The sequence below is a fragment of the Blautia sp. 210820-DFI.6.14 genome (assembly GCF_020558815.1).
Lineage (GTDB): Bacteria > Bacillota > Clostridia > Lachnospirales > Lachnospiraceae > Blautia_A > Blautia_A obeum.
This window is the reverse complement of record NZ_JAJCKS010000001.1, coordinates 173,014-403,699: the sequence shown is the minus strand read 5'-3', so window position 1 is coordinate 403,699 and position 230,686 is coordinate 173,014. Positions and strand designations below refer to the sequence as shown.

Genomic DNA, 230,686 nt, shown 5'->3' with positions numbered 1-230,686 from the left:
TCTCTGGAAGATGATCTGATGCGTCTGTTTGGTTCTGAGAGACTGATGAAGATCTTTACTTCACTTGGTGTTGCTGAGAACGAGCAGATCGAACATAAAATGCTTTCCAATGCAATTCAGAAAGCACAGGAGAAAATCGAGTTCAATAACTTCGGTATCCGTAAAAATCTTCTGGATTATGACCAGGTTAACAATGAACAGCGTGAGATTATATACAAAGAGCGTCGTCAGGTTCTGGATGGTGAGAACATGCGAGATACGATCTACAAGATGATCACAGATATTGTAGACAGTACAGTGGACATGTGTTTCTCTGATGATGTAGATGCGGTTGACTGGGATCTGAATGAGTTTAATACAACACTCCTTCCGATTATTCCGATCGAGCCGCTTACTACAGAGAAAGTAAAAGGCAAGAGAAAAGATGAGATCAAACATCTGATCAAAGAGGAAGCCGTGAAGCTTTACGAAACGAAGGAATCTGAGTTCCCTGAAGCAGAGCAGCTGCGTGAACTTGAACGAGTAGTTCTTCTGAAATCCATCGACAGCAAGTGGATGGATCATATCGATGATATGGAGATCCTTCGTCAGGGTATTGGACTTGTAGGATATGGACAGAGAGACCCGGTAGTAGAATACAAGATGAGTGCTTTTGAGATGTTCAACAATATGATCAGTTCTATTCAGGAAGATACGGTACGTATGCTGTATCATGTCCATGTTGAACAGAAGATTGAACGTGAGCAGGTAGCGAAAGTTACCGGAACAAACAAAGATGACACATCTGTTAAGAAACCGGTTCAGAGAAAAGAGGACAAGGTTTATCCGAACGATCCGTGTCCGTGCGGAAGCGGCAAGAAGTACAAACAGTGCTGTGGACGTAAATTGATGAAAGCATAATATATTAATATATAACAGAGCACCGATTCATATATTGATTCACAGGTAACCGGATAACGATCTGGCGAACTAACTGCTAACTATGACTAGACATTCTCTCAGGAAGACCTTCGAGAATGAGTCATCGTAAGCAGTGGATTTTGCCAGAATCTAAAATCATCCGGAAATAACCTGTTCATTCAATATATGAAGCGGTGCTCTTGTTTATATACAAAAACTCCCTACATGATCCAGTTATCATACGGGGAGTTGATTTCACGCTATTCATCTAGAAGAATTTCGCGATTTCTTCGATTGGTTTACGGTGTGGGCGGATTGGTTCTTCGGCTGCTTTGCCGACTGCGATAACGGATACAATAGTCTCTGTTTCTGGGATGTGCAGAATCTCACGGAGTCTGTCTGCTTCACGGAGTCCCATGATCAGAGTGGACAGACCGAGATCTGTGGCTTTCAGAATGAGATTTTCGTTCTGCAGACCAAGATCGTAGCATCCCCATCCGTTGCCGAGTTCGTTATCAGCACTGCCGTCTTTCTGAAAACCGGCACGGTCATGAACGAAGGTTGTGATGATCAGTGCGGCATGTTCTGATTTACCGGCATTTCCGGCGTCCGGCAGGCATTCCATGCGGATTTTATCTACCATCTCTTCTGACAGGACACAGTAATAACGGCCGGTCTGGGAGTTTTTCCAGGATGGAGCTTCCTGTGCGGCACGAAGCAGTTCTTCCATCTGTTCTCTGGTGACACCGGCACTGTATTTGCGGACAGTTCTTCTTGTTTCTAATACTTTCTGAAATTCCATGACATTCAAGCCTCCTTAATATGTAAATGAAATGGCATACAGGAAATTCTGTATGCCATTATTATGCCATTTTACGTCAGAAAATGCAATTCTGCAGAACTGTTCATATACAAATATCCGGCACGATAAGGGATTTTTGTTCAAAATTTCAAGATGTATCATCTGATAAACAGATATGCTGTATATCCGATATAACTCAGTACACAGATAGCTCCTTCTGTACGATTCATAGACTTCCTGGTATATGCAAAAACAAACAGCAGGATTCCGCTTACCAGCAGAATTGCACAGTCAATAACAGATTCAGATAGGATATGAAGCGGTGAGATCGTAGCTGACATACCCAGGATAAAAAGAATATTGAAAATATTCGATCCGATTGCATTTCCAAGAGCCAGACCGCTGTCTCCTTTTCGTGTAGCTACGATTGAAGTCACAAGCTCTGGCAGGGAGGTACCGATCGCAACAATGGTGAGACCGATAAAGTTCTGGCTCACACCAAATGATACTGCAATCTGGCTTGCATTGTTTACTACAAGATTACCACCGAAGATAACGGCAACAAGCCCACCGGCGATAAAGATAAGAGATTTATACAAAGGCATGCTCTTTTCATCCGGACAGCTACTTCTTGTTTTTAAAGCAGAGAGAATCATATTTACAATGTAGAAAATCATTCCGGAAAGAAGCAGGATCCCTTCTAGTCTGCTGAGTCTGCCGTCTGCGATCATAATACAGAGAATCGCAGTGATCAGAATATTAACCGGCATATCTCGTTTCAGAATATCGCGGTTTGTTTTGAAACCAGCCATAAAAGCGCAGATACCTACAACAATAAGTCCATTAAAAATATTGGAACCGATAATATTGCTGACAGCAATATCATTGTTGCCGGCAAGTGCTGCATTGATGCTGACAGAAGCTTCCGGGGCACTGGTTCCCATTGCAACGATCGTAAGACCTATGATGACACTGGGAATCTTGAGAAACCTGGCGAGTGAAGAACTTCCCTCCACAAAAAAATCAGCACCTTTGATCAATAACACAAATCCAATGAGTAGTAACAGATATTCCATATAAGCTCCTTTCCTGTGATAAAAGCATGGAATAAAAAAAGAGACCTTTATCACATCAAAAAAATTGATTGATAAAAGTCTCGTTGATTACAACAATAACCGGCTTTTCAGCGTGATGACGATTATTGTTTCACCCTTTCTTAAGGATGATAACTACTCCCTCTTATTGATATTATAGTAAACAAATGGAAAGAAAATGTCAAATAAAATTTGATTCCAGATTAGAAACAACCATGTTACTGTGAACGGAGTGAACAGTAACACAACCATTACCGGTGAACATTTGATATATTCGAGGTTATTCACAGGAAGGGACTTTGCCAAATTGCTTCTTATAAGCTCTTACAAATGTGGTGTAGTCCTGGAAACCACTTTTTTCTGCGGCTTTCATGACAGGAGTTCCCTGAGAGAGCAAAGAACGTGCCAGAAGAAGTCGTTTGTTAGTGACATAGCTGTGAATGGTGTAGCCAGTCTCAGCCTTGAACTTACGCATCATGTGGTATTTGCTGAAAAAGAAATGATCTGCGAGCTGGTCGATTGACAGGTCGTCTGACAGATTTCGATTGATATATTTCAGCAGCTGTTCCACCTGAGAATCGGAGGAATATGATTTTTTGTCAGGTGTACTGCTGGTACGCAGAAAAATACGATTGATATATACCATGAATTGAGTGAACAGAGCATTTCTGAGAGCTTCTTCTCCAAACTGTTCATTTCGCAAAGTCTGTTCAATTTCCGGAAGCAGGTCTTTCAGATGCTCCTGAAGAGTAGAATCGGCTCTTACGAGATTGAAGCTGCGATCATTGGCACAGTGAAAACAGGTATTCAGTTCCTGGCAGGATAGATCGTCTCGAATCCAGAAAATATAGCGTTCATAAGGGACAGTCGGATCAATTTCCGGTTTGTGGATTGCCCCCTGACTGACAAGCAGGATATCCCGCGGTTTGAGATGGTACGCCTTACCTTCTATGTGATAAGTCACTTTTCCTGAAATAAAGACGATGATCTTATGGAAATCATGGTAGTGATAAGAAAATTCTTTTTTGGTACGGTCGTTGATATGAAACAGACGAAAATCTTCTTTCAGATAGCCTGTTTTCTCGTGGTTGTACTGCGAATAATCCATAATATCCTCCCGAAATCTGAAACAATGCTTCTATCGTTTAGTTTATCTCATGATAGCATTTTTTGCAATATAGCAGGCATTTTATTCTATATACATGGCAAAAAGAAAACTATATACTGTAACAAAAGGTGCGCAAAAGATGTGCAGAAGTAAATCTATTCAATTTGGAAAGTGAGGATATGGTTATGGATAACTGTATTACAATGATAAAATATCAGGGACTTGGAAATGATTATCTGGTACTGGATCCAAATAAAAATCGTGTACAGTTACAGGGCAAAAAAGTTGCATTGCTGTGCCAGAGGGGATTTGGACTTGGTGCAGATGGTGTCCTCTACGGACCGATTGACATTGACGGCAAAATGGGTGTTCGTATTTTTAATTCAGATGGAAGCGAAGCGGCTATCAGTGGAAACGGTGTCCGTATTTTTGCAAAATACCTGATGGATCATGAATACGTGAAAGAAAAAAATTTCAGCATTCAGACACTTTCCGGATCGATCGAAGTGGAATGTCTGAATAATCGAGCTACAGAATTTCGTGTAAAAATGGGAAAAGCTTCTTTCATTTCCAGAGAAATCCCGGTAACTGGTGAAGTTCGTGAAGTGATCAATGAAGATTTTACTTTCAATAGTAAAGAATATAAGGCAACCTGTCTGACCGTTGGAAATCCGCATTGTATCATTTTTATGGATCAGGTAACACCTGAGCTTGCCAGAGAACTTGGTCCGTATGTTGAAAATGCGGATGAATTTCCTGAGAAAATGAACCTTCAGATCTGTCGTAAGATTGACACCGGTAATCTGGATATTGAGGTCTGGGAAAGAGGCTCCGGATACACCAAGGCCTCCGGTACCGGAAGCTGTGCAGCTGCGGTAGCAGCATACAGATTGGGCCTTGTGGAAAGCAGAGTCAATGTAAATCAGCCGGGCGGTATGATCCAGATTGATATCAAAGAAGATGAGACCATTTATATGACAGGAACAGTTGGTTATGTCGCAGATATGAGTGTAGCTGAGAGCTTCTTTTCATAACGAAATAGTAGAAAAGTTCAAGTCGAACCTCCAGAGTTGGAACTTGTCTGAGAATAAGACAGATTCCGATTCTGGAGGTTTTGTGTTGTCTTATTTGCAATAGCGCAGCAGGACAACAGACTCAAAGATATCTCCGCGGTCATTCCACTGGTAGCTGCCATCGTATTTGCGGCAGATGTCTTCAACGATGGAAAGCCCCAGACCATGATTAACTGCATCTGTTTTGGTAGTGCTGTGCATAAACGGTATATGAGGATTTTTGCTGTTTTTGACGATAACAGCCAGAAATCCCTTTGAGGGTGACAGATGCAGTGAGAGAAGGGGTTTTTCGATGCCTGATATGCGGCAGGCATCAATGGCATTATCAAGTAAGTTAAATAGGACACTGCTCAGATCCGGAGATTCGACTATAGAATTTTCAGGAAGAATAATCTGGTAATCAACCTGAATATTGGATTGCTCCGCTATCAGTCGTTTGGAATCCAGAATTGCGAGGATAAGATTGTCTTCACAATAGGGGTGGAGACGAGTATGCTGAAAATCAGCAAGAAAGTTGTCTGTAAGTTCTTTGGCTTTGGAGGAATTTTGCTCATTTAAGGCCATGTATATTGCCTGAAGAGTTTCAGTAAAAGTAGTGTAAGACTTCAGGTAAGAATCCTTCTGTTGCTGTATCAGATATAACTGCTCCGCACTTAATGTCTGTTGTGTTTTCAGAAGGTCAAATTCAGTAGCTGTTTTTGTATCAATAAAAAGTTGCATGATAATACGATATAGGCAATAGTAGACAAAAATAGCAATCAGACAGGTAAGCAGAAAAAACAAATCTAAATATGTAGTTGAGTAATGTCCCAGAAGATAAAAGCTTTGAAACAGGGTTAATGAAAGAATAAACATTAGTTTGTTTTTTGAATTCATGGATGGATATTCTCCTTTAAAATAGTAGCACAGTAATTTTTGGCATCTTCTGTTTTTTGCATATCAATAAGGTATGACAACGAAAGTAAATGATTTTCTATATCGTGGTTCCATTTACGGATTCTGACATATTCATTTTTTATTTCATTAGATAATTCCAATTGTTTTTTTAATAATTCCATTTTATGAGTTGTCTGACTGAATTTAAGCTGTTCTGCTTCTAAACGATGTATTCCATGGATAAAAAAAGGAAGACTAAAGCAACAGGAAACGATATATATAAAGACTGAGATGATGTTGTTGACAAATTTGTAGTAATTTGCAAATTCTGTAGCAATCAAAGGCAGGAAAAAAGGAAATACAATCCGTATCAATAAAGAAAGATTTAAATATGGCAGGCATTCATGTAGAAGCGAGAAAATTTTCCTGAAAAAAAGCTGGCTAAAAATAAAGATTAATAACTCTATAAATAATTTTTCCTGAAAACTGCTGTGTGAAAAAATATTTAAAGCGGTGTAAGTGTGTGCATGCATAAAGATTGTGTAGAATTGCAGATAAATATTTATAGACAGCATTTCTATAAAAATGGAAACAAAGAGAAAAATAAAGTAGATTAGCAACTTTTGTTTTGCAGTTCCTTTAAATAATAGATATATATTTAAAAAAATTGTCAATTGCATTAAAGTCGACATTTCTGATGAGTATTCAAATATTTTTATGTAATTAAAAATAAATAAAAAGAAAAAGGAGCAGAGCATTTGGATGGAAAACCTGATTTTGGATTTGAAGCGAAATGGAAAAAGCTGATGAAAAAAATATGTAGGCATAAATGTATAAAATAATGCAACTAGTGTTATAAACAGTGAGGTTTCAAACATTAGATAACATCCTCCTGACCATTTAATAATAACCGGGCGAAAGCGTCCTTTGTTGGCTGGTAACAACTACGACTTACAGGAATATGCGTACCGTCGGAAAGTTCGATTCCGGCATGGCTGAATGTATGGATGAGCTGAAGGTTAACTGCAAAGCTTTTATGGCAAACGCAAAAATCCGGATGCAGCTTTGCCACAAGTGCTGGTAACTTTTCACGGCAGAAGTAAAGCTGATTTTTTGTATGTATCTCTGTATTTCGAAGCTTTCTTTCGAGATAAAGAATATCAGAACGAAGAAGGCGATAATCACGAGAAAGGTAACTGAAACACAAATAGCGGTTCTGTAGGTCGTGAAGCTTGCGGCAGGCAGCAGTGAGAGCCTTGGGGAGATACTCTGCAAGCTGCTGTTTACAGATAAAATATACGTGATTAGTTTCGTAAACAGAAGAAGCGTACTGCAAATGCTGACTGATGAAGATAATCTGCGTTTCTGGACTGAGCAGATTGATCTTTTCGGCAAGCACGATTCCAGAAAGAGATTCCGTACCGAGATCAATATCCATGAGGACAATGTGAAAATGGGATTTTTTCTCAGAAATATGTTCCAGGAAATCTGCTGCGGAAGTAAAAGTTGTAATTTTTGTCGGAAGCTGTAGATTAGAAACAGTCATATCACGAATTTGTGCACATTGGATTGGATTGTCATCACAGACTGCTATTTTCAACATGGTAGTTCTCCCCTCAAGTAAATGTTAAAATATATTATAACAGAAATTTATTAAAATTAAATGAAAATATAGCACATAAGTGAGGAAAAATCTGAATGTTATCGCAAAAAAAGATATGCAATAAAAATAAGATAGTAGAAGTTATTTATGTACTCAACTATTGCTGTTTGTGCAGAAGGAACAATAGAGGAGGGGATATATGGTAAAGTAAAGAAAATATTTTAAGTTGATAAAGGGGGAAGAAAAATGACAAAAGTTAAAAAATGTTCACAATGTGGGAAAGAAGTGCCTCAAGGAGGGAAATTTTGTCCGTTCTGTGGAAATATTATAAATGGTAATGGGGAAGTTGAAAGTAGAGAATCAGGTAAATGTGAAGTAGATGATGATATTCAAAAGAAATATCGAAATGATATAAATGAAAAATTACAAAAACAAAAACAACTGGAATATCAAAAAGAAAATTTATTAAAAAAGAAAAAGAGTTTGGGACTGAAAATTGATAATTATAGCAAGATTATGAAAAAAGAGATTCCGCGTTGTGAACGAAATAAAACGGCACCGAATATGCCAGTTATAAAAACTGAGAATTCTAAAATGGACGTCAAATGGTATATAGCAGCAGTTATAGCAGTAGTGGGAATTATTTCTGGTTTTATGCCATGGGTGAGTTTATATTATGCGGATCTGTTTCAAGGTCAAACAATAAGTTGCGCAGGTATTTTTGATTTATTGAACGATATCTCAAAATTCGAAGATTGGACGAACTCAACACCAGAAGTGTTAGGAGTATTTGTATTTATTATTATGTTTGGTTTTGTAATGCTGTTTATAAATGGCTATTTTATAGCACAGGTTTTACAAAAAAGAGAATCTGAGGTAAGTGGAACGATTGCAGGTATCAGCGGAATTGTAGTATCAGTGGCTATCTTATTGTATAAATGGTATCTCGATATTAGTATGGAAGAAGATGGCTGGAGATGGATTTCAATTAATACGCAGGTTGGCGTTTGGTTGATGTTGCTTGCAGGAATCGCTTTGATTTGTGTAATTGTATTTTATAAAAGTGATACAGAAGCAGAGACAAAGAACAAATCAAACCTCGAATTTGAAGTAATGAATTATGATCCAGTTCTGCCGATTCGAATGAAAACTCTTAAAATCAGAAAAGAAAATGATAAATTAATACTTGAATTAACATATGCGGAATTTGAATGGGCAAGTATTGAGGAATTTATAGTAGATATTCAGTTAGTAAGATATGATGGCACTGTTAATACTTTAGCCCGAAATGCACTATTTGAGAAAAAAGGGCAAAATTTCGCAAGATTCCAAATGCAGGATGCGGGATATGATCTGGATGGGATTGCAAGCGCAAGAATAAATATTTTGGCTTATAACATATATAAGAGTCAGAAGAAACATGAGGAAAAAGGAAGTGGTTTTTCAGCATACAGTGATTATTCTGTTGATGAACTTCGTAGTGCAAGATTCGCGAGTTCGAATATGGTGATGTGTATGGAAAAAAATATCGGGGAAAATCATCAGTGCTGCTGTGGACAGGTGTATTCCAATAAAAATAATAAATGCCCGCTTTGCGGAAAGGAAAGAAGGGGTAAGTAGTATGAATGATACAGAATATAGAGAAAGATGCAGAGAGTTAGAAAAAAATATACATATGTTAGAATCGGAAGTCAATGTATTAAACAATGAATGTGAAAGGTTGTCGGATTTAAAAGAAAAGAGTCGAAATAGTCTACAGATGTCTTCTTTTGGGGATAATCCGATATTTGTTGAAAAAGCACAGGTTGATATGGAGAAAGAAATTCCAACAATAGGTAAATCCCAAGACAAAAAAACAAAAGATAAATCTGAAATTTCGCAAGACAAAAAAACGCAGATAAATCAATTCTGCCCGTATTGTGGAGCAGAAGTAAAAGGAATGCGATTCTGTGGACAATGTGGAAAAAGAGTAAATTGAGATAGAGAGGCGCGTATGAAGAAATGTCCAAAGTGTGGGAAAGAAAATATAGATGAGGCAAGGTTTTGTACATGGTGCAGAGCAGAGTTACCGGTGATATTAGAGAAAAAGAAAAATAATCCAGGGAGAATAATAGCAATTGTAATACTTATAGCAGCTATTTGTGCATGTCTGGTCGGAGTATTTATGTTATTCAAAGATGAAAACTCTGGAAATGATCAAGGTGAAGAGATAACACAAAAAGAAGAAAATGGACAAGCAGATAAAGATATACCTGTTGAAAAGAAGATTTCGGGTGTGTATCTGGCTCCTTTTATGAATGATGAAGGAAAGTGGGGGTATATAAACACAGATGGAGATGTAGTTATTGAATGTAAATATGATTCAGTTTTTGCATTTGATAAGGATGGATATGCAGTAGTAGGAATGCAGACAGACTCAGATGCAAGTGAATATTATACGATTTATGGATTGGTAAATACAGAGGGGGAAGAGATTATTCCTTTAGACTATAGCTATATTAACAGTTCAATTGGTTCCACTTGTGATAATTATGGATATAGAACTATAACTCGACTTCCATATCCATTTGATTATGAGGAGCAATATTCTGGAGTTATGGATAAGAATGGAAATATTATGATGTCTCCAGAGTATAGCAATATAAGTAATATAGGTGATTCTGGATATTATGTTGCCTGTGAGGCTGAAACAGGAATGTATGGAATTATAGATGAGAATTACGAGTGGATTTGTGAATCGGAATATTCAGGTATTTATAAAGTGTGGAATGGCTCTACTGATAATTTGGCGAAAGTAAATGAAGAGTATCTACTGATAGCAGTGTATGATTTTCAGGAAGGTTATGGAGCTGAGATTATAAATGAATATGGTGGAATTATCGTACCAATGGAATATTATGATATAAATGCACTATGTGGAATGAATCGTTTGATTGTTGAAAATTCCGAGGGATATTATGGCGCTATAGATTTGAATGGTAATCTGGAAATACCATGTCAATATGATGAATTAGGAGATTTCTCATATGATGAAGAGACATATGCAATGAAAGATGGTGCTGTTTTCGTAGTAGACATTTATGGAAATGAGCGCTTTCTTACAAATGCAGATGATTGTTGGCAGATTGATTCAAATCTTTATGAAGTAGAGAGTAATGAAAACTGGAGTGTTATTGATTCAAATGGTGAATATCTGTTTTCAGAAACTTATGATAATCATGAAGCAAATGAGAAGTATATAGCAGGTAGTAATGAAGAGAATAAGAATGGTATATTGATGTTGAAGTCAGGAGAGGTGGTTAGTACAGAATATCAAAAATATATGCTTTCATATAAAGTGCCTGATATAGTAAAAATTTATGATGGGGCAAATTACGGAATGCTTGGTTCGAATGGAGAACTAATAGTCTCATGTAGCTATGATAGTTGTGAAATTTCTGAAGATGGAGTATATATTACTGCTGATAGACAGAGGGATGAGTATGGGAATTATACAGAATGTACTTTGTTTGATACCAATGGCAATGAAATAAGAACTTTTGATATGGGGATTTATAATGTGGGTACTTTCCAGAAAGTTTCAGATGCGGCATGATTAAAAAAATAAAGGAGAGATATGAGAAAAATTAAGCATTTTTATTTTATAGTACTTCTGTTTTCAATATTTATTTTAACAAAAAGGACAGAAGCAGCAGTACAGGATGCAAACGATAGTACATTGACTGTTCAATGGAAAGATGAAAATTTTGGTGCATTGATCTGTAAGGCTTTGAAAAAAGAAGAAGTAATATATGCAGATATTGAGGGGATAACAGGCATCAGTATAGACTCGCAGTATACCGTGAAACTGGATTGGGAAGATACGACAGAAGAATATGTTTATAATGCAGGAAACGATATGTGTGTAATACTTGCATTGCAGGAATTTTCTACACTGGAGGATTTGAAGAAGTTTCCTCAACTTCGAAAATTACGTCTGAATGAATGTAGCGTTGATGACAATACTGCATTAGGCGAACTGACTAATTTAGAAAAACTGCAGTTGGATGAATATGCCATAAAATCCCTTGATCTTTTGGAAAATCTAACTTCATTAAAAAGTCTGACCATCCAGGGCGCTGAGTTCTCAGATTTACAGGCATTAAAAAATTTGACTAATATTGAAAAATTATGGTTGCCTAACAATGATATCGAAAACATCGATGCCCTGGGGGAAATGACTAACCTGGAAGAACTCGTATTATATGGAAATCGAATAAAAGACATATCTGCTCTCAGTAAACTCGATAAACTTAAAATCCTAAAATTGGGAGGAAATCTGATAGAAGACGTAGAACCATTAATGAATCTCAAGAATCTTACGGAAGTAAGCTTAAGAGATAATCCAATTAAGAATGTACAGGTTCTTGAAAATCTTACGGGAACAGATATAAAGTTGGAGTAAAGGAGATCAAATGAGAAAAAAGGTAAATAAATTATTGACAATTTTACTTGCTTTGACTATTTTTTTAAATTCATTTAATGTTGTGTACGCAAGTGAGGAAAATAAGACATCTTTGGGTTCAGATGCATCTGTGGAAATGGAAGTAGAGGGAACAGATTCTGTTGGAGAAATGCTTGCATCGGAAATTCAAACACAAAAAGATGAGCGATTTCAAAATGAAGGTAATTGTATTATGTCTTTGAAATTTGAAGGCGAAGATAAAGACGATGATCAATCCAGTAGAAATGTTGCCTGTGTTTCATTTTCGGTAAAATCAGAAGCACAACTAATTGTTGGAGTGTATGATGAAAATCATATTCAGATGTTAGATTATGAAAAAACAGAAGTAAATAAAGATGATACATATAAAGAGATAATTTTTGACATAGACGAAATGCCAGAATATTTTACAGCTACAGCGTACTTGCTTAGCAAGGAAAATAATCGTCCCCTTTGTCAAGAGTATACAACTGAAATGTATACAAAAGAAATGCAGGAGCTGGAAAAATCTACAGTAGATGATTATGCTCCAGAAGACGTATTACAGTTGGATGGTAACAATAAAGAAACTAATTTTGCAGTTTATAATAATGATACTGTTGTAATAGAGGAAAATGAAGGCATAAATGAACTGAAAGATATGGGAAATGGCATTATCGAAATTGATAATGCGGATCAGAAAATTATCGGACTTAAACAGGGTGATACCTTATCTTATAAGTACATGGATGGATCTGTTTTATTAATAAAAGTTATGTCCGTTAAAGTAGATGGGACAACGGTTATAATTACTCAATCTGACGATACGGATCTGACAGATTATTTTGATTATATAAAAATAGATGCAGACGGTGGAAGCGGAGATGCTGAAATTGATAATAATAATCTGGAGTCAGGAGTTACATATTTAGAAGAAGCGACAGAAAATGCTCCGGCGGTAGGGGCATTGGATGGGGATGGAAGCATAAGTGCATCAGTGGCATACAAAATTAAACGAGGAGCTATCAAGGGAAGTGTAGGGCTTAAGCTTAATTTTCATATCCAATTTTATTGTTCTTTAAGTTATAAGTATTTTTCAATGGAGACTGAATACTCAAATTCGATTTCAGTAGAATTTTCTGGAAAATGTGATCTGACAAAGATACAACTTTCCAAACTCACACAATATCCGATACCATGTATTAAGGTTAAGTGTCAATTATATTTTGTTGTAAGTGCATCTGGAGAATTGAAATGGGAAGGAGAATGGAAAGGAAGTATTGGATTTAGATATGACAGCAACTCTGGAATAGACGATAAAGCACCATTTTATAATCCTAATATCAAAAATGAAATAAAAATGGAAGGAAAATTATTTCTTGGTTTATGTATAGTTCCGGATTTATCTGTCATTGATGAAAATGTGTGCAAAGCAGAGATGGACGCGACTAGTGGACTAGAAGTAGTTGGGAAAAAACTGATTGCCACGAGCAGTGATGATATGGTTCATGAATGCAATAAGTGTATTGATGGAAAAATTAATGTAAAAATAGAAGCAAAAGCCAAATTAAATATATTGAAAGACTGGAAAGATATAGAATGTAAAATTGCATCTATTACATTAAAAATAACAGATTTTTATTGGAGCACAGATAAAAATGAATTTGGTTTCCGCAAATGCCCTCACACAAGTTATAAAGTCGATATAACTGCAATCGATGATAATGACAATGCAGTTCCAGAAGGTGAAGTTACTGTATATGATAAAAAAACGGGAAAAGCTGTGGACATTACATTAAAAAATGGAAACAAACAGTCTTGTGTGAAATTGAATGATAAAGGAAAACAGAGTATTTATTTGCAAAATGGAAGTTATACTGTCAAGGTCACAAAAGGAAGAGAAAAAGGTGAAGGAAGTCTTAGCGTTGGAAACAGAAAAACTTCAAAAAAGATTACGGTTCAAGGTGAAGTAAGCTGGACATTAAGTAATGGAATACTCCGTGTTTCTGCTCAGGGGAAAATGCCGGATTATGGTTGGGGTGAAAATGCCGCTCCATGGAAGACACGGGAAAAGGAAATACGAAAAGTTATTATAAATGCAGGAATTACATATATAGGTGAATCAGCATTTGAAGGATGTGAAAATCTGGTAGAGGTACAAATTGCAAAGGGAATAAAATCAATAGGTGCATATGCGTTTAAAGATTGTGAACGACTGGAAACAGTTGAAATGCCTGACAGCGTGACAAAAATTGGAAATAGTGTATTTTATAATTGCTATAAACTTACAAATTTCCAATTGCCATCTAACATCCGCGAAATTGGCGAAAGAGCATTTCAGGATTGTAACAGTATACATGATATTATTCTTCCAGAGACGTTGAAAAAAATTGATTTTGGAGCTTTTATCTGCTGTCATAGTCTGAAATCAATAAAAATACCGTCAAGTATTGAACCAGGAGGGATAGGCGGAAGTACATTCTGGGAATGCAAAGGATTGGAAAAGGTTGAGATACCAGCAGTAGGTGGAGTTATGGATCGAATGTTCTATAATTGTGTGAATTTGAAAGAAGTAATACTTCATGAGGGGATTTCTTGGATTGGTGATTGTGCATTTGGGAAATGCAGTAGTCTGGAAACCATAGAATTGCCTGAGAGTGCTGAAATAGAAGGAGGCGCTTTGTTTGAGGATTGTACATCCCTTAAAAAAGTGATTTTTAAAGGAAAAGGAATAACTACTCTTGGAACAAATATGTTTAAAAATTGTACAAGCTTGATAGAGATAGAGATACCAGATTCAGTGGAGTATATTGATCATAGTGCTTTTGCCAATTGTACGAAATTATCAAAAATGTATTTTAAAGGAGAAATGCCTGGCATAAATAGAATGTATGCGTTTACTAATTGTAATTTCACTGCATATTATCCGGAAGGAGATGAAACCTGGGATGGAATTGAAGAAATAGAGTTCCAGAACGCAAAAATCAAATGGGTTCCGTATAAGGTTGCAAATGTAAGGAACGCAGATGTGTTGACGGAAGATTTAGAGAATCTGGATCCGGACGAAAGTGCTGAGCAGGCGAGTGTAGAGTTTGAAGATTCAGATATGCAGATAGATCGGGATGATGGAGAGGAAACAGAATCTGAGATAGAAGATGATTTAGACCAGATAACAAATGAAGAAGTATCGGAGATTACGTTTGAAGATGGCGAGAGTATAGATGGTGAAGAAAGTGAGGAAGAAGATGCTATTATTAACGAAATAGAAGTTCCTGTTAGCAATGCGAAAGAAGGGGGAGGGGAACAAAATTCCATGTATACTCAAACTGGGTTAAGACCAAATGGATCTTATCTTTTTGTGGCATTATATGATGATATGGAAGAAGAATTGTTGGCTGCATCGAATGTTCTTTATATTGACCAGAAAACAGCAGATGAAGCAGGAACTGTTTCGTTTAAATATAAAATGAAAACAAATTATACTAATCCGGTACTACTTATTGTGGGTACTCCATTGTGTAATATTGAAGATGCGCAGATTGAAGTTGATTCACTGACAGCAAATGGGAAAGTTCAGTTTCCTGAAATATCTGTTACATATGATGGAAAAAAACTTATAGAAAATTCTGATTATGAGATTGATGGAGATACCTGGGCTGTTGATGCAGGAACTTATTTATTAACTGTTACTGGAATTAATGAGTATGGAGGAAGTGTAACAAAAGAATATAAAGTAAACCAGGCACAGCCAATGAAGCCTGCGGAGCATAAGCATGTTTATGGAGCATGGAAGACTGTAAGAAAATCAACGGCTTTAGTTGCAGGATATAGTCAAAGAACCTGTAAAGGTTGCGGAAAGACAGAACAAAAGAAACTCGCTAAGCTTGCCCCTACCGGTTCGTTGAACATGACGTCAATTCCGTTAAAGGTAAAACAAAAAACAACTGCTTTAAAAGTATCTGGACTTGCAAGTGGTGATTATATAAAAGTTTATACTAGCAGTAACAAGAAGATTTTTACCGTTACAAAAAAAGGTAAGATTACAGCTGTCAAAGCTGGGAAGGCAGTTTTGACTGTAAAATTGGCAAGTGGAAAACAGTTAAAGGCAAAAGTAAAAGTCCAGAAAGGAACGGTAAAAACTTCAAAGGTTACGGTTGCTGAACGAAGCAAAGTGTTGAAAAAAGGAAAATCATATAAGATTAAGGCTTTGATCTCGCCATTGACAAGCCAAGAAAAAGTAACATATTCAACATCAAATAAAAAAGTGGCAACAGTTAGCAAAACTGGAAAAGTAGTTGCCAAGAAGAAAGGTAAGGTGGTCATCACTGTAAAATCTGGTAAGAAAAATGCAAAAGTAACAATTACGGTAAAATAGGGAGGTAAAATCATGAAAAAAATTAAACATTATCTTGCTATCATAACATTGTGCATAGCTACATTGATGATAACAGAAACTTTACCACTGAATTTGGGTACGTATACTGTTCAGGCAAAAGCTTCCTCTTCAACAAAGAGGAAAGCCCAGAAGGCATATCGGAAATTTTTAATCCAAAGGAAGTACAAATATTTTACATTATGGGATATTGATAAGGATGGTCTGAAAGAACTTCTTGTTACCGATGGAAAAGAGAGAGTAGGAAATTCACCGACCAGAGCATATGTATATACTTACACACGTGGAAAAATGAGATATGCGGGTGAGATTGGAAGTCCTATGTCAGGTATAAGCTATAACCGAGAAACAAAACGTTTGCATGCATCTTGGGGTGGATGTGGAAATGTTGAATACTGGTATTATACTTTGACAAAGAATAAAAAAGTAAAACAGGTAATGTGCGGTGCGTATGTAAATGGAGTGAAAAATGGAAATATACAATATAAATGCTTATATAATGGAAAAAGAATTTCTTATAAAAGATGGGATCAGATAACCAGAAAATGGATTAAACAGACAAGCGATTTGAAATATTATAGAAATACTTCAAGTAACAGGAAAAATAATATGAAAATGTGAAAGGGGGACACGTAAATATGAATACAAAAAGTATTGATAAGAAATTATTTCTGTTTTTGTTCTTGTTTGCGATGGTAATGTTTCCAGCAAAACTTACGAAAGCAGACACGATAGTTCTGCGAGACGGAAGAATGTATACAGAACATGATGTTACCGGTGATCGACGTGCGGATATGTTTTCTATAAGCATGGGAAATTATCAGGGCTATGGAGAGTACAAAGCTGTTGTAGTCAGGGTAAATGGAAAAAAGCAGGTCATAAATGGCGGTAGATGGGATTCGTTTTACGATCTTGATGCTCGGTTATATAAATTGAAAAACAGAAAGACACTGCTTTATATAGGAGCACATGGAGATAACGATCATATATATTTGAATGGGCTTTATGAGTACAAGAATGGATCATGGAAACGTATTTTAAATTTGAATAATTGTTTTGGAAAATATCGTCAGTATGAACGAGGCGATGTGATTTCCTGTTCGGGAAATACTTTAAAAGTGCGACATGAAGTTATGACATGGTCTCTTGGGCTTTGCCGGGTAGATTATACTTATGCATATAAAAGCGGAAAGCTGAAACGCACAAGCACTTATGGAAAGCTGATCAGTCAGTCAATACGTGGCGGTGGTAAATACCTGAAAGTGAAAAGCAATATTAATGTTTATAAATATTGTGGATCTGGCAAGAAACTTCTGACACTTAGAAGAGGAGCTAAGATCAGAGTGGAAAAATGTCGCGTTGTGAATGGAAAATTTTATTATCAGATAAATTATAAAGGTCGCAGAGGATGGATCAATGGAATTACTAAGCGGAATTCAGCTGGAAATCCTCAATATTCGAATGTTTATTATGTTTAATTATATAGATCCAGTAAAAGTAAATAATTTTGTATCAAGGAGGGAACAGCCAGTCTGTTCCCTTTCTCGCTAACTTATGGTAAGATTAATCCGATATTATTGTAAACACACAGGAGGAACTTTCCGATGAATATAACAATGCTTGGAACAGGAAATGCAATGGTTACGGAGTGCTATAACACATGTTTTGTTCTGGAGGATGGGGATAAACATCTTCTTGTCGATGGTGGTGGTGGAAATACACTGCTTCGTCAGCTGAAACAGGCAGGTTTTGATTGGAAAGATATGCGCGAGATCTTTGTGACACATAAACATGTAGACCATATCATGGGGGTTGTCTGGATGATCCGCATGATCTGTCAGAATATGAAACAGGGACAATATGATGGAGAAGCAACTATCTATGGACACGAGGAAGTCATCCGAATTCTCAAAGAAATGGCAGAGATGCTTTATCCGGTAAAACAGACCTGCTTTATTGGAGACCGTCTGCATCTGGTTGTGGTAAATGACGGAGAAGAAAGAGAATTGATGGGACATAAGACAACATTCTTCGACATTCAGTCCACCAAGGCAAAACAATATGGTTTCTGTATGGATATGGGAAATGGAGAAAAGCTTACCTGTTGTGGTGATGAGCCATATAATGAATGCGAGAAAAAATATGCCGAGAACAGCAAATGGCTGCTTCATGAAGCTTTCTGCCTTTATGATCAGGCAGATGTTTTTCACCCATATGAGAAACATCATTCAACGGCAAAAGATGCCAGTGAACTGGCAGAACAGCTGGGAGTGCAGAATCTAATCCTTTATCACACAGAGGATAAAAATATTGTACGTCGTAAAGAATTATATACAGAAGAGGGAAAGAAATATTTCAGCGGTAATCTGTATGTGCCGGAAGATCTGGAAAAGATTGAATTATAGGCAAAATTATGGTATTGTATAACAGTATATGATTATTTATATTTATTATATAGAAAGAAGGTGAAGCTGTGGTTGAATTAGATCAGTTCAAGAGTATTCTTGCAACATACACAGAACCATTAGTGGAAGTGAGGGATTCACTTTGACCTCGCTAATAAAGAGCAGAGGGTTGAAGAATTAGAGCGTGAAATGGAAGCGCCGGACTTCTGGGATAATGCAGAAGTTTCCCAGCAGAAGATGAAAGAACTCAAGAGCATGAAGGACGATATGGAAATCTATCACAGTCTGGAAACCCAGATGGAAGATATGGAGACCATGATCGAGATGGGCTATGAGGAAAATGATCCGGAAATCATTCCGGAGATTCAGGAAATGCTGGATGAATTCCAGAAGAATTTTGACAGTATTCGTGTCAAAACTTTATTATCAGGAGAATATGACAGTGAAAATGCGATCATTAAGCTGAATGCCGGAGCCGGTGGAACAGAAGCCTGCGACTGGTGTGGAATGCTTTATCGTATGTACAGCCGTTGGGTAGACCGTAAGGGATTTACAATGGAAGTTCTGGATTATCTGGATGGAGATGAAGCAGGTGTCAAGTCTGTTACATTCCAGGTAAATGGTGAAAATGCTTATGGTTATCTGAAATCCGAGAAGGGTGTACATCGTCTGGTGCGTATTTCACCGTTTAATGCAGCCGGTAAACGTCAGACCTCATTTGTGTCCTGCGATGTTATGCCGGATATTAAAAAAGATCTGGATGTTGAGATCAATGATGATGATATCCGTATTGATACCTATCGAAGCAGTGGTGCCGGTGGACAGCACATCAACAAGACTTCTTCTGCGATCCGTATCACACATTTCCCTACAGGAATCGTGGTACAGTGCCAGAATGAACGTTCTCAGCATATGAATAAAGATAAGGCCATGCAGATGCTGAAAGCGAAGCTGTATCTTCTGAAACAGCAGGAAGCGGAGGCAAAGCTTTCCGGTATTCGTGGTGAAGTTACTGATATCGGCTGGGGAAACCAGATCAGATCCTATGTTATGCAGCCGTATACGATGGTAAAAGATCACAGAACCAGTGAAGAGACAGGTAATGTGGATGCCGTCCTGGACGGAGACATTGATCCATTCATTAATGCATATCTGAAATGGATCGCGCTGTCAAATAAACCAGCAGAGCAGCAGTAACACAACATCAGTTTTCAGCCTGTTTGGAGCGACAAAAAATCCTTGCAGAGTGTGGGCTGGTATGATAACATATCCCTCATAGGGAAACACGTGTCCTTGATATATGGACATGCCCGAGGAGGGATATCTATTATTGGGGTTACAAGTAGTATCCACAATGTGGCAGATATACACTGTAAAAGGATTAAGGACTCAACAGGAACAGGAAGATTGGAATGGAAAAGATAACAGAGAAGAAGAAGTATTTTGTAGTCAGGGAGCGGGCAGTTCCGGAAGTGTTGTTGAAGGTAGTACAGGCAAAGCGCCTGCTTGATTCAGGCAGAGCGCAGACAGTACAGGATGCAGCAGAACAGACCGGAATCAGTCGAAGCTCCTTTTATAAATATAAGGATGATATTTTTCCTTTTCACGAAGAGGCAAGAGGAAAGACCATTACCTTCATTATTCAGATGGATGATGAACCAGGACTTTTATCTGTAGTACTTCAGACCATTGCACATTTTCAGGGAAATATTCTTACGATTCATCAGAGTATTCCAATCAATGGAATCGCAACTCTCACACTCAGTGTAGATATTCTTCCGGGAGAGGGAGATGCAGAGGCCATGGTTGAAGAAATCGAAAGTCGGGAAGGAATTCATTATCTGAAGATCCTTGGAAGAGAATAGAAATTTTTTTACACAGGAGGAAGATATGGTTAATATTGCGGTATTAGGATACGGTACAGTTGGAAGTGGTGTCGTGGAGGTTATCAACACAAACCACGAAAGCATTAATAAACGGGCAGATCAGGAGATCAATATCAAATATGTTCTCGACCTCAGAGATTTTCCGGGAGATCCGGTACAGGAAGTTCTGGTACATGATTATGAGATCATTGCCAACGATCCGGAAGTAGACATTGTAGTAGAAGTTATGGGCGGTATTGAACCGGCATATACCTTTGTAAAGAGAGCACTGGAAGCAGGTAAGAGTGTCTGCACTTCCAATAAAGCACTGGTTGCAAAGCATGGCCCGGAGCTGATGGAGATTGCAAAAGAAAAGAACATCAACTTCCTGTTTGAGGCAAGCTGCGGTGGTGGAATTCCGATCATTCGAGCACTTAACGGATCTCTGACAGCAGATGAAGTCGATGAGATCACAGGAATCTTAAATGGAACTACCAACTACATGATGTACAAGATGGCAACAGAAGGTTCTGATTTTGATGTGGTTCTTAAAGAAGCACAGCAGAAGGGATATGCAGAGGCTGATCCGACTGCAGACGTAGAAGGTTATGATGCATGCCGTAAGATCGCAATCCTGTCCTCTCTGGCTTATGGAAAGTTTTTGAATTATGAAGATGTTTATACAGAAGGAATCACAAAGATCACACCAGAAGATATGTTATATGCAGAAGAACTTGGCATGACCATTAAACTTCTCGGAACCAGCCGAAAACTGGGCGAGGACACATTCACCGCACTGGTTGCACCGTTCCTGGTTGGCCAGAAGAGCCCGTTATACAGTGTTAATGATGTTTTTAATGCTGTTTTTGTACATGGAAACATGCTTGGAGATGCGATGTTCTACGGAAGTGGAGCAGGAAAGCTTCCAACAGCAAGTGCAGTGGTGGCAGATGTTGTTGATGAAGCGAAGAATCTTCATGAAAATATTGCAACAAACTGGTCAAATGAGCCGATGAAACTGACTCCGATGGATGAGACGGAGGGAAGATTTTTCGTAAGAGTCAAAGGTGTGACGGAAGCACAGGCAGAAGCCGCTTTTGGAAAACTTCAGATTGTAAAAGTTGCTTCTCTTCCAGATGAATTCGGATTCATTACAGAGTGCATGAAACAGAAAGAATATAAAGAAAAGATCAGTAAACTGAATGGTGAAGTGATCGCAATGATCCGTGTAAAGGATTGATAAAATCGTATTCCGGGAGGAAACTATGTTAATAGTAAAGAAATTCGGAGGTACATCTGTAGCAAACAAAGAACGTATCTACAATGTTGCCAACAGATGTGTTGAAGAATATAAAAAAGGAAATGATGTGGTAGTCGTTCTTTCTGCAATGGGAAAATATACGGATGAACTGATCTCCATGGCAGAAGATATTAATGAAAAACCACCAAAAAGAGAAATGGATATGCTCTTTACGATTGGAGAACAGATGTCTGTATCTCTGATGGCAATGGCATTTGACAAACTGGGAGTTCCGGCGGTATCACTGAATGCATTTCAGGTAGCTATGCATACGACAAGTGTGCATGGAAATGCCCGTCTCAAAAGAATTGATACAGAACGTATCCGCAGAGAACTGGAAAATCATAAGATCGTCGTTGTTACAGGATTCCAGGGAGTCAATAAATACGATGATTATACAACTCTGGGAAGAGGCGGTTCTGACACGACTGCAGTTGCTCTTGCAGCAGCTCTTCATGCAGATGCCTGTGAAATCTATACAGATGTAGACGGAGTTTATACAGCAGATCCACGTAAGGTTCCGAAAGCACGTAAGCTGAAAGAAATTACGTATGATGAGATGCTGGATCTTGCAACGCTTGGGGCAGGAGTACTTCATAACCGTTCTGTAGAGATGGCGAAGAAATATGGAGTACCGCTTGTGGTACGTTCCAGTCTGAATAACAGTGAGGGAACTGTCGTAAAGGAGGAAGTTACAGTGGAAAGAATGCTGATCAGCGGTGTGGCGCTTGATACAGAGGCAGTAAGGATTGCCGTTATCGGTCTGAAAGATGTACCGGGTATGGCTTTTAAATTATTTGATGTTCTTGCTAAAAAACATATTAATGTTGATGTTATTCTGCAGTCTATCGGACGTGCAGGTACAAAGGATATTTCCTTTACGGTAGATGGCAAAGATCTGGATGATGCAATTGCGGCTCTTGAAGAAAATAAAGCCAGACTTGGCTATCAGGAACTGCATTCAGAGAGAAATATTGCAAAACTTTCTATTGTTGGAGCAGGAATGATGAGCAACCCTGGTGTTGCTGCAAAAATGTTTGAAAGCCTTTATAATGAGGGTGTAAACATTAATATGATCTCAACTTCTGAGATTCGAGTAACTGTTCTGATCAATGAAAAAGATGGTGTGAGAGCCATGAATGCAGTACATGATGCATTTAATCTTGCAGACTGATACAGGATGTCGGGATCATTGCAGAAGTAAGGAACAGTAAAATTCAAAATATGTAAATTCCATCTTCGGTTTTGCGAAGGTGGAATTTTTGTCTGATGCCTGAAAAAAGGCAGATAGGAGAAAAATGACTGGACAGAGAAAGTACTGGAAATCCTATGCAAAGAGTAATCTGAAGGGAAACTGGGGGATTGCAATTGCTGCAATGCTGGCCGTTGTAGCTGTTAATTTTATCGGAAATATTTTTGCTGTACAGCTGTTTCCGGGAGATTCCGTATTTGCATTGGTATTAAGCGAAATTTTTGTGTTTATTGTATCTCTGATAGGAATGATCTTCAGTACCGGATACAGCTATATGCAGCTGAATATCTGCAGAGGCAGGGATTACAGCCTGAGTGATCTGCTGTATATGTTTCATAACCAGCCGGACAGAGTACTGGTTGCCGGACTGGTCGTGGCGTTGATCGATACAGTGGTGCAGATTCCATTCTATTATGTGACTTATATGGTAAATCCGGGAAATACTGTGGAAAGCATGATTCACTGGTATCAGCTTCTTTTGGGAGCGTGGATTCTTGCAATGGTACTGAGTGTAATCTTTACAGTGCCATTTGCACTGGCATTCTATTTTCTGGCTGATGATCCGGAAATGGGCGGTATAGAGGCACTGAAAGCAAGTACACATGCCATGAAGGGGCACATCTGGCAGTATCTGATGTTGGAGCTTAGTTTTGTCCCACTGCTGTTTTTGTCATTGTTTACTCTTTATATTGGGCTGCTGTGGCTGATGCCGTATATGCAGTTTACAGAAACCGCATTTTATATGTATGTAACAGGAGAACTCGATCAGCAGAGAACTGACCGGCAGCATACGGGAATCCAGGAGATATCTGACCGAACCGGTGATGATTATAATTCAGAAGCATAGAACAGAAAACAAAATATAAAAGATACAATGATTATCATGCGTGATAAAGGAGACTATAATGGATATTATTCAGGTGATAACCAAAGAACTTAATGTGGAAAAATGGCAGGTAGAAGCTGCAGTCAAATTGATTGACGAAGGCTGTACTATCCCGTTTATTTCCCGATACCGTAAAGAAGCAACGGGTTCTTTAAATGATGAACAGCTTCGTACTCTTCATGAAAGACTGACCTATCTTCGTAATCTGGAAGAAAAAAAGAATCAGGTACTTGGAAGTATTGAAGAGCAGGGAAAATTGACGGCAGAGTTGAAGAAACAGATCCTTGATGCACAGACACTGGTCGTAGTAGAGGATCTTTATCGTCCATTCCGACCGAAACGTCGTACCCGTGCGATCATTGCGAAGGAAAAAGGACTGGAACCGCTGGCAAATATCATTATGCTTCAGATGACAGTCAAGCCGATTGAAGAAGAAGCACAGGATTTTGTATCGGAAGAAAAAGGTGTGGAAACAGTAGCAGATGCGATCAATGGAGCCAAAGATATTATTGCGGAGCATATTTCTGATGAGGCAGATTACCGTATTTATCTTCGTAAACTGACTATGGACAAGGGTTCTGTTGCTTCTACAGCGAAGAAACCGGAAGAATCTTCTGTTTATGAAATGTATTATGAATTTGAAGAGCCGATCAAAAAGCTTGCGGGACATCGTGTACTTGCCCTGAATCGTGGTGAGAAAGAAAAAATCCTTACGGTTAAAGTCAATGCACCGGAAGAAGAAGCAATGGGATGGCTTCAGAAACAGGTCATTACAAAAGAAAATCCAATTACAAAACCGATTCTTCGCGAAGTAGTGGAAGATAGTTACAAACGTCTGATCGCACCTGCGATTGAGCGTGAGATCCGAAGTGATCTGACAGAAAAGGCCGAAGACGGGGCAATCCATGTATTTGGAAAGAATCTGGAGCAGCTTCTGATGCAGCCTCCAATCGTTGGTAAAGTAGTTCTTGGATGGGACCCGGCTTTCCGTACAGGCTGTAAACTGGCTGTTGTAGATGAGACAGGAAAGGTCCTTGATACAACTGTTATTTATCCGACAGCGCCGACAAATGATGCAAAAATCCGCGCTGCAAAAGAAACACTTAAGAAGCTGATCAAAAAGTATAATGTTTCTCTGATCTCTCTGGGCAATGGAACAGCATCCAGAGAATCTGAGCAGATCATTGTAGAACTTCTGAAAGAAATTCCGGAGAAGGTACAGTATGTGATCACAAATGAGGCAGGAGCTTCTGTATATTCCGCAAGTAAACTGGCAACTGAGGAATTCCCGAATTTTGATGTCGGACAGAGAAGTGCGGCTTCTATCGCAAGACGTCTGCAGGATCCGCTGGCAGAGCTGGTCAAGATCACTCCACAGTCTATCGGTGTAGGACAGTATCAGCATGATATGAATCAGAAGAAGCTCGGAGAGGCTCTGAGTGGAGTCGTAGAGGATTGTGTAAATAAAGTTGGGGTGGATCTGAATACAGCATCTGCATCCCTTCTGGAATATATTTCAGGTATCAGTAAAGTGATTGCGAAGAACATCGTGGCTTATCGTGAAGAGAACGGAAGATTTGAAAGTCGTCGTGAGCTTCTCAAAGTTGCAAAACTCGGACCGAAAGCATTTGAACAGTGTGCAGGTTTTGCACGTATCACAGGCGGAAAGAATCCACTGGATGCGACAAGTGTTCATCCGGAAAGCTATGAAGCTGCGCAGAAGGTTCTGGAAAAACTGGGATACAAACCAGAAGATATCACAGCCGGTAAACTGAGTGGTATTTCCAGACAGATTAAGAATTACAAAAAACTGGCAGAAGAGCTTGGAGTTGGTGAACCGACACTTCGTGATATTGTCAAAGAACTGGAAAAACCGGCACGAGATCCTCGTGATGAGATGCCGAAGCCGGTACTGAGAACAGATGTACTTGATATGAAGGACCTGAAAGAAGGCATGATCCTTAAAGGAACCGTACGTAATGTAATTGACTTTGGGGCATTTGTCGATATCGGTGTACATCAGGATGGACTTGTGCATGTCTCTGAAATGACAGAGAGATATATCAAACATCCACTGGAGGCAGTGTCTGTTGGGGATGTTGTAGATGTACGAGTGATTGGAGTGGATTTAAAGAAGAAGCGAATCAGCTTGTCCATGAAGGGGATCAAATAAAGCAGGAAAGAATTGTTATATGACGGGCTTGCGGATAGGATGAATGATGCTACGGCTGCATGCACCTGGAAGTACTAAGCGCATGAGAACTTTGCTAAATACAATACAGAAAATGACAAACTCACTTCGTTCAGACAGTGTCATTTTCTGTATTAACGCAAAGTCCTATACGCCAAGTACTTCTACAGGTACATATAGAGTAGCTTATTCATCCTATCTGCAGCCCGTTTTTACGTTTTCGCCAGCTTTATAAAAGCCCCCTTGACCTGGACAGCGCTGATTGTAGTATCGCGTAGGGAGTATTTCTACGGACGATTGCAGTGGTTTCTGGAATTCATGCACATTATACCTGCCCGTTCAACATACCGGTACTTACGCCTATATTCATCCCATCTGCAGCCCGTTTTTACATTTTCGCCAGCTTTATAAAAGCTCCCTTGACCTGGACAGCGCTATTTATAGTGTCGTTTGTGGTCGGGATCCCTCCGGGAAGGAGGCAGCTGAGCGAGATGGGGGAGAAGGTAAAGATAAAATATTTGGAATTAAAAATAGACTTAAGAATATTATAGAAAATATGAGTAGAATTATGATTGGAGCTATTATAGAAACTATAGAATGAATTGAGACGATTTTCTTGCTGTGAACATAAAGTATATTTTTCCCAAATTACAGCAACTAAAAAAGATATATGATTAATTCAACATCTGCAAGAATCCTGGAAGTTCTTAGGAATGTTCCGAGTGTGTTATTCATAAAAATCACACTGTTTGAGCGTCAGCGAGTTTGTGATTTTTATGAATGTATTTAACACGAGGGTTATTCCTTAGTACTTCCGGATGATGAAGCCGTTGAAGAATCATATATCTTTAATTAGTTGCGTAAATATGAATAGTAATATGAATAGTAATATCAATAGTACTTCTTTAATGTTTTCGTAAATAACGAACCATATCTTTAACGCAATCCCCATATCAGCTCAGCAGAGCAGAATCATTGGAGAACTCCTGTCCGCTGGCTTTCTCAAACTGATCCAGCAGATTTCTTACCGTAAGCTTCTTCTTTTCTTCCCCCTGAATATCCAGGATGATCTTTCCTTCCATCATCATGATCAGGCGGTTTCCGTGTGTAATAGCGTCCTGCATGTTATGAGTGATCATCATTGTTGTCAGATGATCGCGGTTTACGATCATCTCAGTGATCTCAAGGACCTTGGCTGCTGTTTTCGGGTCAAGGGCTGCGGTATGCTCATCGAGGAGCAGAAGCTTTGGTTTCTGGAGGGTTGCCATCAGCAGAGTAAGTGCCTGGCGCTGTCCACCGGAGAGAAGTCCGACTTTGGAAGTAAGGCGATCTTCCAGGCCAAGGCCAAGAATCTTCAGAAGTTCTTTATATTCTTCGCGTTCTTTCTTTGTGATTCCGGATTTAAGGAAACGTGTTTTTCCGCGGCGTTTTGCAAGGGCAAGGTTTTCTTCAATTCCCATTGTGGCAGCTGTTCCTGTCATAGGATCCTGGAATACGCGTCCCAGGTAAGCTGCTCTTTTGTGCTCGGATAATTTGGTAACGTCGATTCCGTCAATGATGATCTGGCCTTCATCGACCATCCAGGTACCTGCAACAGCGTTCAGCATCGTGGATTTACCGGCACCATTACCGCCGATAACAGTGACGAAATCTCCCTCGTTCAGTGTAAGGTTCAGACCATTCAGAGCCACTTTCTCATTAATGGTTCCAGGATTAAAGGTTTTATATATATTCTTAAGTTCTAGCATTATTTGTTACCTCCACGTTTTACTGGTTTAGAAAAATACTTTGCTTTCCAGTATGGAACAGCAAGGAAGACTGCAACTACAAGTGCGGACAGCATCTTCAGAAGGTCTGTATCAATACCCATCCAGATAACTGTCTGGAGTACCAGATAGTAGAGGATAGAACCAAAAGCAACGCTGAGAAGACGAAGCGCAAAGTTACGGAAGATCTTTCCAAAGATTGCTTCACCGATGATAACTGCAGCAAGACCGATAACGATAGCACCACGTCCCATGTTGACATCAGCAAATCCCTGATACTGTGCAAGGAGAGCACTGGAAAGCGCAACCAGTCCGTTGGAGATCATAAGACCAAGAACTTTACATACATCCGTATTGATTCCCTGTGCACGGGACATATTCGGATTACATCCGGTAGCGCGGAGGGAGCATCCAAGTTCTGTACCGAAGAACCAGTAAAGGATTGCAATCAGAACAACGATAAAGATTGCAACGATGAAAATTGTATTCTGATAAAATGGAACATTTTTTACATTACGGAGGGAAACAAGCAGATCAAATTTGTTTCCGTTTACTGCCTGGTTTGCTTTTCCCATGATCTTAAGGTTGGCAGAGTAAAGACCAAGCTGAGTCAGGATTCCAGCGAGGATCGCAGGGATTCCCATGAATGTGTGGAAGATACCTGTAGCGAGACCGGCAAGCATTCCGGCTCCGGTAGCAGCAAGCATAGAAACCCACACACTGTGACCGCTCATCAGCATCATAACGCAGACAGCACCGCCAGTACACATGGTGCCGTCAACAGTAAGGTCGGCTACATCGAGGATACGGAAGGTGAGATAAACACCAATTGCCATGATTCCCCAGATCAGACCCTGCGCAGCAGCGCCTGGAAGTGCATTGATTAAAGTAAGAATATTCATTTTTCAGTTCCTCCTGATAGCACAGAAAGCGAGAAAGGATAATTCCTTTCCCGCTGCCTGCATATATTTGTAATGTTTGATTATCTTCGAAAATTATTCAGCCTCTTCGGTTGTTTCCTCTTCAGCTGTCTCGTCTTTTGCTGCATCATCATCAGAAGCTTCTTCTTCGTCTGCACCGATTGCTACATAATCATCCGGAACTTCAATACCGAGTTCTTCACAGATTTCCGGGTTGTATTCTTTTGTGAACTGTGGAGCATATTCAATTGGCATTTTGGAAATATCTTCACCATCTACAAGAACTTTGAGAGCCATTTTACCGGTAGCAACACCGAGGTCATAGTAGTTGATGGAAAGTGTGGCAACACCGCATCCTTCACAGATACCTTCTTCACCTGCGATTACCGGAACTTTTTCCGGAAGACAGATGTTGTTGATGATCTCTGTATTAGAGGCAACAGTATTATCAGTCGGAACATAGATCACATCACTCTCAGTAGCTGCTGTTGTAGCAACAGAAGAGAGGTCGTTGGAGTCTGAGAATGCATAGTAAGTACATGTGTAACCTAATTTCTCAAGAGCTGCTTTTACTGTATCAACCTGATACTGGGAATTGGCTTCTGCTGAACAGTAGATAAGACCAACATTTTTTGCATCCGGGAACAGTTCGTTGAGCATTGCAGCCTGATCTTCAAGCGGAGCAAGGTCTGATGTACCGGAGATGTTTCCGCCAACAGTTCCATCGAAATCATCCAGATCAAGTGCTACACCGTATTCTGTAACAGCTGTACCAAGAATCGGGATATCAGATGTTCCTGCTGATGCTGCCTGAAGTGCAGGTGTAGCGTTTGCAAGAATCAGATCAACGTTTTTAGAAACAAAGTCGGTGATGATTGTAGAACATGTATTGGAATCACCCTGAGCGTTCTGCTCATCGAAAGTTACTTTATCGCCAAGTTCTTCTGTGATCGCATCTTTGAATCCCTGTGTTGCAGCGTCCAGTGCTTCGTGCTGTACGAGCTGGCAGATACCGATGTTGTATGTTTTATCATCTGCTTTATCTGCTGCAAATACGCTGACACCACCCATGCCAACTACCATTGTTGCAGACAGAATGCCTGCTAAAATCTGCTTTTTCATATTTTTAAACCTCCTGATTTTACTGATTCATGTTCGAATCAAATTAACTTTCTAAAGTATAACGCTTTAACGTGAAAAAGTCAAGAAAATTATTATTTCCTTATTAATATACAAAAAAAAATTAGGTTATCAAATAAATAGTACGTTTTTTGCAAATTTATTGACAATTTAAAAATTGCCATGTATAGTAAAAGTACTTGCAAAGAGGCGTAACTGAGAAAGTTGTGCCTCTTTTGTTCCGTAACAGGAGTAAGAGCACAGAAAATGGAGGAAAGAAGAATGAAAAAAGCATTGGCAATTGGACTTGCAGCAGCTATGGCAGTTACTATGACTGCACCTGTATACGCAAGTGACGACAGCGAAAGTGGCAAGGGTATTGCAAAGGAAGACCTCAAGATTGGTGCAATCTACATCGGCGATGAGAACGAAGGTTACACAGCAGCTCATATGGCTGGTATCGATGAAATGCAGGAGGCACTTGGCCTTGACGATTCACAGGTTATCGAAAAAACTCTGATCGGCGAAGATGAAGGATGCTACGATGCAGCAGCAGACCTTGCAGATCAGGGATGTCAGATCATCTTTGCAAACAGCTTCGGACATGAGACTTATATCCTTGAAGCCGCAGGAGAATATCCGGACGTACAGTTCTGTCATGCAACCGGAACTCAGGCAGCATCAAGCGGACTTTCCAATATGCACAACTACTTCACAAACATTTATGAAGCTCGTTATGTGTCCGGTGTAGTAGCTGGCCTTAAACTGAATCAGATGATCGAAGATGGAACGATCACAGAAGATAGCTGCAAGATGGGTTATGTTGGTGCATTCCCGTACGCAGAGGTTATTTCCGGATATACTTCTTTCTACCTTGGCGCAAAGAGTGTATGCCCGTCCGTAACTATGGAAGTAAAATATACAAACAGCTGGGCAAGCTTCGACCTTGAAAAAGAATGTGCAGATGCGCTGATTTCTGATGGATGTGTTCTGATCAGCCAGCACGCAGATACAACAGGTGCTCCGACAGCATGTGAAGCAGCAGGCGTTCCTTGCGTTGGATACAATATTGATATGACATCTGTTGCACCGAATACAGCTCTTACTTCTGCATCTATGGACTGGGGTGTATATTACACATATGCAGTACAGTGCATGCTTGATGGAACAGCAATTGATACTGACTGGTGCAAAGGCTTCTCCGACGGCGCTGACAAGATCACACCTCTCAATGAGAAAGTTGTAGCAGAAGGAACAGACGAAAAAGTAAAAGAAGTGGAAGATGCACTTGCAGACGGATCCCTTCATGTATTCGATACTTCTACATTTACAGTAGATGGCAAAGAACTTACTACTTATAAGAAAGATGGCAGTGATACAGAATATGTTTCTGACGGATATTTCCATGAATCAGAATATGGTTCTGCACCGGCATTCGATGTAGCTATCGATGGAATCACATCTATCACAGAATAAGATCTGAAACAGGCGGAGCTGCTGGGTCAGCAGCTCTGCTTTTTTTCTTGTTATACGTGCAAAGAAAGTCTTCAGGGCGGAGGTTTCTTTTGCAGATATGACAATATATCAGATAAAAGGAGGGAACGATAGTGGAAGAAACTTATGCACTTGAGCTTAGAGATATTTCCAAGCGATTTGGATCAGTCCAGGCGAATAATCATGTAAATCTTACACTGAGGAAATCAGAGATTCTCGCAATTTTAGGTGAGAATGGAAGTGGTAAAACGACTCTGATGAATATGATCTATGGAATTTATTATCCAGATGAAGGTCATATTTTTGTAAATGGGAAGGAAGTAAAAATCCGTTCGCCAAAAGACTCCTATGAATTAGGAATAGGTATGGTACATCAGCATTTCAAACTGGTAGATGTACTTACGGCAGCAGAAAATATTGTATTGGGCCTGCCTGGTAAGGCCAGACTCAATATGAAAAAAATAACCGAAGATATTCAGAAACTGGTCAATAAATATGGTTTTGATCTGGACCTTTCCAAAAAAATCTACGAAATGTCCGTTTCTGAAAAACAGACAGTTGAAATTGTGAAGATGCTGTATCGTGGAGCAAGGATCCTGATCCTGGATGAGCCGACAGCAGTGTTGACGCCACAGGAAGCCGACAGGCTGTTCGATATTCTTCGAAACATGCGTGACGATGGATGTTCGATCATTATCATTACCCATAAATTGCAGGAGGTTCTTGCTTTGTCTGACCGCGTTGCAATTCTTCGAAAGGGTCAGTATATTGACACGGTAGAGACAGCACAGGCCAATGTGCAGAGTCTTTCAGAAATGATGGTTGGAGCCAAAGTAGATCTGAACATCGAACGTCCGAAACCTGAAAATGTAAAACCGCGTCTGATCATTGATGGAATCAACTGTAAGGACAAAGAAGATGTCAAGACACTGGATGATGTGGATCTGACAGTCAATACAGGGGAGATTCTTGGAATTGCCGGTATTTCAGGAAGTGGACAGAAAGAACTTCTTGAGGCGATTGCAGGACTGCAGAATGTAGAAAGCGGTTCCATACGTCTGTTGGATGATAACGGAGGCGAAATGGAACTTTCCGGAATGGATTCTATTTCCATTAATGAAGCGGGAATCAGCCTTGCTTTCGTTCCAGAGGATCGTATTGGTATGGGACTTGTCGGTGATATGGATATGACAGACAATATGATGATCCGAAGCTATCGTAATGGAAAGGGACCTTTCCTGGATCGTAAAGGACCAAGAGCGCTTGCAGAGAAGATCAAAGATCAGCTGGAAGTTATGACACCAAGTATCTCTGCACCGGTCCGCCAGATGTCAGGTGGTAATGTACAGAAAGTTCTGGTAGGAAGAGAAATCGCACAGAATCCAAAAGTTCTTCTTGTAGCATTCCCGACTCGCGGTGTGGATATCAATACCTCTCATGTTATTTATCAGCTTCTGAATGAGCAGAAGAAAAAAGGCGTAGCAGTTGTCTGCGTAATTGAAGATCTTGATGTAGTACTTGAACTCTGTGACCGCATTGCGGTACTGTGTGGAGGAAAAATCAGTGGAGTGGTTGATGGCAGAACTGCAACCAAAGAAGGAATCGGTCTTCTCATGACGAAACATGAAAAAGGAGGGGTTGTCAATGAATAAAGAACCTTTCTTACAGGTAAGTAAAAGAAGGAACAAAGCCGGATGGCAGGAAAGACTGCTGATTCGATTTATTGCGCTGATCCTTGCACTGATCGTGTGCGGTGCTGTAATCGTCGCACTTGTCAAGATGAATCCGGTAGATGTATATAAAGCAATCTGGGATGGAGCGATGGGATCGGAACGTCGTATCTGGCAGACAATACGTGATACGATGGTTCTTCTGTGTATTGCAATCGGACTTGCTCCGGCATTCAAAATGAAATTCTGGAATATCGGTGCAGAAGGCCAGATCCTGATTGGTGGAGCCTGCTCCGCAGCGGTGATGATCTATGCAGGTGATAAAATGTCACCGGTGATCTTACTTATTGTTATGTTTATTGCAAGTGCACTTGGCGGCATGATATGGGGTATGATCCCGGCGGTATTCAAAGCATACTGGAATACAAATGAAACACTTTTTACTCTGATGCTGAATTATGTTGCCATGCAGGTGGTTACATATTGTATCGTTTTCTGGGAAAATCCAAAAGGTTCCAATACTGTTGGTATCATTAATCAGGCAACACAGGCAGGCTGGCTGCCGGAACTGTTTGGACAGAAATACGGCTGGAATGTTCTGATCGTTCTGATTTTGACTGTTGGGATGTTCATTTATCTGAAATACTGCAAACAGGGTTATGAGATTGCTGTAGTTGGTGAGAGTGAGAATACTGCAAAATATGCCGGTATCCATGTAAAGAAAGTTATTATCCGTACCATGGCAATCTCTGGTGCAATCTGTGGTATCGCAGGATTTGTTATTGTAAGTGGTGCGAGCCATACAATCTCTACTGCAACAGCAGGAGGGCGTGGATTTACAGCAATCATCGTTGCATGGCTTTCCAAATTCAATACTTTTATTATGGTGGCTGTATCTTTTGGTATTGTATTTATGAATCAGGGTGCTGTTCAGATTGCGACTCAGTATGGATTGAATGAAAATGCATCCGATGTTATTCTCGGCATTATTCTGTTTTTCCTGATCGGGGCAGAATTCTTTATCAACTACAGAGTAAAGCGTACAAAAAAATAGGAGGTAGATGCAATGAGTGTACTGACCATCTTTATTCAAAAAGCAATTGTCCAGGGCATCTGTATTCTTTATGGTGCGCTTGGTGAAATTATGACGGAGAAATCCGGAAACCTGAATCTTGGTATTCCGGGAATTATGTATATGGGCGGTATTGCCGGCCTGATGGGAGCTTTTCTTTATGAAAAAGATAACCCGAATCCGAATGCATTTATAGGTGTCCTGATATCGTTTGTATGTGCCTTTGCATGTGCAATGATCGGTGGCTTGATCTACAGTATCCTGACCATTACTCTTCGTGTAAATCAGAACGTAACCGGTCTTGCTCTTACAATCTTTGGTACAGGTTTTGGTAACTTCTTTGGTGGTTCTATTTCCAAACTTGCCGGTGGTGTCGGACAGATTTCTGTAAAAGTAACAGGAAGTGCTTACACAGCCAAAATCCCGGGATTATCTAAGATTCCGGTGATCGGACCGATTTTATTCAATTATGGATTTATGACATATCTCTGTGTGATCGTAGCGGTGGTTTTGTCTTTCTTCTTATTTAAGACAAGAGCAGGCTTGAATCTTCGTGCAATTGGCGAGAATCCTGGAACAGCAGATGCAGCAGGTATCAATGTTATCAAATACAAATATCTGTCTACCTGTATCGGAGCAGGGCTTGCCGGACTTGGCGGACTCTATTTCGTAATGGAATATTCCGGCGGAACCTGGACAGACAATGGATTTGGTGACCGTGGATGGCTTGCAGTTGCGCTGGTAATCTTCGCCCTGTGGAAACCACTGAATGCAATCTGGGGAGCGTTCCTTTTTGGAGCACTTTATATCCTGTATCTGTATATCCCGGGACTGGGACGAAGTATGCAGGAGGTGTTCAAGGCACTGCCGTATGTGGTAACGATTATCGTACTGGTGTTTACAAGCTTCCGAAAGAAGAAGGAGCACCAGCCGCCGGCGGGACTTGGATTACCGTATTTCCGTGAGGAGAGATAATAAAGGATTCCCGGTGATTATGGGATAATTAAATGAACCAGATGGGATTTTCGATAAATGTTCCTCTGGATACGTTTCAATTCAGAACTTCTAAGGTACCAAGGTGTACAGAACTTTGCTAAGAACAATACAGAAAATGCTGAACTCGCATCAAAGATGCTCAAACAGCAGCATTTTCTGTATCAACGCAAAAACCTGTACAACCAGGAACCTTCACGAAGTTCTTCAGGCGAGAACGTACCAGAGAAACATTTGCGAAAATTTTGCCTGGTTTTTATATTATCCTTGCTCTCACCGTACTTTATTTTGGAGTAGTGGCTGATGCCACTGGCGCCAGTGACCAGATATCAGCGCGGAGCGCGAGCCTGTGGGGCACCCATGGCAATTTAAAGTGAAGAAAATGAAGGACATGCGGGAAAGGAATTTTCTTATATTAATATATTGGATTATGGAAGGCTGATGTTTAATAAACAAGCTAGCCCCTTCCGTCATATACCATCATTTTTCTTCTAATTTTATATTGCATTCTTATAAAGTTAGTTATATAATACAGAAATATAAAAGAAAATTCTTCGGGGCAGGGTGACCGACGCAGTTGGAATTCCCTACCGGCGGTAAAGTCCGCGACCCGCGTAAGGCGGCTGATCCGGTGACTGGCACAAGTCAGAATTCCGGAACCGACAGTAAAGTCTGGATGAGAGAAGAACACGAATAATTCATACGTGCTCAGTACCCCGGGAAGATTATTCCCGGGATTTTTTTATGCAGCAGAAACTAATCTCCCCACTAAACTTATCTGCAGCATAGCGTAGAATTTTCTTTTAGAAAAAAAGAACAATTCAAAAAGGAGAGATAAGTATGAGTGAACAGGTTTTAAAAAGTGGAAACGTAATGGAGAGGAGTCGTACAAGAACGATCACACAGATCGCAATGCTTGGAGCCCTCGCCGGAATATTAATGAATTTTGAATTCCCGCTCCCATTCCTGGCACCATCCTTCTATCAGCTGGATTTCTCTGAGATTCCGGTACTGGTAGGAGCCTTCGCAATGGGACCGATCGCAGGTATCCTGATCGAAGTGGTAAAAGTTCTGGTGCATCTTGTAACAATGGGAACTATGACAGCAGGTGTTGGTGATTTTGCAAACTTCCTCTTTGGATGTACATTTGTTGTACCGGCAGGAATCATCTACAGACTGCATCATAACAAGAGTCGCAAACATGCCGTTATTGGAATGGCAGCAGGTACAGTACTGACAACAGCAGCAGCCTGCCTTATGAATGCATTTGTACTGCTTCCGGCATATGGCAAAGCATTTGGTATGCCGATCGAAGCATTTATTGAAATGGGATCAGCAGTACATCCTTCTGTAAACAGCCTTCTTGGTTTTGTAGCATTGATCATCGTTCCATTTAACTTATTTAAATATATTCTGATTTCTGTAATCGTATTCTTTATTTATAAAAGAATTCGTGTTATCCTTAAGGGAGACTGATTCAGGCACAGCAGACAGAGTGTGCAGAAAAGAGGAAACCCATGGGAAAGATTCATAATGTAGAAAAAATGACAGATAACCGTTTTGTCAATCTGTATCATGTGGATGCTACAAGTGTTCACAATACCCCGGTGTCTTATTACGTGGCATCCAGAGCAAAGGATGTTCCGGCGCTGAAACTGAAGACCGGACGTAATGATCCGGATGGTGTGATCATTTATAGTATCTATGGACAAAAGAAGGACAAGGTTGTTCTGGTACGCCAGTATCGTTACACATTGGGCGATTACATTTATGAATTTCCGGCAGGTCTGGTTGAGCCAGGCGAAGATTTCCATGAAGGTGCAGTCCGTGAGATGTATGAAGAAACTGGTCTTAAACTGGAACCTTTGAAAGTAGATCCTGCATTCGAAAAGCCGTATTTTACAACAGTAGGTATGACAGATGAATCCTGTGCAACTGTATACGGCTATGCCAGCGGTGAGATCAGTAAGGCAGCACAGGAAGACAGTGAGGAAATTGAAATCGTACTCGCTGACCGTACCGAAGTAAAACGAATCCTCAAAGAAGAACGTGTGGCAATTATGTGTGCCTATATGCTGATGCATTTTTTAAAGGATGAGGATCCATTTGAGTTTTTGAACTAATATAGCTGAAATGTCATGACCGCCTTGTGTGGATTGACATTTCAGTTTTTTTTTACACATGAATGTGAGGCGTTAAAGATGAAAGAAATAATGGATTTTTTAAAAGAGGAAGGAATCAGTCCGAAGCTGATTCAGGAGGTACAGGAGTTTTCTGCGGCTCATCCGGTGAAGGAGGAGCTGAATGGAAGGATTCCTGTACCTCATTTTTATTATTATGGCAAAAAAGTGTGGGAGGAAGCCCTGGCAGCACTTTTGTGTGGAAAGAATCTATTGCTTTCAGGTGAAAAAGCCACGGGGAAAAATGTACTTGCGGAAAATCTGGCAGCAGTTTTCGGCCGTCCTGCCTGGGATATCTCATTTCATGTCAATATGGATGCGTCTTCGCTTATCGGCACGGATACTTTCAGAAACGGGAAGGTTGAATTCAGACCAGGACCAGTATACAGCTGTGCGTGCAATGGAGGCTTTGGTATATTCGATGAGATCAATATGGCAAGAAATGAAGCACTTGCAGTTTTGCATTCTGCATTGGATTTCAGGCGGGTTATAGACGTTCCCGGATATGAAAGAATAACTCTGGCAGACGATACTCGCTTTATTGCAACGATGAACTATAACTATGCAGGAACACGAGAATTGAATGAAGCACTTGCGTCAAGATTTGTAGTGATCCGTATGCCTGCACTTACACTGGAAGATCTGCAGAGGCTTTTAAGAGAACAGTTTCCAGATCTTTCTTCTAAATATAATAAGCAGTTTGGATTACTTTTTATGGATATCCAGAAAAAATGTGAAAGTGGAGAACTGACTTCAAAAGCAATGGATCTTCGTGGACTCTTGGATGCAATCAGCCTGATGCACAAAGGAATTCCAGTCAGAGATGCTCTTGATCTTGGCGTGACAAATAAAATATTTGACAGTTATGAGCAGGCTCTGCTCAGCGATGTGATGAATGCCAGGATTTCCATGAAACTCAAAGCTTCGGAGGTGTTTGATGGATGACCGGATCTTATACAGAAGTACAGAGACGGGCCGCCAATCAGATTTGGGGTGCTGCTGGTCATTATGATTTTGAACCAATGTTTCTGGCAATACACAGTCAGGAAAACAGGCCGGATTTTTATATGAATCTGGTCATAGGACTTGCATATAAATATTTTGGCGAAAAGACACTTACAGAACTTTTTGTGCGATGGCAGGGAGATAGCCGGCAGCAGATGCTGGATGATCTGGCCTGGCTTTATATAGAACCGATCGTGTACAAGCTTGAAATTCCGATTAGACCGGCACTGGAAGATGTGCGGATGGATTACGCAGAAGCTTTTTTTGCAGGAGAGTATAAGCTGTCACGGCAGGAATGGATGAGCAAAAATCAATTGGTATATACCCTGCAGTCTGCCAGGTGGAGCAGAGTATCAGGCAGAAAACTTCCAGTGATGACGCCATTTGAGAAAAAATTGCTTTTGGCTCTGACTCCGGAAAATAAAGTGTCACAGGAAGAAATTATAGAGAAACTGGTAAGTATTTACAAAACTTTTTATTTATTTGATGGGAAAAAGCATATCAGAAAACCATTAATGCTCCATTTTACTGGAACAGCGGCCAGGCTGCTGACTCGAATCATGCCGGCTCAACTGGTAAAGACAGACCGGGTTGTGGTAATGCGTTCTTCACAGGCTGACAGCAGCCAGAATGGAATCATGCAGAATAAAAGCAGCAGTCATATGATCTTAAAAAAAGAAGAAACCGATCATGCATATATAGAAAACTGCTTTGGAAGGTCACTGTATTCAAAACAGGAACTGGCAAGGACCGAGAAAGAACTCTGTAAAGGAAATCACGCAGGCTGCCACGTATGGTTTACGGATGGAAAATATATTCCAAAAGAGAAAATATCAGCAGAAAACCGTTATCTAAGAAATCAGGCACAGCTTCAGATGGAAAGAAACAGAATATATTATTATAAAAATCAAAAACTGTATCAGAGTATTATCGCACAGCTTTCGTCACAGATAAGAAATTGTATGATGGTTCATCAGCAGCCGGATATACTGCCTGGCAGATCTGGACGCCTGGATCCTGCGAGAGTGTGGAGATCGGAATATGTCATGGATAATCGGGTCTTTCATGCTAATTATGAAGAGAAAAAGCCACTGTTTACGGTGGATCTTCTTTTGGATGCGTCTGCGTCAAGATTACAGTATCAGGAAATGATCGCTGCGCAGGGAGTGATTCTTTCAGAAAGTCTTCAGGCATGTCATATTCCGGTCAGAGTTTCGGAATTCTGCAGTGTACGCGGATATACAGTGCTTCGGATTCTGAAGGCATTTGAGGAGAAAAAAAGTGATGACGTTTTTCGATACTTTGCAACTGGCTGGAATCGTGACGGACTTGTCATGCGGGAGATGAATGAACTTCTGAGATCCCATAGTGAATCAGCTGACCGTCATCTGCTTATTTTACTGACGGATGCGGAACCAAATGACAGTTTTCGTATACAGTCTTCAGAACAGTTTCCATTTGGAAAGGACTATGGAGATGAGGCAGCTGTTAATGATACAGCGGCTGAAGTGCGGGCATTGCAACGAAAAGGCATCTGTGTTTCTGCTGTATTTATGGGAACGGATGCAGGCGCATTGAAGGCAGAAATAATTTATGGAAAAGAATATACCAGAATACAGGAGGTCGGACAGTTGGCCAGGGCAGCAGGTTTGCTGATCCAGAAGGAAATAAGTAAAATTGATTTATAAATATGATAAATAAATAACAAAGATGTTATGGAATAGACAAATAAAATTGTATACAATATTCCTGTATATTTATAAGAATAATAGACAAATTTAACAATAACTATTGTTTTTTAAACGAGAAGTTTTATAATAATAATTGCTAAGCAGAGTGTATGGTAAGCTGATCTGCCATACTTTGACAAAAATATGACAACTGTGAATTGCAGTAGAGGGAGGGATTTAAATGATCAGTTTTATTTTGTGTCTGGCACTTCTGATTATCGGTTACTTTACCTATGGTAAGGTCGTTGATAACACTTTTGGACCAGATGATCGTGAAACCCCGGCGGTAAGCATCAACGACGGAGTGGATTATGTAGTGATGCCACAGTGGAAACTGTTCCTTGTACAGCTTCTTAACATTGCAGGATTGGGACCTATTTTTGGTGCGATGCAGGGTGCATTGTGGGGACCAATCGTATTTCTCTGGATCACGTTTGGTACAATTTTTGCCGGCGGTGTTCATGACTACTTCTCTGGAATGATCAGCGAACGTAATTCGGGAAGCTCAGTAGCAGAATTTACAGGTAAATACCTCGGCGGTGTTATGCAGAACATCATGCGAGTATTTTCAGTAGTACTCCTGATCATGGTTGGTACTGTTTTTGCAGTAGGTCCTGCAGGTCTTATTGTTACACTGTGTAAGAATGGCGGGCTGTCAGGTGTTCTTACCACTACACTGTTCTGGCTTATTCTTATTCTGGTTTATTATTTTATTGCAACATTTATTTCCATTGATAAGATCATCGGTAAGATTTACCCGGTATTTGGTCTCTGCCTGATCATTATGGCAGTTGGTGTTATCATAGGAATCTATACAAACCCTGAATTTACGATTCCTGAAATCTGGAGTCATATGTACAGTATGCATCCGGCAGGAACACCAATCTGGAGCTTTATGTTTATTACTGTAGCCTGTGGTGCAATCTCCGGTTTCCATTCTACACAGTCACCATTGATGGCTCGTTGTATGAAGAGTGAGAAACAGGGTCACTTTGTATTTTATGGTGCAATGGTTGCTGAGGGTATCATTGCTCTGATCTGGGCAGCAGCAGGATGTGCTCTTTATGAAGTTACAGGCGGACTGAATACAGGTCTTGCAGAAATTCTTTCCGGTGGCCAGTCAGCAGCTATCTATGATGTATGTTCCAAGACAATGGGTGGTGTTGGTATTGCACTTGCGATGATCGGTGTTGTTGTATGTCCTATTACTTCAGGTGATACGGCTTTCCGTTCAGCAAGACTTACTCTGTCTGACTGGTTCCATATTGATCAGGGAAGATACGCTAACAGACTGAAACTTTGTATTCCGGTTCTTGGTGTTGGCGCTGTTCTTGGTATTGGTAATGCAGTTGGCGCAATTGACTATACAGTTATCTGGCGTTATTTTAGCTGGACAAACCAGACACTTGCAATGATCGTTCTCTGGGCAGCATCCATGTATCTGGTAAGTGAAAAGAAAAACTTCTGGATCACAGCAGTTCCGGCCACTTTTATGAGTGCAGTTTCCAGTACATATTTCATCCTTGCACCGGAATGTCTTGGCGGTCTGATCAATTCCAAAACGGCAGAAGGCGCAGTTGTTTATAATACAGCTGTAGCTTATCCGATAGGTATTATTTTTGCAATCGTACTTCTTGTTATTTTCCTTCGCGCAGCGAAGAAACATGCAGCTGCCTGAAACTATTTTAAGTGAGGTCTGATATCATGATTTTTAAACCACATCCACTTAGTACATCTCAGCTTCCGGCACCGGAACTTGAGGAAGACAGAAAATCCTGTCGTAAGGTCGGCCCCTGTGGGATCGGAAAGAAAGCAATTTACCTGAACAGCTTTTATGTAGACAGGTGCTATTATATTCCTTTTACGGCGGTCCGACGCGTCTTTAAACGCGTGGCTATGAGTAAGGGTGGATTTTCTGGAAAAGGAATGTTTGCCAGTATTCCGTATCTGGTTGTGGAGTATGATGACGGACAGCAGAAACAATGCAATTTCAAATATGAAAATCAGGTAGATGATCTTTTGAAACTGCTTTCAGCTGAGCAGCCACAGATACGGCTGCTCAGTGAGGCCGCGGAAGCGAAGCTGGAAAAGCAGAAAGCAGAGAAAGAACGGGAGCTGCGTTCCAGACCGGAAATAACCACTCAGTCACAAAAAGAAGTGGCAAAGCTTCAGAGGGCCATTGATTACCTGGACCAGAAACCTCAGTTAAGTGAGAATCTGAGCCGGGCGGCGGGAAGACGACGGACCTATCAGTGCACAAGCCCAAGCTATCGCTGGGTGGCAATGGCAATTACTATGCTGGGATTTGTAGCAGTGGCGGCAGGAATTTATTCATTTATTGTACACAATGATTTTGCAGTATACTTTCTTTTGTTTGGTATCGCTGCTGTTTTTACTTTTGCCGGTTTCAGTGTTCTGCCAACGGCACGTAATAATCGAAAAGCAATCATGAGCCAGGATGAACAGGCACGAAAGCAAATGGAAGATTACGTTAAAGGTTATCCGGATTTTCCGGTACCTGCCAGATATGCTCACCCGACGGTACTGAAACGGATGCAGAGAGTGATCGAACAGGGACGTGCAGAAGAAAAAGGCCAGGCACTTGAAATTGTCAAGGAAGATCTCAAAGCATTGAACAGTGATGTGAAAGTATCGCAGGAAGAATATGATGAGGTAGTTGCGATTAAGCCAATGTTTTTGAATGCTATGTATCAGTAAAGCTGCTGTGAACGGAGTGGACAGTAATTCAGTAAAAATAGAATCAGTAAAAATATAAAATAGCGGGTTGACAAGTTCTGGGCTGACGTGTTATATTTTCATCAGTTGTAGTGTGTAACTCGATTTCAGGAGGCATTAACTATACATAACTAGGAGTGTTTATGTATATTAGTGCCTTTTTTTGTACAAAAGTTGCTGTAAACAGTAACAAAAACCGGTTGATTAAGGCACTTATGCATACTCACTTCTACCAAATATATAGAAGGAGAGTGTCAGATGAAAGACAAGATTTTTGGTGTTTTACAGCGAGTTGGACGAAGCTTCATGCTCCCGATCGCAATCCTTCCGGTAGCCGGACTTCTTCTTGGTATCGGAAGTTCTTTCACCAATGCAACAACGATTGAGACATATGGCCTGACAAAGATTCTGGGTGACGGAACACTGCTTCATTCCCTGATGGTGATCATGAACAGCGTAGGAAGTGCAGTCTTTAATAACCTGCCACTGATTTTTGCAGTTGGTGTTGCAATTGGTATGGCAAAGAAAGAAAAAGAAGTTGCAGCTTTATCAGCAGTTATCGCATTTTTCGTAATGAATACAGCGATCAATGCGATGCTGACAGTTACAGGACAGATTCTTGCAAATGGAGAGATCGCAGAATCCGTTCTTGAGGGAACGATCACTTCTGTCTGCGGTATCCAGTCACTGCAGATGGGCGTTTTTGGTGGTATTATCGTAGGACTTGGAGTAGCAGCTCTGCATAATAAATTTTACAGAATACAGCTGCCGAATGCACTGTCATTTTTTGGAGGTACCCGTTTCGTTCCGATCATTTCCACGATCGTCTATATGTTTGTGGGAATTCTTCTGTATTTTGTATGGCCGGTAGTTCAGAACGGAATCTACGCTCTGGGCGGTCTTGTAACAGGAACCGGTTATGTTGGAACACTGATTTTTGGACTTATTAAACGTGCTCTGATTCCATTTGGTCTTCATCATGTATTTTATATGCCATTCTGGCAGACTGCTGTCGGTGGTACAATGGAAGTTGCAGGACAGATGGTACAGGGCGGCCAGAATATTTTCTTTGCACAGCTAGCTGATTCTGCAAATATTGCACATTTCAGTGCTGATGCAACAAGATATTTTTCCGGAGAATTTATTTTTATGATCTTCGGTCTTCCGGGAGCTGCACTGGCTATGTATCAGTGTGCAAAACCTGAGAAGAAAAAACAGGCAGGAGGCCTTCTTCTGTCTGCAGCGCTTGCATGTATGGCAACCGGAATTACAGAGCCGCTGGAATTTTCATTCCTGTTCGTAGCTCCGGCACTGTTTGCTGTTCAGGTAGTTCTGGCAGGTAGCGCATACATGATCGCACATATGCTGAATATTGCCGTAGGACTTACTTTCTCCGGTGGATTCCTTGATTTCTTCCTGTTTGGTATTCTTCAGGGAAACGCAAAGACAAGCTGGATGAGAGTTATCCCGGTTGGTATTATTTATTTCTTTTTATATTATTTTATTTTCAAATTCATGATCAAAAAGTTTGATTTCAAAACGCCTGGTCGTGAGGATGATGATGTAGAAACAAAGCTTTATACGAAGGCTGATGTAAATGCCCGCAAAGAGGCACAGAATGGTGCTGTTGAAGCTGGTTCTTCTGATCCGGTCAGCGAGGCAATCACAAGAGGTCTTGGTGGTAAGAAAAATATCAGTGATGTGGACTGCTGTGCAACACGTCTTCGTTGTACGGTTAAGGATGCATCTCTGGTAAACGATGGTATTTTAAAGGCAACAGGTGCATCAGGTGTGGTTCATAAGGGACTTGGCGTACAGGTTATTTATGGTCCAAATGTTACCGTTATCAAATCAAATCTTGAGGATTATCTGGAAACAGCACCAGATACTCTGGAAACACCGGCGGAAAGTGTTGAAACACCGGAAGTAAGTGAGCAGAAAGAAGATGCCGGACAGAAAGTTGTCGACCGCATTGTGATTTCCAGCCCGATCACTGGTGTAGCGGCTGAGCTCTCTACAGCACCGGATGAGGCATTTGCCCAGAAGATGATGGGGGATGGTGCGGTAGTTACACCGGAAGATCCTTATGTACGTGCTCCTGAAGATGGAGAAGTTGCCTTTGTCTTTGACACAAAACATGCAATTGGATTTGTAACAGAATCCGGAATCAGTCTTCTGATTCATGTGGGAATCGATACTGTAAAACTGAATGGTGAGGGATTTGAGGCACTGGTAGAAAGCGGGCAGGAAGTGAAGAAAGGAGATCCGATGCTGAAACTGGATCTGGATTATCTGAGCAAAAACGCACCTTCTATTGTATCACCGGTTCTTTGTACAGAGCTGGAGGATAACCAGAGAATCCATCTGTTAAATGAGGGTCAGGTCAAAGCAGGAGAGCCGCTTTTCGAAATCGAGGTTCTTCAGTAAGAACTACCCGGATGGGGAAGAGATACGGATGTTGTACAGGATAGCAAAAATTTTAAATCATAATTCCTTTATGGGAATCCAGGATGAAAATAACCAGGAATGTCTGGTTATGGGAAAAGGAGTTGCTTTTGGCAAGAAAGTGGGACAAACTGTTCCGGTCACTGCGGAAGCAAAGGTTTATTCATTGAAAGAAATGACAGAGCGAGGAGAGGCAAAAGATATCCTCAAATCGGTTTCACCACTTTGTCTGGAGTTTGCAAACGAAGTGCTGAATCAGGCGGAGCAGGAATTTGGCAAAGTAGACCGGACAATTCTTTTTACCATGGCAGATCATCTGGACTTTGCGATCCGCCGCATTCAGAATGGAGAGCAGATCAGCAACCCGCTGACTGATGACATCCGTGTTATGTTTTATAAAGAATATAAAGTAGCCAGTTGTATTCAGGAACTTCTGAAGGAAAAACTTCAGTTGGAGATAGATGAACATGAGATTGGCTATATCGCCCTGCATGTGCATGCTGCCATCGTAGATGAAAATGTTTCCCAGGCAATGGAGATTGCCAGAACAGTCCGCGAATGTATTTCTCTTGTAGAGAAAGAAACCGGAAATTCTATCGACGTCATGTCACTCGGATACAATCGTCTGATGAATCATGTGCGCTATATGGTAGCACGTGCAATCCATGGTGAGAAATTAAAAATGAATCTGAATGAATATATGTCCGTAAAGTTCCCGGAAGCATTTATGGCAGCAGAGCGAATCTGCCGTCAGATGGAAAAGAGCCTGAAGCTTCCGATTCCGGACATTGAAATCGGATATCTTGCCATGCATCTGGAAAGAATGTTAGATACGGATATCAATGAGTAAGATATAAAGTTAAATGTCACTGTCGAAGGTAACTGTAGGATAAATATAAATACAAAAACATAATATAAAAGGAGAACAAAACTATGAAAACATTTGAGTATACAATTAAAGACGAACTTGGAATCCACGCAAGACCGGCAGGACTTCTTGTAAAAGAAGCAAAAAAATTCGAATCTGAATGCACCATCACAAAAGACGGCAAAACAAAAAAACTCACACAGCTTATGATGCTTATGTCTCTTGGTGTAAAACAGGGTGACACTGTTACTGTAACAGCAGAAGGCGCTGATGAAGAAGCTGCAGCTGCTGCATTAAAAGAATTCTTTGAGAATAACTTATAATTCGCTGGAACGACCAGAATCAGTTTACATTTGAATTCAGGGAGGAAAAGGAATGCAGTGTTTTCAGGGAAAATCTGTATATAAAGGAATCGCGATGGGACCGATCGTGGTTCTTAAGAAAAATGATTATCAGGTAAAACGTACCCGTATCGAAGATACAGAAGCAGAAGTAAAACGTGTGGATGAGGCATTAAAAGCATCTCAGGAACAGCTGCAGAAACTGTATGACAAGGCTGTCAGAGAAGTTGGCGAAGCCAGTGCTGCAATCTTCGAAGTACATCAGATGATGCTGGAGGATGAGGATTATCTGGAGGCAATCCAGAATATGATCCGTACAGAACAGGTCAATGCCGAGTATGCGGTTGCGGTTACCGGCGATAATTTCGCAGAGATGTTTGCTTCCATGGACGATGATTATATGAAAGCACGTTCTGCCGATATCAAAGATATCTCTGAACGTCTTGTACGTAATTTAAGTGGACAGGGAGATGTGGATTTAAGCGAAATCGAGCCATCTGTAATTGTAGCGGATGATCTCAGCCCAAGTGAGACAGTCCAGATGGACAAAGATAAGATCCTTGCATTTGTAACAGTTCACGGATCTACCAATTCTCATACAGCGATTCTTGCGCGTATGATGAATATTCCGGCACTGATCGGAGTAAAAATGGATCTGGAAGCTCTTCAGAGTGGAGTGACAGCGGTTGTAGACGGTTTCCAGGGAATGGTTACTTTTGACCCGGATGAAGAGACAAAAGCACAGACTGAAACCAAAATACAGGAAGAAGCTGAGAAACTGAAGCTTCTTCAGGAACTCAAAGGCAAAGAAAACATTACTCTGGACGGACGTAAGATTAATATTTATGCAAACATTGGAAGCGTTGGCGATATTGGTTATGTGATGGAAAATGATGCCGGCGGAATCGGACTTTTCAGAAGTGAATTCCTGTATCTTGGAAGAAACGATTTCCCTACTGAGGAGGAACAGTTCCAGGCTTACAAGCAGGCAGTACAGATGATGGCAGGTAAGAAGGTTATTATCCGTACATTGGATATCGGAGCCGACAAACAGGTAGATTATTTCAATCTTGGTAATGAAGATAACCCGGCTATGGGATACCGTGCAATCCGTATTTGTCTGAGACAGCCGGAAATTTTCAAAACTCAGCTTCGTGCACTTCTCCGCGCAGCCGTTTATGGAAATCTTTCTATCATGTATCCGATGATTACTTCTACAGAAGAAGTAAAGAAAATTTATGAGATCGTAGCAGAAGTAGAAGAAGAGTTGAAAGCACAGGAGATTCAGTATAAGATTCCGGAACAGGGAATCATGATTGAGACTCCGGCAGCAGCGATCATCAGTGATAAACTGGCAGAGATGGTTGATTTCTTCAGTATTGGAACGAATGATCTGACCCAGTATACACTGGCAATTGACCGCCAGAATGAAAAACTGGATGAGTTCTATAATCCACATCATGAAGCAATCCTGCGTATGATCCAGATGGTTGTGGACAATGCGCATAAATGTGGTAAATGGGCAGGTATCTGCGGAGAACTTGGAGCAGATGCAACTCTTACCGAGCAGTTTGTACGTATGGGACTGGATGAACTCTCTGTAGCACCATCCATGGTTCTGAAGCTTCGTAAAATCGTTCGCGAGATGAAAGTAGAAGAATAAGTAAATAAGAAAAAATATCAAAAATGAAAACCGTTTTCATATTGACACTCTATCAGAATGTGCTATAATATGAAAACGGTTTTCATTTTGGGTAAAAAGAAGGAAGAAATTATGGGAACGAAAGCACCTTATCAGACAAAACAAATGAAACAGATACTGGCTTATCTTCAGACGATAGAGGGTACACATGTGACGGCCGCAGATGTCTGCTCCTATTTCAAAGAGCAGGGAATCAATGTCGGAACAACGACAGTTTATCGTAATCTTGAGAAGATGGTAGAACAGAGGCTTGTTGCCAAGTATAACGTGGATGGGACGAGCAGTGCCTGTTTTGAATATCTCGGAGCAGAAGAACATTGTCATAAGACCTCCTGTTTCCACTGCAAATGTGAAAAATGTGGAAAACTGATTCATCTTCACTGCGAGGATGTGGTTAAACTGGAGCAGCACCTGATGGACAGTCACGGATTTCGCATGGATCCGTGCAGAACGGTTTTTTATGGAATCTGTGAAGAATGCAGAGGACTGGAAGATGACAAAAAAGAAACAGAGACTGTACATATCAGGGCAAAATAAGCGGAATATAAGGTAACGGAGTAGAATGCTGAGACAGAAGAAAGCAGGTATAAGGATGAAAAAATGGATCACTGGTGCGCTAGCAATTCTGCTGGGTGTGATGAGCATTGCGATTCCTTTTTCAGGAATGCACATAGCAGAAGCTAAAACAACGGAGGAAACAGACAGGAAACTGAATATTGTGACAACCATTTTTCCGGAATATGACTGGACAAGAAATATTCTGGGGAACAGGGAAGCGGATGTGAATCTTACGATGCTCCTGGATAATGGGACAGACCTTCATAGTTTTCAGCCGGCAGTGAAAGATATTATGAAAGTATCCAGCTGTGATCTCCTGATTTATGTGGGTGGAGAATCCGACCAGTGGATTGAGGATGCACTGGAATCGGCTCAGAATAAAGATATGAAGACGATTAATCTGATGGAAGTCCTTGGCGATACGATTAAGGAAGAAGAAACAGTTGAGGGTATGCAGGACAGTGAACACGAACATGGTCATGAGGACGAGCATGCCCATGAGGGTGAGGATGAGAAGGAATATGACGAGCATGTCTGGACTTCCATGCGAAATGCTTCTGTGATCTGTGACGCGATTGCAGAAACGCTTGAGGAGATGGATCCTGAGAATAAAGAAATCTATCAGACAAATGCTGAGAACTACAAAGCAAAACTTTCTACACTGGATCAGAAATATCAGGAAACGGTAGATACAGACAGACAGAATACGCTGATCTTTGCCGATCGTTTTGCATTTCGTTATCTGGTCGATGATTATGGACTGAACTATTATGCAGCTTTTTCCGGATGCTCTGCAGAGTCGGAAGCAAGCTTCAAGACTGTGACTTTTCTTGCGGGTAAACTGGATGAACTGGGAATAAAAACGGTATTGACGATTGAGAAGTCCGATGACAGGATAGCACAGACCGTGATTGAAAATACAAAAAAGAAAGATCAGAAGATCCTCGAGCTTAATTCCATGCAGTCGATCACTTCGGATGAGATTAAAAACGGAGTGACATATCTTTCTGTGATGGAAGATAATCTGAAGGTTCTGAAAGAAGCACTTAAGTAGGAAAAGAGGAACAACAATGGCACAGCTTACATGTAAAAATCTTACATTGGGATATGATAACCGGGCAATTCAGGAAGACCTGAATTTCTCTATTGATGCAGGTGATTACCTTTGCATCGTAGGTGAAAATGGTTCCGGTAAATCTACATTGATGAAGACACTTCTTCATCTGCAGGCACCGATCAGCGGCAGTATTGAACTGGGAGATGGCCTGAAAAAAAACGAAATTGGTTATCTGCCGCAGCAGACGCTGGTGCAGAGAGATTTTCCGGCATCCGTGAGGGAAATTGTGTTATCTGGATGCCAGAGTCGTTGTGGATGGAGACCTTTTTATAACAAAGAGGAAAAAATGGTTGCCCAGAGAGCCATGGAAAAAATGATGATCCAGGATCTGGCAGATCAGTGCTATCGCGAACTTTCCGGAGGGCAGCAGCAGCGGGTTCTTCTTGCAAGAGCTCTTTGTGCAGCACAGAAGATCCTGCTTCTGGATGAGCCGGTTTCGGGACTTGATCCGAGAGTGACAGCAGAGATGTACCAGCTGATCAGGAATCTGAATAAAAAAGATGGAATTACGATCATTATGATCTCACATGATATTGCGGCGGCAGTAAAATATGCAACACATATCCTGCATATCGGGGAGCATTGCTTCTTCGGAACAAAGAAACAGTATCTGGAAAGCAGTCTGGGAAAGGCGTTTACTGGACAGGAAGGAGAGGACGAATAAGATGTTTGAGACACTTCGTATGTATTTTCAATACCCGTTTGTGCGTTATGCATTGATCGTTGGGGTACTGATCGCATTATGTTCTTCACTTCTGGGCGTGACTCTGGTATTGAAACGTTTTTCCTTTATCGGTGACGGACTTTCTCATGTGGCATTTGGGGCAATGGCGATAGCATCTGTCCTGAATATTACCAACAATATGCTGTTTATCCTGCCGGTAACAGTAATCTGTGCGATCCTTCTTCTTCGTGCTGGTCAGAACACAAGAATCAAGGGCGATGCGGCGATTGCCATGATCTCTGTCGGAGCCCTGGCAATCGGATATCTTTTGATGAATCTTTTTTCCACCAGCCCAAATATCTCCGGAGATGTATGCAGTACATTGTTCGGCTCCACATCGATCCTGACACTGACAAAAGGCGAGGTATGGCTGTGTGGAATCCTTTCTGTTGTGGTTGTTGCTATTTTTATTCTTTTTTATAATAAAATTTTTGCAGTAACATTTGATGAGAATTTTGCCAGAGCGACCGGAACGAGAGCGAATGCCTATAATCTGCTGATTGCAGTTGTGATTGCAGTAATCATTGTACTTGCAATGAATCTGGTAGGTTCACTTCTGATTTCAGCACTTGTAATTTTTCCGGCGTTGTCAGCAATGCGGTTGTTTAAATCTTTCCGTTCGGTAACGATCAGTGCGGCAGTGTTGTCCGTTTTAAGTGCTACTGCCGGCATTCTGATCTCCATTCTGGCAGGTACTCCGGTTGGCTCCACGATCGTGGCAGTGGATATTGCTGTATTTCTGATTTCTTATGGCATTGGAAGGATTACGGGAAGATAAAAATATCTCAGCCGGAGCTGGATCCCCGACTGAGACAGTATTTTAAAAATGTTGGTTTATAACAGGAATTCTTGTAGAACTCAGATTTCTACGAGGATTCCTTTTTCTTTGTCATAATGGCAGTATTTGCCATTTGCGGAGATGAACGGCTGATATGTATCGGTACGGGTGTCTTTGACATAGACAACACCGGTTGCGATCATCTCAACAAGAGAGAAACGTTTGCTCAGGCTGGAAATCCACGCATAGGTCTTCTCGCTGTCAGAGTCAGCTGCAAGCAGACTGTAACCGCCGTCACAGGCTTTGAGAGAGAAATAGATTTTTTCAGGTTTTACAATTTCCTTGAAAACCTGACTGGTAATGTAAGAAGAGAAATTCTCCTTTACAAATTTCTGGAAGGTTTTCGTGGTATAAACTTCTCCGGATACTTCATCAGTGATTCTGTCTCCACGCTCCAGACGGTTCTTGATCAGAGTCAGAACTTCGATCGTCCAGTTGATAAAGGAGATACTGCTGTAGGTCATGCTTTCCTGAAGCTGGTCGATCAGCTTTTTTGTCAGGACATTTGATTTGGCCGCTTCGTTAAAAAGTTCTTCGTTCATAATGTTCCCTCCATAATAAATGTATGTGGTAATTGATAATTTTTATTATAAAGTGCAGTTGTGCAAAAAGCAATGAAAAACAGATGAAACATCATAAAAATTGTATAAAATACACATACTTAGCACTTGCTGTTGCTTGAACCACATATTTTGAATATGTTGCAGAAAAATAGGGAATCAGTTACAATAGAATCAGGTGTGAAATCAGAATTCAAAATAAAGAAGAGAATAAGATCTGCCGGCAGTTCGGGGCAATTGATGGGATGGAAACAGAATGAAGAAGGATAAAGATAAGAAACTGACTTATTTTTTGAGAGCCGCGATGATGGTTCTGACAACGATATTAATCGTATTGTTTCTTGTGATCATGTCGATGGTGGGCAAAATACAGGGAACAGCCAGGGTTGTGAATTATGCGGGACTTGTCCGGGGTGGTACACAGAGGATGGTTAAGCTGGAAATCTCCGGTGCACCGCAGGATAAGATGTATGAGACGATTTCTTCTTACATAGAGGGGCTCCGAAATGGCAGTGAGAAACTGAATTTTGTACGTCTGGATGATGAAGATTTCCAGACTAAGATGGATGAACTGGAAAAATATTTTGATGAATTGAGAAGTGAAATCCTCCTTGTTCGCGAGAAGGGTTATGAGAATACAGAAATTATAGAAAAGAGCGAAAAATTTTTCCAGATCTGTGATGAGGCAGTAGGTTTTGCAGAAGTCTATTCACAGAAAAAAGCGACCGGACTGGATCATCTGGAAAAAATCGTATTGGTTGATATTCTGGGACTGGTATTGATCATTGCTACGGAACTGATAAAGGTGGTACGTTTTGCTGCACAGAATAAGATTTTGCAGAAAAAAGTCTATCTGGATGAGGCGACAGGCCTTCCAAACAAAAATAAGTGTGAGGAGATCCTGAATGAGACGGAGCCGATACCGGTGAATGAGCTGGTGGCAATGTGTGTGTTTGATCTGAACAATCTGCGAACGATCAACAACAATCTGGGACATGACAAAGGGGATGAGTATATTCGCTCTTTTGCAATCCAGCTCCGTGAGGCGGTACCGGAAGAATTTTTTGCAGGTCGTGATGGTGGTGATGAATTTATTGCGGTTCTGAAGGGACTGGACCATGAGGGCGTTCGGAAATGTCTGCAGAACATCCGCAACCAGGCTGCAGAATATTCCAGACAGCATCCGGAAATGCCAATCAGCTATGCAGCCGGTTATGCACTGTCAAGTGACTTTGAAGGCAGTACGATGAGAGAACTCTTCCGTTTGGCTGACAAAAACATGTATATTGATAAAAACCGTGCAAAGATGGAGGAAGCAGCAGAGAAACAGAGGATGAATATTCGTCTTCTGGAAGAAATTACAGAAAAGGGGTTTCAGTTTACGGACTGCATTTATTGCGATGCGCTTTTGGATCAGTATTATGTACTGCGCGCAAGCTCACGATTTTTCCTGGCCGAGGATGGAAGCTATTCCGGAGCTGTTGAGCAGATCGTGCAGGAACTGGGAACGGATGAGAATCGCAAGAGTATGAGAAAGAAATTGCAGATTTCTTATCTTGCAGAACAGATCAAGGACAAAGGCGAGAAGCTGGAGCTTCCATATCAGTACAGGAAAGAGGACAGTATTTGTCGAGGACGAATGACAGCACTGTTTGTAAATAATACCGAAGATGGCAGGCTTCATCATTTCATTCTGGGATTTGAACCATTCCAGAATAAAAATGAAAACACAGCAGATGAAAGGACTCGACTGAATCGATATTATGAACAGCTGAAACAGTCCATTGTTGAAAATGAGAATTATGCGGAGGCACTCCTTCAGACTGCAAATGCAGTCTATACTGTGGATCTGACGAATGATAAGCTGGAGAATGTTTATTATCATGAGGCAGCATTTAAGGTTGAAAATGATATACAGACACCATGTTCTTATAGCGATTATTGCAATAAACGGAGTCGGTATGTGACCGAAGATACTTTGGAGAACTACAGAATCGTTGATTCTTCTTTCAAACTACTGAAGCGATTTGCTACAGGTGCGAAGCAGGTTACAGTAGAATACTGCGAAACGATGGGAAAAGAAAATAAGCCGGTATGGCTGCAGAAAACAGTTCTGATGTCCAGAGATATGGTGTATGATGCGAATACAGATAAAGAGAGTTCCGTAGTCCATGGAATTGTTCTGTTTAAGAATACTTCAGATTTCCATGAAAAGGAACAGCAGGAAAAAGCGCGTTTGCAGATGGCTTATGAAGAAGCGGATTCTGAAAACAGAGCCAAGACGGAATTTATGAATCGCATGAGTCATGATATTCGTACGCCGATCAATGGAATCATGGGAATGGTAGATATCATCCGTAAAAACAGGGATGACCGGGAAAAAGTTGATGACAGTCTGGATAAGATTCAGCTGTCTACCCGACATTTGCTGGAGCTAGTCAGTGATGTCCTCGATATGAGCAAACTGGAAGCTGGTATGTTTGAGATTCATGAAGATGTATTTGATATGAATGAGCTTATGGATGAAGTTGCTGCACTTGTGGATGCTCAGCTGGTTGAATCCGGTATTACACATTGCAAGCACAGAAGTAATATTCAGCATACTGCCTTGAAGGGAAGCTCCCTGCAGCTGCGGCGTATCATGGTCAATCTTCTGAGCAATGCAATCAAATATAATAAATCAAATGGAACAATTGATACATATGCGGAAGAACTTTCCTGTGACGGTACAACCGTGTGGTATGAATTTAAAATCGTTGATACCGGAATCGGTATGAGTGAAGAATTTATAAAAGAACAGCTGTTTAAACCTTTTACACAGGAAAAGAATGACGCCAGAACACTGTACAGAGGAACCGGTCTGGGAATGTCGATCGTCAAGGCGCTTCTGGATAAAATGGGAGGTTCTATAGAAGTAGAGAGTCAACTTGGAGAGGGAAGTACTTTTACTTTCCGCCTTCCGTTTAAAGTTGATGAAAATGCCATCGAAACCAAAAAAGAAGAGCAGAGCTCAGGCGAACAGAAGCTGGAAGGAAAGCAGATTCTTCTGGTTGAGGATAATGAGATCAACATGGAGATTGCAGAGTTCTATCTGAAGGAACTGGGAATTGTGGTTGATAAGGCATGGAATGGCAAGGAAGCGATTGACAAGTTTGAAGAGTCAGCACCGGGAACTTATGATCTGATTCTGATGGATATTATGATGCCGGTTATGGGCGGCAGAGAAGCAGCCCGTCGTATACGGACACTGGAGCGACCGGATGCAGAAACGGTGCGTATATATGCCATGACGGCGCAGGTTTCTTCCGAAAGTGTACATAAATGCCTGGCTTCCGGAATGAATGGACACATTGCGAAGCCGATTGATGAAAGCAAACTCAGAGAAATCCTGACCAGATGTGAAAGCGTGAAAAAGCAGAAGGATTAACATAAAATAGAGATACGATAAAGCAAGATCAAAAGTTCCAGTGAATTTTTGTTATCGCTAATCAATTATGTGCTGGAGACAGCCCGAATTGAGAGTGGAAATTCACTGAAATATACTCCGGCAGGTGGTAAGATCACCATAGATATCAGGGAGATTCCGTTTGACAGGGAAAATTATATTGCATATAAGATTGTAGTTGAAGATACTGGAATTGGGATGAGTGAAGACTATCTTCCACATATTTTTGAAGAATTTTCCAGAGAACATACAAGTACGGAAAGCAAAGTAGTCGGAACAGGTTTGGGGATTCCAGAGCTGCTGTTCCGATCGTAGCCATGACAGCGAATGCTTTTGAAGAGGACAGGCAGAAGACACTTGATGCAGGCATGAATGCACATGTATCAAAGCCGGTGGATATGAATGTTCTGTTCCGAGTGATGGCGAAGTTCATCTGATTTCGCTGTCGTTATAATATATGGAAGAAGCACAGTAAATAGCTGCATGAGGAGGAGCTGTCCATGATACAGCAGAAAAAGATTAATGTTGAAAGAATTCTTCGCGTCAACAGAGTAGGAGCATGGAGAATAGAAATTGAGGATGGGAAATCACCGAGATTTTATGCAGATGCGGTGATGGATGAATTACTTGGAATCCAGGGAGAAATCTCACCGGAAGAGCGATTTACATTTCATCGGGCACGTGTACATCCGGATGATATGCAGTTATTTCTGGAATATTCAGATAAACTGTCAGAGACAAAATCAGAAATCGTATATCGCTATATTCATCCTACATTTGGAGAGATGTTCGTACGTTGCAGTGGCATAAGAGATAGGTCTGTAGTGGATGGTATTTCCATTATGGGAATACATCAGGACATTTCAGAGACGGTACGTTTGGAGAAAGAAAAAGAAGCGGAACGTCGTCTGGCGGAACTTAATGATACACTTCGTAAAGAAAAGATAGAACAGGAAGATTATTACAAAGAACTGCTGGAAATGCAAAGTTGTGGTGTCCTTGCATATACAATTCCCGGGCATAAGATCATTCATATGAATGCACAGGCTTTGCGGATGTATGGAGTGGAGAACATTGAAGAGGCACAGTCCAAACTCGGTACTATGCTGAAAAAAGTAATCTATCCGGATGTGGACGTAATAGAGAAGTTGAAAAGACTTCACAAAGTAGATGATATGGTTGATTATGAGTGTATCATCGGAAAAGGTGAGCCGAATGAATGTCATGCACTTGCTACAACGAAAGTAATCCGTGTTCCATCGGGAGAAAGAGCCGTGATCACCACATTTCTTGATGTATCAGAGATGGTAGTACTTAAGAATGCACTGCAGAAGGCGGAAGAGGGAAACAGGGCAAAATCATCCTTTTTATTTGCCATGTCACACGATCTGCGGACTCCGATGAATGCAATTATAGGATATGCAGAACTCATGGAGCGGCACTGGGGAGACAATGAGCTTACGACAAATTATCTGCATAAGTTGAAGGGAGCGAGCCAGTTCCTGCTTGCATTGATAGGAAATGTACTGGAAATTGCCCGTATTGAAAGTGGTAAGGAAACTTTGAATGAAGCACCATGGAATCTGAAGAAAATAAATGATACGTTGGAGATCGTTCTTGACAGAGAAATTCTGAATAAACAGCTACATGTAGCACGAAATATAGAAATTCAGCATGCAGATGTATATTGTGATTCGCTGAAGATTCAGGAGATTATCATGAATCTTGTAAGTAATGCAATTAAATATACACCGGATGGAGGAAAAATAGACGTAGATATCGAGGAAATGGAGGCTGTCGGAGAGGATTCCATAATTCTGCGGATTTGTGTTTCGGATACGGGAATTGGTATCAGCCAGAAATATATTCCACATATATTTGAGGCATTTACACGCGAGAAAAATTCTTCGGAAAGTGGTATAATGGGAACTGGTCTAGGACTGCGTATCGTAAAATCCTTTGTAGATTTGATGGATGGAAGCGTGATCGTACAAAGTGAACCTGGAAAAGGCAGCAGTTTTATTGTTGAGATTCCATGTCGGATCGTATCGGAAGAAGAACGTATTGACCAGGCAGAACAGAGCATGCCAGAGAACTTTCTGAAGTGCAAAAGAATTCTTCTTGTAGAAGATAATGAATTAAATGTGGAAATTGCAAGGACAATTCTTCAGGATGTACAGGTAGAAGTGGAAGTAGCTGCAGATGGCGCGATTGCAGTTGCAATGCTGCAAAAGGCTCCTGTCGGGTATTATGATGTGATATTAATGGACATACAGATGCCGAAGATGAATGGGTATCAGGCAACAGAGGCGATTCGAAAGCTTCCGGATGAAAGAGCTCAGGTTCCGATCATAGCGATGACCGCAAATGCATTTGAAGAAGACAGACAGGCGGCGTTTGCAGCAGGAATGGATGATTATCTGGCTAAACCGATTGAAATTGATAAATTACTTCGCAAAATAGTAAAGGTATTAGAAAAGAAGTAAAAGACGTCAGATAGGGAAATTGCAATTCAGACGGAGAAAGAGATATTATGGAGATCAAAATTCGGACAGCGAAAGTAGAAGATGCAGAGAAATTGCTCGACATTTACAGCTACTATGTGAAAAAGACAGCGGTGACATTTGAATATGAAGTTCCATCGGTCGAAGAGTTTCAGGAACGAATCCGGCATATTTCTTCTCATTATCCATATCTTATCGCAGAGGAAGAGGGAGAAATTATTGGCTATTCTTATGCAGACCGTCTGCGTCCGAGGGCAGCTTTTGGATGGGATGTGGAGATGACAATTTATCTGAAACAGGATATACGACGAAATGGTTTAGGACGACATATGTATACTCTTATGGAAGACATCCTGAGAGAGCAGGGCGTTGTAAATGCTGTTTCATTGATTACAAAGCCGACAGATGAATATTCTGATTTTAATAGTGTACAGTTTCATGAAAAAATGGGATATAAGCATGCTGGTGAGCTGAAAGACTGTGGCTATAAATTCAATAGATGGTATGCACTTTTGTATATGGATAAACAGATTGGAATTCCACAGGAAGAGATGCCGCCAATCAGAGATTTTGACGAAGTGCGGGAAAAATTTGGCCTGTAGATTTTTCACGAGGAGAAAGTTTATTATGTGCTATAAAAACGGAGGTTTGAATGATTTACAAGAAAGTTGAGATTAAAGTAGAAGGTTATCAGGAAACTGCGGATTTGTATACTTATATTCTGGACAATTCTGTGGAAATGCGTCCGAATCGAAAGCGCCCGGTCATTGTGATCTGCCCGGGTGGCGGTTATACAATGACCTCTGACAGGGAGGCAGAACCAATTGCCATGCAGTATCTTGCAAGAGGATACCATGCAGTGATCCTTCGTTACAGTGTAGCCCCGGCGAGATATCCACTGGCACTTCTGCAGCTTGCGAAGTCTGTCGCATATTTAAGAGAACATGCAGAAGAATTTCATATTGATACTGCTAAAATTATCCTGCAGGGATTTTCGGCGGGTGCCCATCTGGCTGCAAGTCTTGGGGTATTCTGGAAGGAAAAATTTATCTCCGAAGTATTGCATACAGAAACAGAAATAGTGAGACCGAACGGCATGATCCTCAGTTATCCGGTCATTTCCTCCGGGAAATTTGCACATACGGGGTCTTTTGAGGCATTGCTTGGAGCTGACAGCAGTGATCCTGAAAAAAGAAAAAAGCAGTCGCTGGAATTTCAGGTAACAACGGATACTCCGCCGACTTTTCTCTGGCATACGGTCACGGATGATTGTGTCCCGGTTGAGAATTCCCTGTTATTTTTTGAGGCATTGCATAAATACAAAGTGCCGGTAGAACTACATTTGTACCCGACAGGTGTTCACGGGCTCAGTCTTGCAAATGAAGAGACATGTCATGAAGATGGTGGATGTATTCAGCCGGAATGCCAGTCATGGATGGAACTTGCGTGTACATGGATCAGGAATTTATAAAAAAAGAAAAAGGTGTTCCATAAATCGGAAGACCTTTTTCTTTTTGTGAAATTTTTTGTAACGTTTCCCATACATATATCGTCATATATGTGAAGGAGGACAAAACTGGTAGAGAGAGGAGAAACAAATGCTGAATATTCAGGAAGTATATGAGCAGTATTTTACTGTCGTATACCGTTATCTGCTCTCGCTTTCGCACAATACCCATATTGCAGAGGAACTGACGCAGGAAACATTCTTCAAAGCACTGAAAAAAGTCGACGATTTCAGAGGTGACTGTGACCTGCGTGTATGGCTTTGCCAGATTTCCAAAAACACGTACTATGACTATCTGAAGAAAAACAAGAAGTATGCACCGGAATCTCAGGACGAAAAGAAAGAAAGCTTTCCCTCAGATCTGCTTCAGAATTTTTCAGATAAAGAAACTGCACTTCAGGTTCATAAGGTTCTTCACAGACTTTCAGAACCCTATAAAGAAGTTTTTTCACTTCGTGTATTTGGAGAACTGTCATTTGGTACAATTTCCTCGCTGTTTGGCAAAAGCGAAAGCTGGGCAAGAGTTACTTATCACAGAGCATGTAAAAAAATCAGGGAGGAATTGGATCATGAAGATCAGTTGTAATATTATTGAGGACCTGCTTCCGCTTTATGTGGACGATATGGTCAGTGAGGACAGCAGACAGCTTGTGGAAGAGCATTTGAAAGCGTGTCCGACATGCCGAAGAATGCAGGAAGAAATAATGAGGGAAAATCATCTGACAGATGTTAAAAAAGGCAGTGATTCTGTACAGACAAATAAAATGGAAGCAGAACTGCTCAAAAAAATTCGCTGTAAGATTCGTAAAAAGAGAATTGCGTCGGTACTCCTGGCAGTTGCCATTGTTCTGGCAGCCGGTGGAATCGGGCATTATTGGTATTATGATAAGGAAAATTACATTTCCTGGGACGAGGCAAACATATCTGTAAAGGATGGAAAAGTATATTCTACGGTAAATCCATTGGGAAGGATGAAATCAATTCTGTCCGTAGACCAAAAAAACATGTTTTACATGCTGTCAGAAACTATGTGGACCCACAAAGAATATCCATCCGATTCAAACACAGAAAATGAACTCTGGAATCTGCAGGATTTTCAGGAAGCATATGAACGTGGAGCAGATACAGTTACTGATGAAACATCTTTTCCAACAGGAATTGAACATGTTTATTATGTAGATCCGGAAAATGTAAAAGAGGCTTTTAAACTCTGGGATTATCAGGATGAACCTGAGAAGGCGCAGCAGAAAGAAGAAGAGCTGGCCGCGAAATGCCACCTGATCTGGAGCGCATATTAAAGTGGATTATCATGAGTATTCTTCTGACAGTGGCGGCAGAATTCTTAAGCAGCCCATGCTATCATAGTTCTTTTGTAATCTAATCATAGAATCCGGTACAGCTTTGTGGTAAGATAGAACAAAAAGCAAGAAAGGACTGCACCAGAATGGGAAATTATCTGAATCCGGATAACAGCAAATTTCAGAGAGCGGTAAATTCTGATATTTATGTGGATAAAACAGGACTGATAAAATATACGAATCGTGTAATAAATACCATGCAGGCATATGTCTGTGTCAGCAGACCGAGACGTTTCGGAAAATCTATGGCGGCAGATATGCTGACTGCGTATTACAGCAGAGGGTGCGATTCCAGAGAATTGTTTGCAGGCCTGGAAATTGCGAAAGATGAGAATTTTGGCGGATACCTGAATAAATATGATACGGTTTTTCTCAATGTACAGGAATTTTTGAGCAGAAGTTCTGATGTGAAGGAATTAATTGCGAGAATTAAGCAAAGAGTAATTCGTGAGCTGACAAGGCAATATCCGGATGTAGAGCTATTTGATTCGACAGATCTGGCAGAAACTATGCAGGATATCTACGCAGAAAGTAAATGTCCGTTTGTGCTTATCATAGATGAGTGGGACTGTATTTTCAGAGAATTCAAGAATGATAAGGAAGCACAGGAAAAATATCTGGATTTTCTGAGGGATCTTATCAAAGACAAGAGCTATATTCATCTGGCATATATGACAGGAATTCTTCCTATCAAAAAATATGGTACGCACAGTGCTTTGAATATGTTTGATGAATTTTCCATGATCGATCCGGGACCGCTGGCTTCTTATGTAGGCTTTACGGAAAGCGAAGTAGAAAAACTCTGCGGAGAATACCAGATGGATATAGACGAGATAAGAAACTGGTATGATGGATATTCTTTTGAAGAAGTTCCGTCTGTATACAGCCCAAAGTCTGTTATCAGTTGTATGAGGCTTGGCAGGTTGGGAAATTACTGGAACCAGACAGAAACATTTGAAGCACTGCAGCTTTATATCGATATGAATTTCGAGGGCCTGAGGGACGATATCTTAAGTATGCTCGCAGGAGAGGAAGTTCCAGTAAATACAGGAAGTTTTACGAATGATATGGCAACGTTCCGTACAGAAGATGATGTCCTGACACTGCTGATTCATTTGGGATATCTGGGGTATCGTTATGCGACAAAGACAGTATTTATTCCAAATGGAGAAATTCGTGCAGAATTTGTGAATGCAGTTTCAGTATCAGATTGGGGAGAAGTATCCAATGCCCTTAAGAACTCAGCAGATACGCTACAGGCAATTTGGCAGGGGCGGGAAAAACAGGTTGCAGAGGGGATTCGACAGGCGCATTTTGAGACTTCACATATTCAGTATAATGATGAAAATGCATTGAGTTATACGATTTCTCTGGCACTTTATGCGGCAAGAAATTTTTATACGGTTCATAGAGAATTATCTGGTGGAAAAGGATTTGCAGATCTGGTATTTATTCCGAGAAAACGTTTTATGGATAAGCCGGCATTGGTGGTGGAACTGAAATGGGACAAAGATGTAGCAGGTGCAATTACTCAGATCAGAGAGAAAGAATATTGCAGAAGTCTGGAAGAATATCATGGAAAACTTTTGCTGGTTGGAATTAATTATGACAAAAAGACAAAAGAACACAGCTGTAAGATAGAGGAATACAGGAAATAAATTGTATGAAAAATATTATTGAAATCAACGACATTACTGCACTGGAACTGGATGTTTATGCGAGAACATCCGAGGTGCAGCTTCTTAGATATAATGAGCCAAATCCAGGACTTTTTATTGCAGAGAGCCCAAAGGTGATTGAGCGTGCATTGAAAGCGGGGTACGAACCGCTTTCTTTTCTGGTTGAACATAAAGATCTGGATGGAGAGGCAGGAGATATCCTTGCGCGTTATCCGGAAATCCCGGTATACACAGCAGAATATGAAACACTTGTCAAAATGACCGGTTATGCACTGGCAAGAGGGATGCTCTGCGCCATGAAACGCCGAACACTGCCTTCTGTAGAAGAAATCTGTAAGAACTCCAGACGTGTTGCTATACTGGAAAATATTGTGAATCCGACCAACATAGGGGCGATTTTCCGCAGTGCGGCAGCACTTCATATGGACGCTGTTCTTTTGACAGGAGGATGCAGCAATCCACTCTATCGAAGAGCGGCCCGCGTAAGTATGGGAACTGTTTTCCAGATTCCGTGGACATATTTTGACAAAAAAGCTTCCTGGCCGGAAGATGGTATGAAAGCAATCCAGAATCTTGGATTCAAAACCGTGGCAATGGCACTTAGAGAAGATTCTTATAGTATTGATGATCCGAAGCTTCTTGCTGAAGAGAAGCTTGCAGTCATTCTTGGCACCGAGGGAGACGGACTGGCATCACAGACGATTGCGGACTGCGACTATACAGTTATGATCCCGATGTCACATGGCGTTGACTCTTTGAATGTAGCAGCTGCAAGTGCTGTAGCATTTTGGGAACTTGGGCGCAGGAGATAAGACAAAAATGGAGAGGAAAATGATACAGTAAATGTTAAAAAGATTTTCAAAATATGTTTTTCAGAGTGTAGCAAGCATGATGGGACAATCAGTCTATATTCTTGCTGATACTTTTTTTATATCGGTAAGTTCTGGCGCAGATGGACTGGCAGTGCTCAATCTGATTTTGCCGGTATTTGGAATGATGTTCGCGATAGGCTCAATGATTGGAATTGGTTCTGCGACGAGATACGGAATCAACAGAGCCAAAGGTGAAGAGGCAGATCATTATTTTACACAGTCACTCAGCTGGGCGATACTTTTTAGTGTTCCATTTATGCTGGTTGGAATTTTCTTTCCGGATAAATTCCTGGCACTTCTCGGAGCGGATGCAGGTCTGATAGAGCTAGGCAGAACGTATTTGCGAATTATTCTTATTTTTGCACCGTTTTTCATGTGTAATTATTCTGTTACGGCATTTGCACGAAATGATTATGCGACCTCAACCGTGATGGCAGGTTCTCTTGCTGGAAGTGCTTTTAATATTGTGTTTGACTATATCTTTATTTTTCCGGTCGGACTCGGTTTTTCTGGTGCTGCATTGGCAACAGCATTTTGCCCGATTGTCACTATGTTGGTGTGCTCCAGACATTATCTGAGTAAAAAATGTAATATCGGTTTCAAATGGAAAAAACTGTCCGTGCGACATCTGATTTCCTGTTGTCAGCTTGGTGTTTCTGCATTTGTAGGAGAAATTTCTTCTGCGGTGATCACGTTTATCTTTAATATGCTGATTCTTGGGCTTACCGGAAGTACCGGAGTTGCTGCATATGGAGTGGTAGCGAATCTGTCACTTGTGGGAATGGCGATCATGAACGGAATGGCACAGGGTGTACAGCCACTGATCAGCGAAAGCTTTGGCAAAGGTGCGTTTGATGATGTAAAAAAACTTCTTCACTGGGGTCTGACCTGTGTAGTGGTGATAGAAGTTATCATGGTTGCACTGGTATGGAGTTTTACAGATCCGTTTATTTCGGTATTCAACAGTGAAAATAATCAGCTGCTTTTGGAATATGCGCATGTTGGTCTTAGGTTATATTTCCTGGGATTCTTATTTGCCGGAGTCAATATCGTTCTTGTCGCATATTTTTCTGCAACCGCAAATGCACGTCCGGCGATCATCGGTTCTTTGCTTCGAGGCGCAGTTGCTATTGGAGCATGTGCGATCGTACTTTCCATGATTTTGGGAATGAATGGTGTGTGGCTGTCTTTCCTGGCATCAGAAGTGATTACTCTTATAATGGTTCTGATTCTGGCAAGGCACAAAGAAAGCAGGAAAACGAATGCATACGTTTGATATTCTGCTACAGCAGATCGGGCTGTTTATAATCTATATTCTGGCAGGGGTGATCCTTGTCAGAACAAGGGTGCTGAGTCGTGAGACACTGGAGCCAATTTCAAAGTTTGTCTTGAAAATGGCACTTCCGGTGATGGTTTTTATCAACATTACAGATGGGGTAGAGCGGCAGGTGCTGTATGAATCATGGCCGATTTTTGTGATTGCAGCTATTTTTTATATTTTTATGTATGCTGCCGGACGAGGAATGGTTAAGCTGTTACATTTGCAGAAAAACCGTGCAGGAATCTATCAGGCAATGCTGCTGTTCGGAAATATTGGTTTCATAGGCTTGCCGATGATTGCCGGTGTTTTTTCGGAAAAAGGTGTCTTATATGCATCCGTATTTATGATCATGGACCAGTTTATGCTGTGGACTTTGGGTGTAAAGCTATTGTCTCCGGAAGGAGAAGGGTGGTTTGTCTTGAAAAAACTGGTCAATCCGGCGACGGTGGCGATCTTACTTGGAATGATCCTGATGCTCGCACAGGTGCGGATACCGGCACTTCTGGATACTGCTTTGCAGAAGATAGGTTCTACGGCATCACCACTTGCCATGATTTATGTTGGCGGCATTTTTGCAGGGATTTCTTTTCGAAGATATATACGGGAAATCTCACTGTATGGGATTGTTCTGGTAAAGATGATCGTAGCACCAATCCTTTTGTTCCTGATTCTTGGAATCTTTCCGGTCGGCGAGGAAATCCGGATGGCGATGGCGCTGATTGTGGGAATGCCGACAATGACAGCAGTCGTCATGATGACGAATGCATCCGGACTCGATGGGGATTATGCGCTGGGCGGTGTGTTTGTCACGACGGTTTGTGGAATAATGACATTGCCGATGGTATGCTGGATATTACAAAATATAAGATAAGATGTATAAGAAGAATAGTGCTTTTTATTCATAATAGTTCTGGAAGCTGTTTGGGGAAGAAAGCGACTGTTCTTCTTTTTTATTATTTTACCAAAATCAAGTAAGTTCCCTGCTTCAATTGCGAATATCCGCTTGACTTTCAAAGGGACTAAACGAATTATTTTCTCAATAAGAAAGCGGGAAAAATCTTGCATGACCATAAGAATTAGTTTATACTAACTAATGAGTTAGATAAAGAAAACTTTTGCGTGAATAAATCAGATGGACTACAGCACTGAGCTTAGGACGCCTTCTGATGAGTAACAGAAAGGGGAATTGGTCATGTACCTTGAAATCGAAAAAGTAGTAGGAAGAGAAATCCTGGATTCCAGAGGAAATCCGACAGTAGAAGCAGAAGTGTATCTGCTGGATGGAACCGTAGGAAGAGGAACTGCACCGAGTGGAGCATCCACAGGTGAGTTTGAAGCCCTGGAACTCAGAGATGGAGATAAAGCACGCTATCTTGGAAAAGGTGTACAGAAAGCAGTTGAAAATATCAATACAACTATTAATGATGCAATTGAAGGGCTCGATGCAAGTGACATTTATGCAGTAGATGCGGCAATGATCGCAGCAGATGGAACAAAAGATAAATCCAAACTGGGTGCCAACGCAATTCTTGCAGTTTCTATTGCATGCTGCAGAGCAGCAGCTACGGCACTGGAGATTCCGCTGTATCGTTTTCTCGGAGGTGTATCTGGAAATCGTTTGCCAGTACCGATGATGAATATTGTAAACGGTGGGTGCCATGCACTTTCATCTGGACTGGATGTGCAGGAATTTATGATCATGCCGGTTGGAGCACCTTCTTTTAAAGAATGCTTAAGATGGTGCGCAGAAGTGTTCCATGCGTTGGCTTCTATTCTGAAAGAACGCGGACTTGCAACATCCGTAGGAGATGAAGGTGGATTTGCTCCGGCGCTGAAATCAGATGAAGAGGCAATTGAGACGATTCTGGAAGCCGTGAAGAAAGCTGGATATGAACCAGGAAAAGATTTTAAGATCGCAATGGATGCAGCTTCTTCTGAATGGAAGAGTGAAAAGGGAAAAGGATATTATAAACTGCCAAAAGCAGGTACAGAATATACAGCAGAAGAACTTATTGAACACTGGGCTAAACTCTGCGAGAAATATCCGATTATTTCCATCGAGGACGGTTTGGACGAAGAAGACTGGGAAGGATGGCAGAAACTTACTGCAAGACTGGGAGATAAAGTACAGCTTGTTGGCGACGACCTGTTCGTAACAAATACGGAAAGACTTGCCAAAGGTATTGAGCTTGGAGCAGGAAATGCGATTCTGATCAAGCTGAACCAGATTGGTTCTGTTTCTGAGACATTGGAAGCCATTAAGATGGCACATAAAGCAGGATACACAGCAATTTCTTCACATCGTTCAGGAGAAACCGCAGATACAACGATTGCAGATCTTGCAGTTGCATTGAATACCTGCCAGATCAAAACCGGTGCACCAAGTCGTTCGGAGCGTGTGGCAAAATACAATCAGCTTCTCCGCATTGAAGAAGAACTTGGCGCAAGTGCCGTATATCCGGGCATGAAAGCATTTAATGTAAAACAGGATTAAAAAAAATTACCTTCTAAAGCAGAACAGATTCCCGGCAGCAAGCCAGGGATCTGTTTTTATCTCTATATCACATGGGAGAGTCCTTTTTGCAGGGCAAGGATCTTATTATAAATTGCATCAGCCAGTGCGGCATGACCTTTTTCATCCATATGTTCACGGTCAGTAACACTTGGAGCAGCAAAATCAGATGCGTTTAAGAAGGCAGCATGATTTTGGAGTGCAATCTTGCGGTATTCATTAGCCAGATTTCTGGAAACCGCTACAGAAGCTGCATCAAATTCCGGATCAAAATCGGCATCTCCGACGCCAACGCCCAGGTGGATTGGCGAGATGACAAGCAGATCAAAATGCCGGGACGCATTCTGACGTGCTTTTCGGATTACCTGATCAAGTCCTTTTGCGATCACACTGGCGGATGCTCTGTAGCGTGTCTTACAGTCATTCGTGCCGAGCATGATGATCATGAGGTCAATTGGGTTATGCATCTCTACTGTGACTCCAATCAGATCCAGTCCGCGGCGGCCCTCACGCAGCTCATCCTGAAAGACAGTTGTTCTGCCGCAAAGTCCCTCTTCTATAATGTGATATCCAGATCCGAGTTTTTTCTGTAAAAGTCCGGTCCATCTTATATTTTCATCATAACGTCCGGATTTATCCGGCTTATATCCCCAGGTATTCGAATCACCAAAGCATAAGATATTCATAAGATCACGCTCCTTAATCAAACAAAATCATACAAACATACCAAATAAATATGTTGATATAATAAAGGTATTTCATTGAATTGTCAATGATAATTTTCAGAAATGAAAAGATGGTCATTTTGTTTTTTGGGGGAGATAGAATTCACGAAATGGTTAATTAAATATTGCAGATCAGGAAAAAAGAGAATATAATGGATATAAGTTAAATAAAACTAACTTAAACCATGAAAAAACTATTTCATGGATATAGCATATACTGTAAACAGAAGGGCATTTTGATTGAGGTGTCTGAATGACAATCATAAAATGCGCAAGAGAGGAGAAGAATGAATTTAAACGTATTTTATGGAATTTTGATTCCGTTTATCGGCACATCAGCCGGTGCGGCCTGTGTCTTTTTTATGAAAAAAGACCTGAACCAGTGGGTACAGCGCTGTCTGACCGGGTTTGCTGCGGGTGTCATGGTAGCAGCATCTGTGTGGAGCCTGCTGATCCCTGCACTTGAACAGTCAGAAGGAATGGGAAAGCTCTCTTTTGTACCGGCAGCAGTTGGCTTCTGGGCAGGGGTGCTATTCCTGCTTTTGTTGGATCATATTATTCCACACCTGCATCAACAAACAGATAAGGCGGAAGGGCCGAAGAGTCGTCTGCAAAAAACGACTATGCTTATATTGGCAGTTACACTTCATAATATCCCGGAAGGAATGGCAGTCGGTGTCGTTTATGCTGGTTATCTGACCGGAAACGTGCAGATTACGTTTATGGGGGCACTTGCACTGTCACTTGGAATTGCAATCCAGAATTTCCCGGAGGGGGCGATTATTTCCATGCCTCTGCGTTCTGAGGGAATGGGAAAAACAAAGGCATTCATTGGTGGTGTTTTATCAGGAATCGTGGAACCGATCGGGGCAGTGATCACAATCCTGGCAGCAGGACTGATCGTCCCGGCATTGCCATATCTTCTGAGTTTTGCGGCGGGAGCCATGCTCTATGTTGTTGTGGAGGAACTGATCCCTGAGATGTCTGCCGGGGAACATTCGAATATTGGAACGATTTTCTTTGCAGTTGGATTTACGCTGATGATGATATTAGATGTGGCATTAGGATAAGAATAAAAAGGGCAATACAAAGTGCATAGGAAAAGATAGTGTGCAAATTATACAAAAAACAGTAAATAAAATTGTGAAATATGTTTAAATATAAAGTTGCTATTTTGCCTGAAAAGTAGTAAAACATTAGATAAATAAAAAAGAGAAATGCATCGAACAGGACAGGTCACAAAAGGAAACCGGATTACAGAGAGCCGCTGATGGTGAGAAGTGGCAGAAAGTATTTTGTGATATCACCCGGGAGCATCCCACTGAATTTTGAGTAAGCTGGGACGTAGTCTTCACGTTACAGAAGAGACTGTTTACAGAGACAGTAACAAGAGATCATATTTAGTAATAGATATGGTAATACAAAGTGGTACCACGGAACATTCCGCCTTTGTTATCCGAATGGATAACAAAGGCGTTTTTTTATATAAACCATACCAAAAGAAAAGGGGAAAGATTATGAGTGGAATTTTAATGATGGTAATAGCCATAGTAGTGCTTGGTGGAGCATATCTTCTGTATGGCCGTTATCTCCAGAACAAATGGGGAATTGACCCAAAAGCAAAAACACCGGCATATGAAATGGAAGATGGAGTGGATTATGTACCGGCAGATACCAATGTAGTATTTGGTCATCAGTTTGCATCAATCGCAGGTGCGGGCCCGATCAACGGACCGATTCAGGCTGCAATTTTTGGATGGCTTCCGGTAATGCTCTGGATTCTGATCGGTGGTGTCTTTTTCGGAGCCGTACAGGATTTTGCTTCCATGTATGCATCTGTAAAGAACAAAGGACGTACAATCGGATATATCATTGAAGAATATATTGGTAAATTAGGAAAGAAATTATTTCTTCTGTTTTGCTGGCTGTTCTGTATCCTGGTCGTCGCAGCATTTGCAGATGTTGTGGCAGGAACCTTTAATGGATTTGCGACAAGCGATGCAGGAGTCGTTACAAAAGTAGCCGCAAACGGCGCGGTTGCAACTACTTCCATGTTATTCATATTAGAAGCAGTTGTACTTGGATTTTTCCTTAAATATACAAAGTTTAATAAATGGATCAATACAGCTGTTGCAATCGTATTATTAGTAGCAGCAATTGTACTGGGACTGAATTTCCCAATGTACGTAAGCCTTGGAACATGGCATATCATTATATTTGCATATATTCTGGTTGCCAGTGTTGCTCCGGTATGGGCTTTGCTTCAGCCGCGTGATTACCTGAACAGTTATCTGCTGATATTTATGATTGTCGGCGCTGTTATTGGTGTATTTGTAGCAAATCCATCCTGTAATCTTAAAGCATTTACAAGCTTTAATGTAGACGGACAGTATATGTTCCCGATCTTATTTGTAACAATCGCCTGTGGTGCGGTTTCTGGTTTCCATTCTCTGGTATCTTCCGGTACGGCATCCAAACAGATCAAAAATGAAAAGAATATGCTGCCGGTTTCCTTCGGCGCAATGCTTATGGAAAGTATGCTTGCGATCATCGCACTGATTGCAGTTGCATCTTTTGCAGATGGTGAAGCTGCTGCACAGGGACTGACTACTCAGCCGCAGATCTTTGCAGGAGCAATCGCAAACTTCCTTTCAGTAGTTGGTCTGCCACATTCATTGGTATTTACACTGATCAACCTTGCTGTATCCGCATTCGCACTGACATCCCTTGACTCTGTGGCCAGAGTAGGACGCCTTTCCTTCCAGGAGTTTTTCCTTGATTCTGATACAGATGAGGAAAATATGAGTCCGTTCCTGAAAGTAGTAACGAATAAATATTTTGCAACCGTCATCACACTGGTACTTGCCTATATGCTTACCAAAGTCGGATATGCTGAGATTTGGCCACTGTTTGGTTCTGCAAACCAGCTGTTATCCGTACTTGCACTTGTTGCGTGTGCTGTATTCTTAAAGAAGACCAAACGTCAGGGCTGCATGCTCTGGATCCCGATGGTATTCATGATAGCAGTTACCTTTACAGCACTTGGAATGACGATCACAAAACTTTCAAAAGCACTGTTCTCAACAGGCCTTGATCTTGGAAATACATTACAGCTTGTATTCGCAGTATTACTTCTGATCCTTGGTGTGCTGGTAGCAATTCAGGGCGTTAAGAAACTTCTTGAAAAACAGGAAGCATAATATAAAAATAAACAAAGAGCAGCATACCGGCGTAAAATGCGGGTGTGCTGCTCTTTTACTGTGAACTGAATTTTATGAATTATAAATCAACAGCAGTATGAGGATTTACCACTCCTCTGTAGACTGTCCAGCCAAGCACCAGAACAGGGAGAAAAACGGATGCGGTAGAAGATTTTTTTGAATGTTTGCTGACATAGTTCCATATATGTGATTTTTTCTTAGTTCTAGCAGACTAATTGATTTTGTTGCAAAAAAGAAAAGCAATTGGCATAAAATAGAATAGACAGATATCTGAAAAGAGAGTATTTATGCCGGATCAGAAACTTGATAATCTTTTAAACCTTGCAATGGATGCTACGCCACAGGAGCGGGCGAAGTCGGAAAATCTGAATGTCGGATATGATTCTACGACCAGGCTGTGGGATGTGATCGTAAAATACAGTGAACCGGAAAGAGGACTTGGTGGTGATGGAATTCAGGTAGTTCCGCTGCTTGGCGGTTATGCTGTGGTTACTTTACCGGAAACGGAGCTTGATGCATACTCTGACAGAGAGCAGGTGGAATTTATAGAAAAGCCGAAAAGACTTTATTTTGAGACTTTTGAAGGGAGAGAGGCGAGCTGTATCCTGCCAGTACAGGCTGAGTTAAATGGGCTGACCGGTGAGGGGATTCTGGTCGGTATTGTTGATTCCGGAGTGGACTATTTTCATCCGGATTTCCGAAACGAGGACGGCAGCAGCCGGATTCTGCGATTATGGGATCAGAGTGTGAATGGAAATCCACCAGAAAGTTATGTGACAGGAACAGAATATACAAAAGAAGAAATAGATAAGGCGCTTGCACTTGAAGAAACTGAGGGCAGGCGCCTTGTTCCGTCCAGGGATTTCAGTGGACATGGTACTGCAGTTCTTGGAATTGCAGCGGGAAATGGGAGAGCATCAGGTGGAGTGAACCGTGGTGTTGCGTATGAAAGTGAACTTCTGGTTGTAAAGATGGGAAATGCACGAGAAAATTCTTTTCCAAGGACAACGGAACTGATGGAAGGGATCGATTATCTTGTCCGACAGGCAGTGCAGATGGGGAAGCCGATTGCTATCAATATCAGTTTTGGAAATAACTATGGTTCCCATCAGGGAGACTCATTGTTGGAAACTTATATCAGCAACGTAGTGAATGTGGGACGTTCTGTCATTTGTGTTGGAAGCGGAAATAATGGGAATGACAGAATCCATACGGCGGGACAGCTGCGTCAGGGACAGACAGAGACGATAGAAATGAGCATTGGGACTTATGAGACAACTCTGAATCTACAACTGTGGAAAGCATATGCAGACGAGATTGAAATTTCCATAGAAACGCCATCCGGTGAACGACTGCCGACGCTTTCTGAAAAAATCGGTACACAGAGATATCGTGCGGGGGAAACGAATCTGTTGATTTATTATGGTAAACCAGGGCCTTTTCAGGTGACACAGGAGATTTATTTTGATTTTATTCCTGTGGGGACATATCTTACCAGCGGAATCTGGAAGATTCATCTGCAGGGAAAACGAATCCGGGAGGGTAACTATAACCTGTGGCTCCCAGGAGGAAACGTCCTGAACCCGGTGACTGGATTTTACCGACCGGTGGCATCGGAGACATTGACGATTCCCTCCACGGCAGCGAAGGTGATCACGGTAGGAGCCTACGACTCCAGATTAAATGCCTATGCAGACTTTTCCGGTCGCGGTGGAGAGAGACTTTCTTATCCAAAACCAGATCTCGTCGCACCAGGTGTCAATATCACTGCACCCGTACCGGGCGGCGGATATGCTAACGTAACCGGGACATCATTTGCCACACCATTTGTGACCGGATCGGCAGCACTTATGATGGAGTGGGGAATTGTAAGGAGAAATGACCCATTTCTATGGGGAGAGAAGGTAAAGGCATATCTGAGACGAGGCGCCCAGCCACTGCCTGGTTTTGAGAAGTATCCGAACGAAAGTGTGGGGTGGGGGGCCTTATGTACGGCACAAAGTCTCTTTCATATGTGAAAGTTAAATGTTGGGTAGAGAGTGAAGATTTTCATTCACCCGGGTCTGTTACATTCATCCCGGAATCAATATACATGCACAATACCCCGGATGCGGCTGAAAGCAATAAATAGTCAGGTCTTTCCCGATTTCCGGACTGTAAATAAAATATATGCAGAACCATCAAATCAAAAAGAGTGGGGCATGTATATGACTGGTGATATATTTTTCAGCTACAGCAAAGTGTACAAAAACAAATAGACAAAAATATGAAATATGTCTAATTTGTTCCTCGATTTTCTATGAGAAAAAGAGTAAAACATAGGTAAATCAAAAAAGAGAGAAATGCATTGATTAGGACAGGTCACAAGAAGTAACCGGATTACAGAGAGCCGCAGATGATGAGACACGGCAGAAGGTATTTTGTGATATCACCAGGGAGCATCCCACTGAATATTAAAGTAAGCCGGGACGTAGTCTTCACGTTACAGAAGAAGCTGTTTATACTGACAGTAGTAAGAGGTTATATCAGATGTGAGATGACTCCCACCTCTGTAGGTGGTGAGCAACAAAATTATATCAGTGGTGGGATTCAATCTCCCATCTGATATAGCCTCCGGCAGGATTGCAGAGATGCACAGAAGAATATGTCATGCATTGCATGACGTGCATCTCGCAGCAAGAATGCCGAGGGCATTCTTGAATTAGTAATAGATATGACAACGCAAAGTGGTACCGCGGAAATTTCGCCTTTGTTATCCAAATGGATAGCAGAGGCGTTTTTTATATACAAAATATAAGAGAAAGAAGAGGACAAGATTATGAGTGGAATCTTAATGATGGTAATAGCCATTGTAGTGCTCGGAGGAGCATATCTTCTGTATGGCCGTTATCTTCAGAACAAACGGGGAATTGATCCCAAAGCTAAAACACCAGCATATGAGCTGGAAGACGGAGTTGATTATGTACCAGCTGATACAAATGTAGTATTTGGGCATCAGTTTGCGTCTATTGCAGGAGCCGGCCCGATTAACGGACCTATTCAGGCTGCAATTTTCGGATGGCTTCCTGTTTTACTCTGGATTCCGATGGTATTTATGATGGCAGTAACATTTACAGCACTTGGTATGACAATTACAAAACTTTCAGGAGCTCTGTTCACAACAGGCCTGGATATGGGAAATACCTTACAGCTCATTTTTGCGATATTACTATTGATACTTGGTGTACTGGTAGCAATTCAGGGTGTTAAGAAACTGTTTGAAAAACAGAAAGCTTAACAAATAAGATTCTGGTCAGTAGCACTTGGAGAAGCAAATACGTTTATATAGTTAACGACTTTTCATTAAAAGTCAATGTGCTTTTAGAAAAAAATATGCCCCATATACCACAAGGTGATATATGGGGTATATTTATGCTAAAAAGCAAGAATTCCGAGATGTTCCAGAAGAATTTTGACGCCCAGAAGAACCAGGATCAGACCACCGATAAATTCTGCTTTGCTTTTATATTTGCTTCCGAAGAAGTTGCCAACGATAACTCCGATGATAGAGAGTACAAAGGTTGTGATACCAATAATACTAATTGCTTCAATGATCGGAGTATTAAGAAAAGCAAACGTGATGCCGACTGCGAGCGCGTCGATGCTTGTTGCAACAGCAAGAACAAGCATGTTTTTGTGATCAATCGGAGCATCTGTGACTTCGACGATTTCTTCTTCATTCCATTCACGGACGGCTTCAATTATCATTTTGCCGCCGATGAAACCAAGAAGGATAAATGCGATCCAGTGGTCAATGCTGGTGATGTACTTCTGGAACTGGCTGCCAAGAAGCCAGCCGATGAGCGGCATAAGTGCCTGAAATCCTCCAAAATACAATCCGATAATAACGGCCTGTTTTTTGTTAAGTTTTCTCATTCCGAGGCCCTTACAGACTGAAACTGCAAAGGCATCCATGGAAAGTCCGACACCCAGCAGAAATAATTCAATAAAAATTGCCATAATAATCTCCTTTTCTTTTCTGAAAGTATGTAAGCATACAAAAAACTCACGTATGCAACAAAACAATACAGACAAATGTCTGTATGTGATATTGCATACATGAGTCTCATTCATTAAGATTTGCCAGGTACAGGTACCAGTATGTTGACAAATCACACATTCGTGCAAACTACTCCCTCACGTAAGTTTGTGTTAAGTTTTTCCAACTATAACAAATGCAAGGACGCCTGTCAATAATTTTTTTCATTAACAGCTACGTGTATTTCATTAGCAGCTGTGCGCGAAATGTTTTCCTTTTGGCAGAAACGCGTTATAATATTAAGTAATATAAGCATTTTTTATTAAGAAATTAAGTTTTCAGTGGAGGATAATTTCAGGGATGAAAGCGATTGGAATTGATATTGGAACAACTACGATCGGCGGAGTGGTTGTTGAAGTTGATGAAAGAAGACATTCAACTGTAATAGAGGCAAGGACAATACAAAATGGAAGTTTTATTGGAACTTCTAATGAGTGGGAACGAATCCAGGATGCAGAAAAGATTATCCAAAAGGCAAAGGTAGTCGTCGATGAGTTTATTGATAAATATCCGGATGCACACAATATTGGTCTGACCGGACAGATGCATGGAATTGTCTATCTGAATGCTGAGGGGAGAAGTGTAAGTCCACTGTATACATGGCAGGATGGACGTGGGAATATCTGTGATGATAAAACAGGAAAAAGTCTCTTAAAAGAGATCGAAGAGAAATGTCAGTACAAGGCTGCTTCTGGTTATGGACTTATCACACATTTATATAATAAAAAACATCATCTGGTTCCGATAGAGGCGAATACATTCTGTACAATCATGGATTATCTTGGAATGTGTCTGACAAAGAGAACCCATCCACTCGTACACGTCAGCAATGCTGCCAGTTTTGGATTTTTTGATGTGCAGAAAAAGTGTTTTGAAATGGACTGGTTGAATAAAATTAGAATGGACACTATAAGACTGCCGGAAATTTGTGAAGATATGGAAGTGCTGGGAATGTATAAGGATATTCCGGTAACAGTAGCAATTGGTGATAATCAGGCCAGCTTTCTGGGGGCAGCAGGCAGCGAAAATAATACATTACTGGTGAATATGGGAACAGGAGGACAGATTTCAGTTCTGACAGATCAGTATTTTGAGACGGAGGGAATCGAAGCGCGTCCATTTCTTGGGGGAAAATATCTTCTGGTTGGAGCCTCCCTGTGTGGTGGTAAAGCATATGCATTGCTTGAGAATTTTTTCAGGTCATTTATGAAGGAGGCAACCGGACAGGATATACCATTGTATGAAATATTGGGAAGACTTGCAGAAAAAGGAATGGACGACTCAAGTAGTAGTATGAAAGTGCAGACAACTTTTGATGGAACCAGAACAGATTCAAGGCTCCGTGGGGAAATCAGAAATATTTCATCAGATAATTTTACACCGGAATTCCTGACATATGGTGTACTGGAAGGCATGATCCGGGAGCTTTATGATATGTTTGTTCAGATTGAAAAAGGCACGGAGATAAAGATTGTTCAGATGATCGGATCTGGTAATGGGCTCAGAAAAAACAAAGTGCTTTGTGAGATAGCTGAGAAAATGTTCGGGATGAAACTGACTTTATCAGAGTGCAAAGAAGAGGCCGCAACTGGTGCAGCAATCAGCGGTTGCTTATAATAATTCTATCAAAACAATTTGATGATTCCTGTATTTGTAGTAATATATAGTTAAAATGATGAAAGCAAAGTGAGGGAATAAAATGTTAGGATATTTGATCAAAGACACAACAGTTGAGGAGCGTAAAAAGATCGTAGAGGAATCACTGGGTAATATTTCAGCAGATTGTGACGGATGCATGTCAGGTCTTGCGGAGATGTACCAGGATTATATCGAGGGAAAAAGAGAAATCCGCGATATCAATATGGAATTCAATGCTCGTTATGTCAGAGGAGACATGGACAAAGAGGAGCGAAGAAGCTGTCCGATGTGATTTGAGCCGTATAGGCAGAATTCTTATTCTAAAATGTGGACTGTGGGGAAATCGTGATGAAGAAAAAATTAATTAAGCCGTTTGCAATACTGCTGGCAGTCTTTCTGGGATTACTGGAGGTGGGATGGCGTTTTTTTAACATGGTAGTCTGCTGCAAAAGAGGAGAGCACAAAAAGGAAAGAAAGAAATGGTTTGAACTATCTCATATCAGGGAAAATCATCCCAGGAATGGTTATGCAAGAGTATATAATGAGAGTAAGGCCTGGTGTCTTGAACAGAAGATGCAGGACTGTTATATTAAAAGCATTGACGGATTAAAACTGCATGCATTATATCTGCCGGCAGAAGATGCAAAACGGATTGTTATATTAAGCCATGGATATCGCGGCAGCCGGTTTGGCACATTGTCATTTATGGCAAAATATCTGCATGAGCATCAGTGTGATGTCCTGTTTATAGAACATCGCTGCTGCGGTGACAGCGAGGGAAAATATATCACCTTTGGAGCAAAGGAACAATGGGATGTACAGCAATGGGCAGTCTATGTATCTGAACGAAACAAAGAGAAGCTTCCGATTTATCTGTACGGACAGTCCATGGGGGCAGCTGCTGTACTGATGGCATCAGGACATATGCTCCCGGCGGAGGTAAAAGGCCTGATCGCGGACTGCGGTTTTCAGTCTATGGAAGGACAGATGCGAGATATGGCAGCTAACTGGTTCCACCTGCATCATATCCCACTGCTTCTGATAGAACTGGACTGGTTCTGTTCTCTTCTGGCAGGATTTCATATGAAAGATGCAGACACTGCCGAAGCCATGAAAAAAAATACAAGACCGGTTCTCTTTTTCCATGGAGAGAAGGACACCTATGTGTATCCAAATAACTCTTTTCAGAATTATATGCTCTGCAGGGCAGAGAAGGAACTGGTGATCATACCGGGAGCACGGCACCTGTGCTGCGCTTATGTAGATCCGGAACTGTATCAGCACAAGATGATGGAATTCTTTGAAAAATACGATTAAACTGAGATAAAAAATCCTGACCGGGATTTATCAGACATAGTACATAACAGGAAAAATACCTTTAATCTGTTATGTTAAATGCATGATAAGTCCCGGTCAATTTTTTGTAAAGTGTTCATTAAGTCTTTGGGGTACTGGTATTTCCTGCGAAGGTATGATATTTTTGCACCTGAAGCATATATACAATGTTTTCTGTCTCGGATAAAGAGGAAAACCGGGACAATGGAGGTTATCTATTATATGAGAAATTATTATCCTTTGACGGCAGCTCAGAAGATGCATCATAACTGGATCATGGATTATGGTACACAGCAGGTATCTGGCGTAAGTGTTGTGGCTTCTGTACAGGCAGAACTGGATTTTGGATTATTAAAAAAATGTATTCAGATGGAAACAGAGCGTTCAGGCTGTACCAGAGTCCGTTTTACAAAGCCGGATAAAGATGGAAATGTAAAACAGTATATAGAGAAGCAGGATTCGCGAGATATTGAGCTGAAGGATCTGTCGGGAATGGAAAGTCTGGCAAAGGCAGATGAGCTGATGCAGCAGTGGGCTTATGAAACATTTGACGGAGATAATATCCCGATGTGTGAATTTATTATGCTGAAGCTTCCGGAAGGATACAATGGTTTCTTTTTACATATGGATCACAGACTGATCGATTCCTGTGGGCTTGTAGTTATGATTGAAGACCTGTTCCAATTATATACGCATTACAGATATGGAACAGCCTGCCCGCAGGAGCTGGTAGATTTTGAAACAGTCCTGAAAAAAGATCTGGCAAAAGCGGGCAATGAAAAGCGTTTTGCAAAAGACAAAAAATTCTGGGATGACCAGCTGGATGCATTGGGCGAGCCGTTATATTCTGATATACAGGGACCAGCCGTATTAGAGGAAGCAAGAAAACGTCATGGAAATCCGAAACTTCGTGCTTCTGATATTGAGATGAATGAGCTGTTTGTTGCAGTAAAGGATTATCATCTGGAACCTTATGCAACACAGAACCTGATGGATTTCTGTATGAATCATCAGCTCTCTATGACGAATCTGCTTCTGCTTGGTATTCGTACTTATCTGTCAAAAGTAAATAATGGACAGGAAGATATTACGATCCAGAATTTTATATCCAGACGTTCTACCCATGAAGAATGGACTTCTGGAGGAAGTCGAACCATTATGTTCCCGTGCAGAACAGTGATCTCACCGGAAACAGATTTTCTTTCGGCAGCTTATGAAATCCAGAATATGCAGAATCGAATTTATATGCACAGCAATTATGATCCGGCATTTATTGTGGATGAGATGAGAAAAAGATATCATACACCGGAGCATACCAGTTATGAAAGCTGCTATCTGACCTATCAGCCAATGCCGGTGAAGGTGGAGAATGAAATGCTTGGAACCATACGCCAGCATGCCAAATGGTTTGCAAACGGTGCCGCAACCAAAAAAATGTATCTGACCGTATCGCATACTGAGGATGGTGGCATGAACTTCTCCTATCATTATCAGACTGCTCATCTGGAAGAGCATGACATGGAACTGCTTTATTATTATATGATGCGTATTCTTTTTAAGGGGATTGCAGAGCCGGATATGAGCATCGGCGAGATTATGGAACAGGTATAGAAATCAAAAATAACAGGAGGATATGAGATGAATCAGGAAATGGAATTTAAAAATATTGTAGCGCAGTACAGCAAAGTGAAACCGGAAGAGATGACGGGTGAAATGAGATTCCGTGAAGATCTGGGATTTACTTCTCTGGATTTCATGTCTTTTCTGGGAGAGCTTGAGGATACCTTTGACATTGAACTTGAGGAAACCGAAGTGACCCAAATTACAACTCTTGAGGAGGCGCTTAAGCTTCTGGAGGAGCTTCAGTAAGAATGAAGCTGTTGTCCGCAGAAAAGTGAAGGAGGAGAAAGACATGCTGATCAGGGAGATATTAGAAGAAAGTGTACAGAAATTTGGCGAAGTCAAAGCAGTAAAATGGCTTAACAGGAAAGAAGTTCTGGAGAGAAGTTATAGCGAAATGTTGAGAAACGTGATTTCCATCAGAAAAGGACTTCTTGCAGAAGACTTTGCGGGAAAGCATATTGCATTGATCGGAACCAGCTCTGTAGAATGGATCGAAAGTTATCTGGGAATTATTACAGGATGTATTACAGCGGTGCCGCTGGATGCAGCACTCCCATGTGAAGAACTGATCGATCTGATAAACCGATCCGATTCCGAAGCACTCTTCTTAAGTCCGAAACACAGACCATATCTGGAAGCGTTCCTTGCAAACTGTCCGAAACTCCAGAAAGTATGGATGCTCCAGGAAGAGGTGGAGGATGTACCTTCAGGTGTATACAGCATCAATGAGCTGAGAAACACGGGAATTAGTGCATCGGCAGATGCTTCCTGTCCGGCAGCAGAAGATATTGCGACGATTATCTTTACTTCCGGAACGACAGGAAAGAGCAAAGGGGTTATGCTGACACAGAATAATCTGGCATCCAATGTTGAGGCAGTTAAGATTTCAGCAGAACCCGGAACTGCCATGCTCAGTGTACTTCCAATCCATCATGCATTCTGTCTTGTCATGGACTGGCTGAAAGGTTTCTCTCAGGGAGCAACTATCTGTATTAATGACTCTCTGCTTCATATGGTCAGAAATATGAGTATTTTTAAACCCGATATCATGCTCATGGTTCCGATGATGATTGAAACAATTTATAAGAGACTGTCAGCAGCTGATCCACAAATCCCGAAGGCAGTTCTTGCAGAAAAAGTTTTCGGTGGAAAACTGCAGACGATTTTTACCGGTGGCGCACATCTGGATCCGTACTATATTGACCGTTTTGCAGAGTATGGTGTTCAGATTCTGGAAGGATATGGCATGTCAGAATGTTCTCCTGTTATCAGTAATAATACACCGGAAAATCATAAGCCGGGTTCTATTGGAAGACCACTTGAGAATGTGGAGATAAGATTTGAAAACGGTGAGATTCTGGTAAAAGGCACAAGTGTTATGAAAGGGTATTATCAGATGCCGGACGAGACAGCTGAAACACTGAAAGATGGCTGGCTGCATACTGGCGATAAGGGTTATATGGATGAAGATGGATACCTCTTTATTAATGGCCGTGTAAAAAATCTGATCATTCTCTCCAATGGAGAAAATATATCTCCTGAGGAAATCGAGAACAAGCTTGCATTGAATCCGCTTGTGGGAGAGGTTATTGTAACAGGTGAGGACAATGGTCTTACAGCCCGAATTTATCCGGAACAGGCAGTTGTGGAGGCAAAGGCACTGGATACGGAGATGATTCGTTCACAGCTTCAGGAATTTCTGGATGAATACAATAAAAATCAGCCGACCTATCGTCGTATTACAGGCCTGGTGATCCGGAAAAATCCGTTTATACGCAGCACGACAAAGAAAATCAGGAGACAGGATGTCCTGATCGACGAGCCACAGGCATAATAAAAACCCGTTTGAGTGAATTTCTCAGACGGGTTTTTATTATGTCTGTTTATATGCAGGGCATTCAGGATAAAAGAGGCAGCATGCCAGACAGGAAAATCTGCGTCAGAATCCCTGCAATGACTTCTGGTGCAAGATCAAAATTATCCCTTGTCCATTTGTGAAGGACACCGATCGTACTGCCGATCGCACAGGTGATCACGTAAGATATTTCCTCTTTTGTATGCCTGCCGGGTCTGGCACTGGAGGTAGTAGCGGTGACATAGTGATGAAGCATAGTCAGCATTTTTTCAAAGAGATCATTTCCATGAGGCGTACTCAGAAGACTGGAAAGAAAAGGATTTTCCATTGTATAACGGCAGATCGTCAGAAAATAGGACTGACAGATATCGTGGTCATTTTCAGGATGAAATTTTTCCATTATGGAGAAAACATCATGAATCGTCTTTTCTTCAACAGCAGATACAAGAGAGGGGATGTCCTGATAATGATTATAAAAAGTGCTTCTCGCGATACCGGCTGTTTTTGTGATATCGGATACAGTGATCTGGTCAGTAGTTTTTTTCTTTACAAGTTTAAAAAAAGCACCCAGAATAGCTTCATCCGCTACAGAATATCTTTCATCAGAAACTGGATTTTGCATAGTCACGATTCCCTCCCACATCTTATCAATAAATATAATAAAGTATAACACAAATCCAATAGTATAAGAACAAGAAAAAACAGTAACAAGCAGTTTACGCTTCTGGTAAAAAAATAACGATAATGTTTAGAAAATAACAAGATTTTGGGGCCTGTAGAAATTAAAATTTATAAAAAAAGCCAATCTTTTTGATAAAAATATACAATAATATCTGGATAAAATGAGTGCTTTGTGCTACATTTATATAGACAGTAATTATAGAACCAGATTATCAGATCTTTATTGTTTTTTTCTTAACAGTGCAGAGGAGGAAAAGAAGGATAAAAGGCGATAAGTATACAGGTTCAAATATTTCATAAGGAAGGTGAGCAATTGGAAAACTATACTAAGTACAAGCTGAAAAGCAGTGATGAACTTACATCAGTGCTGAACGGCAGGGACAACCTGTTTGTGATTGCCTGCAACAAGTGTTTCAAAGAGTTTGAAACTGTTGACGAACCAGATTGCGGAGAGTTCCTGAAATTTGCTGCGGAGCAGGGAAAAAACGTCACGGGCAGTGCAAAGTTTGATTTCTTATGCAATAAAATGCACACAGAAAGAAAATTACAGGATCTGATTCCAGAAGGTACAGAGAATGTAGTAGTAATTTCCTGTGGTCTTGGTATTCAGACTGTTGCGGATCTGGCTGGCAAACCGGTCATTGCCGCAAGCAATACCCTTAACTACAGAGGCCATCATGGTATGGCACTTACAAAGAAGAGCTGTGATGCTTGTGCACAGTGCTATCTGAACATTACCGGAGGCGTCTGTCCTATCGTTGACTGTTCAAAAAGTCTTGTAAATGGACAGTGCGGCGGAGCAAAGAACGGAAAATGCGAAGTGGATCCGAACAAGGATTGTGCATGGGAAAAAATCTATCAGAGACTGGCAAAACAGGGACGTCTGGAAGAATTTCTCAATCAGCCGGTACAGGTTCGTGATTTCTCCAAAGTTAATTTCAAGGTCATCAATGACTATGTGAAATCTATCAGAGAAGACAGACTGAACGGATATTACGGCGGTGTTCATCCATCAGAACACAAGGAATTCAGTGAACATGTTGATCTGAAGAAATTCCCGGATCCGAAGACTGTTGTAATTTCCATGTCACAGCATCTGGGAGCTCCGGCTAACCCGATCGTTCAGGTTGGCGATACCGTAAAAGTTGGTCAGAAGATTGGTGAAGCTGCCGGATTCATCAGTGCTCCGGTACACTCCAGTGTAAGCGGAACTGTAGTTGCCGTTGAACCTCGTATGCATGGTACAAGAGGCAGTGAAGTAATGGCTGTTGTTATTGAATCGGATGGAAAAAATACTCTGCATGAATCCGTACAGCCACATAAATCATTAGATGAACTGACCCCAGATGAAATCATTGACATTGTAAAAGAAGCAGGAATCGTTGGTATGGGTGGTGCAGGTTTCCCAACCTGTGTCAAACTGAAACCAGCCAAACCAGTTGATACGATTCTTCTCAATGGATGCGAATGTGAACCATATTTAACAGCAGACCACAAGGTTCTTCTTGAGTTCGCAGATGATATCATTTTTGGTCTGAAAGCAATCCTCAAGACGACAGGTGCCGAGAAGGGTATCATCGTTATCGAAGATAATAAACCAGATGCTATCGAATTAATGAAAGAAAAAGTTGCTGATATTGGAAATATGGAAGTCTTTGTTGCACGGACCAAATATCCACAGGGTGCTGAAAAAACTCTCATTAAACGTGTCATGGGCAGAAAGGTTCCAAGTGGCGGTCTCCCGGCTGATGTTGGAGTTATCGTAGATAATATCAGTACGGTAAAGGCAATTTCCGATGCAATCCAGAAAGGCATGCCTTTGATCGAGCGTGTTACAACAATAACAGGTGAAAAGATCAAGAATCCTGGCAACTTTATCATCAAGATTGGTACAAGTGTAAAAGATCTGATCGATTATTGCGGTGGATTTACAGATGATGATGTACTGGTTAAGATGGGCGGACCAATGATGGGATTCCCTCTGAACACGCTGGATGTTCCTATGATGAAGGGCTCCAACGGTATCATCGCTATTGATACAGATGAGACAAAAGAGCAGCCATGTATCAAATGCGGACGTTGCGTAGATGTCTGTCCGATGGAACTCTCTCCGCTGTATTTCGTGAAATATGCAAAAGAAGAGAACTGGCAGGGCATGAAAGACATGAACGTTATGGATTGTGTTGAGTGTAGATGCTGCCAGTATATCTGTTCTTCCAAGATTCCGATCATTAACAGTATCAAAGCCGGAAAAAATGCAGTAAGGGGGATGAAGTGATATGTTGATTACTCAGTTAAAAGCAAAAGAAACCATCACATCACTGACAGCTGGAAAGAAAGTTTTTATCATTAACTGCCACGGATGTAAAGAAGTTCGTTTTCCGGAAAAAGAAGCTGTTGAACTTCAGAAAGAGCTTGCTGCTGAGGGAACGGTAACAGGAATCATGACAACGGATTACATTTGTAATCCGGAAAATCTGGAACTTCGCCTTAAGAAACATATGAGTAAGATCCAGGAAGCAGATCTGGTTCTGGTATTCTCCTGTGGTGTTGGTGTACAGACAGTTGCCGAATATCTGGATGACAAGATGGTCTGCGCAGCCTGTGATACATACCCGGTACCAGGTTTCCAGGGTGTGACACCATTAGAGTACAAATGTGACCAGTGTGGCGAATGTTATCTGAACCTGACAGGTGGAATCTGTCCGATCACAGCATGTTCCAAGAGCCTTGTTAACGGCCAGTGCGGTGGTTCCAAGAATGGAAAATGTGAAGTAGACAGTGAGATGGAATGTGGATGGGAACGCATCTACAGACGCCTGAAAGAAATCGGACGCCTTGACGCACTGAAATGCCCGACACAGATTCATAATTTTGCGACAGATGATGAAGTAAAATAATTAAAATGTCTGGTAACTATTTAGTTACGAAGCCTGATAAATTATAATATTATAATGATTGGAGCAATGTACAATGAAAATGAAAGAATTATTCGACCGTGGTGAATTTGTAGTTTCAGCAGAAGTAGGACCGCCGAAAGGAATTCATGTAGATGAACTGGTAGAGGAAGCCAAAACATATCTCAAAGATGTCCATGCAGTTAACGTAACAGATAACCAGTCTTCTGTTATGCGTCTTGGCTCTCTTGCAATGTGTAAAGTTCTTAAAGATGCAGGAATGGATCCGATCTTCCAGCTTGCATGCCGTGACAGAAACCGTATTGCTCTGGAATCTGATCTTTTAAGTGCTGCAATGTTTGGTATTGAGAACATTCTCTGTCTGACAGGTGACCATACAAAGATGGGTGACCATCCGCAGGCAAAACCGGTATTCGACCTTGATTCCGTATCTCTTCTTCATACAGTAAAACTTCTGGAGTCAGGTGTAGACCTTGGTGGAAACGAACTGGTTGGTGAACCGCCGAAATTCTCCAAAGGTGCTGTAGTATCTCCATGCAGTGATTCCGTTGATGCACAGCTTGCAAAAATGGAAAGAAAAGTTGCTGCAGGTGCAGATTACTTCCAGACACAGGCTGTATTTGAGCCAGAGAAATTCATCAAATTCATGGAAAAAGCAAAACAGTTCGGTAAACCGGTACAGGTTGGTATCATCATTCCGAAGTCAGTTGGAATGGTAAGATTCATGAACAATAACGTTGCCGGTATTCATGTTCCGGACGAAATGATCGAAGAACTGAAAGCAGACAAAGAAAAGACAAAAGCAGGTATCACAGGTGTTGAGATCGCCGCGCGCATTATCAAAGAGTGCAAGCCATACTGCCAGGGTGTACATATCATGGCACTTGGCTGGGAATCCAAGATTCCGGATCTGCTGAAACTGGCTGAGATCTAAAAAAGTATATATAGTCTGAAATAAAATGACAGGTGTCTGTCTTTGGTGAGAACCAGAGGCAGGCACCTGTTTTTTGATTCTGTATATGAGTAAAAAACAAAAATATCCATTAAATAATAGACATAAAGCTTGAGTAATGATGACAATTGCATGCTATTTTGTTATAATATTTTTTATGCAATATAGAGGAATATGAAACAGTTAATCATATCAGAAAAAGTACAAAAAGAGATGCTTACAGATTTTATGATTATGAGGGAAACAAAGGGACTGAATGAACAGAAAGATAGAAAAGCAGATAAGAAAAAAAGGTAAGAAAAAAAGATTCTATTTGAGCATTTTTGCATTTATCATGTTGCTTTTTGTACCGGTTTTTGTTTATGCGTCGGAAATGAAAAGTGACGGGAAAACAACTCAGGTAATAGAGGAAGAAAATAAAACCGTGAGAGTTGGCTATTTTCCATATTCCAATTTTCAGGAAGGAAGTTATGGGGAACACAAGCAGGGAGCAGGCTATGAATATCTTCAGAAAATTTCTTATATAACCGGCTGGAAGTATGAATATGTCTATGGTTCATTTAAAGAGTGTCTGGATATGCTGGCAGATGGAAAAATAGACATACTTGGAAGTGTCAGTTATACACCAGAAAGAGCGGAATCTATCGATTTTTCAACCTACGCTGAGGGGACAGAAAAATATTGGATCTATACCCGGGAAGATCATACGGATCTTACGGATGGTGATCTGAAGCAGATGAATGGCTGTCGTATCGGTGTTGCAGATGGAAGTTATCAGAAAGATCTTTTGGAAAAATGGCTGGACAGCAATCAGATCCATGCAGAGGTTGTTGCCTGTAAAGGCTATGATGAGATGATAGAAAAACTGGATGCAGATGAACTGGATGCACTTGTGATCCCGGCACTGTCTGTCAACAGCGATTTTATTGCCATTGCTAATATCGGTGCAGGTGACTGCTATTTCGGTGTATCAAAATCCAGACCGGATCTGTTAAAGGAATTAAATGCTACCCTGGAAGAAATCAACAATACAGAAACGGACTACAGCAGCAAGCTGTATGCCCGTTATGAAGGAAAAGCGGTCATAAATTATGCACTCAACAAGGAAGAAAAACAATGGCTGGATGCACATGAAAATACAATCCGTGTGGGATATCTAAAGGATAATCTTCCTTTCTGCGGTGAAGAAAATGGGAAACTGACAGGAATCCTTGGAACCGTTCTGGATACGGTTCAGGAAAAATATGAAATTACGATCAAGGTGGTTCCCTGTTCCACGGGAGTACAGATGAATGAGGCATTGCAATCTGGTGAAATAGATATTGCCGGTCCTATCATTCAGGATTTTTATATACAGGAACAGTTTCAGGTGGTGTTGACAGATGCAATCTTTGATATTACGCCAGTTGTTATTTACAAAGGAAAAGAATATAGCAGCTGCCTCTCTACGATTGCAGTGACAGAGACATCATTGTATTCTGAATTGATGGTGACCCCTCTTTTTCCGGATGCAGAGATTAAACAATATGGCACACAGGAAGAATGCCTGGAGGCAGTAGCAAATGGAAAAGTAGGAGCAACTGTTATTCCATCTTCGAAGATTAATCTTCTTAATGAAAGTCCACTGACCAAAAGCCTGTCATTTGCAGAAATGGCAAAACGGCAGGAATTAGCGATGTTTACGACGAGAGAAAACAGAAGAGCAGCTACCATTATCAATAAAGCAATCGATCAGTCCTCCAATATTTTAAATGGCGTTGTCCTTGCACAGAATTCTGTTTCAGAAAAGAAAATGACCTTGCAGGATGTACTTACAGAGTATGCCGGTTTCGTTATCGGAGTTTCATTTGTGATTATTTTTGTATTACTTCTTCTGGTTTATTCCCTTTCCGTAAGCAGGAAAAAACAGATGGAAGCATTGAAAGAAGCACAGGATGCAAATGCGGCGAATATTGCAAAAACAACTTTCCTGAACCATATGTCCCATGATATCAGGACACCAATGAATGCAATTGTTGGATTTACAGATATTGCCATGAAGAGGAAACCGGATAAAGAAGTGGAGGATTGTCTGAAAAAGATCAGGCAGAGTTCAGAATATCTGATGACACTCATTAACGATGTGCTGGATATCAGCCGCATCGAAAGCGGTAAACTGGAATATAAACCGGTACCGGTAGATCTCAGGGATATGACAGATACTGTTTTGTCGATTGCAAGGGGATATATGGAAAACCGTGACCTTAATTTTTATGTTTCAAGAGAAGAACTTAAAAATCCTTATGTGATGGCAGATGAACTCAGAATCAGGGAAGTATTGCTCAACATTATCAGCAATGCAGTCAAATTTACAAAAGACGGAGGTACCATTTCATTTGTAGCAGAAAACTGTCCGGGCAAGGATGAGCATCATTTAATCGTACGCTATCATATATCAGATACCGGAATTGGTATGAGTGAGGAGTTCCAGACCAGAATATTTGATGAGTTCAGTCAGGAAAATAATGGGGCAAGAACTAGTTATAAGGGAACCGGACTGGGAATGGCGATTGCCAAACGGTATGTAGATCTTATGGGTGGGAAAATTGAAGTCAGCAGCAGACAGGGCATTGGCTCAACATTTACTGTAGAAATCCCGCTGCTTATAGCAGAACATGTACTAACTGAAGAGAAAGAAAAGTTAAGGAAAGATATTGATTTACATGGTTTACGTGTTCTTTTGGCAGAGGACAATGATTTAAACGCAGAAATAGCAATCGCTCTATTGGAAGAAAAAGGGATGATTGTAACCAGAACCACTGATGGTAAATCTGCCCTGACACAGTTTTGCAATACAGTTCCGGGGACTTTTGATCTGATTTTGATGGACATCATGATGCCGGAAATGAATGGGTATGAAACGACAAAAGCTATAAGAAATCTGCCGGATCGTCCGGACGGAAAGGAAATCCCTATTATTGCAATGACAGCAAATGCATTTGCAGAGGATGTACAGGCTGCTTTGAAGGCTGGAATGGACGATCATGTGGCAAAGCCGATTGATATGAGTATTTTAATATCTGTCATCACAAAATATATAGAGCAATGAGTTAGTGGAGATCAAAGCGCCGAATGATGCCAATGACCTGTTTGTTTCCAAGATCGAGCAGCTTCTTCAGGAACACTCTGGTAAATAACTTCAGAAAACAGTAAATAACGATAAAATTTTATACAAAAAATGCGGAAGAGCATTGCGAAGAAATCTATTCGATGACTTTGCAGTGCTCTTTTTTCGTTTTATAGGAGATTATTTTCGTGTGAGAGCGGGAGAAGTTAGTAATAGTATACAAAAAAGCAAAATAACATTGTAGCAATTGTCAATAGATTTTTAGAGAACTTAGATATACACTGTAACTTACAGTTGAGATATAAACATAAGTAAAAGACATAAGAAAAATATATAAGTGAATTAAAGGAGGATTCAAAAATGAAATTAACAATGTATGGAATCAAAGATCGTGCTGCATGGGAAGAAGCAGGAATTGCGCTTCCGGGATATGATGTAGAAGCTGTTTCTGCAAGAGCAAAAGAAGCTCCGGTGTGGGTGCACTTCGGAATTGGAAATATTTTCCGTATATTTATCGGCGGCATTGCAGACGGACTTCTGGAAGAAGGGGTACTCGACAGAGGCATTACCTGTGTAGAAACATTTGACTATGATGTAGTGGATAAGATTTATGAACCATATGATAACCTTGGATTAAGCGTTATCCTTCATGGCGATGGAACACGTGAATGCAAAGTACTTGGTTCCCTGGCAGAAGCAGTTAAGGCGCAGTCCTCAAATGAAGCACAGTGGAAACGCCTGAAAGAGATCTTCAGCAGCAGTTCCCTGCAGATGGTTTCCTTTACGATTACAGAAAAAGGTTATGCTCTGCAGAAAGCAGATGGCACATGGTTCCCATTTGTTGAGGCTGATATTAAGAATGGACCGGATAAAGCAACCGGGGCAATGGCAGTTCTGGTCGCAATGCTTTATGAGAGATACAAAGCAGGCAAATATCCAATCGCACTGGTTTCCATGGATAACTGCTCCCAGAATGGCGCAAAACTTCGTGAATCTGTATTGACTATGACTGAGGAATGGAAGAAAGCTGGATTCGTGGATGAAGGATTTGTAAATTATATAAGCAATGAAAAAGTAGTTGCATTTCCATGGACAATGATCGATAAGATCACACCTCGTCCGAGTGAACAGATTGCAGCAGATCTGGAAAAACTGGGTGTGGAAGATATGCAGCCAGTCATCACTGGAAAGAAAACCTACATTGCACCATTTGTAAATGCAGAGAAACCACAGTACCTCGTAATTGAAGACAGTTTCCCGAACGGACGTCCGGCACTGGAAAAAGGTTTTGGCGTATACATGGCAGACAGAAATACTGTAAATCTGTCTGAACGAATGAAAGTAACCGTTTGCCTGAATCCGGTACATTCAGCAACAGGACCGCTTGGTGTAGTTCTTGGATATGATCTGTTTGCTCATATGCTGAATACAAACGAAGATATGATGAAGATGGCGCGTATGGTAGCTTACGATGAGGGGCTTCCGGTAGTTGCAGATCCGGGAATCCTTTCGCCACAGGCATTTGTAGATGAACTATTTAATGATCGTTTCCCGAATGAATACCTTGGAGATACCAACCTTCGTCTGGCAGTTGATGTATCTCAGATGGTAGGAATTCGCTTTGGAGAAACTGTAAAAGCGTATGTTGCAAAATTTGGAGATGCTTCCGGACTGACTGCAATTCCGTTGGGAATCGCAGGATGGCTCAGATATATGCTTGGTGTTGATGATGAAGGAAACAAATTTGAACTTGCACCGGACCCGATGAATGAAGAACTTCAGGAACAGTTCAAAGACATTGTAGTCGGAAAGCCGGAAACCTTTAAGGACCAGCTGAAACCAATTCTTTCCAATGAGCGTCTGTTCTTTACAGATTTGTACAAAGACGGCGTAGGAGAAAAAATTGAGCATATGTTCCGTGAAATGATTGCAGGGCCGGGGGCTGTTAAAGCAACCATCCACAAATATGTGCATTAAGACAAATTGGATATTAGATAAAAACGCGGAGGAAAAGAAAGATGACAGAAGCGGTATTTGCAGCAGAGCCAACAAGACTTCTGATCGTGGCACTGATTCGTGCATCGGTAGGAGCTGCTGTCGTAGCAATGACAATGGCTGCAGAAATCATGGCTGCAATGCCGGGAGTAGCTGAATTATCTCCTGTTTATCTTGCTGCAATGGTATGCGCGATCAATGGCGGTGCGACTGCATTCAGCCATGTAAATGATTCAGGATTCTGGCTGGTAGGTGCTTTGCTGGAAATTGATGAGAAAACAACTCTGAAGTCCTGGACCATGATGGAAACAATTATTGGATTCACAGGTCTGATCTGTGCAATTGTGATCAGCCTGTTCGCTTAGGAGAGAAACAGATGATTGCAAAAGTAGTTTTGGGAACCATGCAGAATGCAAGAAATCCCGGTGGTGCACCGGCGAATGTTGCAGTAGCAGCCAGCCTCCTCTTTTATATAATTCATAGGGAAATATCTTCGCCTTTGCCATCTTCACTGTATGGCGATACCAGGATAATACATAAAATGCAAAAAGCTGTATGAGGGAATAAATCAAGAGATATATGCAAAAGTAAAAATGCATTATACGTTCGAAATAAAAGAATATCAAATACCTATTAACTATGATAAAATATAGATAAAAAGCATGAAGGAAAACAGAAGAAGGAGTGTAGCGTTTATGAAAGAATTACTCTACGGAGCAGCCTACTACGATGAATACATGCCATATGAACGTCTTGCGAAGGATGTTTCCATGATGCAAAAAGCCGGGATTAATACGGTGCGGATCGCAGAATCCACATGGAGTACCTGCGAGCCTCAGGAAGGAGTTTTTGATTTTTCTCATGTGATCCGTGTGATGGATGCAATGGAAAAAGCAGGGATTAATGTTATCATAGGGACTCCGACCTACGCTGTGCCGACCTGGATGGTAGAAGCATATCCTGACGTATTGGCAGAAACGGTCAGGGGAAGAGGCATTTATGGGACAAGACAGAACATGGACATTACACATCCGGTTTACCGTTATCATGCAGAAAAAGTAATCCGTAAACTGATGGAGGTTTCTGCACATCGTAAGTGTGTGATTGGATTTCAGTTGGATAATGAAACAAAATATTATGGAACAGCAGGCAGGAATGTACAGCTTGGGTTCGTGAAATACCTTCGTGAGAAATTTCATAATGATCTGGACACCATGAATCACGAATTCGGTCTGGATTACTGGAGCAATCGCATCAATGCATGGGAAGATTTTCCGGATGTGCGTGGCACGATCAATGGAAGTCTGGGTGCGGAGTTTGAAAAATACCAGAGAAGTCTGGTGGAAGAATTCCTTGGCTGGCAGGCAGCGATTGTTTCCGAATATAAGAGAGAAGATCAGTTTATCACTCACAATCTGGATTTTGAGTGGAGAGGTTATTCCTACGGCGTGCAGCCGGATGTGAACCATTTCAAATGTGCAAAGCACCTGACTATGGCAGGAACAGATATTTATCATCCGACCCAGGATCATCTGACCGGTGCAGAAATTGCCTTTGGCGGAGACCTGATCCGATGTCTTAAAAATGACAACTATCTGGTTCTGGAAACAGAAGCACAGGGTTATCCGGGCTGGACACCGTATGATGGGCAGCTTCGTCTGCAGGCATACAGCCATCTGGCATCCGGTGCGCTTGGCGTGATGTACTGGCACTGGCATTCAATCCATAACTCCTTTGAGACTTATTGGAAAGGTCTTCTTAGCCATGACATGGAAGAAAATGCTGTATACCGAGAGGCATGTATCGTAGGTGATGAATTTAAGAAACTTTCTCCTGTTTTATCAGGCTTGAAGAAGGATAACAAAGTTGCAATCATGGTGAGCAACGAGGCTCTGACTGCACTCAAATGGTTTGGAATCGAAGCAACTGCAGCAGGAAACAGTGGAATTGGATACAACGATGTTGTTCGCCGGATCTACGATGCACTTTATAAAATAAATATAGAGTGTGACATTATCTGGGAAGAGAGCGAAAATATTGAGAAATACCAGGCAATCATCCTTCCGGCTATGTACACTGCAGATGAAAAAGTTCTCACACGTCTGAAAGATTATACCGCGCAGGGAGGCACACTGATCGCGACGTTCAAGACTGCATTTGCCAACGAGAATGTGAAGGTATATTCTGACAGACAGCCACATATTCTGAGTGAAGTCTTCGGGATGTATTATCAGCAGTTTACATTCCCGGAAAAAGTTACTCTGACAGGTTTTGAAGGTGGTGAACCAGAGGCAGAGACTTTCATGGAACTTCTGATTCCGGATGGTGCAGAAATCATTTCTGCATATCAGCATCCAAACTGGAAAAAGTATGCCGCAGTTACGCATCATACTTATGAAAGCGGAAATGCCTGGTATATCGGATGTATGTTTGAAGAATGCTACCTGCAGCAGTTGTTGATAAAGATTCTGGCTAAGGCTAGTGTAAATGCTGCAGTGCCGGAAAAATTCCCGGTGATCGTGCGAGAGGGAGTCAATGAACAGGGCGAAAAACTTCGTTTCTATCTGAATTATTCCTGGGAAGAGCAAAGAGTTGAGGTGGCGGATGATTTTGAGGTAGTACTTGGGAATGGTGATAGTACGAAGCATGAAATTTACCTGTCGGCATGGGATGTATGTATTATAAAATTTGAAAAATAAAAAGCTTTGTAACAAGCAAACCCCGAGGCAGCAAGCCTCGGGGTTCTTTTATCTCTTTTCTTTTTTCAGAATGGAATTAAACAGTGTGAAGAAGGTGATCGTTGTCACCGCAGCAGCTATGATATCGCTGACTGGTTCTGCGAGGAATACTGCAAATACTTTATTGTCGAAGAAATTCGGCAGGATAAAGATCAGAGGTATCAGCAGGACAATCTTACGAAGGCAGGCAAGCAGCAGGCTGACCTTTGCCTGTCCGAGAGCCATAAAGCTCTGCTGGCAGCTTACCTGGAAACCAAGAGAGAAGATTCCGGCCATGTAGATGCGGAGCGCCCAGGCAGAGTATGTTACTAGTTCCTTATCGGAAGTAAAGATTGTTGCAAATGCTTTTGGAAAAATCATCACGACAAGCCAGAATGCAGTCGTATAGATGACGCAGGTGCAGAACTGTGTGAAGAATGCCTTCTTTACACGGTCTGGTTTGTTTGCACCAAAGTTATAGCTGATGATCGGCTGTCCACCCTGGCAGATTCCCTGAAGCGGCAGGGTAACAAGCTGACTGATACTTGTGATGATCGTCATTGCTCCAACTGCCACGTCGCCGCCAAATCTGGAAAGGCTGCTTGTAAAACTGATGGACAGAAGGCTCTCCGTTGACAGCATAACAAAGGTAGAAATACCAAGAGCAAGGCACGGACCAAATACCTTAGGATCCAGATGCATGTTACTCCGTTTCAGGCGGAGGATAGTTTTCTTTCCGGTCAGGAAGCGGAGAATCCATACAGCACCTACGGTCTGGCTGAGAACAGTGGCAAGTGCGGCACCTTTTACGCCCATGCCAAGGGCAAAAATAAAGATCGGATCCAGGATAATGTTGATAACAGCACCGATAATTGTAGTCATCATACTGATCTTGGCAAATCCCTGAGTTGTAATGAAGGTATTCATGCCCAGTACGATCAGTACAAAAAAGCTTCCGAGGATATAGATTCTGGCATAATCTGTTGCATAAGTTAAGGTGACATCACTGGCCCCAAAGAGTCTGAGCAGAGTTGGTGCACTTACATAAAATACGATGGTCAGCACGACTGCAAGACCGACCAACAAAGTAAAACAGTTTCCGAGGATCTTTTCGGCCAGATCATTGTCCTTCTTTCCCATTGCAATGGCTGCACGTGGAGCACCGCCGGAGCCAACAAGCATGGCGAAGGCATTCAGCAGCATCAGAATCGGAGTAAAAAGTCCGACACCCGTCAGCGCGGCGGCTCCGATTCCCGGAATATGACCAATGTAGATTCGGTCTACAATGTTATAAAGCAGATTAATAACCTGCGCCACAACTGCCGGAATTGCCAGCTGTGCAAGGAGTCTGGGAATACTTCCCGTCTCCATATTGGTTGTTTTGGTTGGTGTTTTCATAATATTCATCTCCATATTTATATTGGGATTTTGAGTATCAAAATTTAAGCATTGAGTAGCATAGCACAAAAGACAAAAAATAGAAAGTTATTATACAAAGAAGAGGTTTTGTTCAGATTTAGGACAGAACCTCTTTATTGTTACATGACAGTAAAAAGACGAGAATGATATAATACTAACAAAAAGATTTTGAGAATACCAAAAATATTTGAATAAATTGTACAAATGCGTTGTGAAAAATAAACAAATGTGTTAAAATTTGACTATGCGCAATGGAAATAATAGATAAAAATTAGTGAAAAAGGAGAATGATATTGAAACAGTGGTCAGAGATCCTGCGAAATGTCACAATGCTTTCGCAGCTTGGGCTGTCATTTATAACACCGCTTCTTCTGTGCCTGGCGCTCTGCTGGTTCATTATTTCAAAGACCGGTGTTGGTGTCTGGGTCTACATTCCGGGATTTTTCTTCGGAATGGGTGGTTCGGCAACCGTGGCATACAAGTTTTATTTGTCGATCAATAAACAGCAAAAGAAAAAACATAAAAAAGACAAAATATATTTTAACAGACATTCATAAACATCTACATGAAGGACAGAATAATGGAAAGGAAGTAACTGTTTTGGAAGATATGCGTGATCATACAGAACAGTTACGAAAGGAATGGAATTATGAGCAGTATATTGGATAATGTGCAGCCGGCGGTAAAGAAAGAAACAAAAAGGGTCGTGAAGATCACGGCAGTTGGTCTGATTCTGATGTGGATTCTTTTTGCAGTACTTCATTTTACAATGCCGGATAAGGTGCCGTTAGATTATACAGTATTTTTAGGAGGCATTGGAGGCGGAGCAGTTGCAGTTCTGAATTTTTTCCTGATGGGGCTGGCAGTACAGAAGGCTGCATCAGCTTCTGACGAGGGAACTGCAAGAATGAAACTCAAAGCCAGTTATTCACAGCGTTTTTTGATGCAGATCCTGTGGGTGATCCTGGCAATCGTCGCACCGTGCTTCCATTTTGTTGCAGGAATTGCTCCACTTTTATTTCCGGGAACGGGAATAAAGATCATGGGGATATTTCATAATAAAATATAAGACGGAAAACTGATATAGATGGGAGGTGAATGAATGTATGGAACTGGATATTAATGGGGCGAAGATATTATTTACTTTACCCATTGACCTGCCGGTTCTGGGACCTTTAAGAATCAGCGAGACCATGGTCGTAAGCTGGATTGTTATGATACTGATTACAGGATTCTGTATCTGGCTGACGCATGATCTCAAGGAAGAAAACATCTCTAAACGGCAGGCTTTGGCAGAAATGCTGGTAGAGATGGCAAACAAATTTGTTGTCGGCAATATGGGCGAGAAGTTCAGATATATGATTCCGTTCGTTGCAGCACTTTTTGCAACAAGTGTGGTATCGAACCTGATCAGTCTTGTGGGACTTCGAAGTCCGACTTCAGACCTGTCGACAGAGGCAGCGTGGGCAGTCGTGGTATTTATCATGATCACCGCGCAGAAGATCAAGACCAGTGGTTTCGGTGGATATCTCAAAGGATTTACACAGCCGATTCCGGTCATGACACCATTTAATGTTCTTTCTGAACTGGCAACACCGGTAAGTATGGCGTGCCGTCACTTCGGAAACATTCTTTCTGGTGTCGTTATCAATGGTCTGATCTATGGGGCGCTGGCAGTGGCAAGTTCCGCACTTCTGGGGTTGATCCCGGGACTTGTGGGTGATGTATTGTCACAGATACCTGTTCTTGATGTAGGTATCCCGGCTATTTTATCTGTATATTTTGACTGGTTCTCAGGAATTATGCAGGCATTTATTTTCTGTATGCTGACTGTTATGTACATCGCAAATGCAGCAGAGGAGTAACAAAACAGCGGATATGGGGAATCCGCAGGATTAGAAAAACAAACATACTACAGGAGGTTTTTACTATGGATTTTCAGTTATTAGCAAAAGGTATCGCATTAGCAGGTTGTGCAATTGGAGCAGGATGTGCACTGATCGCAGGTATCGGCCCTGGTATTGGTGAAGGTAATGCTGTTGCAAGTGCTCTGGAAGCAATCGGACGTCAGCCGGAATGCAAAGGTGATGTTACATCTACGATGCTTCTTGGTTGTGCTATCGCAGAGACAACTGGTATTTATGGATTTGTAACCGGTCTGCTCCTTATTTTTGTAGCACCTGGTATGTTTATGAATTTCCTGGGTTAAGTAGGGAAAATCAGACAGCAGGAGACAGGAAAGTAAAGCAGGATCTGTTCGCCGTGAAGAGTATGAAGCGAACAGTGACAACAGGAGGTTACAAACATGCAGGTACAGGAATTAGTAGGAATTGTGCCGTGGAATTTTATAGCGACGATTTGCAACCTTTTTATTCAGGTGTATCTCATTAAACGTTTTCTTTTCAAGCCGGTCAATGAAATGCTTGAAAAACGCAGGGCCAAAGCCGATGCCGAGATTCAGGACGCTGTAAAGGCTAAAGAAGAGGCAGAGGTTATGAAAGCCGAATACGAAAAGAATATGCAGGAAGCAAAAGAAAAGGCAAATGACATCGTACTGACAGCTCAGAAAACAGCAGCTGTTCAGAGTGAGGAAATGCTCAAAGAGGCTTCTAGTCAGGTAACTGCCATGAAGGAAAAGGCAGAGAAAGACATTGCACAGGAAAGACGTAAAGCCGTCAACGGGATCAAAGGTGAGATCGGAGGTATGGCTGTTGAGATCGCCGGTAAGGTAATCGAGCGCGAAATTAACGAAGAGGATCATACGAAACTGATTAATGATTTTATTGAGAATGTAGGTGAGGCATCATGACACAGGCTGCCAGAGTTTATGGTGGCAGTCTCTATGATCTTGCCACTGAAGAAAAGCTCGATGGACAGATCATGGAGCAGATGAATGAAATCAGACAGATTTTTCGGGAAAATCCAGGATATCTGAAATTATTGGGAGAACCGGCAATTCCGCAGGAAGAGAGAATAAAGCTTCTCGATGAAGCCTTTGGTGGACAGGTAGAACCGTATCTCCTTAATTTTCTCAAACTTTTATGCGAGAAGAAGATTCTGAGAGAGTTTTCCGGCTGCTGTGAGGAGTTTACACGTAGATATAATGCCGATCATGGTATTGTGGAAGCTCTGGTCACAAGTGCAGTGAAACTCAAAGATGATCAGATGGAAGCTTTACGTATCAAACTGGAGAAGATCAGTGGTAAAAAGATCCATCTCACACAGAAAACAGACCCGACGGTTCTTGCCGGACTCCGTGTAGAAATGGAGGGCATACAGCTTGATGGAACCGTACAGGGACGAATTTCAGATATCACGAAGAAACTGAATGAAGTTGTTGTTTGATGAAAAGTAAAATTTAGTAACTATTCAGCAGGTAGTAACTGAGAAGGTACTGAACAGTTACAAAAGCTATAAAATGTTAAAGGATGGAATGGACACATGCAATTAAAACCTGAAGAAATATCCAAAGTCATCCGAAGCCAGATAAAATATTATGAAAATGCTATTCAGCAGAATGAAACAGGAACGATCCTTATGGTCGGTGATGGTATTGCCCGTGCCAGTGGACTCGTAAACTGTATGGCGGGTGAACTGCTGGAATTTGAAGACGGAAATTTCGGAATGGCGCAGAACCTGGAAGAAAACAGCGTTTCTATCGTAATATTTGGCTCCGATGAAAATATTGGTGAAGGTCAGACTGTAAAACGTACAGGCAAGGTCGTGTCTGTACCAGTAGGTGAAGCGATGATCGGACGAGTAGTCAATGCTCTTGGACAGCCGATTGACGGTGCAGGTCCGATCGACACAAAAGAATTTCGCCCGGTAGAGACCAAGGCACCTGGGATCTGTGAGAGACGTTCCGTATACCAGCCTCTGCAGACTGGTATCAAGGCAATTGACTCCATGATTCCGATCGGTCGTGGACAGCGTGAGCTGATCATCGGCGACCGTCAGACAGGAAAGACAACCATTGCAACAGATACGATCATTAACCAGAAGGGAAAAGATGTTCTCTGTATCTATGTCGCAATCGGACAGAAACGTTCAACAGTAGCATCTCTGGTAGAGAATCTTACCAGAAACGGTGCTATGAACTATACAATCGTAGTTGCTGCGACGGCTTCGGAATCCAGCCCGATGCAGTATATTGCACCTTATGCAGGCTGTGCAATGGGCGAGTACTTTATGAACCAGGGAAAAGACGTACTCATCATTTATGATGATCTGAGTAAGCATGCGGTTGCTTACCGTGCACTTTCTCTTCTGATCCGTCGTCCGCCTGGACGTGAGGCATATCCTGGAGATGTTTTTTATCTGCACTCCAGACTGCTCGAGCGAGCAGCGAAACTTGACGATGAGCATGGTGGTGGTTCTCTTACTGCACTGCCGATCATTGAGACACAGGCGGGTGACGTATCTGCTTATATCCCGACAAACGTAATTTCCATTACAGATGGACAGATATTCCTTGAGACAGAGCTTTTCCACTCCGGTATCATGCCGGCGGTTAACCCTGGTATCTCTGTATCACGAGTTGGTGGAGATGCACAGATCAAGGCTATGAAGAAAGTAGCCGGAACTCTGAAACTGATCTATTCGCAGTACCGCGAACTTCAGAGTTTTGCCCAGTTCGGTTCAGATCTGGATGCGGATACCAAGGCTCGTCTGGAACAGGGTGCACGTATCGTAGAAGTTCTGAAACAGAGCCAGAATGCTCCGGTGCCGGTAGAAAAACAGGTAGCGATCCTGTATGCCGTAACCAAGGGCATCCTCGAAAACGTTAAAGTGGAAGATGTAAATGCATATGAAGCAGGACTGTATACCTACCTTGATGCAGATGCAGCCGGTTTGGAAGTAATGCAGCTGATCAGTACCACAGGCAAGCTGGAACCGGAAACAGAAGAAAAACTGCGTCATGTACTGGAAGCGTATACAGAAAATTTCCTGAATACAAGACCTGACAAATAATGTGATTAGGAGGGTATGATCATATGGCTGGAAATATGAAAGCGGTAAAGCTGCGTATCAAAAGCGTACAGAGTACGATGCAGATTACCAAGGCCATGGAGCTTGTTGCATCCTCCAAACTGCGTAAGGCAAAGGAACGTGCAGAAACCTGCCGTCCTTACTTCACAGAGCTGCATGAGACACTGAAGGACATTGCCAGAGAAAACATTGATTTTTCTTCTGTATACGCCAGAGAGTCATCCAATCCGCGTTACTGCTATGTAGCGATTGCCGGTGACAGAGGTCTGGCTGGTGGATATAATGCCAATCTTTTCAAATGTCTGGAAGCTGCAGCTGAAGGCAAGGATTATGTGGTTCTGCCGATAGGAAAAAAAGCAGTTGAGTATTTCAGACAGAGAGGTATTGAATGTCTGACAGATAAGTTTGCGGAGATCGCAGATATTTCTGTCGCAGACTGTTTTGAGATCGCAAATCTGCTTTGTGAAGAATTCCGCAAAGGAACATTCGGGCATATTGAATTATGTTATACCGTTTTTGCATCCATGCTTTCTCAGCAGCCGGAGGTATTTTCTGTACTTCCTATGACTGACATCCGAGAGGAAAGCGGTGGCAGAGTAGCTACAAGAAATCTCATCCTCTATGAGCCGAATGCAGAAGTTGTGTTTGATGCCGTTGTTCCGGAATATCTGGCGGGACTGGTTTATGGTGGTGTATGTGAAAGTACAGCCAGTGAACTTGCAGCCAGAAGAATGGCTATGGACGCTGCGACAAGTAATGCAGAAGAGATGATCGATAAACTGAATCTGTATTACAACAGAGCGCGACAGGCCAGCATCACGCAGGAGATCACGGAGATTGTTGCAGGTGCGGAAGGGCTTTAAAATATCATAGGAGACTTAAAACATGAGTGAAAAACACATTGGCGAAGTAGTACAGGTCATCGGTCCGGTTCTGGATATCCGCTTTGCGCACGATGAACTCCCGGCTCTTCTCAATGCCATAGAAATAGAATCAAACGGCGCAAAGCTGACGGCCGAAGTAGCACAGCAGATTGGTGATGATGTCGTAAGGTGTATTGCCATGAACTCTACCGATGGTCTTGTCCGGGGCACGAAGGCAGTAGATACCGGCGGCCCGATCACAGTTCCGGTAGGAGATGCCTGCCTGGGACGAGTATTTAACCTTCTTGGAGATCCGGTAGATAACAAACCAGCTCCGGAGGCGAAGGAGCGCTGGTCTATCCATCGTCCGGCTCCTTCTTATGAGGAACAGATGCCGGCCACAGAAATTCTGGAAACCGGTATCAAAGTCGTAGACCTGATCTGCCCATACGCAAAGGGTGGTAAGATTGGTCTGTTCGGTGGCGCAGGTGTAGGAAAAACAGTTCTGATCATGGAATTGATCCACAACGTAGCTACCGCTCACGGCGGTCTGTCTGTATTCACAGGTGTTGGAGAACGTACCCGTGAGGGAAATGACCTTTATAATGAAATGAAAGAAAGTGGAGTTATCGATAAGACGGCTCTGGTTTATGGTCAGATGAATGAGCCACCAGGAGCACGTATGCGTGTCGGACTTTCCGGGCTTACCATGGCGGAGTACTTCCGTGATGAGAAGAACCAGGATGTGCTTCTCTTTATCGACAATATCTTCCGTTTTACACAGGCTGGTTCTGAGGTATCTGCACTTCTTGGACGTATGCCGTCTGCAGTAGGATATCAGCCGACACTGGCAACTGAAATGGGTAACTTGCAGGAGCGAATCACTTCTACACGTAAGGGTTCCATTACATCCGTACAGGCTGTTTATGTGCCTGCTGATGACCTTACAGACCCTGCTCCGGCAACAACTTTCTCACATCTGGATGCTACGACTGTACTTTCCCGTGAAATCTCCAGTCAGGGTATTTATCCGGCAGTAGATCCGCTGGATTCCACAAGCCGTATCCTTTCACCGGAGATTGTTGGTAAAGAGCACTATGAGATTGCAAGATCTGTACAGCGTGTGCTTCAGCGTTACAAAGAACTTCAGGATATCATTGCCATCATGGGTATGGACGAACTTTCTGAAGAAGACAAACGTACAGTAAGCCGTGCACGTAAGGTACAGAGATATCTGTCTCAGAGCTTCTCTGTAGCAGAACAGTTCACAGGTATGCCTGGTAAATATGTTCCTCTCAAAGAAACCTTAAGAGGATTCAAGATGATTCTCGACGGTGAATGTGATGATATTCCGGAGAGTTACTTCCTGTTTGCCGGTACCATTGATGAAGTATTTGAAAAAGCTAAGAAGCAGTAAAGGAGGTGTCTTATGAGTACCTTCCCTTTACGGATCGGAACACCGGACGGGCTGCTTTTTGAGGGCGATGTGGAACGTGTGGTCTGCAGAAGTATCGGCGGTGATATTGCGATTCTTGCAAGACACTGTAACTTTTGTACTGCTCTTGGAATGGGGGAAGCCAGTGTCGTCATGGCAGATGGAAACAGACGAACTGCGGCCTGTATTGGAGGGATGCTTTCTGTTATGAACGGCACCTGTCGTCTTCTCGCGACCACCTGGGAGTGGAAGGAAGATATTGACGTAGAGCGTGCGCAGGCAGCTAAGAAACGTGCTGAAGAAATGATTGCCAAAGGCGGTCTTACTGACCAGGAATACAAAATGGCATCTGCAAAACTGCAGAGAGCATTGGTGCGTCTGAGTGTAAAAGAATAAGTTATTTGTGCAGGGAGAGTCAGTGGCTCTCCCTGAAATTTTGGGTAAAAGCTTAGTTTTTGAATATTTACGGATTCTCTGTAAAGTGCTATGATGTATCACAATCACAAAATGGATTTGCCGCTACAGCAGGCGGAAGAATAACAGAGAAGAGGGAGTGGGTTTTATGAAAGATACAACGTTGGAGGGAAGGGCAAAAACCAAAAACGGAGTTGCCAGGCTGGCATTCTCCGTATTGTGCATTTTGTTAGAGGTTGTGTTTATTGTTGCGTTGTTTACCAGACTGAACAGATATGCAGAAGCACTGAACCTTCTGACAAGAGTGTTGGGACTGATTGTCATTTTGAATATGTATGCATCGCCGGTCACATCGACGATCAAGATGCCCTGGATTCTTCTGATCCTCGCATTTCCGATCATGGGACTTGGACTGTATCTGCTGGTTGGTCTGAATGGAGGTACGGCAAAGATGCGAAAGCGCTATCAGAAAATTGATGAACAGCTTTTGCCTTGTCTTCCACAGAACCGTACAATTCAGAAAAAACTTGAACAGATACTTCCAAAGGCAGGAAATATATCTTCGTATATTTACAGGAATGCTTTTTATCCGGTGTATCAGAATACGGATGTGACTTATTACGATGAGGCGGCAAAGGGGCTGGAAGCACAGCTTATTGATTTGGCAAAAGCAGAGCACTTTATTTTTATGGAGTACCATGCAATCGAAGATGCCGATGCGTGGCAGCGGATTCAGCATGTGCTGGAAGAACGAGTGAAGGCTGGGGTAGAGGTCCGTGTTTTTTATGATGACATGGGCTCGATTGGCTTTATCAATACAGATTTTATCAAAAAGATGGAGGCTGTCGGAATACGTTGCAGGGTCTTTAATCCATTTGTGCCAGGCTTAAATTTATTTCTGAACAACAGAGATCATCGAAAAATTACGGTGATTGACGGCAAGATTGGATTCACAGGAGGCTATAATCTTGCAAATGAATATTTTAATCTGACACATCCTTATGGACAATGGAAAGATACTGGCATTCGTCTGGAAGGTGATGCAGTACGTTCACTGACGGTGACATTCCTGGAGATGTGGAATGCTGTCAGTGATAAGGATGAAAATGACACGGATCTTGAGCAGTTTCTCCTGGAATATTCATATGAGGCACAGCAGACAGGATTTATACAGCCTTATGCAGATAGTCCACTGGATGATGAACAGGTGGGAGAAGAGGTCTACATCAGTATGGCAGATAAAGCAGAAAAATACTGCTGGTTTATGACACCATATCTGATCATTACGGATGAAATGGCACATGCACTGACACTTGCTGCAAAGCGTGGTGTTGATGTAAGGATCATCACCCCGGGAATTCCGGATAAGAAGTTGGTCTATAATGTCACCAGATCTTTTTATCATGAACTGGTCAAGGATGGGGTTCGGATTTATGAATGGACACCGGGATTTTGTCATGCCAAGATGAGTGTTGCGGATGACTGTATGGCGACTTGTGGAACAATCAATCTGGACTATCGAAGTCTGTATCATCACTTCGAAAATGGATGCTTTATGGCAGACTGTGATGCTGTTCAGGATATTCGAAATGACCTGTATGAGACGATGAAAGAGTGCCGCGAAGTTACAGAAAAATATCGTACAGGACGCAGTGCATACCTGCGACTGGGACAGCTGTTTATGAGATTGTTTGCGGGATTGCTGTAAACAAAATTGTCTTGACAAAAGTGTGAAAATAAGTATATAATACAGAAAATTATACATTTATCAAAAGGAGCGATGTTGCTACAGCATCGCTCCTTTTTGCATTTCCGAAAAAAATGCATTTTTTTGAAGCTGTCGGGAGTACTTTAATGTATAGGAAAAGAGGAGGGAACATCGATATGGAACAGTTGAACGAAATTATTGCACAGATTGATGATTTTGTCTGGGGACCGGTTATGCTGGTCCTGTTGGTAGGAACCGGAATATTTCTTACATTTCGAACAAGATTTCTGACGTGGAGAAATCTCGGATATGCACTGAAGAGTACTCTCAGTAAAGAGGCACGCACAAAGAGTCGTGGGGAAGGGGATGTTTCTCCGTTTTCTGCACTTACAACGGCACTCGCAGCTACTATTGGAACAGGTAATATTGTTGGTGTTGCAACTGCTATGGTATCTGGTGGTCCGGGAGCTCTTGTATGGATGTGGATTTCGGCAGCGTTTGGCCTGACTTCCAAATTCAGTGAGTGCATGCTTGCAATTAAATATCGAGAGATAAATGCCAAGGGTGAGATGAGTGGCGGTCCTATGTATACGATGAAAAAAGGTCTGAAAAATAAGACGTTTGGCGCTGTTCTGGCATGGCTTTTTGCTCTGTTTGCAGTAATTGCTTCTTTTGGAATCGGAAACATGACACAGGGAAACTCTATTGCCGGAGCTTTACATTCTACCTTTAGCGTGCCGACATGGGTAACTGGAATTGTGATCACAGTAGTTTCTTTACTGATTATTGTAGGCGGAATTAAATCCATATCAAAAGTCTCTTCGATTGTCGTTCCCGTTATGGCAATTTTTTATGTCATCTGTGGAATGATCGTAATTTTGGGAAATATTTCCAATTTGCCGTCAGGACTTGCGATGATCTTTAAAATGGCATTTTCAGTCAAAGCGGTTGGTGGTGGCCTCTGCGGTTCCATTGTTGCATCTATGATGAGTGCGATGCGATTTGGTGTTGCACGTGGTGTGTTTTCAAATGAAGCAGGTATGGGTTCTGCTGCAATCACAGCGGCAGCGGCAACTACTGATAATCCGGTACGTCAGGGTTACATAAATATGACCGGTACTTTCTGGGATACGATAGTTGTATGCACGATTACTGGCCTTGCCATTGCATCTTCAGGGGTCCTTGGAATGACCAATGAAGCCGGTGAAATGCTTACAGGTTCGGATGTTACGATTGCCGCATTTAAGACAATCCTTGGAACTTCAGGCGGATGGCTTGTAACAATCGGCATCACATTGTTTGCATTTTCCACGATTCTGGGATGGGAATATCATGGAGAAAAAGCTTTTGAATATCTTCTGGGAACACACAAATTTAACATGATTTACCGAGTTGTATTTTCGCTGGTCGCTTATTTGGGATGTACACAGACATTGAGCCTTGTATGGAATTTTTCGGATATTGCGAATGCACTTATGGCGATTCCAAACCTGATCTGTATGTTGCTTTTAAGTGGTGAGATCGCAAAAGATATTCAGGAATTTCAGTCTGAAATATATTCCTGTTAGTATTGACTCACCCGGTGTCTTTAAAGTACAATAAAACAGAATAAAACGAAAACAGAACAGACTCTGACGGCAAGGAATTCATCCGAGCGGGAATAGTTGTTGATGTGAAATTTACAGGACTTCTCTACCCTGACGGTGGAGGAGTCTTTTTGTATGTATGGGGAGGTATTTGCAAATGCTGAAAGTGGCAATTTATGGAAAGGGTGGTATCGGGAAATCGACAGTGACTTCCAATCTGGCGGCGGCTTTTGCTTCTATGGGGAAGAAAGTCATTCAGATTGGCTGTGATCCGAAGGCAGATTCTACGATCAATCTGCTTGGTGGAGAACCACTTCGCCCGGTTATGAACTATATGCGGGAAGAGGACGAGGAACCGGAGAAACTGGAAGACATTTCACGTGAAGGATTCGGAGGCGTTCTCTGTATTGAAACAGGCGGTCCGACACCGGGACTTGGGTGTGCCGGAAGAGGAATTATTGCGACATTCCAGCTTCTGGAGGATTTGAGATTATTTGAAACATACCAGCCGGATGTGGTTCTTTATGATGTGCTTGGTGATGTAGTGTGCGGAGGATTTGCTGCACCGATTCGTGAAGGATATGCAGAGAAAGTGCTGATCGTGACATCCGGAGAGAAGATGGCTTTATATGCTGCAAATAATATTTCCAGTGCCGTGAGAAACTTCGAAGATCGGAGTTATGCGCGGGTTTTCGGTATTGTTTTGAATCATCGAAACGTCGAAAATGAAACAGAAAAAGTGCAGGCATTTGCAGACAAGAGCGGTATTCCGATTGTTGGTGAGATACCGAGAAGTGATGAGATCATCCGATGGGAAGACCAGGGTAAAACAGTGATCGAAGGAGATGCAAAGTCCTCGATTAGCAGACGCTTTTTTGATCTGGCAGAGATGCTTTTGAAAGCAGAGGAAGAAGAATGAGCAGAGCTTATTATTGTACAGTAGAAGAACTGAATGAACGTGGAAGAGAGAATATCCCGGGTCAGTTTAAATCAAATATGCATCTTATTTACAGTTCTCCGGCGACCCTTGCCTTTAACTCTCCGGGAGCAGAAGGGTTCGGAGTCAAGAGAGCAGGGCTGGCAGTTCCGGGTTCGATCATGCTGATCGTGGCTCCGGGATGCTGTGGGCGAAATACGTCTCTGATCAGTTCCATGCGCGAATATGACAATCGCTTTTTTTATTTGATGATGGATGAGACAGATATTGTGACTGGCCGTCATCTGAAGAAAATCCCAAAGGCAGTGGCAGAAATCTGTGAAGGTCTTGAGAAGAAGCCTTCTGTTGTGATGATCTGCATCACCTGTGTAGATGCACTTCTTGGCACAGATATGGAGCGTGTGTGCCGAAAAGCAGAAGAAAAAGCGGGGCTTCCGGTGCGGCCGTGCTACATGTATGCACTGACCAGAGAAGGACGAAAACCACCGATGGTACATGTACGACAGTCCTTATATTCCCTGCTAGAGCCGACAAAAAAGAAGGGAAATGTCGTTAATCTTCTGGGATTTTTCTCACCGCTTGTGGATGGCTGTGAGCTGTATGATCTCCTTCACAGTGCAGGAATTAAGACAATCCACGAGATATCCAGATGCAGAGATTTTGAAGAATATAAGACGATGGCGGAGGCGAATTTCAATCTGGTTTTGCATCAGGAATCACGTTATGCGGCGGAGGATTTTAATGACAGACTGAAGATTCCATTTATTGAGTTACGACGTTTATATCAGACGGATAAGATACAGAATCAGTATCAGGCACTTGCGTCTGTACTGGGCATTTCCTTCGAGCTGGACGAGTATCGAGAAGCAGCAGAACAGGGAATCGAGGATTTCCGAAAAGTCTGTCCGGATGCATCATTTGCAGTCGGGGAATGCATGAACGGGGATCCGTTTGAACTGGCACTGGCTCTTCTGAAATATGGATTCAAAGTACCTGAGATTTATGGAACGATTACGGCAGAGAACTTTGTGTATATGAAACAGCTTGCACTCTTAAGCCCGGAAACGAGGGTGTTTTCCAATATGGAACCAACCATGATCTATTACGATCCGGCACAGAGCGGAGTGAATATCACCATAGGCAAGGATGCCCTTTATTACCATCAGGACTGTCCTGGACTGATGTGGAACCAGGACGAACAGCCGTATGGATTCGCCGGGGTGAGAAGGCTGTTTGAGGCGTTAAAGGAGGTGGCTGGATGAGAGGACTTCGGAAATACCTGACGCCGTTCGCACCAGATCAGTCAGGTGCGGTGTCAGTACTTTTTGAACTGGGAGGTATTGTGGTGATCTGCGATGCCGGAGGATGCACCGGCAATGTCTGTGGATTTGATGAGCCACGGTGGTTTGAACAGAAAAGTGCAATTTTCAGCGCCGGACTTCGAGATATGGATGCAATCCTGGGACGTGATGACCGCCTGGTGGCGAAGCTTGCTGATGTGGTGCAGAAGATAGATGCAACGTTTGTAGCAGTGATTGGAACTCCGGTTCCAGCAGTTATCGCAACAGACTATCTTGCGCTTAAACGCATGAGTGAAAAAAAGATAAAACTGCCAATCCTGACAGTAGATACAGACGGAATGGAACTCTATGACAAAGGCGAAGAGAAAGCTTTTCTGGAGCTTTTTAAGATTTTTGCGATAGAAAAATATCAGGCGGAAGAAGACAGAATTGGTATTCTGGGGATGACACCGCAGGATGTCAGTGACCTTGACGCGGCAGACAAAATACGTGATCTATATCAGCAGAAATATGGCAAACAGGCAGTCTGTTACTGCATGGGAGACGGACTGGAAGAGATAAGAGAAGCCTCCTCAGTAAGTAGAAATATCGTTGTTTCGCCGGCGGCACTAATGACAGCAAAGTATCTGGAAAAGACATTTGGGACACCGTATGAAATTCACTATCCGCTGGTGGATGAACTAATTCCAGATGTAGATTATACCGGTAAAGAAGTTCTCATTGTACACCAGCAGGTAATTGCAAATTCTATTCGAAAAGAACTGTTGAAGAAGGGTGCAAAAAGAGTTCAGATTGCAAGCTGGTTTATGATGAAAAAAGAGCTTTTGGCAGATGGTGATGTGCTTCTCCGAGATGAGGATGCTTACATAGAACTTGTGCAAAATGGAGATTTTGATATCATTTTTGCAGATGGATGTATGGAGCGGATGATACCAGAATTTAAGGGAATATTTGTAGACACACGGCATTTTGCGGTGTCTGGAAAGTTGATTGGAAAATAAAAATCCTGCTGTATTTATGAAGTGATACAGTAGATTGGAGAAACTTATGAGTGAAGAGATTACCAGACAGATCCGTGTCTATGGAATCGTGCAGGGGGTAGGATTCCGGCCAACAGTCAGCCGTCATGCAGCTGCTCGTGGAATACATGGAAATGTTTGTAACAAGGGGCCTTATGTGGAAATCTATGCACAGGGACCAGAGGAAGCTGTCAGCGGATTTATTTCAGATATCGAGAATCGACCGCCGAAGCGTGCGGCAATCCTTAAAATAAATGTAGAAAATATAGAGAATTCGGAGAGATATACACAGTTTGATATCATCGAGAGCGAGAAGACAAAGGGTGAAATTTTTGTTTCTCCGGATATCGCAATCTGTGAGGAATGCAAAGAGGAAATGTTTGATCCGAAGAATCGGAGATATCTGCATCCGTTTATCAACTGCACCTGTTGCGGACCGAGACTGACGATTCTGGATTCGCTTCCTTATGATCGTGAGCGGACCAGTATGAAAGAGTTTCCGATGTGTCCGGACTGTGCGAAAGAATACAATGCTCCTGCGACCAGAAGATACGATGCACAGCCGGTATGCTGTAATGAATGTGGTCCGGAAGTGTATCTGATCGGCAGAGAAGAACGGGGCAGAGAAGCAATCACTTATGCGAGAAAAACGATTGCCGGGGGCGGAATTGTTGCAATCAAGGGAATCGGAGGATTTCATCTTTGCTGCGATGCTTCGAATGAAACAGCAGTTCGGAAACTTCGCCAGCTTAAACGTCGTCCGATGAAGCCGTTTGCAGTGATGGCAAAAAATCTCGAAGCAGTCAGAAAAGAATGTGAAGTGAGTGCAGAACAGACCAGGATCCTAGATGGACATCAGAAACCGATCCTGCTTCTGGATAAGAAAAAAGAAGCAAAAATCCTCTGTCCGTCCGTAGCACCGGGCAATCCCAAAGTTGGTGTAATGTTGCCGTATGCACCAGTACAGCTTTTGATTTTTACATATGATGATGGAATTGAAATGCCGGAATTTCTGGTAATGACCAGTGGAAATACTTCTGGTGCGCCAATCTGTCGTGATGATCAGGAAGCAGAGGCAGAATTGTCCGGATTCTGCGACTGCATGCTGTCCCATGACCGCAAGATCCGTATCCGTGCGGACGATTCGGTAATGGATTTTTATGAGGACAGACCATATATGATCCGACGTTCCAGAGGGTATGCACCTCTTCCGTTTATGGTTTCCACACCATATCGAGGACAGGTGCTTGCCATTGGTGGAGAACTCAAGAATTCTTTTTGCATTGGTGTGGATAACCGATTTTATCCGTCTCCATATGTCGGAGATCTGGAAGATCTGCGAACGGTAAAAGCACTTCGGGAGACTGTAGGAAGGATGGAAACACTGCTGGAAGTAGAACCGGAGATTGTATGCTGTGATATGCATCCAAAGTACAATTCTGTGATGGTCGCGGAAGAACTGGGACTTCCGGTGGTGAAAGTGCAGCATCATTATGCACATATCCTTTCCTGCATGGCAGAAAATGACTGCGCAGAGCAGGTGATCGGTGTATCTTTTGATGGAACCGGATATGGAACTGACGGTACGATCTGGGGAGGAGAAATCCTGTTATCAGATTTAGATGGATTCACGAGAGTGGGAAGTGTGATGCCATTTCTTCAGGTTGGTGGAGACGCTTCTTCGAAAGAAGGATGGAGAATTGCAGTTTCTCTGATCTATGGAATGACAGGTGACAGAAAAAAAGCAGCTGAAATCACAGAAAAATTAGAACTTTGTACGAAACAGGAAGCAAACGTGCAGTTTACCATGGCAGATCGTAAGATCAATGCCGTGATATCAACCAGTGCAGGACGATTGTTTGACGGTGTGAGTGCGATGCTTGGAATCCGAAGGAAGTCTACATTTGAAGGTGAGGCTTCTATGGCACTGGAATTTGCAGCAGAAGAGTACCGGGAAACTATGCTTGAAAAGAGTAAACAACAAATTCAGGAAACTGAAAAATATGGTTACGATAAAGAGGATACAGATACTCTCAGTAGAAATGAAAATCTGTCAGAGACAGAAGAAATAAAGAGAATGGATGACAAGTTGATTTCTGCAGGTGATCGCTTGCTGCTCAACACAGAATCCCTGATAAAAGAAATCCTGAATCGTCAATTAAATGGAGAAGATCCGGGCAAGCTGGCATACTTTTTCCATCGGGAGCTTGCCTGCCAGATCACGGCAGCCTGTGTGAAGATCAGAGAACTGAGCGGCTGTAATAAAGCAGCCTTAAGTGGCGGGGTTTTTCAAAACAGACTGCTTCTGGAGCTGACTGATCATATGCTTCTGGAACAGGGATTTGAAGTGTTGAAACATCAGCTGCTGCCGCCAAATGATGGTGGGATTGCGCTGGGACAGGCTGTGTATGCGATGGCATATCTGGAAAAAGCATAGAGACAAAGACTATATAAAATAATACAAGTTACATAGTAAAAGGGAGGCATTACCATGTGTGTAGGGTTATCAGCAAAAGTAGTAAAAATCAGTGAAGGAACAGCAGTTGTAGATGCTGGTGGAGCTAAGAGAGAAGTTTCCGCACAGCTTCTGGAAGACCTGGAGCCAGGCGATTATGTGATGGTTCACGCAGGCGTTGCAATTGCAAAGATCACCGATGAAGATGATGACGAAACAGATCAGTTAATGGAGGAACTGCTGTAATGGGAGAAGAGAAAAAAAGAACAGCGCGGGAGATCATAGAGAACTATGATGGTGCGGCAGTCCGTATCATGGAAGTCTGTGGAACACATACACACGAGATATTTCGACTTGGCATTCGCAAACTTCTGCCACCACAGGTGGAACTGATCTCTGGTCCGGGATGCCCGGTCTGCGTAACACCAGTCGGATTTATTGATGAAGCGGTGTGGTTGGCACTGAAAAAAAATGTGACGATCTGTACCTTTGGAGATCTGGTACGAGTGCCTGGAACGGAAATGAGCCTTGCAGGAGCAAGAGAAAAAGGAGCAAAGATCAGAATCGTTTATTCTCCGGCCGATGCAGAAAAATATGCTCTTGAACATCCGGAAGAACAGGTCGTTTTTCTTTCTGTCGGTTTTGAAACAACGACACCGGCAGAGTGCCTTTCTGTAAAACAGGCGAAGAAAGATGAGCTTTCTAATTATTCTCTGTTAATGGCGAACAAAACCATGCCACAGGCATATGAAGCCTTAAAAGGAAGTGCAGATGTTTTTCTGTATCCCGGACATGTCAATGCAATCACAGGTACGGAACTCTGTGAAGATTTGACAGAGGAAGGGGTAAGTGGTGTTGTGGCCGGTTTTACAGCAAAAGAGCTTCTTACAGCACTGGCGGTTGCACTGGTGAAATTTCAGGAGGGAAAACCGTTCTTTGTAAACTGCTATCCGCGAGTTGTGAAGCCGGAAGGAAGTCGTGAGGCACAACAGCTTACCGAAGAAATGACAGAGGCGTGCGATAGTGAGTGGAGAGGTCTTGGAGTGATTCCAAAGTCAGGAGTCTGCCTCAAAAAAGAATGGAGTGCATTTGATGCAAGAAAGAAATACAACATTCCATCGATTCAGGGCAAAGCGAATCCTGCCTGTCGGTGCGGAGATGTCCTGCAGGGAAAATGTAAACCATCCGATTGCAAAGTATTTGGGAAAGTCTGTACCCCGCAACATCCGGTAGGCGCGTGTATGGTTTCGAATGAAGGTGCATGTTCGGCTTATTATGCGTATGGAGACAATCAATAAATCAACGTATTCCGAATGATTGTAAGACTCCGAGAATTACGAAGTAATGAAGCAATCTGCAGGTATGATAATATTAAGAAAAAAGAGGATGATCCTATGAGCAGTTTAAAAGATAAAACAGTAACGATGGCACACGGTGCCGGAGGTCGCCAGACCTCTGAACTGATCGACCAGATTTTTGCAGCACATTTTGCAAATCCGGATCTGACTGCAGATGATGCAGCAGTATTGACTCCGCCGGCAGGAAAAATGGCAGTATCAACAGACGGATTTATCGTTTCACCGGCATTCTTTCCGGGAGGAAATATTGGTAAACTTTCTATCTGTGGAACAGTCAATGATCTTGCCTGCATGGGTGCAAAACCACTCTATCTGACCTGTGCATTTGTTATCGAAGAGGGATTTCCGATGGAAAAACTGGAAGAAATCGTTTCTGCGATGGAAAAAACGGCGGCAGAAGCAGGTGTACATATCGTGTCCGGAGACACCAAAGTAGCCGGAAAAGGACAGGTGGATGGTGTTTTTATCACAACGACCGGAATGGGACAGATTGAAGACGGAGTAAATGTTGGCGGAACACTTGCGCAGCCGGGAGATGCGATTATCGTGACCGGAGATGTCGGAAGACATGGATGCACGATCCTTCTTGCAAGAGAAGATTTCGGAATTGAAGCAAATGTTACCAGCGACTGCGCGCCTCTCTGGAAAACAGTAGAAGCTGTTATGAACACGACTCATGATCTCCATGTAATCCGCGATGCTACAAGAGGTGGTGTCGGAACTGTTCTCTATGAAATAGCCGGACAGAGCAATGTTGGGATTCGACTTGATGCCGCCTCCGTTCCGGTAGCACCGGAAGTCAAAGGAGTCTGTGGCATGCTCGGACTCGAACCACTTTATCTGGCATGCGAAGGCCGTATGGTCATCATGGCACCAAAAGCCGAAGCTGAAAAAATCGTAGAGACTCTCCGCAAATGTCCATACTCCAAAGATGCTGCCATTATCGGAGAAGTTATTGATGATCAGCCGGGTAAAGTCGTCATGACCACTGAAATCGGCACTCAGGCACTCCTTCCACAGCCGGGGGGAGAGTTATTGCCGCGTATATGTTAAGATATGAGTAATCATTAATTATGAGTAATCACGAATCTGCACAGAGATAGAAAAACTGGTTTCCTGACACACTGCGATTTCTGTTCGTTACGTGCGCTTGTTTGCTGTCATTCGCGCAAACTCGGCTTTGCCTCAGACAGTGCGTTCGGTGACAGCAGCTAGCACATAACTCTCGACGAAATCTCCGTTTGCCGTCAGTTCAATCCAGTTTTCTACTCGTGCAGAATTCTGTTGACTGGATGAATTTAATAATATATTGCTCTGTTCAGAAGAAATGTCCCATGAGGGCACTGAACAGCTATAATTATTGTATGTATAACACGGAGGACTAATATGGATACTAGAGTAGCAGTAATCTCCATCATTGTAGAGGACAACAATTCGATTGAAACTTTAAACCAGCTCCTTTACGATGCCCGTGACCATATCATCGGTCGCATGGGTATCCCATACCGTGAAAAAGGAATCAGCATCATCAGTATCGCCATTGATGCTTCACAGGATATCATCAGTGCTCTTTCAGGCAAGATTGGCCGACTGAAAGGTGTATCCACGAAGACCGCTTATTCCAATGTCATCACACACATGGAGGAAAAACATGATTAAAATAGCAGTGTACGGCAAAGGTGGCATTGGCAAATCAACGACTGTATCCAATGTGGCAGCAGCACTTGCAGAAAAAGGTTTGACAGTTATGCAGATTGGCTGTGATCCAAAAGCAGATTCCACGATTCAGCTTCGTCACGGAAAAGAAATGAGAACGGTGCTTGATCTTTATAATGAAAAAAAGCAGAACCTCAAACTCAAAGACATGACCATGGTCGGTTATCAGGGCGTGATCTGTGTAGAGGCAGGTGGTCCGACACCAGGGCTTGGCTGCGCGGGACGTGGAATCATTACGGCTCTTGAAAAATTAAAGGAAACCGGAGCGTATGAAACCTATAAACCGGATATTGTCCTTTATGATGTACTGGGGGATGTTGTTTGCGGGGGCTTTTCCATGCCAATGCGAAAAGGATATGCGGACAAAGTTTTGATTATCACATCCGGGGAAAATATGGCAATCCATGCCGGGGCCAATATTGCCATGGCGGTACAGAATTTCAGAAACCGTGGTTATGCTGCCCTTGGAGGAATTATCCTGAATCGCCGCAATGTAAAACGGGAAGAAGAAAAAGTACAGGAACTTGCGGAAGATTTTGAAACAAAGGTAATCGGAAAACTTACCCACAGTGATCTGGTTACAGACGCAGAAGAACAGGGAAAGACTTTGATGGAATGTTATCCGGAAAGCGAAATGGCAACAGAATACCGCATACTGGCAGAGCAGATTCTGAACCTCTGCAGAGAGGATGGTTTATGCTGAAACGAGTTGGTGGTGAGATAGATCCGGAAGGTGCGGTTACAACGATTGGAGAGGCTGATTTTCCTGTTCCATTTCCAACAGGTCTGGAATTTAATTCTCCCGCACATGGTAACTGGAACATTGTTCATACCGGAATGCTGATGCCAGAGGCAATCCAGATTTATGTCTGTGCAGACAACTGCATGCGGGGTGTTGTCCTGACAGCGGCAGAGATGAATGCAGCAGAACGTTTTTCCTTTGTGATTGTAGAAGAAGAAAATCTTCTCAATGGAAATCTGGAGGATGTGACGATCGAAGGCGTGACCGATGTCCTGAAGAAACTTGAAAAAAAACCGAAAGCAGTGCTTCTTTTTACAGTATGTCTGCACCATTTTCTGGGATGTGACCTGGAACTGGTGTATGGAGAACTGGAAGCACGCTTTCCGGAGATCGTGTTCGTACGCTGTTATATGGATCCGATCATGCAGAAGCATGGAGCTACGCCGGATCAGAAACTACGCAAAGCAATGTATGATCCTCTGACAGCAGGACACATTGATAAGAAAACAGTGACTCTTGTCGGAAGTGACTTTGTGCTGGATAAAAACAGTGATATCAAGCGTTTGCTGAAAAATAAGGGATACACGTTAAGAGAAATCCCGGCATGCAAAAACTGGGAAGAATACCAGTGTCTTGGTGCAGGAGAATTTTTTATTTCCTGCTATCCTCCGGCTAAATATGGTGCAGAAATGCTGGCCGAAAGACTGAACAGAAAACATCTGTATCTGCCGGGAAGTTTTGATTATAGGGAAATTAAAGAAGAACTGAGAAAGCTGCTACAGGAGCTGCAGGCGGGCCAGGAACAGGAGAATGTTTTAGGTATAGAAACAATATCTGAAGAACTGGAAGCTTTTTGCAAACGAGAAATTACACTCTGCGAAAATGCTGTTGGTCACGCCAAAGCAATCATTGGTGATACTTCGATCGTCCTGGACTATCTGTATCATCCCAGACCACTTGGACTTGCAGGTTTTCTTCTGAAACATGGATTTCATGTGACAACGGTTTACCTTGACAGTGTAAGCCCGGAAGAAAAAAATGTATTTGACTGGTTAAAGATACATCATCCAGATCTTGAACTCTGTGCTACGATTCAGGCAAAGATGCGTGTCCTTCCACGCCATACAGAAGAGAAAGTTCTTGCCATTGGGCAGAAAGCCGCCTGGTTTTCCGGCAGCAGTTATTTTGTTAATATGGTGCAGGGTGGTGGTCTATGGGGCTTTGATGGGATTCGAAGGACTCTGGAATTGATGACAGAAGCTTTTCTCGAAGAAAAAGATCCGGAAGATCTGATCATTCGCAAAGGATGGGGGTGCGAAAGCTGCATATGAGACAGTCGTATAAGATTATACCGGTTTATACTGCGGATGTTTCAGGCGTGTGTTCTGCCCTGTATGAACTTGGCGGTATGGTTGTCATGCACGATCCTTCAGGCTGTAATTCTACCTACAATACGCACGATGAGATTCGCTGGTACGATCAGGACAGTTTGATCTATATTTCAGGGCTGACAGAGATCGATGCAGTCATGGGAAATGATGCGAAATTTATTTATGATATTGAAGAAACGGCGCGAGAATTGAAGCCAAAGTTTATTGCCCTTGCGGGTTCTCCAATCCCATTTATGAATGGGACAGATTTTCCTGCAATTGCCCAGGTGATTGAGACAGAGACAGGAATTCCGGCTTTTGCCATTCCAACGAATGGTATGCATGATTACACTTATGGTGCAGGAATTGCTCTGGCAAGGATTGCAGAGCGATTTACAGGAGAGTCGGAAACTGTATCAAAAAGAGCAGAATCGGCAATTGACAGAGAATCGTCAGTCAACCAACCTCATACGCTCAATCTCCTTGGTGTAACCCCACTGGATTTTGGGCCACAGATCAATGTAGATATCATGAAGAAAAATCTTCAAAAATATGGATGGGAAGTTGTTTCCTCCTGGGCTATGGGGGATACACTTGAAAATTTGTCCCGCACAGGCGAAGTAGAAATGAATCTGGTTGTTTCTTCCGTGGGACTTCCGGCTGCGAAGATACTTAGAGAGAAATTCGGGACTCCGTATGTCATCGGAACTCCGATCAGCGGATTTACAGAAGAACTTATACAGATCATGAACAAAAAAATCCCACATGAAACAGAAGGCAGAAATGAGGAAAAGGATAATGATTCGACAGCGTATCTTGCAAACCGTTTAAGCGGGGTACCGGAAATTACCCTCATTGGTGAAGCTGTAACCATGGGCTCGCTGGCGGCATTCATCGAAAAAAAATATCAAAAACCAGTCCGTGTTATCTGTCCTTTGGAAACTCACGAGAATCTTCTGGCGACAAATGACTGTACAGCAAATGGCGAAGAAGAGATGGAAAAGCTGCTGAGAGATGCAGAAATTATTGTGGCGGATCCTCTGTATCGTCCGATCTGCCCGAAGCAGAGCCAGTTTTATGAGCTTCCGCATATTGCATTTTCCGGTCGGATCTTCCTGAAAGATATCAAACGTAAATATCCTGAAATGATATATCAGAGCCAAGAGAAAATAATGTGACCTGGAGCAGCAGTTCCGGTATGGGCAGCAGAGGCAGAAACAGAGGAAACTGCAGAATAAAATACAAAAAATATATTGACGAAACAAAAATTTTGGTGCTATGATGAGAAAAAGACTGAACGGAGGAATTTCTCATGAAAACATTTGAAACTAAGAAAGCACCTGCAGCAATTGGACCATATTCTCAGGCTAAAATGGCAGGAAATTTTGTATTCGCATCCGGCCAGATTCCGGTAGATCCGGCAACCGGCGAAGTTGCAGGGGATAAGATTGAGACTCAGGCTGAGCAGTCCTGCAAAAATGTTGGAGCGATCCTTGAAGAAGCTGGTCTTACATTTGACAATGTTATAAAGACAACATGCTTCCTTGCTGATATGGCAGATTTTGCTGCATTTAATGCAGTCTATGAAAAATACTTCACAAGCAAACCGGCTCGTTCCTGCGTTGCTGTAAAACAGCTTCCGAAGAATGTTCTGTGTGAAGTAGAAGCGATTGCAGTAGCTGAATAAGTCTGTCAGATCGTATGGTATTAAATAAGTCAGAAAAAAGAAGATTTCCATGACGGGAGTCTTCTTTTTTTCTTGTAATTTGAAAATTCTCATGTATAGTATAAGAAGAAATAGGGTGGCTGCTGTTTGGCGGATATTATCTGTGAATGGCAGTGAAGGATGACAGATAGGAGGCAGCATGGCAAAAAAGAAATTTTATGCAGTAAGACAGGGAAGAAAGATAGGGATGTTCCTTACCTGGGATGAGTGTAAGAAGCAGGTAATGGGGTATCCGGGCGCGATATATAAGAGCTTTGGGACGGAAGAGGAAGCAAAGGAATATCTGGGAATTGCTGTGGCTGCAGATGACATGCAGGGAGGTGATCCGTCAGCAGGTGCGGTGGAAATCTACGTTGATGGAAGCTATCATGCAGGCACGAAAGAATTTTCCTACGGGATGGTGGTTCTGATCAATGGAAAAGAAGAGAAATTTTCGCAGAAAATGTCTGATCCAGAGTTGGCGCAGATGCGAAATGTGGCTGGTGAGATCAAAGGAAGTGAAGCAGCGATGCAATACGCTCTGGACCACAAAATCCCTTCTATTATAATTTATCACGATTATCAGGGTATCGCGAGCTGGTGCAATGGTGACTGGAAAGCAAACAAAGCCGGAACGATTGCATATCGTGATTTTTATCGTAAGGCGAAAGAACGGGTTCACATTGAATTTCGAAAAGTCAAAGGACATTCTAATGATAAGTACAATGATATGGTCGATGAACTTGCAAAAGAAGCACTTGGAATCCATTGACAAAATCTGCCCAAAAGACTTATACTATCACTGTCTCTGGCATGACCGGAGCAAAACTTTTTGAGGAGGATACTATCATGAAAAACAACAGCAGTATCAAAACCGTGGTTGCTGTCGGAATTGGCGCAGCACTGTTCTTTGTACTTGGACGCTTTGTTGCAATACCGAGCCCGGTACCGAACACAAATATCAGTCTTCAGTATGCAGTACTTGCACTTCTGGCTACTATGTATGGACCGGTTGCAGGCGGACTGATCGGGTTTATCGGCCACGCACTGATTGATCTTTCCTGGGGTGGAAGTCCGTGGTGGAGCTGGGTAATCACATCAGCATTTGTCGGCGTGGTTATCGGACTGTTTGCCAAGAAACTTGATGTTCAGGAAGGTGAATTCGGAAAAGGCAAAGTTGCTGTATTTGTAGTTGCAAATGTGATCGCGCATGTGATCGGATGGGTAGTTGTAGCACCTGTACTTGATATTCTGATCTATGCAGAACCTGCAAACAAAGTATTTGCACAGGGTGTATTTGCAGCGGTTTCTAATACAGTCACCGGTGTGATCGTAGGTGGACTTCTTGTTCTGGCATATACAAAGACGATTGCCAAGAAGGGTTCCCTGGATCAGGAATAAGATATGGAGTTGCTGTTCACAGGTGTTCATGCAGAAGTGGACAGCGTCGGAAAAGCCTTCTCATGTAGCTTATATGGCTTGTGAAAAGGCTTTTTCTATTGTTGATCAGATAGTATTCTTGAATTGTTTTTGTAGTTATTGAATGGTTAATATAAATTTTGAGGTGTTTGAATGGCTGAGAAAAAATCCCCTGTTATTTCATTTAAAGATTTTTCATTCCAGTACCGGGCGCAAAAAAAACCTACACTGACCGGAATCAATCTGGATATTTATCCAGGTGAAAAAGTGCTGATCGCGGGACCTTCCGGAAGTGGAAAAAGTACCCTGGCAGGATGTATCAACGGACTGAATCCTTTTTCAAATCCGGGAGAATGTAAGGGAACATTGACGGTGGATGGTGTGGACGCACCACACAGCAGTATTTTTGAATTATCTGCGCATGTAGGAACGGTTCTTCAGGATCCGGATGGACAGTTTATCGGATTGACGGTTGGTGAGGATATTGCATTTGCTCTGGAAAACAGTTGTACTCCTCAGGATGAAATGCATGCAATCACCAGACATGCGGCAGAACTGGTAGGAATCGAGAAGCATCTGGATTATGCACCGCATGAACTCTCTGGTGGACAGAAGCAGAGAGTCAGCCTTGCGGGTGTCATGGTAGATCAGGTAAAAATCCTCCTGTTCGATGAGCCTCTGGCAAATCTTGATCCGGCAGCAGGAAAACAGGCTATTGAGCTGATCGATGAGATCCAGAAAAAAACGGATACGACAGTTCTGATCATTGAGCACCGTCTGGAAGACGTTCTCTGGAGAAACGTAGACCGTATCATATTGGTAAATGAAGGAACGATCCTTGCAGATATGACTCCGGATGAATTGCTTTCTACCAGCCTGCTGGCAGACAATGGCATTCGTGAGCCTCTTTATGTGACTGCGATGCGCTATGCAGGAATCGACATTACAAAAGAAAAGAGGCCGGCACACGTGGATTCTGTTGTGCTGAATGAAGGAGACCGTAAGAGATTACAGGAATGGTTTGAGGCACAGCCGTTTAAAGAAGAGACCGGAGAACGGGAAAAGCTTCTGGAAGTGAAGAATCTCAGTTTTGGATATACGAAAGAGCATCAGACACTTCATAATGTCAGCTTGTCAATTGACAAAGGAGAGATGGTCAGTATCGTGGGAAGGAATGGCGCCGGAAAATCAACGTTTTCCAAACTTGTATGTGGATTTGAGGATCCGGATTCCGGAGAGATTCTGTTCCATGGAAAAGATCTGTTAAAGGAGAATATCCGTCACCGTGCGAAATATATCGGATATGTTATGCAGAATCCAAATCAGATGATTTCGAAGACGATGATCTATGAGGAAGTAGCACTGAGTCTCCAGAAGGCAGGAATGCCGGAGGAGAAAGTTCGGCAGAAGGTAGAAGATACATTGAAGATCTGCGGACTTTATCCGTTTCGTAACTGGCCGGTTTCAGCTTTGAGTTTTGGACAGAAGAAACGTGTGACGATTGCAAGTGTACTGGTGCAGGATCCGGAACTGATCATTCTGGATGAGCCGACTGCCGGGCAGGATTTTAAACATTATACAGAGATCATGGAGTTTTTGCGTAAACTCAATGAACGTGGTGTGACAGTCGTGATGATCACACACGATATGCACCTGATGTTGGAATATACACCAAGAGCACTGGTATTTTCCGATGGACAGCTGATCGCAGACCGCAGAGCATCCGAAGTACTCTGTGATCCGAAACTGATCAAACGTGCGGCACTGAAAGAAACAAGTCTTTTTACTCTGGCAAATCATTGTGCGATCACACCGCCGGAAGCATTTGTGGAACGATTTATCGGAGAGGACAGGGAGGTGAGAAGCCATGGCTGCTAAAACGGTATTAAATTATCTGGACCGCGACAGCGTGGTACACAAAATGACAGGAACAACCAAGCTGGCATTTTTCCTGTTGTTCACGTTCGCAAGTATGATCACTTATAATACCTGGGTGCTGTTGGGATTGTTTGCAGTCAGCCTTGCTGCATTTAAACTCAGTAAGATCAAATACCGTGAAGTCCGCTTTATGATGATCTTTATGCTTGTTTTTCTGCTTTTGAACAACCTGTTTATTTTTCTGTTTGATCCGAATCAGGGAACGAATCTGTATGGAACAAGGCATGTATTGTGTCATTTGTTTTGGAGATATGATGTGACCGCAGAGCAGCTGTTTTATATGTTGAATATTTCGCTGAAATATTTTGTAGCCCTTCCAGTTGCGATCCTGTTTATTTCTGCGACAAATCCGAGCGAGTTTGCCGCCAGTCTGAACAGTATTGGAATTTCCTATAAAGTAGGATATTCTGTGGCAATCGCACTTCGTTATATTCCGGATATTCAGAGGGATTATCACAGTATCAGCCAGGCACAGCAGGCAAGAGGTGTGGAACTTGGAAAAAATGAACACTTCTCTTCCAGATTAAAGAATTCTGTTAATATTCTATTACCGTTGATTCTGACGAGTCTGAACCGTATTGATACGATCTCTAATGCGATGGAACTGCGTGGATTTGGGAAGAATAAGAAACGGACGTGGTATACCAGACGGCCGTTTGAGCGGAGAGATTTTGCGGCGCTTGGACTGGGCGTAGTGCTGCTGGTTGTAAGTCTGACGGTGACAATTAAGTTTGGAAGGTTCTACAATCCTTTTATATAAATAGAATGAAAAAACAGCGGGATATCTTCTCCATACGACAGAAGAAGAATCCCGCTATTTTTACATATTGCGATATCATTTATACGAAAGCTTATCGATTTGAAATATCAGGAGAAGAACAGGTCTCAGGGCGCATGCCATGGGAAATTGTTAATACAAATTAACGGGTTACAGGGAAGTACCCAGTGCTGCCTTCTTAACCTGTACCAGTGCTTTTGATACTGCCGGAATGGAAATCACGATCACTGTGATGATTCCTTCTGCAAGCAGATAGCTGTAGTTATATACGATCGGATAAATTGCAGTCAGGGACTTCGGGAAGTTATCCGGCATGTAGCTCATCCAGTACAGATATCCGCCAAGTGCATGAAATGCACCTCTGGCAATAACTGCCACAATGTATCCTTTAAGCAGACCATGGCTTTGCTTTGCGAAGAATCCGGCAACTCCAAGGGCAGCGAATGCAAGGATATAATCACAGCAAACCTGGAAGAAGGAAAGTACATATGGTTCCTGGATAAACTGCAGGATTCCATAAGCAAGGCCAACCGTGATACCGGTGCCTACACCATACCAGTTAGCAGCCAGTACAATAAACAGCATACTGCAAAGAGTAACGCTTCCACCCCACGGCAGAGTAAAAATCTTCAGGTAAGAAGTGACAAAAGCGAGTGCCACAGCTACAGCACAGAATACAAGCTGTCTTGTAGTCAGTTTGTGTTTTTCTGAGTGTTTTCCTGCAAAACAGATTGCAGCCAGGAACAGAATGATTCCTGCGATGATTGCGATGGCGTATCCGGCTGTTGTTAGGCCGCCTTCATTTGTAACCATAAAATTAAACATAAAATAAGACCACCTTTGTCTTGATATGTAAGTTAATATTATCTGGATTTTCCAGACATACTTATTATAAACAAAGGAGTGGATAACGTCAAGACTGCCGATTTTTGACTTTAAACTTCAAAAGTGCTTGTGTTTAAAGGGTATTATGAGCTATACTGGAATAGTATCTGCCTGAGGGAAATGTTCTTTCAGGTGTGTGAAAATGGGAAGAGGGTTAAAGTTATGATGGTTGATCTGATTGAGAAAATATACAGCTTTCTGTGGGGAGATTTGGTGTATATTCCGCTGCCGGGTGGCAGTACACTTGGAATTTCGCTGTTGATCATTTTACTGATTCCGGCGGGAATTTATTTTACGATCCGGACGCGTTTTCTGCCGATTCGTCTGTTTCCGGATATGGTAAGAGCATTGGTTGAAAAGAAAAAGGATAAAAACAGTCTTTCATCTTTTCAGGCACTGGTCGTATCAACGGCGACCAGGGTTGGCATGGGAAACCTGGTCGGTGTGGTTGCGGCGATTTCAGCAGGTGGTGCCGGGGCTGTGTTCTGGATGTGGGTAACAGCGCTGATCGGTTCATCTACAGCATTTATTGAAGCAACACTGGCACAGCTCTATAAAGAAAAAGATCCACTGTATGGCGGTTATCGTGGCGGGCCGGCATACTATATCCATGCCTATGTGGAAGAAAAACAAAAGAAAAAAAGAAACAAAGTTGTGATTTCTGTGTTATTTGCAATCTCAGGCCTGATCTGCTGGTGTGGTATCAGCCAGGTGATCAGTAATTCCGTTGTTTCTTCATTTAAGAATGCATTTTCCATTCCACCGATCTATACGACGGTTGTGCTTGTTGCAGTTGCAGCAGTGATCGTACTCCGTAAGAATGCGACAGTTAAGGTCCTGGATATGATCGTGCCGATAATGGCGGTTGTTTATTTTGCAATCACGATTCTGATCATTGTGATGAATATCGGCAGTCTTCCGGGTGTTTTTGCAAGAATCTTTCAGGAGGCATTTGGATTTCGACAGGTGGCAGCCGGTGGTTTCGGGGCGGTACTGATGAATGGAATCAAAAGAGGACTTTTTTCCAATGAGGCAGGCTCTGGTTCTGCTCCGTGTGCGGCAGCTGCGGCAGAATGTGATCAGCCGGTCAAAGCAGGACTGGTACAGGCACTTGGAGTATTTATTGATACGATCGTGATCTGCAGCTGTACTGCAATGATCATGCTTCTTGCCCCGGAAGAAAAAGTTGCAGGACTTTCCGGAATGGATCTTCTGCAGACGGCGATGGAACATCATCTCGGAAGATTTGGTGTGGTTTTTATTGCGGCGACATTATTTTTGTTCAGTTTCTCGACATTCCTTGGAATTTTATTCTATGCAAGAAGCAATGTGGCATATCTTTTCGGAGATAACTGGATATCACAGACGGCATACAAGATCATAGCACTGTTTATGTTGTTTATAGGTGGCCTTGCAGCTTATACTTTTGTATGGGACCTTGGAGATGTGGGAATCGGTCTGATGACAATATTCAATATCATTATTCTGTATCCGCAGGGTGAGAAGGCGTTGAAAGAGCTGAAAAAATACGAAGAATCCGAAAAACATCGAAAAGAAAGACCTGAAAAATAAAGAAAGACATACATAAAAAATACCCTGGCAGGAATTCCCTGACAGGGTATTTGTCATGTGCGGCTTATTATGATCAATAATAATCAACAGCTTCGACAGTTTCGCTTCCGGAAGTGAAATCTGTTGTGATGGAGAAATCGTTGAATGAGTAAACACCACCAACTTCGTTGCCATTTGCATCGTATGCAGGTTCATAATCAACTGGTGTTCCATAGATATTCATGAATTCATTCAGTGTAGAACCAACATAAGATGATGCATCACCGGAAGATGCACTTGCTGTGGAAGAAGCAGAGTCAGAACTGGTATCTGTGGATGCTGCATCAGAAGATGTGCTACTGTCTGTAGAAGCAGTTCCGTCTGTTGTTGTACCATCTGCCGGAGTTGTGGAAGAAGCATCTGTTCCGGCCGGTGCAGGTGTAGTTGTCAGGTTGGCTGCCGGGGTAACAGTAGGTGCTGGTGTAGCTGTAGGTGCCGGTGTAGCAGTAGCCTCAGTTGGTTCTGGAGTTATAGTTACAGCTTGACTGTCAGCCGGATCATCTGCGGTGAAACCGCATCCAGTCATGAGGATCGATGCTGCAGCAATTGCTGATAATAGCATAAGATTTCTTTTTTTCATGAGTATAATCTCCCTTACTATAATAATCTCTTACGTTTATTATGCGTTCTTTTTTGAACTTGTCAATAGGATATGAGAAAAGTTTAGAATAAAAACACAAATTATATCGATATTTTTAATAAATTAGAAAAAGCTGTATGAAAAAGAATGCAGGCAGAATGCAAAGGGAATGCTTGCCAACAGGGTTCATAAATGATACATTAATAGGGAAATGTAGGAGGCAGATATATGTTTAAAGAAATTAAAAATGAGAAAGCTTTTGATGGAATACTGAATCAGATCATAGAAAATATTCAAAATGGACATCTGAAAGCAGGTGATGCGCTTCCGGCAGAAAGAACGATGGCAGAGACGATGGGAGTATCCAGACCGGCGGTACGGGAAGTCTTAAGAGCACTTGAATTGCTTGGAATCATAAAGACCGTGCCCGGTGGTGGAAACTATATAGCAGATGACCTGGATTCCTGGCTGATTGGCCCATTGTCTATACTGTTTAAACTGAATAACGGATATATCCGGCAGACACAGCAGCTTAGGGCTGCACTGGAACGAGAGATGGCAATTCTGGCTGCGAGAAAGTGTACACCACTGGATGCGGCAGAACTGTGGAGGATACTTTCGAGCATAGATAAAGCGGAAGATGAGAAGACTAGAGGAGAACTGGATAAAGAACTGCATACGCAGATCGCAAAGATTGCAGACAATCCGATGATTTACAGTGTACTTGCTGCAGCGGATCAGCTGACTGAAAATATAATTGCGGGAACCAGAGATTATATTATGAAGAAAAACCGTCCGGAATTTAAAGTGGATGAACAGCATCGTCTTCTTGTTGAGGCTATTATCAATAACGATGAGAAGGGTGCCGAGCAGTACATGTCCGAGCATATGGAGATAATCGAAAAATGCATGGATGAGATGCAGAAGAACAGCAACAACAAAAGACCAGCAAACGGAATTGTAATAGGAGGAGAATGAGATGGATTATGCGAAAGAATCCCTGAGATTACACGGAGAATGGAAAGGTAAGATTGAAGTCGTTACACGAGTACCGGCAGAGAATAAAGATGACCTGTCACTTGCATATACACCGGGTGTTGCACAGCCATGTCTGGAGATCCAGAAGGATGTGAACAAATCTTATGACCTGACAAGAAGATGGAATATGTGCCTTGTTGTTACAGACGGATCAGCGATCCTTGGCCTTGGAAATATCGGACCGGAGGCGGGGATGCCGGTAATGGAAGGAAAATGTGCACTTTTTAAAGCGTTTGGTGATGTAGATGCATTTCCGCTCTGTATCAAGAGCAATGATGTAGATGAGATCGTAAATACCATTTATCTGATCTCAGGATCTTTCGGTGGAGTCAATCTGGAAGATATTTCCGCACCGAGATGTTTTGAGATAGAGAAAAAACTGAAAGAAAAATGTGATATTCCAATCTTTCATGATGACCAGCATGGAACCGCAATTGTCGTATCAGCAGGACTGACCAATGCCCTGAGACTGGTAGGAAAGAAATTCTCAGAAGCAAAAGTAGTCATCAACGGAGCCGGATCAGCAGGTATCTCCATCTGCAAACTTCTTCTGGAACTTGGAATCGGTGATGTAGTCATGGTTGACCGTAAGGGAATCCTGGCGCCTGGTGAGGAATGGATGAATCCGGCACAGAAGGAAATCGCAGAAAAAACAAATAAAGAACAGCTGCATGGGGACCTTAAGGCAGCCATGAAGGGCAGAGATATTTTTGTCGGTGTATCTGCACCGAATATTGTAACAGCAGAGATGGTAAGCACAATGGCAGATGATGCGATTGTATTTGCAATGGCAAACCCGACACCTGAGATCATGCCGGATGAAGCAAGAAAAGGTGGCGCAAGAGTCATCGCAACAGGACGTTCTGATTTCCCGAATCAGATCAACAATGTACTTGTATTCCCTGGTGTGTTCAGAGGTGCGTTTGATGTGAGAGCAAGTGATATCAATGAGGAGATGAAGATTGCAGCAGCAAAAGCAATTGCAGAACTGATCTCTGATGAAGAACTTTCTGAAGATAATATCATTCCAAAGGCATTTGACAAGAGAGTTGGACCGGCAGTAGCCAAAGCAGTTGCAGAAGCAGCAAGAAAGACCGGTGTGGCTCGGAAGTAGGATTGTGAGAGTGCGTAGCACGGAACAATCCGTATGTATCCTCGTAAAAAAGCAGATAAAAAAGTAGATAAAAAAGAAAGAAGACATGAAGATGGGCAACTGGGAAAACAATATCCGCAAGGTGGTTCCGTATACACCGGGAGAACAGCCAAATCAGACGGATATGATCAAATTAAATACAAATGAAAATCCTTATCCGCCGGCACCGGGGGTTACGGAGGTACTTCGGAATACAGATACAGATGCACTGAGACTTTATCCGGATCCGGCAGCGAAAGATCTTGTGCATGCCATTGCAGGGGAGTATGGGCTTCAGGACGATCAGGTATTTGTCGGCGTGGGATCTGATGATGTACTGGCAATGAGTTTCCTTACTTTTTTTAACAGTGAGAAACCAATTCTGTTTCCTGACATCACCTATTCTTTTTATGATGTATGGGCAGAACTGTTCCGCATTCCATATGAGAGACCGGCACTGGATGAACACTTTCATATAAAGAAGGAAGATTATTTCAGAGAGAATGGTGGAATTATCTTTCCGAACCCGAATGCTCCGACAGGTGTTTCTCTTCCGCTGAGTGATATTGAAGATATCGTGGAACATAATCAGGATGTGATCGTGATCGTGGATGAGGCATATGTTGACTTTGGTACACAGTCAGCATTACCTCTGATCGAGAAATACGAGAATCTTCTGGTGGTACAGACATTTTCCAAGTCCCGATCCATGGCAGGCATGCGTATCGGATTTGCGCTTGCATGCCCGAAACTGATCAAATATCTGAATGATGTCAAATATTCGTTTAATTCTTATACAATGAATCGTACGTCGATCGCAGCTGGTGTTGCAGCGATAAAGGATCAGGAATATTTCCTGGAAACTTGCGGTAAGATTATAGAGACGCGGGAATGGACAAAAAAAGAACTCAGGAAACTTGGATTTTACTTTGAAGAATCAAAAGCAAATTTTATTTTTGCGGCTCATAAAAACTGCCCGGCAGAAAAACTGTTTCAGGCATTGAGAGAGCAGCATATTTACGTGCGCTATTTTCCGGGTGGAAGAACCGGTAACCATCTGCGTATTACGATTGGAACAAGGAATGAGATGGAAGTCTTCATTAATTTTGTAGGAGAATATCTAAAAAAGGAGAATTTATGGAAGTTTTAGTACAGTGGTTTACAGATAACCTGTCTCAGCATATTTCCAGAGAACTTATTATTTTTATTATTTCCATGATACCGATTCTGGAACTTAGGGGAGGTCTGCTGGCGGCATCTTTTTTGAAAGTGTCTGCGGCGAAAGCAATTCCGATCTGCATTATCGGAAATATTATTCCTATACCATTTATATTACTGTTTATTCGTCAGATTTTTAAAGTTCTGAAGAAAACAAAACTGTTTCATGGCCTGATCGTTAAGATGGAAGACCGTGCCATGGGCAAGAGTGACCAGATCAAACGGTATGAATTCTTTGGATTGCTGCTGTTTGTAGGAATTCCTCTTCCGGGTACGGGGGCATGGACAGGATCTCTGATCGCATCCCTTCTTGAAGTGGATATCAAGAAGTCTTCTATTGCTATTTTCTGTGGACTGATCATGGCAACTGTGATCATGTATGTGGTATCCTATGGAATCGTAGGAAATCTGATTCATTAATTTTATTACTTATATTACTTATCAGTTTTACCGGTGACACCTTCTGTATGGTGTCTGCTGGTATTCTGATTCATGTCATTTCAGACAAATATTCCGTAAATAATTTTATTATCAAGTAAACAGGTTTTGAGAAGACAGAGAGGATTTTTTTATGAGAGAAAAATACGAATCATTGTCGCTTGCAACATTAAAAGATCTGGCAAAAGCGAGAGGATTGAAAGGGATTTCTACATTGAGGAAACCTGAACTGATAGAGCGTATGCTCCAGGAAGATGAAAAAGAGTCCACCGGTGGAGAGGCAGAAATGAAAAAAAATGAAATCCTGCAGGAGGAACCGGGCAGACAGGAAAATAGAGTAAGAGAAAACAGAACATCTTATGAGGCGAATGAGAGAAAAACATATCAGGATAAAAATTATCAGGACCGGAACTATCAGGAACGAAATTATCAGGACAGAAATTATACAGAACGGACGGAATATGCACATAAGAATCCGACCGATACGGCACAGCTTGACAGTGGAGAAAAAGCAAATGGTATTCTGGAGGTCCTTCCGGACGGATATGGATTTATTCGCTGTGCAAATTATCTCCCAGGTGAAAATGATATTTATGTATCACCGTCTCAGATACGCCGGTTCAATCTGAAAACCGGTGATATCCTGAAAGGAAGCATCCGTATTAAAACACAGGGAGAGAAATTCAGTGCCCTTCTTTATGTGGATTCCATTAATGGTTTTCCACCGAGTGAGGGACAGAGACGATATAATTTTGAAGATATGACGCCAATCTTTCCGAATGAGCGTCTGCGTATGGAAAGACCAGGTGGAACCGTGGCAATGAGGATCATGGATCTTCTAAGTCCGATCGGCAAGGGACAGCGAGGCATGATCGTATCACCACCGAAAGCCGGCAAGACAACCCTTCTGAAAGATGTTGCCAAATCGATTCAGAAGAATAATCCGGATATGCATCTGATCATTCTTCTGATCGATGAACGTCCAGAGGAAGTTACGGATATTAAAGAAGAGATTCGTGGAAGCAATGTAGAGGTTATTTATTCTACTTTTGATGAACTTCCGGATCATCACAGACGTGTTTCAGAGATGGTCGTAGAGCGTGCTCGCCGCCTGGTTGAGCATAAACAGGATGTAACGATCCTTCTGGATTCGATCACAAGACTTGCGAGAGCGTATAATCTCTGTGTGACACCAAGTGGCCGGACGCTGTCCGGTGGTCTGGATCCGGCAGCACTTCACATGCCGAAGCGATTTTTTGGAGCAGCACGTAATATGAGAGAAGGTGGAAGCCTGACGATCCTTGCTACTGCACTGGTAGACACCGGAAGCAAAATGGATGATGTTATTTATGAAGAATTTAAAGGAACCGGTAATATGGAACTGGTTCTTGACCGTAAACTGCAGGAAAAGAGAGTATTTCCGGCAATCGATATCCAGAAATCAGGTACCAGACGAGAGGATCTGCTCCTGACTCCGGATGAACAGGAAGCAGTTTATAATATGCGCCGTGCACTGAACAGTCTGAAGGCCGAAGATGCTGTGGAACAGATCCTGAATATGTTCTCCAGAACGAAGAATAATGAGGAATTTGTGCAGACGGCAAAAAAACAGAAATTTTTATAAACGACTTGCATTTGAGAAATCAGTGTGTTATAATCAGAAAGCTGCGAAATAAATTAGCAATTTCGTTAAGTTAATACGAATAGAAAAATAGAGAAATATAGAGAGGTGAAAATCATGCGCGAAGGAATCCATCCGAACTACTATCAGGCAACTGTAACCTGCAACTGTGGAAACACATTCGTAACAGGATCTACTAAGAAAGATATCCATGTTGAAATCTGTTCCAAATGCCATCCATTCTATACTGGACAGCAGAAAGCAGCTCAGGCTCGTGGACGTATCGATAAGTTCAACAAGAAATACGGCTTAAACAAATAATTCAGACTGAATAATGAAAGAAGAGACAGGTTGAGGTTGGGAAATCTCAACCTTTCTTTGCTTTTATCAGTGATAATGGAGTGATATATGAAATCATCGAATATTGGTGGTCAGGCAGTAATGGAAGGCATCATGATGCGTCACAAGGACAAATATGCCATTGCAGTACGCCGTCCGGATAAAGAAATAGAATTAAAGGTAGAAGATTACAAATGTACATTTGGAAAGGCTGCATTTTTGAAATGGCCGATCATCCGCGGAGTGGTAAGCTTTGTTGACGGACTGGTAGTAGGAACCAAATGTCTGATGTATTCTGCTGAGATTGCGGGCGATGAAGAGGACGAGAAGGAAGCTGCAAAGAATGCGACACTGACAGAGGAAGAACTTTCTGCAAAGAAAGCGAAAGAAGCAAAGCAGTTTCAGTGGCTTCTTTACATAACGGTTGCTATTTCCATAGTTGTTTCTGTTGCAGCTTTTATGCTGCTTCCGTATGCACTGGCAAGCCTTCTGCGCAAGGTTGGTGCTTCTGAAGTAGGGGTAACAGTTGCAGAAGCATTTGTGAAACTGGCACTGTTTATGGGATATATGCTGCTGATCTCAAGAATGAAGGATATTCAGCGTACGTTTATGTATCATGGTGCAGAACATAAATGCATCAACTGTGTGGAACATGGACTTCCACTTACTGTGGAAAATGTCCTGGCAAGCTCCAGACAGCACAAAAGATGTGGGACAAGTTTCCTTTTTCTGGTAATGATCGTCAGTATATTCCTGCATTTTATTTTTGTGCTGGTACCGGGCTACTGGGTTCGTCTGTTTGGGCGTCTTCTGATGGTTCCAATCGTGTCAGGTGTTTCTTTTGAACTTATTCAGTGGGCTGGCAGAACAGACAGCAGACTTGCTGATATTTTGAGCAAACCGGGACTTGCAATGCAGAAGCTGACAACCAAAGAGCCGACAGCAGATATGGCTGAAGTAGCGATTGCAGCAGTAGAGGCTGTTTTTGACTGGAGAGAATATCTGAAAGAAGAATTCGGCTGGAAGCCAGAAGAAAATGAGGAAAAAAATGCGGACATATAAAGAAGTTCTGGAAGATGGAATCCAGCTTCTGGAAACTGCCGCAATCGAAGAAGCCAGGTTAGATGCCTGGCTCCTTCTGGAGTATACGGCAGATATTACAAGAGCATGGTATTATGCACATATGGATGATGGACTGGATGCTAAAACAGAAGAACGTTATCGAACGCTGTGCACAAAACGTGCTCAGCATATCCCGCTGCAGCATATTACCGGGCGTGCATATTTTATGGGATACGAATTTTGTGTGGATGAACGTGTACTTGTACCGAGACAGGATACAGAGGTGCTTGTGGAAGAAGCGATTTCCCGCATGAGGAATCTGGAGAAACCGCAGATCCTGGATATGTGTACCGGTTCCGGATGTATTCTTCTGAGTCTTCTTCTGGAATTGCCACAGGCATTAGGAACAGGTGTGGATGTTTCAGAAGGAGCACTTTGTGTGGCAAAGGAGAATCGAAAACGTCTGGGACTGGAACAGAGAGCTGATCTGATACAGAGTGATCTGTTTTCGGCAGATTATTTTCAGAAAAACAGTGGAAATGACCACATGGAATATGATATGCTTATTTCAAATCCGCCATATATCCGGACTGAAGATATTGAAGGTCTGATGGAGGAAGTGCGTTTTCATGATCCGGTGCTTGCACTGGATGGCAAAGAAAATGGTCTGTATTTTTATGAAAAGATCACAGAACAGGCGGGCACATATCTGAAACCCGGCGGATGGCTGATGTACGAGATCGGTTGTGATCAGGGTATGGATGTGTCGGAAATTATGAAAAAAAATGGTTTTGAACAGATAGAAATAAAAAAAGACCTTGCCGGGCTGGACAGGGTTGTTACAGGAAGAAAAATGCAGGAGGAACAGAATGTTTGATAAATTAGAGGATCTGCTTGTGCGCTTTGAGGAAGTTCTGAATGAGCTTGGTGAGCCGGGAGTAACGGACAACCAGGAACGTTTTCAGAAGCTGATGAAAGAGCAGAGTGAGCTGCAGCCGATCGTAGATGCCTATAAAGAATATAAAGACAATAAAGAAACGATTCAGGACAGTCTTTCCATGCTGGAAGAAGAAAAGGATGAAGAAATGCGTGAAATGCTGAAAGAAGAACTTTCTGATGCAAAGAAGCGTGTGGAAGAACTTGAAAAGGAACTGAAGATCCTTCTTTTACCAAAAGATCCGAATGACAGCAAAAACGTTATAGTAGAGATCCGTGCAGGTGCGGGCGGTGATGAGGCTGCTCTGTTTGCAGCAGAGATTTATCGTATGTATGTGAAATACGCAGAATCCCGCAGATGGAAGACGGAGATGATGAGTCTGAATGAAAATGGGATCGGCGGATTCAAAGAAGTTACATTTATGATCCAGGGACAGGGAGCATATTCCCGTCTGAAGTATGAGAGTGGGGTACATCGTGTACAGCGAGTCCCGGAGACAGAATCCGGTGGACGTATCCATACGTCTACCTGTACTGTGGCAATTATGCCGGAAGCCGAAGAAATTGATTTCCATCTGGATATGAACGACTGTAAGTTTGATGTGTTCCGAGCATCCGGAAACGGTGGACAGTGCGTCAATACAACAGACTCTGCAGTACGTCTTACACATATCCCGACAGGAATCGTTATTTCCTGCCAGGATGAAAAATCACAGCTCAAGAATAAAGATAAGGCATTGAAAGTGCTTCGTTCCCGTCTGTATGAGATGGAATTGGCCAAACAGCATGATGCGGAGGCGGAAGCCAGAAGAAGCCAGATCGGAACAGGAGATCGTTCCGAAAAGATCCGTACTTACAATTTCCCTCAGGGACGTGTGACAGACCATAGGATCAAGCTGACACTTCATCGTCTGGACGCTGTTCTCGGAGGAGATCTGGATGAAATTCTGGACAGCCTGATAGCAGCAGACCAGGCCGCAAAACTGAGTTCATTAAATGAGGAAGATGCATAAACAAATGTAGAATGCCAGTGTGCATAAGGAGGATATTTTTATGAAAAAGACAGCACTTGTTATTATGGCTGCCGGAATTGGAAGCCGTTTTGGAAAAGGAATCAAACAGCTTGCACCAGTAGGACCAAATGGTGAGATCATTATGGATTATTCCATTCATGATGCTCTGGAGGCAGGGTTTAATAAAGTTGTATTTATCATTCGTAAAGATCTGGAAGAGGAGTTCCGCCGTGTAATCGGGGAGAGGATCGAAAAGATCACGGAGGTAGAATATGCATTTCAGGCGTTGGAAGATCTTCCGGCTGGATTTGAGAAACCGGCAGACCGTAGCAAACCGTGGGGAACCGGTCAGGCTGTACTTGCAGCAAAAGCTGTTCTGAATGAGCCTTTTATGGTAATTAATGCGGATGATTATTATGGTAAGGAAGCCTATGTGAAAGTCCATGATTATCTGATCCAGGAACAGCCGGATGATGGAATCCTCCATATCTGTATGGCTGGTTTCCGTCTTGGAAATACTCTGAGTGACAATGGAAGTGTTACCAGAGGAGTATGCCATATTGAAGAAGGTGCGCTGACAGGTGTTACGGAGACGCACAATATTTTTAAGACAGCAGACGGTGCGGAAGCACGCAATGATGATAAAGTCGAGAAACTGGATGTGAAGAGCCTTGTTTCCATGAATATGTGGGGGCTGACACCGGTATTTATGGAAACACTGGAAAAGGGGTTTGTAGATTTCCTTTCTGAGATCAAAGAGGGAGATATTAAGAAAGAATACCTTCTTCCGGAGATGATTGACCGTCTGATCAAAGAAGGCAAAGCAAAAGTAGATGTTCTTGAGACAAAAGATACCTGGTTTGGTGTAACATATCAGGAAGATAAAGCAGCTGTTACAGAGGCATTTGCGAATCTTGTAAAATCAGGAGTATATCCTTCAAATCTTTATAAATAATCAATGCAATCAATCATGTGCAGAAGGGTGCACAGTAAGGAGTAAAAAATGGGTAAATATTTTGGAACAGATGGTTTTCGTGGAGAAGCAAACATTCAGCTGACAGTAGATCATGCGTTTAAAGTGGGCAGATATGTGGGATGGTATTATGGCCGTGATCATAAAGCCAAAATCGTCATCGGTAAAGATACAAGACGCAGCAGTTATATGTTTGAGTATGCACTGGTTGCCGGCCTGACTGCATCAGGTGCAGATGCATATCTGCTTCATGTAACGACTACACCGAGTGTTTCCTATGCAGTACGTACAGAAGATTTTGACTGTGGAATCATGATCTCTGCAAGTCACAATCCATTCTACGATAATGGAATCAAACTTCTGAACGGAAACGGACAGAAGATCGAGGCTGAAGTTGAGGCAAGAATCGAAGCATATCTGGATGGCAAGATTGAAGAACTTCCATATGCAACAAGAGAAGATATTGGACGTACTGTAGATTTTGCTTCCGGACGCAATCGTTATATCGGATACCTGATCTCCATTCCGTGCCGCGATTTCAAAAATATCAAAGTTGGTCTGGATTGCTCCAACGGAAGTTCTTCTGCGATCGCAAAGAGTGTTTTTGACGCTCTGCGTGCAAAAACTTATGTCATTAACAATGACCCGGATGGAACAAACATCAACAGAGCGTGTGGATCCACGCATATTGAAGTACTTCAGAAATATGTGGTGGATAACGGACTGGATATCGGTTTTGCATATGATGGAGATGCCGACCGTTGTATTGCAGTAGACCATAAGGGAAATATCATTGATGGAGACAAGATCCTGTATGTCTGCGGTAAATTCCTGAAATCTCAGGGAAAACTGAACGGAAATACCGTAGTTACAACTGTTATGTCAAATATGGGACTTTACAAGGCATTTGAGGCAGAAGGCATCAACTATGAACAGACGGCAGTTGGTGATAAATATGTTGCCGAAAATATGCTTGAGAATAACTACAGTATTGGTGGAGAACAGTCCGGACATGTTATTTTCAGTCGCTATGCAGCCACCGGTGATGGAATCCTGACTTCTCTTATGATCATGGAAGCTTGTGTGGAGCAGAAGGCAACTCTCTGTGATCTGGCAAAAGAAATGAAGGTTTATCCGCAGATTCTCCGCAATGTTCGTGTTGCAGACAAGAAGACTGCAAGAGAAAATCCGAAGGTTGTTGAAGCGGTAGAGGCTGCTGCAAGAGCACTCAGCACAGATGGACGTATTCTTGTAAGAGAAAGTGGTACAGAGCCGCTGATTCGTGTCATGGTAGAGGCCGGAACAGAGGAAATCTGTGCAGAACACGTAAATAACGTTGTTCGTGTAATGGAAGAAGAAGGACTCGTAGTAGAATAGGATATCAATGAAAAATAAAAGAATCATATGGATGCTGACAGCCGGACTGACATTTGGAATGCTGACCGGCTGTGGAGGGGAAGAAAAGAAAACTTATGACCAGGCCTGTGCAGATCTTGCACAGGGCAGTTATGATTATGCCCTTCAGGGGTATCAGTCATCGATCACTGCCGGATATAAAACAGCAGAGGCATATCGTGGGGCCGGAATCGCAAATATTCATCTTGGAAATTATCAGGATGCCATTGACAGCCTGACCAATGGTCTGAACGATGAAAAAGCAGGAAAAGCACTTAAGAAAGATATGCTTGCTTATAGAGCAACCGCAGAATTAAAATCCGGACTGAATGATGCTGCGATGGCGGATTGTCAGACACTGGCTGAAAGCTACAGCATGGATGCGGAGACTTATTATCTGACAGGATGTGTGGCACTGGCAATGGATTCTTATGATGAGGCTTCTTCAAACTTTACGGAAGCCTATGGAGAAGATGCCACTTATGACAGAGCAATCCAGATCTATGAGGCATATCTGGAAAAAGATATGGAAGCGGATGGTACACGATATCTTGAAGCAGCGTTGAAGACGGAAGCGAAAAATGCAGAGGATTATTGTAACAGAGGCAAAGTCTATTACTACATGGAAGATTATTCCAATGCACAGAAGGAACTTACGGAGGCTGTGAATCAGAAGAGTACAGAAGGAATGCTTCTTCTGGGAATGGTCTACCGCGCACAGGGAGATACTTCCAATGCCAGAAGTATGTATCAGCAGTATGTGTCAGCGGATGACAGTGAGCCGGCCAAAGGTTACAATGGTCTGGCACTTTGTGATATGGACGATGGCTCTTATGACAGTGCACTGGAAAATATCAGCAAGGGGCTGGAAGATGCATCTACAGAAGAAATGCAGGATCTGTTGTTCAATGAGATTGTAGTATATGAGAAAAAGCTGGATTTTGCAACTGCTCTGAGCAAAATGCAGGAATATATCAAGATGTTCCCGGATGATGAAAATGCAGCGAAGGAACTGACCTTCCTGCAGTCACGTAATGGTGAACTGAGTAATGATACAGCTTCTGATACAACGGAGAATACCGATGCAGAGGCGGCTTCCGATGCAGGGGATACTACAGATACTCCTGATGGCTCTGATGAATCCGGTGAAGAGGAGTACTGATCTATGCAGTTTTATGATTTCAAGGAAATTGAAGAGCGTGTCATCCTGATCGGTGTACAGACAGAACAGGACGAGGATGTTGCTGCATCGCTTGACGAACTGGACGAACTGGCGGCCACTGCAGGCGCTGTAACCGTTGGGAAAGTGATCCAGAACCGTGAAGCAGTACACCCTGGAACTTATATCGGCAAAGGCAAGATAGAAGAGGTTGCGGCACTTCTGGCAGCTTATGATGCCAATGGGGTGATCTGCGATGATGAGCTTTCACCGGCACAGATGAATAATCTGGAGAGAGAACTGGACTGCAAGGTTATGGATCGAACACTTTTGATCCTGGATATCTTTGCCGGCCGTGCGACCACAAGTGAAGGTAAGATTCAGGTAGAACTGGCGCAGCTTCGTTACCGGTCGGCGCGTCTGGTCGGACTGCGCGAATCTCTTTCCAGACTTGGCGGTGGTATCGGAACAAGAGGACCGGGTGAGAAAAAACTGGAAACAGACAGACGTCTGATCCGTACCAGAATATCTGCTCTGAAAGCAGAACTTGCGCAGGTAGAGAAACACCGTGAACTGATCAGAGGCAAGAGAACCAGAGGAAATCTGAAGACAGCGGCGATCGTAGGCTATACAAATGCAGGAAAATCAACGCTTTTGAATACACTGACAGGAGCCGGCATTCTGGCAGAAGATAAGCTGTTCGCAACATTGGATCCGACAACGCGTGTATTGGAACTCAAAGATGGGCAGCAGATCCTTCTGACAGATACTGTAGGATTTATCCGCAAGCTGCCACATCATCTGGTAGAAGCGTTTAAAAGTACGCTGGAGGAGGCTAAGTATGCAGATTATATCATTCATGTGGTAGATGCTTCCAATCCGCAGGCAGAGCTTCAGATGCATACGGTGTATGAGACACTTCGAGAGCTGGGAGCGACGGGTAAAAAGATCATTACACTCCTGAATAAGCAGGATCAGGTGCAGGGAGAAGCGCTTCGGGATTTTCGGGCGGATTATACAGTCAAATGTTCTGCCCGTACCGGAGAGGGCCTGGAGGAACTTAAAGATGTTCTGGCAAAACTCCTCGCAGAGAGCCAGATTTATCTGGAAGAATTATATACTTACAAAGAGGCTGGTAAGATTCAGATCATCCGGGAGTACGGGAGTCTGCTTTCAGAAGAATATCGGGAAGATGGAATTTTTGTAAAGGCGAGAGTACCTGCAGAAATCTTTGTTTCAGTAATGCCAAAGTCCCGTAAATAAAGGAAAAACGTGAATATTGGACAACACCATATAGTTGTGCACTTGCATTATCGACACAATATATGGTGTTTTTGTCTATTGACGTATAGATAAGAGTCTGCTACAATAGGTTCTACACGGTTGCTGTGAACGGAGAAAACAGCAATCTGCAGCATGTAATTCACGGTATGAATATGACCGTATATAATACAGGTGCAAGCAGTAGAGGGAGGAATGTATAACATGTTTCAGGTAGTAAAACGTGATGGTGAAATTGCTGAATTTCAGATGGCAAAGATTACATCAGCTATTGATAAAGCATTTGATGCAAAAGAAAAAAACTACAGTAAAGATATGATCGACCTTTTGGCCCTTCGTGTTACTGCAGATTTCCAGAATAAGATCCAGGATGGGAAGGTAACCGTAGAAGATATTCAGGACAGTGTGGAGAATGTTCTGATCCAGGCCGGATACAGTGATGTTGCCAAGGCATATATCCTCTATCGTAAACAGAGGGAAAAGATCCGTAATATGAAATCCACAATTCTGGATTACAAAGAGATCGTGGACAGTTATGTGAAGGTCGAGGACTGGCGAGTAAAAGAGAACTCCACTGTCACATATTCAGTAGGTGGTCTGATCTTGAGTAATTCCGGTGCAGTTACAGCCAATTACTGGTTATCCGAGATTTATGACAATGAGATCGCAGATGCACACAGAAATGCGGATATCCATATTCATGATCTGTCCATGCTGACCGGTTACTGCGCAGGATGGTCATTGAAACAGCTTATCAAAGAAGGGCTGGGTGGCATCGAAGGCAAGATTACATCCGCGCCGGCAAAGCACCTGAGTGTCCTTTGTAATCAGATGGTGAATTTCCTTGGAATCATGCAGAATGAATGGGCTGGTGCGCAGGCATTTTCTTCTTTTGATACGTATCTGGCACCTTTTGTCAAGGTGGACAACCTGAGTTATCCGGAAGTTAAGAAATGTATTGAATCTTTCATTTATGGCGTGAATACACCAAGCCGTTGGGGAACACAGGCACCGTTTTCCAATATCACACTGGACTGGACGGTTCCGGATGATCTTGCAGAGCTTCCTGCGATCGTTGGCGGCAAAGATATGGATTTCAAATACAAAGACTGCAAAAAAGAAATGGACATGGTCAATAAGGCTTTTATTGAGACGATGATCGAGGGAGATGCCAATGGACGTGGGTTCCAGTATCCAATCCCGACATATTCTATCACAAAAGAGTTCGACTGGTCCGATACAGAGAACAATCGTCTGCTGTTTGAGATGACTTCCAAATATGGAACTCCATATTTTTCAAATTATATCAACAGTGATATGAAACCAAGTGATATTCGAAGCATGTGCTGCCGTCTGCGTCTGGATCTTCGTGAACTGCGTAAGAAGAGTGGCGGATTCTTCGGATCCGGTGAAAGTACCGGTTCGGTAGGTGTTGTTACGATCAACATGCCACGTATCGCATATCAGTCCAAGACACCGGAAGAATTCTACAGAAGACTGGATCGTCTGATGGATATTTCTGCAAGATCACTGCATATCAAGAGAGAGGTTATTACAAAACTTCTGAATGAAGGTCTTTATCCGTACACGAAGAGATACCTTGGAAGCTTTGACAATCATTTTTCGACCATTGGTCTGGTAGGCATGAATGAAGCCGGTCTGAATGCGAAATGGCTTGGCTGTGACATGAGCGATCCGCGTACACAGAAATTTACAAAAGAGGTTCTTACACACATGCGCAACCGTCTTTCTGATTATCAGGAAGAATATCCGGGTGAACTGTTTAATCTGGAGGCGACTCCGGCAGAATCTACGGCATATCGTCTTGCAAAACATGACCGTAAGCGCTGGCCGGATATCCGTACAGCCGGAAGCAAAGGAGATACTCCGTATTATACCAACAGTTCCCATCTGCCGGTAGAATACAGCTCAGATATTTTTGATGCACTGGATATTCAGGATGAACTGCAGACTCTTTATACATCTGGTACCGTATTCCATGCATTCCTCGGTGAAAAACTTCCGGACTGGAAGGCTGCTGCATCTCTGGTACGCAAGATTGCCGAGAACTATAAACTTCCATACTATACGATCTCACCTACTTACTCCGTATGTAAGGAACATGGATATTTAAGTGGTGAGCACTTTACCTGTCCGAAATGTGGAAAGAAAGCAGAGGTTTACAGTCGAATTACCGGATATTACCGTCCGGTACAGAACTGGAATGATGGAAAAGCGCAGGAGTACAAGAACCGTACACTGTATGATGTGCTTCACTCCAAACTTAAGAAAGTCCATACCAGTATGGTTACAGTGACAGATGATGATGTCAAGATCGAGCCGGTAGAAACACATAAATATCTGTTTACAACCAACACCTGTCCAAACTGCCGCATGGCAAAGAAGATGCTGGAAGGTGAAGATCTGGAGATCATTGATGCAGAGAAGAATCCGGATATGGCACGTCAGTTTGGCATTATGCAGGCACCGACACTGGTCATTACGGATGGAGAACATCTGAAGAAATATGTAAATGCATCCAATATTCAGAAATATGTGGATGAAGAGTTAGATTAAAAGAATACAGGTGGATAAGTTCTACTGAAAAGAGTCCTGTGGAAGGGTTTTGTGTACAGAAAGAAAACGTACAGAACATTTCCGCAGGATTTTTTTGTCCACTGCAAAGGTTTACATTTGAAAGAAACGTGAGTATAATGGATAAAGTTGGTATAATATGCAAGTTTTAATTTATTTATGCACAGGACGAGGAGAGAGAAAATGATCAAACAGAACATTGTATTTATTGAAAATAAAGCAGGAAGTCTTCAGAAAGTCACCGAACTTCTGGCAGAAGCAGGAATTGATATTTATGGATTTGCATGCTTTGATGCACCGGAGTTTGCTCTTTTTCGTATGATAACAAACCAGGCAGATGAAGCAGAGAAACTTCTGAGTGAGAATGGATATATGAATCGTGTGACAGAGGTCATTGCTGTAGACCTGAAAGATGAAGTGGGCGGACTGAATACCGTACTGCAGGTCCTTGGCAACTGTAATGTGAATCTGGATTATATTTATACATCCTATCATAGAGAAAACAGCCTTCCGATCATGATCCTTCAGACAGATGATGTATTTGTGACAGAGAATGTACTGAGCAATAATGGATTCCGTGTACTGAATTCACTGGAGGACTGATACAGGCATGAATAAAACAAGCTTTGGGAAAGGCCTTCAGGATGGAATTCCGATTGGCCTGGGATACTTTGCGGTATCCTTTACCTTTGGGATCATGGCTATTCAGTCAGGTCTGACTGCATGGCAGGCAGTTCTGATCTCACTGACAAATCTTACCTCGGCAGGACAGTTTGCAGGTATTGGAATCATTGCAGCCGGTGGTTCGCTGTGGGAGATGGCACTGACGCAGCTGGTTATCAACTTAAGATACTGTCTGATGTCTTTTTCTCTGTCACAGAAACTGGAAAAAGGTGTTTCCAATGGACACAGACTTGCGGTTGCGTTTGGTGTGACAGATGAGATTTTTGGTGTCAGTGCAAGTCAGGAGGGAAGGATCAGTCCGTGGTATAATTATGGTGTAATGTGTGTCGCGATTCCGGGATGGACACTGGGAACACTGGCAGGAGCTGTTTCTGGAAGCCTGCTTCCGGATTTCTTGGTAAGTGCACTGAGTGTGGCAATCTATGGAATGTTTCTTGCGGTGATCATTCCACCGGCAAAGAAAAATCGAGCCGTTCTTGGTGTAGTGATCGGAGCGATGGCTGTGAGTACGTTATTTGCAGTGGTTCCGGTACTGAATAAAGTTTCTACCGGATTTGTGATCATTATCACGACATTGCTGGTGGCAGGGTTGGCAGCACATTTCTGCCCGGTTGAGGAAAAAGAAACAGAGGAAAAGGAGGCAGCAAACTGATATGAAACCGAATGTATATCTGTATATTCTGGTGATGGCAGGCGTAACATATCTGATTCGTATGCTTCCACTGGTCCTTTTCAAAAGGGAAATCACCAGTCCGTTTGTAAAATCCTTTCTGTACTATGTGCCATATGCATGTCTTGCTGCTATGACATTTCCGGCAATCCTGACAGCAACGGCAGGCGGAATCATTTCCGGTGCAGCGGGACTCATTGTAGCACTGATCATGGCATATCGTGAAAAGAGTCTTCTTACGGTTGCGTTGTTCGCGTGCGCGGCGGTATTTATTGTAGAGAGAATAATGGAATTTATAATGTAGAAAAAGTTCTGGCTTTGCTTTGTGCAGGGCCGGATTTTTTTTTCGAAAATAGTTAGATGAAGCAAATTTTCTTGACAAAACGGATAGCCTAAACTAACATAAGTATAGATACAACTAACCGATAAGGTTGGCAAAGGTATGAAAAGGAGAAACTTATGTTTTTGGAAATTCGGGATATTAAGAAATCATTTGGTACCGGGGACAGCAAAGTAGATGTTCTGAAAGGGCTGGACCTGGATATTGAAAAAGGGGAATTCTGTGTACTTCTGGGGCCGTCGGGCTCCGGTAAATCCACCTTGCTGAATATTATCGGTGGAATCGAGAGTGCAGATGGTGGAAGTATTTCTATCGAAGGCGAAAAACTGGCTGATATGAAAGAAAAGAAACTTTCTCAGTACAGACGGAAACATCTTGGCTATATCTTTCAGATGTACAACCTGATTCCGAATCTGACTGTGAGGGAGAATATTGAGGTGGGTGCTTATTTAAGTGACCGGGCACTGGATGTGGATGAGCTTCTGCATACACTTGGTCTTTTTGAGCATCAGAGGAAACTTCCGAATCAGCTTTCCGGTGGACAGCAGCAGAGAACCGCGATTGGGCGTGCAATTGTAAAAAATCCGGATATTCTGCTCTGTGATGAGCCGACCGGTGCCTTGGATTACAATACTTCCAAGGAAATTCTGAAATTGATCGAAACAGTAAACCAGAAATACGGAAATACTGTGATTATGGTAACACATAATGATGCGATCAAGGACATGGCAGATCGTGTGGTAAAACTTCGAGATGGAATGATCCGTAAAAACTATCAGAACGAGCATAAGATTCCTGCGATGGATCTTGACTGGTAAGGGGGCGGTGCTATGAAAAGTCCTCTGAGAAAAAGAATTCCCCGTGAACTGAAAGGGGAGATTGGAAAATATCTGGTTGTATTCATCTTGATGGTTGCGACGATCGGTATGGTGTCCGGATTTCTGGTTGCAGATGGGAGCATGATCCAGGCATACGATGAAGGATTTGAAAAATACAATATTGAAGATGGAAATTTTCGTACCGGAGAGCGTCTGTATCGAGGTCAGCGCGAGGCAATTGAAGAGGAAGGTGTTAAAATCTATGAAAACTATTATATAGAAGATTCTCTTTCAAATGGAAGCACAATGCGCTTTTTCAAGAATCGTACAGAGGTGGATAAAGTATGCCTGATGGACGGAGAATTACCGTCAGAAACCGGTGAGATCGCAATTGACCGTATGTACGCAGATAATAATTCACTGAAGATTGGAGATACTCTGGATGATGGGACAAAGTCCTGGACGATCACCGGGCTGGTTGCATTATCAGATTACAGCTGTTTGTTTCAAAATAATAACGATTCTATGTTTGATGCTGTAAAGTTTGGAGTAGGCGTAGTGACGGATGAAGAATTTGATTCTCTGGATCAGGATAAGCTGCAATATAATTATGCATGGACCTACAATGAAAAACCGCAGACAGAACTTGAGGAAAAGAATGTTTCGGAAGATCTGATGAAGGCAATGGGAAAAGTTGTCACTTTGGAAAATTTTGTGCCGCAATATCAGAATCAGGCGATTATATTTACTGGAGATGATATGGGAAGTGACAAGGCAATGATGATCATGCTTCTCTATATCATCATCGTGATCATGGCTTTTGTATTTGGCATCACGACCAGTAATACGATTGCAAAAGAAGCTGGTGTCATCGGAACGCTTCGGGCATCCGGCTATACAAAAAATGAGCTGATCCGGCATTATATGACTCTTCCGGTGATCGTAACGCTGGTGGGCGCGCTGATCGGTAATATTTTAGGTTATACGGCATTTAAGGATGTATGTGCCGGTATGTATTATGGAAGCTACAGTCTGCCGACTTATGTGACAATCTGGAATGCAGAAGCTTTTCTTATGACGACAGTAGTTCCGGTAATAATTATGTTTGTAGTTAACTATGCGGTCCTGCATCATAAGCTGAAGCTGTCGCCGCTTAAATTTCTGCGAAGAGATCTTTCTTCCAGAAAGCAGAGACGTGCGGTTTATCTCAGTCCGCGAATGAAAATTTTTCACAGATTCCGCCTGCGCGTGATCTTTCAGAATATCAGCAATTATCTTGTCCTTTTTGTGGGAATCATATTTGCAAATCTGCTTCTGATGTTTGGCCTTCTGCTCCCGTCCGCACTGGATCATTACCAGCTGGAGATCCAGAACAATATGCTGGCAAAATACCAGTATATGCTTTCAATGCCGGTAAGTGTGATGGGTGGCAGTAATAAGCTTGAAAGTATGCTGGATATGCTGTTGTTTGCACATGACGCAGAAACAGATAATGAAGACGCAGAAGAATTCAGTGCTTACTCACTGAACACACTTCCGACCAAATACAAAAGTGAAGAAGTAACACTCTATGGCGTTCACGATGACAGCAAGTACATTGATGTGGATTTTTTAGATGGCGTGTATATTTCAAAAGCGTATGCAGATAAATTCCTGCTGAAACCGGGAGATTCGATCACACTCAAAGAAAAATATGAGGATGACGAGTATACTTTTAAAATCAGTGGAATTTATGATTATAATGGCAGTCTATGTATTTTCATGCCACAGGAGGAATTGAATCAGACCTTTGATCTGGGTGATGATTATTTCAGCGGATATTTCAGCAATTCAGAGATTACAGATATCGACAGCAGCTACATCGGTTCTGTGATTGATCTGGATGCACTGACCAAGATCAGCAGACAGCTGAATGTCTCCATGGGAAGTATGATGGGGATGGTAAATTTATTTGCAGTTGCAATCTATATGATCCTGATATATCTTCTCTCTAAGATCATAATTGAAAAAAATGCACAGTCGATTTCGATGACGAAGATTCTTGGTTATACCAATGGTGAGATCAGCAGGCTATACATCTTGTCCACGTCGATCGTGGTTGTTTTGTGCCTTCTGATCAGCCTTCCAATTGAGACTACGATCATGGAAGTTCTGTTCAGGGAAATGATGCTGCAGAGTATCTCCGGATGGATCGCGCTCTGGATCGACCCGATGATCTATGTACAGATGTTTGTGATCGGACTTGTGACATATGCAGTGGTTGCACTTCTGGAATACAAAAAAATCCGGAAAGTACCGATGGGTGAGGCGCTTAAAAATGCGGAGTAATAAAAAAAGTTCCCACTTTATATTGTTAACGTGCTAAATAACTGTTATAATGAGCAAATAGTGATGCAGTGAACAAAGGGAATATAAAGTGTTCACAGCGATAAATTTGTTTATAAGAGAGGGAACGATACATATGAATCAGTTGGAAGTACTTCGAGAGAGCCTTGGACAGTGTGATGAGATCGTGCTGGATGCATTACTTATGCGTAACAGAATCGTAGAAGATATCATGGCTTACAAAGAAGCAAATGATATTCCGATCCTTCAGCCGGAGCAGGAAGCAAAACAGAGAGAATGGCTGAACCGCAGAATGGAAGGCAGACGCCATAAAGATGAAGTGACTGCTGTTTTTGAAGAAATTACCAGAAACAGTAAGAGAATCCAGGCACGTAAACTGTTTGATTACAATATTGTACTGATCGGTTTCATGGGTGCAGGTAAATCTACGATTTCTGATTTCCTGAAGACAGTATTCGCAATGGAAGTTGTAGAGATGGACCAGATCATTGCCGAGAGAGAGGGAATGTCCATTTCTGATATCTTTGAGACATATGGAGAAGAGTATTTCCGTAATCTGGAGACAGAACTTCTTATAGAAATGCAGTCCAAGACCAATGTAGTTATTTCCTGTGGCGGTGGTGTGCCGATGAGAGAACGCAATGTAGTCGAAATGAAGAAGAATGGACGTGTTGTACTTCTGACAGCCAAACCGGAGACAATCTTAAGCCGTGTCAAAGATAATCATGACAGACCACTTCTGGAAGGCAACAAGAACGTTGACTTTATTGCAGGCCTGATGGAAAAACGTCGTGAGAAATACCAGGCAGCAGCTGATATTGTGATCGAGACAGACGGTAAGGATAAACTGGAAATCTGTGAAGAACTTGTTCAGAGAATCCGTACACTTGATGCAGAAGAGTAAACAGGGGTAACATACAGCAGACTGTTGTCTGAGAATATCCCGAGACATACAGGTTGATACGAACGTAGTGAGAGATAACCTGTCAATAGCACAAAATTATTGTTTTTTTAATGAACATATCGAAAATGTCCAGATGCATGCCATCTGGATGTTTTTTTATCACAAAAATTGAAAGATATATCAAAAAACAGTCCATTTTGTTTAATATATCCATATGGTATTATAATTTCATCAAAAAGCTATACGAAATAGCTAAAGAGCGAAAACAAAAATGGGAGGTTTCTTTTATGAAGAAAAAATTAGTTTTAGCGATGGCAGCAACAATGGCAATCACATCTTGTGCAGTTCCGGTACTTGCAGATGATGCAGCAGCTGAAGGCGGAAAGATTGGTATCTCAATGCCAACACAGTCTCTGGAACGTTGGAACAGAGATGGTTCTTATCTGGAAGAACAGTTCAAAGCAGCTGGCTATGATGTAGAGCTGACATACTCCGATAACGAAACAGACCGTCAGGTAAATGATATCCAGAACCTGATCTCCGATGGAGTTAACCTCCTGGTAGTTGCAGCTATCGATGGTGAAGCACTTAATACAGTTATGGATGAAGCAGCAGATGCAGGAATCCCGGTTATCGCTTATGACCGTCTGATCAAATCCGATGCAGTTTCCTATTATATCTCCTTCGATAACTATACAGTAGGTACTCTGCAGGGCCAGTACGTAATCGATACTCTGGATCTTGACAATGCAGGTGATAAAACATATAACATCGAGTTCACAGCAGGTGACCCGGCAGATAACAATGCAGGATACTTCTTCAACGGTGCTTATGACACTCTGAAACCGTATCTGGATGCAGGCACACTGAATGTAGTTTCCGGACAGACTGATTTCGATTCCGTAGCAACAGCAGCATGGGATACACAGACAGCACTTGAGAGAATGCAGAACATCCTCGCTTCCTACTATGCAGATGGAACTCAGCTGGATGTAGCTCTTTGCTCCAATGACTCCACAGCACTCGGTGTTACACAGGCAATCGAATCTGACTATGCAGGCAAAAACGACGTTCTGATCACAGGACAGGACGGTGACGAAGCTAACCTTGCAAACATCGTAGATGGAAAACAGTCCATGACAGTTTACAAAGCAGTTGCAAACGAAGCAGTTGTTACTCTTGACCTTGCAGAAGCAATGCTGAAAGGTGACACAATTGATGATTCTCTGATCACAAACTCCAAATGGGATTTCGACTGTGCATATGATACAGAATCCTATGAAACATCTGAAGGACATAAATGCCCATCATTCCTTCTGGTTCCTACAGTTGTAACAAAAGACAACATGAAAGAAGAACTGGTTGACACAGGATACTATACACAGGACGATGACGGATATCTTCATCCAGCACAGTAAGCAGAAAAAATTGCTTAAGTAACCAATAAAACATGTAATTTGAAATTTTAGGGTGGGGTGAAGAGCCCCGCCCGGTTTTTTGAAAGGGGGCGCCATTTTGGCAGACAATATTTTAGTAATGGATCACATTACAAAAGAGTTCCCCGGTGTCAAAGCTCTGGACAATGTAAATCTTGAAGTCCAGCGAGGAGAGATTCACGCGCTGATCGGTGAAAACGGTGCGGGAAAATCCACACTGATGAACGTTTTAAGTGGTCAGTATCCATATGGAAGTTATACAGGTACAGTTACCTATGAAGGTGAGGAATGTAAGTTTAAAAACCTGAACGACAGTGAAGCGAAAGGAATCGTTATCATCCATCAGGAACTTGCGCTGATTCCGTTACTTTCTATTGGCGAGAATATGTTTCTCGGAAACGAGATTAAGAATAAAAGCGGCAGCATTGACTGGGACAGAACATACAGTGAAGCAGAAAAACACATGGCACAGGTTGGACTCCATGAATCTGCACAGACACTGATCAAAGATATCGGAACAGGTAAACAGCAGCTGGTAGAGATCGCAAAGGCATTCTCCAAGAAGGTTAAACTTCTGATCCTGGATGAGCCTACTTCATCTCTGAATGATGAAGATGCAAAGATGCTTCTGGATCTTCTGATGGAATTCAAGAAGAACGGACTGACCTCTATCATCATCACTCATAAACTGAATGAGATCATCTACTGTGCAGACCGCTGTACGATCATCCGAGATGGTACAACGATCGAGACACTGACCAAGGGTGTAGATGATTTAAGTGAAGACCGTATCATCAAAGGTATGGTTGGCCGTTCTATGGATGACCGTTATCCTACCAGAAAACATAATGTCAGCAAAGAGGTTATGCTGGAAGTAAAAGACTGGACCGTTCATCATCCACTCTATCCTGAGAAAATCGTAGATAATAAAATCAACTGTAAAGTACATAGAGGTGAGGTTGTCGGTTTCTCAGGACTGCAGGGTGCAGGACGTACCGAATTTGCAATGTCTGTATTTGGTAAGAGCTATGGAAGCAATATTTCTGGTGAACTTTATATCAAGGGAGAAAAAGTAAATCTCAAGAATCCGCACGATGCGATTCGTCATGGTCTTGCATATGTAACAGAAGACCGTAAGACAAACGGACTGATTCTCGGAGAATCCATTCGATTTAATACAACACTTGCCAGACTTTCCAAAGTCTGTGAGAAAGGTGTCATCAATACAGATATGGAAGTTCATCTGGCAGATGAGATGACAAAGGAAATGGGAACCAAGACTCCTTCCAATGAGCAGAAAATCGGTAACCTTTCCGGTGGTAACCAGCAGAAAGCGCTGCTTGGTAAGTGGATGTTTACAGAACCGGATATCCTGATTCTGGATGAACCTACACGAGGCATCGATGTAGGTGCAAAATATGATATCTACTGCCTGATCAACAAGATGGTAGAAGATGGAAAATCAGTCATTATGATTTCTTCTGAAATGCCGGAACTTCTCGGTATGTGTGACCGAATCTATGTTATGAGTGAAGGCCGTCTGGCTGGTGAATTTACAGCGGAAGAGGCAACTCAGGAACGTATCATGGCTTCGATCATGCAGGAACAGAATAAAAAATAAGAAATAGTGACTGAACAGTTACTGGGAAAGGGGTAAAAAAATGAAATTTAATGTAAAAGATTTCTTAAGAAAATATACAATGGTCATTGCACTGGTGATCGTATTTATCCTGTTCTGTGGATTGACAAACGGAAGACTCCTGTATGCACAGAACATGTCAAACTTAATGCTTCAGAATGGTTATGTTCTCGTTCTTGCCTGTGGTATGTTATTATGTATCCTGACAGGTGGTAACATCGACCTTTCTGTTGGTGCTGTAATCTGCCTGGTTGGCGGTCTTGCAGCAGTACTTATCAGCAACAAGGGAATGAACCCATATCTGACCATCATCATCTGCCTGGTTGTTGGTCTTCTGGTAGGTATCTGGCAGGGTTACTGGATCGGTTACAAACGTATCCCTCCATTCATCACAACGCTTGCTGGTATGTTTATTTTCCGTGGATTTGGACGTCTGATTCTGGACAACAAAACTGTTTCTATCCAGAACAAAGATTTCCTGAAAGTATTTACTTCTTATATTAATATTCCTGGACTGGATGACACTGCAAACTATTCAGCACTGATTGTTGGTATTGTTGTTGCTGTATATGTAATCTTCAATGTAGTTCGTTCCAGAGCGAACAAAGCAAAAAGAGGATATCGTCAGAATACAGCATTTTCTGATTACAGCAAAGCTGTTATCATCGCAGTAGTTATCCTCTGGTACTGCTACAAACTGTTCCAGTACAAAGGTATCTCCGTAATGTTCATCTGGGTAGTTGCAATCTGCCTGATCTACAACTTTATTACATCCAAAACAGCATTTGGACGTTACTTCTACGCAATTGGTGGTAATGAGAAAGCTACACAGCTTTCCGGTATTGATACAAACAAAGTTTACTTCATTGCATATGTAAACATGGGACTTCTTGCAGGTCTTGCAGGTCTTCTCTGTGCAGCACGTGTAGGTTCTGTAAATGGTAGCACAGGTACTTCCTTCGAGATGGATGCGATCGGCTCCTGTTTCATCGGTGGTGCTTCCGCATACGGCGGCAGCGGTACTGTAGGTGGTGTTGTAATCGGTGCACTTCTCCTTGGTGTTATCAACATGGGTATGTCAATCATGGGTATCGGTGATTCCTGGCAGTACGTAGTAAAAGGTGCCGTACTTCTGATCGCAGTAGTATTCGATGTATTATCCAACAGAAAGAATGGATGATAGAAGCAGATAACAAATCAATAAAATGAATGACGAGGGTCATTGCGTGTGACGCAATGGCCCTTTTTATAATTGGATATGAAATGGACAACAACACTTTTGCACTATGGAGTGGAATATGTTACACTGATATCTGGTAAAAATAAACAGAAAGAATGAAAGCTATGAAGAAATATACACTGACAGTTTTTTGTATCCTGGCAGGCTGCATCTTTTTTCTTTCCGGTATCTGGATTTATTTTCAGAAAAGTCTGGACAGAGTAGAGCTTGGAGAAGGAGAGCATGCGGCAAGCTATCAGAGACATTATCTGATGATCTCCAATGATAAAGATACTGGTATGTGGCAATCGGTTTATGAGAGTGCATCCAAGGAAGCGGAAGAGAAAGATGCGTATGTAGAACTTCTTTCTCCTGAACAGATGAACGGATATTCTCAGGCAGACTGTCTGAAAATCGGAATTGCTTCCCAGGTGGATGGAATCATTCTGGAAGCGGATGGAAGTAAAGAAGAGCAGCATCTGATCAATGAAGCGTTAAAAGGGGGAATTCCGGTGGTGACGGTCATGACAGATGATACGGCAACCGGAAGGATCAGTTTTGTGGGGCTCAACAGTTATCAGACGGGAAGTGCTTACACAGAGCAGATCAGCGGCATGTTGAAAGCGCAGGGAACTACCAGTGTCATGTTTCTTTCTACATCCAGTTCCAAGACACAGGAGACGAATCTTGTCTATTCGCAGGTCAAAAAGGAACTGGAGGCACAGAAAAAAACAGGCCAGTCTGTAGACCTGACGGAATACTGTGTAGACAGTAGTGCAGATTTTGATACAGAAGAATTTGTACGTGACATGTTTGTAAATGATGAAAATTTGCCTGACGTTCTGGTATGTATGGACGAAGTTGTGACAGAGTGTGTTTATCAGGCACTGATCGATTATAACCAGGTAGGTAATGTCAAAGTGATCGGATTCTACTATTCAGATGTGATTCTGGATGCCATCGATAAGGAAATCATTTCTTCTGCGATTGCTCTGGATATGGACGAGATTGGCCGATACAGCGTCAATGCACTGGATGAGTATCTGTCACTTGGACATAGTAATAACTATTATAGTGTAAACCAGCATGTGATCACAAAGGAGAATACAAAGGATTACAGGACGGAGGATGAGAAATGAGACAGGGAAAAGAGATATCTTCCGTAAAAAACTCTATACAGACCCGACTGAGCGGAGTTATGCTTCTGGTTCTTGTGTTTGCGCTGGGAATCAATGTGTTTATCTTTAAGCAGATTCATACAGCGGTTACAAGAATTGATGCAGTCTTTTCCAGTAATACGGCTGTGAATGAACTCTCGGAATCGCTGGAGCAGGTAGAGAGTACGGTTTATGAATATTTAAATACCAAGAGTACACAGGCTCTGGAAAATTATTATCGTTATGAACAGAATTACAAGAATCTGATCGAAGAACTGAATGACCGAAATCTGGATAATGAAGTGAAAATGCTGGAAAAAAATATCCGGAGAATGTCAGAAAGTTATCTGGAACAGACAAATGAGACGGTTCAGGCAAAACGAGGAAGAAATGTAGAAAAATACAAAACTTCCTACGAAGATGAAAATGAGCTTTATGAATATATCAACGTCTATATTTATAAGCTGAATAATTTACGATTTAAAACGAACTCGGCAAATTACCAGCTGCTGCTCTCAGCAATGAATGTACTCTATAAACTCTGTATTTTCGTTATACTGGTTGTATATGCACTTGGTCTTGCAGTCACAACGCTTCTTGTCCGTAATATGATCCGTCCACTTACAGCATTGTCCAATACAGCGCATGAAGTTGCAAAGGGTAACTTAAATGTACCTCAGCTTCCGGTAGTTGTTGAAGATGAGGTTGGTGTTGTAACCAGAAGTTTTAACCAGATGCTGGAAAGTATCCGGCAGAATATTGAGCAGCTTAAGGAAAGCATGGAACGTCAGGCACAGATGAAGGAACGGGAGCTTCTTATGGAAACCCATCTGAAGGAGGCTCAGCTGAAATACCTTCAGGCGCAGATCAATCCGCATTTTTTGTTTAACAGTCTGAATGCAGGTGCACAGCTTGCCATGATGGGGGATGCGGATAATACAGGAATTTTTCTTGAAAAGATGGCAGATTTTTTCCGTTATAATGTACGTAAGATGGAAGAAGACGCCATGCTCTGGGAGGAGATTGGGGCGGTAGATAACTACATTTATATCCTGAATGTCCGTTTTGCCGGAGATATCACCTATATTAAGGAAGTGGATGAAGGTATTGATAATATTCGTATTCCGAGTATGATTCTGCAGCCACTGGTTGAAAATGCAGTGCAGCATGGAATTCATGACTGTATGGAAACGGGATGGATCCGTATGGAAATTCACCGAAATGGTGAGATGTTGGATGTTACAGTAAGCGACAATGGTGCGGGAATGACAGAAGAAATGATAGCCAGGGTTATGGCCGGACGCGCAGATCAGAATGAAGAAGACCGTTTTTCCACGGGAATTGCTGTTCGGAATGTAATTGACAGACTACAGCTGTATTATAAAGAAGAAAATCTGTTTACGATTGAAAGTGACGGACCAGGGAAAGGGACCAGAGTTCATATCATCCTTCCTGTGTATAAAGATGAACTGGAATGAGAATAATGTGGAAATATTGCATAACAAAGGGGAGACAGAAGAATGTATCGAATTTTAGTTGCAGATGATGAAGGAATCATGCTGGAAGCCTTTAAGAATGTTATATCCAGTACATTTGGGGATTCATGTATCGTAGAAACTGCCAAAACAGGAAGAGCCGTAACAGAGATCGCGGAGACTTTTCATCCGGATATCGTATTTATGGATATTCATATGCCTGGTATTAATGGAATACAGGCTATGCGAGAAATAAGAAAATTTAATACAACAGCTCTGTTTTATGTTGTATCGGCCTATGACAAATTCGATTATGCAAAAGAAGCAATTGATCTGGGAGTCGAGCGATATCTGACAAAGCCAATCTCAAAGGCCAAGATCATTGCAGCAGTGGAAGAGGCCACAGCAAAAGTTGATACAAAAAGAAATCAGCGAAGTAACCTTCTGAGAATACAGGAAAAACTGGAAACAGTCATTCCGGTCGTAGAAAACAGTTTTGTTGGAAGCCTTCTTTTCCAACAGGAGATGCAGGTGGCAGACTATTACCAACAGCTTCTGGATATTGAGGAAAAACAGGGCTATGTTATGATCATTCAGTTTGGACAGTCTTATGAGAATGGAAGGCTGGTAAGCCCGGTTGGAATGAATGTTAAGGCACAGGACTTTTATGCGGAATTGAGAGATATCGTAAAATCTTCTTTTTCCTGTGCAGTGGGATCGATCATGTCCAATCGTATTCCAATCGTGGTTCCGTGTGCACTGTCTGAGAATCCATATGAAGAAAGAATCGATCTGGTTGAACAGGCACGAAGCCTGATTACCCGATTAGAAGATCGTATCGAAGCGAAATTTCGTGTCGGAATCGGAAGAGTACGGGAAATGCAGGAGATGGAGCGCTCTTATCGTGAGGCACTGCGTGCATTGAATGGAAGCAAGAGCCGTGTGATACATATCGAAGATCTTTCCCAGAATGGTGTGTATGATGAGGAATTTCCGGTAGAGATGGAAAAAAATATTTTCCGTTATCTGGAAGAGGGAAAAGAAAAAGAATGTATCCAGGAGATAAATGTGTTTTTTGACTGGATGGTGGCACATTATGCAGACGACATGAATAACATTCGGCTGAAGACCCTGGAATATATTATCTGGGGTGAGAAAAAAGCATTTGAAGCAGGCGCGATCAATTATGGATTTAGCTATCGACGCGATTATCTTGATGCAGCCATGGCATGTACAGGGTATGAAGAACTGCGAAAATGGTTTCTGGACAAGATGGTGAATGCCTGCCGCGCAATCCGAGATCAGAAGGAAGACCAGTCCAATTCTGCTGCAAAGAAAGCGATGCTGTATATCCAGGAGAATTATAATAAAGACATCTCATTGGATGATGTATCTGGCATTGTAAATATCAGCCCTTATTACTTCAGCAAGATCTTTAAAGAAGAGACCGGAGAAAACTTTATTGAATATGTGACGAAGGTGCGGATAGAAAAAGCTAAGGAATTTTTGGCTCAGCCGGATATCAGTATTAAAGAAGCCGGGATCCGGAGTGGTTATACAGATCCGAATTATTTCAGCAGGATCTTTAAGAAACAGACAGATATGACACCAAGTGAATATAAAACGAGGTATGGAAAATGAAAAAGAAAACAGGCATTTTTCTTATAATCGGGATAGTGCTTGCACTGATGCTTACAGGATGTGGAAAGCAGAGTGTGGAGACGGAAACAGCACATACAACAGAAGAGGATAAACTGCAGATTGGACTTAGCTTTGATTCTTTTGTAATTGAACGATGGCTGCGTGACCGTGATATGTTTGTGTCTACAGCGCAGAGTCTTGGGGCAGAAGTAAATGTGCAGGTGGCCGGAGGAGAAGTGGAGGAACAGATTTCTCAGATTGAGTATTTCATCCAGAAAAAAATGGACGTGATCATTATCATACCAATTGATGGCGATGCATTATATGATGTGGTAAAAGAAGCAAAAAGCAAAGGAATCTGTGTAATCTGCTATGACCGTATCATTCCCAATGTAAATGCGGATCTGTATATTACGATCGACAATGAGATGGTTGGAACACTGATGGGTGAAGCCCTGAAAAAAGCCTGCCCGGATGGCGGAAATATCTTTGCGATTTATGGATCACCGACAGATAAAAATGTTGAGGAAGTTGAGAAGGGATTTAAAGATGCACTGGTGGATAGTAAGCTTAATATCGTTTACTCCGGTTATTGTGATAACTGGCTTGCAGAAATAGCGGAAACCCATGTAAACAAGGGGCTGGAAGTGACGGATGATATTGTTGGTGTTATGTGTGGTAATGACGATCTGGCAAGTCAGGTAGTTAAAGTTTTGTCCGAAAACCGCCTTGCCGGACAGGTCGCTGTTGTTGCACAGGATGCAGAACTGGCTGCATGCCAGCGTATTGTAGAAGGAACCCAGACCATGACGGTGTATAAGCCGATCGAGCAGGAGGCATCTACGGCGGCGACACTGGCGGTGATGCTTGGAAATGGGGAGGATATCGGGTCAGCTGACTGTGAATATCCTGTTACCGAGACGACCAATGATGGAGAATATGAGATTCCGTATTATAGGATCACGCCGGTGGCTGTGACGAAAGAGAATATGGATGAAGTGGTCATAGATGGAGGGTTCCATACACATGAGGATGTATACCTAAATGTGAAATAATGAGAAAGTCACAGTATAAAATATAAACTAATTACGTCTCATAGCTGTTCTTACAGGCTAGTTCAAAGATCTGGAAGTACTAAGAGAAGATAATTCTACAAAAACCACTTCGAAAAATGTCAAACTCGCTGTCGCTCAGACAGTGCCATTTTTCGAAGCAAAGTAGAATTCTCTTCACTAAGTACTTCTGACAGATCTTTTCAGGCCTGATGAACATCTATGAGACGTTTTTTACTTTACATTTGAAATACTGTTTAAAGGGGAAAAGAGCGTGCCTGCGTTGCGCGTCGTTGCTTCGCGTGGCTAACGGCGCAGCCGCTGTCCGCATCCCGGGGCGGAGCCCCGTCCCCTCCCCATAAGAATAACTACCACGAATGAGGGATAAAAAACGTATCCTGTCTGGGTTGTACAGGCCTTGAAAAGATTCGTAGATATACTTAGGAAATAAAATACTACTTTGCCCCACAAAATGACACTGTTTGAGCGACAGCGAGTTTGTCATTTTGTGGGGCGTTTTTTGTAGGATTTTCTTTTCTTAGTATATCCGGATTTTTTCAACAGCCTGTATAAAACAGATAGGATACGTAATTTTACATCTCATCGCTGGTATTATTCTTTATCCATATATGCATTATATATTTCAGGTTGAATCACTTTGCGAATCGCTTCATACACGCCTTTGGATGCCTCGCGGATTTCTTTGCGTGTCTCATCGGACAGGGTAATGATCTGTGTACCGCTTTCTTCGATGGTTGCAATTTTATCTGCAATACGTGCATCGGACTGTTCTCTTGCGTATTCTGTTGCAAGTTGTGCGGCTTCTGTCATGATCTCCTGTTCATCTTCCGGGAGATCTTTGAAGAAATCATCGTTGACGATCAGAGAGATCAGATGCGGAAGATGATTGGTCTCGACCACATAATCCTGCTGTTCATATAAGTTGTTGGAAACGATAACTTCATATGGATTTTCCTGCGCATCGATCGTATGCTGTTGAAGACCGATATAAACCTCACTGAAACTCATTGGAGTCGGGTTTGCACCGAGTGCCTTCCAGAATGCCAGATGATAACTGTTTTCCATAGTACGGATCTTCTGACCTTTAAAGTCTGCAAAGTTATTGACTGGTTTATTTGTGCTCATGACACGGAAGCCCTGGTCTGCCATACCGAGAAGATGATAGCCGCCGTCGGTGTAAACATTACTGATTAGGCTGTAGAATTCCGGGTCATCGATCTTCTTACGACAGTCGTCAAGAGAATCAAAAACACATGGAAGATCAAAGACTGCCAGGTCACTCATGAAAGAAACCTGAGGTGCAGTATTCTGCACGACAAACGGGATATCTCCATCTGAGCAGGTTTCAAGCAGGTCGCGGTCACCACCGAGTGTGGAGTTCGCGTATACCTGGATCTTCATTTTTCCATCGCTTAAATCTGCGACTTCCTCGGCAAACTTTTCTGCAAAGATCTGTGTAACAGTGTCTTCCGGGCTGGCGGTTGCCAGTGGCCAGGAATAACGCTGTACTTCATCTTCAGAAGAAGTACCACATCCTGTAAGGGCAATGCTCAAAGCACCAGCCACAGTCAGCACCGGGAGCATACGGAGGATGTAACGATTTTTCTTATCGGATGTATTGCATGTAGTAAATTTTTTCATGTCTTTCCTCCTATAAGATTCCGATAGAGATTGCCGGTATGAAAGTGATCAGGAGTAGCGCTGCCAGGAAAAATGCGATCATTGGCAGGGCTTTTTTTGCAATCTGCATAACCGGCACATCTGTCAGTGAACTTGCAACGAACAGATTGACTCCGATTGGTGGAGTTACAAATCCGATGGCAAGGTTGACAACCATGATTACACCAAATTGGATTGGATTCATACCGATAGCCTGCACGATCGGAAGTAGGATCGGTGTCAGAATCAGGATTGCCGGTGTGGTATCCATGACCATTCCTACAATCAGCAGGAAGAGATTAATGATCAGCAGGATTGCAACCGGACTGTGGAAATTGTTCAGGATAAATTCGCTGACGGTCTGCGGTACCTGCATCAGAGTCAGTACTCTGGAGAAGGCAGTAGAGGCTGCCAGGATGAACAGGATCGGTGTAAAAGTACGGATCGCTTCTACAAGGATCGGCCAGATATCACGGAGCTTAATGCTCTTGTATACGAACAGACTGATGATCAGGGCATAAAATACGGAGATAACAGCAGCTTCTGTCGGAGAAGCAACACCTGTGTAGATACATCCGAGAATGATGACCGGGCTTAACAGTGCAAAGAAGCTTTCTTTGAGCACTTTCAGAAGCCCTTTGTCATGAAGCATCTGTACCTCTGCATGGATTTTTTCTTTGTCTTCACCGTAGCGTTTGCAGTGATAGATCGCATAGAGCATGAGCAGGGCTCCGATCATGAGTCCTGGGATAATTCCGGCAAGAAACAGATCACTGACAGATGCACCCGATGCCATGCCGTACATGATGAATGGAATACTAGGCGGAATGATAACACCGAGTCCACCAGCCACTGCAACGATTGCGGTAGAAAATGTCAGATCATAACCAAGATGGGACAGGATTGGAATCGTCATACTTCCAACTGCGGCAACCGTTGCCGGAGCAGAACCGGAGATCGCACCGTAAAAAAGGCAGGTGACGATTACGGCACATGGCATACCAGCAGTGAATTTGCCAAGAAAATAGGCAAAAACATCAAACAGCTTTTTGGAAATACCGCCCTTGGCCATGATGATACCGGAAAGGACAAACATTGGAACTGCCAGGAGCGGGAAGGAGTCCAGACCGCCAAACATGGCACGAATCAGATATTTGGCACCAACAGTAAAGGACGGATCAAACACAGACGGAAGAACAGATGTGATTCCAAGGGTGATGGATACCGGAACTGCGATGACCAGTAAGACAACAAAGATAATAAATAAAACTACAACTGGCATTTAGTGTTCCTCCTCATTTGAATTTTTGATCGTGTTGATGCGGTTATCGATTCCTGATTCCAGAGCAGGTTCGTTGTGGGATTCTGCATTTGCCTGGATAAAGGATTCTGGGGTATTGCGTTCCGGATGTGCCGGGTCAAATACATTTTCACCTCTTGCAACACGGAACTCAATGATCCAGCGCTGCAGGACACGGAATGCGACCAGTACAAAAGAAACCAGAGGTGCGGCCTGTACATAGTACATCGGAATGCCGCATGCCGGTGAAAGCTGTCCGCTGTGAACAGAAGACATCATATAAGAATAAGCAAACGGAATCATGTAAATAAAAAAGATCAGCTCGAAGGTGTGATTCACTACTTTGAAGATTGCTTTTCCGCGGCGTGGAAAAATTGCGACAAATTGCTCGATCTTAATAGAAAGGCATTTTTTGCTGCAGTAGCTTACACTCAAGAATCCACACCAGATGAAGAGATATCTGGTAAGTTCTTCGGACCAGGACAGGGACATTCCAAGAACATATCTGCAGAATATCTGAATCCCCATGATCAGTGTCATGGCAATCAGGAAGATGACCAGGATAAATTCTTCGAGATTCTCGTCCAGCCAGTGAAGTATTTTTTTCATGAAGGACCTCCCTTAAAATAAGTATAGATGGTAATGTGACTGTAACAGTTCAACGCTTTGCAGTTATAAAAACACCGATATTTCTATTTTAAATAAAAATACCGGTGTTTTCAAGAAGTAAATATATTATATGTTACATTGCATTGTGAAGAAGTCCAAGGACTGTATTCAGATCATTTACTCCCATCTGTCCCGGTGCAGATGCTTTCTTAGCGGCACCAAATGTCATGGAAGAACCAAATACTTCACCGCAGAGACGACTGATCACGCCAGTACCTGCCATAGACATGGTAATGATCGGTCTGTCAGCATAATTTGTTGCCATTTCCTCTGTTGCAGCCAGAAGAGTCAGAACATCCTTTTTGTTCTGTGGCATAACGGCAATCTTTGGAATATCTGCATTCATGTCCTGCATCTTACGGAGGCGATAGATGATGTCTGCTTTAGCAGGAGTTTTGAAGAAGTCATGGTTGGAAGCGATAACCTTAACACCTGCTGCATGAGCTCCGTCGATGATCTTTTTAACGATCTCATCACCTGTGAAGATCTCAACGTCAATGAGATCTACATATCCGGTCTGAGCTGCTTTGATGTTGAGTTCTGCATAAGCATCCGGCTCGATTGCTTTTTCTCCACCTTCTTTGGAAGTACGGAAAGTCATGAGAAGTGGGATGTTACCAAGAACTGTACGAAGGTCTTTCAATACATCTTCAACCTTTGCAAAATCAAAAACACCTTCAAACCAGTCTACACGCCACTCAACAACATCAACCGGGATAGAATCAAAAGTTTTTGCTTCTTCAATGATATCTTCTTTTGTAATACCAACGATCGGAACGATGATTTTCGGTGCACCTGCACCGATTTCGATATCACGGATTTTAACTGTATTCATGATGAGTTTCCTTTCTATTATATAATGATTACGACGGGTTCCAAGTCCAGATGCCTTATCGTGCAAGCATGAACAGCTATTGGACTTTTCGCCCCTGGTTCTCATTTTAGTTCTCAGCTTCTGCGAGTTCAACCATTTTTTTGTAACGGATGTTTACAAACAGACCAAGTACAACACCAACTGCTGTAAGTACGATGTTCATGATCATAACCTGAGATGGCTGCATTTTGGATGCTGCTGTCAGGATCGTGTAGTTACACAGAGAGGATGCGATCATAACCAGAGCAGTTACCGTACCTTTGATCTTAGGGAAGAGCATGTTACATACAGAGGTAGCAATCTGGAGCAGTCCACCTGCGCCTGCCCATCCGATGATAAATGCACCTGCGATCATCAGTGTCTGGTTCTGACCTGTCAGAACAACGATCAGAGTTGCAAGACAGATAACCGGATAGATTACAATAAAACGAACATCTTTGATCTTTCTTGTGAGGAGTGCTGTCACAACAAGTGCGATCAGTGTTCCTGCGGAATAATAAGTCTGCATGATAGACGGGTCAGCCCAGCCTACATTTTCTTTTGCAAAGTTCTGTGCACAGTTCAGCCACAGCTGGAAAGTACCTGTGCATGTGAAACCGATCAGGATCATTGCGATGGATTCGAAGGAGAAGTGTGTGTGTTTCAGGCTGTCGATAAGTCCTTCTTTTTTACCTGCTGCCATCTGGTCTGCGTCTGGAAGTGGGAAGAGGAATACCAGTACGAAGAGTACAAGGTAGATGATTCCACATCCATAGAACAGACGGTTGTAGGAAGTAAGTCCTGCAGCAGTTGTAGCTACGGTTGCTCCAAGTACGAATGGAAGCAGCATCTGAGCGATTGCGATAAAGAATTTGATTCCCATGGTTGCAACACCAGGTGCTTTGTAGATGATTTCGGAAACTGCAGGGTAGATACCTGTATCAAGGAATGAGTTTGCGATACCACCAAGGATTGCACATACATAAGCAATCGTGTAACCACCGCTTGTGCCTGCGTTAAATGCAAGGGCAAGACCGATCAGGTAGATTGCATAGGAAGCACTACCGATTGCTGTGGAAATGCGACGGCCAAGTTTGTCTGAAAGAGGACCGGCAAATGGAAGGGCAATCAGTCGTCCAAGTCCAAGAGCAGCAGAAATTGCTGTGATCGCCATTGCTTCTACGCCCCATGCAGTAGCGAGAGCTTCCTTAATAACAGCCTGTCCCAAAATAGAACATCCAACGCCGTGGATGAAGTAGTTCAAGTACAAAATTAATGCACTTGGCAGGTATTTCTTGTTCATGTTATTCTCCTTTTCCTAAAGTGATTGTGCTGTTACTGTTCACGTGTAACTGTGAACGGAGTGAACAGTAGTTTTCTTCGGTTTTCTTTTTGTTCTGTCACAAACATCAGAAATGCCGGGTTACATTGTGTTAAAAAAATAACATTTGATTGTATTGTAACAGGAACAATGCATGTAGTCTAATGCTTTTAAAGTGGAAAACTAATGCATTGAATGCATTAATATGGTATAATAACTGATAAATTTTAGCTATTTATATAAGGAAGGAAAATAGGAAAGATCAGGTTGCTGTAGATGGTACAAACGGTAACGGGTAATACTGCAGAATAAGAGGTATATTATACAGGAGGAGAAGGTAATGACACTAAATCAGATTCTGTATTTTCAGAAAGTGGCAAGACTGGAAAATTATCACCAGGCAGCAGAGGAACTTTATATATCACAACCGTCTCTGAGCCGCTCGATGGCAGTACTGGAAAGCGAACTTGGGGTAGCTTTATTTGAAAAAAAAGGCAGGGGAGTGACACTGACCAAGGCAGGACAGCTTTTTCTGGAGCATGCAGACCGGATCGCAGCAGACTGCGATGTGGCAGTGGGTAAAATGCAGGAGCTTTCTGCGGATGGCGGTAAAATTGATATCGGTTATATTTTTCCGCTTGCAGGCCATTATATTCCACATAAGGTAAGAGAATTTCTGGATAAAGAAGAAAATAAAAACGTAGTTTTTAATTTCTGGCAGAATCATACACCGGCAATCGCTGCGAAAGTGCGTACTGGAGAATTGGATATCGGATTTGGGGGTTATCTGAAAAAAGAGGATATGGAATTTTTTCCACTCAGTGCACAGGAGCTGGTGATCATTACACCAAAGAAGCATCCGCTTGCCGGAATCCGGGAAGTGCCACTTTCAGAGATGAATCATTATCCCGTGATTGGTTATGAGAAAGAATCCTGGATGGGAACGTATGCAAAATATTTATACAGAAAATACCAGATCGAACCAAATACGATCGTAGAATGTCCGGATGAATATTCTATCGTGTCTTTGGTAAGAGAGAACTTCGGAATTGCCCTGATGCCACAGACAGATATTCTTTTGGATGCAGATGGTATCAATATCCACAAATTAAAGGGTTTGCAGATCTATCGTCAGGTGTTTATGTTCTGGATGAAAGACCGTTATCGTCTGCCGGCTGTAGAGCGTTTTATCAATTATATGAAGGAGCAGCAGGCAGAAGATGCGAATGATACCGAAAACGTATCAAAAGTTTATCTGAAAGATATTGTTAATTTTTAATACAAAGAGTTATGATAATTGTGTCACAAACAAAGGATTGCCACTCATGTGAATATCATATTTTATTGAATAGGAGATTATTTCATGAAGAGTGATTACCCAAAGATTTTTGAACCAATTACGATTAAAAGAACGACTATTAAAAACCGTATTGCAATGACTCCGATGGGAACCAACTACGGTGAAACAAGCGGTGAGATGAGTAACCGTCATATGAATTACTACTCACTTCGTGCAAAAGGCGGCACAGGTCTTATCATTCTGGAGAATGCCAACATCGAGTATCCGGCAGGCTCTAATGGTACAAGTCAGATCCGTATCGACCATGACAGTTTTATGCCACGTTATTATCAACTCGTAGAAAACCTTCATAAAAATGGTGCGACTGTAGCAATTCAGGTAAATCATGCCGGAGCATCTGCTTCTTCCGCAAGAACCGGAATGGAAACCGTTTCTTCTTCAAACATCCCGACAAAGGCCGGCGGAGAAGTTCCGCGTCCGATGACAAAAGAAGAAATCCTTACAACTGTTAAAAAATATGGAGAGGCTGCAAAGCGTGTCCAGGCAATTGGTTTTGATGCAATCGAGATCCATTGTGGACATTCCTATCTGATGAGCCAGTTCATCTCCCCTTATTATAATAAGAGAACAGACGAGTTCGGAGGTTCTGTAGAAAACCGTCTTCGTTTTCCACGTATGGTACTCGAAGAGGTTCGTAAAAATGTAGGACCATGGTTCCCGATCATCGTTCGTATCTCTGCTGAAGAAAGAGTACCGGATGGAAACACTCTGGAAGATACACTGGAATATCTGGAATATCTGGATGAGTTCGTAGATATGTATGATGTTTCCTGTGGTCTGAATCCGTCTCTTCAGTATCAGATCGACTCCAACTTCCTTCCGGATGGCTGGAGATCTTATATGGCAAGAGCTGTAAAAGACAAATTTAAGAAACCGGTCATCAATGCCGGTAACTACCGTGATCCGAAGATCGTCGAGAAAGTTCTCGAAAGTGGTGATGTGGACATCGTTGGAATGGGACGTGGTCTGATCGCAGAGCCAAACTGGGTCAAGAAAGTTGAGAACGGAGAAGAAGATATTCTTCGTAAATGTATTTCATGTAATGTTGGATGTGCAGGAAACCGTATCGGCGTAAACCGTCCGATCCGTTGTACCGTCAACCCGGCTGTACCGGAAGGCGATATTTATAAAGCACTTAAAGTCAACAAAAACTGCAACGTCGTAGTTGTAGGAGGTGGTACTGCAGGTCTGGAAGCTGCATGTACAGCAGCTGAAGTTGGCTGTAATGTATTTGTACTGGAAAAGAAAGATCACCTTGGAGGTCTCTCCACATTTATTTCGGATCTTCCGAGCAAGACTCGTATGAAAGATTTCCCGAAATATCTGGAAGCTCGTGCAGCCAGACTGAAAAATCTTTATGTTTTCCTGAATACAGAAGCAACTGTTGAGAAAGTAAAACAATTCAAACCGGACATCGTTGTAAATGCAACTGGTTCCGTACCGCTTGTACCTCCGATCAAAGGCCTTAAAGAAAACATCGAAGCCGGAAATGTGGCTACGATCTTTGATATGATCAACAACCTGAATGCAGGAAAATACCCGGATGAAGCCTGTCAGGGCAAAAAAGTCGTTGTAGTCGGCGGTGGATCTGTCGGACTTGACGTGATTGAATATTTTGCACCTCGCGGAGCAGAGTGTACGATTATCGATATGCTTCCTCAGATCGGTATGCTTGCAGATCCGATCACCAAATGTTCCATGCGTGAGACACACGATAAGTATGGTGTTAAGGAATATGTAAACACAGCACTTCAGGAAGTAAAAGAAAATGCATTCACAGTAAAACTTCCGGATGGTCAGATCAAGGATATGGAATTCGATCTTGGCTTCAACTGCCTTGGAATGCGTTCTAACAATCCGGTACTTCCGGGACTTGAAGAGGCATTTAAAGATACAGAAACTTATGTATATACAATTGGTGATTCTGTACGTGCCCGCCGTATTATGGAAGGTACCATGGAAGGTCGTGCGATCCTGAACGTACTTGAATCTCAGGGTTATCTGCACTTAGAGCCACTTGAATAACCAAGGCTTTAAAAGTACAAATGCTGAACCATGCTTGCATGGGGAAGCATTTGAATTTGAAAGCCGCTCAAACATGAGAAAGTAGCGATTTGCATAGCGAATCTGCGGATTTAATTCAAAAAGAAAAGAGGAAAAAATCATGCCAAACATTACAGGACATACAGAATTAGTAGGATTAATGGCTTATCCAATTCGTCACACACAGTCACCGACAACTCACAACCTCGCATATGACAAAAACGGCGATGATGTTATTCAGCTTGCATTTGAAGTAGATAATGATTCCCTGAAAGATGCTGTTCAGAGTATCCGTGCGCTTAAAATGCTTGGTTCCAACATTTCCATGCCGAACAAAACAGTTGTTCACAAATATCTGGACGAAGTTGATGAAGCTGCCAAATTATGCGGTGCCATCAACACAGTTGTAAACATGCGTGATGAAAACGGACAGGTTACAGGAAAACTCAAAGGCTACAACACTGACGGTATGGGATACTGGCAGGGACTTAAAGAAGAAGGCATTGATTTTAAAGGAATGAAGATGGTCCTGATCGGAACCGGCGGAGCTGCAACAGCAATCGCAGTACGCGGAGCTCTTGACGGAATCGCTGAGATTGAAATCTTCAACATCAAAGATAAATTCTATAGCCGTGGAGAAGAAATCGTTGACCTGATTAACAAGAACACAAACTGCAAAGCTACAATGAACGATCTTGCAGATCATGATCTCCTCAAAGAAAAAATGCATGCAGCAGATCTGTTCTGTGATGCAACAGGTGTAGGAATGCATCCACTCGAAGACCTTTCCAATATCCCGGATCCTTCTTTCTTCAAGAAAGACCTGATCGTAACAGATACAGTTTATGCACCACGCGAAACAGTTATGATGAAACAGGCCAAAGAAGCAGGATGTGAAAGAGTTTACAATGGTATGAGCATGATGCTGTTCCAGGCTCTGATTGCAATAAAACTTTACACTGGAAAAGATACTCCGGTAGACTACATGAAAGAAAAACTTGGAATCTGATTCTGATTCCACAGCTCCCCCGAAGAATGATACATATTCTTCGGGGGATTTTTCTATGCAAATTTACGTAAGGTATTGAAATTCGTCCTGAAAAATGTGATGATAGCCATGAAAGAATAAATGTATAGGATATGAGGAGAATTCTTATGATAAAACTTATTGTGACAGATATAGATGGAACACTTGTAAAAGATGGGACTCTGGATATCAATCCGGAATATATGGATGTGATAAAGAAGCTCACGGAAAAGGGGATACACTTTGTGGCATGTTCCGGCAGACAGTACTGCAGTGAAAGACAGTTGTTTGTACCGGTAAAAGACCGGATCTTTTTTATTTCGGATGGCGGTACTCTGATCCGTACATCGGAGGAAATATTAAAAGTTCATACATTGTCTGCTGAAATCTGGAAAAATATGGCGAGAATGGCAAAGAAAGAAATGCCGGGATGTGATTATTTTATTTCCAGCCCAGATGTCAGTTATGCGGAGAATGCGAAAACACCAATGTTTCGCTGGTTACATGACTCTTATGGATATGATATAAGAGAAGTGCCTGATTTATTGGAACCTTCCTTTGAAAATGAACAGATTATGAAGATTGCTATCTACAATACAGATCATTGTGAAGAAAAATGTGCTCCGGTTTTTACGCCTTACTGGAAAGATAAAGTCAATATGGCATGTGCGGGAAAGGAATGGATGGACTGTACACCACATGGCGCAGATAAGAAGTCAGCGGTTGCCTTTTTGCAGGAGTATCTGGGAATTTCACCGGAAGAAACCTGTACTTTTGGCGACAATATCAACGATATTGAAATGTTAAAAAATGCCGGATACAGTTATGCAGTTGCAAATGCCAGAGAGGAAGTACAGGCAGCAGCCAAAGCAGTCTGCCCGTCTTATCTGGAAGACGGTGTGCTGCAAGTGTTGAAGAGTTTACTGTAAGGTGATTTAAGGCAAATGTCAAAAATGACAGGAGGTTTTGCGATAGTTAGGAGTTGACTTTTTATCAGCAATAGCATATGATAATAGTAGCTAAGGAATGTGACGAGATTCCATGAAGCAAAAAACGAAAGCCCCCAGAGCTGCAACTCTGAGGGCTTTCTTGCTCGTTAAGGTGAGCTATTCTGTTTAGGCTGTTGCTGCCTATCGTCTACCGCTCAGCCATTTGCATATGTAGTAGCTAACTACGTTTGCTATCACGGAGACAAGAAGTGTGACGAGTATTTCTTCCATGAAACGTGCACCTCCTTTCTGCTGGAGGTTCGACAGCTATTTTAGTATAGCATAGGTTAGAACAAATTGGAACATGGAGGAAATAAACAGAAAATAATCTTTGCTTTATCACTTTAAATCGTGTATAATATTTTTTATATTCAGGCGAGAGTGAAATCGTCAAATTTTGATACGCGGAAAGGAAAATGGATTATGTCGAAACATATCACAGGACACACCGGATTATTATGTTTACTTGGAAGCCCGGTCGCACACAGTGTTTCCCCGGAAATGCATAATGAAGCATGCGATCAGCTGGGACTGGATTATACATATCTTGCATTTGATGTACCGGAAGATAAAATGCCGGAGGCAGTACAGGGACTTCGTACGATGGGAGCAAGAGGATGGAATATCACGATGCCAGGCAAGAACATTATGTGTAAGCTTGCAGATAAAGTATCTCCTGCATCTGAGATTTCAGGAGCATGTAATACCATCGTTAATGACAATGGTGTTCTGACAGCATACACAACAGATGGTGTTGGATTTATGAGAGCTGTTAAAGAAGACGGCGTTGATATTATCGGAAAGAAGATGACTCTTCTCGGTGCTGGTGGAGCTGCAACTGCGATTCTGGTACAGGCCGCACTGGATGGAGTTGCTGAGATCAATGTATTCAACGTAAGAGATAACTTCTTCGCAAGAGCAGAAGAGATTGTTGCAAAACTGAATGAGCGCACAGAGTGCAAAGTAACATTGCATGATTTTTCCGATCCGGAGGTTCTGCGTGCATCCATCGCTGATAGTGCGATTCTTGTAAATGGTACTTCAGTAGGTATGGCACCGAATGTAGACAGAACGATCATTACAGATACAAGTATGTTCCATAAAGATCTGTTTGTATTTGATGTAATCTATAATCCGCAGGAGACAAGACTTCTTCGTGAAGCAAAAGAAGCAGGATGCAAGACCGGTAATGGAATGTACATGCTGCTGTACCAGGGAGCTGCTTCCTTCAAACTATGGACAGGTGAGGAAATGCCTGTAGAGATCATTAAAGAGAAATATTTCTCTTGACAAGAGAAGTTATGGTTTTATAAAAAAACAAGGGGACTGGCTTACGAAGTCCCCTTGCTTTTTTATAAAAAGATTTCCCCATCAAATACGGTTGTAGCAGGGCCGGTCATGTAAACGAGATTTTCCTGACGATTCCAGAGAATCTGCAGATCACCACCGAGCAGTTTGACAGTAACAGGTTTGTCTTCATCTACCAGACCGTTCAGGGTAGAAGCAACAGCAACTGCACATGCACCGGTACCGCAGGCAAGTGTCTCGCCGGAACCACGTTCCCATACGCGCATCTGCAGGGTGTGGCGGTCGATTACTTTGACAAATTCCGTATTGATACGGTCCGGGAAAGCGATGTGATTTTCGAATTTTGGTCCGATCTTTTCGATATCCAGATCTTTCAGATCATCCATATATACGATCGCATGTGGATTTCCCATAGAAACAGCAGTGATGTGGTAAGTAGTTCCATCAACATTCAGTGGCTCATCGATTACCTGCTCTTTTGTGGAAACCACCGGAATCTGTCTGGAAGTCAGAATTGGTGCGCCCATGTTAACCTTAACAAGAGCAACTTTTCCATCATCACCCAGAGTCAGGTCCAGATATTTAATACCGCTCTTAGTAGCAACAGAAATATTCGTTTTATTTACAATGCCGTAATCGTAGGCATATTTTGCCACACAGCGAATTCCGTTTCCGCACATGGCACCCTGAGAGCCGTCCAGGTTATACATATCCATTTCACAGTCTGCCACATCGGATGGCTTGATCAGAATCAGTCCGTCAGATCCGATTCCGAAGTGACGGTCGCTGACAAATTTTGCGACAGCAGACGGATTACTTACAGTTTCTTCAAAGCAGTTTACATATACATAATCGTTTCCGATTCCATGCATTTTGGTAAATTTCATAAAAATAAATCCTCCTCATTCAAATAAATATTCTCCCTGATAAAAGTACTTCCCTTTTTAATCGTATTTGGAAAATTCCAAAACAGATTCTATATTTCGAAGTTTTAGTATAACGAAAAAATGTTATAGTTTTGTGAAACCAGAGTAAAAAATTACAATTCAATTACAAATATAACATAAATATGCAGAGACTGTATAGCACAGAAACGTTAAAATTAAGAAATTAAATTGGTTATGAAGGCAGTCTCAGATCAATTTCTGCATCTCCGGAAAAGGCCCGAGGCTTCGTTTCAGAATACCTGTCACCTGTGCGATCAGGATTCCGTAATTGGTAATCGGTACACCCTGATCCTGGCAGCAGGCGATACGGTACTTCATTTCACGTTCGTTTAACATACAGCCACCACAGTGAACCACCATTTTATAGGAAGAGACATCATCCGGAAACTCTGTTCCGGAAGTGAATTCAAAAACAGGCTTCTTTCCGGTATAATTTCGAATCCATTCAGGCATCTTGCATGTTCCAATATCTCCGCACTGGCGATGGTGTGTACATCCTTCTGCAATCAGGATGCGGTCACCATCTTCAATAGAAGAAAGAGCAGCAATACCTTTCAGCTGAATTTCCAGTTCTCCTTTATATCTTGAAAAAAGAATCGAAAAAGAAGTCAGGGTGATGTTTTCCGGCACAGCTTTTGAAACACGTGCAAATGCCTGACTGTCTGTAACGACAAGTTTCGGACAGACACCTTGTGCAAGAAAATGATCCAGGGTACTTTTTAATTCTGTATCTCGTACAACAAGAGAGAGAGCACCACGTTCCAGAATATCGCGGATTGTCTGCTGCTGTGGCAGAATCAGACGGCCTTTTGGGGCAGCTTTATCGATTGGGACAACGAGAATGACCAGGTCGAGGGGTTCGATCAGATCCTGGATCAGTGGGTATTTGTGCGTGTCTTCCGGTTTCAGAGAGGCAATTTTTTCTTTCAGTTCCTGGATGTTCATGCCGTCGGAAGCACTGACCAGAACTTCTCCGGCACGGACGGACATGGCAAGATCCTTGATCTTTTCGGTAGAAAGCAGATCAATCTTATTATATACGATCAGATAAGGGATGCCTTTTTTATGAAAACGGTGAATCAGTTCAAGTTCTTCTTCGCCTTTTCCAGCCGTACTGTCGATAACAAGAATTGCGATATCTGTTTTGTTCAGAACCTGATAACTTTTGCGGACGCGGAGCGCACCAAGTTCACCTTTATCATCAATACCGGGAGTATCAATGACCATGACCGGGCCAAGTGGAAGCAATTCCATGGTCTTGTAGACGGGATCGGTGGTTGTTCCCATAACGGAAGAAACAATTGCGAGATCCTGTCCGGTTACAGCATTGATAACACTGGATTTACCGGCATTCCTTTTTCCGAAAAAACTGATATGTACCCGTTCAGAAGCGGGTGTCTGATTCATTCCCATAAAATTACCTCCTTCATGATGTCTGCTGGACAGACAGCAAAAAACGAAAAATTTATTGCTATAAATTGTAAAAGTGGATTGATTCTATTATATGAGATATCATTAGGATATTCAAGCAGACACCATGGGTTTTGTGTTAACAGAGTTATAAGAAGTGGACTATTAGAAGATAAAAAAGCCTTTAAAAATAAAAAATTATGCATTCTAACAAGGTAAATTGTGAATGTGTCAAAAATTTTGTATACTTATAAAAGAAAGTATTGCTTGTAATTTTGGGATAGTGTGATACAATAAGAAAAATGAAAAGAAATTATGCATTTTCATGCATAAATATTCTCAAGGAAAATCGAGGAGGAAGAGAAGATGAACTTAAAGAAAATTACAGCAATTATGATTGGTGCAGTTATGGCAGTATCCATGGCAGTTCCGGCGATGGCTGATGATAAGGTAGAAACTGTTACAGATGGTAAACTTACAGTAGCAACAAGCCCGGACTTTGCACCATATGAATTTTATTCAATCGATGAAGATGGCAACCCGACACTTGCAGGATTTGATATGGATCTGGCTAAATACATCGCAGACAAGATGGGACTGGAACTGGAAGTAGTTCCGATGGACTTTGATGGTGTATTAAGCGAGCTGTCACAGAAAAACGTAGACCTTGGTATGGCTGGTCTTTCACCTGACCCGGCTCGTGCAGATGCAATGGAATTCTCTGATCTTTATTACAAAGGCGGACAGTCATTTGTATCAGTAAAAGACAAAGCAGACGAGTTCAAATCTCTTGAAGATGCAAACAACAAAGATTACTCTATCGGAGCACAGACAGGTTCTATCCAGCTTGATCTTGCAAACGAGAATACACCGGATGCAGACATCGTATCACTTCCAAAGGTTACAGACCTTATCACAGAGCTTCTTACAGGTAAAATGGATGGTGCATTTATTGAGACAGCTGTAGCAGAAAGCTATCAGAAAAACTATCCGGATCTTGAAATCCTCTTTGATGTACCATACGATACTGAAGGATCTGCAATCGGTGTTTGCAAAGGAAATGAAGGACTTCTCAAAGCTGTAAATGCAGCAATCGCAGATGCTCTTGATGATGGTTCTATGGACAAATTCATCGCAGATGCAACAGAGCTTGCAGCAGGTCAGACATATGAAGGAACACTGGACGAGAACGGTGCAGTTCCGGAAGCTGATGCAGCAGATGACGCTGAATAATATTTAAGAAAGATATCTTATAAAAATATTTTATAAGATATTTCAGGCAACACAAACAAAAATCATAGATTCCTCCCCAGATATATATGGGGAGGAATTGTTGCTGTTTAAACTTAAGTAATTAAGTTCAGTATTCAGCAATGATATATGAAAATTAACTATACAATGAAAGGAGTTTATATGGACAGTTTTATTAAATTATCTAATTTTGGCAAAATTGCCCCATATGCACAGCTGTTTCGACAGGGTCTTCTCGTAACTGTATTGTTGTCACTGTTTACAGTAGCGATTGGTTTTGTTCTTGCTCTGATCCTCGCACTGATGCGTATGTCAAACATCCGTCCGTTCCGTGCTCTGGCAGTAGACCGTAATGGACATCTGAGAGAGGGAGGACCGCTGGTGTGGCTGTCCAAATTTAATCCCCTTTCTTTTATCGCAACTGCTTATGTAGAGATTCTTCGTTCCACTCCGGTACTGGTACAGATTTTTATCATCTACTATGGTGTGTTCGGAATGATCGATCTTCCATCATTCCAGCTGTTTGGATTTATCAAATTCAATCGTTTCTTCCCGGGTGTTGTTGCACTTGGTATGAACTCAGGCGCATATCTCTGCGAGATCATGCGAGCTGGTATTCAGTCTATTGACCAGGGACAGACAGAAGCAGCACGTTCCCTTGGACTTTCTCAGACTATGAACCTGCGTTACATCATTCTTCCGCAGGCACTCAAGAATATCCTTCCGGCGATCGCAAACGAATTCGTTGTTATCATCAAGGAATCCGCGATCACATACACCATCGGTGTACAGGATATCATGTCTGCCGTAAACGCAGTCAAAGGTGCGACATTCATTATCATCGAGCCGTTGCTGGTAGCTACAGCTATTTACTTCTGCCTGTGCTTCCCAACCTCCAAACTGATTGCATATTTCGAAAGGAGAATGAGCCATGGCGACAAGCGATAGTCTGATTCAGGTAAAAAACCTCAAGAAACATTATCACAGAGGCGCGATTAAAGCACTGGACGGTGTGACAGCAGATATCAACAAAGGCGACGTAATGGTAGTCATCGGACCATCCGGTTCCGGTAAATCCACATTTCTTCGCAGTCTGAATCTTCTGGAAGAGCCGACAGACGGTGAGATAATTTTTAACGGTGTGGACATCACCAAGAAGAAATACAAAGATGCTTCCGGCAAGACAGTAAAACTTGATATCGATGGACTTCGTCAGAAAATGGGAATGGTTTTCCAGCATTTTAACCTGTTTCCGCATATGACCATTCTGGACAATATGACTCTGGCACCGATGAAAGTCAAAGGCGTTTCCAAAGAAGAGGCAGAGAAAAAAGCACTCGAGCTTCTGGAACGTGTCGGGCTTGCGGATCGTGCAAATGCATATCCGATCCAGCTCTCCGGTGGACAGAAACAGCGTGTTGCGATCGTAAGAGCACTTGCGATGGAACCGGAAGTGATGCTCTTTGATGAGCCGACATCTGCGCTTGACCCAGAAATGGTAGGAGAAGTTCTGGATGTTATGAAAGAGCTTGCCAAGGAAGGTATGACCATGGTTGTAGTAACGCACGAGATGGGATTTGCGCGAGAAGTTGGAAACCGTGTTCTTTTCATGGCAGACGGAAAGCTTCTTGTAGATGGCACTCCGACAGAAATATTTGATAATCCGACGAACCCGCGTCTGCAGGAATTTTTATCTAAGGTATTATAATAATGAAGGTGACCGGAATACTCTGGTTGCCTTTGTCTTTTCTTGATTTTATAGAAAGAAGGTACGATACGATGACAACACAAAAACAGTCTGCACTGCAGACAATTGAAGAAAAAAAGTCTCTGATCGCTGGCATTGCCGATAAAGTCTGGGAATTCGCAGAGCTTTCTCTTCAGGAATTCAAATCCGCGGAAACCTACTGTGAAGCACTGGAAAAAGAAGGATTTGATGTTGAACGCGGAACCTGCAATATTGAGACTGCGTTTGCAGCATCATATGGACACGGACGACCATATATAGGTATTCTTGCAGAGTACGATGCTCTCTCAGGACTTTCCCAGGAAGGTGGCCTTATCGAGCGTAAAGAAAAAAAAGCTGGTGGAAATGGTCATGGATGCGGACATAATCTTCTTGGTGCAGGTGCGTTTGCAGCTGCTCTTGGAATCAAGGCATATCTGGAACAGAATGATGTTTCTGGTACAGTGATCCTTTACGGATGCCCGGGAGAAGAAGGTGGTGCTGCAAAAGCATTTATGGCTCGTGATGGTCTTTGGAAAAAACTGGATGCAGCACTTACCTGGCATCCGGAAGATGTAAATGAGGTGGCTACAGGCTCTTCAAATTCCTGTATCCAGACACAGTATAAATTTACCGGCATTGCTTCACATGCCGCCGGTGCACCTGAGAGGGGACGCAGTGCTCTTGATGCAGTTGAGCTTATGAATATCGGAGTGCAGTTCCTTCGTGAGCACATGAGTGATAAAGCACGTATCCATTATGCGATCACAGATGCCGGCGGATGCAGCCCGAACGTGGTACAGCCTCGTGCAAGCGTTCTTTATATGGTCCGTTCCAACCATGTGGCAGAGGCAGTGGAGCTTCAGAAGCGTGTGGATAAGATCGCAGAGGGTGCTGCTCTGATGACAGAGACTACTTATGAAAAGAAATTCATAGACGGTCTTGCAGATACCGTAAGCAACTTTGCACTGGAGAGAGTTCTCTACAAGAATTTTGAAGAACTTGGTGTGCCGAAATATACAGAAGAAGAAAATGCATATGCGGATGCACTGGCTGAGACTTATGATTCCAACGGTGTACCTGGAGTTGCAGCAGAAAATGATGAGAATGCAAAAGAACAGGTGGAGAAGATGCAGAAGGAATACGGACATGCAATGAATGGATTCCTTACACCGTTGTATCAGAAGGATGCCTTTAAGGCTGGCTCTACTGATGTTGGAGATGTAAGCTGGCTGACACCGACAGCCCAGATCCATGTAGCAGCATGGCCGAATGGATGCCCGGGACACAGTTGGCAGAATGTTTCCTGTGACCGCACAGAGATTGGCCATAAAGCAGCGGTCCACGCAGGAAAAGTTATTGCAGCAACCGCAATTGATCTGATTGAAGATACATCTCTCTTGGATGAGGCAAGAGCAGAATTTGAAAAGAGAACAAAAGATGGTTTTGTCTGCCCGATACCGGCGGATGCAGTTCCGGTGATTCCGGATTAAAGATTAAAAAAGAAGCCGCTCCATTCAGGAGTCGGCTTCTTCTTTTTTACGAAGAATACTTAATTCTTTCATTTCTTTGTAACAGTATTTGATGATTTCTTTACGTGTGATGATTCCGATGAAATATCCCTGATCATCAACTACCGGGACGTAATTCTGATTGATCGCACGATCCAGAAGGTCTTCCATATCAGCATCTGCGTGTACCGGTTTATAAGTGGCGCGTCGCGGGATAGCCATGATGGAGACATTTTCCATTTCCTTCAGGTCAGTGCTGTTGATATTCAGTCGTCTGATGCCCCATAGAATATCCCCCTCGGAAATCGTGCCGGTATAACGGCCATCCATACTCAGAAGAGGAATACAGGAGAATTTGCGGTGCTCCATCTTCTCTACAGTCTGGCGAAGTGTCTCGTCCTCAAATATATAGGCTACATCACTTTTGGGTGTCAGGAAAAATAAAATATTCACGGTAAGTACCTCGGTCTTTCATATATGTTGCAGCTGTGAACAGCTGATGTATATTTACTGAAACAATTTATGTCAGTTGCTATTGATATGATAGTATGAAGGTACCTGTCTGTCAATAATTCAATTATTAAAATTTGGTGAAATCATACTATAGAAGAAATGCTTAGTAGTAACTTTTACAGCAGATTTACGTTACTGCTCACTTCTTTTATAATAAATTTACTCCGGCTTCTTCGGCTGCTTTGGTGATGGATTCCGGCCACAGGGATACGTGGACTTCTCCGATATGAGCTTTGCGAAGGAAGAACATACAGATACGGGACTGGCCAATTCCACCGCCAATAGTGTATGGAAGTTCTTTATTCAGAATTGCTTTCTGGAAAGGAAGTTCTCTGCGGTCATCGCATCCGGCTTCTGTCAGCTGACGGTCGAGTGCTTCTTCGTCAACACGGATACCCATGGATGAAAGTTCCAGAGCAATGTCAAGAACCGGATAGTATACGAGGATATCTCCGTTCAGTTCCCAGTCATCGTAGTCCGGTGCACGTCCGTCATGACGTTCTCCGTTGGACAAAGTCTTACCAACCTGCATAAGGAATACAGCGCCTTTTTCTTTGACGATCTTGTATTCTCTTTCCTTTGGAGTCAGATCCGGATACATGTCTACCAGTTCCTGGGTGGAAACGAAGGCAATTTCTTTTGGCAGGATCTCTTCAATATAATCATACTGTACAGCCATGTATTTCTCTGTTTTGCGGAGTACACTGTAGATAGAGCGGACTGTGTTGATCAGAGTTTCCATGGTACGTTCTTCTTTGGAAATGATCTTTTCCCAGTCCCACTGATCAACATATACAGAATGGATGTTGTCCAGGTCTTCATCACGACGGATCGCGACCATATCTGTATAAAGGCCCTCGCCATGAGCAAAGCCGTATTTCTTCAGCGCATAGCGTTTCCATTTGGCAAGGGAATGTACGATCTCAGCATTTTCGTCCTGGCCTTTGATGTCGAAGCTTACCGGACGTTCTACACCGTTAAGATTGTCGTTCAGACCTGAGGATGGAGATACAAAGATAGGAGCAGAAACACGGAGAAGATTCAGCTTCTGGGAAAGTGTCTGCTGGAAAAAGTCTTTGACAGTTTTAATTGCAACCTGTGTATCATGCAGATTCAGATCTGAATGATACCCGTCAGGAATCTTGATTTGTTCCATAATAATCCTCCTAGATTTAATGTAACTATTATAGCAAGAAAAAGTCGGTATTGCAATTTTTTTACCTTGTAAGATTGCAATAAAAAGGATACAATAATGAATACAGCAATTTGAAGTGAAATCGGAGAAATGATTTGAACTAAGGGGGTGTTGTCTATGAAATGTCCGTTATGTGACGGAACGGTTGTAAATGGACGATGTAAAGAGTGTGGTATGCCATACCGCAATGATGAAATCCTGTATCATCTGAATGAGAGCCGGAGTGATCACTATCGACATGCATCAGATAAGGCCCGTAAGATCATGCAGACACAGGGAGTCGGATCCTTGGGGAAAGGAAGCACCGGAAAGGCTGCTGGCAATCGGAATACATCCTCTGGCAGAGAAAAAATCCGGCCTGCAAAAACTAAGAAGCATTCAAAACTTGGGATACTTTGGGTGATCATTATTATTCTTGCAGCAGTTGCACCACTGGCTGAAGATCTGGGTGGTGTCATAAAAGAAGCAATTCAGTCTGAGGTTGAGAATAGCAGTGAGATACAGACAGATACCGCTGAGACCACAGATCCGGGTACATATTTTTACAGCTGGGATGATGAGCAGGGATACAAGGATTATTCGATCGGCGCAGGATATGGACCGGCACAGGCTGGTGTCCAGTTTGAAGCAGGAAAATATGGCGTTTTTACTTCCAGCGCCGAAGTGACACTTACTGTTACCAGAAAGAAAGCAGACAACGAACAATATACACTCAAAGATGGTGAGGATACACTGTTTCTGACATTTGAAGAAGGTGACACGATTCAGGTAGAATCCGAAGAGAGTGACTTCGACAGTGTTTATCTGATGGAGTGGGAAGATTAAAAATATTAGTTTAATAATGGATTTTCGGGGGAAGATTTCAGACAATAAAAAATGAAATTCCCCCTTTTATTTCACATGATATTGTGTTATACTCTCATATGCAACACAATATATGGGGAGAATGCGATAGGGGAAGTATCGCCGCTCAGGACGACGCAAACAGTGAAAAACCCTACAAACAGTAGCAAACAGGAGAGACAAGGTATGATTTATGTAATTAAGAAAGACGGAACAAGAGAAGAATTTGATCCGCAGAAGATCGTGAAAGCAGTAAACAAATCTGCCGCACGAATCCTTTATAAATTTTCACCAGAAGAAAAAGATTTTATCTGTCGTTTTGCACAGGAGCATGCAGATTCTCTTGGAAAAAATGAGATTGAGATCCAGGAGATGCATAATATCGTTGAAGGAGCTCTGGAGCGTGTGAATCCGGCAGTTGCCAAGAGCTATCGTGATTATCGTAATTATAAACTTGATTTTATCCACATGATGGATGACGTATATACAAAGAGCCAGGCAATCCGTTACATCGGAGACAAGAGCAATGCGAATACCGACAGTGCGCTGGTGGCTACGAAACGAAGCCTGATCTTTAATGAATTGAATAAGGAACTGTATCGTAAGTTTTTTATGAACCGCAACGAGCTGCAGGCATGTAAGGATGGATATATTTATATTCATGACCAGTCAGCACGTCTGGATACGATGAACTGCTGTCTGTTTGACGTTGGCTCCGTATTAAAAGGCGGATTTGAGATGGGTAATGTCTGGTACAATGAGCCGAAGACACTGGATACTGCATTTGATGTTATGGGAGATATTATCCTGAGTACTGCGGCACAGCAGTATGGCGGTTTTACCGTACCGGAAGTTGACAAGATCCTTGGACCATATGCACAGAAGAGTTATGATAAATATATCAGTGAATTTCTGAAATATGCGGATGAGAACTGGAACGGCAGAGAGGAAAAAGCAATCGAATATGCGTTGGATAAAGTAAGACGTGATTTTGACCAGGGATGGCAGGGAATTGAGTACAAACTCAATACAGTAGGTTCTTCCCGTGGAGATTATCCGTTCGTTACAGTTACATTGGGACTTGGAACCGGACAGTTTGAGAAGATGTGTAATATTTCTCTTCTGGAGGTCCACAAAGGCGGACAGGGTAAGAAGGGGCACAAGAAACCGGTACTGTTCCCGAAGATCGTATTTCTTTATGATGAAAATCTTCATGGACCTGGAAAACCATGTGAAGATATTTTTGAAGCCGGTGTGGATTGTTCAGCAAAGACGATGTATCCGGACTGGCTGTCTCTGACAGGCAAGGGTTATATCGCCAGCATGTATAAACAGTATGGCAAAGTTATCAGCCCAATGGGGTGCCGTGCATTCTTAAGTCCGTGGTATGAACGCGGCGGTATGTATCCGGCAGATGATAAAGATACACCGGTATTTGTCGGACGTTTCAATATCGGTGCAGTCAGCCTTCATCTTCCAATGATCCTGGCGAAAGCAAGAGCCGAGAGCAGAGATTTCTATGAGGTGCTGGATTTCTATCTGCAGATGATCCGTAATCTGCATATCCGTACTTATGAATACCTGGGACAGATGCGTGCTTCCACGAACCCACTGGCATACTGCGAGGGCGGTTTCTATGGCGGTCATCTGAAACCAAATGAAAAGATCGGCAAGCTTTTGAAGCCAATGACAGCTTCTTTTGGTATTACAGCACTGAATGAACTGCAGGAGCTTTATAATGGTAAGTCAATCCGTGAAGATGGACAGTTTGCCCTGGAAGTTCTGAAATACATCAATGATAAAGTAAACCAGTTTAAGCAGGAAGATGGATATCTGTATGCAATCTACGGTACACCGGCAGAGAGTCTCTGCGGTCTGCAGGTAGAACAGTTCCGTAAGATGTACGGAATTGTTGAGGGTGTTTCTGACAGACCGTATGTCAGCAACAGCTTCCACTGCCATGTAACAGAGGATGTAACTCCGATTGAGAAACAGGATCTGGAGGGACGATTCTGGGAACTCTGTAATGGTGGTAAGATCCAGTATGTACGTTATCCGATTGGCTATAATAAAGAAGCCATCCGTACTCTGATCCGCAGAGCAATGAATCTGGGATATTATGAAGGTGTCAATCTTTCTCTGGCATACTGTGATGACTGCGGTCACCAGGAACTGGAGATGGATGTGTGCCCGGTATGCGGTTCGCATAACCTGACCAAGATTGACCGAATGAATGGATATCTTTCTTACAGCCGTGTCCATGGTGATACACGACTGAACGAAGCAAAGATGGCAGAGATTGCAGAACGTAAATCAATGTAAATCAGAAAAATAATAAAACAGCCGGTACATCATAGTGTACCGGCAATTTTTTGCAGAATTATTATTTTTTCTTCGGTGTAACTGGCGGCAATTCGCAATTATATGCGATTCCGAGTGGAGTTACAAGAAGTGGATGAACCGGACGATATACCGGTAATTTCAGCTTCTTCTCGAATACATTTGTGAATTCCCTGAAGCTTGCGGAGCCACCTACAACATAAACTGCAGGCACCTGATAACCATTGAGAAATTTCTCAGTGATGGTTGCCATTTTCTCTATGGTAGCCTTGACGACCGGGAAGATTTCATCCTCTTTCTCAGGAGTAGTCTTTAGAACTTCTGCTTCTTCATAAGGAATCTTATAATGCCCGGCAACTGTCATGGTCATATGACTTCCACCGGTTGCTTCATCATCGGTGTAGATGACTTTGCCATCTTTGAGGATGCTGATACCGGTTGTGCCGCCGCCGACATCAACAACTGCACCGTCTGTGATCTTGAGGACAGCAGCGGCAGCAGTCGGCTCATCTACGATATTCATCACTTCGAACCCGGCACCTTCCAGTACATAGCCGATGCTTTTGACACTGCCTTCGGAAACTCCCGGAGGGATGGCAGCAGCAGCATAGGGGAGCTCGGTGCCAAGTTTTTCCTCGAGCTCTGCTTTCAGCTTTGTGACAAGCTGAACGGATTCATAATAGTTTACGATCACACCGTCACGAATTGCATGAGAAGGTGCGGAGACACCTGCAATCGGTCTGTTTGTGCTGTCAACAACCGCAAGGACCGTATTGGCAGTACCGAGATCCACACCGACCTTCAGACGGCCTCTGAATTTCTTGCATTCTCCGGTTCGTACCAGTTCTGCAAAATTCGATAAAGTTCTGTTTTTTATTTCCATTTAAGAATGCTCCAATTATTTAATGATAGTACCAGTCTTTTCTTTGTAGCCATCTTTTGCATGAGCAATATCTGTGATGATGGTGCGATGTCCATTGCCTTTTTCTGCAAATGCGACCGCAGCTTCGATCTTCGGAAGCATGGAGCCTGCTGTAAACTGATTCTCATCAATGTATTTGCGGGCATCTGCAACAGAAACAGTGTCCAGATAAGTTTCTTTGTCAGTATCTTTATTCAGGCTGACTTTCTCAACGCTGGTGAGGATCAGAAGCGTATCTGCATTTAATTCCTCTGCGAGAAGCTCACTTGCAAAGTCTTTTTCAATGATAGCACTTGCACCATGGAGATCGATTCCCTGTTCCATGACCGGGATTCCGCCGCCGCCGGCTGCGATCACGACCTGTCCTGCATCTGCAAGAGTACGGATCGTTTCAAGTTCCACGATTTTCTGTGGCTTCGGGGCTGCAAGGATTCTGCGATATTCGCCATTTCCAACTTCTGTAACAAAGTTTCCCTTGTCCTCCTCTGCTTCTGCCTCTTCAGAAGTAAGAATACGTCCAATGATTTTCTCTGGTTCCCCGAAAGCTTCATCATAAGGATCGATCACAACCTGGGTGAGAATCGTTGCGACCGGTTTGTAGATTCCTCTGGAGATCAGTTCTGCACGGATTGCATTCTGAAGATCATATCCGATATATCCCTGACTCATGGCAGAACATACAGACATTGGCGCAAAGGTATAATCAGGATGTGCCTTACCGAATTCGTTCATAGCTGTATGGATCATGCCGACCTGAGGTCCGTTGCTGTGGGAGATGACAACGTGTGCACCATCCTCTACAAGATCTGCAATGGCTTTTGCAGCGGCCTTGGTAGCCTGTTTCTGTTCTGGAAGAGTTGCGCCCAGGGCTTTGTGACCAAGAGCAACAACGACAGTTTTTTCGCTCATATGGATTCCTCGTTTCTTTTCAATTTGTCTGTAAAACAATCTAATTCTTATTATAAAAGAATGAGAATGGAATTGCAATAAAAAGATAAAATGTGGTAAAAAGACAGACTATAAAAGGGTGATTGTTATAAAAAGATAGAAACTGAAAGTTTGACGTGCTATAATGAGAAAACACAAGGAGGGTGAAGACATGAACTATACGATCAGCAATGAGAAACTTACACTGGTGGTTTCTTCCAAGGGGGGAGAATTTCAGTCTGTCAAAGATGCAGAAGGACAGGAATACCTGTGGCAGGGAGATGCTGCAACATGGACAGACAGAGGGCCGAATCTATTTCCCTATATCGGTCGAATGACAGAAAAAAGCTATAAATACCAGGATACCGTTTATCATATGGATATTCACGGATTTCTTCCGTATGATGAGATGGAGCTTGTTGAGCAGAAAGCAGATTCCCTGACGCTGCGCCTTGTAAGCTCACCGGAAACAAGAAAACAGTATCCTTTTGAGTTTACACTTGATATCACATGGAAACTTGAAGGAGAAAAAATCACAATTACATATCAGGTAAAGAATACCGATGATAAGAAGATGTATTTCGGTATCGGCGGACATCCGGGATTCCAGATTCCGATTGAGAAGAATCTGAAATTTGAGGATTACAGGATTGATTTTGGCGAAGATCCCAAACCACGCAGGATTCTTTTTTCGGAGGACTGTTTCGTACTGGAGGAGGATGAGGCTTTTGCATTGGAAGAAGGCCGTTATCTGAATCTGGAGCATAATCTGTTCGATGATGATGCAATCGTGTTGAAAGAAATGCCGAGGGAAGTAACACTTGAAAGTGCAAAAGGCAGCAAAAAGATCACAGTCGCATTTCCGGATATGGATTATCTTGGAATCTGGCACTGGCCACATGTAGAAGTAGATTATGTCTGTATTGAGCCGTGGAGTTCGCTTCCTTCACGCAAAAATGTAGTCGAGGATCTGGAAAAACAGGCAGATCTGCTTTCGCTTGAAAGTGGACAGGAATATACCAATACATGGAGTATTACGATCAAAGAAAAATAATACTCCATGTATTTAATGGCCGGGGATCCTGCCCTGGCATCATATCATGATTTGAAGGGGAAAATGATCATGCAGGTAAACATGAAAAAAGGAAATGGCAAGAACAGCATAACATCCAAACAGTTCAACAGAGGACTGATCTTTCAGTTGATCGCTACGGGAACCTGTAATACGAGAATTGAACTTTCGAGGAGGACTGGCCTTGCCAAAACCACAGTGACCAATATTGTGGCAGAGTTCATGGAGAAGGGAATTGTAAAGGAATGTGAGGAAGAGCTTACAGAAGTCTGCGGCAGGAATCCGATCATTCTCAAAGTTGCTGATCAGGCCCCGAAGATCATAGGAATTCTTGTTTTCCGAACAAATATCCAGGCTGTACTCTGCAGCCTGGACATGCAGATATTCCGCACAGAGACCATAGAATTTGGCGAGCTGACAGGGGATATTCTGATTCAGAATGCTTTTGAACTGATTGACCGGATGATGGAAGAGGAGAAAAATATTCTGGGAATTGGCATTGCTTCTATCGGGCCGGTAGATATCCGCAACGGAATTATTCTGAATCCACCGCGATTTTATGGAGTTAAGCATGTCCCGATCAAAGAAGCAATCCAGAAGAAATATAATCTTCCGGTTTATTTTGACCATGATAACAACTGTGCAGCACTGGCAGAAAAACTGTTTGGAATCGGCAAGGCGGAACAGGATTTCCTTCTTCTTGCTGTGTCCAATGGTATTGGTTCCGGCTTTGTATGTGGAGGAGAGGTTTTTCACAGTCACAGAGGATTTGAAACAGAGCTTGGTCATGTCAGCATTAACTGTAAAGGACTGCAGTGTTCCTGCGGAAACAGAGGTTGTCTGGAAATGTATGCGAGCAGTTATGTGGTCAGAGAAAAACTGAAAAAAATAACCGGGCTGAATCTGTCTTATGCGGATTACTTTAAGATTCATGACAGACCGGAAGTTGAGGATATTCTGGAAGAAATGATTCAGGATATCAGTGCAGGACTGGTAAGCATTATCAATATGCTCCAGCCGGAGATGATCGTACTTGGATATGATGGAATAGATTGGCCGGAGGATTACGTAAAGAAACTGGAGATACTGATCAATGACCGTAAGATCGCACAGGATGGATGGAATATTCCGGTCAAGAAGGCTTATTTCGGCAAGCAGGCACAGCTGGTTGGTGCGGCAGCTTTGGTAGTAAACAGTATTTTCAAGGGGGAATTACAGTTTTTTGTGTAAATTTTTCTTTGTAAAAATATACACCAATAAACTCACCGATATATGTCGGTGAGTAAATTTAAAAGATAATAGTTCTTTAAAAGAACTATTAAAAATTAAAGGGGGATTATTCATGTTAGTAAATTTAAACGATGTTTTAAAACCGGCAAGAGAATATCATTATGGAGTAGGACTTTTTAACATAACATAGCAAGAATTCTCCTTCCTCTATAGGTGGGAGATGAATTGTAGATCTGAGCATAAATGCTCAAAAGAATTTTATAAACAAAAAAGAAAACACTTGTTCGCATGTTGGGATTGTATTATAATAATAAAAAGAGAACATATTGTTCGAAAAAACGATGATTGAAATCATTCATATGTAGGAATAAGGTGAGGAAAATAAATCGGGCAGTAAAAATAAGAATCTATCCAAATGCAGAACAACGTGTGCAAATAGAAAAAACAATCGGCTGCAGCCGATTTATCTATAACTGTATGCTTGCTGACAAAATGGAACATTATAAAAAAGAAAAAAAGATGTTAAGGAACACACCAGCCAGTTACAAGAAAGAATATCCCTGGCTGAAAGAGGTGGATTCATTGGCATTAGCAAATGTACAGATGCATCTGGAAAGTGCATTTCGTAAGTTTTTCCGCGAACCATCGGTAGGATTTCCACGTTTCAAATCAAAGAAGTCAGCAAGAAAATCTTATACAACAAACGTAGTGAACGGAAATATCTTTCTGGAAGGAAAATATTTGAAACTGCCTAAGATGGCAGCTGTCAGAATAAAGCTTCACCGTCCAATATCAGAAAAATGGAAACTGAAATCTGTGACAGTCAGAAGGGAGCCCTCCGGAAAATATTTTGCCAGTCTTTTATTTTACTGTGAAAACCAAACAGCAGAAAAAGGACCAGCAGAAAAATTTATCGGGATTGATTTTGCCATGCAGGGGATGTGTGTGTTTTCTACTAATGAAAGAGCCAAATACCCGATGTTCTATCGGCACGCAGAGAAAAAGCTTGTACGGGAACAGAGAAAGCTGTCCAGATGTCAGAAAGGCAGTCAGAATTATAAAAAACAGAAGAAACGAGTTGCATTGTGCCATGAAAAGATCCGAAATCAGAGAAAAGATTTTCAGCATAAACTCAGTACCAGTCTTGCCGAGAGCTACGATGCAGTATGCGTGGAAGACCTGAATCTGAAAGGGATGGCAGGAGGATTTCATTTTGGAAAAGGCGTGCATGATAATGGATATGGCCTGTTTCTGTCTATGCTGGAATATAAACTGGAGGAACGAGGAAAATATCTGATCAAAGTAGACCGTTATTTTGCATCCAGTAAGATTTGCAGTGTATGCGGAAAGAAAAAAGAAGAATTGTCTTTATCTGATAGGATTTATTACTGTGAATGCGGTAACAGAATGGACCGTGATGTAAATGCAGCAGTTAACATCATGAATGAGGGAAAAAGAATCTTTGCAGAATGTGCATGACAGCACAATAAAAAGTCCGTAACCGGACTAATAAAAATCGCGGGGCACGCGAGGATAGCTTGTAGATACTTGGCTCAGTAGAGCCATTGAGCAAGAAGCCCCACTTCAAAATCAGAGATTTAAGTGGTGGGAGCATGTCACAGGCGAAATATCAGTTTGAAGTCAGAGATGTAGAGTTAAGAGAACCTGACAGAAACGAGGTGGAAGTCGCTGTCAAAGCTTGTGGTTTCTGTGGGCATGATAATATTCTGGCAAATTATGCAGCAACTGAGTGGGAGCCGTTTGGCCATGAATTTGCGGGAATTGTAACCAAAATAGGAGCAGAGGTACAGAATGTTGCGGTAGGTGATCGTGTGGCAATCGAAACTTCAACATTCAATCCATTTTCCGATGCTGCCCTGAATGGAAGACCGGATCTTTGTACAGACTGTACGGATTATATGAAACGTAAAAAAGGAGATACCATGGGATTTGCAGAGAGAACGATTGTACCTGCAAATCTGGTTGTAAATATCCGAGATCTTTCTTTTGAGGAAGCGTGTATCCTGGAACCAATGGGAGTTGCAGCAGACCTTATCCTGACAGCAGATATTCATCTGAATGATGATGTTCTTCTTCTGGGTGCAGGTCCGATCGGACTTATGGCAATGCAGATGGCCAAGAAGAGTGGTGCACGCTATATATATGTAGCACAGCATTCCGGAAGTAAAGCGCGTGTAGATCTGGCCTGCAAATTTGGTGCTGATGATGTGATCTTTACAGATAAAGAAAATCTTGAAAAATATCCATTCCCACGAGGTGGCGTGGATAAAGTTCTTGTAACTTCACCGCCGAGTACGATTGACCTTGCAACAAGAGTTACCAACCCGGGAGGCAAAGTTGCATTTCTTGGAATCGGATATGGCGACAGGGCAAAGGCAACGTTTGATTCAAATATTGTACATCTCAGAAAAATTTCCATTATCGGATCCAATGCGATCCCGGCATTGTATTTCCCAAGATGTATCGATCTTCTGGAAGCAGGTATGGTCGATGTGAAATCACTGATCTCGCATCGATTCAAACTGGAGGATCTTCCAACAGCAATGGCTCAGTATCTTGCGGAGAAAGATAAAGCGGTTAAAGCGATTATGGTGAACGAATAGAAGGCGCCCTTGTACTGATTGCTGTACTTTTTAACACTTTACAGACGAGGAAAACGGAATAGTATTATATAAAATAACAAATAACGGGTGATGGAATTACGATAATTTATACAAAATAAATAATTTACCATCTCAAAACAATATTTTGCCCCCCTTTTTTGCACAAACACCTCTGTGTATAATAAATACATAAACAAGAGAGAGAAGTATTTCGGAAAGCAGGGTGAAGATATGGGAGATGTAATTGTTTCCATGGAACACATTACGAAAGAGTTTCCGGGTGTTAAGGCACTTGATGATGTTAAATTTAATCTTCGTGCCGGTGAGGTTATGGCACTGTTAGGTGAAAACGGTGCAGGTAAATCAACACTGATGAAAATTTTGAGTGGTGTATATTCTCTGGATCAGGGAAGTTTGAAGATATTTGGTAAAGATTATGAATCACTTACACCGAGCTCGGCGCGAGAGGCCGGAGTTGCGATTATCCATCAGGAACTGAATATGTGTAAGGATCTTACAGTAGCACAGAATATGTTCCTTGGACGAGAAGAACGTAAGGGCTTCGTGTTAAATAACTCCAATATGGAAGATATCGCAAGAAAATATCTTGGAGAACTTGGAGTAGATATCAGTCCGGATGAGATCGTTGGAGAACTTCCGGTTTCCAAACAGCAGATGATTGAGATTGCAAAAGCACTTTCAATCAATGCAAAAATCCTGATCATGGATGAGCCTACATCGGCACTTACATCCCGTGAGATCGATGAACTGTTTAATATTATCCGTAAGCTGAAAAGCCAGGGATGCGGAATCGTATATATTTCACATCGTCTGGAAGAGCTTGCACATATTACAGACAGAGTTACGATCATGCGAGATGGTCACTACATAACAGAAGGTAATTTCACAGACTTTACAATGGATGAGATCATTGCCAACATGGTTGGCCGTGAGATCAAAGAGAAATTCCCTCATGTTGAGTGCGAGAAAGGCAAGAAAGTATTCGAGGTCAAGAACCTGAACGCAGGACGCCTGGTAAGAGATATCAATTTCTCGCTGTATGAAGGTGAGATCGTTGGATTTGCCGGACTTATGGGTGCCGGACGTACAGAAACAACAAGAGCTATCTTCGGTGTTGATCCGAAAGAATCAGGAACACTGATCCTGGATGGTAAAGAAATTACGATCAACAATCCGATGGATGCTATCAAAGCAGGTGTTGTACTTGCTCCGGAAGACAGAAAGAAAGACGGATTATGTACAAAACTCAGTATCCGTCATAATATTGCACTTCCAAACCTTGATCTTATCTGTGGAAAAGGCGGAGTGATCAATACAAAAGTTGAAGAAGAACTCTGTGACAAGGCTGTAGCAGACCTCACGATCAAAACTCCGAATCTGGATGTTGATGCCGGAACGTTATCCGGTGGTAATCAGCAGAAGGTCGTTGTTGGTAAATGGCTGGCGAGAAATTCAAGAGTTGTAATTTTTGATGAGCCTACAAGAGGTATTGATGTAGGTGCCAAGGTTGAGATTTATCAGCTGATGAATCAGCTGAAAAAGCAGGGAATCGCTGTTATGTTTGTTTCCTCCGAGATGCCGGAGGTTATGGGTGTGGCAGACCGGATCATCGTTATGTGTGACGGACGTATTACCGGTGAGGTAATGGCAAAAGAAACCACACAGAATGACATTCTGAAATATGCAACATCCTTTGAGAATAAACTTGGATCTCAAAGCCAGAACAACAAGGAGGAATAATCATGAAGAAAAAAAGTGGCTTTTCAAAAATTTTGGGGGCGAAGGGTGCCGGCACGGTAGTAACCGCCTTCATAGGATTAATTATTATTTATATAGCATTTGGTATTCTGAACCCGAAGGTGTTTTCACTTCTTAATATCCAGAACCTTCTTCGTTCAATGTCAAAATATCTGCTGATCGGTATCGGACAGAGTTTTGTAATGATCACAGGTAATATTGACCTGTCGATCGGTTCTGTTGTTGGTATGAGTGCTATGATCTCAGCAACCATGATGACAAAGGGAATGAACCCGGTTGTTGCAATTCTCGTAACAATTATTCTGGCACTGGTAGTAGGTGTTGTGAACGGATATCTGGTTGGTAAATTTAAACTTCCGCCATTTATCGCAACACTGGGAACCATGTTTGTAGCTCGTGGTATTGCTTACATCGTAAATAATAACAGAAATACTGACAACATCGCATCCGGAATCGGTAAAGAGGCCGGAGACAGATTCCAGAATATTTTCTATTATGGAAAAACAGCAGGAATCTTTAATACATTCTGGATTGCACTTATTGTTTTCCTTATTTTCTGGTTTTTCCTTGCAAGAACCAGATCCGGACGTCACATTTATGCAATCGGTTCTAACGTAGATGCAGCAAGACTTTCTGGTGTAGATGTAGTTAAGACAACAACAAAAGCTTACATGGTAAGTGGTTTCTGTTCCGCAGTCGTTGGATTTGTTCTTTGTGCACAGGCTGGTATGGGTAACATGGATGCAGGTAATATGTACGAAATGTACGGTGTTGCAGCAGGTGTTATCGGTGGTGTATCACCACTTGGCGGATCCGGTATCCTTCTTGGAACATTCGCAGGTGCAGGTGTATGGCAGACACTTGAAAATGGTCTGAACCTTATTCATGCACAGGTTGGCTTCCAGCGTATCATCATCGGTGTGATCGTTGTTGGTGCAGTTCTTCTTGATGTAGTTGTCCGCAGCGGTAACTTCAAAAAGAAAAAGAAATAAATTTGAATGAATCTTGATATTATATTTTGATAAAATAACACAGGAATATAAAGCAAAGAGCTTTATAATATATTAAGGGAGGTTTTTACCATGAAGAAAAAAATTTTAGCAGCAGTATGTTGTGCATCTATGATCGGATGCCTCGCAGCAACACCAGTATTAGCAGATGAGACAGTTAAGGCTGACGGAGATTACAAAATTGCACTTATCACAATGGACTCTGTAGACCAGCATTGGGTATCTCTGAAAGAGGGTGCAGAGGAAGAAGCAAAAGCTGATGGTGTTACCGTTGACTTCATGGCACCGGACGTAAAAGACGATGCAAAACAGATCGAATGTATCAACAATGCAGTAGCTGGTGGATATGATGCTATCCTTGTAGCAGCTAATAGTGAAGATGCAGTTTCCGGTGCTCTTCAGGAAGCAGTTGATGCAGGAATCAAGATTGTTTATGTTGATTCTCCTGCAAACGTAGAAGCAGAAGCTACATTCTCCACAGATAACAAAGCTGCTGGTAAAACAGCTGGTGAAGAAATGATCAAAGCTCTGGAAGACAAAGGAATTAAAGATGGAAGCATCGGTATCGTAAATATTAATACTTCCACAAATTCTACTATCCAGCGTGAAGAAGGATTCAGAGAAGCTCTTGAAGGAACAGATTATGAACTTCTTGAAACACAGTACTGTGAAGGTGATGCTGCAAAAGCTCAGACAATAGCTGAGAACTATATCACAGAAGGTGTTGTAGGTATCTTTGGTGCAAACGAAGGTGCTGCTACTGGTACTGGTAATGCAATCAAAGCATCCGGAAGCGACGAAATTGTCGGTGTTGGTTTTGATAAATCTGATACACTGAAAGGTCTTATCGAAGATGGATATCTTGTATGCACAATGGCTCAGAACCCGGATCAGATGGGTAAACTTGGTGTTCAGGCTTGCATCAAAGCTCTCAATGGCGAAGATCTTGGCGGCGAAGTAACAGATACAGGTGTATCCGTACTTACAAAAGAAGCTCTTGCAGAAGACGGTGCTGAAGAAACAGAAGAAGCAGCTGACACAGAAGAAGCTGATGATGCTGAAGAAACAGAAGAAGCAGCTGAATAATTATCAGACCTGATTATATGTAATAAGTGAATATAGGCCGTCGGTTTTTTCCGACGGCCTGTTTCAGGATTAATGAGACTTAATAAGGAGACAGAGGACATGAAAAGATCAGAAATTAACAAAGCTTTAAAAGAACTGGAAAAAATGATTGCAGATCATCAGTATTATCTTCCGAAATTTGCAAATTTCACACCGGAAGAATGGAAAACAAAAGGCCATGAATTTGATGAGATCCGTGATAACATGCTTGGATGGGATATTACCGACTATGGCATGGGAGATTTTGATAAATATGGATTTTCCCTGTTTACTATTCGTAACGGAAATATTAAAATGAAAGATAAATATAAGAAACCGTATGCAGAGAAATTCCTTTATCTGAAAGAAGGACAGTATGCGCTGAATCATTTCCACTGGTATAAGATGGAAGACATCATCAACAGAGGCGGCGGAAATATTCTGATCCGTGTATATAATTCCCTTCCGGATGAAGAAATCGATAAAGAAGGCGATGTTACCGTACATATCGATGGAGAAGTTCAGGTCGTTCCGGCTGGTACACAGGTAAAACTGGAACCAGGTATGAGCATTACGATCATGCAGGGAATGTATCATGACTTTGAAGTAGAACCAGGAACAGGCCCTGTACTGATTGGTGAAGTAAGCCAGTGTAATGACGACAATATTGATAACCGCTTTAATCCACCAGCAGGAAGATTTCCTGAGATCGAAGAGGATGAGCCACCATATCGTCTGCTCTGCAACGAATATCCGGAAGCTTCAGAAAAATAAGAATGTTTGTGAGATGACGCCGGAAGTATATTCCGGCGTTATTTAATATATGGCAGAAAGAGGTAGTTATGGTCAAACTCGTAGTAGCAGATGACGAAGAACGTGTATGCAGACTGATCGTGGCACTTGGCAATTGGGAAGAACTTGGAATTAAGGTGGTTGGTACTGCTGCAAATGGAATCCAGGCACTGGAACTTATTCGTAAAGAAAAAACAGATATTTTAATCACAGATATCAGAATGCCGGGCCTAAACGGACTGGAACTGATCGAGAAAGTTCGGGAAATATCACCGGATATAAAAATTATGATCATCAGTGGTTATGCGAATTTTGAGTATGCCCAGAATGCACTGAAACAGGGAGTGAGTGACTATCTCCTGAAGCCGATCAACAAAGATGCACTCAATGAATCACTGGCCAAAATGGTACATCAGATAGAAACTGAGAGAAGAACAGATATGGCGTTTCAGGATATCCAGAATGAACGGCGGGAAGAACTTATCAAGCTCAGAAATATGCTCCTTCATGATCTGTGTCATGACAGATCTCTTGGACTGTCGGAAGATATTCTGCGAGAGAAATATTATCTGAATGTACAGCCGGGGCTGTATCAGGTCCTTGCGATCAAGCAGGATGCTGAAGGAAACGACAGCAAAGAGGATACCATAGAACTGATCTGGCATAAGATGGAAGAAATCCTGCAAAGAGAGATCACCAAAGAATGTTATGATTTTGTAACGGCTATTGAAGGGGAATATCTCTACGGACTTATGAATTATCCTGCCAGAAACAGTGAGAAAATCCGTAAGATAGTGCGCAGCTGCTTTAATCAGATGCTTGCAAGAAACGATTATCTTGGAAAAACACAGCTTTCACTGGGCCTTGGTTCCTCTGTTAAAGAGGCAGAGAACATTAAGGGTTCTTTTGTGATTGCAAATCGTTCACTTGCTGAACGATTACTTGAGGGAAACAGCAAGATGCTGGAGGCGGATGCTTCCAATGGTGTTCTCTATGAGAAAAAACTGGTGGATAAATTCACCAGAAATCTGGGAAGTGCGCTCCAGACACTGGATGTAGAAGAAATCAGAAATACGATAAATGTTATATATAATGAAACAATGGAAACACCGGGGGTTCATGGCTGGGAGATCCTTGAAATGATAAGGCAGTGTGGAAGCATTTTTATCATGCGGCTTGATGTACCGGATAAGGCGGAACTTCAGAAGGAATTTGATAACAAATGTGATAATTGTGTAACTGTAAATGCATTGTTTACCTGTCTGCTTGATTTCATGCTCACCAAAGTAAACCAGATGATCGCACTTCGTGAAGAGGATTCTGTGAGACCGGTACGACTGGCGAAGCAGTATATCCACAATCATTATCAGGAGCAGATCACCCTGGAAGAAGTCAGTGATTATGTAGGACTGACTCCGGCATATTTCAGCGTGATGTTTAAGAAGGAAACAGAGATTGGATTTGCCAAATATCTGATCAACGAAAGGATTGAAGGTGCAAAGGATCTTTTGCGAGAATCTACATTGTCGGTTGCAGACATATGCAGAAAGGTTGGCTATAATGATCCGAAGCATTTTACGAGGCTTTTTGAAAAAAATGTCGGTGTGAAGCCCGCGGTATACAGGAAACTGTATGGATGATGAAATGATCTGGATGGATCAGGATGACTGAAATATTTGGAATGACTGAGATGGTGATAACATGAAGAAATATAAAGAAAAATTCCGATATCTGGATGCAAGGCTGAAAATATCTTTTGTTGTGGTTTGCATTCTCTCTTTTCTGCTTGTTCTGTGTCTGGACAGGGAGTGGATCTTTCCAGAGGGATTCTGGAAGATAGCTATGATTTTTCTTCCATTACTGTTAGTGGGATTTACATATCTGTGGATTTGGAAACCATACAGAAGGCTGACCAATCAGGTGCAGCGTTTTTCAGATGGCTATATATCGCTGGCAGATCTGACCGATGTAGAGGTTGCCATTTCACCGGAATTTGAACGTATGGCACGTCATATGAACAAGATCGTTACGGCAACGAGAACATTGGATATGTCGAAGCGGCAGGCACAGTACAGGGCACTGCAGAACCAGATCAATCCACATTTCCTTTATAATACATTGGAAGGGATTCGTAGTGAGGCGATCATGGCAGGACTTGATAATCTGGCAGATATGACAGAAGCACTTGCAATCTTCTTCCGTTATACCATCAGTAAGGTAGAGAATCTTGTTACAGTTGAAGAAGAACTGGAAAACTGTGCAACGTATTTTAAGATTCAGCAGTATCGTTTTGGCAGCAGAATCCATCTGGAAATCGAACAGGATGAAGAAGACTGGGATGACATTCTTCACTGCATGATCCCGAAGCTGACTTTGCAGCCGATTCTTGAGAACAGTATCATTCATGGAATCGAGCTCAAACTGGATGAGGGAAAAGTTACGATTTCCATATCCAGAACGAAATCTCGTCTTCTGATCAAAGTTTCGGATGATGGCGTTGGAATGAATCGTGAGACACTGGATAAACTGAATGCAAAACTGGGTTCCAAGGAAGAAGAGGTAAAGAATTATACGCAGCCGGAAAAAGGCGGCGTGGCACTTGTCAATGTAAACAATCGTATTCATCTTATTTTTGGAGAGGAATATGGAATGCATGTATATTCGCTTGAAAATATGGGAACCAGTGTGGAATTATCCATTCCGGTCATTTATAATGAAAATGAACTGAAAAAGAAGGATAAATAATGAAAAAAGAAATTCTTCGTTTGCAGGATGTTACATACAAAAAACAGAATACGATTATTTTTCGAAATATGACTTTTAATATACTGAAGGGTGATATCATGGGGATTATTCCGATGAATTCCTATGGGATGGATGAGCTCCTGGATGTGATTGTTAATAACCTTCCATTGTATTACGGATATGTTTATTATCAGGATAAGTGCGTAAACTCATGGAAAGAGGAGAAGCACAGTCGCAACAGAATATGCCTGATTGACAGTGAGACTTCGCTGGTTAATGGTCTTGATGTTCTGACCAATGTATTCACTCTTCGTACAGGATTTGGACAGGAAATATTGAATGAAAAAATGCTGGCTATGCAGCTGCAGCCATTTATTGATGAACTTGGAGTTTCTATTGATCCATTTATGTCTGTGGAAAAGCTTTCTGCCTATAAAAGAGTTATGGTAGAGCTTCTTCGAGCTATCGTAGCAGGATATCATCTTATCATTATCCGGGAGATCAGCACTGTTATCAGTGAAGATGAGCTTGAAAAACTGTTTGACACCATGCGGTATTACACAGGTAAAGGATTTACTTTCCTTTATGTATCGTATCACTTTGAGGAAATACAGCAGGTATGTACCAGAGCAATTCTGATGTCGGAGGGAAGTATTAATCTGATATTTGATAAAGAACAGATAAAAAAAGGGATCAGTGAAGATAATTATATTGATTATTATAATCATGTAAGCCAGCGTCTTCTGTACAGAGCACGTGGAAATGTTCCTACAGCGGAGTCACGGAAAGAAGTTCTTTATGTACGTGATATGTCAGGTAAATACCTGGAGCACTTTCAATTCAGTGTCTATAAAGGCGAATGCCTGGTAATTCAGAGTCTGGATACCAGGATGTATAATGAATTTTTGGAGATACTGGAAAAGGAAGGCGGGTTCAAAGATGTTGACATGCTTGTCGAGGGTAAAAAAGTATCAGATTACCGGACAAGAAAAATCGCATTTATGAAAGAAGAGGCAACCCAGACGATGCTTTTTGATGACCTGACAGTACGGGATAATATTTGCATAGGTCTTGATAGAAAAGCACCGAACATCTGGCTTAAGAAGAGAATCCAGAAATCTGTCCAGGAAGAGTATTATCGTATTTTCGGGGAAGATATCTTTGACTGTTATATAAATGAACTGAGTGATGAACAGAAGACCAGAGTAATTTATATGCGAATTCTTCTGGAAAAACCTGAAGTGGTATTTATGGTACAACCGTTTAAACATGCCGGTACACCACACAGGATGCAGGTGTGGGAATTACAGACACTTCTTCTTGAGAGAGGGATTTCTATTGTGATCCTGGCGATGAATATGTCGGATTCACTGACAATTGCGGACAGGGTAATACGAATCAGCCGTGTGGACGGCAAAATGGTAACAAAAGAGTTTACATACAGCCAGTTTGCAGAACTTCCAATGTCTCTGCCGTGGGTGGGCTTTTTTGACGAGTTGAAGAACAGCAAGGAGGAACTATAAGGAATGGAAGTAATTGCGGGAATTGATATCGGAGGAACCAAATGTGCGGTTTCCTTTATCCATATGAACGGGGATGAGGTAGAGTTTTTGTCAAAGGAAAAAAGACCTACGGATGAACCACATCCGGATGAGATGGTGCAGTCGTTTGTGGATGAGATTGCAGAAAAACTGAATGATCATCCGGACTGGGAGCTTGTTTCCATCGGAATTTCCTGTGGCGGTCCGTTGGACGAAGAGAAGGGACTGATCTTATGTCCGCCAAACCTTCCGCACTGGGATCATACAGATCTTTTTACACCGCTAAAGGCAAAGTTTGGAGATGTGCCGATCATGCTGCAGAATGATGCAAACGCATGTGCACTGGCAGAGTGGCAGCTTGGCGCCGGAAAAGGATGCAGAAATATGATTTTCCTTACATTTGGTACCGGCCTTGGAGCAGGACTGATTCTGAATGGTGAATTATACAGTGGTACCAATGGTATGGCGGGAGAAGCAGGACATATACGTCTGGCAGAGGATGGACCGGTAGGCTATGGCAAGGCAGGGTCTTTTGAGGGATTTTGCAGTGGTGGCGGAATTGCACAGCTGGGTCAGGTGATGGCTGAGGAAGCCCTCGACCGTGAGGAAATTCCTTCATTTTGTCAAAGTAAAGGAGAACTATTTAAAGTTAATGCCAGAACTATAGCAGAGGCTGCCGAAAAAGGGGATCCTCTGGCACTGAAGATATATGATATTGTTGCGGACAGATTGGGGCAGGGACTGGCAATACTGGTAGATCTTTTGAATCCTGAAAAGATTGTGATTGGTAGTATCTTCCTGAGACAGGAGAAGCTTTTAAGACCGCGAATGGAAAAAATACTGAATAAAGAGTCGCTTGAGCAATCTCTGTCAGTGGTGGAAGTGCTTCCGGCAGGATTAGGAGAAAAACTTGGTGATTATGCGGCTGTTTCTGTGGGCCTCCGTGCATATCAGAAAAAATAGAAAGGGTAATATAATGAATGAATTAGAAAGACTTATGAAAAGATATCCTCAGCTCGTGGGATGTCGTGAAGCTATTACAGAGACATATCAGGTGCTGGAAGAATCTTTCAGAAATGGCGGCAAACTTTTGATCTGTGGAAATGGCGGAAGTGCTGCGGACAGTGATCATATCGTCGGTGAGCTGATGAAGGGATTTAAGAAGCAGCGCCCGGTTCCAGCGGATATGAGAGAGAAACTGGGAGAAAATCTTGCGGATCATCTTCAGGGAGCACTCCCGGCAATTTCCCTGGCAGGTCACGCGGCATTATCCACTGCATTTCTCAATGACGTAGCACCGGATATGGTTTTTGCACAGCAGGTTTATGGATATGGCAATGAAAATGATGTGCTGCTTGCAATCACAACATCCGGTAATTCAGGAAATGTTTTGCATGCGGTAAAAGTGGCACAGGCTAAAAATATGAAGACGATCGGTCTTACGGGACCGAAAGGCGGTAAGCTTAAAGAAGCAGCAGATACTTGTATCTGCGTTCCGGGAAGCTGTACAGCGGATATTCAGGAACTGCACCTCCCTGTGTATCATGCACTGTGTGCAATGCTGGAAGAGAGGTTTTTTGAGTAAAAGGATTTAAAATGTTTTATTAGATAATAGTATAATTTGTTTACATGCAAAAAGGCACAACTGACAGAGAATAATCTGTGGGTTGCGCCTTTTTTATTATGTTTATTAAAGAAATTAAAGAACAGTGTAAGCTCCGTCGATAAGGATATCAGCACCGGTTGTGTATCCGGCAGATTCACTGCAGAGCCAGATAATTGCACCACAGAGTTCTTCAGGTTTAGCCATGCGATGCATCGGGAACATTGGCTGCCATGCTGCCATAAGTTCTGGTTCAACGAAGTCAGGATCTACAGACATTGGAGTTGCGACATATCCCGGGCTGACAGAATTAACACGAATATTTTTGTCAATCCATTCAATTGCAAGACTCTTGGTCATGTGGATAACGCCTGCTTTGGATGCATTATATGCTGCCTGGCACTGAGGAACATTTACAATGTGTCCGGACATGGATGCAATGTTAACCATACTTCCTTTGAAGTTATTTTCAATCATAACACGAGCTGCTTCGCGGCATACGATATATTCACCGGTAAGGTTAATGTCCAGACATTCTCTCCATTCTTCAACAGTTGCCTCAAAAGCGTCTTTATGGTAGCAGACACCTGCATTATTGACAACAATATCAAGTCGTCCATAGACTTCCATAATCTTTTCCATGCCTTTTCGTACACTGGATTCGTCTGTGGCATCGGCAATGATATCAAGAGCTTTTCCGCCTTCAGATTCAATCAGTTTTACTGTTTCTCCGGCACCGGAACGGGAAAAGATAGCAATATCAGCTCCGCAACGAGCAAGCTCGCGGCAGATTACCTGCCCGATACCACGTCCACCACCTGTTACAAGTGCAACTTTGCCTTCAAGTGAAAATAAATCTTGTAAATAATTGTTTTTCATGAGTCAATACCTCGCTGTTTTTATTTATTCAGATTCTTCCTCAGCATCTTCTGCGGAATTATCAGTTGATTCTTCTGTTGTTTCCTCGCTTTCTGAGTCATCAGACTGCTCATCAAGAATAGATTTTGCACTGCCAGCTTCATATCCGTGAGATTTGGCTTCGTCTTCTGTAATCTGTCCCTGGTCAATGTACATCTGGATAAACTGATCTACGTTATCAGATGTGCAGAGAAGAGAATCTACAGATGTATTGACAACTGTTTCTGCACCGGTCAGAAGGTCGTAAGCTGCTTTTAGATTAGCTGCTGCAAGTGCCGGTGGATTCTGGTATACTGCCGCAGTATAAACACCATCCTTGATTTCGAGAACAGTTTTAGCAAGACAGTCTACAGAATAAACAAGCATTCCATCATACGTATCATCATCTTTTACTGCTTCATAAGCACCGTTTCCGAGAAGATCGGCTGTCGTCAGCATACAATCAATGCGTCCGTAAGATGTAGCCCAGTCTTCCATTGTAGCCATGGCAGCTGCTTCTGTTGCTTCTTCTTCCATGTAATCACCGATAATTTTAACATCATCTCGTTTATCTATAAATTCATCTTTAATCGCGTTGTAACGTGATGTGGTGTGGAAGTTACCAGGCATACAGTTAAGAATACCTACAGTACCGCCTTCTGGAACTGCTTCTGCTGCAAGTTTTGCAATTGCTTCACCCTGAGCATAAGGATCACCGTCAACCCATGATCCGCCTTCAAGTTCACGAATTGCTGCGTTTGTAGTAATGCAGAAAATACCGGCATCTAATACTTTCTGACAGTAAGGTTGTTGAAGATTACCATCATTAGGCTGTACGATGATACAGTCATATTTTTTTGTGATACAGTCTTCAATAATAGAGTTTTCTTTTTCACTGTCAGCCTGGGAATCGAATGTATCCAGTGTAAATGTGTCAGCGTAGTCTTCGGCCTGTTTGGTGAACTGGTTTACCAGTTCTGCTGCAAACGGATCAGACTGATTTCGGGTAATATAAGCTACCTTAAATCCACCGTCTTTTTCAGCGGCCATTGCGACACCTGGAAATGCTGTTACTGCAAGAGACCCACCCAATACTGCTGCACATAACACCTTTGCGATTCGTTTTTTCATTTTGCTACCTCCTGTTTTAAATTATTTTCTTTTTTATAAAGTGTTCCTTTAAGAACAAATTATTTTCCTTTTTTGTATGTCTGACGAGATTTTGAAGTAATATCCCAGATAACTGCGAATGCAATGATTGCACCTTTTACAATCTGCTGGATATAAGAGTCGATTGACATAAGGTTCATAACGTTACCAAGGAAACCAACAACAAAAGCACCGATTACAGTACCCCATGGAGTACCGATGCCGCCTGTAAAGCTTGTTCCGCCTACGATTGTTGCTGTAAGACCATCCATCTCATATCCGGAAGCACCTGCAGGGAGACCGCCGTTTACACGTGACATGAACAGAACTGCTGCAATACCAACCAATATACCATTGAAAAGATATGCTTTCATGGTAACCATTTTCGTATTGATACCGGCTGCATTAGCAGCTTCTGCATTACCACCTACTGCATAAGTGGAACGTCCCCAACATGTATGACGCATCATATATGCCATCAGAATAAAAATGCAGAACATGAAGATAACAGGAATTGGTATTACACCGATAGAACCTTGACCAACAATAGTATAATTGCCAATTTCGTAAATATTTTGACCATTTGTAATGTACAGTGCCGCACCTCTGGCCATTGTCTGAGTGGCAAGTGTTGCAATAAAAGCAGGTGTCATAAATTTAGTAACCATTAATCCATTAAGGAAGTTAACTGCAACAGATACAACAATTGCCACGATAAAAGCAAGCGCCATACTCTGTGTGGATTTGTAAGTCATGACTGATAATACACCGGCAAGTGCAATTACGGAACCGCAGGATAAGTCTAGCTGACCACATATAATCAAAATCATCTCACCAAAAGCAAGAATAATGATTACTGACTGCTGTCTACAGACATTGATCAGATTGTTTGCGGTTAAGAAACTACTGTTAGCGAAAGTACATGCAATCATTATTACGATTAAAACAAGCACAATGCTATATTTGGATAATATTTTGCGATAATCAAATTTATTTTCTGTCATTTGGATGCTACCTCCTCTGTGTGTTCCATATTTGATACTGCCAGCTGCATAATAGATTCCTGAGAAAATTCAGAACGTGATAGCATACCGGCAATACGACCTTCGCTGACAACGTAAATTCTGTCACAAATACCGATCAGTTCAGGCAATTCAGATGAAATCATGATGATACCTTTTCCCTTGGAAGCAAATGAATTCATTAATTCATAGATTTCTCTTTTGGCACCTACGTCAATACCTCTGGTAGGTTCATCTGTGATCAGAATATCAGGATCACAGAGAAGCCATTTAGCAAGAATGACTTTTTGCTGATTACCACCACTTAGATTGGCTATTTTAGTATCAAGATTTGGCGTTTTTACATTCATGCTTTTACATGCATCTGAAGAAATTTTGGTTTCGACATCTGAATGAAGGCGTCCTCCATAGATGATTTTATTCATCGAAGCAAGAGTAGTGTTATATTTGACACTTAATATAGGAACAATTCCAGTTCGGCGCCGATCTTCAGTTAACATTGCAAGTCCATTCTTGATGGCTTGTCGAACATTTTTAATAACAACTTCTTTTCCTTTGATAGTGATAGTACCAGAAGAGTAAGGATCCAGACCAAATACGGATCGCATGATTTCTGTACGACCGGCACCCATCAAACCAGCAAATCCGATGATTTCTCCGGCATGTACATTAAAGTTTATATTGTTGAAGATTCCTGGTTGAGTAAGATTTTCTACCTTGAGAATTTCCTCACCTATAGGAATGTCTTCCTTAGGATATTGATTTTCAATCTTACGTCCGACCATGCATTCTACAACCTGATCCATTGTCCAGTCTTTGACATCTTTTGTGATTACTGATTTACCATCTCTGAAAACAGTAATTTCATCAGCAATCTGAAATATTTCTTCCATTTTATGAGAAATATAAATAATGCTTGTTCCGCGTGCTTTCAGTTCAGCTATTTTCTTGAAAAGAACAGCCACTTCTTTGGTCGTGATTGCGGATGTTGGTTCGTCCATGATAATGATTTTTGCATCATAGCAGACTGCTTTAAGAATCTCGATCATCTGAATATCTGAGACACTCAGGCTTCTTAATTTGACATCAGGTGAATAAGGAAGTCCTTCCTGGGCAAGTAGATCCTTTGTTTTTTTACGAACTGATTTCCAGTCTATTTTACAGTTTTTTCGTGGCCAGTTACCGAGACACAGATTTTCTTCTAATGTCATATCTGGCACATATGATAATTCCTGGAAAATCATTGCAATGCCATTTGCCTTTGCATGAATAGGACTTTTGATTTCTACTTTTTTTCCATTCAGAAATAAATCACCCTCATCTGCTTGGTAAATGCCATCGATGATTTTCATTAGAGTGGATTTTCCAGCACCATTTTCTCCGCATAAAACATGAACTGTTCCTTCTTTTAACGAGAAGTTTACATCATCTAAGGCTTTGACACCTGGAAAACTTTTGGAGATATGCTGCAGTTCTAATACTGTTTGTGTACTACTCATCAATACACCTCCGTTTTCTGTGATTTTAATAATATTGAATTGTAAAATAGTTTTATAAAAACTGTTTGTAAAAGTTTTGTATGAATTGAATTATAAGACTGACTGAATGAAAAGTCAATAAATTAAAAGTTTAACAATCAATTTTGTGAAAATAGCACAAAAAATGCCGATATATTTTGATGAGCATACCTGTTGACTTATAATCCTTGCTGATGTATTATGATAGTACTTTAAGAAAAGTAATTTGCAAAAGATACATAAAATAATATGGAGGTAAAATGATTATGGAAGGTAAAATGAAAGTTGCTGTTATGGAAGGCGTTGGAAAGATGGGCTTTACTGAGAGACCAATCCCAACACCTAAGGATGATGAAGTATTAGTAAAACTTGAATATGTAGGAATTTGTGGTTCCGATCTACATTATTATGAACACGGAAGAATTGGTGATTATATAGTAGAACCTCCTTTTGTGTTAGGTCATGAGCCTGGTGGAACAGTCGTTGAGGTTGGTAAAGATGTGAAGCATCTCAAAGTTGGTGACAGAGTTGCGCTTGAGCCGGGCAAAACATGTGGACATTGTGAATTCTGTAAAACTGGAAGATACAATCTCTGTCCGGATGTTATTTTCTTTGCAACACCGCCTGTTGATGGTGTGTTCCAGGAGTATGTAGCACATGAGGCTGGTCTTTGCTTTAAACTTCCAGATAATGTAGATACTATGGAAGGAGCATTAATTGAGCCTCTGGCAGTTGGTTTCCATGCTGCAAAACAAGGCGGAGCTGCAATGGGACAGACTGCAGTAGTTACAGGTTCTGGATGTATTGGCCTTGTTACTATGATGGCGTTAAAGGCATTAGGTGTTGATAAGGTTTATGTGGTTGACATCATGCAGATGCGACTTGATAAAGCTATAGAATTGGGCGCTACCGGTGTAATCAATGGAAGAGAAAAAAATACGGTAGAAGAATTGCTGAAACTTACTAATGGAAGAGGTGTTGATCTTGCTATTGATACTTCCGGCACAGAAATCTGTGTAAAACAGGGAATGGAAGCTCTCGTTAAAGGTGGAACACAGGTACTGGTTGGATACAGTGCATCTGGTGATATGAATCTACCAACAAGTTTGATCTGCGATAAAGAAATTACTATTAAATCAGTATTCCGTTATCGTCATATTTATCCATTGGCAATTCAGGCAGTAGCTGAGGGAAAGGTAAATCTGAAAGGAATCGTTACTAATATTTTTGAGTTAGATGATATTCAGAATGCAATGGATAAAAGTGTAAATGAGAAAGCGGATATTGTCAAATCTGTAGTAAAAATCAGCTGAATATATATTGAGCCAATTAATGTAATTGTGCATGGCAGGCTGAAAGGCCTGCCTTGTGTTATCTGAAATATTTTTTTGTAAATTTTGTATTCGAAATTTTTCTTAAAATAGTATTATTAGATTCTAGACACATAAGACAAGATATTGGCATAAAATAATAATATATTGGTAATTTTAAATACGCTAAACTTGTTGATATGTATGTGATTTGATATAATAATCTTATACGTGCGTAAAGGGACAGTAATAAAATATTACCTAAGGAGAAGAAGAATTTGGCGAGTGCAATTGAAATTAAACAAAAAAACAGAAAGAATGTCCTTCGTGTTATTTATGAAGAAAAGAAAATTTCAAAAGCAGAGATTTCGAAACGATTAGGGCTTAGTATGCCCACAGTAACTCAAAATCTTTCAGAACTGTTTGATAAAGAACTTATTTGTATAAATGGCACATTTGATTCAACTGGGGGACGAAAAGCCAAGGCGATTGGATTTAATGCAGATGCCAGATTTGCAATTGGAATAGATATAACCAAGAATCATATCAGCGGAGTACTGATTAATTTATATGGTGAAATTGTATATTCGGTACGGTTAAGATTCAGATTTGAGGAAAGTGATATATATTACAGAGAAATTGCAAAACTGATATCTCATGTAATGGAAAAAGGAATGGTAGGGGCAACTTCTATTCTTGGAGTTGGGGTCAGCATACCAGCAATTATAGCGGAAGACGGAAAGACAGTAACTTATTCATCAATTATAGCGGCTACCAATCTTTATGAAGATCTGAAAGATTATATTGATTTTCCATATGTTATGATGAATGATGCCAATGCTGGTGGATATGCTGAACTTTGGCATGCAAAAATGGTAAAAAATATGATCTATCTTTCTCTCAGCAACAGTGTTGGTGGAGCTGTTCTGATGAACAACGAGATCTACTATGGTGACAGGATGCATGGTGGTGAGTTTGGTCACATGACATTGGAAATCAACGGAAAGCAGTGTTACTGCGGACGAAAAGGATGTGCAGACGTATATTGTAATGCACAGAATCTTTCAAACCTCACGGATGGTGATTTGGGTAAATTTTTCGAACTTGTTGATACAGGTGACAAAAAATACGTTGATGAATGGAACAAATATATGCAGTATCTTGCAGTGATGATTAACAATATATATAACATTCTTGACTGTGATGTGGTTCTGGGCGGTTATGTTGGTGGATATATAGAAAAATATCTGGATGAATTAAGACATCTTGTTTCTCAAAGATGTACATTTGTTACAGATGGAAGCTTTATTAAACCATGTTTCTTCAAACACGAGTCATCAGCTGTAGGTGCAGCACTGTATTTTGTAGATAAATTTATTGAAGAAATCTAAGGAGGTACAATTATGGAATGGGCAGAAAATTTTAAGGGATTACAGCATATTGGTATTCCAACTAATGATATGGATAAAACTGTTGAGTTTTATAAAAAAATTGGATTTGAGGTAGCACATGAAACAAAAGATGGAGATGTGAGAGTTGTATTTTTGAAGCTCAGGGATCTGATTTTGGAAACATATGAAAATAAAGAAGCAGCATTGTGTGACGGTGCAGTGGACCATATTGCATTTGATGTTGTTGATATTGAAGAAGCATATAAATTTATTACCGGACTACAGATCAAGATTCTGACAGAAATCACATTCCTTCCGTTCTGGGAAAAAGGAGTAAAATTCTTTATAGCGCAAGGACCAAATTTGGAAAGACTTGAATTTGCTCAGCATATAAAATAAAGTAATCATCAGCCCTGATAAAGATTGATATCAGGGCTGATTAAGGTTATAATTGAATTGCAATTTGTATTGCATATTTATAACACAAGGAGGTATTTTTATGGACAAAAAGAAAGCAATAGCAGCTGGCCACATCTGTCTTGACATCACCCCGGCTTTTAAGAGTAAAGAAGAAAAGTCAATCAAAGATCTTTTTAGACCGGGACAGCTGATCGCGATGGATGCGGCCAAAGTAAGTCTTGGTGGATCGGTATCCAACACTGGGATCGGTATGAAACGTTTGGGCGCGGATGTAGAACTTATGGGAATGGTCGGCAATGATGCATTCGGTCAGATGGTTCTCAATGAACTGGAGAAATATGATATTTCACCGGACAGTATGATTGTAAGAGATGGTGTGGGTACTTCATATTCAGTAATCCTCGCTCCGGCAGGAATCGACAGAATATTCCTTCACTGTTCAGGAGCTAATGATACATTTACGCTCGATGATATTGATCTTGAAAAAGTAAAAGAAGCAAATCTGTTTCACTTTGGATATCCGTCGCTGATGCGCATGATGTATATCGATGGAGGTAAAGAACTGGTACGTCTTCTGAAAGCAGTACATGAGTTGGGAGTTGCGGTATCTGTTGATATGGCGATGTTTGAAGAAAGTACTGAGGCAGGAGCTCAGGACTGGAATGAAGTTCTGAAATCAGTGATTCCATATATTGATTTCTTTGTACCGAGTATTGAGGAACTTTGTATTATGCTGGATCGTGACCGTTATCATGAATGGAATGAAAGAGCGCAGGGAGCTGACGTTACAAATTTCCTTGATATCGAAAAAGATGTCAGACCATTGGCAGATAAACTTCTTTCATACGGAGCAAAAGTGATTCTTATCAAATGCGGAACTCCGGGTATCTATTTCCGCACAGCTGATAAAGAACAGCTTATTAAAATCGGTGGTGGAATCGGAGAAGAAATCGCAGATTCATGGTCCGATCAGGAAGCATTTGAAAAAAGTTATCTGGTTGAAAAAGATAAAGTCGCTTCCGGAACAGGTGCAGGAGATACAACAATCGCAGCTTTCTTAAGTGCTATACTTGCAGGAAAAGACTGGCAGGATGCACTTCATCTGGCAACTGCTACAGGAGCTCTCTGTGTACAGACATACGATGCACTCAGTGGAATCATACCTCTTGAAGATGTGCAGAAAAAGATTGACGCCGGATGGGAGAAAAGAAAATAAATTTTTTTCAATTAATAGTTTTTTTGATAAACTTTTAATTGAATTCATGATGGTTTGTTATTATAATTAGAGACAGAGATAAAAAACTCAAGAGGAGGAAACAAGATGTTAGTTAACATGAATGACGTGCTCTATCCGGCAAAAAAAGGTAAATACGCCGTAGGCCTTTTTAACGCAGTAAACCTGGAACTGGCACGTGGAATCATTGCAGCAGCAGAAAGTTCTCAGTCACCGGTTATCATGGGAACAGCGGAAGTACTTCTTCCATACGGACCACTGGAGGAGGTTTCCTATTACCTTATCCCTATGGCTAAGAAAGCAAATGTTCCGGTTGTTATCCATCTGGATCATGGCCTTAAGAAAGAAACCTGTCTGAAAGCACTGGAACTTGGATTCTCATCCATTATGTACGACTGCTCTACAGATTCTTATGAAGATAATGTAAGAAAAGTTAAAGAGATGGCAGACATCGCGCACTCTTATGGGGCAACCATCGAGGGTGAGCTTGGACATGTAGGAGATAACCCGGATTCTGCAGAGGGAAGCTCTCATATCAATCCGGCTGACTTCTATACAGATCCTAAAATGGCCAAAGACTTTGTTGACAAAACTGGTGTAGATGCTCTTGCAATTGCAGTAGGAACTGCTCACGGAGCATACAAACTTCCGCCAAAACTTGATTTTGAACGTATTCATACAATTGCAAACACTGTAGACGTACCGCTTGTTCTTCATGGTGGTTCCGGACTTACAGACAACGACTTCAAACGCGCAATTCAGGAAGGTATCAGTAAGATCAATATCTTCACAGATATCAACGTTGCAGCAGTAGAAGCTGAGTTCCGTAAATTCGAAACTATGAATAAAGGTATCATTGATCTGATCCCGGCAGCAGTAGAAGCAGTAAAACAGGAAACATTAAAGAAAATGATGCTCTTCTCCAGCAATGGAAAAGGCACATTAAATCAGCCATCCCAGGATGAGCTTGTAAAAGCTGTTGTTCAGGAAGTTCTCAGAGAACTTGGCAGGAAATAATTACATAATATAAAAAGGTGCGCCGTAAGGCGCACAACAAAAATACAGCAGGTGAATTGCTCACCTGCTGTATTTTTTAACTTTTTTGAGGGGGGAGATAGAGAGTGGTTATTCATCTATCCAAAATCTATTATAAGGAAGAAATATGTTCAAAGTGTGTACTAATTCTAAAAGAAATCTAAAAATGGTAAAGAAAAATTAAAGAAAATCTATAATTTTTACAGCGTATTGTAGTTTCACAGAAAAAATGGTAGAGTGTAAACACCTGCTGAAAGTCAGCAGATAATATCGCAGGGATTCCGGTTCTGGGAATCCATTTTCAAATGTCATTTCGACAACTATTCCAAAGAAGAAAACATAATAAGTTCAGAAAGGGGAGATGCCTATGCCCTGACAGATTTACATCCAGTTTACTTTGTTGAGAGAGGCTGCCGGAGAGGAAAAGGTAGCAAAGAGGAGTTCGCAGATGAATTTTAATATGAAAAACAGAATATGGAAAAATTTAAGTGCAATGAGTATGGCCTTTTTCATGACAGGAATGGTTCTTGGAGGATGTGGACAGACAACAGTTTATGCGGCAGAAGTGGCGTATGAAAGTGTGGAATTTGAAGAGCATTCTGAAACAGAAGAGACAGGGATAGAAGAAGCCGGAATAGAAGAAGCCGGAACAGATGAATCTGATCCGGATGAAATACAATCAGAAGAAAATGCAGAAGAAACTGAACCTGAAGAGACGGAAGATTCCGAAGAGAAGGATCAGGATAAGGCCAATCTGTCTGATGGTAAATCGGAAGAAGAGGATAAAGAAAACGAGAATAAAAAGAAAACACCGAACTTTACGGTTAGCGTAGTCACAGATGAAAGTACAGTAAAAGCAGGAAGCGACCTGGTATATACGGTGACACTGGAAAATACAGGTGATGTAATGTTGAAAAACATACAGCTGCGGGCATTGTTTTCAAACCAGAATCTGCAGGGCGAGTGGTCCGGGGATAATTTAGAACAGCTAGATGTCGGAATTAAGAAAGAACTGTATCTGACAGTGAGACTTCCAGAGAATCAGGAGTCGGCTGTTTCTGTGAAAATTATGGCATCTGCAGAAGTGGAGATGACAGAAGCAGATACGGAGGTTGCTGTAGTCAACAGAGAGGCATCCCTTGATACAGAAATTATCCCACTGAAAGCCTCTTTTGAAGTAACTAAGACAGCTGACCGTTCCGTTGCAGTGCCTGGAGATAAGATCCTGTTTCAGATCTGCATTCGAAATACCGGAGAGCGGACACTGCATTCTGTAGTTACGACAGAACGTTTTCAGCTTGGAAATGTACCGGTACAGTTTTTAGAAAAAGAGGGAGTCGTGCTGAATAAGTCAAAGACGAAAGCGCGTATCGAAAAGATTGAACCTGGCAAAGCAGCAGGCCTGCAGGCAATGGTAACATTGCCGGAAAACCTAAAAGAACAGGAACTTTTGAATGAAGTAACCGTGACGACACTGGAGACAGGGGAACAGGTGATGACTTCTCAGGCAAAAATTCAGATCAGGGTAGATGAAGAGGTGGAAACAGAAGATGCAGACAGAACATCTGTGGATATGGATAATAGCGCAGTTTCCCATACGGGAGAGAGTTATCCGGCCTCTACACATCCAAAAACCGGAGATCCGTACCAGCCGTTTCTGTGGCTGGCAATGATCCCCGGTTCTATGCTGGTTGCGGGCTGGATCCGCAGACGGATGTAATTACAATTACAGAATATCGATATGTTCTCCGGCAAGTGCTTTGTTCATACTGCGGACAGCACAGAACTTACCGCACATACTGCAGGTATCACTGTGGTCATCTTCCGGAAGACGGTCATCACGGATAGCTTTGGCTGTTTCCGGATCAAGAGCACAGTCAAACTGTGCATCCCAGTCAAGGACACGGCGGGCATCTGCCATCTTGTCATCGATATCTCTTGCATGCGGGATTCCTTTGGCAATATCTGCCGCATGGGCTGCAATCTTGGAAGCAATAATTCCCTGTTTGACATCTTCTACATTCGGAAGAGCCAGATGTTCTGCCGGTGTTACATAGCAGAGGAATGCGGCTCCGTTCATGGCTGCAACAGCACCACCGATCGCAGCAGTGATATGGTCATATCCAGGTGCGATATCTGTAACGAGAGGTCCGAGTACATAGAATGGCGCTCCCATGCAGATGGTCTGCTGAACTTTCATGTTGGCAGCAACCTGATCAAGCGGCACATGACCTGGTCCCTCAACCATGACCTGTACGTTATGAGCCCATGCACGTTTGGTAAGCTCTCCAAGACGTACCAGCTCTTCAATCTGGCATACATCAGTGGCATCAGCCAGACAGCCAGGACGACATGCATCTCCAAGAGAAATAGTAACGTCATGCTCTTCACAGATGTCCAGAATTTCATCGAAGTATTCATAGAACGGATTTTCTTCACCGGTCATGCTCATCCATGCAAATACAAGGCTTCCACCACGGCTTACAATGTTCATTTTACGTTTGTGTTTTTTGATCTGCTCGATGGTCTTTCTTGTGATTCCGCAGTGGAGAGTAACAAAATCAACACCGTCCTCAGCATGAAGGCGAATTACGTCGATGAAATCATGAGCAGTCAGTTCAGAGAGATCGCGCTGATAATGAATGACACTGTCGTATACCGGAACGGTTCCGATCATTGCAGGACATTCATGTGTCAGTTTCTGGCGGAACGGCTGTGTATTGCCGTGGCTGGAGAGGTCCATGATCGCTTCTGCACCGAGATCTACTGCCTTCATAACTTTCTGCATTTCGATATCATAATCTTTGCAGTCTCTGGATACACCAAGGTTTACATTGATCTTGGTGCGCAGCATGCTGCCGACACCTTCCGGGTTCAGGCAGGTATGATGTTTGTTGGCACAGATCGCTACTTTACCTTCGGCAACCAGTTCCATCATTTTTTCAACCGGCATGTGTTCTTTTTCTGCAACAGTTTTGATCTGAGGGGTTACGATGCCTTTGCGTGCGGCATCCATCTGTGTTGTATAAGTTGGCATATGGTATATTCTCCTTCTATGTAAATGATAATTTTTATTGTGTTTTTCCAAGGGTGTGGTCCAGTGGACCAGAACCATGTCCGAGATCCAGCTGTGCCTTCAGGGCATCAGTCAGATACTGCTTGGAACGGCGCACAGAATCTTCAAGAGAAAATCCTCTGGCAAGATTTGAGGCAATCGCACTGGAAAGTGTGCAGCCGGTGCCGTGAGTATTTGGATTGTTGATGCGTTCACCATGCAGCCAGATGCCATGTCCGTTTGTATAAAGAAGGTCATTTGCATCGTTGATGCGATGGCCGCCTTTCAGAAGGACAGAAATGTGAAAGCTTTCATAAAGTTTGTGAGCAGCTTCTTCCATAGAGTCAGCATTTGTGATTCGCAGTCCGGTGAGCGCTTCAGCTTCTGGAATATTGGGTGTGATGATCTCTGCAAGAGGAAAGAGTTCCTTCTGAAGTGTTTGCTCGGCATCTTTGTCCATCAGACGATGTCCGCTGGTGGAGATCATAACAGGATCCAGTACGATATGGTGTGCATGGTACTGCTGTAATTTGACAGCAACGTGATGCATGATCTCAGCGGATGAGAGCATGCCGATCTTAACTGCATCAGGAAAAATGTCAGTAAAGATGCAGTCCAGCTGGTTGTCAAGAAATTCCGGAGAGGTTTCCTGAATTCCGTAAACACCGGTTGTGTTCTGGGCGGTCAGAGCTGTGATCGCACTCATGGCATAGACTCCGTTCATGATCATGGTCTTGATATCTGCCTGAATGCCGGCACCACCACTACAGTCGCTTCCGGCAATCGTTAATACTGTTTTCATAATCGTGTTATTCCTTATTGTTTTGTTGAGATTTACAGTTTTTGCAGTTCCGTAAGAAAATGTCTGACGGCTTCGGCTTTGTTATCAGGTTTAAAAAGTCCGCTGACAACGGCGGCACCGGAAATCCCACTTCCTGCAAGAAGATAAAGGTTGTCAGCAGTAACACCGCCGATTGCAACAACCGGAATTTCTACAGCCTGACAGATCGCTCGCAGAGTTTCGACAGGAAGTTGTGTGACGTTGGTTTTAGTGGTGCTTCCGAAGACTGCACCGCAGCCTATGTAGTCTGCTCCGGCATTCTGGGCTGCAAGTGCTTCTTCGACATTATGGGCACTTCCGCCGATGATAAAGTCAGGCCCGAGAAGCTGACGTGCTTTCTGGATGCCCATATCAGAAAGTCCGACATGAACACCGGAAGCATTTGCTTTCTGTGCAAGATCCGGGCGGTCATTGATGATCAGTGGAACATTGTAACGTTCACATATTTCTTTTAAAAGGGCGGCTTCCTGAAGGATTTCTTCGTCAGAAGCATTTTTTTCACGAAGCTGGACACAGCTGACACCTGCGCGAAGGAGTTCCTCGGTAACGGATGCAAGTGTTTCATCGGGTTTCAGCCAGCTTCGGTCTGTAACAGCATACAGTTTCAGCTGTTCTGGTGATATTTTCATAGGTCTTTCTCCAATATCTGATCAGAATTTATGTTTCGAGGTGTACATTAATTTCTCTTCCAGTACATCAAAAAGATGTACATGAAAACTTCCAATGCCGGATTTTTCTGCGTCTGTTCGTCTGCCCGCTTCAAGGGCAGTTTCACGCCAGAGTGCTCCGGCGGCACGGACCGCATCAAATGCAGAAGTGTCCGTACACAGAAATAATGTGCAGAGTGCAGAAAGCATACATCCGCCACCGGTGATTCGTCGAATCCTGGAGTCACCGCCGGTCAGAATCTGTGTCTGCTTTCCATCAGACACCACATCCTCTTTGCCCGTGATCAGAACTGTGCAGTTGAGAAGAGATGCCGCCTGCCCTGCAATCAGACAGACATCACGTTCCGCCATCTGCAGGGAACTTTCTACACCGCCGTGTTTCTCGGGACTGTCGGTATCCGAAAAAAGAGAACATAGAACAACGGCTTCTTCCTGATTACAGCGAACAGCAGTCGGATGAACGGCTTGAAGAAGTTTTTGCAGCTCTTTTCTTCGAAATGTGCTGGCACCGGCGCCGACCGGATCCAGGACGACCGGGTGGCCAAGGGCATTTGCCTTCTGTCCGGCAAGGATGCAGGCCTGTATTTTGGCAATGTCCGGTACTCCGGTATTCAGAAGGGTTCCATGACAGAAAGAAGTGATTTCTTCGACTTCCTGTTCATCCTGTCCCATTACGGCACTTCCGCCGGCTGCAAGCAGTAGATTGGCAACATCCTGCATGGTTACCGGATTAGTGAGACAATGAATCTTGGGAGCATTCTGGTGAATGCAGAAAGAAATTTCTTCTATATTATTAAGTGACATAAATTATCTCCTGGCGGCAAGAAATACCTGGCTTTTTTCAAAAACACGAAGCAGGATAAAGGCCAGTACACTTCCGGTAAATGTTGAGATAAAAAACGGGATCATGTATACGGTGAATCCGGCCGGGGCAAGTCCCATGAGAAGTTTGGCTACCGGATAGGCTGCAAGACCTCCGAGGATTCCGGTTCCCAGTGCTTCTGCAACACAGGTAAGACTTAATTTGCGGGTGAGTCGGAAGACCAGACCACAGCATAAGGCGCCAACCATGCTTCCGGGAAAGGCAAGAAGACTGCCGATTCCTAGCAGGTTGCGGATCAGACTTGCACAAAAAGCAATGCCGATTCCCCACCATGGGCCAAGCATGACTGCTGCAAAGACATTGACCATATGCTGGACCGGAGCACATTTGCTTCCGGCAACAGGAACGCTGATCAGACTTCCGGCAACAGCAGCTGCTGTCAGTACACCTGCAATGGCCAGCTTCTGAGTGGATGTTGTTTCTTTTGTGTTCATTTTGAGTAAACCTCCTGTTCTACCTGATGAGGGATGAGCCATTGACAGCTTCTTAAAAATCTGATAACAAAAAAGAAGATACCGCAGGGGTACCTTCGTTCAATGTGTCTGGTATTTCCCTACGTTGGCATTATCCAAATCAGGTTAAGGGTCGAAACCAATCAGTTTCCTCTCAGCCGGCTTCAGCCAGCTCCCCTATTTTGTAATTTTACTTTCCTATTATACTGCCAGTTAAAGAAGATGGCAAGACTATATTCAGTGATGTTTTGTAAAAAAGCAGAAAAGCAGAAAAGGAAGACAAAATCTACAAACATTGAAAAGAGAATCTGTTTGTGCTATTCTGTAATGGAGTATATATCCCGAGGCAGAGGAGGACAATATGAAAGTATCAACATTATTGGAAGGTTTGAAATATATCTGTTGTCAGGGCAGCACAGAACAGGAAGTCTCTACAGTTGTATATGACTCCCGCAAAGTAGAAGAAAATTCCCTGTTTATCTGCATTCGCGGTGCGGTTGTAGATGGACACAAATTTGTACCGGATGTGATCAGGAAAGGTGCGAAGACACTCGTTGTTGAGGAAGAGGTAGAAGCGCCGGAAGATGTAACTGTGATCAAAGTTGCAGATACCCGTTATGCGATGGCCTTTATTTCTGCTGCATATTTTGGACATCCGGCGGAGAAACTGAAAACGATCGGAATTACCGGAACCAAAGGAAAAACTACCACAACATATATGGTAAAATCCATTCTCGAAAATGCAGGATACAAAGTTGGACTGATTGGAACCATCGAAGCGATCATTGGAGAAGAATCCATTCCGGCAAGCAACACAACTCCGGAATCTTATCTGGTGCAGGAATATTTTCGTAAAATGGTAGATGCAGGATGTGACTGTGTAGTTATGGAAGTTTCTTCACAGGGACTGATGCTTCACCGTACACAGGGATTTGTTTTTGATTATGGTATCTTTACCAATATTGAACCAGATCATATCGGACCAAACGAGCATAAGGATTTTGATGATTATCTCAGATGCAAATCTATGCTGCTCCGGCAGTGTCGTGTGGGAATCGTCAACAGAGATGATGAACACTTTGAGAGAATTATCGAAGGGCATACCTGTCAGCTGGAAACTTACGGATTTTCTCCGGAAGCTGATCTGCGTGCAGAAGATGCACATATGGTAGGCGGCAAAGGATATCTCGGTATCTCTTATCAGCTGAAAGGACTGATGGAATTCCCGGTTGAAATTGATATTCCGGGTAAATTCAGTATTTATAATTCACTGACTGCAATCGCAATCTGTCGTCATTTCAATGTATCACAGGAAAACATCATCAAGGCACTGAAAGTGGCGAGAGTCAAGGGTCGTATCGAGGTGATCAAAGTTTCTGATGAATTTACATTGATGATCGACTATGCACATAATGCAATGGCACTGGAGAGTCTGCTTACTACATTAAGAGAATATCATCCGCATCGACTGGTCTGCCTGTTTGGCTGTGGAGGAAACCGTGCAAAATCCCGCCGTTATGAGATGGGAGAGGTCTCTGGCAGACTGGCAGATCTGACGATCATCACATCCGATAACCCGAGATTTGAAGAACCGCAGGATATCATTGATGATATTAAGATCGGCATCAGTAAGACTGATGGAAAATATGTCGAGATCTGTGACCGTAAGGAAGCAATTGCATATGCAATCCATCATGGAGAACCCGGAGATATCATTGTTCTGGCAGGAAAAGGACATGAAGACTACCAGGAGATCAAAGGTAAGAAGTATCCTATGGATGAAAGAGTCCTGATCGCAGAGATTCTTCAGGAGGATAAAGAAAGAGCAGATAAATGATCTACGCGGATATCATTGTGGATATATCCCACGAAAAGCTTGACCGCAGTTTTCAATACAGAGTTCCGAAAGAACTGGAAGCAGAGATTCAACTGGGAATGGTAGTGACCATTCCCTTTGGAAACGGTAATCATGAAAGAAAGGGATATGTGACAGGCCTTTCTGACAAACCGGCATTTGATATATCCAAAATGAAAGAACTTCATGGAATCTGCAGCAGTGAGGAGACCACAGAAGAACGCCTGGTCGCACTTGCAGCATGGATGAAGAACCGATACGGTTCTACAATGGTACAGGCGCTGAAAACGGTTCTTCCGGTCAGGGAAAAGGTCAAAGCAAAAGAGAAACGTTATATAGTACTGAATATGGATGTGGCAGCGGCAGAGCAGCTGGCAGCGGAACTGGAGAGTGGCAGATGCAAAGCCAGGGCAAGACTGGTTCGGGCGCTTCTGAAAGAGAAGAAACTGGATTATACAAAAGCGTCCAGAGAACTTGGGATGACAGCATCTGTTATAAGGCCGCTGGTGGATCAGGGTGCAGTGCTGGTGACACAGGATGAAGTCTATCGAATGCCGGTAGACGGTTCTGATATTCCACGGGAACAACTGTCCATGCTTACAGAGACACAGGAAGCTGCGTTGTTGCAGATTCAGGAAGAGTGGAAGCAGGAAACACCACGTCCGGTTTTGATCCATGGAGTGACTGGAAGTGGAAAGACGCAGATTTATATGAAACTGATCCAACAGGTAGTGAATGAGGGAAAACAGGTTATCGTACTGATTCCGGAGATCGCCCTGACTTATCAGACGGTCCGCAGGTTTTATGGATGGTTTGGGGATAAAGTATCTGTGTTGAATTCCAGACTTTCACAGGGAGAGAGATATGATCAGTTCAAGAGGGCAAAACGTGGTGAAATCCAGATTATGGTTGGCCCCCGTTCGGCTCTGTTTACACCTTTTTCCAGACTGGGTTTGATCATCATTGATGAGGAACATGAACAGACATATAAAAGTGAAAACAGCCCAAGATACCATGCAAGAGAAACGGCAGAATATCGTGCACAGATGGAAAATGCCCGCCTTGTCATGGGCTCGGCTACTCCATCACTTGAAGCGTATACAAAGGCAAAAGACGGAGAATATCGTCTGGTAAAGCTGGAAGCACGCTATGAGGACCGGCCGCTTCCGGAAGTTACTGTTGTAGACCTTCGCGAGGAATTAAAAAACGGCAATCGTTCCATATTAAGCCGCAGTCTGAAGACCGCAGTTGAGAGGAGACTGGAGAGAGGAGAACAGTCAGTACTTTTTCTGAACAGAAGGGGATATGCCGGTTTTGTATCCTGCCGTTCCTGTGGGGAAGCGTTGAAATGTCCACACTGTGATGTGGCGCTGACAGAACACAATAATGGAAAGCTGGTCTGTCATTATTGTGGCTATGAACAGCCACGGGTGGAAAAATGTCCGATGTGTGGTTCTCCGTATATCGGCGGTTTTAAAGCCGGGACACAGCAGATTGAGCAGGTTCTTCGAAAGACTTTTCCAAAGGCACGCGTTCTTCGAATGGATTACGATACAACGAGAACAAAAGGAAGTTATGAGAAAATACTGTCATCTTTTGCAGAACACAAAGCAGATATTTTGGTAGGTACGCAGATGATCGTTAAAGGACATGATTTTCCGGATGTGACGCTGGTCGGTGCGATTGCGGCAGATCTGTCGCTGAATGCTGCTGACTATCGCTGTGCAGAACGTACATTTCAGCTGCTGACACAGGCCGTCGGCCGTTCTGGCAGAGGGAGAAAAGCCGGTGAGGCGATCATACAGAGCTATCATCCGGATCACTATAGCATTCAGGCGGCTGCAAAGCAGGATTACGAAGCTTTTTATCAGGAAGAGATGGCATACCGTATGCTGATGGATTATCCACCGGCGGCACATATGCTGTCTGTGCTGGCATCCGGAGAAGATGAGAAGCTTCTGGAGCAGGGAATGGACTATCTTGCGAAGTTTGTAGAGCGCATTAGCGGAAAGTACAGAGTACATGTGATCGGCCCTGCATATGCATCCGTGGGAAAGGTAAATGATATCTACCGAAAGGTATTGTATCTGAAACACAAAGATGAACGTGTACTTCAGGACATAAAGAATAAAACAGAGAAATACATTGAAGTAAATTCCGGATTCCGGAAATTATATATTCAGTTTGACTATACATAAATATCAGGATCGCGAGAACAATTTGTTGTGGAGCAATCCGCAGTATTTATATGCACCACAAAAGAAGAAAAAGAGAGGAAGAATAATATGGCAATCAGAGTAATCAGAACAGAAGAAGATCCGGTTTTGCGAAAAATCAGCAAGCCGGTAAAAGAAGTAACTCCAAAGATCATAACACTGATCGATGACATGCTGGATACCATGTATGAGGCAATGGGTGTCGGACTTGCAGCACCACAGGTCGGTATTTTGAAACGAATTGTAGTCATTGATGTAGGAGAAGGCCCGATCGTACTGATCAATCCGGAAATCCTTGAAACTTCCGGAGAACAGACCGGTGACGAAGGCTGCTTAAGCGTACCGGGAATGGCAGGTCAGGTGACTCGCCCAAACTATGTCAAAGTTAAAGCCATGGATGAAGATATGAATGAAGTGATCTATGAGGGAACCGAACTTCTGGCGCGTGCATTCTGCCATGAAATCGATCATCTTGACGGAAAAATGTACACAGATCTGGTTGAGGGAGAACTCCACAGAACCAGCTATGAGGAAGACTGATTGCAATAAAGAGCAATTAAGGTGATCACAGATTAAATAATGAAACAGCCCCATGTATAATGGGAGAAAAGAGGAGCAGACTACTATATGAAAATTGTTTATATGGGAACGCCGGATTTTGCGGTACCGCCTCTTGCGGCACTTGTACAGAATGGATATGAGGTGACTGCAGTTGTAACACAGCCGGATAAACCAAAGGGAAGAGGCAAGACACTTCTGCCGACACCGGTCAAAGAAGAAGCAATGAAACACGATATTCCGGTTTATCAGCCGCTCAAAGTGCGTGAACCGGAATTTGTGGAAACTTTAAAAAAACTGGAACCGGATATGATCATCGTAGCCGCTTTTGGACAGATCATTCCAAAGACGATCCTGGATATGCCAAAGTATGGATGCCTGAATATTCATGCATCGCTTCTGCCGAAATACAGAGGTGCGGCACCGATCCAGCAGGCCGTGATCGACGGAGAAAAAGAATCCGGTGTAACGATCATGCAGATGGGGGTTGGATTGGATACGGGAGATATGATCTCTCAGGCAGTCGTACCACTTGCTGAGGATGAGACAGGTGGAAGCCTTTTTGACAAACTGGCAGAGGAAGGTGCCGCTCTTCTGATCAGAACGATTCCTTCAATTGTAGATGGAACTGCTGTTTATACAAAACAGCCGGAAGAGAGCCCGACACCGTATGCAGCTATGATCAGCAAGAAAATGGGTCTGATGGATTTTTCAAAAAGTGCTGTTGAACTGGAAAGACTGGTGCGTGGACTGAATCCGTGGCCGAGTGCATATACGTTTCTTAATGGAAAGACGCTGAAGGTGTGGAAATGTGCAGTTGAGTGTGCGGAATGTGGAAAAGAAGCACCGGGAACGATCATTGGTGTGGATAAATCCGGCATTCATGTTGCATGCGGAAGGGATGCACTGATTCTGAAGGAAGTGCAGTTGGAAGGAAAGAAACGGATGGAAACAGATGCGTTTCTTCGCGGATATCAGGTAACTGCAGGGACGATGCTGAAAGATCATAAGGAGTGATGCGGATGTACGGATATGGATACGGATATTATGGATTTGACTGGACCTATGTGCTGCTGATCATTGGAATGTTGCTGTCACTTGCTGCATCTACAAGGCTGAAAAGTACATTTTCCTATTATCGCAAAATCAGAAGTGCATCCGGTCTTACCGGAGCGGAGACAGCAGAGAGAATCCTTCGTGCGGCAGGGATTACAGATGTACATGTAAGAGCAATTTCCGGAAGCCTTACAGATCATTACGATCCAAGGACAAAGACTGTAAGTCTTTCCGAGGATATCTATGATAAAACTTCACTGGCAGCAGTTGGAGTAGCTGCGCATGAGTGCGGACATGCAATTCAGCATGCAATCGGCTATGCACCACTTGAATTTCGCAGCGCGATCGTTCCGGTGGCGAATTTTGGGAGCACGCTTTCCTGGCCGTTGTTTCTGATCGGACTTTTTTCAGGAATCCGTCCACTGATAACGGCAGGAATCGTTCTCTTTTCACTTGCGGTTCTGTTTCAGCTGGTGACACTGCCCGTAGAGATCAATGCATCTTCCAGAGCTTTGAAAATGCTTCAGAGTACAGGGATTCTTGGAAGTGATGAGACAAAAGGTGCAAGAAAAGTACTGACAGCTGCGGCAATGACCTACGTAGCTGCACTGGCTGCTTCCATACTGCAGCTTCTGAGACTTTTGATACTTGCAGGAGGAAGAAGACGAGATGACTAGTGGAATCAATACAAGAGAAATGATCATGGAGATCCTTCTTCAGATTGATGAAGAGGGAGAACACAGTCATATTGCGATTCGTAATGCGCTTTCCAAATATCAGTTTCTGCCGAAACAGGAGAGAGCTTTTATCACAAGAGTCTGTGAGGGAACACTGGAATACAGGATATTGATTGATTATATCATCGATTCTTTTTCGAAGATCCCTGTTGATAAAATGAAACCGCCGATCCGCGAGATTCTGCGAAGTGCAGTATATCAGCTGAAATTTATGGATCGTGTGCCGGACAGTGCAGTCTGCAATGAAGCGGTGAAACTGGCACAGAAAAAAGGCTTTTATAATCTGAAACCGTTTGTAAACGGTGTACTTCGCACGGTGGCTAGGCAGATGGATGAACTGGAATATCCTCCAAGGGAAGAGAATCTTGTACGTTATCTTTCGGTTCGCTATTCCATGCCGGAAGAACTGGTAGAACGCTGGCTTGCCGATTATGGAGAAGAGACAACAGAAAAAATGCTTGCGGATTTTCTGGAGGAAAAACCGGTGACTGTACGCTGCCGTACATATCTTAATTCCGTAGATAAGATCTGTGAAAGTCTGAAAAATCAGGGAGTCAAAGTAGAACAGGCACCATATCTTCCTTATGCAAAACGTATTTCAGGATATAATCATATTCTTGCACTGGATGCATTTATTCAGGGGAAAATGGTTGTACAGGACGTCAGTTCTATGCTGGTTGCCGAGATTGCCAATCCTCAGAAAGGTGACTATGTTATCGATATGTGTGCAGCACCGGGAGGAAAAAGCCTCCATATAGGAGATAAAATGGAAGGTTTTGGAACGGTAGACGCTCGCGACATCAGTCAGTATAAGGTAAACCTGATTGAAGAAAACATTCAGAGACTGAATTCCATCAATGTACAGGCAAAGGTACAGGATGCAACCATATTTGATGTGGAATCGGAATGCAAAGCAGATATTGTCCTTGCGGATGTGCCGTGTTCCGGATATGGTGTGATCGGCAAAAAACCGGAAATCAAATATCGTTCGACAGCACAGAAGGAAGAAGAACTTGTGATCCTCCAGAGAACGATCCTGGACAAAGCAGCAGAATATGTAAAACCGCGAGGAGTACTGGTATTCAGTACATGTACGATTGCAAAAGAAGAAAATGAAGAGAACATGATGTGGTTTATGAACAATCATCCGTTCAAACTGGAAAGTATTGATGAATTCATACCGGAAGAACTTCGCTCAGAAACGACCGGACTTGGATATTTGCAGATGCTTCCGGGAGTGCATGGCACAGATGGGTTCTTTATTGCAAGATTCAGAAGGAAATAATTATGACAGATATCAAATCAATGACGATAGATGAGTTAAAAGAACTCATGACGCAGATTGGAGAAAAACCTTTCCGTGCAAAGCAGATCTACAGCTGGCTGCATGAACATCTGGTAACTTCTTATGATGAGATGGCAAATCTCCCGAAGAGCCTGAAACAGAAACTGGCTGATTATCCGATTACAGCACTGGAAACCCTGGATGTTCAGATCTCAAAGGTGGATGGAACCAGAAAGTATCTGTTCCGTCTCGCTGACGGAAATATGATCGAAAGTGTTCTCATGCGTTATAAATATGGAAATTCCGTCTGTATTTCATCTCAGGCGGGATGCCGTATGGGGTGTCGTTTCTGTGCATCTACGATTGGCGGCCTGACCAGAAACCTTCTTCCGTCAGAGATGCTGGATCAGATTTACCGTATTCAGACATCTATCGGAGAACGTATCTCCAATGTAGTGGTAATGGGAACCGGTGAGCCGCTGGATAATTATGACAACCTGCTGCGTTTTATTCATATTCTTACGGAAGACGGAGGAATCCATATCAGCCAGCGAAATCTTACGGTTTCTACCTGTGGCCTGGTTCCGAAAATTTATGAACTGTCAGAAGAAAAACTTCAGATGACACTGGCTGTGTCTCTTCATGCACCGAATGATGAAAAGCGGCGGGAGTTAATGCCGATCGCCAATAAATATTCTATTGATGAATTACTGGCAGCCTGCCGCAATTATTTTGACAAGACAGGGCGCAGAATCACCTTTGAATACAGTCTGGTGGCAGGAGTGAATGACAGTAAAGAAAATGCGCAGGAACTTGCAGGCCGTCTGAAAGGGCTTAACTGTCATGTGAATCTGATTCCGGTCAATCCGGTAAGAGAGCGTTCCTTTGTACGTTCCACACGTGAGGCGGTGGAGAATTTCAAAATTAATCTTGAAAAATGTGGAATAAATGGTACTATTAGAAGGGAAATGGGCAGCGATATTGACGGTGCCTGTGGTCAGTTAAGAAAAAGATATATGGAAAAAACAGAAAGTGAGAAGTGACATGAGGGTATATTCAGCTACGGATGTAGGGCAGAAGAGGAAGATGAACCAGGACTATGTGTTTGTTTCCGAAAACCCGGTTGGAAATCTTCCGAATCTGTTTGTCGTTGCTGATGGTATGGGTGGACACAATGCCGGAGATTATGCATCTTCGCATGCAGTTCAGACTTTGGTGGACGAGATTCGGAGAGATGCGGATTTCAACCCTATCAAGGTGATTCGTCATGCCATTGAGACTGCAAATACGGAGATTCTGGAACGCTCCCGCAGAGAAGAACATCTGAGGGGAATGGGAACAACGATCGTGGTCTGCACAGTTGTCGGTCACTATGCATATGTGGCCAATGTAGGAGACAGTCGTTTATACGTGATCCAGGGAGAAATTCATCAGGTGACAAAAGATCATTCACTGGTACAGGAAATGGTCCGTATGGGTGAGATCAAACCGGAGGAGGCAAGAAATCATCCGGATAAAAATATCATTACCAGGGCGCTTGGTGCAGAGAGAACCGTAGATATTGACTTTTTTGACCTGAAATTGGAACCGGACAGTACGATTCTTATGTGTTCCGATGGTCTGAGCAATATGGTAGAGGACAGTAAATTAGAGGAAATCATACTGGACCAGACAGAGGAACTGCCGAAGAAGGGCGAGAAACTTCTGAAAGAAGCAAACCAGAACGGTGGTAAGGACAACATAGCAGTCATACTGGTAGAACCATTCACAAATGAGGTGGAAAAATGTTAAAGACGGGAATGATCATAGCAGAACGCTATGAAATCTTAGGTAAAATAGGCACCGGCGGAATGGCCGATGTATATAAGGCAAAGGATCACAAGCTGAACCGCTTTGTGGCAGTAAAAGTATTGAAGCCGGAATTCAGAGAGGATACAACTTTTATCCGCAAGTTCCGCAGTGAGGCCCAGGCGGCAGCAGGACTGACACATCCGAATATTGTCAATGTTTTTGATGTGGGTGATGATGAAGGTGTATATTACATCGTTATGGAGCTGATCGAAGGCATTACACTGAAAGAGTATATTGCCAAAAAGGGTAAACTTTCGATCAAAGAAGCAACAAGTATTGCGATTCAGGTATCTATGGGGCTGGAGGCAGCACATAATCACGGAATCGTTCACCGAGATGTAAAGCCGCAGAATATTATTATTTCAACAGACGGTAAAGTAAAAGTAACAGATTTTGGTATCGCAAGAGCTGCTTCTTCAAATACTATCAGTTCCAATGTGATGGGTTCTGTACATTACAGTTCTCCGGAACAGGTCCGCGGCGGTTACAGTGATGAAAAGAGTGATATCTATTCACTTGGTATTACATTGTATGAGATGGTAACGGGACGTGTACCGTTTGACGGAGATACAACTGTTGCGATCGCAATCAAACATCTGCAGGAAGAAATGGTACCTCCGAGTGTATATACAGAAGAACTTCCGTACAGTCTGGAGCAGATCATCCTGAAATGTACACAGAAGAGTGTAAATCGTCGATATGAAAAGATGGAGGATGTAATTGCCGACCTGAAACATTCTCTGATCGATCCGCAGGGGAATTTTGTGAAATTATCTTCTGTTGACAACGAAGCGAAAACAGTTGTGATCTCTGATGAAGAGCTTGGCGAGATCAAGCATACACCGAAAAACCGTACTTCACAGCGTAAGCAGGATGTGGCTGAGCTGGAAGATGAAGTACTGGATGATGATTATGATGACGACGATGATGATTACGAGGACGAATATCGCCGCAGACGTGAAGAAAAGAAATCCAGAAATAAAAAGAAACATAAAGCACCGAACAGTGCACTGACAATCCTGTCTCTCGTTGCAGGGGCAGTGATCCTTGTAATCGCAATTTTCTTTATCGGTAAGGCGGCAGGCATCATCGGTGGTGAAACACCGACAGATAACCAGCAGGAACAGAACGCAGATGCAACAGGTACAGATGAAGACGGAATGGTTATAGTACCGGATCTGGTTGGCAAGACAGAAGATGAAGCAGCGGCTTTGCTTGAAGAAGAAAAGCTTGGCAAACAGATGATGGGAGAAGAAAATTCTACTCAGGAAAAAGGCAGAATTTCTTCACAGGATATTCCGGCCGGAACAAAAGTAGAACAGTATACAACTCTGAAATATTATCTCAGTAAAGGTCAGCAGGAAGTTGTTATGCCTGATCTTTCCGGAGAGACCGGTATAGATGCACAGCAGACACTGGAAGATCTGGGACTGAATGTAACGGTACAGAAAGAGTACAGTGAAGATGATGGAACAGGCTATCCGATGGTAAATCCAGGATATGTGGATTCTGTTACACCGGCAGCCGGAAGCAGCGTTTCCGCAGGTGACGAGGTTACACTGGTTGTCAGCCGTGGTCTGGATTATGGCGATAGTGTTTCAGTGCCAAGCGTTGTCGGTATGACAAAGAATGATGCAATCACAACACTTGGAAAATGGACTGACATTAAGGTAACAGAGCAGCAGAGCAGCGATGTGGCATCTGGGGAAGTTATTTCTCAGAATCCGGCAGCAGATGAAACAGCAGATCCGGATCAGCCGATTGAAATTGTAGTAAGCAGTGGAAATGAAGCTCCGGCTTCTGATACAGAAGATACATCAGCAACAGATAATACTGCATCAGCACAGAGCACAGATAGCACACAGCAGAGTGCAGCTGCTGCAAATGGTGAAGTATGGAAATGTACACAGACACTGAATACACCGACCGGATATCAGGGAGGACAGGTTCGACTGGAACTTCTTCAGGATGTGAACGGAGAAACACAGTCTTCGATCATTGTGGACTGCAAACAGATAACATTCCCATATACACTGGATGTTACCGGAGCTCCGGGAGTCAGCGAAGGTACATTATATGTGTCAGAAGTAGTGGATGGTACGATCCAGCAGCTGGGACAGTATCCACTTACTTTCAAGAAAGCAGAGTAATACATGCAGGGTAAGATCATCAAAGGAATAGCGGGATTCTATTATGTATACGGAGAAGATGAAGTGCTCTATGAATGTAAAGCCAAGGGAATCTTCCGCAAAGATAATCAGAAACCGCTGGTAGGTGATAATGTGGAAATCACAATACTTGACCAGCAGGAACAAACGGGCAATCTGATCCGAATCCTTCCACGCAAGAATTCATTGATTCGTCCGGCAGTTGCAAATGTTGACCAGGCGTTTGTGATCTTTGCACTTGAAAATCCCAAACCCAATTTTATGCTGCTGGACCGCTTCCTGATCATGATGGAACAGGCAGAGGTTCCGGCAGTGATCTGCTTTAATAAAAAAGATCTTGCATCGGAAGAAGAAACCCGGACATTATGTGAAACTTACAGAAACTGCGGTTATCAGGTGATCCTTTCCAGTGCACTTGAAAAAGAGGGACTGGATGAGATACACAGGATCCTGAAGGGAAAGACAACAGTTGTTGCAGGACCTTCCGGAGTCGGTAAGTCTTCCCTGACGAATCTTTTGCAGGGAGAAGTACAGATGGAGACCGGCGAGATCAGCCGTAAGCTGAAGAGAGGCCGGCATACGACCAGACATTCACAGGTGATTCCGGTTGGAGAAGATACGTTTCTGATGGATACACCAGGATTCTCGTCTTTATATCTGATGAATATGGAAGAGCAGGATCTGAAAAATTATTTTCCGGAATTTCGAAAATATGAAGATACATGCAGATTTCAGGGATGCAGACACATCCATGAACCGGGATGCAGAGTAAAGGAAGCTTTGGAGAATGGTGAGATCAGCAGACTCCGATATGAAGATTATCTAAGTTTATATGAAGAATTGAAAGAGAAAAGGAGATATTAAATGGAATATCGATTGTGCCCCTCAATTTTGTCGGCGGACTTTAACCGTTTGGGCGAACAGATTCAGACTTTGGAAAAAGCAGGAGTTGAATGGCTTCACATTGATGTTATGGATGGAGATTTTGTGCCGAGTATTTCGTTTGGAATGCCGGTGATCCGTTCTATCCGCAAAGAATCCGAAATGTTTTTTGACGTACATCTGATGGTATCGGCACCGGAACGTTATATTCAGGATTTTGTGGACTGTGGTGCAGATTCCATTACGGTACATGCAGAAGCATGTGAGGATCTGGAGAGAGCAATTGAACTGATCAGAGATGCTGGCGTCAAAGTCGGAGTTTCTATTAAACCGGCAACTCCGGTAAATGATATCAGCCATCTTCTGGAAGATGTGGATATGGTTCTTATTATGACCGTACAGCCAGGGTTCGGTGGTCAGAAATATCTTCCGGAATGTACAGAGAAGATCGTGGAGCTGAAGGAACTGATCGACAGAGAAGAACTGGATGTAGATATACAGGTGGATGGCGGAATCAACGATGAAACGATGGAAACTGTTATGAAAGCCGGTGCGAATCTTCTGGTTGCAGGTTCTTATGTATTTAGTGGTGATCTGGAAACAAATGTTTACAGTATACAGAAAAAGATGGACAAGATTAAATCAGAGATTGATTGAGGAAGAGCATGAAAGATGTGATCATCGTAAGCGGGGGCAATATCCAGAGAGATTTTGCCCTCGATTTTTTGAAGAAAAACAAAACAGAAAAAGTAGATCTGATCGCAGCAGACAGAGGTGTTGAATTTTTTAAAGGAACAGACTGGCAGCCGGAGATGGCAGTAGGAGATTTTGACAGCCTTTCGGCTGAGGGGGCATTGTATCTGCAAGGGCTGAGGGAGACAGAGATTATGCGTCTGAAGCCGGAAAAAGATGATTCGGATACACAGTCTGCCGTGAATTTTGCGATTGACCGTGGTGCTGAGCGGATTACGATCCTGGGTGCGACCGGAAACCGGATCGATCACCTTATGGCTAATTTCGGACTGCTGGTACATGGAAGGAACCGAGGTGCGGATATCATACTGGTCGATCAGTGGAATTATATGAAACTGATCGAAAGTCATACAGTTCTTAAGAAAGAGGAACAGTTTGGCAAATATGTTTCTTTCTTTTCGCTGGAGGGAGATCTGACAGGTCTGACACTGAGAGGGTTCAAATATCCACTGAATAAATATCATCTGAAAGTTTCAGACAGTGGACTTACAGTCAGTAATGAAATTGTAGATGAAGAGGCATGTGTAGAGTTTGATGCAGGCTCCTTACTGATGCTGATGACAAGAGACTGACTGAAAAACAGCGAGGGGAATACGCTTGACAGATGAAACTGACAGAGGTATACTTTAAAAGATAATTTTATAAGAAAACCAATGAGAGTGAACAGAGTTCATGAAGGGGTGCACCACCGCGGGTGTATTTCTTTGTGGACTCTTTTTTGTTGGTTTCACACAGGAGGACAACATATGATCACAGTAAATGGAGTAAAAAGAACTCTGGAGCAGCCGTTATCTGTTACAGAATATCTGGAGAAGAACCAGTATATACCAGTACAGGTTGCCATTGAATTAAATGACCAGATCCTGGCAAGAGAACTTTATGGAAGCACAATTTTGAAAGAAGGGGACGTTATGGAAATCGTTAGTTTTATGGGCGGCGGAAGCGGCAAGAATGAAGAAATGGACAGAACAGAAGATAAACTGATTCTTGGAGGACATGAATTTACATCCCGTTTTATTCTTGGATCCGGTAAATTTTCACTGGATCTTGTAAAAGCATGTATTGAAAAAGCAGGAACACAGATCATTACGCTTGCCCTTCGTCGTGCAAATCAGGGGGGACTTGCGAATATTCTGGATTATATTCCAAAGAACATTACGCTTCTTCCAAATACCTCCGGAGCGAGAAATGCGGAGGAGGCTGTGCGTATCGCGAGACTTTCCAGAGAGCTTGGATGTGGTGATTTTGTCAAGATTGAAGTTATCCATGATTCCAAATATCTTCTTCCGGACAACTATGAAACGATCAAGGCAACAGAGATTCTTGCAAAAGAAGGGTTTGTAGTTATGCCGTATATGTATCCGGATTTGAATGCAGCAAGAGACCTGGTTAATGCCGGTGCAGCATGTGTAATGCCTCTTGGATCTCCGATTGGTTCCAATAAAGGAATCTGCACAAAAGAATTTATCCAGATATTGATTGATGAGATTGATCTTCCAATCATTGTAGATGCCGGAATTGGAAGACCATCCCAGGCATGTGAGGCGATGGAAATGGGAGCTGCCGCTGTTATGGCAAACACCGCAATCGCAACTGCAGGTGATGTACAGGTGATGGCAGAAGCATTTAAAAAAGCAATTGAAGCAGGTAGAAGTGCTTATTTATCCGGATTTGGACGGACTTTGGATAAGGGAGCCAGTGCTTCTTCACCGCTTACGGGATTTCTGCACGACTAAAGACTATCAGATAAAGGAGAAGACAAAATGTCATCAAATACAACAGAACATGGCGAACATTTTAACGAGAGTATCGTCAATGAAGTAATTCTGGAAGATATGAAAAAAAACCGTATCGATCATATGAAATATCTTCCGGGAATGGAGACAATGGAAGAGTCCGATGTTATGGAACAGGTCA

199 protein-coding genes, 2 pseudogenes, 2 riboswitches and 1 other annotated feature (2 of these 204 running past the window's edge) are annotated in these 230,686 nt (G+C 42.3%); of the genes and pseudogenes, 165 read left to right on the top strand and 36 right to left on the bottom strand.

Annotated features, from left to right (window positions below; genetic code table 11):
- Positions 1 to 900: the final stretch of a preprotein translocase subunit SecA gene (gene secA / locus LI112_RS01780; RefSeq protein ID WP_005428407.1), read on the top strand. Its footprint begins 1,677 nt before the window's first position; 900 of the gene's 2,577 nt are visible here — the last part of the coding sequence; its start codon lies beyond the left edge, outside the window; it ends in the stop codon at positions 898 to 900.
- A gap of 268 nt (positions 901 to 1,168) precedes the next feature.
- On the opposite strand, the gene LI112_RS01775 is transcribed toward secA, so the two are convergent.
- The 3 genes from LI112_RS01775 to LI112_RS01765 form a co-directional block, all read right to left on the bottom strand.
- Positions 1,169 to 1,702: a nitroreductase family protein gene (locus LI112_RS01775; RefSeq protein WP_118235551.1), complete on the bottom strand. Its 534-nt coding sequence runs from the start codon at positions 1,700 to 1,702 to the stop codon at positions 1,169 to 1,171.
- Between the two features lie 158 nt (positions 1,703 to 1,860).
- Entirely contained in the window at positions 1,861 to 2,778 is a 918-nt protein-coding gene (locus LI112_RS01770; RefSeq protein WP_227190144.1) for a calcium/sodium antiporter, read from the bottom strand.
- A 298-nt stretch (positions 2,779 to 3,076) separates the two neighbouring features.
- Positions 3,077 to 3,904 carry an AraC family transcriptional regulator gene (locus LI112_RS01765; RefSeq protein WP_138343584.1) on the bottom strand — a complete coding sequence of 276 codons (828 nt, stop codon included), beginning with the start codon at positions 3,902 to 3,904 and terminating at the stop codon, positions 3,077 to 3,079.
- A gap of 179 nt (positions 3,905 to 4,083) precedes the next feature.
- Here LI112_RS01765 and dapF (LI112_RS01760) point away from each other — a divergent pair, with 179 nt between their 5' ends.
- The gene (dapF, locus tag LI112_RS01760) at positions 4,084 to 4,938 is read left to right on the top strand and encodes a diaminopimelate epimerase (protein ID WP_334301075.1); all 855 of its coding nucleotides are present in this window, start codon (positions 4,084 to 4,086) and stop codon (positions 4,936 to 4,938) included.
- Between the two features lie 90 nt (positions 4,939 to 5,028).
- On the opposite strand, the gene LI112_RS01755 is transcribed toward dapF (LI112_RS01760), so the two are convergent.
- From LI112_RS01755 to LI112_RS01745, 3 genes are read right to left on the bottom strand one after another with little or no spacing between them, the layout of a single operon-like run.
- Complete coding sequence (locus tag LI112_RS01755; protein WP_227190142.1) at positions 5,029 to 5,853, bottom strand: GHKL domain-containing protein; 825 nt, start codon at positions 5,851 to 5,853, stop codon at positions 5,029 to 5,031.
- The gene (locus LI112_RS01750; protein WP_227190141.1) at positions 5,850 to 6,731 is read right to left on the bottom strand and encodes a hypothetical protein; all 882 of its coding nucleotides are present in this window, start codon (positions 6,729 to 6,731) and stop codon (positions 5,850 to 5,852) included. The genes LI112_RS01755 and LI112_RS01750 overlap by 4 nt, the downstream gene beginning before the upstream one ends.
- A complete protein-coding gene (locus LI112_RS01745; RefSeq protein WP_227190140.1) occupies positions 6,731 to 7,456 on the bottom strand; it encodes a LytTR family DNA-binding domain-containing protein in 726 nt (241 codons plus the stop codon). The genes LI112_RS01750 and LI112_RS01745 overlap by 1 nt, the downstream gene beginning before the upstream one ends.
- A 246-nt stretch (positions 7,457 to 7,702) precedes the next feature.
- Between LI112_RS01745 and LI112_RS01740 the strand changes: the two genes are divergently transcribed.
- The 14 genes from LI112_RS01740 to LI112_RS01675 all read left to right on the top strand — a co-directional run bounded on the left by LI112_RS01740 (position 7,703) and on the right by LI112_RS01675 (position 26,192).
- A complete protein-coding gene (locus tag LI112_RS01740) occupies positions 7,703 to 9,076 on the top strand; it encodes a hypothetical protein (protein WP_227190139.1) in 1,374 nt (457 codons plus the stop codon).
- Between the two features lies 1 nt (position 9,077).
- On the top strand, positions 9,078 to 9,434 hold the full coding sequence (locus tag LI112_RS01735; RefSeq protein ID WP_227190138.1) for a zinc ribbon domain-containing protein: 357 nt from the start codon (positions 9,078 to 9,080) through the stop codon (positions 9,432 to 9,434).
- Positions 9,435 to 9,449: 15 nt separating this feature from the next.
- On the top strand, positions 9,450 to 11,051 hold the full coding sequence (locus LI112_RS01730; protein ID WP_227190137.1) for a WG repeat-containing protein: 1,602 nt from the start codon (positions 9,450 to 9,452) through the stop codon (positions 11,049 to 11,051).
- Positions 11,052 to 11,072: 21 nt separating this feature from the next.
- Positions 11,073 to 11,900: a leucine-rich repeat domain-containing protein gene (locus tag LI112_RS01725; RefSeq protein WP_227190136.1), complete on the top strand. Its 828-nt coding sequence runs from the start codon at positions 11,073 to 11,075 to the stop codon at positions 11,898 to 11,900.
- 10 nt (positions 11,901 to 11,910) lie between these two features.
- The gene (locus LI112_RS01720) at positions 11,911 to 16,293 is read left to right on the top strand and encodes a leucine-rich repeat protein (protein ID WP_227190135.1); all 4,383 of its coding nucleotides are present in this window, start codon (positions 11,911 to 11,913) and stop codon (positions 16,291 to 16,293) included.
- A gap of 12 nt (positions 16,294 to 16,305) precedes the next feature.
- The gene (locus tag LI112_RS01715; RefSeq protein WP_227190134.1) at positions 16,306 to 16,932 is read left to right on the top strand and encodes a hypothetical protein; all 627 of its coding nucleotides are present in this window, start codon (positions 16,306 to 16,308) and stop codon (positions 16,930 to 16,932) included.
- Positions 16,933 to 16,949: 17 nt separating this feature from the next.
- Positions 16,950 to 17,789 (top strand): hypothetical protein, encoded by an 840-nt coding sequence (locus LI112_RS01710; RefSeq protein ID WP_227190133.1) that lies wholly within the window; start codon positions 16,950 to 16,952, stop codon positions 17,787 to 17,789.
- A gap of 126 nt (positions 17,790 to 17,915) precedes the next feature.
- The gene (locus LI112_RS01705; RefSeq protein WP_227190132.1) at positions 17,916 to 18,716 is read left to right on the top strand and encodes an MBL fold metallo-hydrolase; all 801 of its coding nucleotides are present in this window, start codon (positions 17,916 to 17,918) and stop codon (positions 18,714 to 18,716) included.
- Positions 18,717 to 18,784: 68 nt separating this feature from the next.
- A protein-coding gene (gene prfB, locus LI112_RS01700) for a peptide chain release factor 2 (protein ID WP_117591778.1) occupies positions 18,785 to 19,913 on the top strand; the annotation gives its coding sequence in 2 pieces (ribosomal slippage) (positions 18,785 to 18,859 and positions 18,861 to 19,913; 1,128 coding nt in all).
- 215 nt (positions 19,914 to 20,128) lie between these two features.
- Entirely contained in the window at positions 20,129 to 20,581 is a 453-nt protein-coding gene (locus tag LI112_RS01695; RefSeq protein WP_227190131.1) for an ACT domain-containing protein, read from the top strand.
- A 25-nt stretch (positions 20,582 to 20,606) separates the two neighbouring features.
- A complete protein-coding gene (locus LI112_RS01690; RefSeq protein WP_227190130.1) occupies positions 20,607 to 21,821 on the top strand; it encodes a homoserine dehydrogenase in 1,215 nt (404 codons plus the stop codon).
- Positions 21,822 to 21,846: 25 nt separating this feature from the next.
- Positions 21,847 to 23,055: an aspartate kinase gene (locus LI112_RS01685; protein WP_144368202.1), complete on the top strand. Its 1,209-nt coding sequence runs from the start codon at positions 21,847 to 21,849 to the stop codon at positions 23,053 to 23,055.
- A 124-nt stretch (positions 23,056 to 23,179) separates the two neighbouring features.
- Entirely contained in the window at positions 23,180 to 23,980 is an 801-nt protein-coding gene (locus LI112_RS01680) for a DUF975 family protein (RefSeq protein ID WP_118045064.1), read from the top strand.
- A gap of 58 nt (positions 23,981 to 24,038) precedes the next feature.
- Positions 24,039 to 26,192, top strand: a complete 2,154-nt coding sequence (locus LI112_RS01675; RefSeq protein WP_227190129.1) for a Tex family protein — start codon at positions 24,039 to 24,041, stop codon at positions 26,190 to 26,192.
- A gap of 971 nt (positions 26,193 to 27,163) precedes the next feature.
- Here the strand turns inward: LI112_RS01675 and LI112_RS01670 are convergent.
- The 3 genes from LI112_RS01670 to LI112_RS01660 all read right to left on the bottom strand — a co-directional run bounded on the left by LI112_RS01670 (position 27,164) and on the right by LI112_RS01660 (position 30,018).
- Complete coding sequence (locus LI112_RS01670; protein ID WP_118031028.1) at positions 27,164 to 27,958, bottom strand: ABC transporter ATP-binding protein; 795 nt, start codon at positions 27,956 to 27,958, stop codon at positions 27,164 to 27,166.
- On the bottom strand, positions 27,958 to 28,878 hold the full coding sequence (locus LI112_RS01665; protein WP_022388000.1) for an ABC transporter permease: 921 nt from the start codon (positions 28,876 to 28,878) through the stop codon (positions 27,958 to 27,960). The genes LI112_RS01670 and LI112_RS01665 overlap by 1 nt, the downstream gene beginning before the upstream one ends.
- 93 nt (positions 28,879 to 28,971) lie before the next feature.
- Positions 28,972 to 30,018, bottom strand: a complete 1,047-nt coding sequence (locus LI112_RS01660) for an ABC transporter substrate-binding protein (protein ID WP_173904448.1) — start codon at positions 30,016 to 30,018, stop codon at positions 28,972 to 28,974.
- A gap of 315 nt (positions 30,019 to 30,333) precedes the next feature.
- Here LI112_RS01660 and LI112_RS01655 point away from each other — a divergent pair, with 315 nt between their 5' ends.
- The 18 genes from LI112_RS01655 to LI112_RS01570 all read left to right on the top strand — a co-directional run bounded on the left by LI112_RS01655 (position 30,334) and on the right by LI112_RS01570 (position 51,428).
- Positions 30,334 to 31,491: a BMP family ABC transporter substrate-binding protein gene (locus tag LI112_RS01655; protein WP_227190181.1), complete on the top strand. Its 1,158-nt coding sequence runs from the start codon at positions 30,334 to 30,336 to the stop codon at positions 31,489 to 31,491.
- Positions 31,492 to 31,622: 131 nt separating this feature from the next.
- A complete protein-coding gene (locus LI112_RS01650) occupies positions 31,623 to 33,161 on the top strand; it encodes an ABC transporter ATP-binding protein (RefSeq protein ID WP_227190128.1) in 1,539 nt (512 codons plus the stop codon).
- Complete coding sequence (locus LI112_RS01645; protein ID WP_005428372.1) at positions 33,133 to 34,233, top strand: ABC transporter permease; 1,101 nt, start codon at positions 33,133 to 33,135, stop codon at positions 34,231 to 34,233. The genes LI112_RS01650 and LI112_RS01645 overlap by 29 nt, the downstream gene beginning before the upstream one ends.
- A gap of 12 nt (positions 34,234 to 34,245) precedes the next feature.
- Positions 34,246 to 35,226, top strand: coding sequence for an ABC transporter permease (locus LI112_RS01640; RefSeq protein WP_005428370.1), 981 nt, complete (start codon positions 34,246 to 34,248; stop codon positions 35,224 to 35,226).
- 564 nt (positions 35,227 to 35,790) lie between these two features.
- Positions 35,791 to 35,936, top strand: a riboswitch (FMN riboswitch).
- A gap of 148 nt (positions 35,937 to 36,084) precedes the next feature.
- The gene (locus LI112_RS01635) at positions 36,085 to 36,720 is read left to right on the top strand and encodes an ECF transporter S component (RefSeq protein WP_005428368.1); all 636 of its coding nucleotides are present in this window, start codon (positions 36,085 to 36,087) and stop codon (positions 36,718 to 36,720) included.
- 41 nt (positions 36,721 to 36,761) lie between these two features.
- Positions 36,762 to 37,367, top strand: a complete 606-nt coding sequence (locus LI112_RS01630) for an NUDIX hydrolase (protein WP_005428363.1) — start codon at positions 36,762 to 36,764, stop codon at positions 37,365 to 37,367.
- A 78-nt stretch (positions 37,368 to 37,445) separates the two neighbouring features.
- On the top strand, positions 37,446 to 38,369 hold the full coding sequence (locus LI112_RS01625) for an AAA family ATPase (RefSeq protein WP_022389039.1): 924 nt from the start codon (positions 37,446 to 37,448) through the stop codon (positions 38,367 to 38,369).
- Positions 38,366 to 40,117 (top strand): hypothetical protein, encoded by a 1,752-nt coding sequence (locus LI112_RS01620; protein WP_055065893.1) that lies wholly within the window; start codon positions 38,366 to 38,368, stop codon positions 40,115 to 40,117. The genes LI112_RS01625 and LI112_RS01620 overlap by 4 nt, the downstream gene beginning before the upstream one ends.
- A 223-nt stretch (positions 40,118 to 40,340) precedes the next feature.
- A complete protein-coding gene (locus LI112_RS01615) occupies positions 40,341 to 41,837 on the top strand; it encodes a carbon starvation protein A (protein ID WP_055065894.1) in 1,497 nt (498 codons plus the stop codon).
- A gap of 26 nt (positions 41,838 to 41,863) precedes the next feature.
- Positions 41,864 to 42,877, top strand: coding sequence for a hypothetical protein (locus LI112_RS01610; protein ID WP_022389042.1), 1,014 nt, complete (start codon positions 41,864 to 41,866; stop codon positions 42,875 to 42,877).
- Positions 42,878 to 43,153: 276 nt separating this feature from the next.
- Positions 43,154 to 45,322: a PTS transporter subunit IIABC gene (locus tag LI112_RS01605; protein ID WP_005428353.1), complete on the top strand. Its 2,169-nt coding sequence runs from the start codon at positions 43,154 to 43,156 to the stop codon at positions 45,320 to 45,322.
- 28 nt (positions 45,323 to 45,350) lie between these two features.
- Positions 45,351 to 46,190 carry a PRD domain-containing protein gene (locus tag LI112_RS01600; protein WP_005428351.1) on the top strand — a complete coding sequence of 280 codons (840 nt, stop codon included), beginning with the start codon at positions 45,351 to 45,353 and terminating at the stop codon, positions 46,188 to 46,190.
- Positions 46,191 to 46,273: 83 nt separating this feature from the next.
- Entirely contained in the window at positions 46,274 to 46,531 is a 258-nt protein-coding gene (locus LI112_RS01595; RefSeq protein ID WP_005428348.1) for an HPr family phosphocarrier protein, read from the top strand.
- A gap of 52 nt (positions 46,532 to 46,583) precedes the next feature.
- Positions 46,584 to 48,212: a phosphoenolpyruvate--protein phosphotransferase gene (ptsP, locus tag LI112_RS01590; protein WP_005428347.1), complete on the top strand. Its 1,629-nt coding sequence runs from the start codon at positions 46,584 to 46,586 to the stop codon at positions 48,210 to 48,212.
- Positions 48,213 to 48,323: 111 nt separating this feature from the next.
- Positions 48,324 to 48,788: a Fur family transcriptional regulator gene (locus LI112_RS01585; RefSeq protein WP_055055449.1), complete on the top strand. Its 465-nt coding sequence runs from the start codon at positions 48,324 to 48,326 to the stop codon at positions 48,786 to 48,788.
- A gap of 55 nt (positions 48,789 to 48,843) precedes the next feature.
- On the top strand, positions 48,844 to 49,863 hold the full coding sequence (locus LI112_RS01580) for a metal ABC transporter substrate-binding protein (protein ID WP_044926269.1): 1,020 nt from the start codon (positions 48,844 to 48,846) through the stop codon (positions 49,861 to 49,863).
- 16 nt (positions 49,864 to 49,879) lie between these two features.
- Complete coding sequence (locus LI112_RS01575) at positions 49,880 to 50,590, top strand: metal ABC transporter ATP-binding protein (protein ID WP_022389018.1); 711 nt, start codon at positions 49,880 to 49,882, stop codon at positions 50,588 to 50,590.
- A gap of 1 nt (position 50,591) precedes the next feature.
- Positions 50,592 to 51,428 carry a metal ABC transporter permease gene (locus LI112_RS01570; protein WP_055055407.1) on the top strand — a complete coding sequence of 279 codons (837 nt, stop codon included), beginning with the start codon at positions 50,592 to 50,594 and terminating at the stop codon, positions 51,426 to 51,428.
- A gap of 80 nt (positions 51,429 to 51,508) precedes the next feature.
- On the opposite strand, the gene LI112_RS01565 is transcribed toward LI112_RS01570, so the two are convergent.
- The gene (locus LI112_RS01565; protein WP_005428334.1) at positions 51,509 to 52,030 is read right to left on the bottom strand and encodes a hypothetical protein; all 522 of its coding nucleotides are present in this window, start codon (positions 52,028 to 52,030) and stop codon (positions 51,509 to 51,511) included.
- A gap of 274 nt (positions 52,031 to 52,304) precedes the next feature.
- Between LI112_RS01565 and LI112_RS01560 the strand changes: the two genes are divergently transcribed.
- The 12 genes from LI112_RS01560 (at position 52,305) to eno (ending at position 67,228) form a co-directional block, all read left to right on the top strand.
- The gene (locus LI112_RS01560; RefSeq protein WP_055065895.1) at positions 52,305 to 55,475 is read left to right on the top strand and encodes an ATP-binding protein; all 3,171 of its coding nucleotides are present in this window, start codon (positions 52,305 to 52,307) and stop codon (positions 55,473 to 55,475) included.
- A 48-nt stretch (positions 55,476 to 55,523) separates the two neighbouring features.
- Complete coding sequence (locus tag LI112_RS01555; protein ID WP_022388770.1) at positions 55,524 to 55,808, top strand: HAMP domain-containing sensor histidine kinase; 285 nt, start codon at positions 55,524 to 55,526, stop codon at positions 55,806 to 55,808.
- Positions 55,809 to 55,993: 185 nt separating this feature from the next.
- The gene (locus LI112_RS01550) at positions 55,994 to 57,979 is read left to right on the top strand and encodes an ATP-binding protein (RefSeq protein ID WP_227190127.1); all 1,986 of its coding nucleotides are present in this window, start codon (positions 55,994 to 55,996) and stop codon (positions 57,977 to 57,979) included.
- A gap of 47 nt (positions 57,980 to 58,026) precedes the next feature.
- The gene (locus LI112_RS01545; protein ID WP_022388772.1) at positions 58,027 to 58,599 is read left to right on the top strand and encodes a GNAT family N-acetyltransferase; all 573 of its coding nucleotides are present in this window, start codon (positions 58,027 to 58,029) and stop codon (positions 58,597 to 58,599) included.
- A gap of 50 nt (positions 58,600 to 58,649) precedes the next feature.
- Entirely contained in the window at positions 58,650 to 59,468 is an 819-nt protein-coding gene (locus tag LI112_RS01540; protein ID WP_022388773.1) for an alpha/beta hydrolase, read from the top strand.
- Positions 59,469 to 59,595: 127 nt separating this feature from the next.
- The gene (locus LI112_RS01535) at positions 59,596 to 60,090 is read left to right on the top strand and encodes an RNA polymerase sigma factor (protein ID WP_022388774.1); all 495 of its coding nucleotides are present in this window, start codon (positions 59,596 to 59,598) and stop codon (positions 60,088 to 60,090) included.
- A complete protein-coding gene (locus LI112_RS01530) occupies positions 60,074 to 60,802 on the top strand; it encodes a zf-HC2 domain-containing protein (RefSeq protein WP_005428309.1) in 729 nt (242 codons plus the stop codon). Before LI112_RS01535 ends, LI112_RS01530 begins: the two co-directional genes overlap by 17 nt.
- Before the next feature lie 146 nt (positions 60,803 to 60,948).
- On the top strand, positions 60,949 to 62,520 hold the full coding sequence (locus tag LI112_RS01525; RefSeq protein ID WP_005428306.1) for an AAA family ATPase: 1,572 nt from the start codon (positions 60,949 to 60,951) through the stop codon (positions 62,518 to 62,520).
- A 5-nt stretch (positions 62,521 to 62,525) separates the two neighbouring features.
- Positions 62,526 to 63,353 carry an RNA methyltransferase gene (locus LI112_RS01520; RefSeq protein ID WP_227190126.1) on the top strand — a complete coding sequence of 276 codons (828 nt, stop codon included), beginning with the start codon at positions 62,526 to 62,528 and terminating at the stop codon, positions 63,351 to 63,353.
- Positions 63,354 to 63,384: 31 nt separating this feature from the next.
- A complete protein-coding gene (locus LI112_RS01515; RefSeq protein ID WP_227190125.1) occupies positions 63,385 to 64,689 on the top strand; it encodes an MATE family efflux transporter in 1,305 nt (434 codons plus the stop codon).
- The gene (locus LI112_RS01510; protein ID WP_117997663.1) at positions 64,676 to 65,605 is read left to right on the top strand and encodes an AEC family transporter; all 930 of its coding nucleotides are present in this window, start codon (positions 64,676 to 64,678) and stop codon (positions 65,603 to 65,605) included. The genes LI112_RS01515 and LI112_RS01510 overlap by 14 nt, the downstream gene beginning before the upstream one ends.
- 321 nt (positions 65,606 to 65,926) lie before the next feature.
- Complete coding sequence (gene eno / locus LI112_RS01505; protein WP_117997664.1) at positions 65,927 to 67,228, top strand: phosphopyruvate hydratase; 1,302 nt, start codon at positions 65,927 to 65,929, stop codon at positions 67,226 to 67,228.
- A 62-nt stretch (positions 67,229 to 67,290) separates the two neighbouring features.
- Here the strand turns inward: eno and LI112_RS01500 are convergent, their stop codons facing one another.
- Positions 67,291 to 67,932, bottom strand: coding sequence for a GDSL-type esterase/lipase family protein (locus LI112_RS01500; RefSeq protein ID WP_005428297.1), 642 nt, complete (start codon positions 67,930 to 67,932; stop codon positions 67,291 to 67,293).
- 326 nt (positions 67,933 to 68,258) lie between these two features.
- Between LI112_RS01500 and LI112_RS01495 the strand changes: the two genes are divergently transcribed.
- From LI112_RS01495 to LI112_RS01480, 4 genes are all read left to right on the top strand, one after another.
- Positions 68,259 to 69,041: a ZIP family metal transporter gene (locus LI112_RS01495; RefSeq protein ID WP_227190124.1), complete on the top strand. Its 783-nt coding sequence runs from the start codon at positions 68,259 to 68,261 to the stop codon at positions 69,039 to 69,041.
- A 143-nt stretch (positions 69,042 to 69,184) separates the two neighbouring features.
- Positions 69,185 to 69,425: a binding site (T-box leader), on the top strand.
- Between the two features lie 63 nt (positions 69,426 to 69,488).
- On the top strand, positions 69,489 to 71,171 hold the full coding sequence (locus tag LI112_RS01490; protein WP_227190123.1) for a carbon starvation protein A: 1,683 nt from the start codon (positions 69,489 to 69,491) through the stop codon (positions 71,169 to 71,171).
- Between the two features lie 308 nt (positions 71,172 to 71,479).
- Complete coding sequence (locus tag LI112_RS01485) at positions 71,480 to 73,210, top strand: S8 family peptidase (protein ID WP_227190122.1); 1,731 nt, start codon at positions 71,480 to 71,482, stop codon at positions 73,208 to 73,210.
- Between the two features lie 800 nt (positions 73,211 to 74,010).
- Positions 74,011 to 74,469, top strand: coding sequence for a carbon starvation CstA family protein (locus LI112_RS01480; RefSeq protein WP_081017217.1), 459 nt, complete (start codon positions 74,011 to 74,013; stop codon positions 74,467 to 74,469).
- Between the two features lie 137 nt (positions 74,470 to 74,606).
- Here LI112_RS01480 and LI112_RS01475 read toward each other — a convergent pair whose 3' ends face one another.
- Positions 74,607 to 75,191 carry a manganese efflux pump MntP family protein gene (locus tag LI112_RS01475; protein ID WP_005428226.1) on the bottom strand — a complete coding sequence of 195 codons (585 nt, stop codon included), beginning with the start codon at positions 75,189 to 75,191 and terminating at the stop codon, positions 74,607 to 74,609.
- A 379-nt stretch (positions 75,192 to 75,570) separates the two neighbouring features.
- Between LI112_RS01475 and LI112_RS01470 the strand changes: the two genes are divergently transcribed.
- The 6 genes from LI112_RS01470 (at position 75,571) to LI112_RS01445 (ending at position 81,700) form a co-directional block, all read left to right on the top strand.
- Positions 75,571 to 76,887 carry a sedoheptulokinase gene (locus LI112_RS01470; RefSeq protein ID WP_055055393.1) on the top strand — a complete coding sequence of 439 codons (1,317 nt, stop codon included), beginning with the start codon at positions 75,571 to 75,573 and terminating at the stop codon, positions 76,885 to 76,887.
- An 82-nt stretch (positions 76,888 to 76,969) separates the two neighbouring features.
- The gene (locus tag LI112_RS01465; RefSeq protein WP_005428221.1) at positions 76,970 to 77,200 is read left to right on the top strand and encodes a hypothetical protein; all 231 of its coding nucleotides are present in this window, start codon (positions 76,970 to 76,972) and stop codon (positions 77,198 to 77,200) included.
- 56 nt (positions 77,201 to 77,256) lie between these two features.
- Positions 77,257 to 78,225: an alpha/beta hydrolase gene (locus tag LI112_RS01460; RefSeq protein ID WP_005428219.1), complete on the top strand. Its 969-nt coding sequence runs from the start codon at positions 77,257 to 77,259 to the stop codon at positions 78,223 to 78,225.
- Positions 78,226 to 78,465: 240 nt separating this feature from the next.
- The gene (locus tag LI112_RS01455; RefSeq protein ID WP_055055448.1) at positions 78,466 to 79,854 is read left to right on the top strand and encodes a condensation domain-containing protein; all 1,389 of its coding nucleotides are present in this window, start codon (positions 78,466 to 78,468) and stop codon (positions 79,852 to 79,854) included.
- Positions 79,855 to 79,881: 27 nt separating this feature from the next.
- Positions 79,882 to 80,112 carry an acyl carrier protein gene (locus LI112_RS01450; RefSeq protein WP_005428211.1) on the top strand — a complete coding sequence of 77 codons (231 nt, stop codon included), beginning with the start codon at positions 79,882 to 79,884 and terminating at the stop codon, positions 80,110 to 80,112.
- Positions 80,113 to 80,155: 43 nt separating this feature from the next.
- On the top strand, positions 80,156 to 81,700 hold the full coding sequence (locus LI112_RS01445) for a long-chain fatty acid--CoA ligase (RefSeq protein WP_055055392.1): 1,545 nt from the start codon (positions 80,156 to 80,158) through the stop codon (positions 81,698 to 81,700).
- A 64-nt stretch (positions 81,701 to 81,764) separates the two neighbouring features.
- Here LI112_RS01445 and LI112_RS01440 read toward each other — a convergent pair whose 3' ends face one another.
- Positions 81,765 to 82,343: a TetR/AcrR family transcriptional regulator gene (locus LI112_RS01440; protein ID WP_022388056.1), complete on the bottom strand. Its 579-nt coding sequence runs from the start codon at positions 82,341 to 82,343 to the stop codon at positions 81,765 to 81,767.
- 372 nt (positions 82,344 to 82,715) lie between these two features.
- Here LI112_RS01440 and rsxC point away from each other — a divergent pair, with 372 nt between their 5' ends.
- From rsxC to LI112_RS01400, 8 genes and pseudogenes are all read left to right on the top strand, one after another.
- Positions 82,716 to 84,680 carry an electron transport complex subunit RsxC gene (gene rsxC, locus LI112_RS01435; RefSeq protein ID WP_022388057.1) on the top strand — a complete coding sequence of 655 codons (1,965 nt, stop codon included), beginning with the start codon at positions 82,716 to 82,718 and terminating at the stop codon, positions 84,678 to 84,680.
- Between the two features lies 1 nt (position 84,681).
- On the top strand, positions 84,682 to 85,302 hold the full coding sequence (locus LI112_RS01430; protein WP_005428198.1) for a methylenetetrahydrofolate reductase C-terminal domain-containing protein: 621 nt from the start codon (positions 84,682 to 84,684) through the stop codon (positions 85,300 to 85,302).
- Positions 85,303 to 85,375: 73 nt separating this feature from the next.
- Positions 85,376 to 86,254: a methylenetetrahydrofolate reductase gene (locus LI112_RS01425; protein ID WP_005428196.1), complete on the top strand. Its 879-nt coding sequence runs from the start codon at positions 85,376 to 85,378 to the stop codon at positions 86,252 to 86,254.
- A gap of 274 nt (positions 86,255 to 86,528) precedes the next feature.
- Entirely contained in the window at positions 86,529 to 89,360 is a 2,832-nt protein-coding gene (locus tag LI112_RS01420; protein ID WP_227190121.1) for a transporter substrate-binding domain-containing protein, read from the top strand.
- A 378-nt stretch (positions 89,361 to 89,738) separates the two neighbouring features.
- Positions 89,739 to 91,355: a mannitol dehydrogenase family protein gene (locus tag LI112_RS01415; protein ID WP_227190120.1), complete on the top strand. Its 1,617-nt coding sequence runs from the start codon at positions 89,739 to 89,741 to the stop codon at positions 91,353 to 91,355.
- Positions 91,356 to 91,435: 80 nt separating this feature from the next.
- A pseudogene (locus LI112_RS01410) lies at positions 91,436 to 91,738 on the top strand (gluconate permease); the annotation flags it as partial.
- Positions 91,739 to 91,749: 11 nt separating this feature from the next.
- Positions 91,750 to 91,932, top strand: a complete 183-nt coding sequence (locus tag LI112_RS01405) for a hypothetical protein (RefSeq protein ID WP_227190119.1) — start codon at positions 91,750 to 91,752, stop codon at positions 91,930 to 91,932.
- A 136-nt stretch (positions 91,933 to 92,068) separates the two neighbouring features.
- Positions 92,069 to 94,072 carry a beta-galactosidase gene (locus LI112_RS01400; protein WP_022388061.1) on the top strand — a complete coding sequence of 668 codons (2,004 nt, stop codon included), beginning with the start codon at positions 92,069 to 92,071 and terminating at the stop codon, positions 94,070 to 94,072.
- 48 nt (positions 94,073 to 94,120) lie between these two features.
- Here LI112_RS01400 and LI112_RS01395 read toward each other — a convergent pair whose 3' ends face one another.
- The gene (locus LI112_RS01395; protein ID WP_117997675.1) at positions 94,121 to 95,488 is read right to left on the bottom strand and encodes an MATE family efflux transporter; all 1,368 of its coding nucleotides are present in this window, start codon (positions 95,486 to 95,488) and stop codon (positions 94,121 to 94,123) included.
- Positions 95,489 to 95,796: 308 nt separating this feature from the next.
- Between LI112_RS01395 and LI112_RS01390 the strand changes: the two genes are divergently transcribed.
- The 28 genes from LI112_RS01390 to LI112_RS01255 all read left to right on the top strand — a co-directional run bounded on the left by LI112_RS01390 (position 95,797) and on the right by LI112_RS01255 (position 123,224).
- Positions 95,797 to 96,066, top strand: coding sequence for an AtpZ/AtpI family protein (locus LI112_RS01390; RefSeq protein WP_005428184.1), 270 nt, complete (start codon positions 95,797 to 95,799; stop codon positions 96,064 to 96,066).
- 92 nt (positions 96,067 to 96,158) lie between these two features.
- Entirely contained in the window at positions 96,159 to 96,578 is a 420-nt protein-coding gene (locus LI112_RS01385; protein WP_005428182.1) for a hypothetical protein, read from the top strand.
- Positions 96,579 to 96,615: 37 nt separating this feature from the next.
- Positions 96,616 to 97,374, top strand: a complete 759-nt coding sequence (locus LI112_RS01380) for a F0F1 ATP synthase subunit A (RefSeq protein ID WP_005428181.1) — start codon at positions 96,616 to 96,618, stop codon at positions 97,372 to 97,374.
- Positions 97,375 to 97,439: 65 nt separating this feature from the next.
- Positions 97,440 to 97,718, top strand: coding sequence for an ATP synthase F0 subunit C (atpE, locus tag LI112_RS01375; RefSeq protein WP_005428180.1), 279 nt, complete (start codon positions 97,440 to 97,442; stop codon positions 97,716 to 97,718).
- A gap of 96 nt (positions 97,719 to 97,814) precedes the next feature.
- Positions 97,815 to 98,318 (top strand): F0F1 ATP synthase subunit B, encoded by a 504-nt coding sequence (gene atpF, locus LI112_RS01370; RefSeq protein WP_022388064.1) that lies wholly within the window; start codon positions 97,815 to 97,817, stop codon positions 98,316 to 98,318.
- The gene (atpH, locus tag LI112_RS01365) at positions 98,315 to 98,854 is read left to right on the top strand and encodes an ATP synthase F1 subunit delta (RefSeq protein WP_005428175.1); all 540 of its coding nucleotides are present in this window, start codon (positions 98,315 to 98,317) and stop codon (positions 98,852 to 98,854) included. The genes atpF and atpH overlap by 4 nt, the downstream gene beginning before the upstream one ends.
- A gap of 96 nt (positions 98,855 to 98,950) precedes the next feature.
- Positions 98,951 to 100,480: a F0F1 ATP synthase subunit alpha gene (atpA, locus tag LI112_RS01360; protein ID WP_055055389.1), complete on the top strand. Its 1,530-nt coding sequence runs from the start codon at positions 98,951 to 98,953 to the stop codon at positions 100,478 to 100,480.
- A 23-nt stretch (positions 100,481 to 100,503) separates the two neighbouring features.
- Complete coding sequence (gene atpG / locus LI112_RS01355) at positions 100,504 to 101,361, top strand: ATP synthase F1 subunit gamma (protein WP_022389078.1); 858 nt, start codon at positions 100,504 to 100,506, stop codon at positions 101,359 to 101,361.
- Between the two features lie 22 nt (positions 101,362 to 101,383).
- Positions 101,384 to 102,778 carry a F0F1 ATP synthase subunit beta gene (gene atpD, locus LI112_RS01350; protein ID WP_005428171.1) on the top strand — a complete coding sequence of 465 codons (1,395 nt, stop codon included), beginning with the start codon at positions 101,384 to 101,386 and terminating at the stop codon, positions 102,776 to 102,778.
- Between the two features lie 12 nt (positions 102,779 to 102,790).
- The gene (atpC, locus tag LI112_RS01345) at positions 102,791 to 103,192 is read left to right on the top strand and encodes an ATP synthase F1 subunit epsilon (protein WP_022389080.1); all 402 of its coding nucleotides are present in this window, start codon (positions 102,791 to 102,793) and stop codon (positions 103,190 to 103,192) included.
- A gap of 166 nt (positions 103,193 to 103,358) precedes the next feature.
- Positions 103,359 to 104,918, top strand: a complete 1,560-nt coding sequence (cls, locus tag LI112_RS01340; protein WP_005428162.1) for a cardiolipin synthase — start codon at positions 103,359 to 103,361, stop codon at positions 104,916 to 104,918.
- A gap of 176 nt (positions 104,919 to 105,094) precedes the next feature.
- Positions 105,095 to 106,486 carry a sodium:alanine symporter family protein gene (locus LI112_RS01335; protein ID WP_022389081.1) on the top strand — a complete coding sequence of 464 codons (1,392 nt, stop codon included), beginning with the start codon at positions 105,095 to 105,097 and terminating at the stop codon, positions 106,484 to 106,486.
- Between the two features lie 175 nt (positions 106,487 to 106,661).
- On the top strand, positions 106,662 to 107,423 hold the full coding sequence (locus tag LI112_RS01330) for a nitrogenase iron protein NifH (RefSeq protein ID WP_022389082.1): 762 nt from the start codon (positions 106,662 to 106,664) through the stop codon (positions 107,421 to 107,423).
- Positions 107,420 to 108,703, top strand: a complete 1,284-nt coding sequence (locus LI112_RS01325) for a nitrogenase component 1 (RefSeq protein WP_227190118.1) — start codon at positions 107,420 to 107,422, stop codon at positions 108,701 to 108,703. The genes LI112_RS01330 and LI112_RS01325 overlap by 4 nt, the downstream gene beginning before the upstream one ends.
- Positions 108,700 to 109,743, top strand: a complete 1,044-nt coding sequence (locus LI112_RS01320) for a nitrogenase component 1 (protein WP_005428154.1) — start codon at positions 108,700 to 108,702, stop codon at positions 109,741 to 109,743. The genes LI112_RS01325 and LI112_RS01320 overlap by 4 nt, the downstream gene beginning before the upstream one ends.
- Before the next feature lie 46 nt (positions 109,744 to 109,789).
- The gene (gene hypF, locus LI112_RS01315; RefSeq protein WP_005428153.1) at positions 109,790 to 112,198 is read left to right on the top strand and encodes a carbamoyltransferase HypF; all 2,409 of its coding nucleotides are present in this window, start codon (positions 109,790 to 109,792) and stop codon (positions 112,196 to 112,198) included.
- Between the two features lie 54 nt (positions 112,199 to 112,252).
- Positions 112,253 to 112,462: a HypC/HybG/HupF family hydrogenase formation chaperone gene (locus tag LI112_RS01310; RefSeq protein ID WP_005428144.1), complete on the top strand. Its 210-nt coding sequence runs from the start codon at positions 112,253 to 112,255 to the stop codon at positions 112,460 to 112,462.
- The gene (hypD, locus tag LI112_RS01305; protein ID WP_005428143.1) at positions 112,462 to 113,514 is read left to right on the top strand and encodes a hydrogenase formation protein HypD; all 1,053 of its coding nucleotides are present in this window, start codon (positions 112,462 to 112,464) and stop codon (positions 113,512 to 113,514) included. The genes LI112_RS01310 and hypD overlap by 1 nt, the downstream gene beginning before the upstream one ends.
- 96 nt (positions 113,515 to 113,610) lie before the next feature.
- Positions 113,611 to 114,627, top strand: a complete 1,017-nt coding sequence (gene hypE, locus LI112_RS01300) for a hydrogenase expression/formation protein HypE (protein WP_117627649.1) — start codon at positions 113,611 to 113,613, stop codon at positions 114,625 to 114,627.
- 333 nt (positions 114,628 to 114,960) lie between these two features.
- Positions 114,961 to 115,233, top strand: coding sequence for a TM1266 family iron-only hydrogenase system putative regulator (locus tag LI112_RS01295; protein ID WP_005428140.1), 273 nt, complete (start codon positions 114,961 to 114,963; stop codon positions 115,231 to 115,233).
- Entirely contained in the window at positions 115,226 to 115,993 is a 768-nt protein-coding gene (locus LI112_RS01290) for a nitrogenase iron protein NifH (protein ID WP_005428139.1), read from the top strand. Before LI112_RS01295 ends, LI112_RS01290 begins: the two co-directional genes overlap by 8 nt.
- Complete coding sequence (locus LI112_RS01285; protein ID WP_118012393.1) at positions 115,987 to 117,363, top strand: nitrogenase component 1; 1,377 nt, start codon at positions 115,987 to 115,989, stop codon at positions 117,361 to 117,363. The genes LI112_RS01290 and LI112_RS01285 overlap by 7 nt, the downstream gene beginning before the upstream one ends.
- Positions 117,360 to 118,580: a nitrogenase component 1 gene (locus tag LI112_RS01280; RefSeq protein ID WP_055055379.1), complete on the top strand. Its 1,221-nt coding sequence runs from the start codon at positions 117,360 to 117,362 to the stop codon at positions 118,578 to 118,580. Before LI112_RS01285 ends, LI112_RS01280 begins: the two co-directional genes overlap by 4 nt.
- Positions 118,581 to 118,714: 134 nt before the next feature.
- A complete protein-coding gene (locus LI112_RS01275) occupies positions 118,715 to 119,089 on the top strand; it encodes a RidA family protein (RefSeq protein ID WP_005428134.1) in 375 nt (124 codons plus the stop codon).
- A gap of 178 nt (positions 119,090 to 119,267) precedes the next feature.
- The gene (locus LI112_RS01270) at positions 119,268 to 119,879 is read left to right on the top strand and encodes a viroplasmin family protein (protein WP_055065908.1); all 612 of its coding nucleotides are present in this window, start codon (positions 119,268 to 119,270) and stop codon (positions 119,877 to 119,879) included.
- Between the two features lie 77 nt (positions 119,880 to 119,956).
- The gene (locus LI112_RS01265) at positions 119,957 to 120,508 is read left to right on the top strand and encodes an ECF-type riboflavin transporter substrate-binding protein (protein ID WP_022389086.1); all 552 of its coding nucleotides are present in this window, start codon (positions 119,957 to 119,959) and stop codon (positions 120,506 to 120,508) included.
- 171 nt (positions 120,509 to 120,679) lie between these two features.
- A complete protein-coding gene (locus LI112_RS01260; RefSeq protein WP_117638356.1) occupies positions 120,680 to 122,404 on the top strand; it encodes an ABC transporter ATP-binding protein in 1,725 nt (574 codons plus the stop codon).
- On the top strand, positions 122,394 to 123,224 hold the full coding sequence (locus LI112_RS01255) for an energy-coupling factor transporter transmembrane protein EcfT (RefSeq protein ID WP_118392787.1): 831 nt from the start codon (positions 122,394 to 122,396) through the stop codon (positions 123,222 to 123,224). Before LI112_RS01260 ends, LI112_RS01255 begins: the two co-directional genes overlap by 11 nt.
- Positions 123,225 to 123,392: 168 nt before the next feature.
- On the opposite strand, the gene LI112_RS01250 is transcribed toward LI112_RS01255, so the two are convergent.
- Positions 123,393 to 124,067: an energy-coupled thiamine transporter ThiT gene (locus LI112_RS01250; protein ID WP_055055375.1), complete on the bottom strand. Its 675-nt coding sequence runs from the start codon at positions 124,065 to 124,067 to the stop codon at positions 123,393 to 123,395.
- A 222-nt stretch (positions 124,068 to 124,289) separates the two neighbouring features.
- On the opposite strand from LI112_RS01250, the gene LI112_RS01245 reads away from it, so the two are divergent.
- A complete protein-coding gene (locus tag LI112_RS01245; protein WP_129795452.1) occupies positions 124,290 to 125,699 on the top strand; it encodes an alanine/glycine:cation symporter family protein in 1,410 nt (469 codons plus the stop codon).
- A 73-nt stretch (positions 125,700 to 125,772) separates the two neighbouring features.
- On the opposite strand, the gene LI112_RS01240 is transcribed toward LI112_RS01245, so the two are convergent.
- Positions 125,773 to 126,318, bottom strand: coding sequence for a hypothetical protein (locus tag LI112_RS01240; RefSeq protein ID WP_227190117.1), 546 nt, complete (start codon positions 126,316 to 126,318; stop codon positions 125,773 to 125,775).
- Positions 126,319 to 126,546: 228 nt separating this feature from the next.
- Here LI112_RS01240 and LI112_RS01235 point away from each other — a divergent pair, with 228 nt between their 5' ends.
- The 27 genes from LI112_RS01235 (at position 126,547) to LI112_RS01105 (ending at position 157,902) form a co-directional block, all read left to right on the top strand.
- Positions 126,547 to 127,296, top strand: coding sequence for a FadR/GntR family transcriptional regulator (locus tag LI112_RS01235; RefSeq protein WP_129795453.1), 750 nt, complete (start codon positions 126,547 to 126,549; stop codon positions 127,294 to 127,296).
- A 1-nt stretch (position 127,297) separates the two neighbouring features.
- Positions 127,298 to 128,470 (top strand): NADP-dependent malic enzyme, encoded by a 1,173-nt coding sequence (locus tag LI112_RS01230; protein WP_005428108.1) that lies wholly within the window; start codon positions 127,298 to 127,300, stop codon positions 128,468 to 128,470.
- Between the two features lie 91 nt (positions 128,471 to 128,561).
- Entirely contained in the window at positions 128,562 to 129,638 is a 1,077-nt protein-coding gene (hisC, locus tag LI112_RS01225) for a histidinol-phosphate transaminase (RefSeq protein WP_129795454.1), read from the top strand.
- Complete coding sequence (locus LI112_RS01220; RefSeq protein ID WP_227190116.1) at positions 129,626 to 130,126, top strand: small multi-drug export protein; 501 nt, start codon at positions 129,626 to 129,628, stop codon at positions 130,124 to 130,126. Before hisC ends, LI112_RS01220 begins: the two co-directional genes overlap by 13 nt.
- Positions 130,127 to 130,277: 151 nt before the next feature.
- The gene (rho, locus tag LI112_RS01215) at positions 130,278 to 131,768 is read left to right on the top strand and encodes a transcription termination factor Rho (RefSeq protein ID WP_227190115.1); all 1,491 of its coding nucleotides are present in this window, start codon (positions 130,278 to 130,280) and stop codon (positions 131,766 to 131,768) included.
- Positions 131,769 to 131,882: 114 nt separating this feature from the next.
- Positions 131,883 to 132,086: a 50S ribosomal protein L31 gene (gene rpmE, locus LI112_RS01210; RefSeq protein ID WP_015541906.1), complete on the top strand. Its 204-nt coding sequence runs from the start codon at positions 131,883 to 131,885 to the stop codon at positions 132,084 to 132,086.
- Positions 132,087 to 132,173: 87 nt separating this feature from the next.
- Positions 132,174 to 133,166 (top strand): DUF1385 domain-containing protein, encoded by a 993-nt coding sequence (locus LI112_RS01205; RefSeq protein ID WP_005428100.1) that lies wholly within the window; start codon positions 132,174 to 132,176, stop codon positions 133,164 to 133,166.
- A complete protein-coding gene (gene prmC / locus LI112_RS01200; RefSeq protein ID WP_173899414.1) occupies positions 133,153 to 134,043 on the top strand; it encodes a peptide chain release factor N(5)-glutamine methyltransferase in 891 nt (296 codons plus the stop codon). Before LI112_RS01205 ends, prmC begins: the two co-directional genes overlap by 14 nt.
- A complete protein-coding gene (gene prfA, locus LI112_RS01195; protein ID WP_005428098.1) occupies positions 134,036 to 135,115 on the top strand; it encodes a peptide chain release factor 1 in 1,080 nt (359 codons plus the stop codon). Before prmC ends, prfA begins: the two co-directional genes overlap by 8 nt.
- Positions 135,116 to 135,155: 40 nt before the next feature.
- On the top strand, positions 135,156 to 136,070 hold the full coding sequence (locus tag LI112_RS01190; RefSeq protein ID WP_227190114.1) for a sugar phosphate nucleotidyltransferase: 915 nt from the start codon (positions 135,156 to 135,158) through the stop codon (positions 136,068 to 136,070).
- A gap of 48 nt (positions 136,071 to 136,118) precedes the next feature.
- Positions 136,119 to 137,465: a phosphoglucosamine mutase gene (gene glmM / locus LI112_RS01185; RefSeq protein WP_022389096.1), complete on the top strand. Its 1,347-nt coding sequence runs from the start codon at positions 136,119 to 136,121 to the stop codon at positions 137,463 to 137,465.
- 7 nt (positions 137,466 to 137,472) lie between these two features.
- Positions 137,473 to 138,645 carry a lipopolysaccharide assembly protein LapB gene (locus LI112_RS01180; protein WP_118034656.1) on the top strand — a complete coding sequence of 391 codons (1,173 nt, stop codon included), beginning with the start codon at positions 137,473 to 137,475 and terminating at the stop codon, positions 138,643 to 138,645.
- Positions 138,646 to 138,648: 3 nt separating this feature from the next.
- Positions 138,649 to 139,905, top strand: a complete 1,257-nt coding sequence (hflX, locus tag LI112_RS01175) for a GTPase HflX (RefSeq protein WP_227190113.1) — start codon at positions 138,649 to 138,651, stop codon at positions 139,903 to 139,905.
- Positions 139,906 to 140,127: 222 nt separating this feature from the next.
- Positions 140,128 to 142,500: a ribonucleoside triphosphate reductase gene (locus LI112_RS01170; protein WP_022389099.1), complete on the top strand. Its 2,373-nt coding sequence runs from the start codon at positions 140,128 to 140,130 to the stop codon at positions 142,498 to 142,500.
- A gap of 201 nt (positions 142,501 to 142,701) precedes the next feature.
- Positions 142,702 to 143,121 carry an ACT domain protein gene (locus LI112_RS01165; RefSeq protein WP_022389100.1) on the top strand — a complete coding sequence of 140 codons (420 nt, stop codon included), beginning with the start codon at positions 142,702 to 142,704 and terminating at the stop codon, positions 143,119 to 143,121.
- A 7-nt stretch (positions 143,122 to 143,128) separates the two neighbouring features.
- Entirely contained in the window at positions 143,129 to 143,854 is a 726-nt protein-coding gene (locus LI112_RS01160; protein ID WP_055055371.1) for an AzlC family ABC transporter permease, read from the top strand.
- A 1-nt stretch (position 143,855) separates the two neighbouring features.
- Positions 143,856 to 144,176, top strand: a complete 321-nt coding sequence (locus tag LI112_RS01155) for an AzlD domain-containing protein (protein WP_195966965.1) — start codon at positions 143,856 to 143,858, stop codon at positions 144,174 to 144,176.
- A 155-nt stretch (positions 144,177 to 144,331) separates the two neighbouring features.
- Positions 144,332 to 145,030 (top strand): ABC transporter ATP-binding protein, encoded by a 699-nt coding sequence (locus tag LI112_RS01150; RefSeq protein ID WP_117738995.1) that lies wholly within the window; start codon positions 144,332 to 144,334, stop codon positions 145,028 to 145,030.
- A 12-nt stretch (positions 145,031 to 145,042) separates the two neighbouring features.
- Positions 145,043 to 147,358 carry an ABC transporter permease gene (locus LI112_RS01145; RefSeq protein WP_227190112.1) on the top strand — a complete coding sequence of 772 codons (2,316 nt, stop codon included), beginning with the start codon at positions 145,043 to 145,045 and terminating at the stop codon, positions 147,356 to 147,358.
- Between the two features lie 133 nt (positions 147,359 to 147,491).
- Positions 147,492 to 148,280, top strand: coding sequence for a shikimate kinase (locus LI112_RS01140; protein ID WP_227190111.1), 789 nt, complete (start codon positions 147,492 to 147,494; stop codon positions 148,278 to 148,280).
- Positions 148,281 to 148,567: 287 nt separating this feature from the next.
- The gene (locus LI112_RS01135) at positions 148,568 to 149,698 is read left to right on the top strand and encodes a sugar-binding protein (protein WP_072522065.1); all 1,131 of its coding nucleotides are present in this window, start codon (positions 148,568 to 148,570) and stop codon (positions 149,696 to 149,698) included.
- A gap of 97 nt (positions 149,699 to 149,795) precedes the next feature.
- Positions 149,796 to 151,337 carry a sugar ABC transporter ATP-binding protein gene (locus LI112_RS01130; protein WP_227190110.1) on the top strand — a complete coding sequence of 514 codons (1,542 nt, stop codon included), beginning with the start codon at positions 149,796 to 149,798 and terminating at the stop codon, positions 151,335 to 151,337.
- A 40-nt stretch (positions 151,338 to 151,377) separates the two neighbouring features.
- Positions 151,378 to 152,535 (top strand): sugar ABC transporter permease, encoded by a 1,158-nt coding sequence (locus LI112_RS01125; RefSeq protein ID WP_195966968.1) that lies wholly within the window; start codon positions 151,378 to 151,380, stop codon positions 152,533 to 152,535.
- 164 nt (positions 152,536 to 152,699) lie between these two features.
- Positions 152,700 to 153,713, top strand: a complete 1,014-nt coding sequence (locus tag LI112_RS01120; protein WP_227190109.1) for a substrate-binding domain-containing protein — start codon at positions 152,700 to 152,702, stop codon at positions 153,711 to 153,713.
- Complete coding sequence (locus tag LI112_RS01115; RefSeq protein ID WP_227190108.1) at positions 153,710 to 155,209, top strand: histidine kinase; 1,500 nt, start codon at positions 153,710 to 153,712, stop codon at positions 155,207 to 155,209. The genes LI112_RS01120 and LI112_RS01115 overlap by 4 nt, the downstream gene beginning before the upstream one ends.
- 42 nt (positions 155,210 to 155,251) lie before the next feature.
- Positions 155,252 to 156,847: a response regulator gene (locus LI112_RS01110; protein WP_055055366.1), complete on the top strand. Its 1,596-nt coding sequence runs from the start codon at positions 155,252 to 155,254 to the stop codon at positions 156,845 to 156,847.
- Positions 156,844 to 157,902 carry a substrate-binding domain-containing protein gene (locus LI112_RS01105; protein ID WP_227190107.1) on the top strand — a complete coding sequence of 353 codons (1,059 nt, stop codon included), beginning with the start codon at positions 156,844 to 156,846 and terminating at the stop codon, positions 157,900 to 157,902. Before LI112_RS01110 ends, LI112_RS01105 begins: the two co-directional genes overlap by 4 nt.
- Before the next feature lie 609 nt (positions 157,903 to 158,511).
- Here LI112_RS01105 and LI112_RS01100 read toward each other — a convergent pair.
- The 5 genes from LI112_RS01100 to LI112_RS01080 all read right to left on the bottom strand — a co-directional run bounded on the left by LI112_RS01100 (position 158,512) and on the right by LI112_RS01080 (position 163,704).
- A complete protein-coding gene (locus LI112_RS01100) occupies positions 158,512 to 159,561 on the bottom strand; it encodes a TRAP transporter substrate-binding protein (protein WP_227190106.1) in 1,050 nt (349 codons plus the stop codon).
- A gap of 10 nt (positions 159,562 to 159,571) precedes the next feature.
- Positions 159,572 to 160,861, bottom strand: a complete 1,290-nt coding sequence (locus LI112_RS01095; protein WP_055065915.1) for a TRAP transporter large permease — start codon at positions 160,859 to 160,861, stop codon at positions 159,572 to 159,574.
- Entirely contained in the window at positions 160,862 to 161,488 is a 627-nt protein-coding gene (locus LI112_RS01090; RefSeq protein WP_022389113.1) for a TRAP transporter small permease, read from the bottom strand.
- A gap of 133 nt (positions 161,489 to 161,621) precedes the next feature.
- Positions 161,622 to 162,383, bottom strand: coding sequence for a type I 3-dehydroquinate dehydratase (gene aroD, locus LI112_RS01085; RefSeq protein ID WP_055065916.1), 762 nt, complete (start codon positions 162,381 to 162,383; stop codon positions 161,622 to 161,624).
- A 106-nt stretch (positions 162,384 to 162,489) separates the two neighbouring features.
- Entirely contained in the window at positions 162,490 to 163,704 is a 1,215-nt protein-coding gene (locus LI112_RS01080; RefSeq protein WP_227190105.1) for an MFS transporter, read from the bottom strand.
- A gap of 358 nt (positions 163,705 to 164,062) precedes the next feature.
- On the opposite strand from LI112_RS01080, the gene LI112_RS01075 reads away from it, so the two are divergent.
- The 5 genes from LI112_RS01075 to aroE all read left to right on the top strand — a co-directional run bounded on the left by LI112_RS01075 (position 164,063) and on the right by aroE (position 170,431).
- Positions 164,063 to 165,001 (top strand): LysR family transcriptional regulator, encoded by a 939-nt coding sequence (locus LI112_RS01075; protein ID WP_022389116.1) that lies wholly within the window; start codon positions 164,063 to 164,065, stop codon positions 164,999 to 165,001.
- 84 nt (positions 165,002 to 165,085) lie between these two features.
- Positions 165,086 to 167,107 (top strand): FAD-dependent oxidoreductase, encoded by a 2,022-nt coding sequence (locus tag LI112_RS01070; RefSeq protein WP_173908774.1) that lies wholly within the window; start codon positions 165,086 to 165,088, stop codon positions 167,105 to 167,107.
- Between the two features lie 136 nt (positions 167,108 to 167,243).
- The gene (locus tag LI112_RS01065; RefSeq protein ID WP_334290520.1) at positions 167,244 to 168,134 is read left to right on the top strand and encodes a quinate/shikimate dehydrogenase; all 891 of its coding nucleotides are present in this window, start codon (positions 167,244 to 167,246) and stop codon (positions 168,132 to 168,134) included.
- 146 nt (positions 168,135 to 168,280) lie between these two features.
- Positions 168,281 to 169,081: a Cof-type HAD-IIB family hydrolase gene (locus tag LI112_RS01060; RefSeq protein WP_227190104.1), complete on the top strand. Its 801-nt coding sequence runs from the start codon at positions 168,281 to 168,283 to the stop codon at positions 169,079 to 169,081.
- 483 nt (positions 169,082 to 169,564) lie between these two features.
- Complete coding sequence (gene aroE / locus LI112_RS01055) at positions 169,565 to 170,431, top strand: shikimate dehydrogenase (RefSeq protein ID WP_022389135.1); 867 nt, start codon at positions 169,565 to 169,567, stop codon at positions 170,429 to 170,431.
- A gap of 62 nt (positions 170,432 to 170,493) precedes the next feature.
- Here the strand turns inward: aroE and dapF (LI112_RS01050) are convergent, their stop codons facing one another.
- Both dapF (LI112_RS01050) and hydF read right to left on the bottom strand, forming a co-directional pair.
- The gene (gene dapF, locus LI112_RS01050; RefSeq protein ID WP_117753578.1) at positions 170,494 to 171,336 is read right to left on the bottom strand and encodes a diaminopimelate epimerase; all 843 of its coding nucleotides are present in this window, start codon (positions 171,334 to 171,336) and stop codon (positions 170,494 to 170,496) included.
- Between the two features lie 246 nt (positions 171,337 to 171,582).
- The gene (hydF, locus tag LI112_RS01045) at positions 171,583 to 172,809 is read right to left on the bottom strand and encodes a [FeFe] hydrogenase H-cluster maturation GTPase HydF (RefSeq protein WP_227190103.1); all 1,227 of its coding nucleotides are present in this window, start codon (positions 172,807 to 172,809) and stop codon (positions 171,583 to 171,585) included.
- Positions 172,810 to 173,172: 363 nt separating this feature from the next.
- On the opposite strand from hydF, the gene LI112_RS01040 reads away from it, so the two are divergent.
- The 4 genes from LI112_RS01040 to LI112_RS01025 all read left to right on the top strand — a co-directional run bounded on the left by LI112_RS01040 (position 173,173) and on the right by LI112_RS01025 (position 177,276).
- Positions 173,173 to 174,039 carry a transporter substrate-binding domain-containing protein gene (locus tag LI112_RS01040; protein WP_227190102.1) on the top strand — a complete coding sequence of 289 codons (867 nt, stop codon included), beginning with the start codon at positions 173,173 to 173,175 and terminating at the stop codon, positions 174,037 to 174,039.
- 180 nt (positions 174,040 to 174,219) lie between these two features.
- A complete protein-coding gene (locus LI112_RS01035; protein WP_022389139.1) occupies positions 174,220 to 175,005 on the top strand; it encodes an amino acid ABC transporter permease in 786 nt (261 codons plus the stop codon).
- Positions 174,989 to 175,765: an amino acid ABC transporter ATP-binding protein gene (locus LI112_RS01030; RefSeq protein ID WP_273701123.1), complete on the top strand. Its 777-nt coding sequence runs from the start codon at positions 174,989 to 174,991 to the stop codon at positions 175,763 to 175,765. Before LI112_RS01035 ends, LI112_RS01030 begins: the two co-directional genes overlap by 17 nt.
- A 71-nt stretch (positions 175,766 to 175,836) precedes the next feature.
- A complete protein-coding gene (locus LI112_RS01025) occupies positions 175,837 to 177,276 on the top strand; it encodes a M20 family metallopeptidase (protein WP_227190101.1) in 1,440 nt (479 codons plus the stop codon).
- 24 nt (positions 177,277 to 177,300) lie between these two features.
- Here the strand turns inward: LI112_RS01025 and LI112_RS01020 are convergent, their stop codons facing one another.
- Both LI112_RS01020 and asnA read right to left on the bottom strand, forming a co-directional pair.
- Positions 177,301 to 177,747: a CBS domain-containing protein gene (locus LI112_RS01020; RefSeq protein ID WP_022389142.1), complete on the bottom strand. Its 447-nt coding sequence runs from the start codon at positions 177,745 to 177,747 to the stop codon at positions 177,301 to 177,303.
- Positions 177,748 to 177,955: 208 nt separating this feature from the next.
- Positions 177,956 to 178,963 carry an aspartate--ammonia ligase gene (asnA, locus tag LI112_RS01015; RefSeq protein WP_005428005.1) on the bottom strand — a complete coding sequence of 336 codons (1,008 nt, stop codon included), beginning with the start codon at positions 178,961 to 178,963 and terminating at the stop codon, positions 177,956 to 177,958.
- A 156-nt stretch (positions 178,964 to 179,119) separates the two neighbouring features.
- Between asnA and LI112_RS01010 the strand changes: the two genes are divergently transcribed.
- Both LI112_RS01010 and nrdD read left to right on the top strand, forming a co-directional pair.
- A complete protein-coding gene (locus LI112_RS01010; RefSeq protein WP_044926231.1) occupies positions 179,120 to 179,827 on the top strand; it encodes a hypothetical protein in 708 nt (235 codons plus the stop codon).
- Between the two features lie 204 nt (positions 179,828 to 180,031).
- Positions 180,032 to 182,167 (top strand): anaerobic ribonucleoside-triphosphate reductase, encoded by a 2,136-nt coding sequence (gene nrdD, locus LI112_RS01005; RefSeq protein ID WP_044926228.1) that lies wholly within the window; start codon positions 180,032 to 180,034, stop codon positions 182,165 to 182,167.
- A gap of 61 nt (positions 182,168 to 182,228) precedes the next feature.
- On the opposite strand, the gene eutJ is transcribed toward nrdD, so the two are convergent.
- Positions 182,229 to 183,068, bottom strand: a complete 840-nt coding sequence (gene eutJ / locus LI112_RS01000) for an ethanolamine utilization protein EutJ (protein ID WP_005428000.1) — start codon at positions 183,066 to 183,068, stop codon at positions 182,229 to 182,231.
- A gap of 15 nt (positions 183,069 to 183,083) precedes the next feature.
- On the bottom strand, positions 183,084 to 184,016 hold the full coding sequence (arcC, locus tag LI112_RS00995; RefSeq protein ID WP_005427999.1) for a carbamate kinase: 933 nt from the start codon (positions 184,014 to 184,016) through the stop codon (positions 183,084 to 183,086).
- 190 nt (positions 184,017 to 184,206) lie between these two features.
- Here arcC and LI112_RS00990 point away from each other — a divergent pair, with 190 nt between their 5' ends.
- From LI112_RS00990 to LI112_RS00930, 13 genes are all read left to right on the top strand, one after another.
- Positions 184,207 to 185,088: an aldose 1-epimerase family protein gene (locus tag LI112_RS00990; protein ID WP_227190100.1), complete on the top strand. Its 882-nt coding sequence runs from the start codon at positions 184,207 to 184,209 to the stop codon at positions 185,086 to 185,088.
- Positions 185,089 to 185,157: 69 nt separating this feature from the next.
- Entirely contained in the window at positions 185,158 to 186,336 is a 1,179-nt protein-coding gene (locus tag LI112_RS00985) for an ROK family transcriptional regulator (RefSeq protein WP_227190099.1), read from the top strand.
- Between the two features lie 372 nt (positions 186,337 to 186,708).
- The gene (locus LI112_RS00980) at positions 186,709 to 187,815 is read left to right on the top strand and encodes an RNA-guided endonuclease TnpB family protein (RefSeq protein ID WP_330664033.1); all 1,107 of its coding nucleotides are present in this window, start codon (positions 186,709 to 186,711) and stop codon (positions 187,813 to 187,815) included.
- A gap of 134 nt (positions 187,816 to 187,949) precedes the next feature.
- The gene (locus LI112_RS00975) at positions 187,950 to 188,960 is read left to right on the top strand and encodes a zinc-binding dehydrogenase (RefSeq protein WP_227190098.1); all 1,011 of its coding nucleotides are present in this window, start codon (positions 187,950 to 187,952) and stop codon (positions 188,958 to 188,960) included.
- A 231-nt stretch (positions 188,961 to 189,191) separates the two neighbouring features.
- On the top strand, positions 189,192 to 190,721 hold the full coding sequence (locus LI112_RS00970; protein ID WP_005427993.1) for a sugar ABC transporter ATP-binding protein: 1,530 nt from the start codon (positions 189,192 to 189,194) through the stop codon (positions 190,719 to 190,721).
- A 2-nt stretch (positions 190,722 to 190,723) separates the two neighbouring features.
- Positions 190,724 to 191,731: an ABC transporter permease gene (locus LI112_RS00965; RefSeq protein WP_005427992.1), complete on the top strand. Its 1,008-nt coding sequence runs from the start codon at positions 190,724 to 190,726 to the stop codon at positions 191,729 to 191,731.
- 90 nt (positions 191,732 to 191,821) lie between these two features.
- A complete protein-coding gene (locus tag LI112_RS00960) occupies positions 191,822 to 192,835 on the top strand; it encodes an ABC transporter substrate-binding protein (protein WP_005427990.1) in 1,014 nt (337 codons plus the stop codon).
- 99 nt (positions 192,836 to 192,934) lie between these two features.
- Positions 192,935 to 193,627, top strand: coding sequence for a D-lyxose/D-mannose family sugar isomerase (locus LI112_RS00955; RefSeq protein WP_044926224.1), 693 nt, complete (start codon positions 192,935 to 192,937; stop codon positions 193,625 to 193,627).
- Between the two features lie 68 nt (positions 193,628 to 193,695).
- Complete coding sequence (locus LI112_RS00950; protein ID WP_005427987.1) at positions 193,696 to 195,285, top strand: response regulator; 1,590 nt, start codon at positions 193,696 to 193,698, stop codon at positions 195,283 to 195,285.
- Positions 195,286 to 195,346: 61 nt separating this feature from the next.
- The gene (locus LI112_RS00945; protein ID WP_005427984.1) at positions 195,347 to 196,390 is read left to right on the top strand and encodes a sensor histidine kinase; all 1,044 of its coding nucleotides are present in this window, start codon (positions 195,347 to 195,349) and stop codon (positions 196,388 to 196,390) included.
- Positions 196,390 to 197,913 carry a hypothetical protein gene (locus LI112_RS00940; RefSeq protein WP_129795477.1) on the top strand — a complete coding sequence of 508 codons (1,524 nt, stop codon included), beginning with the start codon at positions 196,390 to 196,392 and terminating at the stop codon, positions 197,911 to 197,913. Before LI112_RS00945 ends, LI112_RS00940 begins: the two co-directional genes overlap by 1 nt.
- A gap of 3 nt (positions 197,914 to 197,916) precedes the next feature.
- Positions 197,917 to 198,894, top strand: coding sequence for an ROK family protein (locus LI112_RS00935; protein WP_227190097.1), 978 nt, complete (start codon positions 197,917 to 197,919; stop codon positions 198,892 to 198,894).
- Positions 198,895 to 198,907: 13 nt separating this feature from the next.
- Positions 198,908 to 199,516, top strand: coding sequence for an SIS domain-containing protein (locus LI112_RS00930; protein ID WP_227190096.1), 609 nt, complete (start codon positions 198,908 to 198,910; stop codon positions 199,514 to 199,516).
- A 114-nt stretch (positions 199,517 to 199,630) separates the two neighbouring features.
- Here the strand turns inward: LI112_RS00930 and LI112_RS00925 are convergent, their stop codons facing one another.
- From LI112_RS00925 to LI112_RS00910, 4 genes are read right to left on the bottom strand one after another with little or no spacing between them, the layout of a single operon-like run.
- On the bottom strand, positions 199,631 to 200,413 hold the full coding sequence (locus LI112_RS00925) for an SDR family oxidoreductase (protein ID WP_022389166.1): 783 nt from the start codon (positions 200,411 to 200,413) through the stop codon (positions 199,631 to 199,633).
- Positions 200,414 to 200,437: 24 nt separating this feature from the next.
- Positions 200,438 to 201,562 carry a sugar ABC transporter substrate-binding protein gene (locus tag LI112_RS00920; protein WP_138344282.1) on the bottom strand — a complete coding sequence of 375 codons (1,125 nt, stop codon included), beginning with the start codon at positions 201,560 to 201,562 and terminating at the stop codon, positions 200,438 to 200,440.
- Positions 201,563 to 201,621: 59 nt separating this feature from the next.
- A complete protein-coding gene (locus LI112_RS00915; RefSeq protein WP_138344283.1) occupies positions 201,622 to 202,584 on the bottom strand; it encodes an ABC transporter permease in 963 nt (320 codons plus the stop codon).
- On the bottom strand, positions 202,581 to 204,101 hold the full coding sequence (locus tag LI112_RS00910; RefSeq protein WP_227190095.1) for a sugar ABC transporter ATP-binding protein: 1,521 nt from the start codon (positions 204,099 to 204,101) through the stop codon (positions 202,581 to 202,583). Before LI112_RS00910 ends, LI112_RS00915 begins: the two co-directional genes overlap by 4 nt.
- Before the next feature lie 284 nt (positions 204,102 to 204,385).
- Here LI112_RS00910 and LI112_RS00905 point away from each other — a divergent pair, with 284 nt between their 5' ends.
- The 6 genes from LI112_RS00905 to LI112_RS00880 all read left to right on the top strand — a co-directional run bounded on the left by LI112_RS00905 (position 204,386) and on the right by LI112_RS00880 (position 211,229).
- Positions 204,386 to 205,432, top strand: coding sequence for an NAD(P)-dependent alcohol dehydrogenase (locus LI112_RS00905; protein WP_227190094.1), 1,047 nt, complete (start codon positions 204,386 to 204,388; stop codon positions 205,430 to 205,432).
- A 275-nt stretch (positions 205,433 to 205,707) separates the two neighbouring features.
- Entirely contained in the window at positions 205,708 to 206,820 is a 1,113-nt protein-coding gene (locus tag LI112_RS00900; RefSeq protein ID WP_227190093.1) for an ROK family transcriptional regulator, read from the top strand.
- A gap of 12 nt (positions 206,821 to 206,832) precedes the next feature.
- Positions 206,833 to 207,219 (top strand): VOC family protein, encoded by a 387-nt coding sequence (locus LI112_RS00895; RefSeq protein WP_118012290.1) that lies wholly within the window; start codon positions 206,833 to 206,835, stop codon positions 207,217 to 207,219.
- A 100-nt stretch (positions 207,220 to 207,319) separates the two neighbouring features.
- Positions 207,320 to 208,456, top strand: coding sequence for a carbohydrate kinase family protein (locus tag LI112_RS00890; protein ID WP_227190092.1), 1,137 nt, complete (start codon positions 207,320 to 207,322; stop codon positions 208,454 to 208,456).
- A gap of 105 nt (positions 208,457 to 208,561) precedes the next feature.
- Entirely contained in the window at positions 208,562 to 209,491 is a 930-nt protein-coding gene (locus LI112_RS00885; protein WP_005427971.1) for a class II fructose-bisphosphate aldolase, read from the top strand.
- A 466-nt stretch (positions 209,492 to 209,957) separates the two neighbouring features.
- On the top strand, positions 209,958 to 211,229 hold the full coding sequence (locus LI112_RS00880; protein ID WP_227190091.1) for a DUF11 domain-containing protein: 1,272 nt from the start codon (positions 209,958 to 209,960) through the stop codon (positions 211,227 to 211,229).
- A gap of 6 nt (positions 211,230 to 211,235) precedes the next feature.
- Here the strand turns inward: LI112_RS00880 and thiC are convergent, their stop codons facing one another.
- Genes thiC through thiW form a run of 5 tightly spaced genes read right to left on the bottom strand, consistent with a single transcriptional unit; the run spans position 211,236 to position 215,390 of the window.
- Positions 211,236 to 212,546 carry a phosphomethylpyrimidine synthase ThiC gene (gene thiC / locus LI112_RS00875; RefSeq protein ID WP_227190090.1) on the bottom strand — a complete coding sequence of 437 codons (1,311 nt, stop codon included), beginning with the start codon at positions 212,544 to 212,546 and terminating at the stop codon, positions 211,236 to 211,238.
- Between the two features lie 34 nt (positions 212,547 to 212,580).
- Positions 212,581 to 213,366: a bifunctional hydroxymethylpyrimidine kinase/phosphomethylpyrimidine kinase gene (gene thiD / locus LI112_RS00870; RefSeq protein ID WP_119200626.1), complete on the bottom strand. Its 786-nt coding sequence runs from the start codon at positions 213,364 to 213,366 to the stop codon at positions 212,581 to 212,583.
- A gap of 32 nt (positions 213,367 to 213,398) precedes the next feature.
- The gene (gene thiE / locus LI112_RS00865) at positions 213,399 to 214,034 is read right to left on the bottom strand and encodes a thiamine phosphate synthase (RefSeq protein ID WP_005427966.1); all 636 of its coding nucleotides are present in this window, start codon (positions 214,032 to 214,034) and stop codon (positions 213,399 to 213,401) included.
- Positions 214,035 to 214,055: 21 nt separating this feature from the next.
- Complete coding sequence (locus tag LI112_RS00860; RefSeq protein ID WP_227190089.1) at positions 214,056 to 214,877, bottom strand: hydroxyethylthiazole kinase; 822 nt, start codon at positions 214,875 to 214,877, stop codon at positions 214,056 to 214,058.
- 3 nt (positions 214,878 to 214,880) lie between these two features.
- Positions 214,881 to 215,390, bottom strand: coding sequence for an energy coupling factor transporter S component ThiW (gene thiW / locus LI112_RS00855; protein WP_022389179.1), 510 nt, complete (start codon positions 215,388 to 215,390; stop codon positions 214,881 to 214,883).
- Positions 215,391 to 215,489: 99 nt separating this feature from the next.
- Positions 215,490 to 215,597, bottom strand: a riboswitch (TPP riboswitch).
- Between the two features lie 172 nt (positions 215,598 to 215,769).
- Between thiW and LI112_RS00850 the strand changes: the two genes are divergently transcribed.
- The 15 genes and pseudogenes from LI112_RS00850 to thiH all read left to right on the top strand — a co-directional run.
- Positions 215,770 to 217,245, top strand: coding sequence for a UDP-N-acetylmuramoyl-L-alanyl-D-glutamate--2,6-diaminopimelate ligase (locus LI112_RS00850; protein WP_055055325.1), 1,476 nt, complete (start codon positions 215,770 to 215,772; stop codon positions 217,243 to 217,245).
- Positions 217,242 to 219,461, top strand: a complete 2,220-nt coding sequence (gene priA / locus LI112_RS00845; protein WP_227190088.1) for a primosomal protein N' — start codon at positions 217,242 to 217,244, stop codon at positions 219,459 to 219,461. The genes LI112_RS00850 and priA overlap by 4 nt, the downstream gene beginning before the upstream one ends.
- Before the next feature lie 87 nt (positions 219,462 to 219,548).
- On the top strand, positions 219,549 to 220,019 hold the full coding sequence (gene def, locus LI112_RS00840; protein ID WP_022389181.1) for a peptide deformylase: 471 nt from the start codon (positions 219,549 to 219,551) through the stop codon (positions 220,017 to 220,019).
- A gap of 87 nt (positions 220,020 to 220,106) precedes the next feature.
- Positions 220,107 to 221,054, top strand: coding sequence for a methionyl-tRNA formyltransferase (gene fmt / locus LI112_RS00835; protein ID WP_129795493.1), 948 nt, complete (start codon positions 220,107 to 220,109; stop codon positions 221,052 to 221,054).
- Between the two features lie 5 nt (positions 221,055 to 221,059).
- Complete coding sequence (locus LI112_RS00830; protein WP_227190087.1) at positions 221,060 to 221,770, top strand: zinc metallopeptidase; 711 nt, start codon at positions 221,060 to 221,062, stop codon at positions 221,768 to 221,770.
- Positions 221,763 to 223,115 (top strand): 16S rRNA (cytosine(967)-C(5))-methyltransferase RsmB, encoded by a 1,353-nt coding sequence (gene rsmB / locus LI112_RS00825; protein WP_022389184.1) that lies wholly within the window; start codon positions 221,763 to 221,765, stop codon positions 223,113 to 223,115. Before LI112_RS00830 ends, rsmB begins: the two co-directional genes overlap by 8 nt.
- Before the next feature lie 2 nt (positions 223,116 to 223,117).
- The gene (gene rlmN, locus LI112_RS00820; RefSeq protein ID WP_227190086.1) at positions 223,118 to 224,158 is read left to right on the top strand and encodes a 23S rRNA (adenine(2503)-C(2))-methyltransferase RlmN; all 1,041 of its coding nucleotides are present in this window, start codon (positions 223,118 to 223,120) and stop codon (positions 224,156 to 224,158) included.
- Between the two features lies 1 nt (position 224,159).
- Complete coding sequence (locus LI112_RS00815) at positions 224,160 to 224,906, top strand: Stp1/IreP family PP2C-type Ser/Thr phosphatase (RefSeq protein ID WP_005427943.1); 747 nt, start codon at positions 224,160 to 224,162, stop codon at positions 224,904 to 224,906.
- Entirely contained in the window at positions 224,900 to 227,116 is a 2,217-nt protein-coding gene (pknB, locus tag LI112_RS00810; RefSeq protein ID WP_178529019.1) for a Stk1 family PASTA domain-containing Ser/Thr kinase, read from the top strand. Before LI112_RS00815 ends, pknB begins: the two co-directional genes overlap by 7 nt.
- Positions 227,117 to 227,119: 3 nt before the next feature.
- Positions 227,120 to 227,998, top strand: a complete 879-nt coding sequence (rsgA, locus tag LI112_RS00805; RefSeq protein WP_055065813.1) for a ribosome small subunit-dependent GTPase A — start codon at positions 227,120 to 227,122, stop codon at positions 227,996 to 227,998.
- On the top strand, positions 227,999 to 228,673 hold the full coding sequence (gene rpe / locus LI112_RS00800; protein ID WP_227190085.1) for a ribulose-phosphate 3-epimerase: 675 nt from the start codon (positions 227,999 to 228,001) through the stop codon (positions 228,671 to 228,673).
- Between the two features lie 8 nt (positions 228,674 to 228,681).
- A complete protein-coding gene (locus tag LI112_RS00795; RefSeq protein WP_227190084.1) occupies positions 228,682 to 229,341 on the top strand; it encodes a thiamine diphosphokinase in 660 nt (219 codons plus the stop codon).
- Between the two features lie 81 nt (positions 229,342 to 229,422).
- Positions 229,423 to 229,698 (top strand): annotated as a pseudogene (gene thiS, locus LI112_RS18460) (sulfur carrier protein ThiS); the annotation flags it as partial.
- Between the two features lie 30 nt (positions 229,699 to 229,728).
- Positions 229,729 to 230,505 (top strand): thiazole synthase, encoded by a 777-nt coding sequence (locus tag LI112_RS00785; RefSeq protein ID WP_055055443.1) that lies wholly within the window; start codon positions 229,729 to 229,731, stop codon positions 230,503 to 230,505.
- 27 nt (positions 230,506 to 230,532) lie between these two features.
- A protein-coding gene (gene thiH, locus LI112_RS00780; protein WP_022389191.1) for a 2-iminoacetate synthase ThiH crosses the window boundary here: on the top strand, positions 230,533 to 230,686 show its 5' portion. 1,082 nt of this gene lie beyond the right edge of the window; only the first 154 of its 1,236 coding nucleotides appear in the window; its start codon is at positions 230,533 to 230,535; its stop codon lies off the right edge, out of view.

Bases quoted from the DNA above. Each gene is read 5' to 3' on its own strand.
- LI112_RS01775 (WP_118235551.1), bottom strand. From the start codon at position 1,702: ATGGAATTTCAGAAAGTATTAGAAACAAGAAGAACTGTCCGCAAATAC.
- LI112_RS01770 (WP_227190144.1), bottom strand. From the start codon at position 2,778: ATGGAATATCTGTTACTACTCATTGGATTTGTGTTATTGATCAAAGGT.
- LI112_RS01765 (WP_138343584.1), bottom strand. From the start codon at position 3,904: ATGGATTATTCGCAGTACAACCACGAGAAAACAGGCTATCTGAAAGAA.
- dapF (WP_334301075.1), top strand. From the start codon at position 4,084: ATGGTTATGGATAACTGTATTACAATGATAAAATATCAGGGACTTGGA.
- LI112_RS01755 (WP_227190142.1), bottom strand. From the start codon at position 5,853: ATGAATTCAAAAAACAAACTAATGTTTATTCTTTCATTAACCCTGTTT.
- LI112_RS01750 (WP_227190141.1), bottom strand. From the start codon at position 6,731: ATGTTTGAAACCTCACTGTTTATAACACTAGTTGCATTATTTTATACA.
- LI112_RS01745 (WP_227190140.1), bottom strand. From the start codon at position 7,456: ATGTTGAAAATAGCAGTCTGTGATGACAATCCAATCCAATGTGCACAA.
- LI112_RS01740 (WP_227190139.1), top strand. From the start codon at position 7,703: ATGACAAAAGTTAAAAAATGTTCACAATGTGGGAAAGAAGTGCCTCAA.
- LI112_RS01735 (WP_227190138.1), top strand. From the start codon at position 9,078: ATGAATGATACAGAATATAGAGAAAGATGCAGAGAGTTAGAAAAAAAT.
- LI112_RS01730 (WP_227190137.1), top strand. From the start codon at position 9,450: ATGAAGAAATGTCCAAAGTGTGGGAAAGAAAATATAGATGAGGCAAGG.
- LI112_RS01725 (WP_227190136.1), top strand. From the start codon at position 11,073: ATGAGAAAAATTAAGCATTTTTATTTTATAGTACTTCTGTTTTCAATA.
- LI112_RS01720 (WP_227190135.1), top strand. From the start codon at position 11,911: ATGAGAAAAAAGGTAAATAAATTATTGACAATTTTACTTGCTTTGACT.
- LI112_RS01715 (WP_227190134.1), top strand. From the start codon at position 16,306: ATGAAAAAAATTAAACATTATCTTGCTATCATAACATTGTGCATAGCT.
- LI112_RS01710 (WP_227190133.1), top strand. From the start codon at position 16,950: ATGAATACAAAAAGTATTGATAAGAAATTATTTCTGTTTTTGTTCTTG.
- LI112_RS01705 (WP_227190132.1), top strand. From the start codon at position 17,916: ATGAATATAACAATGCTTGGAACAGGAAATGCAATGGTTACGGAGTGC.
- LI112_RS01695 (WP_227190131.1), top strand. From the start codon at position 20,129: ATGGAAAAGATAACAGAGAAGAAGAAGTATTTTGTAGTCAGGGAGCGG.
- LI112_RS01690 (WP_227190130.1), top strand. From the start codon at position 20,607: ATGGTTAATATTGCGGTATTAGGATACGGTACAGTTGGAAGTGGTGTC.
- LI112_RS01685 (WP_144368202.1), top strand. From the start codon at position 21,847: ATGTTAATAGTAAAGAAATTCGGAGGTACATCTGTAGCAAACAAAGAA.
- LI112_RS01680 (WP_118045064.1), top strand. From the start codon at position 23,180: ATGACTGGACAGAGAAAGTACTGGAAATCCTATGCAAAGAGTAATCTG.
- LI112_RS01675 (WP_227190129.1), top strand. From the start codon at position 24,039: ATGGATATTATTCAGGTGATAACCAAAGAACTTAATGTGGAAAAATGG.
- LI112_RS01670 (WP_118031028.1), bottom strand. From the start codon at position 27,958: ATGCTAGAACTTAAGAATATATATAAAACCTTTAATCCTGGAACCATT.
- LI112_RS01665 (WP_022388000.1), bottom strand. From the start codon at position 28,878: ATGAATATTCTTACTTTAATCAATGCACTTCCAGGCGCTGCTGCGCAG.
- LI112_RS01660 (WP_173904448.1), bottom strand. From the start codon at position 30,018: ATGAAAAAGCAGATTTTAGCAGGCATTCTGTCTGCAACAATGGTAGTT.
- LI112_RS01655 (WP_227190181.1), top strand. From the start codon at position 30,334: ATGGCAGTTACTATGACTGCACCTGTATACGCAAGTGACGACAGCGAA.
- LI112_RS01645 (WP_005428372.1), top strand. From the start codon at position 33,133: ATGAAAAAGGAGGGGTTGTCAATGAATAAAGAACCTTTCTTACAGGTA.
- LI112_RS01640 (WP_005428370.1), top strand. From the start codon at position 34,246: ATGAGTGTACTGACCATCTTTATTCAAAAAGCAATTGTCCAGGGCATC.
- LI112_RS01635 (WP_005428368.1), top strand. From the start codon at position 36,085: ATGAGTGAACAGGTTTTAAAAAGTGGAAACGTAATGGAGAGGAGTCGT.
- LI112_RS01630 (WP_005428363.1), top strand. From the start codon at position 36,762: ATGGGAAAGATTCATAATGTAGAAAAAATGACAGATAACCGTTTTGTC.
- LI112_RS01625 (WP_022389039.1), top strand. From the start codon at position 37,446: ATGAAAGAAATAATGGATTTTTTAAAAGAGGAAGGAATCAGTCCGAAG.
- LI112_RS01620 (WP_055065893.1), top strand. From the start codon at position 38,366: ATGACCGGATCTTATACAGAAGTACAGAGACGGGCCGCCAATCAGATT.
- LI112_RS01615 (WP_055065894.1), top strand. From the start codon at position 40,341: ATGATCAGTTTTATTTTGTGTCTGGCACTTCTGATTATCGGTTACTTT.
- LI112_RS01610 (WP_022389042.1), top strand. From the start codon at position 41,864: ATGATTTTTAAACCACATCCACTTAGTACATCTCAGCTTCCGGCACCG.
- LI112_RS01605 (WP_005428353.1), top strand. From the start codon at position 43,154: ATGAAAGACAAGATTTTTGGTGTTTTACAGCGAGTTGGACGAAGCTTC.
- LI112_RS01600 (WP_005428351.1), top strand. From the start codon at position 45,351: ATGTTGTACAGGATAGCAAAAATTTTAAATCATAATTCCTTTATGGGA.
- LI112_RS01595 (WP_005428348.1), top strand. From the start codon at position 46,274: ATGAAAACATTTGAGTATACAATTAAAGACGAACTTGGAATCCACGCA.
- ptsP (WP_005428347.1), top strand. From the start codon at position 46,584: ATGCAGTGTTTTCAGGGAAAATCTGTATATAAAGGAATCGCGATGGGA.
- LI112_RS01585 (WP_055055449.1), top strand. From the start codon at position 48,324: ATGGGAACGAAAGCACCTTATCAGACAAAACAAATGAAACAGATACTG.
- LI112_RS01580 (WP_044926269.1), top strand. From the start codon at position 48,844: ATGAAAAAATGGATCACTGGTGCGCTAGCAATTCTGCTGGGTGTGATG.
- LI112_RS01575 (WP_022389018.1), top strand. From the start codon at position 49,880: ATGGCACAGCTTACATGTAAAAATCTTACATTGGGATATGATAACCGG.
- LI112_RS01570 (WP_055055407.1), top strand. From the start codon at position 50,592: ATGTTTGAGACACTTCGTATGTATTTTCAATACCCGTTTGTGCGTTAT.
- LI112_RS01565 (WP_005428334.1), bottom strand. From the start codon at position 52,030: ATGAACGAAGAACTTTTTAACGAAGCGGCCAAATCAAATGTCCTGACA.
- LI112_RS01560 (WP_055065895.1), top strand. From the start codon at position 52,305: ATGAAGAAGGATAAAGATAAGAAACTGACTTATTTTTTGAGAGCCGCG.
- LI112_RS01550 (WP_227190127.1), top strand. From the start codon at position 55,994: ATGATACAGCAGAAAAAGATTAATGTTGAAAGAATTCTTCGCGTCAAC.
- LI112_RS01545 (WP_022388772.1), top strand. From the start codon at position 58,027: ATGGAGATCAAAATTCGGACAGCGAAAGTAGAAGATGCAGAGAAATTG.
- LI112_RS01540 (WP_022388773.1), top strand. From the start codon at position 58,650: ATGATTTACAAGAAAGTTGAGATTAAAGTAGAAGGTTATCAGGAAACT.
- LI112_RS01535 (WP_022388774.1), top strand. From the start codon at position 59,596: ATGCTGAATATTCAGGAAGTATATGAGCAGTATTTTACTGTCGTATAC.
- LI112_RS01530 (WP_005428309.1), top strand. From the start codon at position 60,074: ATGAAGATCAGTTGTAATATTATTGAGGACCTGCTTCCGCTTTATGTG.
- LI112_RS01525 (WP_005428306.1), top strand. From the start codon at position 60,949: ATGGGAAATTATCTGAATCCGGATAACAGCAAATTTCAGAGAGCGGTA.
- LI112_RS01520 (WP_227190126.1), top strand. From the start codon at position 62,526: ATGAAAAATATTATTGAAATCAACGACATTACTGCACTGGAACTGGAT.
- LI112_RS01515 (WP_227190125.1), top strand. From the start codon at position 63,385: ATGTTAAAAAGATTTTCAAAATATGTTTTTCAGAGTGTAGCAAGCATG.
- LI112_RS01510 (WP_117997663.1), top strand. From the start codon at position 64,676: ATGCATACGTTTGATATTCTGCTACAGCAGATCGGGCTGTTTATAATC.
- eno (WP_117997664.1), top strand. From the start codon at position 65,927: ATGTACCTTGAAATCGAAAAAGTAGTAGGAAGAGAAATCCTGGATTCC.
- LI112_RS01500 (WP_005428297.1), bottom strand. From the start codon at position 67,932: ATGAATATCTTATGCTTTGGTGATTCGAATACCTGGGGATATAAGCCG.
- LI112_RS01495 (WP_227190124.1), top strand. From the start codon at position 68,259: ATGAATTTAAACGTATTTTATGGAATTTTGATTCCGTTTATCGGCACA.
- LI112_RS01490 (WP_227190123.1), top strand. From the start codon at position 69,489: ATGAGTGGAATTTTAATGATGGTAATAGCCATAGTAGTGCTTGGTGGA.
- LI112_RS01485 (WP_227190122.1), top strand. From the start codon at position 71,480: ATGCCGGATCAGAAACTTGATAATCTTTTAAACCTTGCAATGGATGCT.
- LI112_RS01480 (WP_081017217.1), top strand. From the start codon at position 74,011: ATGAGTGGAATCTTAATGATGGTAATAGCCATTGTAGTGCTCGGAGGA.
- LI112_RS01475 (WP_005428226.1), bottom strand. From the start codon at position 75,191: ATGGCAATTTTTATTGAATTATTTCTGCTGGGTGTCGGACTTTCCATG.
- LI112_RS01470 (WP_055055393.1), top strand. From the start codon at position 75,571: ATGAAAGCGATTGGAATTGATATTGGAACAACTACGATCGGCGGAGTG.
- LI112_RS01465 (WP_005428221.1), top strand. From the start codon at position 76,970: ATGTTAGGATATTTGATCAAAGACACAACAGTTGAGGAGCGTAAAAAG.
- LI112_RS01460 (WP_005428219.1), top strand. From the start codon at position 77,257: ATGAAGAAAAAATTAATTAAGCCGTTTGCAATACTGCTGGCAGTCTTT.
- LI112_RS01455 (WP_055055448.1), top strand. From the start codon at position 78,466: ATGAGAAATTATTATCCTTTGACGGCAGCTCAGAAGATGCATCATAAC.
- LI112_RS01450 (WP_005428211.1), top strand. From the start codon at position 79,882: ATGAATCAGGAAATGGAATTTAAAAATATTGTAGCGCAGTACAGCAAA.
- LI112_RS01445 (WP_055055392.1), top strand. From the start codon at position 80,156: ATGCTGATCAGGGAGATATTAGAAGAAAGTGTACAGAAATTTGGCGAA.
- LI112_RS01440 (WP_022388056.1), bottom strand. From the start codon at position 82,343: ATGCAAAATCCAGTTTCTGATGAAAGATATTCTGTAGCGGATGAAGCT.
- LI112_RS01430 (WP_005428198.1), top strand. From the start codon at position 84,682: ATGTTGATTACTCAGTTAAAAGCAAAAGAAACCATCACATCACTGACA.
- LI112_RS01425 (WP_005428196.1), top strand. From the start codon at position 85,376: ATGAAAATGAAAGAATTATTCGACCGTGGTGAATTTGTAGTTTCAGCA.
- LI112_RS01420 (WP_227190121.1), top strand. From the start codon at position 86,529: ATGAACAGAAAGATAGAAAAGCAGATAAGAAAAAAAGGTAAGAAAAAA.
- LI112_RS01415 (WP_227190120.1), top strand. From the start codon at position 89,739: ATGAAATTAACAATGTATGGAATCAAAGATCGTGCTGCATGGGAAGAA.
- LI112_RS01405 (WP_227190119.1), top strand. From the start codon at position 91,750: ATGATTGCAAAAGTAGTTTTGGGAACCATGCAGAATGCAAGAAATCCC.
- LI112_RS01400 (WP_022388061.1), top strand. From the start codon at position 92,069: ATGAAAGAATTACTCTACGGAGCAGCCTACTACGATGAATACATGCCA.
- LI112_RS01395 (WP_117997675.1), bottom strand. From the start codon at position 95,488: ATGAAAACACCAACCAAAACAACCAATATGGAGACGGGAAGTATTCCC.
- LI112_RS01390 (WP_005428184.1), top strand. From the start codon at position 95,797: ATGATATTGAAACAGTGGTCAGAGATCCTGCGAAATGTCACAATGCTT.
- LI112_RS01385 (WP_005428182.1), top strand. From the start codon at position 96,159: ATGAGCAGTATATTGGATAATGTGCAGCCGGCGGTAAAGAAAGAAACA.
- LI112_RS01380 (WP_005428181.1), top strand. From the start codon at position 96,616: ATGGAACTGGATATTAATGGGGCGAAGATATTATTTACTTTACCCATT.
- atpE (WP_005428180.1), top strand. From the start codon at position 97,440: ATGGATTTTCAGTTATTAGCAAAAGGTATCGCATTAGCAGGTTGTGCA.
- atpF (WP_022388064.1), top strand. From the start codon at position 97,815: ATGCAGGTACAGGAATTAGTAGGAATTGTGCCGTGGAATTTTATAGCG.
- atpH (WP_005428175.1), top strand. From the start codon at position 98,315: ATGACACAGGCTGCCAGAGTTTATGGTGGCAGTCTCTATGATCTTGCC.
- atpA (WP_055055389.1), top strand. From the start codon at position 98,951: ATGCAATTAAAACCTGAAGAAATATCCAAAGTCATCCGAAGCCAGATA.
- atpG (WP_022389078.1), top strand. From the start codon at position 100,504: ATGGCTGGAAATATGAAAGCGGTAAAGCTGCGTATCAAAAGCGTACAG.
- atpD (WP_005428171.1), top strand. From the start codon at position 101,384: ATGAGTGAAAAACACATTGGCGAAGTAGTACAGGTCATCGGTCCGGTT.
- atpC (WP_022389080.1), top strand. From the start codon at position 102,791: ATGAGTACCTTCCCTTTACGGATCGGAACACCGGACGGGCTGCTTTTT.
- cls (WP_005428162.1), top strand. From the start codon at position 103,359: ATGAAAGATACAACGTTGGAGGGAAGGGCAAAAACCAAAAACGGAGTT.
- LI112_RS01335 (WP_022389081.1), top strand. From the start codon at position 105,095: ATGGAACAGTTGAACGAAATTATTGCACAGATTGATGATTTTGTCTGG.
- LI112_RS01330 (WP_022389082.1), top strand. From the start codon at position 106,662: ATGCTGAAAGTGGCAATTTATGGAAAGGGTGGTATCGGGAAATCGACA.
- LI112_RS01325 (WP_227190118.1), top strand. From the start codon at position 107,420: ATGAGCAGAGCTTATTATTGTACAGTAGAAGAACTGAATGAACGTGGA.
- LI112_RS01320 (WP_005428154.1), top strand. From the start codon at position 108,700: ATGAGAGGACTTCGGAAATACCTGACGCCGTTCGCACCAGATCAGTCA.
- hypF (WP_005428153.1), top strand. From the start codon at position 109,790: ATGAGTGAAGAGATTACCAGACAGATCCGTGTCTATGGAATCGTGCAG.
- LI112_RS01310 (WP_005428144.1), top strand. From the start codon at position 112,253: ATGTGTGTAGGGTTATCAGCAAAAGTAGTAAAAATCAGTGAAGGAACA.
- hypD (WP_005428143.1), top strand. From the start codon at position 112,462: ATGGGAGAAGAGAAAAAAAGAACAGCGCGGGAGATCATAGAGAACTAT.
- hypE (WP_117627649.1), top strand. From the start codon at position 113,611: ATGAGCAGTTTAAAAGATAAAACAGTAACGATGGCACACGGTGCCGGA.
- LI112_RS01295 (WP_005428140.1), top strand. From the start codon at position 114,961: ATGGATACTAGAGTAGCAGTAATCTCCATCATTGTAGAGGACAACAAT.
- LI112_RS01290 (WP_005428139.1), top strand. From the start codon at position 115,226: ATGATTAAAATAGCAGTGTACGGCAAAGGTGGCATTGGCAAATCAACG.
- LI112_RS01285 (WP_118012393.1), top strand. From the start codon at position 115,987: ATGCTGAAACGAGTTGGTGGTGAGATAGATCCGGAAGGTGCGGTTACA.
- LI112_RS01280 (WP_055055379.1), top strand. From the start codon at position 117,360: ATGAGACAGTCGTATAAGATTATACCGGTTTATACTGCGGATGTTTCA.
- LI112_RS01275 (WP_005428134.1), top strand. From the start codon at position 118,715: ATGAAAACATTTGAAACTAAGAAAGCACCTGCAGCAATTGGACCATAT.
- LI112_RS01270 (WP_055065908.1), top strand. From the start codon at position 119,268: ATGGCAAAAAAGAAATTTTATGCAGTAAGACAGGGAAGAAAGATAGGG.
- LI112_RS01265 (WP_022389086.1), top strand. From the start codon at position 119,957: ATGAAAAACAACAGCAGTATCAAAACCGTGGTTGCTGTCGGAATTGGC.
- LI112_RS01260 (WP_117638356.1), top strand. From the start codon at position 120,680: ATGGCTGAGAAAAAATCCCCTGTTATTTCATTTAAAGATTTTTCATTC.
- LI112_RS01255 (WP_118392787.1), top strand. From the start codon at position 122,394: ATGGCTGCTAAAACGGTATTAAATTATCTGGACCGCGACAGCGTGGTA.
- LI112_RS01250 (WP_055055375.1), bottom strand. From the start codon at position 124,067: ATGTTTAATTTTATGGTTACAAATGAAGGCGGCCTAACAACAGCCGGA.
- LI112_RS01245 (WP_129795452.1), top strand. From the start codon at position 124,290: ATGATGGTTGATCTGATTGAGAAAATATACAGCTTTCTGTGGGGAGAT.
- LI112_RS01240 (WP_227190117.1), bottom strand. From the start codon at position 126,318: ATGAAAAAAAGAAATCTTATGCTATTATCAGCAATTGCTGCAGCATCG.
- LI112_RS01235 (WP_129795453.1), top strand. From the start codon at position 126,547: ATGTTTAAAGAAATTAAAAATGAGAAAGCTTTTGATGGAATACTGAAT.
- LI112_RS01230 (WP_005428108.1), top strand. From the start codon at position 127,298: ATGGATTATGCGAAAGAATCCCTGAGATTACACGGAGAATGGAAAGGT.
- hisC (WP_129795454.1), top strand. From the start codon at position 128,562: ATGGGCAACTGGGAAAACAATATCCGCAAGGTGGTTCCGTATACACCG.
- LI112_RS01220 (WP_227190116.1), top strand. From the start codon at position 129,626: ATGGAAGTTTTAGTACAGTGGTTTACAGATAACCTGTCTCAGCATATT.
- rho (WP_227190115.1), top strand. From the start codon at position 130,278: ATGAGAGAAAAATACGAATCATTGTCGCTTGCAACATTAAAAGATCTG.
- rpmE (WP_015541906.1), top strand. From the start codon at position 131,883: ATGCGCGAAGGAATCCATCCGAACTACTATCAGGCAACTGTAACCTGC.
- LI112_RS01205 (WP_005428100.1), top strand. From the start codon at position 132,174: ATGAAATCATCGAATATTGGTGGTCAGGCAGTAATGGAAGGCATCATG.
- prmC (WP_173899414.1), top strand. From the start codon at position 133,153: ATGCGGACATATAAAGAAGTTCTGGAAGATGGAATCCAGCTTCTGGAA.
- prfA (WP_005428098.1), top strand. From the start codon at position 134,036: ATGTTTGATAAATTAGAGGATCTGCTTGTGCGCTTTGAGGAAGTTCTG.
- LI112_RS01190 (WP_227190114.1), top strand. From the start codon at position 135,156: ATGAAAAAGACAGCACTTGTTATTATGGCTGCCGGAATTGGAAGCCGT.
- glmM (WP_022389096.1), top strand. From the start codon at position 136,119: ATGGGTAAATATTTTGGAACAGATGGTTTTCGTGGAGAAGCAAACATT.
- LI112_RS01180 (WP_118034656.1), top strand. From the start codon at position 137,473: ATGAAAAATAAAAGAATCATATGGATGCTGACAGCCGGACTGACATTT.
- hflX (WP_227190113.1), top strand. From the start codon at position 138,649: ATGCAGTTTTATGATTTCAAGGAAATTGAAGAGCGTGTCATCCTGATC.
- LI112_RS01170 (WP_022389099.1), top strand. From the start codon at position 140,128: ATGTTTCAGGTAGTAAAACGTGATGGTGAAATTGCTGAATTTCAGATG.
- LI112_RS01165 (WP_022389100.1), top strand. From the start codon at position 142,702: ATGATCAAACAGAACATTGTATTTATTGAAAATAAAGCAGGAAGTCTT.
- LI112_RS01160 (WP_055055371.1), top strand. From the start codon at position 143,129: ATGAATAAAACAAGCTTTGGGAAAGGCCTTCAGGATGGAATTCCGATT.
- LI112_RS01155 (WP_195966965.1), top strand. From the start codon at position 143,856: ATGAAACCGAATGTATATCTGTATATTCTGGTGATGGCAGGCGTAACA.
- LI112_RS01150 (WP_117738995.1), top strand. From the start codon at position 144,332: ATGTTTTTGGAAATTCGGGATATTAAGAAATCATTTGGTACCGGGGAC.
- LI112_RS01145 (WP_227190112.1), top strand. From the start codon at position 145,043: ATGAAAAGTCCTCTGAGAAAAAGAATTCCCCGTGAACTGAAAGGGGAG.
- LI112_RS01140 (WP_227190111.1), top strand. From the start codon at position 147,492: ATGAATCAGTTGGAAGTACTTCGAGAGAGCCTTGGACAGTGTGATGAG.
- LI112_RS01135 (WP_072522065.1), top strand. From the start codon at position 148,568: ATGAAGAAAAAATTAGTTTTAGCGATGGCAGCAACAATGGCAATCACA.
- LI112_RS01125 (WP_195966968.1), top strand. From the start codon at position 151,378: ATGAAATTTAATGTAAAAGATTTCTTAAGAAAATATACAATGGTCATT.
- LI112_RS01120 (WP_227190109.1), top strand. From the start codon at position 152,700: ATGAAGAAATATACACTGACAGTTTTTTGTATCCTGGCAGGCTGCATC.
- LI112_RS01115 (WP_227190108.1), top strand. From the start codon at position 153,710: ATGAGACAGGGAAAAGAGATATCTTCCGTAAAAAACTCTATACAGACC.
- LI112_RS01110 (WP_055055366.1), top strand. From the start codon at position 155,252: ATGTATCGAATTTTAGTTGCAGATGATGAAGGAATCATGCTGGAAGCC.
- LI112_RS01105 (WP_227190107.1), top strand. From the start codon at position 156,844: ATGAAAAAGAAAACAGGCATTTTTCTTATAATCGGGATAGTGCTTGCA.
- LI112_RS01100 (WP_227190106.1), bottom strand. From the start codon at position 159,561: ATGAAAAAATTTACTACATGCAATACATCCGATAAGAAAAATCGTTAC.
- LI112_RS01095 (WP_055065915.1), bottom strand. From the start codon at position 160,861: ATGCCAGTTGTAGTTTTATTTATTATCTTTGTTGTCTTACTGGTCATC.
- LI112_RS01090 (WP_022389113.1), bottom strand. From the start codon at position 161,488: ATGAAAAAAATACTTCACTGGCTGGACGAGAATCTCGAAGAATTTATC.
- aroD (WP_055065916.1), bottom strand. From the start codon at position 162,383: ATGAATACAGTTAAAATCCGTGATATCGAAATCGGTGCAGGTGCACCG.
- LI112_RS01080 (WP_227190105.1), bottom strand. From the start codon at position 163,704: ATGAACAAGAAATACCTGCCAAGTGCATTAATTTTGTACTTGAACTAC.
- LI112_RS01075 (WP_022389116.1), top strand. From the start codon at position 164,063: ATGACACTAAATCAGATTCTGTATTTTCAGAAAGTGGCAAGACTGGAA.
- LI112_RS01070 (WP_173908774.1), top strand. From the start codon at position 165,086: ATGAAGAGTGATTACCCAAAGATTTTTGAACCAATTACGATTAAAAGA.
- LI112_RS01060 (WP_227190104.1), top strand. From the start codon at position 168,281: ATGATAAAACTTATTGTGACAGATATAGATGGAACACTTGTAAAAGAT.
- aroE (WP_022389135.1), top strand. From the start codon at position 169,565: ATGTCGAAACATATCACAGGACACACCGGATTATTATGTTTACTTGGA.
- dapF (WP_117753578.1), bottom strand. From the start codon at position 171,336: ATGAAATTTACCAAAATGCATGGAATCGGAAACGATTATGTATATGTA.
- hydF (WP_227190103.1), bottom strand. From the start codon at position 172,809: ATGGGAATGAATCAGACACCCGCTTCTGAACGGGTACATATCAGTTTT.
- LI112_RS01040 (WP_227190102.1), top strand. From the start codon at position 173,173: ATGAACTTAAAGAAAATTACAGCAATTATGATTGGTGCAGTTATGGCA.
- LI112_RS01035 (WP_022389139.1), top strand. From the start codon at position 174,220: ATGGACAGTTTTATTAAATTATCTAATTTTGGCAAAATTGCCCCATAT.
- LI112_RS01030 (WP_273701123.1), top strand. From the start codon at position 174,989: ATGGCGACAAGCGATAGTCTGATTCAGGTAAAAAACCTCAAGAAACAT.
- LI112_RS01025 (WP_227190101.1), top strand. From the start codon at position 175,837: ATGACAACACAAAAACAGTCTGCACTGCAGACAATTGAAGAAAAAAAG.
- asnA (WP_005428005.1), bottom strand. From the start codon at position 178,963: ATGGAACAAATCAAGATTCCTGACGGGTATCATTCAGATCTGAATCTG.
- LI112_RS01010 (WP_044926231.1), top strand. From the start codon at position 179,120: ATGAAATGTCCGTTATGTGACGGAACGGTTGTAAATGGACGATGTAAA.
- nrdD (WP_044926228.1), top strand. From the start codon at position 180,032: ATGATTTATGTAATTAAGAAAGACGGAACAAGAGAAGAATTTGATCCG.
- eutJ (WP_005428000.1), bottom strand. From the start codon at position 183,068: ATGGAAATAAAAAACAGAACTTTATCGAATTTTGCAGAACTGGTACGA.
- arcC (WP_005427999.1), bottom strand. From the start codon at position 184,016: ATGAGCGAAAAAACTGTCGTTGTTGCTCTTGGTCACAAAGCCCTGGGC.
- LI112_RS00990 (WP_227190100.1), top strand. From the start codon at position 184,207: ATGAACTATACGATCAGCAATGAGAAACTTACACTGGTGGTTTCTTCC.
- LI112_RS00985 (WP_227190099.1), top strand. From the start codon at position 185,158: ATGCAGGTAAACATGAAAAAAGGAAATGGCAAGAACAGCATAACATCC.
- LI112_RS00975 (WP_227190098.1), top strand. From the start codon at position 187,950: ATGTCACAGGCGAAATATCAGTTTGAAGTCAGAGATGTAGAGTTAAGA.
- LI112_RS00970 (WP_005427993.1), top strand. From the start codon at position 189,192: ATGGGAGATGTAATTGTTTCCATGGAACACATTACGAAAGAGTTTCCG.
- LI112_RS00965 (WP_005427992.1), top strand. From the start codon at position 190,724: ATGAAGAAAAAAAGTGGCTTTTCAAAAATTTTGGGGGCGAAGGGTGCC.
- LI112_RS00960 (WP_005427990.1), top strand. From the start codon at position 191,822: ATGAAGAAAAAAATTTTAGCAGCAGTATGTTGTGCATCTATGATCGGA.
- LI112_RS00955 (WP_044926224.1), top strand. From the start codon at position 192,935: ATGAAAAGATCAGAAATTAACAAAGCTTTAAAAGAACTGGAAAAAATG.
- LI112_RS00950 (WP_005427987.1), top strand. From the start codon at position 193,696: ATGGTCAAACTCGTAGTAGCAGATGACGAAGAACGTGTATGCAGACTG.
- LI112_RS00945 (WP_005427984.1), top strand. From the start codon at position 195,347: ATGAAGAAATATAAAGAAAAATTCCGATATCTGGATGCAAGGCTGAAA.
- LI112_RS00940 (WP_129795477.1), top strand. From the start codon at position 196,390: ATGAAAAAAGAAATTCTTCGTTTGCAGGATGTTACATACAAAAAACAG.
- LI112_RS00935 (WP_227190097.1), top strand. From the start codon at position 197,917: ATGGAAGTAATTGCGGGAATTGATATCGGAGGAACCAAATGTGCGGTT.
- LI112_RS00930 (WP_227190096.1), top strand. From the start codon at position 198,908: ATGAATGAATTAGAAAGACTTATGAAAAGATATCCTCAGCTCGTGGGA.
- LI112_RS00925 (WP_022389166.1), bottom strand. From the start codon at position 200,413: ATGAAAAACAATTATTTACAAGATTTATTTTCACTTGAAGGCAAAGTT.
- LI112_RS00920 (WP_138344282.1), bottom strand. From the start codon at position 201,562: ATGAAAAAACGAATCGCAAAGGTGTTATGTGCAGCAGTATTGGGTGGG.
- LI112_RS00915 (WP_138344283.1), bottom strand. From the start codon at position 202,584: ATGACAGAAAATAAATTTGATTATCGCAAAATATTATCCAAATATAGC.
- LI112_RS00910 (WP_227190095.1), bottom strand. From the start codon at position 204,101: ATGAGTAGTACACAAACAGTATTAGAACTGCAGCATATCTCCAAAAGT.
- LI112_RS00905 (WP_227190094.1), top strand. From the start codon at position 204,386: ATGGAAGGTAAAATGAAAGTTGCTGTTATGGAAGGCGTTGGAAAGATG.
- LI112_RS00895 (WP_118012290.1), top strand. From the start codon at position 206,833: ATGGAATGGGCAGAAAATTTTAAGGGATTACAGCATATTGGTATTCCA.
- LI112_RS00890 (WP_227190092.1), top strand. From the start codon at position 207,320: ATGGACAAAAAGAAAGCAATAGCAGCTGGCCACATCTGTCTTGACATC.
- LI112_RS00885 (WP_005427971.1), top strand. From the start codon at position 208,562: ATGTTAGTTAACATGAATGACGTGCTCTATCCGGCAAAAAAAGGTAAA.
- LI112_RS00880 (WP_227190091.1), top strand. From the start codon at position 209,958: ATGAATTTTAATATGAAAAACAGAATATGGAAAAATTTAAGTGCAATG.
- thiC (WP_227190090.1), bottom strand. From the start codon at position 212,546: ATGCCAACTTATACAACACAGATGGATGCCGCACGCAAAGGCATCGTA.
- thiD (WP_119200626.1), bottom strand. From the start codon at position 213,366: ATGAAAACAGTATTAACGATTGCCGGAAGCGACTGTAGTGGTGGTGCC.
- thiE (WP_005427966.1), bottom strand. From the start codon at position 214,034: ATGAAAATATCACCAGAACAGCTGAAACTGTATGCTGTTACAGACCGA.
- LI112_RS00860 (WP_227190089.1), bottom strand. From the start codon at position 214,877: ATGTCACTTAATAATATAGAAGAAATTTCTTTCTGCATTCACCAGAAT.
- thiW (WP_022389179.1), bottom strand. From the start codon at position 215,390: ATGAACACAAAAGAAACAACATCCACTCAGAAGCTGGCCATTGCAGGT.
- LI112_RS00850 (WP_055055325.1), top strand. From the start codon at position 215,770: ATGAAAGTATCAACATTATTGGAAGGTTTGAAATATATCTGTTGTCAG.
- priA (WP_227190088.1), top strand. From the start codon at position 217,242: ATGATCTACGCGGATATCATTGTGGATATATCCCACGAAAAGCTTGAC.
- def (WP_022389181.1), top strand. From the start codon at position 219,549: ATGGCAATCAGAGTAATCAGAACAGAAGAAGATCCGGTTTTGCGAAAA.
- fmt (WP_129795493.1), top strand. From the start codon at position 220,107: ATGAAAATTGTTTATATGGGAACGCCGGATTTTGCGGTACCGCCTCTT.
- LI112_RS00830 (WP_227190087.1), top strand. From the start codon at position 221,060: ATGTACGGATATGGATACGGATATTATGGATTTGACTGGACCTATGTG.
- rsmB (WP_022389184.1), top strand. From the start codon at position 221,763: ATGACTAGTGGAATCAATACAAGAGAAATGATCATGGAGATCCTTCTT.
- rlmN (WP_227190086.1), top strand. From the start codon at position 223,118: ATGACAGATATCAAATCAATGACGATAGATGAGTTAAAAGAACTCATG.
- LI112_RS00815 (WP_005427943.1), top strand. From the start codon at position 224,160: ATGAGGGTATATTCAGCTACGGATGTAGGGCAGAAGAGGAAGATGAAC.
- pknB (WP_178529019.1), top strand. From the start codon at position 224,900: ATGTTAAAGACGGGAATGATCATAGCAGAACGCTATGAAATCTTAGGT.
- rsgA (WP_055065813.1), top strand. From the start codon at position 227,120: ATGCAGGGTAAGATCATCAAAGGAATAGCGGGATTCTATTATGTATAC.
- rpe (WP_227190085.1), top strand. From the start codon at position 227,999: ATGGAATATCGATTGTGCCCCTCAATTTTGTCGGCGGACTTTAACCGT.
- LI112_RS00795 (WP_227190084.1), top strand. From the start codon at position 228,682: ATGAAAGATGTGATCATCGTAAGCGGGGGCAATATCCAGAGAGATTTT.
- LI112_RS00785 (WP_055055443.1), top strand. From the start codon at position 229,729: ATGGACAGAACAGAAGATAAACTGATTCTTGGAGGACATGAATTTACA.